A 230,686-nucleotide genomic window follows, 5' to 3' on the forward strand; every position below is an offset into this window, starting at 1 on the left:
CTCCAGGGCGAGCGCATCACCGTGCACTACTGGCTGGCGCAGCTCGACGAGATGCGGGCGCTGGTGGACGGCGTGCGGCCCGTGGTGCAGGCCCACGGCACGCCCCTCCAGCGCGCCCGCTTCTTCAACTCATTGGTGCAGATGCAACTTCGTAGCGAGCGCTACCAGGCCTCCGCGGACACGGTGGCGCACGCGCGGGCCTACACGGACGCGGCGCTGGAGGCGGGCGGAGAGCTGGAGCGCGCGGGCGCGCGGTGCGTGCTGGCCTCGGTGCTGCTCTTCCACGGCGCGCTGGAGGAGGCGCAGGCCGGCATGGAGCTGTCGCTGCGCGAGGCGGAGCGGCTGGGCGACGTGACGCTGCAGACGCGCTGCCTCACGTACCTCACCGTCATCCTCCGGCTGCGGGGGCAGGTGGACGCCGCGCGCGAAGCAGCGGGCCGCAGCCTGGAGGTGGCCACCACCGCGCGCATGGCGGACTACGTGGGCGCGGCGCACGCCAACCGGGCATGGGGGGCCCTGCGCGCGGGAGATGGCCCGGCCGCTCGCGAGGCCGGCTCGGAGGCGCTCCGGCTGTGGCGTCCCCTGTCCCTCGTCTACCCCTTCCAGTGGTTGGCGCATTGGCCGCTGCTCGCGGTGGAGCTGGCGGACGGGCGCGTACCCGAAGCGCTGGAGCACGCGCGCGCCATGCTGGCGCCGAGTCAGCAACGACTGCCCGAGGCGCTCTCCACCCCGCTGGCCGCGGCGGTGGCGGCCGGGGCGGACACCGCCTCCGCCCGCGAGCACCTCACGTTGGCCTGTGAAGCCGCTCGGCGGCTCGGCTACCTGTGACGCTGTCACCTTCGCCGTTCACCCCATCCATCGAGGAACCCATGACCTCATCGAGCACGAAGGAGTACGTGTACCTTTTCTTCCAGCCCAACGAGGTCAACATCCTCGAGGGCTTCACCACCGACATGAAGGTGATGGGTGTACCGAAGGACAACCCAAACGAACCGGAGAACGTGACGGACCTTGTCCGGTTTCACGTGAATTCCGAGGCGGGCGGGAAGAGCGGAGATCCAGCCCAGGTGGAGGTGACGGTCAACATCACCACGAAGGTCGCCCAGGTGAAGGGAGTCAAGCCGGGCGCCGACCCCGCCGAGCTGGTCGCCACGCTGCACGAGTGCGGGGACCGCCCGGCGCCGAGGGCCACGGCCAAGGCCTGGGTGGACGAGTCGGACCTGCTGCTCTACGCGCCGGATGGTAGAATCTACTGGCTGCCCACCGAGACGTGGATGAACGCGAAGTCCTTCGACCCCTCGCACCCCCACGACATGAAACACCTCGCCAAGGCCATCAAGCCGCTGCTCAAGAACGAGGCCGTGGTGGCCAACATCCCGCACCACGTCGGGCGCGACTGCTCGTGCTCGGAAGAAGAAGCCCCGCGCGAGGCCATGGCGAGCCTGGGCGCGCCCGCAGAGCCCGTCACCTGCTTCCTCCTCAACCTCAACAGCATCCTGTTGAGCTATTCCCCCAGCAAGTCACTCGACGCGGAGGAGCAGGACGCCTCTCCCTTCGCGTCCCGGAAGTTCTGATGCCCCTTCGCAACGCCCTCCGCACACCGGAAGTGGCCCTGTCCTCCGCCGGTACTCCCAAGAGCTTTCGCCTCGGCGCACGCCGGGCGGTATCCCCGCAGCAGACGCTGGAGCGCGTGCGCCGGCTCATGCCGATGTTGGGCATCACCCGCATCGCCAACGTCACCGGCCTGGACACGATTGGCATCCCCGTCGTCATGGTGACGCGGCCCAACGCGCGCTCGCTCGCGGTGTCGCAGGGCAAGGGGCTGACAATGGATGCGGCGAAGGCGTCCGGCCTCATGGAGTCCGTGGAGGGCTACCACGCCGAGCACATCTCCCTGCCGCTGAAGCTGGCCACGTACAACGAGCTGCGCCTGCGCGAGCCCGTGGTGGACGTGGCCGGCCTGCCCCGGCTGTCGGTGAGCCTGTTCCACGACAACTGGCGCATGCTGTGGGTGGAGGGCGTGAATCTGATGAAGGGCAGCACGCTCTGGCTGCCCTTTGATTTGGTGCACACCGACTACACGCTGCCCCTGCCCACCGGCAGCGGCGCGTTCCTGATGAGCAGCAACGGGCTGGCCTCCGGCAACCACGTGGTGGAGGCCACGCTCCACGGCCTGTGTGAAGTCATCGAGCGGGACGCCACCACGCTCTGGCACGCGCGCGGCCCCCGAGCCCAGGCGCCCACGCGGCTGGACCTGGACTCGGTGGACGACCCGGCGTGCCGCGTGGTGCTGGAGAAGTACGCGCGCGCGAGCGTGGCCGTGGGCGCGTGGGAGACGACGAGCGACGTGGGCGTCCCCGCCTTCACCTGCTCCATCGTCGACCGCGAGCCGGAGCCCTTCCGCCCCGTGGCGGTGGCCAGCGGCATGGGCTGCCACCCGTCGCGCGAGGTGGCCCTGCTCCGCGCGCTGACGGAGGCCGCGCAGAGCCGGCTCACCCGCATCAGCGGCGCGCGGGATGATTTGCACCGCAAGGCCTACGAGGCGGCGAAGGACGGCGTCGCGGCGGAGCGGATGCGGGTGCGCCTGCGGGAGGAAGCCCCCGTGCGCCGCTTCCACCTGGTGCCCACGCACGACGGCACGACGCTGGAGGAAGACCTGGCCTGGGTGCTGGGGAAGCTGGGCGCCGCCGGGCTCTCCCAGGTGGTGGCGGTGGACCTGACGAAGCCGGAGCTGGGCGTACCGGTGGTGCGCGTGGTGGTGCCGGGGCTGGAGCCCACGCACGAGGCCCCGGGCTATGTGCCCGGCCCGCGGGCGCAGCGAGTGCTTCGGGAGCGCGAGGAATGAAGAAGGTGTTCATCTTCACCGGCCCCACGCTGCGGCCGGAGGAAGCGCGCGCGGAGCTGGACGCCATCTACCTTCCGCCCGTGCAGCAGGGCGACGTGTACCGGGCCGCGCGGGAGAACCCGGTGGCCATCGGCATCATCGACGGCTTCTTCGAGCACGTGCCCGCGGTGTGGCACAAGGAAATCCTCTGGGCCATGGCCGAGGGCATCCACGTCTTCGGCGCCGCCAGCATGGGCGCGCTGCGCGCGGCGGAGCTGGCGCCCTTCGGCATGGAGGGCGTGGGCGAAATCTTCGAGGCCTACCAGCGCGGCGAGCTGGAGGACGACTCGGACGTCGCGGTGGCGCACGCGGGCGAGGAGGACGGCTGGCGTCCGCTGTCCGAGGCGATGGTGAACATCAGCGCCACGCTCTCCTCCGCGTGGCTCTCGCAGGTGGTGACCGAGACCACCCGCACGACGCTGGAGCGGGTGGCCAGGTCACTCTTCTACGTGGAGCGCGCCTGGCCGGTGGTGCTGGCGCGCGGCGCGCGGGAGGGGGTGCTGGCCTCGCAACTCCAGGCGCTCGAGGCGTGGCTGCCGTCGGGCCGCGTGGACCAGAAGAAGCTGGACGCGCTGACCCTGCTGCGCCGCCTGCGCGAGCACTTGGAGGTGGGCCTCCTGCCGAAGACGGTGAGCTTCCCCTTCCAGCACACGGATGCCTGGGAAGAAGCGCTGCGCCGCGCGGGCCGCCTGCCGCTGCAGCGGGACGCGAAGCCCCTGGAGGGCGTGGCCCCGGAGTCACTGCTGGATGAATTGCGCCTGCGCGGCACGCTGGGCGCGGCTCGGCGCGCGAGCATGGCGCGGGCCCTGGCGGTAGAGGAGGCCCGCCGGCTGCGGCGCGAGCCCGGCGAGGAGGAGTTGCGCAACACGGCCGAGGCGCTGCGCCAGGAGCGGGGCCTGGCACCGGACTCCTTCGAGCGCTGGCAGGCGGAGCAGCAGGTGGACGACCTGGGCCGGCTGCTGCGCGACGAGTCCCACGTGCGCTGGGTGGAGACGCTCTTCGAGCCGGACGTGCTGCGGCACCTCGCGGACCACCTGCGGCTGACGGGCGAGTACTCGGACCTGCTGGAGCGCGCCCGTGACAAGGAGCGGGTGCTCGCCGCGGCGGGGATGGCGACGCCCCGGCTGGAGGACGCGGGCATCACCGAGGACATGCTGTGGCGCTGGTACTTCGAGGAGCGCCAGGGCCGGCTGATGCCGGAGTCCCTCGCCCGGGCCGCGCGCGATGGCGGCTTCTCGGACGTGGACTCCATGCGCCGGGCCGCGCTGCGCGAGCTCTGCTACGTGCTGGCCAAGGCCGACGCGCGCGACTGAGCGTCACGCGGGCTGCAGGATGAAGACGCGGTCCAGCCGGCGGCTGCCACGCAGCACCGGCGACTCCAGGTCGTAGTCGAAGTCGTACATGGCCACCACGCGCAGGCCCGCGTCGCGGAAGAGCTTGCTGGCCTGGGGCGCGCTGTACGTGCGGAAGAACCACGTCGTCTCGATGAGCCAGTCCTTCCCCGGCCCCGTGACGCGCAGCCGGTTGCGCATGGGGGAGCGGCGCGCGCGGCGCTCGGGCAGGCCCTCGTGCGTGTTGCAGACGACCTTGTCCTTCCCCACGTGGCCCACCCAGCGCTCGTGCTCCGGCGCGGTGCGCGCGTAGTCCGTGAGGTGGAAGCCGAGCACGTAGATGCCATTCGGCTTCAGCAGCCGCCGCGTGCCGATGAGGTGCTCGCGCGCGGCGGCCTCGCTGTCCAGGTAGCGGAAGGTGGAGACGAGGCAGTGCGCCAGGTCCACGCTCCCCTCCAGCGACGGCTCGGCGAAGGCCTCCATGCGCGACTGCGACAGCCGCACGCGGCGGCGCTGCGCGGGCGTGAGGCGACGACGCGCGTGCGCGAGCATCGCCTCGGAGATGTCGTAGCCCACCACCTGGAGGCCCCGGCTCGAGGCCTCGGCCACCAGCCGCCCGGCGCCGCAGGCGGGCTCCAGCCACAGCTTGCCGCCGGAGCCGTGGCGCTCGCTGAGCGCCTGGAGGAAGTCCACCTCGCGCACCGTATCAGTGCCAAAGATGGCCTCGTAGTACTCGGGGTGCTCGTACCAGTCGGTGCGCTTTTCCATGAGGGCGCGCGCATCCTCCGGTCCCCGACGCAGAAAGCAAGAAGAAGCGCGGGCCTTCAGGACACGGAGACACCGGACTCCTTCGCCTCGCCCCGTCTCCCTTCCGCGGCGTCGAGAAGCCGCGAGGCCAGCCGCAGGAAGTCGGACTCGGTGACGATGCCCACCAGCCTGCCGTCGCCGTCCACCACCGGCAGACAGCCGAAGCGGCCGTCGAGCAGCTTGTGGATGGCGTCTCGCGCGGGCAGGTCCGGCGTCACCGTCTCCGGCCCGCGCGTCATGATGTCCCCAATGACCACCGGCTGGGGCGCGGACGGCAGGTGCCGCCCCAACGCGCGGAGCAGGTCCCGGTGGCTCACCAGCCCCACCAGCTTCCCTTCGCTCACCACGGGCAGGTGCCGGATGTGCTGACGCTTCAGCAGGTCATCGACGGAAAGCAGACCGTCCGTCTCCTTCAGCGTGATGACGTCACGGGTCATCAGGTCCCCCACGGTGAGCATGGCGCGGCCTCCTCGGTTGGCGGCCCATGAGACGCATCGGCGCCGGCACGGGCCGGAAGATGTGGAGCTCCCCCGGGAGGGTGCGTCCGTCTCTCACGCCTTGCAGCCCGAAGCAGGCGGGCAGCCGGGCGCCCTCGGGCCCCTCCGGGCGCGCGGCGGGCGGTGCTCGCGCCCGCGCGCCCATTCACATCCCCCGCGACGACGCCCCATCTCCCCGCACGGCGGCGTTGCCGCCCCCATCCGCTTCGAGGAGCGACGATGCATACCGTCCTGCTGGTCGATGACGACCCTTCCCTGCTGCGCCTCTACACGCGGGTCCTGGAGAACCTGGGCTGTACCGTGGCCACCGCCCCGGATGGACAGGAAGCCCTGACGATGGCGCAGCTCCTGCTTCCCGACCTCATCATCACCGACGTGACGATGCCGAGGATGAACGGGCTCGAGCTCTGCCGGGCCCTGCGCGAGGACGCGGCGGTGCGCGACATCCCCATCATCCTCCACAGCGCGCTGGACGCGGTGGTGACGCCCCCGGGCGTGGCCTTCCTGCGCAAGACGGGCGACCTGGCGGAGTTCGGCACCCAGGTCATCCGCGGCCTCGCCGAGGCGCGACTCGCGCGACGACTCACCCCAGCCGCCTGAGCCGGTGGGCCGCTCCCCAGGCCCCTCCTCCAAGTGGGAGGGGTCCACCGGTTCCGGCGCACTCCCCGGCACGCAATCCGTTCCGGGGCGGGAGATGGGCCCCGGCTCAGTGCCCGGCCGGGTGCCCCATCACTCTCGCGAGGATGAACATCACGAGCAGCCCCGCGAAGAGCGCCAGCACGTTGCGCCCGGGCTGGTCCTTGCCGTGCCGGTGCACGTGCGGCAGCAAGTCAGACACCGCGATGTAGAGGAACGTCCCCGCGGAGAAGGCCAGCGCCTTCGCGGCGAGGCTCTCGAAGTGCAGCGCCGCGTCGAAGGCGAAGTAGAGCAGCGCGCCCGCCGGCACCATCATCCCGTACAGCGTGGACAAGAGCAGGATGGAGGCCCGCGAGCGGCCCTCCGTCTTGAGGATGGTCGCCAGCGACAGCGCGGAGGGCACCTTGTGCGCGACGATGGCCAACAGCGCCATCAGCCCCACGCCCTCCTCCACCGCCGAGCCCAGCGCGATTCCGTCGAACAGCGTGTGCGTGGACAACCCGAGGAACGCCGTGAAGCCCAGCACCTGCCCGGGCGCCGCCGGCTCACCGGTGCCGGACATGTGGTCCCCGGGCAGGTCCTCGCCCGCGTGCGCCACGAGGTAGCGCTCCAGCACGAGGAGGAAGGCGAAGCCTCCGGGCACCAGCGCGAAGGCCCACCAGCCGCCGCCGGTGTACGCCTCCGGCAGCATGTGGAAGAAGGCCGCGCCCAGCATCACGCCCGCCGCGAAGGCGAGGAAGCGCACCAGGTGCGTGGGCCGCTCGTTCCACACCACCACCACCGCGCCCAGGAGTGCACCGAGGACGATGATGAGCGAATAGAGGGCCACCGTGGCCGGAACGGACGACATGGGGCGCGCACCCTACCTCAAATCAGAACACCGATACCGAATCAGTGTTCTGACCGCCCGCCGACCTTCGCGCCACCTTCAGTAGCGCCGGACGACGATGAGCCCCACCCGGCCGGGCTTCACGTCCACCGTGTGCTCCGTCGTCCGGCCGTGGGCCTGCACCCGCACCGCGTGGCTGCCCGACTTCACCCGGAAGCGCGCCACCTGGAACTCCGCGGGCAGGGACAACCAGGAACGCAGGTCTGGCGCGTTGAACGCGCTGAGCACCAGGAAGGTGAGCACACCCGCCTCCTCGCTCTTCGTCAGGGCGCCCACGCCCGCCGCCACGCCGGCCTTCACCGCCACGCCCGCGAGCTGCTTCGCCAGCATGCGCCCCACGCGGTCGTTGAGGTGCACGCGCGCCACGTCGGCAATCGACGTCACCGTCACCGCCCGCTGTGGCTCCCCGTCCAGCGCCACCTCCACCACCGGCGCGCTGCCCCGGTCGCGGTACTCGGGCACCTCAATCAGGGCGCCGCCGCCGCCGCCATCCCGCGAGGCGCGCTCCTTCTCCGGGGACAGGCCCGCCTCCACCACCACGACGACTTGCGACTCGCCCGGGGCCAGCGGCGCGTGCGGCACGTCCGGGTACTTCTGCATGAGCTCCGCGTACGCCTCGTCGCGGCCGGCCTGCTTCGCCAGCCGTAGCAGCGGCTCCACCAGCGCGCCCAGCCGGGGCTCCAGCTCGTACGCCTTCGCGTAGTCGATATAGGCCCCGTCCCAGTCGCGCTGGCCCTCGCGGATGACGCCGCCGAGGTAGCGCGCGATGGCGAGCTGCTCGTACGGCTTCTTCTCGTCGGCGACCATCTTCTCCAGGCGCTCGTTGACCTGGCGGACCTCCACCATGGCCGCCTCGTCGTCGCCCAGCTCGGCGTAGTTGAGCGCCTGGAGGACGGAAATCATCAGCTTCTCGAAGTCCTCCCCGCGGTACGCACGGTTGCGCTCGTTGGAGAGCAGCGCCCCGGCCTCCTCCGTGACGGAGATGGCGTCGAGCTGCCCGCTGAGCCGCTCCGCCTCCTCCAGCACGCTGTTGCTCTCCGCCCACTGCCGGGAGGCGTGCAGCACCATGCCCTTGTCGAGCAGCACCAGCAGCCGGTCCTTGTCCACGGCCGTGCGCGCCGTGGCCTCCAGCGCGTCCAGCGCGCGCTGGTAGTCCTCGGACTGGTACGCCGTGCGGACGTCTCGCGTGCGGGCGACGTAGTCACCCGTCGCGCAGCCGGACATCAGCAGCAGGCTCAAAAGCGCCAGCCCGCCCCACCGGAAGCGGTGGGACAGGCCAGGAGAGTGGAGGCTCATGGAAGCGGACCTTCGCGGGGAGGACACCGTCCGCCGGCTACCAGCTCACGCCCTGCTTCTCGAACTTCTTGCGGATCTGCTTCTCGTCCGTCCACTCGATGAGGCCGGTGCGCACGTTGCTCAGCTTCGCCGTCATCTTGTAGTACACGAGCTTGTCGTTACCGACCTCCTGGATGATGGAGGCGAGGTCGCCCGTCATCAGGAAGTCCACCGACGCCTGGTTGCCCGGGCCCTTGGCGGCGTTCGGGTCCACGTAGCCGGACTGCTGGTACTCGTACTCCTCGGCGATGTCCTGGCGCGCCTGCTGGTCCACCAGCGCGAAGCGGCCCGTCTGCGCGAGCGCCGTCTGAATCTTGTCCCCCAGCGAGCGCATGTCGATGTGCTCGGAGGTGCTGTTCTTCAGCTTGCCCACGAGGACGATGGGCAGCGAGCCGTCCTGCCGGGGCTGCTGGAAGCGCGGCGACTCGGCGAGCGACGCCGCCATCTTCTTGGCGATGAGCTGCAGGTCGTTCTCGTTGAAGCGGTCCGACAGCATCTCGATGGTGTTGGGGTCCTCGTACGTGCCACGCGTATAGGCGCGCGGGCCGTAGCACGCGGAGAGCGACGCGGCGAGGCAGGCGGACAGAAGCAGGCTGCGGGGGTTCATGGTGCGGTGACTCCTAGTTCCATTCGCATTCGAAGCGGCTGCCTTCGAAGTTCCACTTGTACGTGAGCACGGCGTCGCGGCGGTAGCCGGCCGTCAGGCGGCAGAGGCTCTGCAGCGAGGCGCGCGGGTAGTCGAAGCTGTAGGTCTGCGACTTCGCCCGCTCCTGGTCGGTGAGCTGCGAGGGGTGCGTGAGCGTGGGGCTGGCGCTGGCGGCCACCAGCACCTTGTGCGGGCCGTACGTCTTCAGCGGCACCTTGCCCGCCAACTGCACACGCCGCACGGTGCGGGCGATGAGGATGTCGCTGCGGTCCACCATCGTCTCGTGGCTGTTGCGGCGCTGCAGCAGCTCCGGGATGTTGGCGGAGAAGACGCGGGTGATGTCGCCGTCGTCCACGAAGAAGTACAGGAAGGCCTCGCGCGCGGTGCGGCTCTCGCCCGTGAAGTCGAGCGTCACCAGCAAATCCAGCTCGCGGTTGGGGGCCAGGCCGTGCCGGGACACCGCCGCCAGCACGTTCTTGTCCACGCCCGCCTTCTTCAGGCGGATGAGGCCGTCGGCGCTCGCGTCGCAGGCGCAGCGGCGCTCCTCAATCATCTTCACGAGCTGCGCGGGCTCGAAGCCGGCCTGGGACAGCTTCGTCAGCTCCTCGTCCGTGAGCGGGAGCTGGTCGGAGCGCTCGTAGATGCGCGGGAGCTGGTTCGGGTCCCACTGGATGATGTTGTAGGTCTGCACGTTGCCCGAAGGGAACGGCAGGTTGACCTGGGAACTTCCGCGGCCGCTGACTGACACCGACACGGGCGCCTGGCTGGCGGCCACGGCGAGCGTGGCGGCGAGAACGTGGGCAAGCATGGTGGGCCTCCTCTAGAACTTGTAGCCGACGGACATGCCCAGGCGGTGCGTGATGCCACCATCGCCGATGGGGATGTCGGGCATGTAGTTGAGGCCCATGATGATGTTGTCCCGGTTGCCCAGGACGAACTCGGCGCCCAGGTTGGGCTCGATGCCGAAGCGCAGCCCCTCGCCCTCCGGAATCACGATGGCGCCGGCCTTGAGGCCCGCGGTGAAGACGACGGGCCAGCCCCAGGTGCGGAAGCGCGGGCCCACCATGCCGATGAAGCGGCCGCCGTCGAAGACGTAGGCGGTGCTCATGTCGAGCGCGTACCAGTCGTCACCCCACAGCGACAGCGTGGCGCCCACGTACAGCGGCGGGCCTTCCGGAGCGCCCCGGGGCGGCTCCTCGGCGTTGACGGCGGCGCCCCAGTCCAGCTGGAGGGAGATTCCCTGGCCGCCCGGGTCGTCGTAACCGCCCTTGCCGTACTCCGACTCCTCGGGCCCATCCGTACGGCCGCGCTCCTGCGCGCCGGCGGTGAGCGGCGCGGCGGCGGCCAACAGCACAAGGGCCCCGCACAACCTGGCATGACGCTTCATCTCGAAGACTCCCCCGAGCAGTAGGTGCGTGAATTCGTGCGCTCTGACGGCGCGGCACACGGAATATTCAAGGGGCCCTGCCCGACAGGCAAGGACTCCCTGCCGCATGGGCCCCCAAGTGGCTGGAGTTCCAGGAATTCAGGCCCGGGGAGGAGTCGAGGGAGGAGGCGCCTGCCTCCCGTCCGAAGGCGGCTGCGGCGGGGGCACCTGGCGGGCCTCGGTGCGCGTAATGGGCAGCCACTGCGGGTTGTTCCGGAGGAACTCCACCAGCCGCTCGCGCACCAGGGCGCGCAAGTCGAAGAGCAGGTCCGAGTTGGCCACGCTCACCAGCGCCCGGACGGTGAGCGTCCGGTCCTCCACCTCCAGCACCACCACGCTGCCCACGCGGCCATCCCACATCTGCCGCCCCTCGTTCTCCAGGATGCGCGTGAGCTCCGCGCGCAGGGCGTTGATGTCCGTGTAGTAGTCCACCTGGAGGGTGACGGCGCCGAGCATCTCCGGCGTCTTGCCCTTGCTCCAGTTCTGGAAGGGCTTGTCGAGGAACTGGGTGATGGGGATGACCATGCGGCGCTGGTCCCACACGCGCAGCACCACGTAGGTGAGCGTAATCTGTTCGATGGTGCCGAACTCGCTCTCCACCACCACCTGGTCGCCGATGCGGATGGGCTGGGTGATGGAGAGCTGGATGCCGGCCAGCAGCGTGGAGATGGACTTCTGCGCCGCGAGGCCGAGCACGATACCGGCGATGCCGGCCGAGGCGAGCAGGGACACGCCCACGCTGCGCACCACGTCGAACTGGATGAGCAGCAGCGCGACGGCGATGACGTAGGTGGCCACCTCGAAGATGGAGCGCAGCACCACCAGCTGCGTGCTGACGCTGCGAGCGCGAGAGGCGTCCTTCATCTCCGCGGACACGCGGGTCTGCACGAAGGCGGCGGACACGCGGAGGAAGCGCAGGATGAACCACGCCAGGGAGATGACGCCCAGCGAGTAGCCCACCCGGTTGAAGAACGTCTGCACCGGCTGCGGAAGGCGGAGGAACGCGGTGCCCGCGACGAGCAGCGCGGCGAAGACGACCAGCTTCAGCGGCCCCCGGCCCGCGGACACCATCTCGTCGTCCCAGGAGATGCGCGTCCAGCGCGCCAGCCGAAGGGCGAACGCCAGCAGCAGCCGCTCCACCACCACCGAGAGCACGAAGCTGCCCAGCAGCACCACCAGCAGGCCCAGCCACTGCCACAGCTCCAGCCCCAGCACCGGGTTGGAGAAGAAGATGGGCGGGAGGAACTCGGCCACGCGCGGGCCGTACTCCGCGAAGAGCGGATCCACCTGCCGCACGGTGGACTCGCTGAACACCCACACCAGCGCGCCCTCCGACGTCACCCGCTGCACGCGGATGGGGACGTTGGCGCCCTCCAGGGGAATGGTGCCCAGCAGGTCCGTCCGCGCGTCCGCCGGGTCCCCCGCCGGCTCCTTGCTGAGGGAGGACAGGTCCACCGCCAGCTTCCGGTCCAACACGTACTTCAGCCGGCGGGCGAGCTGGTAGCCGCGCTCGGCCTGCTCGGCGCGGGGGATGAAGTCCAAATCCAGGTAGTGGGCGGCAATGGCGTAGTCACCCCGGTGGGCAGCGGCAAGGAAGCCCTGGACCGTGGAATGGGGCGTCTGCCGGTCCACTCCGGGGGGCGGCTGCCCCAGGCCGTTGTTGAGCGCGGCGGCGGGCAGGCTCCACACGACGCTCCAGACGAGGAGGAGGGCTCTCAGGCTCCGGGTGTCACGGTGCATCATGAGGTCCTTCCATACTCCGTTTCGAGCGTCACGCCGGAAGAACCGGGGCTGCCCCTCGGGCGGCCGAGCGTGCGACGGTGGACAGCCGGACATGGGAGCATCCGTCCCCATCTCAAGGCATGGGAAACCGTTGGTGTGACGGTTGGGGGTAGGATAGAAACGGCCCCAAGGAAGGTCGCCGTGTCCGAGAAGCGAAGAATCCTCCTGATTGACGACAGCGAAATCACGCTCGCCATGGAGAAGGCGGTGCTCGAGGCGCGGGGCTACGAGGTCGTCGCCACCTCGACCCTGATGGAGTTCGAGAAGACGCTCCAGAGCTGGCGGCCGGACCTCATCCTGACCGACATCCACATGCCCGAGGCCAAGGGCACGGACATCTGCCGCACGCTCAAGAACGAGTACGGCACGCAGGACATCCCCATCGTCCTATTCTCCAGTCTCCCGGACGACGAGCTGTCCAAGCTGGCCGAGCAGGTCGGCGCCGACGGCTCGCTCTCCAAGGTGAACGGCCTGGAGGCGATGGGCGAGAAGATCGACGAGTTGGTGCAGAGCATCCTCTGGTGACGCCCATGCGCCGCGTCCTCGTCGCCGCGCTGCTGGGCGCGTCGCTCGCCGGGTGCATGCGCAAGGAATCGGCGCCGCCCGCCGCCCCGGAAGCCGGCACCACTCCGTCCACGCCCGCGGCCACGGCGCCCGGCAGCAACGCGCCGGGAGCCGTCCTCTTCGTCTCCGCGGACACGCGCGGCTACCTGGGCCCGTGCGGCTGCAGCGAGAACATGCGCGGCGGCATCGCCCGCGCGGCGGCGCAGGTGGCGGAGGCGCGCAAGGGCGCCCTGCCCGTCCTCTACATCGACGGTGGCAACAGCCTCTTCGGCGAGCCCGAGCTGAAGCCCGCCCAGGTCCCGCAGGAGGAGCGAAAAGCCAAGGCCCTGGCGGACGCCATGCGGCTGATGGGGCTGTCCGTGCGCGCCACCGGCCCGCTGGACGAGACGCGCGGCGCGGCCTTCCGCCAGGGGCTGGGCCTGCCAGAGCTGCCCCCGGGCGCGGTGAAGGTGCTGCCCGCGGGCGCGCGCAAGGTGGGAGTGGTGGCCGCCGAGACGCCGGAACAGCTCGTGGAGGCCAGCGCCCGCGCCCGCGCGGAAGGGGCGGACTTCGTGCTGGCCCTGCTGGACGCCACGCTGGACGCGGCGCAGGCGGCGGCGGACCGGCCGGGCCTGAAGGCGGACGTGGTGGTGGCCACGCGCACCGCCTCGGAGCTCAGCGGCGAGCAGAACAAGCTGGTGCGCGCCGCGGTGCCGGTGGTGGGGCTGCAGAGCAAGGGTCGCTCGCTCTTGCGCGTGGACCTGGGCTACGCGCCGAAGCCGGGCCCCTTCTCGCCGCGGAAGGGCCAGGGCGACACGGAGCGCGAGGTGGCGGCGCTGGACCAGCGCCTCGCCCTGTTGGACAAGGACATCACCCTGCCCGGCGTGGACCCGAAGCTGAAGGCGCTGAAGCAGGGCAAGCGGGACGAGCTGGTGGCCCGCAAGCAGGCGCTGCTGACGGCGCCCGCCGCGCCGCCGGGTGACACCAACGGCTTCACGCTGCGCTTCGTCGCGCTGGAGTCGGGCCTCCCGTCCAACCCGGACGCGCAGGCGCTGGTGACGGCGTACGACGCGGACGTGGGGAAGATGAACCTCGCCTGGGCGAAGGAGCACGGCCAGGACTGCCCCAAGCCGAAGAAGGGCGAGGCGGCCTTCGTGGGCAACGACTCGTGCCGCACCTGCCATGAGGACGCGTTCCCCGTCTACGAGAGGACGAAGCACCCCCACGGCTGGGAGACGCTGGAGGCCCAGGGCAAGCAGTTCCACCTCAACTGCGTGAGCTGCCACGTGACGGGCTATCAGCAGCCCGGCGGCGTGTGCCGGCTGGACAAGGTGGCCGGCCGCGAGAGCGTGGGCTGTGAGAGCTGCCACGGCCCGGGCTCGCTGCACGAGGACGCGCCGTCCACCGACAACATCCTCGCCTCGCCGGGCGAGTCGGTGTGCATCACCTGCCACAACCCGGAGAACTCGCCCCACTTCGACTTCGCGACGTACCTGCCGCGAATCCTCGGGCCGGGGCACGGGAAGCCAGCGAATAGCAAGAAGTCCGCGCCGTAGTTCCTGGGCTCGCCTGGACGCCTTCTCCTACAGGGCGTCCTGCGGGGACCATACGCCGCGACTCCTTGTTTGACTGTCAAGAAAAAGCGCGAATACTTCGGGGTTCCGCCTGCTTCTGGGCGCCCTCAGGTTCGGTTCGCGACTCCATGCCGCATCTTCCCCTCCTGCTGCTCGCCCTGGCCTCGGTTCCCGCCTCGGAGGGCGCCCCTCCGCCCATGCCCCCGCCTCCTCCGGGCATGCGGGTGCTGGCCACGGATGAGAAGCGTCTGCTGACGGGTGAGGTTCCTCCCGCCGCCACCGAGGCCACCGCCGCCGAGGAGCCCGCGGTGGAAGAGGAGGAAGCCACCAGCGAGGAGGTGGAAGCCGAGTCCGCGGAGCTGGAGGAGCTGCGCGCGCTCGAGGGCGCGGCGTTGGACCCGCAGGCGCGTCCCAACGCGGAGGTCATGCAGTCGCTGCGGCGGTTGGGGCTCGCCAACCCGCTGCGCATGCGGATGCTGGACGCGCTGGACGAGCCCACCTTCCGCGAGGACGACACGCCCGAGGCGCTGCCGCTCATCACGGACCTGGCCAACTTCGACGTCGGGCAGATTCAGGACCGCTACGACATCCCGGTGGAGATGCAGCCGCTGGTGGCGCAGTACATCCAGTTCTTCCAGGGCCCGGGCCGGCGCTGGTTCCGCAAGTGGATGTCGCGCGGCGCGCGGTACATGCCGGTGATGCAGCCGATTCTGGAGCAGTACGGGCTGCCGAAGGACACGGTGTACCTGGCGATGATTGAGAGCGGCTTCTCGGCCAATGCGTACTCGTGGGCGCACGCGGCGGGGCCGTGGCAGTTCATCTCGAGCACCGGCAAGCAGTACGGGCTGAAGCAGGACTTCTGGGTGGACGAGCGGAGAGACCCCATCAAGGCCACGCGCGCGGCGGCGTCGTACCTGAAGGACCTCAAGAATGAGCTGGGGCACTGGTACCTGGCGTGGGCCGGGTACAACACGGGCTCCGGGCGCGTGCGGCGCATGGTGGAGAAGCACGGCACCAGAGACTTCTGGCTGCTCTCCGAGGAGCGCGGGCTGGCGAAGGAGACGAAGCACTACGTGCCCAAGCTCATCGCCGCGGCGCTGGTGGCCAAGAATCCGACGGCCTTCGGCTTCGCTGAAGAAGAGTTCGAGCCCGAGCCGGTGCTCGAGTTCGACGACGTGGATTTGACGGATGCGGCGGACCTGGACGTGGTGGCGCGGGCGGCGGGAGTGGGCGTCAAGGACATCCAGGACCTGAACCCGGAGCTGCGCCGCTGGTGCACGCCGCCCGCGACGACGAAGAACCCATACAAGCTTCGGGTGCCGAAGGGCGCGGGCGAGCGGTTCGCGGAGAACTACAAGAAGATGGCCCCCGCCGAGCGGCTGGCCTTCAAGATTCACAAGGTGAAGCGCGGGGACACGCTGTCGCAGATCGCGGAGCGGTACGGCACGGCGTCCGAGGCGATTCTGCAGATGAACCAGCTCAAGTCGGTGCGGACGCTGAAGCTGGGCGCGGAGCTGGTGATTCCGGTGCCCACGGGCAAGGGCGGCAGCGGCACGGCGGGCGGCGCGCTGGCGAACAAGGTGGCGCAGGCGCGGCGCAGCGGCGTGGTGGTGCGGCCCGAGGACGAGGTGCCGGCGGGCACGCCGAAGGGGCCGGTGGCCGCGGGGCCGGTGAAGACGGAGAAGGTGAACGGCAAGACGCGCGTGACGTACGGCGTGCAGTCCGGCGACAGCCTCTGGGTGGTGGCGACGAAGTTCAACGTGACGGTGGAGGACCTGAAGAAGTGGAACGGCCTCACCCGGCGCAACCCGACGCTGCAGGTGGGCTCGCTGCTATACGTGTGGCCGGAGGGCAATGTGGCCACGGCGCAGGTGCAGGAGCGCTCCGGCACGGTGGTGGCGAAGACGCTGGGCTCCAAGCCGGCGGCCCGCACGCACGCGCTCGCCGAGGGCGAGACGCTCTGGTCCGTGGCGCAGCGCTACAGCGTCTCCGTCGAGGACATCATGCGGTGGAACAACATCAAGGACCACCGCACCATCCCCGTGGGCAAGCTGCTCAATCTGAGCGCGCCGTGAGCCTGGGCGGGTGATTTGCACTGTGGGCGGGGATGACCCCATCCATCTCTGCCACCGACGCACGCTCACCGCTCTCCTCACCTGACGTTCAAGGCGGACCTCCGAAGGAAGACGCCACGACCCGGGCAGCATCCGCTGCACCGAAGCCGCCGTCCGCGCAGCCGAATGCCAGCCAGCTGATGGATGGTCGTCCGCTCTATGGGACGGCGAACGGCTCGCGGGCTGATGCATCAACGAGGGTGTCGATAACAGCGCCGCCTGACGGAGCTGGCACCTCCGAGGCGAATCGCATTCCGGAAGCATCGGGCCCGCTCAATGTCGCGGGCGCCTCCGCCGGCTTCCCCTCGCTTCGGGCTTCGGCCACGGCATTGTCCCGACTCCCAGAGCTACCCATCCAGGCGGTGACCCCAGCACCGCTCCGCCTGCCGCAGCCACCGTCCCAGACTGCGAGCTCAGCCGTGCCCCGCCTGCCACAACCACCGTCGCAGGCCGCGCCCTCTGCCCTACTCCGCCTGCCGGAGCCTCCGTCCAACGCGCGCTTCACGGGCCTGCCCCAGCTCGCGGACGTAGCCTCGGGGCAGCAGGTCCTCGGGTCCGGCGCGAAGGGCGACGGCCTGCGCGCCGTGCAGACCGCGCTCCTCGACATGGGCTTCGCGCTCCACGGCGGCGCGGACGGCGCCTTCGGTCAGCAGACCGCGCGAGCGCTCCGCAACTTCCAGGTCCATGCCTCGCGCACCTTCCCCGCCGTGCGGCCCACGGGCACGCTGGACGCTACCACCCTGCGCGCACTGGACGCCCTGGCCCCCGCTCCGGGTGCTCGAGGCCAGTCCCGGGGACTTCCCTCCTCCTTCTTCGATGGCCAACCCGTCCGCGTCGTGGTGGCCCTGCGAGAGCACCGCACCTTCCTCTTCGACCCGGAGGGGCGCCTCGTGGACATCTTCCCCAACGCCACGGGCGCGACCGCCACGCCGACGCGCACGGGCCTCAAGGTCATCCGCGCGAAGCTGGACCAGGCCGCCGCCGAGGTCGCGGGCGCACGCCTCTGGAACGACGCGCACGTCTTCGGCGTGCGCATCCTCGACCTGTCCTGGGCGGATGGGCGCCACTCCGGCGAGGAGCTGCACGGAACGAACGCCCCCGCCATGCTCGGCGCGGACGTGTCCCACGGCTGCATCCGTCACTCGAATGAGGCCATCCTCGTGCTCCACGACGCGCTCTCCGCGGGAGACCGCGTGGCCATCGTGGAGCACGTGGACGACCTTCAGCCGACTACGACTCCAGCAGCGCCTTCAGCTCACGCACGCGGCGGGTGATGAAGTCGCGGTCCAGCTTGCGGAAGCCCTCGGGCAGCAGCTCGCGGCTGGTGCACTCCTGCACCGCCACCAGGTTCTGCAGCTCGATTTCGAGCGGGTAGCTGGGGGGCACGAAGTCCGCAAGCACCGCCGCCACGTCCTCCTTGCCCACCGACTCGCGGCCCGCCGCCAGCGCGCGGAACTTCGAGCGCACCATGACGGCCTCGATGTCCGCGCCGCTGAAGGCGCGCACACCCTCCGGAATCAGCGTGGCGAAGGACTCCACGCCCTCCACCGCCACGCCCGTCTTCTTGGACATGACCTTGAAGAGCTCGTCCCGCTCCGCGTCCGTCTGCGGATAGAAGAGCGCGATGTGCTCCTCCGCGCGGCCCTGGCGCTTCAAGTCGATGGGCAGCAGGTCCGGGCGCGCCGTCATCAGGAACCAGACAATCTTGCCGCGGTACTGCGTGTTGCCCATGAAGGACGCAATGGAGCCGAACACGCGGCTGCTCGTCCCCGAGTCGCCACCGGAGTCGCGGTTGCCGAGGAACGTGTCCGCCTCGTCGATCATCACCGCCACCGGCCACAGGGCCTTGAGCAGGTTGAAGATCTTCTCGAGGTTGGACTCGGTGACGCCCTGCCACTGGCTGCGGAAGTTGAGGAACTTCACCACGGGGATGCCAATCTCCCCGGCGAAGCAGCTCACCATGAACGTCTTGCCCGTGCCCACCGGGCCCGTGAGCAGGTAGCCCATGGGCATCACCTCCAGGCGTCCTTTCTTCAGGGCGCTGGCGGCCTGCCGCAGCATCTCCTTCGCCTTGCCGTGCCCGGCCACCGACTCCAGCGTGTGCGCCGGCTCGATGAACTCCAGCAGGCCGTGGCACTCCGCCTGGATGATCTCCTTCTTCTTCTCCTTGAGGAGCTCGGGCGTAATCCGCACCTCGCGCTCCAGCGCCTCGGTGAGGACACGGTCCAGGTTGATGCGGGACAGGCCCGCCGTCATCTTCGCCAGGCCCGCCAGCGGCACGTCCGACAGCGACTGGAGCCGCTTGCCCTCCAGCTTGTAGCGCACGTACTCCAGCCGCTCCTCCTCGGTGGGGAGGGGCAGCTCAATCGGCGCCGCATAGGGGTTGCGGCTGATGCGCGGGGAGATGTCCGCGAGGTTCTCCGCGAGCAGCACGACCGACACGTCGCCCGCGAGGAACTGCGGGTCGTGCGCCCACCGGTCCAGCGTGGCCAGCACGAAGCGGTCCTCGGAGGACAGGTGGGAAATCTCCCCGCCCGGCACCAGCGTCTCCGCGAAGTCGATGATGAGCGCCAGGGACTTGCCCTCGCTCACGCGCATGCGCAGGAAGTTCTCCAGAATCTGGAGCGCCCGGCCCGGATCGCGCGGCATGACCTTGGCGTAGTCCGTGCCGTACATCGCGTCGTAGCCGGACAGCGTCCGCATCAGGTCCTTCTGCGTCTCCGGGGTGGCGGAGCGGACACCCGACGAGCGGTCATAGAAGAGGACGTGGTCCCGGCCGCCGAAGAGTTCCTCGGAGAGGAACGTCTTCAAGGTGCCGAACCCGCGGCTGCCGTCCTCCATCTGCAGGGGCTGCAAGTCCCGCACGGCCCCGTACAGCAGGAACGTGCTGACCGTCTTCGTGTAGTACTTCCGGGCCAGTTGCTGCGCCCAGCGGGGCAGATCCGCCAGCGGATCCGCCTTGTTGACCTTGCGCACCTTGCTCACAGACACACGCCTCCTCTCGCTCCTCCGTCCGGGGAGCAGGCTGGCCCGCCCCCCGGAGGGAGCGGACCTGGGGCTAACGGCAGCCGCGCTGCCGCTTGAGGGAAACCCGCGCGGTGGCCGCTCCCTGCCCCGGCTCGGAGTCTGGCACGTCGACCGAGGCTTCGTCGTGGCACTTCAGCTTGAGCTGGATCTGCCGGGTGCCGGCGGGCACCTGGACGACCGCCGGGGTAACCCCCAGGTCCTGGCCGTTCACGAAGATGGCGGCGCCAGCCGGCTTGGAGTCGACCCGGACGGGCACCTTCACCACGAGGGGCTGCAGCTTGAGGGCCACCTCGGCGGGGTCACTCCCGGACACGGCGACCTTCTGCGACGCCGTCTTGAACTCCGGAGCGCTGACCTCTACCGCCCACTCCTGCCCCGAGATGGGCACGTTCTTGATGAAGCGGTCCTTGCGGCCGCGCGGGCGCACCACCTTGCCGTCCACCTTCACCTCGGCGTCCTCGGGCTCGGTGTCGAGCATCAGGGACGCCGTGCGCACCATGCTCTCCAGCTCCACGTGGACGGGGGTGACGTCCTTGCCCTTGGCGACCTCCACCGTCTTCGTGAAGGGCTTGTAGTTCTCCGCGCTCACCACGACCATCACCTGGCCTGCGGTGACCTCCTTCAGGAGCGTCGTCTCCTTGCCCACCGCCACCTGCTGCGTGTCCAGCAGCACCTTCACGGACTCGCGGGCCTCGGCCGGCACTCCCTGCAGGTCCACCAGGATGTAGCCGGTGCCCGGCCGCGAGACGATGAACCCCACGCCGGCCAGCACCAGCAGCGCAGCCAGGCCCAGCGCGCCGAAGAGCATCACGCGCTTGTCCAGGCCCCGGCCCGCCAGCGCGGGAACCGCGGCCGTCGGACGCTCCTGGTCGTCGTCCTCATCCTCATGCGCGACGGGGGCACCCGCGCGGGCCCCCGGCCCCTGGCCGATGACGGGCGGCGGGCGCGAATACCCCTGGTTCACCTCCGGCGGCAGCGCCGAGCGCGGAATGCCCTGCGACACGTCCGGCGGCAGCGCCGAGCGCGGAATCCCCTGCGACAGGTCCGGCGGCACGTCGCGGACGATGCGCGGCAGTCCCTCCCCGCCGCGCGAGGGGCGCTGCGAGGACGAAGACGGCGCATCCGCCGGCGACAGCGTAGGCACGCCCATGGACGCGCGCGGCGGCATGGCCGGCGACAGCGCGGGCGGCGACACGGCGGGCATGCTCGCGTGCGACAGGCGCGGCGCGGAGGGCGGCAGCGAGGAGGACGGAGGCGGCAGCACGGCCGTCTTGCCGGTGACGGACTCCTCTTCCTCGTCCTCCGGGCGCACGGCCCGCGTCTCCAGCGGGGTGACGGCGCGGCCGACGTTGGCGCCCGGCTGCGTGGTGGGCTCGGGGCTGTCGTCGAAGACGTGGTCGCTGGACACGAGCTGCGTGGCCATGACCTCGTCTTCCTTGGGCGCGGGCGCGGCGGTGGCCGCCGTCAGCTTGGGCAGCGCGGCCAGCGTGGGCGAGCGGCGCACGCCGTTGTTGTTGGCGTTGTTGCCGCCGCTGGGGGCCACCACGCCCATGGACGCCGTCGCGCGCGGCGGCGCGGCCACCGGCTGCACCACCGGCACCGGCGCGGGGGCCGGCTGCGGCACGGCCACGGGGGCGGGCGCGGACGGCGGGGTGTTGAAGGACGCGGCCTCCAGCGCGGCCATCATCCCGTCGGGCGGCTTGATGTCCGCGTACTCGAGGAGCCGCTGCTTCTCGCGCTCCACCTCCTCCGCGAAGGTGGACTTCATGTACTGCGCGAGGTCCTTGCGGCTGAAGATGGTGTCGCTGGTGATGAGGAAGCGCTGCAGGTCGTCGCCCAGCTCGCTGGCGTACTGGTAGCGCTCGTCCACGTCCTTCGCGAGCGCCCGGAGGACAATCTTCTCCAGCACCTCGGGGATGCGCCGGTTGTACGTGGAGGGCGGCGGCACCTCGGCCTTGCGCACCTTCTCCAGGACGCTGAAGTCGCTGTCGCCCACGAAGAGGCGCTCACCGGTCAGCATCTCGTAGAGGCACACGCCGATGGCGAACACGTCCGAGCGCCTGTCCAACGGCAGGCCGCGGATCTGCTCCGGGCTCATGTAGCCGAACTTGCCCTTGAGGATGCCGGCCTGCGTCTTGGTGGCCTTGCCCGCCGCCTTGGCGATGCCGAAGTCGATGACCTTGACCTCGCCCTCGTAGGAGAGGAGGACGTTCTGCGGCGAGATGTCGCGGTGGACGATGTTCATGTCCCGCCCCATCCCGTCCTTCTTCCGGTGGGCGTAGTCCAGGCCCTCGCACATCTTGGACACGCAGAAGGCCACCAGCGGCACCGGCGCGGGCTCCCCCTTCTTCCGGCAGCGGTCGAAGATGGCCCGCATGTCCTTGCCGGGGATGTACTCCATCGAGATGAAGTAGCTGCTCGCGATCTGCCCCAGCTCGTAGATGCTCGCGATGTTGGCGTGCGTCAGCTGGACGCTGATCTTCGCCTCATCGATGAACATCGAGATGAACTCTTCGTCCTCCGCGATGTTCGGCAGGATGCGCTTGATGGCCACGAGCCGCTCGAAGCCGCTCGCGCCGAACTGCTTCCCGCGCCACACCTCCGCCATGCCGCCGATATTGATGCGGTCCAGAAGGAGGTACTTCCCAAAGGGGATGGGCTGACGCTTCGGTTGAGTGGTCGTCACGTGGGGGAGGGTCCGTTCGTTAGGAGCCTAGCGATCGCAACTCCATAGGGTCAACCACGGGTGAGCCTCCCGCCCCCCGCCAGGCAGGCTGGCCGCCCCCTCTCCGGACGGCCGCCGTGGCTCAGGGCTGGACGCGGGAGGTGCCCGCGTCGGGCGCGGGGCCCTCCATGGCGGGCACCTCGCCGTCACGGAAGGCCTCTGCCTCGGGCTCCTCGTCGGGAGGCGTGGGCTGCACCAGGAGGAAGCGCGTCTCGCCGCCGACGGACAGCACCGCGGGCGCGCCGAAGTGCTGCTCCGCCGGCAGGCCCACCAGCGTCACCCAGGCCCCTTTTCGCTCGGGGGCAACGCAGTACAGCAATGTTCCAGGGCGGACACCCGGGGCCTCGCGCACGGGGCCCTCGCAGTCCTTGCGGACCTGGAGGGCGTACGCGGCCACCGGCTCGCCGTGCACGAGGTACGGCGGCTTGCCGAGCTGCTCCAGCAGCGGCTGGAGCACGCGCGGGTCGTCCGGCACGGACTGCTCCGTGGCCATCTCCTGGGCGAGCTTGTGGAAGTGCTGGAGCGACATGGAGGCCACGTCCAGCGAGGACAGCGGCAGGCGGCTCTCCGCCAGCACCAGGTCCGCGAAGAGCGAGCCCACCAGGAGGATGGGCAGCAGCCGGAAGCCCTTGAAGCCCTCACCCTTCCCCTGGGCGATGCCCACCCCGACGATGAGTGCGGCCAGCACGGCCAGGGAGAGAACCAGTGCGGGCCCCACCGGCGAGGGCAGCGCGCTGAAGGCGGCCACCTCCGCGCTCCGGGCGCGCACGGCATCCATGAGGTCGCCGCCGTAGATCCAGGCGAGCGCGGCCAGGCTCAGCACGTTGCCGAGCAGTGTCTTGCGCGAGGGGAGCGTCATCCTGCGAGCGTACGCGCCGGGTCGGTGGCCGCCGCGCGGCGGGCGGGGAAGTACGCCCCGGCGAGCGCGGCGAAGAGGCCCAGCAGCACGCCCCCCACCACCACCGGCCAGGGGAAGGAGAAGAAGCTGTCGGGCTTGAAGGGAAAGTTGGGCAGGTAGCCCGTCGCCAGCCGATTCACGACGAAGGCCAGCAGCAGGGCCACCGCGGTGCCTACGGCGCCTCCGGCGATGCCCACCACCGCGGCCTCGGCGAGGACGATGCCGCGCACGTCCGCGCGCGACGCGCCCACCGCCTGCATGACGCCAATCTCCTTCGCGCGCGCACGCACAGAGGCCGACAGCGCGTGGGCGATGTTCACCGCCGCGAGCAGGCAGATGAGGATGGACAAGAGCGCCAGCGCCGAGGTGACGAGCGCCACCGCCGCGCCCGTGTTCTCCGCCATGCGGCGCTCCTGGTCGTCGATTTCGAGGCCCATGGCCTTCACCGCGTCGACGATGCCGGGCACCTGCGACGGGTCCGTCGCCACCAGCGTGACGCCGGTGAAGTTCTCCGCGTCCACGCCAGCCTCGCGGTTGATGCGGACGGCCGTGTCGAGGGGAATGGTGATGCCGGCGAGCATGGCCCGGTCCGACGCGCCCACCACCTGCGTCTGCGCGGAGCGGGTGGGCCCTCCACCGGTGGCCGCCACGTAGGAGCGGTTGAACTCCACCGGGAAGCCGAAGCCGACAAGCATGTTCGCGGAGAGCTGCGGCAGCTTGCGCGCCGGGGCGAAGGTCTTGTTGTACAGCTCCAACAGGCGAGTGGACACGAGCGCCGGAATGGGCTGGCCCTCGCTCGGGTCCTTGAACTCGCCCATCTGCACGTCGCCCTTCACGAGGCCGGGCTCCACGCCCACGGCGAGGACCTCCATGCCCATGCGCAGCCGGGTGCCGAAGAAGACGCCGTCGTAGCGCGTCACCGCCGGCACGCGCACGTTCATCTTCCGGTACGCATCCTCCACGCCGGGCAGCGAGCGCAGCCGGTCCACCGTGGCCGCGTCCAGCTTGCCGCCGCCGAGCAGCGAGCCCAGCGACACCGCCGAGGGCACCACGTCCACCAGCCTCGCGTCGGTGGGGAAGATCTTCTCGCGGATGACGCGGCCGACACCCAGGCCCAGGCCCAGGAAGAAGACGAGCGCGCCCACGCCCATGGCCACGCCGAAGGCGGAGAAGAAGGCGCCCTTGCGCTCGCGCGCGAGGCTCAGCCGCACCAGCCGGGACAGCGCGTCCAGCCTCACGGGGCACCTCGGGTGGCCAGGTGCAGGTCGGCGCGCTCCTCCACGAGCCGCCCCTCCTTCAGTCGCAGCACGCGCCGGGCCGCGGCGCTCATGCGCTCCTCGTGGGTGACGGCGAGCACGGTGAGTCCCTCGCGATGCAGTTCCTTGAACAACTGGATGACGCCATCGCCGGTGGCCGAGTCCAGGTTGCCCGTGGGCTCGTCGCACAGCAGCAGCTTGGGGCCGCTGAAGAGGGCGCGGGCGATGGCCACGCGCTGTCGCTCACCGCCGGACAGGCGCACTGGCGCGCGGTCCTTCTTCGCGCCCAGGCCCACGCGCTCCAGCATCGCCTCCGCGCGCTTGCGGCCGTCCAGGTGCGGCGCGCCGAAGTGCGACGGCAAGAGCACATTCTCCAGCGCGGAGAGGTTGGGGATGAGGTGGAAGGACTGGAAGACGAAGCCCACGTGCGTGTTGCGGAAGCGCGCCAGGGCCTTGTCGTCCAGGCCGCGCAGCTTCACGCCGCCCACCTCGACCTCGCCCTGGTAGTGCACGTCCAACCCGCCCAGGAGATGCAGCAGCGTGGACTTACCGCTGCCGGACGGGCCCACCACCGCGACGAAGTCCCCGTCCTCCACATCCAGGGACATACCGTCGAGGACGCGCACCTTCGTGCCGTCCCCGTCCACGTACTCCTTCACGACGTCGCGAGCGCGAATCACGGCGTGGCCGGCTGGGTGGTGGTGGTGCCGGGCGCGGCCGGCGTCAGGCGCAGGGACAGTTCCGCCTGCAGGGCCCGCTCCTTGCGCGACACGGCCAGCGTCACCGCGCGCAGGTCATCGGTGGCCTCCAGCCAGCGCACGGTGGTGGCTTTGATTGCGAAGCCGCCGATGCCCCACGCCTCGGAGGGCAGGTTCTTCACCGCGTCCGACAGGCGGCGCAAATCGAGCACCAGCGAGAAGGCGGCGTCCTTGCCGGCGTCCTTCAGGTCCGCGGCCACCGGGCTTTCGTTGGAAGGCTTCGCGAGCGAGGCCAGCGTGGACTCCAGCCGGGCCTTGGGCGCGGCGACCACCAGTCGTCCGTTGGGGCCGAGCGCGAAGTGGGCGCCCTCCCCCGCGCGGTAGGACGTGAGGTAGACGCGCTGCCCGTTCAGGTCGGACGACTCCACCTTCGCGCCGAAGTCCTCGGCCATGGCGGGCAGCTTCTCCAGCGTGGACTGCGTCTTCGCGGCGTCCTCGGTGTCCGCCAGCGCGACGAGGTGCACGAAGCGGAACGGGTTGGTGCGGCGCAAGTCGAGCGCGGGCATGCCCATGCCCAGGTTCACCGTGGGCGACAGCGACAGGCCCAGCACCATGCCGGGCTTGAGGTTGTCGAGCACCTCGGTCTTCATGTCGAGCCCGCTCTTCTGCACCGCGCGGGTGATGTAGCCCCCCAGCAGGTACGGCCACGCGCCGTCGAGGTGCGACGGGTCTCCGCGGAAGCGCGCCACGAGGAAGCTGTCCGCGGGCAGCGCGGACGTGAGGTCGGAGGTGTCCTTCAGCGGATCCAACGCGGCGAGCGAGGCCTGCGTGTCCGGCCACGGCGCGTCCGCGTTGAGCGTCACCGCGCGCTCCTCGATGCGGCCCGTGAGGGTGATGCCCTGAACGGTGCCGGCCGGCACGAGCAGGCCGCTGCCACCGGGCAGCCACACGTGGAAGTCGCGCTCCTTGGGGAGCCGCGCGAGGGATGCGGCCAGCACGGGCTCGCTCGCGAGCGACTGTTCCTGCGGCAGCGTGGCCAGCGTACGCAGCGTGGCCACCGAGGGGCCCGCGCCCAGGAGCGCGTAGTCCGCGCCCTTCAGGAAGAGGATGCCCAGCGCGGGCTCGGTGTTGCCGGGGCGGTTGAAGGTGACGAGGTTGCCGCCGTCCACGGAGGCCTTCTGTGTCTCCGAAGCGCCCAGGCGCGTGCGGGCGAACTTGGCGAAGGTCTCCTGGAACGTGTCCGCGTCCTTCACGCCGAGGATGGAGACGGCGCGGTTGCCACCGAGGAACGCCGCGCCCGCGCCGCGAGCGGGGGCGACACCAGCGGCCTCCAGCGCCTGGCGGCTGCGCAGGTCCACGCCCACCTGCCGCATCACCGCGTTCACGTACCCCTCGGCGGAGGAGAAGTTCTGGAGCTGCGCGGCGAACGAGGCGACCTTGAGGTTCTGGAAGCGCGCCAGCTTCTCCCCGAGCGAGCCCAGGTCGTTGATGACGACGGCGGCGTGCGCGTCCTTCGGGAGATAGCGGGCGGGGCCAGCGGCGGCGCTCGAACCGGTGGGGCCAGCCTCCTTGCCACAACGTGAGCAGCCCGCGACGGCGAGCACGAGGAAGAGGGTCGGGAGCCAGGCTCGGCGGAACATCCCGGCAGGACAGGACGGCTGGGCCGGAGAGTCAATTTATTCGTGGGTGGCGTGTAGGACCGGCCCCAGGCCAGGGGGGCGGATGACGGGCAGGCAACGTCCCGGCCCGGGTTTCACGCGTGGCGTGGGTTACCAGCGTCCGGCGTTCCAGGGCCCATGGGGCGCGAGAGGCCTTGTCAGGTCGGGTCCTGTTCCGGCCCGTTCCCGCGCGAACGAAGCAGACCAGGGTGGCCGGGGAGTCTCTTGAGCGGTCCCCTGCCCTGCTGGATGCCTCCCTGCCCCCTCGCATCACGGAAGGACCCACACCCCATGCCTCCGTCCCCCCTCCGCCTGGCGCTCGTGCCGGGCCTGCTGCTGGCGTTCATCCTGAGCACCCCGGCCGTGGCCTCTACCCTCCGCGTCCACTACGACGTGGGCTACGGCAACCGGATTACCGTCCGCGGCAGCGCGGCCCCGCTGTCCTGGACGACAGGGCAGAACGCGACGTGGACGTCCGGCAACGTGTGGACGTACTCGTGGCCGAACAGCGCCGGGGACGTGGACGTCAAGCCGCTCATCAACGACACGAAGTGGTCCATCGGGGCCAACTACCACGTCCGCGCGGGCACCACCGTGGACGTGTACCCGTTCTTCAACCCGGCCCAGGGCACTCGGACGCAGTTCGACAACTTCTGGTCGCCGCAGCTCGGCAACACGCGCACGCTGCGCTTCTACCTGCCGCCGAGCTACTCGGAGAATCCGCTCAAGCGCTACCCGGTGCTCTACATGCACGACGGGCAGAACCTCTTCGACGCCGCCACCGCGTCCTACGGCGTCGAGTGGGGCGTGGACGAGACAGTGAACAGCCTCATCGGCAACGGGCAGATGGACGAAGTCATCGTCGTGGGCATCGACCACACGGGCTCCAACCGCATCTACGAGTACACGCCCTGCTGCGACGCCACCTACGGCGGCGGCGGCGCGGACCTGTACGAGCGCTTCATCCTGGAGAGCGTGAAGCCCTTCGTGGACTCGAACCTGCGCACGCTGCCGGGCAAGGCGAATACCGCGCTGATGGGCTCGTCACTGGGCGGGCTGGTGTCGTTCTACATCGGCCGCCGGCACTCGGACGTGTTCTCGAAGGTGGCGGGGCTGTCGAGCTCGTTCTGGTGGAACAACCAGGCGATGACGGTCGAGGTGGAGCAGTCCACCGTGAAGCTGCCGCTGCGCTTCTACCTGGACGCGGGCACGAACAACGACGGGCTCTCGGAGACGACGCGCATGCGCAACGCGTTGGCTGCGGATGGCTACGTGCAGGGCGCGGACCTGTACTACAACGTGGCCCAGGGCGCGGGGCACACCGAGTCCGCCTGGGCCGCCCGCGTGTACCTGCCGCTCACGTACCTGTTCCCGTGGCAGAGCACGGTGTACTGAGTCGTTTGTGAGAGCACTTCGCGCGGCCTTGCTTGAAAGGCCGCGTGAAGGCTCGCTCTCAGACGCGGCTCGCCCGCCCCAGCGCGGTGAGGTCCTCCGCGAGCGAAGGCCGCGTGCGGTAGGGCTCCCAGCCCAACTCGGTGCGTGCTCGCGCGTTCGACACGCGATTGTCCACGGGGAGGAGCGTCGCGAAGAACGGGCCGAAGTGGTCCACGGCCTGCTCGGGCGGGAGGCTCCTCGCGGGCACTCCGAAGGCACGGCCCACCGTCTCGGCGAACTCGCGCAGGGTGAGGTCCGAGCCGTGGCCGTTGTACACGTGGCCCGGTGGCGCGGCTTCGAGCGCGCGCACGTAGAGGTCCACCAGGTCCTCGAGATGGACACAGGGCAACCGGTTCTCCCCCGAGCCAATCCAATACGAAGTACCCGTCCGGCGGGCCGTGGTGATGAGCCTTCCGATGGGTCCGCCGCCCGCCGCCGTGTGCACGAGGATGGGCACCCGCACGACGCTCGCGCGCACGCCCTTCGCGGCCTCGGCGAGCACGTCCACCTCGACGCGGTGGCGAATCGCCAGACGGAAGCCTTCCTGTGGCGGATGGCCCTCGTCCACCGGAGTCGCGCCGGTGTTGCCCAGCAGGCCAGTGGCCGAAGTCACCACGAGCGGCTTGTCCGTATTCCGGAGCGCGGAAGCGAACGCCGCGACCACGGCTCTGTCCCGCTCGATGGCGGCCTCCAGCCCCGAGGCGAAGTCGAACGCGAGATGCACCACCGCGTCACAGTCCCGCGCCGCGTCCGCGAGCCTGTCCACCTCGGCAAGGGACGCGATGAGCGGTTGAGCCGGAACCCCCTCAGCCCTCAATCGCCCTGTTGCCTCCGCGTCCCGCACGGCCGCGACCACCGTGTGTCCTCGTTCGCTCAAGCGGGCCGCCACCCGTGAGCCGATGAATCCCGTGGCCCCTGTCATCAACACTCGCATGCGTTCCTCCACGTTGTTGGAGGACACAGTGGCCGCTTCACTGTGAGACGTGAATGCTTGCGGGTACGGATTTCCTAACCGATCGTCCCGAGCATGGACCTGCTGAGCGACGTCCTGCGCGACCTGCGCCTCGAAAGCACCGTGCTGAGCCTGGGCGAGTTCCAGGCTCCGTGGGGCTTCGACAAGGGCACCACCGGAGGCGCGCCCTTCCACGTCGTCGTCGAGGGACGCTGCCTCCTGGAAGTCGAAGGCGGCGCGCCCATCGAGCTCGCGCCGGGCGACCTGGTCGTGTTCCCCCACGGCACGCCCCATGCCCTCATGTCCGACCGGAGCGCCCGCCGCATTCCCTTCCAGCAGGTGCTGGAAGCCAACGGCCATGACGGAGCCTGGACGCCGGACAGCCGCATCGAGGGACTGAACCGGCTCCGCATCTCCGGCCCGGGCCCACTCACGCGCATCATCAACGGCGTCTTCAGCTTCCGCGACGCACGCCGCAATCCCTTCGTCGAAGCGCTCCCCACGGTGCTCCACGCGCGCAGGCCGAGCTGGCTCGAAGGCTCGCTCCGCCTGCTGATGGACGAAGCCACCTCGGGACGGCCGGGCTTCCAGACCATCGCGGAGCGCGTCGCGGACATCGTCTTCGTGCAGGCCGTACGCGATTACGCCGCGAGCCTTCCGTCGGACGGCAGCGGCTGGCTGCGTGGCCTCACGGACCGGCAGATTGCGCACGCGCTCGCGCTGGTGCACCGGAGTCCCGGGGACGCATGGACGGTGGCTTCACTCGCGAGGGCGGTGGCCCTGTCACGCACCGTCTTCGCCAACCGCTTCCGAGAGCTCGTCGGCTCGGGTGTCATGGAGTACGTCACCGCCCGGCGCATGCACGTGGCGGCGGGCCTGCTGACGGGCTCCACGGAGACGCTCGCGCACATCGCGAACACCGTGGGCTACGAGTCCGAGATTTCCTTCAGCAAGGCGTTCCGCCGCTGGGCCGGCATCCCGCCCGGGCAGTACCGGCGGAGCAAGCAGGTGATGGCGCTCAACACGCCCGCGTCCCGTGCGCCTGCGCTCAGCGCACCCGCGTCCCGTGCGGCAGCGGGCCGCGCGTCTCCTCGGAGAACTCCAGGAACTGCTCCATCTGCCGCACGGACTCCTCGGTCGCCTCGGCCTCGGCGCTCAGCACGGTGAGCTGGCGGTTGACGCTCTCCGGGTCGCGAATCGCAATCGACTGCTCATGCGTCAGGCGCATCAGGTCCTCGATGCCCGCGAGTTGGTGGCTCACCACCTCGCGGCTCTCGCCCGCCTGCTCGAAGCGCGCGAGGCGCTTGCGGAGGATGTCCACGCGGTTCTGCTTCACGTCCTTGAGCCGCGGATTCGTCTCGCGCGCCAGGTCCTCCTCCAGCTCGCGCACGTCGCGCTCCAGGTGCTCGCGGTCCGAGCTGTTGAGGTAGGACCGGTACTGATTCAGCGTGGAGATGAGCCGCAGGAAGGACGTGAGCAGCGCGTCCAGCCGGGGCTCGCTGTCCACCACCAGCACCTTGCCGCCCGGCAGCTTCTTGTAGTTGGCGAGAATCTTCTCCTTCAGCCCGAGGAGCTGCTGGTAGTGCTCGCGCTGCGACGGCGCCAGGTCCGACTGGAGCGCGTCCACCGCCTTGCGTGCCGCCTCCGGGTCGTCCGGCGTCTTCGCGCGCACCGCGCGCTGGAAGCGCTTCATGGACGACATGACGCCCAGGTAGAGACCTTCCAGCCCCAGGGCCACCAGCATCGGCAGGGGCTCCCCCGTCATCGCCGACGAGGCCGCCGCAGTGCTCAACCCCACCAGGTTGGCGGGCATCATGAATGCGGCCTTGATGTAGTTGGGCGACTTCGCCACGTCCGTCCTTCCCTTCCCCGCGTCACCGGGCTCGAATCAGGGGCCTCGCGCCTCCGACACGTACTTCAACGCGCCCAGATCACGCGTGTCCTCCGCGGGAGGCACCCGCGGTCCCTGCTTCAGTTTCTGGAACAGCGCCGCGGCACTCTGGAAGAGCTCGTCATAGGTGACGGGCGCCTCACCGGAAAGGCCGAAGAAGGCCCGATTGTCCGCCAGCGTCGCCGGCGGCGCGCTGCGGATGGCCTCAATCGGGTCTCCCAGGTACGGCGCCACCTCGCCCAGCATCCGCGCCCCCGCCGTGGGGTCCTTCAACACGCTCTGCCCCGCATCCAACAGTCCACGCAGCACCCGGCGCACCGCGTCCGGGTAGCGCGCCGCGAAGTCCCCGCGCGCCACCAGCACCGTGGCCACCAGGTGCGGCGCATCCGCCGTCGTGGCCAGCACCGCCCCGCCCCTGTCACGCGCCGCCAGCTCCACGTCACCCCACAGCCCCACCACCGCGTCCGCCCGGCCCTCGCGCAGCGCGCGGCCCGCGTCCAGCGTGGAAGGCAGGTCCACCCAGCGCACGTCCGTCGTCCTCAGGCCCGCGCGCGCCAGCACCCACAGCGCGAAGTAGTGCGAGGAGCTGTACGGATACACGCCCACCCGCTTGCCCCGCAGCGCGGAGAGGTCCGGCACGCCCACCGCCGCCAGCGCCTCCTGGCCCCGGCTGCGCCCCACCAGCAGCAACGTGCGCGGCGCCGCGTCCCGCAGCCCCGGAGCCCACGCCGCCAACCGGTCCACGGAGAGCATGGCCATGTCCACGCCGCCGTTCTCCGCTCCAATGGCCAAGGCCTGACGCAATTCCTCCTCACGCGCGAAGAGCACCGCGCGCGCGTCCAGCGCATACGCCGTCTTGAGGAAGCCCTGCGCGGCGCCCGCCGGAGGCACCGGGTTGTCCAGCGTCGTCGCGCCGCCAGTGGCCACCAGCAGCGCCGACGCCGAGCCGCGCGGCGTGAAGCCGATGAGCACGGGCCGCAGTGGCACCGACGCCACGTCCGCCACGGGGGCCGCGACACCTGCGGGGAAGTCACCCGGCGACAGGCGCACCGCCTCGCGAGCGGCGGGGAAGAAGCGCGCCTGGAGCCGGTCCAGGTAGCCCAGGCGGGACGCGAGCACCCAGCCCGCGCCCAGCGCGCAGAGCATGAAGAAGAGGAAGAGGCCTGGCCCGCGGTGGAGCTTCATCCGTCAGTCCCGTTGGCCTCTTCCCCTACGGGGGAGGACTACTCCACCCCCACCTTCTTGCCGATGGTCTTCTCGGTGCCGCCACCCACTTCCGACACGGGCGCGGGGCTCTCGAGCAGGCCCATCTCCATCTTCATCTGCTTCACGAGCTCGTTGGCCTGCATCTTCTCGGCCTCTTCCTCGATGTTGACGGCCATGTGGTCCACCGACTCGAGGGCCATCTGCATGCGGGCCTCGTTGACGGCGGACTTCTCCTGCACCTTGCGCAGCATCTCGTCGTGCGTCGAGTCGATGCCGGCGACGGTGAAGGACTCCATGGTGTCCGCCACCTTGGCCTGCCACTTGGCGCGGCGGGCCTCGCGGATGGCGTTCATCGCCTCCTGCGTCTTGCGCTCCTTCTCGCGCATGAACGCCTTCTTCACCGTCAGGGCCTTCTCGTAGGCCTGGCGGGCGGTGGAGAGCTGAGCCTCGTTGCGGCCCAGCGCGTCCTTCTCAATCTGGAGCTTGGCGGCGTACTGCGCGGCCAGGTCGTCACGGCCCGCCTGGATGGCGGCCTTCACCTTGGCCGTCAGCGAGCGCACGTCCTCCAGGTACTTGGCGTTCTCCTTCTCGAGCAGCGTCACATTCGCCCGGACCATGGCGATGGACTCGTTCATCTTCGGAACCTGGTCGTTCAGGTCGCGAACGTTCTGCTCGAGGATGAGCTCCGGATCCTCGATGGAGGAGACGAAGAAGCCGGCGAAGCTACGCATTGCCCTCTTGAATCTTTCCCACATGTCGTCGGTCTACCTCCATCCAGCCCTACTTGAATCCACCTTACACGATACCCGGGGAAGCAAGCAGCCACAGTCCCAACACTCTGACAACTGCTACGCGCTCCTACCTAAGCTCATTGCCTGACGCCTGAAAATCACGCACGGACGGCCGGTGGGAAGGCCCCCGGCGCCCGTGCGCAGCGCCGCCCGGCTGCCCTGCGGTGCGAGCTTGAGGCTTGCCCGTCGGGGAGGAAGCAGGGAAAACCCAGGATGACGTGTCCCCCTCCCCGCCCCCGAGCTCTTTTGATGACGCGCTGACGCGGGCGGTGGAGGCCCAGCGGCGCAGCGTGCTGGGCGCGGGCGCGGCGGTGCGGCTGGTGGGCACCACCGTCTTCCTCGGGCTCAGCACGGTGCTGTGGCTGTCGGGCGGCGCGGACTGGGCGACATACCCGCCCGTGCTGGCGGCGTACCTGCTCGTCGCGGGGGCGCTGTACGTGCTGCGCAAGCGGCCCGTGGCGCGGTGGCTGGGCGTGGTGCAGGCGCCGGTGGACGTGGGGCTGGTGTACTGGCTCCAACACGTTGCGATGCCGCACTCGCCCTTCCCGTCCGGCGTGGCGGGCTTCAGCCTGGGCCTCTTCGCGCTGGTGGTGGGGCTGAGCGGGCTGACACTGCGGCGGAGTGTCGTCTACGGCACGGCGCTGCTGGCGTGGGTGGCGCAGGCCGCGCTGATGCGGCAGGCGGGCGTGGGCTGGGGCGCGGTGGCCATCGCCCTGGTGGTGCTCGTCATGGTGGCGGCGGCGAGCCACTACGGCACCGGCCGGCTGCGGCAGCTCGCGGTGGCGCTGTCTCACGCAGAGGTAGACCGCGCGCTGGAGGCCCGTCGCTTCCAGGACGTGGAGGAGGCGCGGCGCACCATCGAACGGATGCTCGGCGACGCGCAGGCGAGGAACGACCAGCTCCAGGCCCTGCAGCGCGACAAGGAGCAGCTCACCCAGTTCCTCGTGCATGACCTGCGCTCGCCGCTGTCCGCGCTGACGATGACGCTGTCGTGGATGGAGCAGGAGGTGCCGGGCGGCAAGGGCGTGCTCGGGGAGGCCGTGCAGACGGGCCTGGCCGTCACCGCGCGGTTGGACCGGATGATTTCCGACCTGCTCGACGTGCCGCGCCTGGAGGAGGGCCGACTGGAGCCGCGCAAGGTGGCCTTCCCGGCGGCGAACCTGCTGGAGGAGGTGCGGCGCTCCCTGGACGGCGTGGCCCGCGCGCGCCGGCTGACGCTGGACGTGGCGGCGCCCCCGGAGCTGGAGGTGATGGGCGACTCGGAGCTGCTGGTGCGCGTGGTGGAGAACCTGGCCAACAATGCGCTGAGGTACGCGCCCACGGGCGGGCGGGTGCGGCTGGAGGCGGGCACGGACTCGCAGTGCCGCTGGCTGGCGGTGCGCAACGACGGCCCGCCGATTCCGCCGGAGACGCGCACCCGCATCTTCGACAAGTACATCCAGGGCGAGGCGGAGAAGGACAGCCGCCGCGGCTACGGGCTGGGGCTCTACTTCTCGCGCCTGGCCGCCGAGGCACATGGCGGCCAGCTCGCGGTGGAGGACACGCCCGGCTGGTCCACGTCCTTCGTGGTGCGGCTGCCGAACTGAGCGCGGGCCTTCAGCCCCGCGCGCGCTTGCGGCGCCGGAGGATGCGCTCCACGTGCGCGTTGGCGCTGGCCAGCACCGAGGGCGCATCCAGCGTGGTGAGCACGCCGTCCTTCAGCACCGGCTTGCCGTCGATGACCACGTGCACCACGTCGCTGCCGCGCGCGGAGTGGACCAGCGGGGCCAGCACGTCCTCGGCGGTGGGGCCCATGTGCAGGCCGCTCACGTCCACCACGGTGATGTCCGCGCGCTTGCCCACTTCGAGCGAGCCCACCTCGTCCTCCAGCCCGAGCGCCCGCGCGCCGTGCACCGTGGCCATCTCCAGCACGCGCATGGGCGTCATGGCGCGCGGCCCGACGCGGGGGTTGTGGAGCACGGACGCGAGCCGCATCTCGTGGAAGATGTCGAGCGTGTTGTTGCAGGGCGCGCCATCCGCGCCGAGCGCCACCGCGACGCCGTCCTCCAGCAGCTCGGGCACCTTGGCGATGCCGGACGCCAGCTTGAGGTTGGAGCCGGGGCAGTGGCACACCACGGTGCGCGTGTCGCGGAGGATGTCCTGCTCCTCCTGGGACAGCCACACGCAGTGGGCCAGCGTCACGTGCGGGCCGGACAGGCCCACCGTGTGGAAGAAGGCGACGTTGTCCTGGCCGCCGGTGTACTGGCGCACCGCCTCCGTCTCCTTTGCATTCTCACTGGCGTGCGTGTGGATGCGCACGCCGTGCTCGCGACCGAGCTTCGCCACCTCACGCAGCAATTCCGGCGTGCAGGAGAGGACGAAGCGCGGGCAGAAGGCGTAGCGCAGCCGCCCGTCGTGCTTGCCGTGCCAGCGCTCCATCAGCGCGAGGCTGTGGGCCAGCGACTCGGTGGTGGTTTCGCGCAACCCCTCGGGCACGGCGGCGCCCGCGTCCATCATCGCCTTGCCACCCACCAGCCGGAAGCCGCAGTCGCGCGCGGACTCGAAGACGGCGTCGTAGTGGTGCACGCTGCCCATGTCGAGCGCCGCCGTGGAACCCGAGCGGATGAGCTCCGCGAAGGTCAGGTCCGCGGACGCGCGCATGGACGCCGCGTCGTGCGAGGCCTCGAAGGGCCAGATGCGCTCGCGCAGCCAGTCCAACAGCTCCAGCCCGTCCGCGCGGCCGCGGAAGAGCGTCTGGCAGGCATGCAGGTGGCCGTGGATGAGGCCGGGCAGCACCACCTTCCCCGTCACGTCCAGCACCCGCTTCGTGCCTCGGGCCTTGAGGCCGCGCCCCACCTTCGCGATGCGCCCGTCCTGGACGAGCACGTCCGCCGCCACGAGCACCTCGCGCTCGCGGTTCATCGTCACCACGGTGCCGCCAGTCAGGAGCAGATCCACGGGGGTGCTCGAGTCTCTTTCTAGAGGAAGTCCTTCGTGAAGGCGTGCGGCAGCAGCTCGCCCAGGCTGTAGCGGGCCTCGCCGCCCTTCGGGGTGCGGCTGCGCACGGGCAGGCCCGGCGGACCGAACTCGGCCATCACCTGCCGGCACATGCCACACGGCGGGCACGGCTCCGGCGTGTCCACGACGATGGCCACGGCCACCGGCTTGTCGTGGCCCTGGGCCACGCCGGCGGCGAAGGCGTTGCGCTCGGCGCAGACGGTGAGGCCGTAGGTGGCGTTCTCCACGTTGCAGCCGGCCACCACCGCGCCGTCGGCGTAGAGGACGGCGGCGCCGACGGGGAAGCGCGAGTACGGCACGTGCGCGCGCGAGCGGACCCGCGCGGCCTCCTCGAACAGGCGCTCCCAGGGAATGTCATCCGCCATGACGCCTCCGTGAATCGCCAGGCCGCGTGGGCCTAGCGGGTGCCGCCGCCCTGCGCCACCACGTCATCCAGGTGACGGGCAATGGCCAGCTCGGCCTCCACCGGCAGCTCCATGAAACGCACATGCGCGAGCGGGCCCTGGGGGCCGTTCGTCACGTGGAGCACCTCGCCGTTGGCCTCCACCTCGTCGGGGAGGATGGGGAGCTTGAAGCGGATCTCCACCTTCGCGCCCGCCTCCAGGCCGGTGCCCTGCCAGGCGCAGCCCCCCAGGGACAAGTCCCCGTCCCGCGTCTCGAAGTCCTCCGAGCTTCCCGCCCGGCGCACCTTCAAGCGCATGGGCACCCGGGGAGAGTCGCGCCGGTCCTCGGCCTTGCTGCTCATCGAGTCGTTCCTCTCGGCCATCGCCGTTGCCTCCCTGCCGCTCATGCTCGCGCCACCGCCGGAAGAATGTGCCCCGGGGACGGCTTGGACACCGCCGTCACCCGGCAGGCCGGCCCGGCCACGTCCGCGAGGGACGGCGGCTGTCCGCCGACAGGGAGTCCAGCCTCGTGCTGGAAATGAATCGCGGAGGCCCCCACCGAGGCCTCCGCCCGTTCGTCACAGTGCATCGTCGGCGCATCATACGCGGACCTTTCCCGACAGGAGGCGCCGAAATGCATGGGGGGTCCGAAGGGAGGGGCCAGGGGCCTTGTACCGGGGGTGTCAAGGGGCCACGCCCTGCGTCATGGCACAACCCGGACGGTGCTATGCAGCCCGGATGAACCGGGGCGTCACTCGGGGACCTTCTGGCCCCGGGACTTCCACCAGTCCTCGCCGTAGCTGATGCAGATCTGCTCGCCAGGGTGGATGTCGCGCGTGGCGTAGAAGCAGAAGAGGTCGCGGTCCACGGCGCGGTAGTACGCGGCGTTGGGCTCCTGGGAGTGGTTGTAGATCATCCCGTAGCCCATCACGAGCGCGACCCAGTCCCCCTCGCGGTGCTCCTCCTTCTCGCCCCACTTGATCTGGAAGACGTAGTCGTCGAGCGGCGGCATCCGCGCGTGTTTGTGGAGCACCTTGAGGTAGTGACACTCCTCGATGAGCTCTCCGGCGGGGATGAGCTCGTCGGTGAAGACGCCGTAGCCCCACTCGCACGGCCGGACCTTCACGCCCGGATGGATGTACAGCGCTGCGCCCTGGTTCATGGCCGTGCCCGTTATGGCGCGTTCCGGGAACGGGGTGAAGCAATGGATGCGTCAGGGCGCGCTCAAGGCCGCGAGCGCCGACTCCAGGTCCGAGTGCAGGCAGTCCGCCGGGAGCCCAGCCTCGGTCAGGTGGAGCAAGGCCGCCTTGTTCACCCACCACGCCGTGCGCCCGGGTCGCGCGTGGAATCGGACGAAGCGCGGGTGGAGCACCGTGCCCATGCGGTGGAGGCCCGAGAGGTCCATCAGGAGGGGCTCCTCGGGAGGAAGCGAAGCGAAGAACGTGTCCAGTGCCTCGGCCTCCAGGCTCGACACCGTGCCGAAGAATCGGATGCGACGAGGTGTGCCCTCGAAGACCTTCACGGGCAGCCCGGCCTGAAGATACCTGTGGAGGTTCTCCAGGAACTCGATGAGCACGGGCTCGCGCGCCAGGTCCGTGGCGAGCCGGTAGAGCGCCAGGTTGAAGCCGTGCTGCCTGGGAAAGCGCTCGGGGTCGGGGCTCCAGGCGCTGAAGACCCGGGTACCGCCCTCCTGACGGATGAGGCATCTCACGCTCATGCCATCCAGGCCCATCTCCCACGCATCGGGGATGCCCAGCGGATCCAGCGCCGCGATTTCGTCGAGGAACCGCAGGCCCCTCTCCGTGGGGATGGCCACGGTCTCCGAGGGCATCGCACCGTGCTCGCTGGCGATGGTCACCGTGTCACCGGACGCGCTGAAGGTCGCGGAGATGAGGCCCTTCTCGTGGAACGAGGGACTGAACCGGGCCCCGTAGAAGCTGCCGGGCTCCAGGGGCAATCGGAGCTCGGGGACGTACTTCCCCTCCTCTTCTGTCTCCACCTGGAAGCCCCGGGCCTCCGCGGCCGCTCGGAGCTGGAGCATCATGTCCTTCGAGAGCATGCGCTCCGACCACTCCGTGGAGCTCGCGTACATGTCGCGCACCTCCTGGATGGCGTAGCGCCAATGCCCGGGAAGGAACTGCCGCAAGAGGGCCGCTTCCTTCAGCGTCGGCCCCTTGCCCCGCCAGCGGATGCGGATGTTCCAGAGGGGCTGCGGCTCGATGGCCGCACAGTAGATCCCCTGCATCACATAGCCGCACGAGAGACACGGGGTGGAGACGATGCCCCCTTCGACCGTGGACTCTCCGAGCGGGCCTCCACACTTGAGGCACTTCAGCTCGGTCTCGACCTCGTTCCCCATGGCGCGCTTCCCTTCGTTGGCGGCGCGCCAGGGACGTGTGGCCGCGACAGCGTCTGACCAGACCTGGGAACAGGCCTACGGCGTGTGGCACACCGCTTCGATGTTGTGCCCGTCCGGGTCGATGACGAACGCCCCGTAGTAGTTCGGGTGGTAGTGCGAGCGCAGGCCCGGCGCGCCGTCGCTCTTCGCGCCCAATTCCAGGGCCTTCGCATGGAACGCATCCACCGCCGCGCGGTCCTTCGCCATGAAGGCGATGTGCGTGCGCGGATGCGGCTCCTGCGACGTGCCAATCCAGAAGTACGGCTTGCGCGAGTCGCCGTAGCCACCCCGGTCACCGAAGTCCATGACCATCCGGTAGCCCAGCGTCCCCAGCACCGCGTCGTAGAAGCGCCTCGACGCGGCGTAGTCCCTCACTCGGAGCATGACGTGGTCGATCATGCCCCGCGCATCTAGCACGACACAGAGCAGCGGGAACTACTCCACCCGCTCCCGCACCAACGGCCGAGCCACGGGCGCCGCATCCCCGAACCTGTACGCGGCCAGCAGGCGCGCCTTCACGCCCTCCACCGGGCCCGCGTCGTTGTAGTGCACGCGCACCACCGGCTCGCCCTTCGCAACCTTCTCGCCCGTCTTCTTCAGCAGCGTGAAGCCCACGGCCGGGTCGATCTTGCTGTCCACCCGCTGCCGCCCTGCCCCCAGCGCCACACCCGCCAGGCCCACGCCCTCGGTGTCAATCGCGGTCACCCACCCGTCGCGCGGCGCCACCACGTCCACCGTCGACTTCGCCTGCGGCAGCAGGGAGTAGTCATCAATCGCGCGCGGGTCTCCACCCTGCACCTGGACGATTTCCTTCAACTTCCGCACGGCGCTCCCGTCCTCCACCACCTTGCGCAGCTTCTCGCGCGCCTCGTCCACCGTCGCCGCCTTCTTCCCCAGCACCAGCATCTCCGCCGTCAGCGCGTAGGTGATCTCCGTGTAGTCATCCGGAGCCTCGCCGCGGAGCATGTCCACCGCCTCCATCACCTCCAGCGCGTTGCCCACCTTGCGGCCCAGCGGCTGGTCCATGTCCGTGAGGAGCGCCACCACCTTCTTCCCCATCTCCGCGCCCAGGCCAATCATGGTCCGCGCCAGGAGCCGCGCGTCCTCGTCGCGCTTCATGAAGGCGCCGCTGCCCACCTTCACGTCCAGCACCAGCGCGTCGATGCCCTCCGCCAGCTTCTTGCTCATGATGGAGGAGGCAATCAGCGGGATGCAGTCCACCGTCGCCGTCACGTCGCGCAGCGCGTAGAGCTTCTTGTCCGCCGGAGCCACCTGCGCCGTCTGCCCAATCAGGCAGCAGCCCACCTCGCGCACCAGCCGCCGGTACTCGGACGTGGGCAGGTTGACGTTGAAGCCCGGAATGGACTCCAGCTTGTCCAGCGTCCCGCCCGTGTGGCCCAGGCCTCGGCCCGAAATCATCGGCACCGGCACGCCGCACGCGGCCGCCAACGGCGCCAGGCTGAGCGACACCTTGTCCCCCACCCCGCCCGTCGAGTGCTTGTCCACCTTCACGGCCGGCGTGTCCGACAAATCGAGGACCTCGCCGGACTCCAGCATGGCGCGCGCCCAGGCGCCCAGCTCCTTGGAGTCGAGTCCCTTGAAGAAGATGGCCATGCACATGGCGGCCATCTGGTAGTCCGCCACCGTCCCCGCCGTGTATGCCTGGATGAACGCGCGGATGTCCGCCGGGTCCAGCCGGCCTCCATCCCGCTTTGCCTTGATGAGCTCGTAGGGTTGCACGGCCCTGCCCATAGCAGGAACACGGCCCCCCATGCACTCCGGGAAAGGGAAAGCCCGGGCTTCATCTGCTAGATAGCGGCCCATGATGCTCCGTCTCCACGTCCTGGCCCTCGCCGCCCTCCTGTGCGCGTGTTCGAAGAAGGAAGAAACGCCCCCTGCCGCTGCCCAGGGCAGCGCCGCCGCCCAGCAGCCGACCAAGGCCGCCCCCATCCCCGTGGGGCTCGTCATCGACGTGGGCGGGCGCGGTGACCACTCCTTCAACGATGCCGCGCTGCGCGGTCTGGAGCTGTACGCGGCAGGCAAGCGCTATGAGGGCGGCAAGTACGTGGACGCCTCGCCCGACGAGGTCCGCCAGTCCCTCCCGCCCTACCTGTCGTCCATCGCCTCCACCATCCAGCCCCTGCCCGTGAAGCCCATGGTGCTCCAGAGCAAGGCGCAGGAGGACTACGCCCCCAACCTCCAGCTCCTCGTGGACCAGGGCGCGAAGCTCACCATCGGCAACGGCTACATGCTGGCCAACGCCGTGCGCACCGCCGCGCAGGAGAACCCCAAGTCCCAATTCCTGCTCATCGACAGCGAGGTGCTGGACGCGCAGGGCAAGGTGCTGAAGCTGCCCAACGTGCGCACCGTGCTGTTCAAGGAGCACGAGGGCAGCTTCCTCGTGGGCGCGCTGGCCGGTCTGGTGACGAAGACGGGCAAGGTGGGCTTCGTGGGCGGCATCGAGGTGCCCCTCATCCAGCGCTTCGAGGTGGGCTACCGCGCGGGCGTGAAGACGACCAACCCCCAGGCCGCCCAGTCGCTCATGGCCGTCTACACGGGCAGCTTCAACAACATGGCCGCGGGCAAGCAGGTGGCGCAGGACCTCATCGCCAAGGGCGCGGACATCCTCTTCCACGCGGCGGGCGCGGATGGCATCGGCGTCATCCAGGCGGTGAAGGAGGCGCGCGCGGCAGGGAAGAACGTGTATGCGATTGGCGTGGACTCGGACCAGTCGCACGTGGCGCCGGACGCCATCCTCACGTCGATGATGAAGTACACCGACCTGGCCATCTACCAGGCGACGAAGGACCTCGTGGACGGGAAGTTCTCCGCGGGTGACCAGGTGCTCGGACTCAAGGAGAACGGCGTGGGCATGGCCGACGTGCGACTGGACTTCCCCGGCAAGGCCGAGGCGCTGCAGAAGGTGGAGGCGCTGCGCCAGCGCATCATCTCCGGGCAGCTCCAGGTGCCGGCGGTGCACGCGGACCTCGTCTCCTTCCAGGCTGCCGCGCCCTGATTTCCCTCCGGCACATCCGAAAGGCCTTCGGCAACTGCGTGTCGCTGGAGGACGCGTCGCTCGACGTGCGCGCGGGCGAGCTGCTCGCCGTGGTGGGCGAGAACGGCGCGGGCAAGACGAGCCTGATGAACGTCCTGTACGGGCTCTACCAGCCGGACCAGGGCGAGCTGTCCGTGGACGGGCAGCCCGTGCGCTTCAAGAGCCCGCGCGACGCGATTGCCCGGGGCATCGGCATGGTGCACCAGCACTTCATGCTCGTGCCCACGCTCACGGTGGCGGAGAACGTGGTGCTCGGCCGCGAGCCCACGCGCCGCGGCCTGTTCGACCTGGAGCGCGCCGTCAGCGAGGTGGCCGCCACGTGCGCCCGCTTCGGCTTCAACCTGGAGCCACGTGCCCGCGTGGACACGCTCACGGTGGGCTCTCAGCAGAAGGTGGAAATCGTCAAGGCGCTGCATCGGGGGGCGCAGGTGCTCGTGCTCGACGAGCCCACCGCCGTGCTCACGCCGCAGGAGTCGGACGAGCTGGCCCACGTCATGCGAGGCCTCGTCGCGCAGGGGCGCACCGTGGTGCTCATCAGCCACAAGCTCAAGGAGGTGCTGGGCGTGGCGGACCGCGTCGCCGTCATGCGCCGGGGGCGCGTGGTGGCCGAGGTGCGCGCGTCGGAGACCACCGTGGGGCAGCTTGCGTCCCTCATGGTGGGTGAAGGGCACCGGACCGGGCCGGGCACGGCGGAGCATGCTCCACCGCCCGCCATGGCCGTCCCGAGGTCGCCGGTGGCATCCGCGGGCGAAGCCCTCCTCGAAGCGCGCGGGCTCCAGGCCGTGGGTGACAATGGCCGTCCGGCGCTGCGCGGCGTGGACCTCACCGTGCACGCGGGCGAAATCGTCGGCATCGCGGGCGTGGACGGCAACGGGCAGCGCGAGCTGGCCGAGGTCCTCACCGGCCTGCGCCCACTCACCTCGGGGAGCGGCACGTTGCTCGGAGGTCCCCTCGCCGGCCTCACTCCGGCCCGGGCTCGCGAGCGCGGTGTGGGCCACGTGCCCGAGGACCGGCTGCGCCGCGCCGTGGTGAAGGCCCTCACCGTGGAGGAGAACGTGGCCCTCGGCCGGCACACGCGGCCGCCCTTCGCCAAGGGGCCCTGGATTGACTTCACCGGGCGCCACGAGCGCACGCGCGCCCTGCTCGACGCGTACGACGTGCGCCCGCCCGACCCGACGATGGCGCTGGAGCGCCTGTCCGGCGGCAACCAGCAGAAGGTCGTCGTGGCCCGCGAGCTGGACGCGAGGCCCCGCCTCCTCGTCGTGGTGCAGCCCACACGCGGCCTGGACATCGGCGCGGTGGCCCACGTGCAAGCGAAGCTGCGCGAGGCGCGCGCCCAGGGAGCCGGCGTGCTGCTCGTGTCCCTGGACCTGGAGGAAGTCCTCACCCTGTCGGACCGCGTCTACGTCCTCTTCGAGGGGCGCGTGACGGGCCACTTCACGCGCGAGCAGTTCGACGAGCGCGAGCTGGGACGCCGCATGCTGGGAGCGGAGCCGGGTCATGCATGAGCGCCTGAGGCAGGCCCTCCCATCGGTGCTCTCCGTGCTGCTGGCGCTCGTGGTGTGCTGGGCGCTCATCGCCGTGACGATGACGCCCGGCACCGCCACCGCGGCCTATCTACAGATGTTATGGGGTGGCATCGGCAACTGGCCGAGCTACTTCGACGGGGGCGCCGCCACCGCCATCACCCGTCCCCTGGGCGAGGCCGCGATGAAGGCCGCGCTGCTCACCCTCACCGGCCTGTCCGTGGCGGTGGCCTTCAAGGTGGGCCTGTTCAACATCGGCGCGCAGGGGCAGATGATTCTCGGCGCGCTGGCCGCCGCCGTGGTGGGTGCCCACGTGTCCCTGCCCGCGGTGCTGCACATTCCCGCCGCGCTCCTGGCCGCGGCGCTCGCGGGGGGCGCATGGGCGGGCCTCGCCGCGCTCCTCAAGCTCTACCGGGGCGTGCACGAGGTCATCTCCACCATCATGCTCAACTGGGTGGCGCTGCGGCTCGTGGACAACTGGCTCGTCATCGGCCCGCTGCGCGGCGTGGCCGAGGCCGGCCAGTCCATCACCGGCACCGCCGAAATCCAGCCCACCGCCGTGCTGCCCCGGCTCCTGGGCGAGCTGTCCCGCCTCAACCTGGGCTTCCCGCTGGCGGTGCTGCTCGCGGTGGCGCTGTGGCTGTGGCTGACGCGCATGCGCTCCGGCTTCGAGACGCGCGCGGTGGGCCTGGGCGCCGAGGCCGCGCGCGCCGCCGGAGTCCCCGTGGTCCGTCGCACCGGCGTGGCCATGGCGCTGGCCGGGGCCATGGCGGGCCTGGCGGGCGCGGTGCTGGTGCTGGGCACCGAGGGGCGCTACCCCGGCACGCTGGGCGCCCCCTACGGCTTCGACGGCATCGCCATCGCCCTCATCGGCAACAACCACCCGCTGGGCGCCCTGGTGGCCGCGCTCTTCTTCGGCGTGCTGCGCGCGGGCGGCACGCGCATGCAGTTGCTCGACGTGCACAAGAGCTTCCCCGAGCTCATCCAGGGCCTCGCGCTCCTCTTCGTCGCCGGCCGCCTGGTGTGGCTCGCCCTGCTGCGCCGCCGCGAGTCCTCCGCGCCCGCCGCCACCTCCAGCACCGCGTCCACCGCGGAGGTGCCCCGTGCTTGAGATTCTCCGCGCGCTGCTCTTCTCCACCCTGGACGCGGCGCCCGCGCTCGTCTTCGCGGCGCTGGGCGCGGTGCTCTCCGAGCGCGCCGGCGTGGTGTCCGTGGGCGTGGAGGGGATGATGCGAGTGGGCGCCTTCTGCGCGGCGGTGGCGGCGCTGAAGATGCCCCTGCCCCTGGCCATCGCCATGGGCATGCTCGCGGGCGCAGCGCTGGCCGCGGTGCACGGCTTCCTCAGCATCCGCTGGCGCTCGGACCAGGTGGTGTCCGGCATCGCCCTCAACCTCGTGGCCCTGGCCGGCGGCACCTACCTGCTGGAGTCCCAATACGGCCCCAACGGCACGCCGGCCATCGAGGGCCCCTCGCACTGGGCCATTCCCGGCCTCGAGTCCGTGCCGGTGCTGAGCGCGCTGTCCGGCCACTCCGCGCCCACGTACTTCGCGCTGGTGCTGCCCTTCGCCCTCCAGGGCCTCCTGGCGCGCACGCCCCTGGGCCTGCGGCTGCGCGCGGTGGGTGACAAGCCCCACGCCGTGGCCACGCTGGGCCTGAGCGTCGCGGGGCTGCGCTGGGGCGCGGTGCTGGGCGGAGGACTGCTGGCGGGCCTGGGCGGCGCCGTGCTGTCCACGTGCGTGCTGGGCCGCTTCGAGCAGCACACCCCCGCGGGCCTGGGCTTCATCGCCCTGGCCGCCATGGTGTTCGGCCGCTGGACGCCCGTGGGCGCCTTCCTCGCCGCCCTCTTCTTCACCTTCGGCGACGCGCTGAGAATCGGCCTCGCCTCCAGCGCGCCGGGCCTCCTGGACGTCGTACCGCAGGGCGTGTTGCAGGCCCTCCCCTACGTGCTCACCCTTGCCCTCCTCACCCTCCAGGGGCAGCGTGGCAACGCCCCCGCCGCGCTCGGCGTGCCCTACCAGCAGGAGTCGCGGTAAGCCCGTCCATTGGCCGGGGTGTTTTTGAACCCGGGTCATTTTTGATTCCTGGTCAGGACTGACCCCCACCCGTCGCGTGTGCAACACCGCCAGTGGGGGTTCCGCCCTGGAGGCAACAGTACAACCCCGCGCCTTTACAGGGTTGTTTTCGCCTCCGTTCCGTCAGACGGCGATCGAAGTCCCCCACCCCTCCCGGCACGCGCCTCGCATGGTGCGGGTCTGGTTTCGGACCGCGTACCGGACTGGACGCAGGCTCCGGGGGGGAAGTCGCATCCAGTCCGGTATGCGGTCCGTAGGGTCTGCGTGGATACATCCGGGTGTCGCTGCCCGGTCACCTGGTGGGGGTGGCGTGATGCTGGAGACGACGGGAACAGCTGCGGCGTACCGGCCCCGAGTGCTGGCCGTGGACGTGCAGTCGGGCGGCATGGAGCGGCTGTACTCCATCCTCTCACCGGCCGGCTACGACGTACTGCCCGCCAGCGGCAAGGGGGCGGCGGCGACGGCGTCCCGGCAGGCGGCGGACCTGGTGCTGCTGGACGTGCAGCGCCCCGGCACGGACGGCCTCGCGGCCTACCGGCGCCTCCAGGCGGAGATGGGCGGCAACCCGACGCTGCCGGTGCTGATGCTGACGCCCAGCGCGGACCGGCAGACGCGGCGCGAGGTGCTGGAAGCGGGCGTGGATGATCTGCTCATCACCGAGCCGCTGGACCCGCTGGAGCTGAAGGTCCGCATCCACACCCTGCTGGAGCTGAAGGCCCACCGCGAGGCGGGCGGCCAGCGCGCGGAAGCGCTGTTGGACCCGCGCACCCGCTGGGTGGAGATGGAGCGGCTGGCGCGCCTGGGCACGCTGGCGGCGGACGTGGCGCAGAACCTGGGCCGGGTGGGCGAGGACATGCAGCGCGCCCTGGCGCACGTGCAGAGCCGCGCCCTGCAGGGCCTGCCGCCGGACGCCGCGGAGCTGAGGAAGCTGGGCGTGGCGGGCGAGCAGATGCGGCTGCACGGCCAGCACCTGCTGTCGCTCGGCCCCACCAGCCCCAAGGACATCCAGCGCTTTGATTTGCGCGACCTGGTGCCCGGCGTGGTGGAGCGGATGCGCGTCGCCGGCCGCCTCGGCTCGGCGGAGGTGAAGGTGCTGCTGCCGGAGGACCCCATTGCCGTGGTCTTCAACCGGCGCCAGTTGGAGCAGGTGCTGGTGGAGCTCCTGGCCAACGCCGCGGACGCGGTGGAGGACGTGACGGACCGCCCGCGCCGCATCCACGTGGGCGTGGAGCTGCCGGACATCTTCGGAGACTTCGGCCCCCGCATGTTCGTCAAGGACACCGGCATCGGCATCTTCGAGGACGAAATCGGGGCCGTCTTCGAGCCCTACTACACGACGAAGGCGCCGGAGAAGGGCGCCGGCCTGGGCCTCACCGTGGCCCGCGCCCTGGTGGAGGCCATGGGCGGCAGGCTCACGGTTACGAGCCGCGTCAACCTGGGCAGCACCTTCACGGTGGAGCTGCCCGAGCAGACGTCCTCCTGGTAGCGACCGTGACGGCGGGCCTGCCGCCTAGAAGCGGTAGGCCACGCCCATGAGGGCTTCCAGGGTGAACTCGGTGGCCTCGTAGTCCGGAATCAGCGAGGGCCCCATCCGGACGTTGAAGTTCACCGCGAGGCTGCGGTCGATGAAGTACTCCAGGCCGCCGCCCACGAGGATGGGGAACACCGGGCCGATGCCCTCGCCGAAGTAGACGTGGAAGGGCAGGTCCAGGCCCAGGTTCACCATGACGGCGCTGCCGGCGGGGATGCCCACCACGAGGCCCACGGGCAGCGCGAGGCCCACGTCCGTGTCGTCGTCGTCGAAGTAGAAGAACGGGCCCGGCTGGAAGGTGAGCGCCAGGGAGATGTTGCCCGTCTGCGCCAGCATCAGCCGCATCCACGCCTGGAACTTGATGCCGGGGTCCGTGTAGCGGACCCAGCCCTCGCGGCCCCAGTTGAAGGTGAACTTGCCGCCGATGTCGAAGCGCTCCGAGCCGCCGTGCAGCAGGCCGAGCGTGAGGCCGGGCCAGCCAATCTGCCCGGAGAAGGCGGTGTTGCCCCGCCCCAGCGTGTCGGCGGCGAGGATGGACCAGCCCTGGCCGCGCTGCGCCAGCGCGGTGCCGGGAAGGGCCAGGAAGCAGGCGAGGAGGAATCCGGGGACGAGACGCTTCACACGGTGCCTTTCTGGAGAGGGCCGCGCGGGGGCACGGCCAGTCGAACTGAGGTGTGATTCAAGACTCACGTGGGTTGTCCGCGCTCACGCGCGAGCGCGATGAAGTCATCGATGAACCGGGCCAGCCGCCCTTCCGCGCGCTCGCGGGCGCGGGCCAGGGGCTCTCCGGACGTGAGCGACTCCTTGAGCTCGAAGTAGTACTTGATTTTCGGCTCGGTGCCGGACGGCCGGAGGGTGACGCGGCCGCCGCCCTCCAACTCGAAGGCGAGCACGTTGGACGGGGGCAGCCCGCCCGAGCCCTGCTTGTAGTCGCGCACGGCGCTCACCGGGGCAGTGCCGATGCGCGCGGGCGGCGAGGCGCGGAAGGCGTCCATGATGGCGCGGATGACCTGGGCGCCCGCGGAGCCGGGCAGCGTGACGTTGCGCTGGGCGCCCACGTACAGGCCGTGGCGCCGCTGGATTTCCTCCAGGTAGCCGAGCACCGTGGTGCCGCGCGACTGGCACCACGCGGCGAGGTCCGCCATGACGAGCGCCGCGCCGACGCCGTCCTTGTCGCGCGTCACCGTGCCCACGGTGTAGCCGAGCGCCTCCTCGTAGCCGAAGACGAACTGCGTGCCCTCGGCGCGCTCGCGCTCCAGCGCGCGGTTGGCAATCCACTTGAAGCCGGTGAGCACCTCGTCATAGGCGGCGCCCAGCGCGCGGGCGATGTCGCCGAGCTGCGTGGACGAGACGATGGTGGTGACGACGTGCGGCCTCGCGCGCTTCGTGCCCTGGGTGAGGGCGTAGTGGCCCAGCAGCACGCCCACCTCGTTGCCGGTGAGCATGCGCATGCGGCCATCCGCGTCGCGCGCCATGACGGCGAGCCGGTCCGCGTCCGGGTCATTGGCCAGCACCAGGTCAGCGCGCACGCGCTCGGCCGTGGCGAGCGACAGGTCCATGGCGCCGGGCTCCTCCGGGTTGGGGAAGCGCACGGTGGGGAAGCGGCCGTCGGGCTGCTGCTGCTCGGCCACGGGGGTGAAGCGCGGGAAGCCCGCCTCGCGAAGGGCGCGCTCGGCCCAGAGGCCGCCCACGCCGTGCATGGCGGTGTAGACGATGGACAGCGTGTCCGAGCCGCGCTGGTGCACGCGCAGCCCGAGGATGGCGCGCAGGTACGCCTCCCCCACGTCGTTGCTCAAGTCCCGCCACAGCCCCTTCGCGCGCGCGTCCGCGGGCGTCATGAGCGGCACGCGGTTGGCGGGCTCCACCCTGGCGATGGACGCGGCGATGCCGGTGTCATGCGGGGGAATGATTTGCGCGCCGTTGCCCCAGTAGACCTTGTAGCCGTTGTACTCGGGCGGGTTGTGGCTGGCCGTCACCATGACGGCCGCGGCGGCATTCAGGTGCAGCGCGGCGAAGGCCGTCACCGGCGTGGGCACCGGGTGCGGGAAGAAGTGCGCGGGAATGCCCTCCGCGGCGAGCACGGCGGCGGTGTCCTCGGCCAGCTCCGCGCTCAGGCGGCGTCCGTCACGCCCGACGACGACGCCCCGCGTGGCCACGTCCGGCACGTGCGCCTTGAGGTAGCGCGCGAGGCCCGCCGTCGTGCGGCGCACCACGGCGCGGTTCATCCGGTTGGGTCCGGCGCCCAGCACGCCGCGCAGGCCCGCGGTGCCGAACTCCAAATCACCGGCGAAGCGGTCCGCCAGCTCCGTCCAGTCGCCCTTCGCCAGCAACTGCGCCAGCTCCGAGGCGGTGTCGGTGTCGGGGTCCGCCTGACGCCAGGCCTCCGCCCGCTCTCTCAGTCCGGTGGTGTCCATGCGCGTGGGCCTCGTGTAGCCGAAAGCGGCGCACGGAGCACGGGCTCGCGCGCCTGCTGTTCAGGGGTGATAGTTCAGGTGTAGTCGGTGAGCTTCTTGCGCGTGGCGGGGCCCTTGGGGCCGTCCTTGGAGGACTGGCACGTCACGCAGTACTCCGCGTACGGCATGGCGCGCAGGCGGCCCAGGGGCAATTCGTCGCCGCACTCCTCGCACTCGCCATAGGAGTCCGGGTCGTCGCGCAGCTTGCCCAGCGCCTTCATCACGCGGGCCAGCACGCCGTCCATGTTCCGGTTCCGGTTGGAGGCGATGGCCTGCATCATCTCGTTGAGGGGCTGCTCGTCCTCGTCACCGCCGATGCGCGCGTCGTCGGTGCGGTTGGGCTCGATTTTCCGCGGCGTCTTCTCCGTCAGCTCGGCGTGGAGCGCCAGCAGCAGCTTCTTGAATTCCTCTCGCTGTTTCGCGTTCACGTCTCGCCCCCGTGTCAGTACTTCGCGGTGGAGGACTGTCCGCTGACGATGGCCACGGACGCGGACGCGCCCAGGCGGTTGGCGCCCGCGCGCAGCATCTTCATCGCATCCTCGGCGGAGCGGATGCCGCCGGACGCCTTCACGCCCACGTCCTCGCCCACCACGCGGCGCATCAGCGCGACGTCCTCGGCGGTGGCGCCGCCCGGGCCGAAGCCGGTGGACGTCTTCACGAAGGCGGCCCCCGCGGCCTTGGACAGGGCGCAGGCGAGCACCTTCTCCTCGTCCGTGAGCAGCGCCGTCTCCAGAATCACCTTCACCGGCAGTGGGCGGCTGGCCTCCACCACGGTGGCGATGTCCCGGTGCACCAGCGCATAGTCGCGCGACTTGAGCGCGCCCACGTTGAGCACCATGTCGATTTCACGCGCCCCGGCGCGGATGGCCTCGCGGGCCTCGAAGGCCTTGGCGGACGGCAGCGACGCGCCGAGCGGGAAGCCCACCACTGCGATGGGCACCGTGTTGGAGCCGTCCAGCACGCGCGCGGCGGTGGCCACGTGCGTGCTGTTGACGCACACCGTGGCGAAGCCGTGCTTCCTGGCCTCCTCGGCCAGCTTCACCACGTCCTCGGCGCGGGCCTCGGGTTTGAGCAGCGTGTGGTCGATGTAGGGGGCCAGGTCCGCCGGGGAGCGGAGGGTCTCCATGTCCACGCGGCGGGTGGACGGCATCGTGTCCGGAGCGGGAGCACCGGGCTCGGAGGGAGAGGAGTCCTTCCAGGCATCCATGCGGCGGCGGGCCTGGTCGGCGAGCTCCTCGAGGAACTTCGCGAAGACGTCCTGGGAGTCGGACATGCCGGGCCCCATAGCCCACTTCCCGCCCCTCGGGAAGCGCTCGCACGGGTAGCACGCATCCGCCGCCCAGCCAGATGCCGAGGGACGGAGCGGGGCGGTAGAGTCCGCTGCGTGACGTCTCTTGCCCGGCTGCTCACCCTCGTCGTCCTCCTGCTCGCCTCGCTTCCGGGCCGGGCCGCGCCTTCGCTCGCTCCCGCCGTGAAGCCGCTCACGGTGTACTTCTTCGACGTGGGCCAGGGGGACGCGGCGCTCATCGTGTCGCCCACGGGCAAGACGGTGCTCATCGACGGCGGCCCGCCCGAGGGCCGCGAGCACCTGGCCCGCCGCCTGCGCGCGCTGGTGAAGGAGCCGCTGGACCTGGTCATCCTCACCCACCCACACCTGGACCACCTGGGCGGCATGGCCCAGGCGCTCAAGACGGTGGGGGCGAAGCGCTTCATGGACCCGGGCTTCGACCACCCGAGCGACGCGTACAGGGAGCTGCTGGACGTGGTGGGCGACTCGGTGGGCCAGGTGATGAACCCGGAGCCCAACCCGCAGGCGCCGCAGACGCTGCTCACCATCGGCCTGGGCGAGGGCGTCTCGCTCACGGTGCTCTGGCCCCGCGTGCCGCAGGAGCCCTTCCTGGACGACACGCGCTCGGACCCGAACTCCAACTCCATCGTCACCAAGCTGACGTACGGGAAGACGGCCTTCCTCTTCACTGGCGACGCCGAGCCGGACACGGAGGCCGCCCTCCTCCAGAAGCGCATCGACTTCTCCGCCACCGTGCTCAAGGTGGCCCACCATGGCGGGAAACACTCGTCCACGGCGGCGTTCCTCGCGGCGGTGAAGCCGCAGGCCGCCGTCATCTCCTGCGGCACGGGCAACGACTACGGCCACCCCACCGCCGAGGCGCTGGAGCGATTGGACGCGTCGGGCGCCCGCGTCTTGCGCACCGACCTGGACGGCGAGGTGGTGGCGGTGAGCGACGGCACCACCGTCACGGTGCGCTCCGAGAAGGGCCGCGCCGCGCCGATGACGGTGACGGGCACGGTGAAGCCCGGTCCCGTCGCGCTCGGCCCCATCCTCCCCAGCACGAAGCGCGCGCACGGTGGCTCGCGAGAGAAGGAGCCCGAGCCCGGCGCGCGCGCCGGCGGCACCGTCATCTCGCGAAGCGCCATGGAGTCGGCTCCTGTGTCCTCGCGGAGCGAGGCGGGGTCCTACGTCAGCCTGAAGGGCAGCAAGGTGTTCCACCGCGAGGACTGCGCCACCCTCAAGCGCTCCAAGTCCGAGCGCACCGTCTATTCCAGCCGCGCCGCCGCCCTGCGCGAGCGCCGCCCCGCCGAGGACTGCCACCCATGAGCCCGCGTCTGTTGTGCCTGCTGGGAGTGCTGGTGGCCACGGCGGCCTGCGAGGAACCTCCACCGCCCGCACCTCCGCCTCCCACCGCGGCCCCCCGCCCCGCCGAGGCGCGCCGCTACTTCGGCGCGGGTCCGGACGGGAAGCTGCACGTCTACTTCTTCAACGTGGGCCAGGGGGACGCGGCGCTCATCGTGTCGCCGAAGGGGCACACGGTGCTGGTGGACACCGGGCCCGCCACGGCGGCGGACCACCTGCTCAACCGGCTGCCGGAGTTGCTCACGCAGCGGCTCGACCTGGTCATCCTCACGCACCCGCACGCGGACCACCATGGCTCGGTGGAGGCAGTGCTGCGCCGCGTGGGCGCGAAGCAGTTGATGGAGCCGCAGCTCGAGGCCACGCCTCCGGAGTACGACGCGCTGCTCACCCGGCTCGGCGGCATGGGCGTGGAGTTCGTCTCCACGGAGCCTCCGTCCACGCCCAACGCGCCGCTCCGCCTGCCGCTGGGCCCCGGCGCGGAGCTGAACGTGCTGTGGCCCCGCCACCCGGCCGAGAAGCTGCTGGATGTGCCCGAGGCCTCGCTGGAGGCCAACTCCGTCGTGCTGCGCCTCACGTATGGCGACACGGCGGTGCTCTTCGCGGGGGACGCGCATGCGAAGACGGAGGAGCACCTGCTGGCGCTCGGCACGCCCATGCGGTCCACGGTGCTCAAGGTGGCGGCGCACGGCTCGGATGGGCCGACGACGAGTGCCTTCCTGCAGGCCGTGCACCCTCGCGCGGCGGTCATCTCGGTGGGCCACCAGGGCGGCGCACCGGCCGCCGCCACGCTGAAGCGCCTGGAGGCGGCGGGCGCGCAGGTGTTCCGCACCGACGTCTCGGGCGAGGTGCAGGTGGTGAGCGATGGGAAGCAGCTCGTCGTCACCCCGCAGCGCCTGCCCGAAGGTGTGCCGGAGGACACGCGCTACACGTTCACCGGTCTCGAGGACACAGCCGCGCCGACGGTGGCCCAGGCTCCGAAGGCGGAGACGGCGAAGCCGGGCGCCACGAAGCCGGAGGTGGCGAAGGCTTCGCCCGGCCGTGGCACGCAGGGCACGCGGAGCTCGACGAACCCGACGCAGTTCGGGCAGGTGGTGGACATCGACGACCTGCCGGCCGCGGATGCGCCGTCACCGTCTCGCACGGAGACGCGCACGCCTCGCAAGAGCACGGAGTCGCGCGCCGCGCAGTCGGAGACCTACGTCGGCAGCAGCAAGACGGACGTCTTCCACCTCCCATCGTGCCGGAACGCGGCGAAGATAAAGTCGTCGAACCTCGTCGTCTTCAAGTCCCGCGAGGAAGCCGCCCGCAACCGTCGGCCGGCCCGGGACTGCAATCCGTAGAGGAGCTGTCGCGCAATGACTCGCGCCACGTTGGACCGCATCGAAGGCGACGTCGCCGTGCTCGTCGTGGAGGGCCGGCAGGAGACGCGTCCGCTGAGCGAACTGCCCGAAGGGGTGCGCGAAGGCGACGTGCTGGACTTGGAAACGCTACGCGTGGACCGCGAAGCCACCGAGGCCCTGCGCGCCGAGGTGCGCGAGGCGCGCCAGCGGGCGAAGCGCGGCAAGAAGAAGCCACCCTCCGGCGACTTCGATTTGTAGATTCACACCACCGGCGCCGCCTCGGGACGGGCCCGGGGCAGCAGCACCACCAGCAGCACCGCGCTCACCGCCGCCAGCAGGCCCGCGGAGAGGAAGGCCGGCGCGCTGCCCCACCGCGTCCACACCGCTCCGAACAACAGGCCCGCGGCCAGCGAGGCTCCACCCGTGAGCCCGTTGTAGAGCCCGAAGGCCCGCCCCCGCGCCTCCGGCGGCACCAGCGAGGTGAGCAGCGACTTCTCCGCCCCCTCCGCCAGCGCGTGGTACAGCCCGTAGAACGCCATGACGGCCAGCGTGGCGGGCACACCGCGCACCTGCGACAGCGCCACATAGCTGAGCGCGTACAGCCCCCACCCCGCCAGCACCACGCGCGACGAGCCCAGCCGGTCCGCCAGCCAGCCCGCCGGATACGAGACGGCCGCCTTCACCACGTGCAGCAGCAGCCACGCCATGGGCAGCAGCGCCGCCGGCGCTCCCTCCTCCGTGAGCTTCAGCAGGAGGAACGCATCCGTGGAGTTCGCCACGCCGAAGAGCACCACCGGCACCAGGTAGTACCCGAGCCTTCGCGGCACCGGCACCAGCGCCGAGCCCTGCCCCGCCGCCTCCGGTGCGCGCTCGGGCTCCTTCACCACGAGGATGCACAGCACCGCGAAGAAGCCCGGCACCGCCGCCGCGAGGAACACCTGCTCCGCGCGCAGCCCCAGCGCCACCAGCCCCATGGCCACCAGCGCGCCCACCGCCGCGCCCGCGTGGTCCATGCCCCGGTGGAAGCCGAACGCCCGCCCCCGCGCGCCCTCCGGCACCGAGTGCGCGATGATGGCGTCACGCGGACTGCTGCGAACGCCCTTGCCCACCCTGTCCAGAGAGCGGATGACGAGCGGCTGCCACGCGAGGGTGACGAAGGCCATCATCGGCCGCGCCAGCGACGACACGCAGTAGCCCATCAGCACCAGCGGCTTGAGCCGGCGCGCCCGGTCCGCCCACAGGCCGGAGCGGTACTTGAGCAGCGCGGACACCAGGTCCGACAACCCCTCCATGGCGCCCAGCAAGAGCGGCGCCGCCGGGAAGCGCGCCGCGAGGAACGCGGGCAGGAGGGGAAAAATCATCTCGCTGCTCACGTCGGTGAACAGCGACACCACGCCCAGCAGCACCACCGCGCGGGGCAGGCCGCCAGTCGCGGCCCGCGCCTGGTCCGACTCCTGAGTGCTCACAGCCGGGACAGCTACATCGTCCCGGAGAGGACGAGCGGAATCTCGAGGTCGATGTCATCACCCGAGAAGGCGGAGAACACCATGTTCTTCGCGCGGTCCTTGATGCAGGCGCCCACGGGAGAGCGGTTCAGGTCCTTCTTGTCGAGCGTCGCGGCCTTCACCTTGCCGGAGCTGCCCACCGTGGCCGTCAGCGTCACCTTGCCCACGCGGAAGGACGGGTTCTTGCGCAGCTCGTTCTCCACGCAGGCCTTGAAGGCGTCCTGCGCCTTGTCCACCACGCGCTCCACCTCTTCGTCCGAGGGGCCACCCACGTCGTCCGAGTCCGTCGCGGCCACCTCCGCGTCCTTGCGCACGTCGGGGCCCACGTCCTTCTTCCCCGAGTCCGCGTAGACGGCCTGGAGTTGCTCGGCGGACGGAGGCGGCGCGACGCCCGTCGGCGCGCCACCACCCGCGGGCGCCTGGCCCGTGGGCGCGGGCGCGGACTCAGGCTGCGCGGGGGGCGCGGCCGGACGCTTCTCGGTGGGCGGGGCCGCGGGCTTCGGCGCCGGGGCCGGAGGCGGCTCGCGTCCCAGCAACTTGTCGCGCAGCGCACCCACGCCTCGCGTGGAGAAGATGGGCTGCTCCACCGGATGCCCTTCCGCGTCCACCGTCTTCACGCGCAGGGGCACCACGCCCAGCGTCTCCGACAGCACGTACGCGCCGCCGAGCGGGACGATGAGCAGCAACAGCACCGCGACGGCGTACTTCCACGCGGGGTTGCGCCGCGTCACGCCGGACTTCGCCGCGAAGTGACGCGTGTCCTCCACCGGCTCGCGCTCTTCCGGGTCCCCACCGCCCAGCGCGGCGAGCGGGTCCTCGTGCTGCGCCTGGCCTTCGTCCTCACCCCGGTTGCCCGGCAGGTCCAGGTCGGAGAACAGGTCGTCGTTGAGCGGCGCGGCGCTCGCGGCGGCCTGGCCCCGCCGGCCCTGCTGCGGCTGCGGCTGGGCCTGGATGCGCGGGTCCATCTCCCCGAAGTAGGTCCGCTCCGGCGCGTCCTGGTCCGGGTCCCACTCGGGCTGCTGGTCGTCCGGGGCCGGCTGCGGCTCGGGCTCCGGCATGAAGGCCTGGGGCTGGGGCTCCGGCTCACGGCGGGCTGGAGCCGCCCGCTGGGCGCGGGCCGGCGCGGGGGCCGGTGCCGGCGCCTCCACCGGGGGAGGCGGCGGAGGGGGCGGCTCGGGCGCGGGCGGCGGCGCGAAGAAGCCCGCGAGCTCCGGGATGTCCGCGCCGCGCTTCCAGTCCGCCATGCCCTGCTGCCAGAAGAAGCTGCGCCCGCTGACGGTGCCGGTGGCGACCAGCTCGCGGAGGGCGCCCTCGTCCAGCGGCCCCTCCTGCTTGTTGCGCACCATGACGAACCAGGGCGAGCCCGCCGGCTTCAGGGGCACCGCGCGGGTGGGCTCGTCATCCCAGGGCGTCTGGAGGGCGGCGGCCGGCGCGCGGGCGACGGGGGCCGCGGCGGCGGAGGCAGGCGCGGGGGCCTCGGGCTCCGCGAGGGAGCGCTCCTGGGCGCGGATGCGCTCCACGTCCGCGAGGGACACCACGCGGGTGCTCTCCTCCAATGGGGCGGACGGTCCTTCGACGGTGATGACGTTCTGGCAGTTCTTGCAGCGGACCTTGACCGTCTTGCCGCGGACCTTTTCGTCCGCAATGGAATACCGCTTCTGGCAATTGTCGCAGGTGAAGTTCAAGGGGAGCGTCCGGCTTCCGGGGGAAAACGCGGGTCGGATGCTACCGCTAGAAATCTCCCGCGCAAACCACAGGTTGACTCTGTCCGACAGCCCAACTATTCACGCGCCCTCTCCTGTATCCACTGGCCTTTCCAAAGGTGGCGAATGCCGGCGAAGGATCTTGGAACGAAGTACGTCTGCTACAAGTGCCAGACGAAGTTCTACGACATGAAGAAGCCGGACCCCGTCTGTCCGAAGTGTGGAGCGGACCAGCGGGAGAGCCCGGCCCTCAAGCCCCAGCCCGAGGGCCGCCGTGGCCGCCTGGCCGCGGCCCCGAAGGTCATCGAGCCCATCGAGCCGGAGGAGCCAGCCGCCGCGGGTGAAGAGGAAGAGGAAGAGCTCGAGAGCTTCGACGACGAAGAAGCCGGTGCCGAGCCGGAAGAGGACGACATCTAGTCCCGAAGCACCAAGGGGCTCCACGGCGCAAGCCGGGAGCCCCTTCTGCATTCTTCAGGACAGCGATGTCGTGGCTTGCCGCCCGGGCGCGCTCGCATGACGGGCGCGCCAGACGTGGCGGTGGACTGCCCTCAGGTTCCCGAGGCGGGCTTCAGCTCCAGGAGCGCCCGGCGGATCTGCTCGTAGAGGCCGGGCCCCATCTCCTGCATGCCCACCGGTCGCGATGCCGCCTTCCGGGGCGACTCCACCGTGCTCGTGTCGCTCGTCGGACTGGCTTGCTTCTTCGGCTGATGCATGACGCGGCCCCCTTTTCTTGGTGTCGCCACTCTTATAGCAATATTTCCGCAAGAGCGGAAAGATGGATCAAAAAATCGGCGCCCTCATCCACTTATACGTCGAGCGCCGAAAATATTTCCCCGACTGAAGGCTCCCCCCCCCCGCGCCGGGGCCCCGCACCGAGTCGCCTGCCCCGGCTACTTCAGTTGGTCCACCGCCCACTCCAGGTCCACCCGGGCGGTTTCGCCGTTCTTCACATTCACGGTGCGTGCCAACTCGGGCAGGCGCTGGTGCCAGAAGACGAGGGTGTGGTTGCCCTCGGGCAGTTCCAGGCGGAAGCGGCCGTCGGCGCCGCTGGTGGTGAAGTACCCGTGGTCGAACGTCCGCACCAGCGAGTGCATCCAGGGGTGCACGTCGCAGCGGATGGGCACCTCGCCGGGAACGGTGGGCAGGGGGCGGCGCACCGTCATGCCCTCCAGCGGCATGGCCACGTTGAAGAAGGCGCGGTTGGCGCCGGAGGCCGCGCGCACGTTGTGGACCAGCGGATCCGAGTTGCGCAGCACCAGCGTGCTTCCGGCGCGCGCGGCCAGGACAGGCGGGTCATAGAGGCAGCGCTTCTGGTCCAACACCGGCTCGGGCGGGGCCTGCCGTGCCGCGAGCAGCGCGGCGCCGTCCTTCGCGGCTACCACCACGTAGGCGAGCGAGCCCTCGCCGCCCACCACCAGCGAGCGGTCCTCCGCCTGCTCACCACACACGGACACCACGGTGCCGGTGGTGGGGACGCGCGCGGGCTGCGGCGGAGTCCCGGAAAGCCGGATACGGCCCTCGACGGTGCCCCAGCCCGTGGCGGCGGGTGCCGGACGCGCGGCGGGAGTGTCTGGATTTCCGGCGGAGACCGGAGCTGGAGGAGGCGCGGACTCGCGGCAGCCGGAGGCGAGCGCGAGCAGGAGGGACGCGAACAGGACGGGGCGGAACACGCGCCCGGTCTAACTGGAGCGTGAAGCTGTTTCAAATGCAGCATGCCTGCCCGGAGCCCGAGGGATGACGCATGGGCCATTTGGGCGTTGGACCCCCATCACCCTTGTTGGTACAAGAGCGCGGCCGTACACGGTGCGGCCCTGTGGGAGGCAGCAACTTTGCGGGAGAAATTGAAAGCGCTGGCGGAGCTGCAGAACGTGGACCTCGAGGTCGCCTCGCTCCGGAAGGCAGCGGACGTTCACCCCCGTCAGATTGCCGAACTGGAGCGCGAGCTGGGCGTGGCCCGCAGCGCCATCGAGGCCGAGCGGGCGCGGCTCACGGACATGGAGCGCCAGAAGGCGCAGCTCGAGCAGAACATCACGGACGAGAAGGACAAGGTGAAGAAGTGGGAGGCGCGGCTCAGCGAGCAGCGCAGCACCCGCGAGTACTCCGCCCTGGCCCGTGAAATCGACATCGCCAAGAAGGCCAACCTGACCATGGCCGAGGAGCTGGCCGAGCTGACGAAGCAGCTCGGCGCGGCGCGCGAGGCCATCAAGTCGAAGGAGGCCGAGTTCGCCACGAAGCAGCAGGGCCTGTCCGGCCGCATGGCGGAGCTCAAGGGCAAGCTGGGCGAGGCGGAGTCGCAGGTGAAGGCGCTCGAAGGCCGCCGCTCCGGCGTGGCCCAGGGCGTGGATGCCACCCTGCTCCGCCGCTATGAGACGGTGCGCAAGAAGAAGCTGCCCGCGCTGGTCGGCGTCGTCGCCGGCACCTGTCAGGGCTGCAACATGAACGTGCCGCCGCAGCTCTACAACCAGCTTCGCACCACGCTCGGCACCGACGTGTGCCCGTCCTGCCACCGCATCATCTACGCGGTGGAGGCCCTGCAAGAGACGCCCGCGGCGGCGAAGTAGCCCCAACGCTTCCGCCGTCATGCCCGCGCCGTCCATCGCCGACATCCTCCGCCACATCGCGCGCGAGGAGCCGTTGCCGTCGACGGTGCGTGCCTTCCGCGGCCTCACCCGCGAGCACCTCGGTCAGCTCATCGAGGAGGCCGCCGGGCGTCTGGCCGCCGCCGAGGCCTCCGTGCAGCAGCCACGCGTGGAGCCCTCCGCCGGCCCCGTGCCGGGCGCAGCGCCCCGAGAGGTCGCCGTGCCACCGGGAGAGCGGGGCGAGGCCCGCTCGCGCGCCATGCGCTCCGAGCGCCGGGGGAGCTGAGCCGGACCGCCGGCTCGCGCCCTGCTCCTGGCCGCGAAGAAGTCGCTCCGACGCTCGCCGTCAGGCCCCTGATTCCTTCTCTGTCCCTGGAGTGGACCTGCGCCGTCCGCCTGTTGTAAGGGCACGGTGCCGGAGTGGTCCGGGTGAACGCTGGCCACCGCAGTCACGGGTGGCGGGAGGAAAGTCCGGGCTCCAGAGGGCAGGGTGCTGGCTAACGGCCAGTCGAGGCGACTCGCAGGAAAGTGCCACAGAAAACAAACCGCCCGTTCCACAAGGGGCGGGTAAGGGTGAAACGGTGCGGTAAGAGCGCACCGCGTCCGGGGTGACTCGGACGGCACGGTAAACCCCACCTGGAGCAAGAGCCAATAGGAGCGCGTCCCTCGCAGTCTGGAGGGACAGGGATGGCCCGTCCCAGGCGTTCGGGTTGCTCGCTGATGAGGTCCCTGGGCAACCAGGGCCCTAGATGAATGTTCACCGCCCACCTCGAAAGGGGTGGGAACAGAACCCGGCTTAGAGGACCACTCCGGCGTTTTTCCCTCTGCCGCCGCTCAGCGCGCCACGGGCACCTGGCCCAGCAGGATGCGGTCTCTCCCGTCGTTGCGCACGGCGTCCGGGTTGGTGAGCCGCAGGCGCGAGTCCGTGCGCGGCTCCCACAGGCCCAGCCAGATGTTGAGCGCGCGCGCGGGGGCGTTGGCCGGCAGGTAGACGTTGAACTCGTCCTTCACCGTCTCGCCGGGCTTCCACTGCGACGTCGCGTAGAGGCCGCCCGCGGGCTTGTGGTCCACGTTCATGCGCTCCATGCGCCCCTCGGCGTCCTCCACGTGGACGAAGACGAGGTAGTCGTCCTCGATGGGCTGGAGCACCTTGAAGTAGAGCGTCACCCTGGCCTGCTCTCCCGGGGTGATGCGGCCGGGCAGAATCGTGGCGCCCGCCAGCTCCACCTTGCCGCCGAGGTTGGCGCCGTTGCGCAGCGACAGCGGGGGCACCTGGGCGACGGTGGATGCGCGGCGCTCCTCCGGGCTGGCGCCGCCGGGAGCCTCGACGATGCAGGCGGGGCCCAGCAGGAGGAGCGACGGAAGCACGACAGTGGAGAGCTTGAGGCGCATGGCCCGTGGGTTCTACCCGGCCACGGGCGCTGCATCCACTTGCGTGTTGGTGTATGCGAGGCCGCGAATATGAAGACCCCGAACGCCCTCGACATCCTGACCGCGCAGGTGCCGCCCGCCCCCTCCCCCGCCCCTACGCCGGGCGGTGGCACGACGCAGCCGGGCACCGGCACGCCCCCGTCCGAGGGGTTCCCCGTCGGCGATGTCGTCGGCATCGGCGCCGCGGGCCTCTTCGTCCTGCTGATGGTGCTGGCCGCGCGGAAGATGTTCTTCCGCAAGCGCGCGCCCGAGGCGAAGAAGCCCACGGTCCCCGCGCCCGAGGAGAAGGAGAAGCCCGCGCTGCCCGCGGAGCGGCCCCAGCTCCGCGTGGAGCTGCCGCCCACGGAGGCGGAGCAGGCCCGGCTGCGCGAGGTGGACGAGGCCCACGCCCGCGCCGCCGCCCTCGCCCGCCAGCGCGAGGAGGCCGCACGCGCCGCTCGCACCACCACCGACGCCGCCGAGCGCTCCCGCCTGGAGGCGGAGGCCCGCGACCTCAAGGAGCGCGAGGAGGAGGAGAAGCGCGCCGAGTACCGCGCGAAGAAGGCCGCCGACGACGAGGCCCGCGAGCGGCGCAAGCGTGAGCAGGCCGAGGCCGCGCGGCTGATGGAGGAGGAGCGCGCCCGCGAGGCCGCCGCCGCCGAGGAGGCCCGCCGCGCGGAGGAAGCCGCCGCGCGCGCCAAGATTGAAGCCGAGGCCGGCCGCACCCTGGCGCAGGGCCTGGACAAGACGAAGAGCCAGGGCTTCATGGCCCGCCTCAACGGGCTGTTCGGCCAGCAGCGCCAGGTGGACGAGTCCGTCCTGGCCGAGCTGGAGGAAATCCTCTTCACGGCCGACATCGGCGTGCGGACGGCCAACCACCTGGTGGAGGTGGCGCGCGAGAAGCTCAAGCGCAACGAGCTGAAGGACCCGGAGCGCATCAAGGGCCTCATCCGCGAGGAGGTGGCGCGCATCGTGGACCTGCCGGTGCCGCGCACGCTCGAGGGTGGCGGCCCCCCGCACGTCGTCATGGTGGTGGGCGTCAACGGCGCGGGCAAGACGACGACCATCGGCAAGCTGGCGGCGAAGCTCACCGGCCAGGGCAAGAAGGTGGTGCTCGCCGCGGGCGACACGTTCCGCGCCGCCGCGACGGAGCAGCTCGACGTGTGGGCGGACCGCGCGAAGGCGGAGCTCGTGAAGGGCGTCGAGGGTGGGGACCCGGGCTCCGTCATCTTCGACGCGGTGAAGAAGGCGCGCGACGAGGGCGCGGACGTGGTCATCGCCGACACGGCGGGCCGGCTCCACACCAAGGCGCCGCTCATGGAGGAACTGAAGAAGGTGAAGCGCGTCATGGAGAAGGCACTGCCGGGCGCGCCGCACGAGGTGCTGCTCGTGCTGGACTCCACCAACGGGCAGAACGCGATTCAGCAGGCCAAGCAGTTCCACGAGGCCGTGGGCGTCACCGCGATTGCGCTGACGAAGCTGGATGGCACCGCGAAGGGCGGCGTCATCATCGGCATCTGCGACGAGCTGAAGCTCCCCGTCGTCTGGGTGGGCGTGGGCGAGAAGATTGCCGACCTTCGCCGCTTCGAGCCGCGCGAGTTCGTCCAGGCCCTGTTCGACTGAGAGCCCGACGCCGGGGGCTCACTCCCCCTGCAGGCCCTGGATGAGCTGCTCCAGGAGCTGCTGCGACGCCGGGTCCAGCTGCATGTCCTTCAGGTCCCCGAGGTCGCCAAGGTCTCCGAGCTCCTGGCCGCCGAGCATCGACGAGAGGTCCGGCTTGCCGAGGTCCTCGTCGCCGCGCGCCTCCTGCCACCAGCGCACGCGCAGGGCCTCCAGCCGCTTCGCGTGCGGGGGGCTCGCCTTCGCCAGCTCGCGCGTGAAGCAGTCCCCGCACGTCCACTTGAAGCGGTACGTGTCCACGTAGCCGCGCAGCGCCTGCAGGAAGGCCGCGTCGCCCACGAGCTGCCGCGAGGCGTGGTGCAGCAGCGGCGCCTTGCCGTAGACGAGCGCGCCATATTCGAACTCGTCCGCGAAGCTGTCCGTGCTCCGGTCCGCCCTGCCGTCCTTCCCGCCGGACATCCGGTACAGGTGGTACGCCGACACCAGCGCTTCCTTCCGCTGCGCGTCCGCCGCCCCCTTGCCGTGCTTCCACTCCACGTAGAGGAGCGCGGCGTACTGGGCCAGGGACTCGTCCACCACCGGCATCTTGATGGGGTCCGAGCCCACGAGGCCCGCGAAGTACTGGTGCGCCACCTCGTGCGCCACGGTGAACTCCAGCGTGCGCTCCAGCACGTCGCCCAGGTGCGCCAGGGCCGGGTTGCCGCCCTGCCCCATCGCGCTCAGCAGCTCCTGCAGGCCTTCCATCTCCTTGAGCCCGGCCAGAGCCTCCGCCGGGTCCGCGGCGCCGCGGTACAGCGACGTGGCCACCGTCACGAGCCCGGGGAACTCCATGCCGCCCGCGCCACCGGACAGGGGCGCCTCCACCACGCGGAAGTGCGTATATGGCAGCGGGCCCAGGCGCCGCTCGTATTCCTCCAGCATCGAGCTCGCGTACTGCAGCACGCGCTGGCCCGCCGCCTTGTCGCGCGCCGCGTAGTGGCTCTCCACCGTGACGCCGCCCACCGTGGCCGTGGAGTGCTCGTAGCCCTTCGACACGAGGATGGGGAAGTCGCGCACGGCCGCCGCGGCGAAGGCGAAGCGCACGCGGCCGCTGCGCTCGGGCACCTCTCCCATGGGCGCGCCGGTGGCGTGCACCGCCCAGCCCGAGGGCACGGTGATGGTGGCCAGCACGTGCGCGGGCTCGTAGAGCCCCAGGTCTCCAATGCCCTGCGGCCCGGCCCAGGGCTGGCCGTCGGTGTCCGTCGGCGGCACCAGGGGCACCACGCCCACGAGGCTGATGAAGTCCTCCGTGGCGGAGAAGGCGCCGTGGTCTCCGCCCCTGCCGCGCGAGCCTCCGCCCAGCAGCCCCGACAGCATTCCACCGCCACCTGCTTCCGCCTGGGGCACGGTGGCCTTCAGCGCCACGTCCACCACCGCCGCCGCGCCCACGGGCACCGGCTCCGCCAGCGGCACGCGGTACAGCGTGGGCTCCGGCCGCTCCAGCTTCACCGGTTGGCCGCCGAGCTTCGCCTCGGACAGCGTCACCTGGCGCCCTTGCGCGTTGGGCGTCAGCCGCAGGTACAGCTCCGTGAGCGGCCTGCCGCGGGCCACCACCTCCACCTGCACGCGGCCCGTCACCTGGCGCTCCTTCGGGTCCACGTCGAGCTGCACCCGGTAGCGCGGCAGCTCCTCCAGCGGCCCGAGCACCTTCGCGGCCCGCGCGCGCTCCGCGGGCTTCAGGTGCTGCAGGCAGAGCTGCACCTCGGGCGAGAAGTCCGGGGTGCTCGCGGGCGTAGGTGCGGACGGTGGACCGCTCCAGGCGGGGACACCGGAGAGCACACCCCACAACAGGCATCCACGCAGGAAGGTCCGCATGCGGGCCATGCTAATTGACCGGTGCCACCACTGCTCGTCTACCCTGGGGGTGCATGCACTCTCGAACGCTCGTCCTGGCCGCCGCCTGGGGCCTGGTGGCCTGTGCGCGGAACGTCCCCACCTCCCCCGCCACGCCCTCCTCCACTCCCCGCGCCGTACGGCTCCTGCTGGACACTCCCGCGCAGGAGACGGAGACACTCGAGAAGCGGCGCGAGGACATGGAAATCGACACCAGCGAGGGCGAGCGGATTCCCCGCATCGTGACGACGGGACAGACGCCCCTGCTGAAGCTGGAGGGCGCCCGGGCCCGCCTCTACGGCGACGCCCGCGCCACCCTGGGCATCTCCGTGGACAACTTCATGCTGCTGGAGGTGCTGAACGCGAAGGGCCAGGTGACGCGCACCGCCGTGGTGGGCTTCACCGAGGGCGTCCATCTGGGCAAGGAGCAGGTGGACAGCCTGGGACGCCGCGCCTTCACCTTCGACGCCGGCGAGGTGGACCTCACGAACCTGCTTCCCGAGTCCGAGCCCTTCCAGGTGCGCGCCACGGCGCTCGACTACTGGGGCGTGGGCCGCGTCAGCGACGTGTACCTCGTGCTCGTGCCGGGCTCGCGCCCCTCGCCCGAGGACGACCTGCGCGGCCAGTGAGCCGCGATGCGCTTACAGGAGCGCGGGGCTTGGAAGCCGCCGCCCACGTCCGAGCGCCACCGCCCGCCCGCGAGAAGCGCGGGCGGTGCGACGACTCCGAGGCCGAAGACGTCCGCGAAAACGTGAGGCCCTCTCCCCATTGAGGGCGGCGGGCCTCGGGGGAATCAGAACTGGAAGGCGTGCGCGGGAATGCGCAGACCGCCAGCCCCGCCACCACGTGCGGGGCGCGCGCCCTGCTTCGACACCACGGCGTCGCAGGGGCCGCCGCACACGTCCGTGTCGCTCAGCGCCGGGGCCGTCTCGGTCTTCGTGGCCATCACCGCGCCCACCGTGCCCGCGGCCACCAGCGCGCCCACGCCGGCCCACACATACCAGCGGCCGTACCAGGGCTTGCCGGAGCTCACCTCCGCCTCGGGCTCCGGGTCCGGCCCGAGCGACAGGGCCGGCGACGTCTCGGGCTTGCTGGCCGGGTCCAGCGCCGGCTTCCTGGGCGTATCCGTGTTGGTGGCCACCGACGTGTCCACCAGGGGCCGCAGCGTGCCCTCCACCGTATAGCTCTTGCCGGCGAAGACGGTGATGTTGTGCACGTCGGGCTTGAAGCCCGGCGCGCGGAACTCGATTTCACGCGAGCCCGGCCTGAGCATCACGTTGGCCTGCGGCACCGGCCCCATCTCGACGCCGTCCACCAGCACCACCGTCTCCGGCACGTCCGCCAGCAGGTTGGCGAAGCCCATGGTGGCGTCCAGCGAGATGGAGATCTCCTGCTGCGAGCCCTCCTGCACGTCGATGCGACGCGAGTACTCGGCATAGCCCGGCTTGCGGACCACGAGCACGCGCTCGCCCGGCGTCACCTCCACGGGGATGGGGGCCGCGCTCAGCGTGCCGGCGTCCTTGCCGTCCACCTGCAGCTTCGCCCCGCGCACGCCGCCGATGATGCGCACCATCAGCTCCGTCTTCCGGGGAGCCAGCGGCGCCAGAATGTCGTCTTCCGGCTCCACAACAGGCTTCTTGCTCGCCTTGCTGCCACGCGCCGTCGCGCCGCTCTTCGCGCGCGAGGGCTTCTTCGTCACCTTCGCGGGCTTCTCACGCGCGGGCTTCTTCTTCACAACCTTCGTCTTCCCGCCCTTCGTCTTGGCGGGCTTCGACTGTGGGGTGAGTGGGGCGAGGAGGTCATCGTCCTGCGCGAAGGCGGAAGACGGCGCCGCCAGGGCGGTCACCAGGGCGAAAAGGACGAGTCGGTGAGGGCTCATGACGGACCGAAGGTTAGAGAGTCATCCCAGGGGAATCAAACAGAGTCCCGCGCGTCGTGCCGTTGGGCGAATATCCGCTCCCCATGCACCGCGTCCTGTCCTCGCTGGCAGTCGGCCTCAGTGTTCTCTCCCTTACGGCGTGCCCCGCCAAGACACCTCCGCGCACGGAGGTCCAGGTCCCACCTCCGCCTCCCATCCGCGTGCCGCCGGGCTGCGAGAGCAACCAGGCAGGCGAGTACTTCCACGCCGGGAACCCCGCGTTCCTCTACCACGGCGAGGATGATGGCGGCACGCTGTCACTCTCCGTGCTGCGAGCCCACGCGGACGGCGGCACCGACGCGCCCGACGCGAGCACCGCCACCATCGTCCTCCAGCGGACACCCGAGGGCTTCGTGGGCCAGACGCACGCCACGGGCTTCGCCAGCTCCGGCGCGCCCTGCCCCGTCACCTTCCCCACCGAAGTCGAAGCATGCGGCGACGCGGGCCTCACGCTGCGCTCCGCGGCCAGCACCTCCATCGACGAGGGCTGCCGCACCGCGCCCTCTGGCGCCCCCACCGTGCGGCTGCGCCAGGTGCTGCTGCGCGGCGAGCCCGACGCGGGCCGCTGAAACGACGAAGGGGTGAGGCCTCCGTGGCCCCACCCCTTCTTGAATCCCAGAGGGAGTGTCGCGTCAGGCCGCGCGGCGCGGCTGCTCACCGGCGGTGTTCACCGCCTGGGCCGCGTCCGCCAGCTTCAGCTTGCCGGACAGGCCCAGGCCCTGCAGCAGGCTGGACACGCCCACGTACAGGAAGCCCGCCTGGAACAGGATGATGAACGGCACCGACGTGTAGATGCGCGCGTCGATGGCGAACCACAGCGCGCCCGTGAAGTACGCCGCGAAGAGCAGCTCCACCACCGGCATCAGCGTCTTGCTGCCGCGGTAGGTCTTCTTCACCGCGACGACCTTCTTGCCCTCGGCGCCCGTCTTCGGCGTGCGCGCGAAGCCGGACTGCTGGTTGAGCAGCGCCTCCAGCACCGCCTTCGCGTTGTTGATGGCGAGGCCGATGCCCAGGCTCATCAGGAACGGAAGGTACTTCAGCCGCGCCCAGCCCTTCACACCCATCTCCGCCTGCGCGGCCACGTAGAACACGCAGACGCTCGCGGTGGCGCTGATGAAGAAGGGCAGGTCCAGGAACAGCGTGCCGTACAGGCCGTGCTGGAAGCGCACCACCATGCTGATGGGCATCAGCACGGACAGGAGCACCATCAGCAGATAGGCCATGTTGTTGGTGAGGTGGAAGAAGGCCTCCCGCTTCACCGCCATGGGCAAATCACTCTTGAGGATGGTGGGCAGCAGCTTCTTCGCCGTCTGGATGGAGCCCTTCGCCCAGCGGTGCTGCTGGCTCTTGAAGGCGTTCATGTCCACCGGCACCTCGGCCGGGGAGATGACCTCGGGCAGGAAGATGAACTGCCAGCCCTTGAGCTGCGCGCGGTAGCTCAGGTCCAGGTCCTCGGTGAGCGTGTCGTGCTGCCAGCCGCCCGCGTCGGAGATGGTGCCGCGCCGCCAGATGCCCGCGGTGCCGTTGAAGTTGAAGAAGCACCCGGAGCGGTTGCGGGCGGTGTGCTCGATGATGAAGTGCCCGTCCAGGAAGATGCTCTGGGCCTGCGTCAGGATGGAGAAGTCACGGTTGAGGTGGCCCCAGCGCACCTGCACCATGCCCACCTTGTCATCCGCGAAGAAGGGCACCGTGCGCTGCAGGAAGTCCGGGCTGGGCACGAAGTCCGCGTCGAACACCGCGACGAACTCGCCCTTGGCCAGCTTCAGGCCGTTCTCCAGCGCGCCCGCCTTGAAGCCCTGGCGGTTGGTGCGGTGGATGTAGACGATGTCGATGCCCTTCTGCCGATGCCGCTCCACGCACGCGCGGGCGATGCCACACGTCTCGTCCGTGGAGTCGTCCAGGACCTGGATTTCCAGCAGCTCGCGCGGGTACTCGATGCGGCACACCGAGTCCACCAGGCGCTCCACCACGTACATCTCGTTGAAGATGGGGAGCTGGATGGTTACGCGTGGGAGCGCCTCGAGCGAGCCCTTCGGCGTCGGCAGCTTGAACTTGTGCCGGTAGTACAGGAACGCCATCCGGTACCGGTGCGAGCCGTAGACCGCCAGCACGCACAGGACGCTGAAATAGACGCCCAGGAAGATGATCTCGACGGTGGTCATCGGTGACGCTCAGCCCCTCCCGCTCGGCCCCCGTGGCCCGCGGTCCTGCCCTGCGCGGCGGCACCGGCACCCGTCTCACGCTGACCGCCGCCAGATGGGTCTGGTGAGCCCCCGCTCCGTATGTGCCCGAAAAGACGAGGTTTTAATCTTCCGGGAATGATCGGCGCCGGACAATAGGGACGCGTCAAGGTCGTGTCAAACTATTCCCCGGATTTGAACGTTCCGTTCACGGGAAACCGACACGCCGCGTCACAGCCATCTCACGGTGCTGACGGGCCGGCGCCGGGGCTTCAGGCGGCGCCGGTGGAGGGGCCAACCCGAGGGGTCAGCTCACGGCACGGCGGGGCTCCACGGAGGCCGGGACGGGGGCCACGGCGGGAGCCTCGGTGACGCCGGCCTCGTCGCGGGTGGCCAGCGCGAGAATCCGCTCGGTGAGCTCCGCGAAGTCCAGGCCGGCCTGGGCGGCAATCTTCGGCAGGAGGCTGGTGGGGGTGAAGCCCGGCAGCGTGTTCACCTCCAGCACCACGTCGTTGTCCGTGTCCGAGCACAAGAGGTCCACCCGACCGTAGCCGCGGCAGCCCAGCGCGCGGTACGCGGCCAGGGCCAGCGACTCCACGTTGGCCACACGCGTGGGGGACAGGCGGGGCGGGAAGAAGTAGCGCGAGCCACCCTTGTACTTCGCGTCGTAATCGAAGCCCTGGCGCGGGGTGGCAATCTCGCAGCTGCCCAGCACCGTGTCGCCGAGGATGCCCACCGTCACCTCGCGGCCGGCCACGAAGCGCTCCACCAGCGCCGCGCCGCCAAAGCGACACGCTTGCGCCACCGCGGGGACGAGCGCCTGCGGCTCGTGCACCAGCGCCAGCCCCACGGAGGAGCCGCCGCACGCGGGCTTCACCACGCACGGGAAGCCGAGGTCACCGTGCCGCTCCAGCGCGCGCTCGGCGTCCTCGCGCCCCACGCGGTAGCCGGCCGGGGTGGGCAGGTTGTGCAGCCGGAAGAGCTTCTTGGCCATGGGCTTGTCCATGGCCAGCGCGGAGGCCAGCACGCCCGAGCCGGTGTACGGCAGCTCCAGCAGCTCCAGCAGGCCCTGCACGCGGCCGTCCTCGCCCATGCGCCCGTGCAGCGCGATGAAGGCCACGTCCAGCTCGGCGGCGCGCAGGGCCCTGTCGAGGCCGGGGCCGGCGAAGATGCGGGTGACCTGGTGGCCGCGGGACTCCAGGGCCCCCACCACGGCCTCCCCCGTCTTGAGCGAAATCTCCCGCTCCTCGCCCCAGCCCCCCATCAGAACTCCGACGCGCTTGCCCATGTCGTTGACGCCTCCTGGACACGGGACAGAGCACGGAGGATGCCAACCACACCGCGTCCGTGCCGGGCCGGACGTTCCGCATCGGTTTCCCCTCGGAACGAGGGGTTGCGCACACTCCGGGGCAGGCGGGCAGGCGTGTCCTTCAGGACACGGCGCGGCCCCGGGGACACGCGGGTGGGACTGTAGAAAGTCCCGTCCCCGCGTGCGCGGGCTTCAGGGGTTGCCCGCGTCGGTGCCAGCATCCACGCCGGTGCCGGCATCCACGCCGGTGCCAGCGTCCGCGCCGGTGCCGGCATCCGAACGCGTGCCGGCATCGCCGGTGCCGCTGCCGTCGGAGACGCACGCGTCGTCACGGCAGACGTAGCCCGGCAGGCATTGATTGCGCTCGTCGCAGGGCTGCCCCTCCTCGTCGAAGTCGAGGAGCAGGCTGCACGCGGACAGCCCCAGGGACAGGGCCACGAGCGGAACGAGAGAACGCAGGGGACGGCGCATGGCTAGTAGTTCCGGAGGTCGTCTTCGTCGAGAGCAGGCTTCTTCTTCTTCTCCTCTTCTTCCTTCTTCCGCCGCTCCTCCTCCTCGCGCTTGCGCTTCGCTTCCTCCTCGCGCTTCGCGGCCGCCACCTCCTCTTCCTTCTTGCGCTGCTCCTCCAGCTCACGGCGCTGGCGCTCCACCTCCTCGCGGCGCTTGCGCAGCTCCTCCTCACGCTGACGCGCCTCCTCCTCGCGCGTGCGCTTGCTGTCCGTGCGCGACGGGGCGGGCGGCTCCTCCTTGGGAGCGGGAGCGGGAGCGGGGGTGGCGGGCGGCGTGGTCTTCGAGGGCGGCGGCGGCATGGGCAGCGACTCGCTCCGGGGCTTCGTGCCCGAGGGCGGCGGCGGCATGGGCAGCGACTCGCGCTTCGTGTCCTGCGGTGTCGTGCGCGCGGGCGGAGGCGGCGTCGTGCGCGCGGGCGGCGTCGTGCGCGCGGGCTCCGCGGGGCTCACACGCGCGGGGGAGGGGGCCTTGCCGCCACCGCTGCTCCCACCGTTGGCGAACGCGAAGTAGCCACCCAGGCCCGCGGCGGCCAGGCCCGCGATGACGCCGATGTCCGCCACCAGCGCGTACGTCTTGCCCGTGTCCTTGAGGTCCTGCGCGCGCGGGCTGTTCTGCGGGGTGCGGCGGAAGTCGTCCTCCTTCGCGGAGGCCTCCATGCCGAAGTAGATACCGCCGGCCAGCATGGCCACGCCCGTGGCCATCAGCACGTAGCCCACCGTGCGGCGCGAGGCGCTGTTGCCACCCGAGAAGTGCGTCACCGGCTTGCCGGACTGGCGCGGCGCGTCCGCGGCCACCAGCCCCGCCAGCAGCGCCTCCGAGCCCGAGGCCATGCCCTCACCGCGCGGCACCGAGGCCAGCGCGTACGCCGCGTTGTGCCCGTCCGCCACCTCCAGGCGAAGCCCCGTCACGTCCAGCGGCCCCGCCCCCGCCCCACCCCGCACCAGCAGCGCCAGTACCTGAGTCACACCGGCCAGCGCGCCCAGCTCACGCAGGGCCTTGTCGCGCTCCGGGCTCTCCGGCTTGCGCGCCGCCGCGTCGGTGGACAGCTGCAGCGCCTTCTGCGCCGGCACCGGCTTCAGCGTGAGCGTCGTCTCGCCCTCGCGCGCCCGGCGCTGCGCCAGCGCGTAGCCCGGCGCCACCGCCGTCACGTAGTGGTCCGCGGGCGACAGGTCCGTCAGCGACACCGGCGACACGCCGCGGAACTGCCCGTCCACGTACACCTGCGCGGGCACCGGCTCCGAGTGCACCGTCAGCGACGTCCGCCCGGCGGCCAGCGCGGCCTTGCGCTCCTTCTCCACGAAGGCCATCTCGTCCGGAGGGAAGAAGTTGGGCGAGAACTGGGCGCGCGGGTCCACCGCCAGCACCGAGCGGATTTCGAGCTGCGCCGCCGTGTTCTCCCCGTTGGCCACCTGCGAGGCCGCCTTCATCACCCGCGCGCGGACCAGCTCGCCGAAGTGCTGGGACAAGTCTCCCGCCTCGTACGCGCGCACCGCCTTGTCGAACTGCTGGAGCGCCTGCTGCGTGTCCAGCTCGTCGTAGGCGCGCTGGCCCTCCTTCATCGCGGCGGCGGCCTCGGCAGCGCCGGCCTCGCGCTCACGCAGGCCCGCCGTGTCCAGCGCGTCCGCCAGCCGCACCAACTGCAGACGGCCCGAGCGCGCCACCGCCTGCTCCGCGAGGTACGCGAGCCGGGCCGCTTCCGTGCGGGCCGCCGCGTCCAGCGGAATGGCCACCACCGTCACTGTCGGAGCCGTGGAGGCGGCGGACAGCGCCCGGGGCATCAACCGCGCGGGCATGGAGGTCTGTGCCGCCGCGGGGCCCACGGCCAGCAGGCCCACCAACCACCCACTCAGGGCCGCGTGCAGCACGCGAATGCTCGAAGGTCGCATCTCTCGTTCACCCTTTGTTTCGTTGCGCATCAAACGGAGTACGCGGCGAAATGCAAGCAGGAACGAGGCATCACCGACCCGACGCGCGAGCCGGAGTGCGCGCCTGCGGCGGGACGCGCCCGTGCAGGTAGTCGAGGGCGACCTTCAGCGGATAATCCTTCAGTGCCGCGGTGACGTCCCAGGGCTTGAGGCCCTCGGGCAGTCCGTGGGGCGCGGCGGGAGGCGTCTCGGTGCCCGCGGTGGGCTCGGCGCGGAAGTGGCGCTGCAGGTCCTTCTCGCGCACCACGTCGCGCGGAGCCTTGCCGCCCTGCTCGTCGGGGACGGCATAGTCCGGCGTGATTCCGCGCTCCTGGATGCTGCGGCCCTTGGGCGTGTAGTAGCGGGCGATGGTCAGCTTCAGGCCCGAGCCGTCCTCCAGCTCGATGACCGTCTGGACGCTGCCCTTGCCGAAGGTCTGCGTGCCCATGATGGTGGCGCGGCCGTGGTCCTGGAGCGCGCCGGCCACGATTTCGGACGCGGAGGCGCTGCCCGCGTTGACGAGCACCACCAGCGGGTAGTCCTTCTCCGTGTCGCGGTCCTTGCTGCGCTCCTCGGTGGCGTTGCGGCCGTCGCGCCCGCGCGTGGAGACGATGGGCAGGTTGCCCGGCAGGAAGCGGTCGCTCACCGCCACCGCCTGGTCCAGGAGGCCACCCGGGTTGTTGCGCAAGTCCAGCACCAGCCCGCTCAACTCCTTCCCGCCGTTGAGCGCGCGCAGCCGGTCCAGCTCCTTGCGCAGGTACAGGTCCGTGCGGTCCTGGAAGTTCTTCACCTTCACGTGGCCGATGCCGCCGTACAGCGCGCCCTCGACGGAGACGATGCGGATGTGGTCGCGGATGATGGCGATTTCGCGGGGTGCGCTGAAGCCCTCGCGCATGATGGTGAGCAACACGCGCCCGCCCGCCGGCCCGCGCATCTTCTGCATCGCCCGGCCCACGTCCATGCCCTGCGTGGACTCGCCGTCGATTCCCACCAACTGGTCGCCCGCCTTCAGGCCCGCGCGAGCCGCGGGCGTGTCGTCGATGGGAGCCACCACGACGATTTTCTCGCCCTTGCGCGCGATTTCGATGCCCAGCCCGCCCCACTCGCCCGAGGTGTCTATCTTCATCTCCCGGAACACCTCCGGGGGCATGTAGATGGTGTGCGGGTCCAGCGTCTCCAGCATGCCTTGAATCGCGCCCTGGATGAGCCGCTCGCGGTCCGGCGGCTCCACGTAGTTGTTCTCCACGTAGGAGAGCACGCGCGCGAAGAGCTCGAGCTGGCGGTAGGTGGCGTCGTCGCGCTCGGCCCGCTCGGCGCGGCCGGTGGCGGCGGAGGCCCGGGCGCCGTCCTTCGTCTTCTCGTCGGCGCCAGCGGGCCCGGTCAAAAGGAGGAAGGCGGCCAGCGCCGCGCGCCACGGCTGGGGGAGACCCGTCACGTCGGTACGTCCTTTCCCGGGAGGGGGGCTTGGGAAGGCCGTGTCGGAGTCTACACCGGGCCTCAGAGTCCGGACGCGTCGGCGAAGCGCACCAGGTGCGACACGAGCTCGTCCGGACGCTCGAGCTGCGGCACGTGGCCGAAGCCCTCCACCACGTCCACCCGCGCGTGCGACGGCAGGTGGGCGCGGTACCACTCCAGCGTCACCGAGGGCAGCAGCCGCTCGCTGCCGCCCCACAGGAAGAGGACGGGCATGGCGAGGTTGCGCACCTTCGCCGGCTCCAGGCTGGCGCGCGTGGCCAACGCCTCCGCGGTGAGCGCCCGCACGGTGGGCGTGTCGTAGAAGCGGCGCAGCTCATAGGCGAAGAGCAGCGCGGGCAGCGGAGGCCGGTGGAACAGCCGCCGGGTGAAGGCACGCGCCTCCGCGGGCGAGCGCACGACGAAGGAGTTGAGCAGCGCGGTGTTCTCCGCCTCCGGCAGCTCCGCGCCCGCCGGGGCCACCAGCGCCAGCGCGCGCACCCATTGAGGGACCTCCGCCGCCAGATTCACGGACATGGCGCCGCCCAGCGAGTTGCCCACCACGAAGGCCGGCTCGCCCACCACCTGCTCCACGTAGGCGCGCAGCACGTCGAACTGGTTGCGCACACACACCTGGCCGCCGCAGTACTCCGTCGAGAAGCCGTGGCCCGGCAGGTCCGGCGCCACCACGCGCGAGAAGCGCTTCGCGAGCGAGAAGAAGGTGCGCCCGAAGCCGTTGGCCGAGCCGCCCAGTCCATGCACCAGCACCACCGGCGGCCCCTTGCCCTCGCCCTTCAGGGAGTAGTGGTGCAGCGCCTGCCCGGCCACCTCGACGGTGGAGGACTCGACTCCGCGCGCCACCAGCATCTGCCGCATCACCTTCTGCACCCCGCCCATCAAGTCCATGCGTGCGCCCGCTCCTCGCAAAGGGGACGCCTTGAAGCATAACAACGGCCGGGACATTTCGCCGCAATGCGTCAGAAAAGGGCGGACAGCCGGGGTGGCGCCGGTTCCGAGGCCTGCCGGTGCAAGTTCCTCGGGGTGAATGCGTCTTATTGGCGTGACACATCTTTCGAGTCTGGGTTCCATCGGGTCACCGAAGTCGCTTCCTGCTGTCCATGCGGTACCGGGTGAAGGCGCCGTGCCGTCGCTCGAAGACGGGCTCGGCCGGCTGTTCACCGCGTATGCCGCACACTTCCTGCGCGGCGCGTGGCCCCTGCCCCGGTTCCAGGTGGAGCAGCGTGGCGCGTCGCTCATCGTCCGATTCCGCGTCGGCGAGCGGAACGTCGAGGTTGTCGGACGGGCCTCGGCGTTCCTGCTCCTCTCCGGACGCTTCTGGGCGAGGACGCGCGCCGGCCTCGAGGTGGACGTGCCCGCGCTCATCCCCGCGCTCACGGCAGCCCCCCTGGGAGTCAGCGGCACCTGGAGCGCGTGGGCGCATTTCCATGCCGCGCGGGAGACGAAGCAGGCGCTGCATGACCTCGCGCTCGCGGTGGCGGCCAAGGCTCCCGAGGAGGCGGTGCTCCTCTGGCGGCGCCTCGAGGAGCGGGACCTCGACTGGGATGGCGGCCCGGCGCCGGGCTCGCCACACCTCATCCCCCCGGCGTTCCGCGAGGCCGTGCAGAAGCGGGCCCCCGTCATCTCCATGCTCACGGGCAGGCGGTCCTTCACGCCGGGGAGCATCGCGAAGGCGGTGGCGCCCTTCGCCGGCTCTCGCAGCGCGGTGGAGCAGCTCGCGGTGGCGACGTGCCTCTCGCGCGCGGTGCAGTACCTCCTGCGCTCCAACCGGTTGGGCTTCCATGTCGTGGCCTGGCCCGCGCTCCTGCACCTGCTCACCGAACGGGATGGGGCCGCGTACGAGGTCGCGCTCGGCGTCGTGCAGCAGCTCGCGGCGAAGCTCTTCGAGGCCTCGGCGTATGCGGAGGCGCGTGCGCTGCTCGATGTGCTGGTGGCCAACGGGGTGGGCCTCCCCGAGACGCTCCTCCAGCGCTGGGAGTGCCGGCTGTACCTCGACGACCCCGGCGCGGAGTCCGACTGGACGCGGGCCAACGCGCTCGTGTCGCAGGACATGCCGGGCCTCATGGAGCGGGGACTCTCGGGGGCCGGTGAGGTGATGGAGCGCCGCGCTCGCGCCCTCTCGCGGGTGGCGCGGGGCCTCACGCTTCGCGCGGAGGGGAAGGACCCGTGCGCGGACCGCAAGACGCCGAAGAAGCCGGGGGTGCCGAGCGACGTGGAGCGTGCGCGGCTGCTCGCCAGGGCCACGCAGTTGATGGCGGAGCGGATGAGCGAGGCGACTCCGCGCGACGTCCGCGACGAGGTCCGCGCGCACGCGAGTGAGACGGTGAGCGAGCGCACCTTCCAGTGCGAGGACTACCTGGCGCGCGGCAACATGCGCGAGGCCTTCGAGGACCTGGAGGGCGCGCTCGCGGACTACCGCGCGGCCCGCGCGCTGCGAATCGCGGGAGGACTGCCGTGGCAGTGGGACCATCACGGCGACGACGTGCGCCGCGTCGCGCGCATCCTCGCGGAGCGGAACAGTGCTCCCCTGGCTCCGGTGCCGCCCTGCTTCGAGCCCGCGTGGTTCCGCGACGAGAGGCGCACTCCGGCGGAGCGAGGCCAGGCGCTCGCGCAATGGGGCGCACAGCCCTGGAGCCTGTTTCCTGCCTCACCGGCCGCGGCCGTGGGGACTCCGCTCGCGTTCGTGCTGCTTCGCGAGGCCGTGGCCCAATCCAAGCCGCTGTGGAAGGCCGCCGAGCAAGACGCCGTCTCCCTCGGGGACCGCGTCGCCTTCACCGAGCGGGCCCGTGGCGTGCTCGACGCCTACGCCGACCGGCGCGATGCCATCCGGCTCGCCTCCGCCCTCGAAGGCGCCCTGTTCGATGCCTTCCGCGCCGGTGAGGACGTGGATGGATTCCTGCGCGAGTCCTCGTCGCGGCGCAGGCCGCTGCTGGACTGGCTCGCGAGGCTCGCGGCCCTCCCCGTCATCGACGAGGCTGCGGTGCTGCGAGGCTTCGAGGGCCGCCTCTGGGAGCGCCTGCGCGAGAAGTTCACCGAGCACCGTGGGCGGTACGACCCGCTCAGGGACTTGTTCGACGCGGTGAGGACCACCGGGCTCGATGCGGACGGCGTCGCGGTGGTGGTGGCGGCGTACGAGGCCCTGCTCGCCAACGACTGGGCGAGCTGCGACCGGCCGAGGAAGGAGTGGGCCGCGCACGGGCAGGCGCTCGCGAAGCTCGATGCGGGCAGGCTCGCACCGGCATTGATGGCGTGGACGCGGCTGTGGCAGCGCGTGCCGGGGCCCTCCGGCCTCACGAAGCTCGACGCGAAGTGGCTCTGGCCCCTGTACTTCGCATGGAGTCCGGCGGCCGAGGGCTTCCTCCTCGAGGTCGCACAGGGAGAGCTCGACAACCGCGCCCGGCTCACGCCGAAGCAGAAGGAGCTCCGCAAGAGCTGCCTCCGCTGGTTCATCGAAGAGAAGGGCCTGACCCACCTGCGCGCGTGAGCGGGCGCACGCTCACTGCGACGGAGCCAGCCACAGCGCCGGGTCCACGGCCTGCCCGGCCTTGCGGACCTCGAAGTACAGGTACGCGCCCTTGAGAGAGCCCGTGTCGCCCACCTCGCCCACCACGTCGCCAGCGACCACGGTGGCGCCGAGCTCGGGCGTAATCGTGGCGAGGTGGGCCATGAGCGTGTGGAAGCCGTCGCCGTGGTCCAGGATGAGCAGGTTGCCGTAGCCGCGCAGCGAGCCCGCGTAGGCCACGGTGCCCTCGGCCACGGCCTGCACCGCCGCGCCCGCGGGGGCGCGGATGTCCAGCCCCTTCTGCACCGTGACGGTGTTGAAGCGCGGGTTGACCACCTTGCCGAAGCCCACCTCCACCACGCCCTTCACCGGCCGGGGCAGCTTGCCCTTCAGCGCGCCGAAGCCGTGCGTGGCGGGCAACTCCTTCAGGTCCGCCACCACGCGCGTCAGCTCCGCGTCCGCCTGCTCCAGCTCGCGCACCGCGCGCTTCGCCAGCTCGGCCTCGCCGGCCAGCGAGCCCACCACCTCCTCCAGCGCCTCCTGCTGCGCGCGGGCCAGCTTCTCCTGCTCCTGGAGGAAGGCCACTCGCGAGGCCAGTGACGTCTGGAGCCGCTTCAGCTCGAGCGTCGCCTGCCGCTGCAGGTGGGCCACGCGCTGCACCGCGCGCAGCAGCTCGAGGTCTCCGGACATGCTGGCCTCCAGCGCCCGGGCGCGCCACACCAGCGCGGAGAAGTCCTCGGCGGACAGCAGCACCTCCAGCGGCCGGCGGCGCATGAGGCGGTACAACGTGCGCAGCCGGGGAGACAGCCGGCGAAGCTGGAGCCGCAGGGCCTCGCGCAGCACGGCCTCCTCGCGCTCGGCCAGCGCCACGCGGCGCTTGAAGACAGCCAGGTCTCCCTCCAGCGAGCGCACGCGCCGCCGCGAGAAGGCCGCCATCTCCTCCATCAGCTCCACGCCCTCCAGTACGGAGAGCTTCTTCGCCTCGATGAGCGCCAGCGTCGCGCGCTGTGTGGCCAGCTTCTCGCGCACGGCCGCCTGCTCGGCCTCCTCGTGCTGCTGCGCGGACGCGGCGGAGGCAACCAGGGACACGGCCAGGGACACGGCCAGGGAGACGGCCAGCGGAAGGTGGAGACGCGCCCGGCTCATACGCGCAGGAAGCGCCCCACCGCGACGAAGCTGCCGCCCAGGCCCAGGCCGCACCCGGCGCCCACCAACTCCAGCGCCAGCCGCGGCTCCACCCACGGCGCCGCCACGCCCGGCCCCAGGAGGAACGCGAAGAGCGAGCCCAGCGTGGGCCCCATCACGTGCCCGAAGGTCCACAGCCCCAGCAGCGCCACGCCCGCGCCCATCAGCCCCTGGAGCAGCCCCTCCAGCAGGAAGGGCGCCTTCACGAAGCGGTCCGTGGCGCCCACCAGCTTCTGGATTTCAATCTCGCCGCGCCGCGCGTAGATGGCGAGCTGCAGCGTGGCCCCGACGATGATGACGGTGGCGCCCAGCACCACCGCGAAGGCCACCAGCGCGCCGAACCGCAGCGCCCGCGCAATCGCCGTCAGCCGCTCCACCGCCGCCTCGCCGTAGTCCACGCCCGACACGCCCGGCAGCGCACGCAGCTCCTTCGCCAGCGCCTGGAGCGCAACCGGGTTGCGCTTCTCCGGAGGCACGCGCAGCTCCAGCGTCGCGGGCAGCGGGTTCTCCGGCAGCTCCGCCAGCGCGTCGCCCAAATCCCCCAGCTCCGTGCGCAGCCGCGTCAGCGCGGCCTCCGGCGGCACCAGCGTCACCTCGCCCGCCGTCACCTCCTGCACGCGGATGCGCACGCCGTGCACCTCGTCCTCGCCCAATTCGGGCGACAGGTACACCGTCACCTCCACCTCGCCGCCGAGCGACGCGAGGAGGTTGTCCAGCACCCGCGCCGCGCCCCGTGCCATGCCCGCGGAGAACAGGGCGATGGCGATGGTGGTGACGGCGATGAAGTGCACGAAGGGCGAGTGCTTGAGCCCCCCCCCCGCCGAGCGCAGGAAGTACGCCGCCTTCGCCGCCACGCTCATCCGGCCACCATCCGCCGCGCCGCCTTCACGCCGTCCTCGTCGGACACAATCTGCCCGCGCTCCAGCCGCACCGTGCGCTTCTGGTAGCGCGCGAGCAGCGTCGCGTCGTGCGTGGCCACCATCACCGTGGTGCCGCGCACGTTGACCTGGGTGAGCAGGTCCATGATTTCCACCGTGAGCGCCGGGTCCAGATTGCCGGTGGGCTCGTCCGCCAGGAGGATGGTCGGGTCATTCACGAGCGCGCGCGCAATCACCACGCGCTGCTGCTCTCCACCCGACAGGCGCAGGGGGAACGAGTCGGCCTTGTGCTCCAACCCCACCAGCTTGAGCATGCGGCGCACCTTCTCGCGGGCCTCCGCGCGCGGCACGCCGAGCACGTCCAGCGTGAAGGACACGTTGTCCTCCACGGTGCGGTGCGGCAGCAGCTTGAAGTCCTGGAACACCACCCCGATGTTGCGCCGCAGGTACGGCACCGCGGACTCGCGGATGCGGGCGATGTTGCGGCCACCCACCAGAATCTGCCCCTTGGTGGCCTTCTCCGCGCAGAAGATGAGCTTGAGCAGCGTCGTCTTGCCCGCGCCGGACGGGCCGGTGAGGAAGACGAACTCGCCCTTCTCCACGTTGAGGTTGATGTCCGAGAGCACCGGCGGGTCGCCGGGATACGCCTTGTACACGTGGAAGAACTGAATCATGGCGCGCGCGGGAGGGCCGCCAACCTAGCACGGCCCGGCGAGAGCACCCCACGCACGCACGGCGACCAGGCCGGCTTTCCCCTCCCACCCGTGGTGTCACCTGTGCGAGCGTGCAGGGCCATGAGCCAGCGGGCCGCTCCGCGTACGACAACGGGCCAGTGGGTGGGGCGCATCGGTGGACCCATCGTGGCCGCGCTCGTGTACCTCATCCCCTCCGGGCTGCACTCCATTCCGGGCATGGGCCACCGCCCCGCCGCGGCCGCCGCCGTGGCCGCGTGGATGGCGCTCTGGTGGTTCACCGAGGCCGTCCCCATGGGCTGGACGGCGCTGCTGCCGCTGGTGCTCTTCCCCGCGCTGGGCGTGTTCGGCGCCGAGGGCGTCGTCGCGGCGGTGGGCCACTCCGCGCAGCCCTTCGTCGACCCGTACATCTTCCTCTTCATGGGCGGCATGGCCCTGGGCGCCGGGCTGGAGCAGTGGGGCCTGCACCGGCGCATCGCCCTGCTCATCATGCGCGCCATCGGCACCGGGCCCCGGCGACTGCTGTTCGGCATGCTGGCCGCCACCGCCGCCGTGTCGCTCTGGATTTCCAACACCGCCACGGCGGTGATGATGGTGCCCATCGGCATGGCGCTGGTGACGCAGCTCGAGGCCACCGAGGGGCGCCGGCTGGAGCACTTCGGCGCGGCGCTGATGCTCGCCGTGGCCTATGGCTCCAACATCGGCGGCATCGGCACCAAGATTGGCTCGCCCACCAACTCCGTCTTCGCGGGCGTGGTGTCGCGGCGGCTGGGCACCGACCTGGGCTTCGTGGAGTACATGGTCGCCGCCCTCCCCTTCGTCCTCATCTTCCTGCCCATCGCCTGGGCGGTGCTGTGGCGCTGGGCGCGCAAGGACGCCATGGGCCCGGGCCAGGGCGGGGACGTCATCGCCAGCGAATTGGCGCGGCTCGGCCCCCTGTCCGGCGGCGAGCGCGTGGTGGGCGGCGTGTTCCTCGTCGCGGCGGTGCTGTGGATTTTCGGAGACCCGCTGCGCGCCCTGCTCGCCCCGCACGTGGCCCGCGCCTTCGACGGCTTCAAGCTGGCGGGCAAGCACTACGAGGCGGGCGTGGCGATTGCCGGGGCGCTGGTGCTGCTCCTCGCGGGCCGGCTGTCGCTGGCCGCGCTGCGCCGCGTACCGTGGGACACGCTGCTGCTGTTGGGCGGCGGCTTCGCGCTCGCGGCCGGAATCGAGGCGAGCGGCCTGTCCGCCTGGCTCATCTCCCGCCTGTCCGGACTGGAGTCGCTGCCGGGGCTCGCGCAGCACGGCGTGGTGGCCACCGTCACCATCCTGCTGTCGGCCATCGCCTCCAACACCGCCACCGTGAATGTCATGCTCAACGTGCTGCCCGCCTCGCGGCCGCTGATGGCGGTGAGCACCTTCGCGGCCTCGTGCGACTTCGCGCTGCCCGCGGGCACGCCGCCGAATGCCATCGTCTTCGGCAGCGGCTACGTGCGCCTGCCGGTGATGATGAAGTCCGGCGTGCTGCTGGACGTGCTGGCCGCGCTGGTGCTCACCGTGTACGGGGTGACGTGGGTGCAGTGGGTGCTGCCGTAGTCAGCCCCCGTCCGCGGCCGTCCAGACGCCGAGCGCCCACAGCCCCTTGACGGGACGAGGGGTGTCCAGTGCTTGTACAGGGTCTGTCCGGGGCCGGGCGGGCGTACCTGGAAGGCGGCCCGGCGCGGGAGGGGCGGTGCTACTGCTCGCCCTCGCCGGCGAGGTAGCTGAGGATGACCTCGTCGAGGCTCTTCTCGGAGATGAGGTCCTCGCCGAAGAGGGTCTCCACGCCGACCTCGTTGATTTTCGGCTTCTCCTTCATCGCGCGGGCGGCGGCCACCTCGGGCGGCAACACCGGCGCCGAGGGAACGGCGGGCGCCTGCGGCTGGACCGGACGCGGGGCCATGGGCTGGCCGGGCTGCAGCTTCACGGGCGCCGCGTCCGTCTCCAACTGACCGGGCTGGTAGCTGCGCGCCGTGGACTCGTAGCTGTCGTACACGCCGTTGATGAGGTTGCGCAGCATCTCCTTGTGCTGCTCCTCCATCAATTCGCGAACGACCTCCGACAGGTTCTCCGCGTTGAGGATGTCCGCGTAGGACGTCTTCTTCGACGCGAGGATGTTCCCGCCCACGAACAGGTGGGTGATGATGTGGGGGTTGTTGACGCCCGAGTCCTCGGTCTGGACGTGGTAGACCTTCCCCTTGTGCTTGATGTTGTGGTTGAAGCCGGTGACGGCTTTCTCGAAGGTTTTCGTCATCGCCGAGGCTGCGGACCGTACCAGCCGGATCTCCACGACACAAGGTAAGCGTCATCGTGTCCGCCGCCCGCAGACGGGCGCCTGCCCGCCGGGCGTGACGCAAGACTTGCGCGAGCCCGCCACGCGCCCCGTCCCGAGCCCACCAGCCGTGCGAGCCCTCGGGAAGTTGGGGCCCATCCGTTGAAAAGCCGAAAGCGGCTGGGGTACGTACAGCCTGACGTGAGCGGTGCTCAACGCCGCCGACGTCCAGGACTCCACGGATGAAGAAAAACGAGATCAAGAACAAGGTGCGCCAGCAGGACGCCCAGGTGCTGGCTGGGGGCTACTCGCCCGCCATTCGCGCGATGGAGATTGCTTCCATCGTCACCTTCGTCTCGCTGGAACTGGCGCTGGCCTACCGGCTCTGGGGCAACCCCTTCACGGGCACGTGGCTGTTGCTCAGCGCGGTGCTGCTGGGCTACCTCGCCGCGGACTTCGTGTCCGGCTTCGTCCACTGGATGGGCGACACATGGGGCTCCACGAAGATGCCGCTGCTGGGCAAGGCCTTCATCCGCCCCTTCCGCGAGCACCACGTGGACGAGAAGGCCATCACCCGCCACGACTTCGTGGAGACCAACGGCAACAACTGCCTCATCTCCATCCCCGTGGCCATCATGGCCGTGGCCATGCCGCACACGGGGCCGGGCTGGGTGTTCGTCTCCGCCTTCCTGGGCGCGATGATCTTCTGGGTGATGGCGACCAACCAGTTCCACAAGTGGTCGCACATGGACACGCCGCCGGCCCTCATCGGCTTCCTGCAGCGCGTGCACCTCATCCTGCCGCCGGACCACCACCGCATCCACCACACGGCGCCGTACAACAAGTACTACTGCATCACCGTGGGCTGGCTGAACTGGCCGCTGAACGCGGTGCACTTCTTCCCCACGCTGGAGCGCCTCATCACCTGGGCCACCGGCCTGCTGCCGCGCCAGGACGACATCGGCGACGAGGCCGCGCTCGCCCTGGTGAAGGCCCAGTCCGACGCCGAGGCCCCCGTCGTCCAGGCGGCCAAGGAGCTGCTCACCAAGGCCACCGAGGAGACCTCGACGGCTCCCGTCTCCACGCGCCCGTCGGCCTGAGGCGCGGTACGGCCGGGTGACGCCGCCTCCGCAACGGAGGCGAGGACGTCACCCGGTCCGGGCCCGGAAGGGCCGAATCAGAACGTCAGGTCCACCTGCTCCGCGGTGGGGATGGGCCGGCCGAGGAAGCGCGCTCCCACGTCCACGAAGCGCTCCGGCACGTCGGTGACGTAGTACTCGTGCGTGGGCGCGGTGTGCGCCGCCGAGGCCAGGCCGCCGCGCTCCTTCAGCAGCTCCGCCACCGCCTCCGCCGTGGCCTCCGCCGAGTCCACCAGCGACACATCGGGCCCCACCACCTCCGCGATGACGCCCTTGAGCAGCGGGTAGTGCGTGCAGCCCAACACCAGCGTGTCCACGCCGTCGCGGGCGAACTCCGCCAGGTACTCGCGCGCCGTCAGGAAGGGCACGTCGCCCGTGGTCCACCCTTCTTCCGCCAGCGGCACGAAGAGGGGGCAGGCGCGGGCCTTCACCCGCACCCGCGGGTCCCCGGCCTCGAGCGCGCGCTGGTAGGCCCCCGAGCGGATGGTGCCCGGTGTGCCGATGACGCCCACCCCGCCGCCCTTCGTGCGCGACAGGGCCGCCCTCGCGCCGGGAGCGATGACGCCCACCACCGGAATGGGCAGCGCCGCTTCCAGCGCCGGCAGCGCCACCGACGAGGCGGTGTTGCACGCCACCACCAGCAGCTTCACGCCGCGCTCCATGAGGAACTGCGCGTTCTTCAGCGAATAGCGCGTCACCACCTCGCCGGACTTGGTGCCGTAGGGCACCCGCGCGGTGTCACCGAGGTACACCGTGCTCTCGTGGGGGAGGTGGGCCATGAGGGCCTTGAGGACCGTCAGCCCTCCGACACCGGAATCGAACACACCAATGGGACTGTGGCTGCCTTGCCGCATGCGGAGTGTCCCTATCACGTTTGATGCCAGCGCCAGCGGCCCCCCCGGAAACGACGAAGGGCCGGGGCTGTGTGCCCCGACCCTCCGTTCACTTCGCGAGCAGGCAACCTGACTGCCGGTAACCGTTACAGCCGGACGAGGGGCACCGTGAGGGCGCTGTTCGGGCCCGGGAACTGGTGGGCAATCACGTCGATGAAGGGCCCGTTGTCCGGAGAGAGATACTCGCGGCCGTCCGAGCCCTGAGCGTACATCTCCACCTTGTAGCGGCCCGGGCGGAGGAACTCGTACACCACCGGGGCGTCGTTGCAGCCGTGGCCGTCGCCGAAGATGCCGTACACCAGCTCGCCGGTGAAGGCGTCGCGGAAGTTGATGCGCACCTCGGTGAGGCGGGCCTGCGAGCACGTCAGCGTCTGGCTCCCGGCGACGATGTCCCAGCGGATGGAGGCGCCACCGATGGCCCACAGGTCCGCCGTGTGCGAGGTGGGCGTGCCGGCCTGCGTCTTGATGGTGCCGCTGTAGTAGTACCAGGGGGCTCCGCTCGAATCGACGGCGACGAACTCCACGTTGTGGTTGCCGGGCTCCAGGTACGGCGTCTGGATGTTGTTGGCGCCCCAGCCGCGGGTGCAGTCGAAGTGGGCCCACTCGCCGTCATCCACGCGGACGTCGATGGAGGCAATGCCGGCCTGCGCACAGTTGGGGTTCTGGCTGACGTTGTTCGGCGGGAACTGCCAGCTCAGGTACGCGAACGAGGGCGGCGCGCCCGTCGGCGTCAGGTCCACGCTCACCGTCACATCGCCGTCCACCCGGAAGGTGCCGCTGGCGTAGTAGAGGCGCTCGTTGGAGTAGCTGACGGCCTCGATGGTGAAGCTGTAGGCGCCCGGCACGAAGTCGTGGAGGACGATGCCGTCGAAGCCGTTGGCCTGGCAGGGATAGTAACCATCGTTCTCCAGCACCTCGCCGGGGATGGTGATGTTGACGCCCTTGATGTCGCGGTCCTCGTCGCAGCGCAGACCACCGAACGTCCAGCGGAACGTGGCGTCACCGGGGTAGCCCGGGTCGTCGTGGTCGTGGATGACGCAACCAGGGGCAACCGCCGCCAGGCAGAGAAAGGCGACCAGCAGTCGGGAGTTCATGGGGAACCTTCGTGGGGTGGTAGGTGTTCGGCCCGTTACAACCACTCCGGACGGCCACCCTCGGGAATTATTCAGCCAAGGCCGCATTCCGCTTCAAGCAACCGGGCGTATCTCCAATGTTTGACCCTGTTGTATCGGAGTGTTACGGCCTCCACCCCATGACGCCCCACCTGCCCCTGGCGCTCGGCGCCATGAACTACGTGGAGATCATCCGCGACGCATCCTTCATCGAGCTGGCCGTGCTGCTGCTCCTGATGGCCGTCTCCGTCGCCTCCTGGGCCCTCATCGCCATGAAGGCGGCCCAGCTCGCGAAGGCTCGCGCACAATCTCTCACCTTCCTCGACACCTTCTGGAAGGCCTCGCGGCTGGAGGCCATCTACCAGACGGCCCAGAAGCTGGATGGCTCGCCGCTCTCCAAGGTGTTCTGCGCCGGCTACGAGGAGCTGAGCAAGCTGGCTCAGGCCAAGGAAGGCGGCGCCGAGGGCGCCATGGCCGAGCGGATGGGCGGAATCGAGAACGTGGAGCGCGCGCTGAACCGCGCGTCCACGGCGCAAATCACGGAGCTGGAAGCGCGCGTGTCCTTCCTGGGCACGGTGGGCGCGGCCTCGCCCTTCGTGGGCCTGTTCGGCACCGTCATCGGCATCCTCAGCGCGTTCAACCAGATTGCCGAGCAGGGCAACGCGACGCTGGCCACGGTGGCCGCGCCGGTGGGCAACGCGCTGTTCGCCACGGCGGCGGGCCTGTTCGCGGCGATTCCGGCGGTGGTGGCCTACAACTCGTTCGTCAGCCGCATCAAGGTGTTCGACACCGAGATGTCGAACTTCTCCGCGGACTTCCTCAACATCATCAAGCGGCACTTCTTCCGCTAGGCGAGGCCTGCCATGGGAATGAGCGGAGGCAACCGCGGCGGTGGCCGCACCACCATGAGCGAAATCAACGTCACGCCCATGGTGGACGTGATGCTGGTGCTGCTCATCATCTTCATGGTGACCGCGCCCCTCATCCAGCAGGGCGTGAAGGTCAACCTGCCGGAGACGAAGGCCGCACCGGTGGAGGCCACGGAGAAGAAGCTCGTGCTGTCCATCGACGCCGGCCGCAAGGTCTACATCGGTGACGCCGAAGTCGCGCTGGAGGAGCTGGCGGAGAAGCTGGCCGCCAACGCGAAGGCGCAGGCCGACAAGGAGGTCTACCTCCACGCGGACCGCGACGTGCCGTACGGCGTGGTGGTGGAGGTGATGGCGGCGGCGCAGCGCGCGGGCATCAACAACGTCGGCATGATTACGGACCCGTCCGGTGGGGCCAAGACGTCCAACGAGAAGAAGGGCAAGTCGAAGGAGGCGAAGCGCTAGCCCATGACGGACTCCGCGGTGGCCCACAGCCTGCTCGTCTCGCGTCCCACGCGGCTGTCGCGCTTCGTGGCGTTCTCCGTCGCGGGGCACATCGCCGTGCTGCTCGCGGCGGTGCTGTACGCGCGCTTCACCTCCGGGCCCCAGGTGGACCTGGAGGCCAAGCCCATCAAGGCCTCGCTGGTGCGGCTGGGCAAGCCGAGGGACCCGAAGCTGCTGCCTCGCAAGGAGCAGCTCCCGCCTCCGCCCAAGCAGGTGGACGCGCCCAAGCCCGCTCCGGACGCGCCGCCTCCGCCCTCGTCGGCCGCGGTGGCGGTGCCCATTCCGGGCGTGAAGCCCGAGCCCTCCTCGCAGCCGAAGCCCGCGCCCGTGAAGGGCGAGACGTCGGGCGAGGACCGCCGCAAGCGCCTCTTCGGCGCCTTCGACAAGACGGCCAAGGCGGCCGAGCCCGAGGAGGCCGAGGGCGCGGAGGATGGCGACCCGGACGGCGACTCGGCGACGGCCGAGGGCGAGCGCTACTTCGGCCTGCTCCAGTCGCAGGTGCGCCGTCACTACAGCGTGGCGGACACCATTCCGGAGTCCGAGCGCCTGCACCTCAAGGCCATGGTGGCGGTGCGCCTGGGCCGCGCGGGCGAGGTGCTGGACGTGAGCCTCACCAGGCCCAGCGGCAACGACTTGTTCGACTCCGCCGTCGTCACCGCCGTGCGCAAGGCGGCGCCCTTCTCTCCCCCGCCGGACCACCTCCGGGACACGCTGCAGAAGAGCGGCGTCAACCTGGTGTTCAACGCCCTATGAAAGCCCTGCTCCTTTCCCTCGTCCTCCTCCCGCTCGCGGCGCTTGCCCAGGCGCCGACGATTGAAATCTCCGGCGCCAACTTCCGCCCGCTGCCGGTGGCCGTGCCCGCGCCGCTGACGCAGAACGAGGGTGGCAAGAAGCTGGCCCCCGCCTTCGACGCGTCCTTCAGCTTCGACCTCGCCGCCTCCGGCATCCTCCAGGTGCTGGACCGCAAGAGCTTCACCGCGGACGCGACGGAGGGCATGACGGCCGGCAGCATCAAGTTCAGCCGCTGGGCGGACGTGGGCGCCGAGGCGCTGGTGAAGGTGTCGCTGGCACAGGACGGCGGCGTGCTTCGCGGCGAGCTGCGCCTGTTCAACGTCGGCACCGGCCGAGAGGACTTGAAGGTCTCCAAGGACGCCCCGGCAGACGACGCGTCGCTCCTGGCGCACCGGCTGGCGGACGCGCTCTACCGGCACTTCACGCGCGAGCCCAGCCCCTTCCTGTCGCGCATCACCTACGTGCGCAAGGCCGGGCAGAATCGCGACATCGTCGTGGCGGACTGGGACGGCGGCAACCCGAAGGCGCTCACCAAGGGCGGCATCAACATCCTCCCCGCGCTCTCGCCGGACGGCGCGCAGGTGGCCTTCACCACGTACCGCCGGGGCCAGCCGGACATCTTCGTGCAGAAGCCGGGCGGAGAGGCGCGCTCGCTCATCGCCGAGGGGCAGATGGTCACCGGCGCGGCGTACTCGCCGGACGGCAAGCGCATTGCCTACGCTCTGGCGGAGGGTGAGAGCGCGCAACTCTACGTGGCCAACGCGGACGGCAGCGGCGCCAAGGCGGTGACGGACACGCCGTACGGCCTCAACACCAGCCCCGCGTGGTCGCCGGACGGCAAGCGCCTCGCCTTCGTGTCCAACCGGGGCGGCAGCCCGCAGGTGTACGTCATGAACGCGGACGGCTCGGGCGTGCGCCGGCTCACCTTCCAGGGCAACTACAACCAGACGCCGGACTGGTCGCCTCGCGGAGACCTCATCGCCTTCACCGCGCGCGACGAGCGCAACGCCTTCGACCTGTTCACCGTCAACGTGGAGACGGGCAAGGTGACGCGCCTGACGCAGGACCAGGGCAACAACGAGGAGCCGGCCTTCTCGCCCAACGGGCGGCTCATCGTCTTCACGTCCACGCGCAACGGCGGCACGCAGCTCTTCGTCATGACGGCGGACGGCAACAACCAGCTCCCGCTGCGCGCCGAGAAGGGCACGCTGCTGACGCCCGACTGGGCGCCGCTCGCGCAGGCGGAGTGAGACTGGAGTCTGGCCCACCGGTACTCCACTGGACGGGATGCCGGTGAGTCCTCGACGCGGGGGTAGGAGGCGGGTGTAGCCTTCGCGCCCCTGCGTTTCCTTTCGAGGTTGCCATGCTCAAGACTGCCTCCCTGCTCCTGGTCGCCGCGACGCTGCTGGGCGCCTGCGCCTCCAGAGGGCCGGTGCCGCCGACCGTCACGTACACCTCCTTCGGTGAAGCCCGGCTGTCCGAGGACATGATGCTGGTGGAGCGCTACACCAGCGGCTTCCTGGCGCGGAACCCGGGCTCGGGCGGGGGACACTCCCATACCCAGGAACGCGTCGTGCGCATGCAGCCCGCGCAGGCGGGGGAAGAGCAGCCCGTGCGCGTCCTCATCGACGCACTGCCCGAAGGCGTCGATACCCGCCAAGGCAGCCTCGTCGTCGACGAGGGCGCGCCCCACGTGGTGCTCGGACATGTGCTGCTGCGCACGCGCCGGGGCGCCGCGCTGACTCGCGAGCAGATTGTCGAGGAACTGAAGCACATCGCGGTGGAAGCGGGGGGCAACGTCATCGCCCTGAGCTTCCTCAAGGCGCATCAGAAGAACCCGCGCGGCGCTTTCGCCTACGTGCTGAAGTCCGACCTTACGCAGGTCGACCTCACGAAGAACCACCCCACCCAGCTGCCCAGCAAGCCCTGACGGCGCGGCGAGTCGTGAGGGCGCCCCTCCTCCGAGGGAGCCTCCTCTCCTCGCGTTGACAGGGGGCGCCGCGTCGGGTCGAGTGCCCGCGCATGAGCGCCCCCTTCCGCAAGCACTGGAGCCTGGACTCCGAGGTCCGCTTCCTCAACCACGGCTCCTTCGGCGCCTGCCCCACCGCCGTGCTGCAAGCGCAGTCCGAGCTGCGCGCGCGCATGGAGGCGGAGCCGGTCCGCTTCCTCCACCGCGAAGTCGAGCCGCTGCTGGACTCGGCCCGCGAGGCACTGGCCGCCTTCATTGGCGCCGAAGCGGACGACGTGGCCTTCGTCACCAACGCCACCACCGGCGTCAACACGGTGCTGCGCTCGCTGCGCTCGCTGCGCTTCGCTCCCGGTGACGAGCTGCTCACCACCGACCACGAGTACAACGCCAGCCGCAACGCGCTGGAGTACGCGGCCTCGCGCTGGGGCGCGAAGGTGGTGGTGGCGAAGCTGCCGTGGCCCATTCCCTCGCCGGATGCAGTGGTGGACGCGGTGCTGGCGCACGTGACGCCGCGCACGCGGCTGTTGCTGGTGGACCACGTCTCCAGCCAGACAGCGGTGGTGATGCCGGTGGCGAGGCTCATCGCCGCCCTCCGGGAGCGGGGCGTGGAGACGCTGGTGGACGGCGCGCACGCGCCGGGCATGCTGCCCCTGTCCCTGCGCGAGTTGGGCGCGGGCTACTACACGGGCAACTGCCACAAGTGGCTGTGCGCGCCCAAGGGCGCGGCCTTCCTCCACGTGCGGCGTGATTTGCAGGCGGACATCAAGCCGCTGGTGGTGAGCCACGGGCACAACTCGACGCGGACGGACCGCTCGCGCTTCCGCCTGGACTTCGACTGGCTGGGGACGCATGACCCGTCCGCCGCGCTCTGCGTGCCGCATGCGATTCGCGTCGTAGGTGGGCTGCTACCCGGCGGCTGGCCGGAGGTGATGCGGGCCAACCGCGAGAAGGCGCTGGCCGCGCGGAAGCTGCTGTGCGAGCGGCTGAAGGTGACGCCCGACTGCCCGGAGGACATGGTGGGGAGCATGGCGACGGCGCGGCTGCCGGACGGCTTCCCCGCGCCCCCGGAGCCACCGCTCTACGTGGACCCGCTCCACCTGCGCCTCTTCGACGAGTACCGAATCGAAGTGCCCATCGTCCCCTGGCCGAAGGCGCCCGCGCGTCACGTGCGCGTCTCCGCCCAGCTCTACAACACACACGACGAGTACCAGGTTCTGGCCGATGCTTTGGAAGCGCTGCTGCGTTGAGTAGGCTCCCGCGAATGCCGCGTTTCGCCACCATTGATGTGGGAACCAACTCGGTGCTGCTGCTGGTCGCGGAGCGCACCCCCGAAGGCCGTTTCGAAGCCGTGCAGGAGCGCGCGGAAATCACCCGCCTGGGCCGGGGCGTGGACGCCACGCGCCGCCTGTCTCCGGAAGGAATGGAGGCCACGCTCGCGGTGCTGGAGTCCTTCGCCCGCGAGGCCCGTGAGTTGGGCGCGCAGGGCATCGCCGTCTCGGCCACCAGCGCGGCGCGTGACGCGCAGAACGGCGCCGAGTTCCTCGCCGCGGCGAAGGAGCGCGCGGGCGTGACGGTGGAAATCATCTCCGGCCAGTTGGAGGCGGAGCTCTCGTTCGCCGCCGTGCACGCGGACTTCGCGTCGGAGGCGGCGGGTCCGCTGCTGGTGTTGGACATCGGCGGCGGCTCCACCGAGTTCATCTACGGCAACCCGGCCGGGCACGTGGACTTCCGGCACAGCTTCGACGTGGGCGCGGTGCGGCTCACCGAGCGCTTCGTGCGCACGGACCCGCTGACGGCCGAGGACCGCGCGCGCATCGAGACGCACCTGCGCGACACCTTCAAGGCACTGCCCCCGCCTCCGCCCGGCGCGCTGATGGTGGGCGTGGCCGGCACCGTCACCACGCTCTATGCCGTGCAGCACGCCATTGCGCCGTACGACGCAGAGGCCGTCCACGGCGGCACGCTGTCCGTCACCGAGCTCGAGGCGCTGGTGGACCGGCTGTGCGGCCTGCCGCTAGAGCAACGCCGCGCCCTGCCCGGCCTGCAGCCCAAGCGCGCGGACGTCATCCCCGCCGGCGCGCTCATCCTCCTCGAGGCGGTGAAGGCGCTGGGCCTGGACGCGTGCCACGTGAGTGACAGGGGCCTGCGCTGGGGACTGCTCGCGCACCGCTTCGGAGCCGGAGCCACCTCGCCATGAACGCAACTCCTGCCGCGAACTCCGCGGCCTCGCCCATCTCGCCCGCGGCGAACGGCGGCTTCGCGTTGTTCGTCCTGACGCTCATCAACCTGGTCAACTACCTCGACCGGTACATCGTCGCGGCCGCGCTCCCGGACATCCAGAAGGAGTTCGGCATCAACGACACGCAGTCCGGCCTGCTGGGCACCGTGTTCATCGTGGTGTTCATGCTGGCCTCGCCGCTGGGCGGCTTCCTGGGAGACAGGATGCCGCGCAAGCTGCTGGTGGCGGGCGGCGTGCTGCTGTGGAGCCTGGCCACGGGCTCCAGCGGGCTGGCCACGTCGTTCATCGCGCTGCTGGTGGCGCGCGCGGTGATTGGCATTGGCGAGGCGGGCTACGGCGCGGTGGCGCCCTCCATCATCTCGGACCTGTACCCGCGCGCGCTGCGCACGCGGGTGCTGGCGTTCTTCTACATCGCCATTCCGGTGGGCTCGGCGCTGGGCTACGTGCTGGGTGACGCGCTCAAGCCGTGGAATCACGCCTTCTTCGCGGGCGCGGTGCCGGGCCTCGTGCTGGGGACGCTGGCGTTCTTCATGCCCGAGCCGAAGCGCGGCGCCATGGATGGGCCGGACGCCACGCTGAAACTGCCCTTCATGGTGGGACTGAAGGGGCTGGGACGCAATGCGGCCTTCTGGGCGACGACGGCGGGCTACACGCTGATGACGTTCTCCATTGGCGGGCTGGGCTTCTGGATGCCCACGTACCTCGTGCGCGAGCGGCAACTCTGGGTGGAGAGCCCGGGCAAGGTGGGCTTCGTGTTCGGCGCGATTACCGCCGTCGCGGGGCTCACGGGGACGCTGGCCGGAGGCTGGCTGGGTGACAGGCTGGACCGCAGGCGCGAGGGCGGCGGGCTGTGGATGTCGGGCATCGGCCTGCTGCTGGCGGCGCCGTGCATGTACCTGGCGGTGAACATCAGCGGGACGTGGGCGACCTTCGCGGCGATTGCGGTCGCGCAGTTCCTCATCTTCCTGAACAGCGGCCCCATCAACGCGGCCATCGTCAACTGCGTACCCACCGCGTTCCGCGCGTTCGCCATGGGATTGAACGTGCTGTTCATCCACATGCTGGGCGATGCCATCTCCCCCACGCTCATCGGAGGCATCGCGGACGCGGCGAACCTGCGCACGGCGATTGAGCTGAACGCCATCCCCGTGCTGCTCGGCGGCCTGGCCCTGCTGCTGGGCGCGAAGAAGTTCCGCGAGGCCGTGCCCCGCACGCGCTGAAGCCCCCGCGTCAGGGCGTCACGGGAGCGGGACCGGACAGCGAGGTGCCGTCCAGCTTCGGGCGGTACTCACCGGCCAGCCGCTCCACCTCCGAGGCCAACCGTTCACCGTCCGCGAGCAGCATCGTCTTGAGGCGCGCGCGGTTGCCCAGCGTGAAGAACACGGTGATGTCGCGGCGGAGGGCCTCCCAGCGCTCCCCGAAGTAGAGCGTGAAGAGCGCCAGAGGCGGCACCGCGAGGAAGGTGGCCACGCCCCAGGGGAGCCCCGCCCACCACCCTGCCGCCACTGTCAGTGCGCCCCACCACACCAGGGCCACCACGAAGGCGGTGAGGAACTTCACCGTGGCCTGCACGTCCAGTTCCGCCTTGCGGCTCGCCGCGCGAGGCAACTGGTACGGCAGCCAGAACAGCAACAGCCCCAGTGCGAAGAGCGGCAGGCCCAGCACCAGCGCGAGCAGGTTCTTCACGACGAAGGGCACTACGTTGCCGGGCCGGTACACCAGCGCGAGGTCCTCGGGGCCGGTGGCCTGCACCAATTCCATGCGGTGCTTGAAGGCCGCGAGGTGGGCGCGGATGCCCTCGAAGCGCTCGGGCTCCTGCGCGCGGAAGAGTTGCACGCCGCGGGCCCAGAGCCGCAGCCGCTCGGCGTCCAGCGGCCCGCCCTGCTTGAAGGCATAGAGCTGCTCGGCGAGCTGCGCCAGCGGCAGGTCCGCCCACTGCTCCAGGTTGAGCGTGACGGCGCGCAGCCCTTCGGCGATGCGCTCGGTGAGGGCGCGCACGGTGTCGGGCTCGGAGGCCGCGTCCTTCGGAAGGAAGGACTGCACCTCGACTGCGGGGCCCACGTCGATGAGCACCTCGCTGCGGAAGACGTTCTTCTCCGCGTAGGTGAGACCCACGGGGACGATGCGGACGGGGGCACCCTCCTTCGCGGCGTTGAGGGCGATGCGCGCGGCACCGGTCTTCAATTCCGCGAGCCCGGGCTCCGAGTGGCTCTTGCCCTCGGGGAAGATGGTGATGGCGCGGCCCTGCACGAGCGCGCCCTTGGCGGCATCGAGCGTGCCCTCGTTGCCCGCCATCTTCGTGGGGTCATCCTGCTTGCGATACACGGGCAGCGCGTCGAGACCCCGGAGCAGCCAGCCGATGACAGGCATCTTGAACAGTGGCGCCTTGGCGAGGAACGTCACCTTGCGGCGCGTGAGGATGAACACCAGCGCGGGGTCGATGAGCCCGTTGGGATGGTTGCCCACGAAGAGCACGGGCCCCTCCGGCTCCTTCTCTGGGGCATTCACCTTCACCCGGTAGAAGAGCCGCAGGAACAGGGCCACCACCGCACGTACGCACGCGTAGAACACGGTGCGGACTGTAGCGCAGGGAGGGACGACACGCTTCGGCCAGCCTGGAGTCCTGCGCTGCCACGGTCAAGTCCCGACGATGCACTGTTCGAGCCTGCCTGCTTCTCGATGGAGTCCCCCTGCTACGCTCGGAGGCACGCGTGCATGCCTGTGGTTGGCACTGGGGTGCTTGTGGCTCACAGGCTGTGCCGGTGCTTCGCGGCCATTGCGTCAGTCCGTGGGGCCGGGACCTGGACCGGGCTGCGCGAGCACCGTCGACTGCTCGTGCAAGAACGGCTCGGAAGCAGCGTGTGAGCAATTGGGGACGGCGCCCAGGACGCCAAAGCCGAAGGCCCCCAAGCCTCCGAACCCGGGCCCGGTCGTTCCGCCCAAAACCACGGAAGGCCTGGAGGAAAAGGGGGACGGCAAGCCTTATGACCGCTGCAATGACCTGTACACAAAATGCATGGAGCAGGCGAAGGTGGCGAACCGCCGCAACTCGGGCGACTGGGGAAACACCGTCTGCCAGCAGTGCTTCGACCTCTGCAGGGAACGCGGCTACTGGCCGACCAGAACGCTCGGAGGACGCAAGTGCCCCGCAGTCGAATGAGCCCTCAGCAAAAGCTCGCACATGAATTCGGCGAGACGCTAGGCCGGACCGAGATTGCCCTGCACGATGAGCCCCATGCGGTGTTCCGGGCGGAGATGCTGCGATTCCTCCGGAGGATGCAGGCCAAGACGAAGTCGACGTTCGTGCGCCGCGAGATGGCCAGACGGGTCGCGGAAAGAATCCTGTACAGGGCATGCATGCCCGCGGAACCTGCGACAACTCTCGTCTTGGAGCTCAAGCGACTGACGCGGCTTGGATTCTCCTCCACCGAAGGCCGAGTAACGACTGCCGCCATGCTCGGCAGATGGATTCAGCTGGGCGAGGAAGACTCTCCCCTGGTCAGACCGTTCATCGCGGATACGGCGTCACGCGTGAAACGAATGCGAAAGGGCCGCTATCGAACGGCCCTTCAAGAGTCCATCGACCTCGCCATGGTCCGCACCGGCATGAAGCCGGAATGAACCTCACAAAGCCTCACGGATACTTATCCACCACCTGGATGACGCCCGTGTTGTCCTGCACGACGGAGAAGCCCTTCATCGGGCTCGGATAGGCAATCAGGCCCTCGCCGTCCTTGTCCCAGCGCGCGTCGAGCAGGATTCCGCAGAAGGGCACGGACACGCCTCCGCTCTCCTGCAGGAAGATGCGGTCATACCGGCCGAACACCCGGTGCTTCGTCACGTACAGGCGCCCGCCGATGCGCGCCCCTGGCAGCTTCTTCTCTCCCTCGTCCCGAGGCAGCGCAATCACGAAGCTGTAGTTGTACCGGGCCGGCCCCGGGTGGTCCTGGATGGCGTCCACGATGACCGGCACCTTGTCCCCCGGCTTCAACCCCAGCCGCTCCATCTGCAACAGCGCTCCGCGCGGACAGTCGCCCTCGGGCGGCATCCACTTGGGACGCTCCGCCTTCGTGCTCTCCGCCTGCGTGTGCCGGCAGCCGGAGACGAGCCCCAGCATCACCCACGCCGCCATCCACGCTGGCCCGCGCATGCGCACCCTCGGCCTCCTTCAGAACGTGCCGATGCTGAAGTGGAACTGCGTGGTCGCCTCGTTCACCGTCTCGTCCGGGTCCAGGTTGAAGCCCACGTCGAACGCCAGCGGGCCCACCGGCGTCACGTACCGCAGACCCGCGCCCGCCGCGTACCGCAGCCGCCCCGGCTCGAACGCCGTCCGGTCCAACCACAGGTTGCCCGCCTCGAAGAACAGGCCCAAATCCAACGAAGACAGCGCCGGCAGCCGAAGCTCCGCCTTGCCCAGCGTGAAGAGCTCGCCGCCCTGGCTCGCCGGCACCTGCCCCGCCAGCACCGCCTTCAGCTCCTCCGAGCACCCCGCAGGCGTAATCAGCGCCCGGCAGTCCTGCAGTCGCTGGTGCAACACGCCGCGCACGTCCTCCGGCAGCACGCCGTCCTCGCGGAAGCCACGCAGGCTGGACGAGCCGCCCAGATAGAACAGCTTCGAGCCGATGGCCTGCGCACCCTGCTCCAGCGGGATGATGGTGCCCGCGCGCGCCGACAGCGCCATGCTCGCGCGCCGCCCGAGCGGGATGTAGCCGCTCAGGTTTCCGGACAGCTTCACGCCGTCAATCGGGTACCCGTCCACGCGGTTGCCCGCGACGTCCGTGGGCCTCACGCTCAGGCCCCGCGTGAATTCCGCGCTGGAGATGAACACCACGCCCTGGCGCGGATTCGTCGGGTCGTCCCGGAAGTCCAGCGTGACGGAGGGCCGCAGCGAGTGCAGCGTGAAGTCGCCGAACGGGTAGCGCAGCCGCTCCTGGTCCGCGCGGTTGAGCAACTCCAGCACGCCCGCGCGCGAGCGCAGCCGGTTGTTCTCCACTTCGTACGACAGCGACACGTTCAGCCACCCCGCCGCCGCCCAGTCCAGCGCCGCCGCCGCCGCGAATCGCGTGGACACGTACGAAGGCCGGTGCACGCGCTCGCCAATCAGGTCCAGGCGCGCGCCCACTTCCAACGGCAGCAGGAAGAACAACCGAGGCTGCGCCAGCGCCAGGTTGCCGCGTCCGCCCAGTCCGCTCAGCCCCTGCAGCTCCGCGTCGCAGCCCGGAGCCGGGCCGCCGTCCGCCCCCGGCTGCGAGCAGGCGATGCGCCGGTCCGTGGACAGCGCCTCCGCGCTCCAGCCCGCGTAGTTCACCTTGCCGCGCGCCAGCAGGCTCAGGCCCATGCCGTCCAGGTTGCGGTAGGCCGTGTCGAGGGTGATTCGCGGACCGTCCACGAGGAAGTAGCCGCCGGACACCTCGCCGTCCAGCCGGGGCCGCTCCTGCACCGTCACCAGCACGTCCTTCGTTTCCTCGCGCCGCGTGGGGTCCGCCAGCGCCACGTCCACCTGACGGAACACGCCCAGCCGCGCCAGGCGCCGCTGGCCCTCCGTCAGCCGGTCCAACGCGACGGGCTTGCCCTCCTCCACCTCCAGGTTCGCCAGCACCAGGTCCGGGTCCGTGCGCGTAAGCCCCTGCACCAGAATCTTCCCCACGCGCACCTGCGGGCCCGGGTCCGTGCGGAACACCACCGTCGCCGCCTTCCCGTCCTCCACGACGCTCGTCTCGGTGGTCGTCTTGCCGAAGAGGTAGCCGAACTGGGCCAGGAAGTGCTCCAGCGTCTGCCGCGCATCCTCCACCTTGTCGAAGCTCAGCGCCTGACCCTTGCGCAGCTTCATGCTCACGCCCACCAGCGGCACGTCCTTCGGCACGCCCTCGAAGCGCAGCTCGGTGATGTGCGCCTGCGGGCCCTCCTCCACGTCGAAGTCTGCCACCGCCGAGTGGCTCGCCACGTCCACCGTCAGTCCGCGGAACGTCACCGCCGAGGACAGGAAGCCCTCCTCGCGGTACAGCTCGTTCATCGCGTCCACGGCCTCCAGCCACGCGTCCTCCACGTACACGGTGGACGGGTCCGGCGGCGGCTCCAGGTCCCCCTGCTCCGGGCCCAGACGCCCCTCGGCGTTCAGCGGGTCATCCAGCAGGCGCAAGTCCAGCTCGGGACGGGGCTCGCCCGCGCGCACGCGCTCCGTGAGCAGCGCGCGCAGCTGCTCCGACGTCACGCCCTGGTTGCCGTGGAAGCGCACCTCCGTCACGCGCAGCGGCAACCCCTCCTCCACGTCGAAGGCCAGCGCCGCCAGCTCCCCGTCCGGACGCACCACCTCGCGCGGACGCACGTGCACGTCGTGGAAGCCGCGGCGGCGGTAGAAGGCCTCCAGCCGCCGCGCCAGCCGGCCCGCCACCACCTCGTCCAGCGACTCCGCCACGTCGTGCGCCAGCACGCGCTCCAGCAGCGTCGCCGGGAAGCGGCGGTTGCCATGGAAGCGCACCAGGTACCGGGGCCCCGCCGACAGCGGCACCGCCACCGTGGCCGCGCTGCCCTCCACCAGCACCGAGGGCGTCCCCACCTGCGCGCGCCAGTGGCCCTCCTCGCGCAGCAGCGTGCGCAGCCGCTCCAGTCCCGAGTCCAGGCGCGCATGGTCGAACACCTCGCCCGGCCGCATCGCCAGCACCTCCAGCAGCCGGGGCAGCGGGAAGCCGGGGCTGCCGGTGAAGGTCACCATGCGCACCCGCGTGGGCACGCCCTCCTCCACGGTCATCAGCACGTGGAGCCCGTCCGTCACCGGCTCCTGCCGCACCGTCACCTTCGCAGAGTCGTAGCCCTTGCGCCGGTACGCCAGGAGGATGGAGGACACCGCGCCCTCCAGCTCCTCGGCGTCCAGCGGCCCACCCTCCAGCAGGCCACTGGCCTCGATGAGCTCCGCCTCGGACAGCACCGCGTTGCCCTCGAAGCGCAGCCGCGCCAGCCGTGCCACCGGCGTGAGCTGGAACACCAGCCGCACGCCGCCCGGAACCTCCAGGGTGCGCGCCACCACGTCGGTGAAGCGCCCGGTGGCCCACAGCCGCTCCAGCGAGTGCCGCACCGCGCCCGGCGCCAGCGTCTGTCCCTTGCGCACCGCCACCAGCCCGGCGAGTCCTTCCGCGTCCGCGCCGCCCGGCAGGTGCAGCTCCACGGCCACCACCTCCGGCCAGGACTCGCCCTCCGGCTGCGCCGCCGCCGCGCCCGACACGAGGACGCACAGCAGCAGCACCCACGCCATGACGGCGCGGGCTACTCGACCTCCCAGCTCAGCTTCAGCTCGAGCCCGAGGTTTCCAAACGAGGCTTCGCTGTTCTCGTTGTCCCACTGGGCCTGAGCGGAAAGTCGGTCGTCGAAGCGGTACTCGGCGCGCGCCCGCGTTCCGCGCCCGCTCACCGGTTGAGTCATACCGATTTTAAGCTGCTCGCTGAGGAACTTCGACTCAAGTTGTGCGGTGGGCTCCGCCTGGCGGGTGGCGTCGTTGTAGGTGGTGGAGATTTGCAGGGACAAATCCCGCAACACCGGGTTGCTGGGCAGGAAGCGCTGGAGCTGCCGGTCCAGCCCCGAGACATTGAAGAGGGCCTCGGCCGCCAGGCCGGCGCTCGCCGAGGCCGCCGTGTCCTTGTCGGACGAGGTGAAGCCCAGGGTGAGCAGTGAGACGATGTCCCCTTCCACCAGCGCCGGCTCCGAGGAGAGCAGAATCTGCGGGTCCGCCGGCTTGCCGAAGGCGTGCAGCTTCACCGTGTACTCGCGCACCTGCGTCTGCGCCTGTACCTCGAAGACGGGGTCGATGCCGGTGGCGTCCTGGAACTCCACCTGCCCCTGGTTGATGGTGAAGGGGTTGTTGCGGAAGAACGCCTGGCTGCCTTCCGCCAGCTCCACGCGCCCCAGGAGGCCGGGCTTCAGGTCCGTGCCCGTCAGCCGCACGTCGCCCAGGAAGCGCGCCTTGGCCAGGTTGTTGTCCACGCGCACGTCGCCGAAGTGCACGTTGACGTCCCAGATGACGAGCGGCTTGGGAGGCTCGCCCGTCGACGACGTCACCGAGCCGGTGGGCGTGTACGTGCGCTTCTGGAGCGACTTGAGCAGCGACTCCACGTCCAGCGCCTTCTGGTAGCGCATCTTCACGATGTCCAGCCCGCCCGTGACGGTGAAGCCATGGGCCGGGCCGCTCACCTGGAGCAGGCCGGAGAAGGTGCCGGGCAAATCCTCCGTGAGGCGGTAGGGGACTTCATCGAGCTGCACCGTGAGGCCCAGCCGCGTGGGCAGGAAGCGCTCCATGCGCACGTCGCCGCGCGCGGACACGCGGCCCTCGTTGAGCTGGCCCTGCAGGTGCTCCAGCAGCACGCGCTGGCCCGTCATCTCCAGGCGCCCGGACATGCCGCGCACGTTGACGGGCCAGTCGCGCAGCGCCAGCCGCAAGTCGAGCAGCTCCGCGGTGCCCACCACGGACGGGGACTCCGGTGTGCCGCTGGCCTCCGCGTCCACGGTGATGCGCCCGGTGGCGCGCTCCACGCTGGCGGGCAACAGCGACTCCAACATGCGCACGTCCCAGCCGCCGCGCAGCGTGACGTCCATGCCGCGCGGCCCCATCCACCCGCCCAGCGTCAGGTCCACGTACGGCCCGAGGAAGCGGAAGGGCTGCACGTCCAGCCGGCTCCCCGCGTAGGCGAGGACGATGGGGCCCACGTTCTCCCCGTGCACGTCGTCGCGCGACAGCACCAGCTTGTCCACCGTGGCATTCACCTGCGAGCCGGCGGGCTCCAGGAGCTGCCCCTTCGCGCTCAGCGTGCCGGACACCGAGCCGGACACGCCCGCCCATAGCGGCTCCTGCGGCAGCAGCGGGCGGATTTCCGGCAGGGAGAACGAGCCCTGCGCCGTATATGGCCAGTTGTCCTGCACCTTGAAGCCGAGCCGCCCGGAGGCGTCCTGGAACGGGTGGCCCTTCACCTCGAAGTCCTTGCCCACCAGTCGCCCGGTGAGGTCCATGGCGCCCAGGTTGCGGCCGGCGAAGGTGATGCGCGGCGCGCGCAGCGTCGCGTCCACCACCGGCACCTCGGCGGTGCCGGACACGGTGCCATCCATCACCAGGGTGCCGGTGATGCCCATGCGCTCGGCCAGCTCCGGCCCCACCGTCTCAGCCAGCGACAGGCCGTCGCTTCCGAAGCGGTAGTCCAGCCCGCCCGCGAAGGTGAAGGTGCCGTCCGCCCACGTGCGCCCCAGCGGCCCCTTCAGCACGGTGCGCTCGAGCACCATCGCCTTGCCGTCCACGAAGCGCAGGCGCAGGGCGCCGTCGCCCAGGCGGCGGCCGAAGTACGTGGTGTCCTTCACATCGAAGGCCACCAGCCCCTCCAACTTCTCCACCGGGCTGTCCACCTCCACGCGCCCGGTGGCCGTGCCGCCCATCGTCCCCTGCATCACCGCGAGCGACGGGCTCAGCCCCGCCACCACGTCCACCAAATCCTCGGTGCGCCCCTGCGGGACATTCACCTCCAGGCGCAGGCCGAGCAGCCGCCCGAAGGACACTCCCGCCTTGCCGTAGTACTGCGTGCGCCCCTTCTGGCCGGTGAACGCGGGGAAGGCCAGCACCCCGTCCGAATAGCCCAGCTTCCCCTGCAGCACGCCCAGCGCGAGGTTCCAGAAGACGAAGTCGCGCAGGGACAGGCCCGCCTCCACCTTCACCTCGGACGCAGGGCCCGTAATCGAATATGTCGCGCTCCCCCGCCCCGCCCACTGCAGGCCGGCGATGTGGCCGAAGTCGGACAGCTCCAGGTCGCCCTGGCCGTGGATGTCCAGCCCCAGCCGCTCGCCGATGAGCAGCGCCACGTCGCCGTGCACGCGCGAGCGGCCCGACTCCGCGGTGATGTGGTTGAAGGACACGCGGTCCGCCGCAATCCGCACCTGCGCCTGCGCGCGCCCCTTGTCGAACTCGAGGATGGTGAGCCCCGAGTCCTCCGGCGCGTCATACGGGCGCGTGGCCAGCACGAAGGGGCCGGTGCGCAAATCCAGCGGGCCGGCCAGCGAGAAGCGCGGCAGCAGGTTGCCCTCGAGCTGCGCGTCCAGCGTGGCCGGGAAGTCCACCCACGCGCCCTTCACGCCCGCCCTGTCGAGGATTCGGCCCAGCGACGCGTCCTCCGTGGACAGGGACACCTCCAGCGGGAGGTTCGGCGTGAGGCCCAGCCGCGCCGTGGCCTTCACCCTCCCCGCGCCCACCGGCACCACCAGGTTCTCCACCCGCACCTCGTCACCCGAGTACGACAGGCGCGCGGTGAGGTTGGTGGGCCCGAAGCGCTCATAGCCGAGCCCGCTGCCGGACAGCTCCAGCGACACCGCGGGCGCCGAGGGCTTGCCGGCGATGGACACGCGGGACCAGAGGTGGCCGGTGGCCGGCTTCGGCACCAGGCGCGCCTGGGACAGCGTGCGCAGCGGGAGGAACACCTGCGCGTCCAGCGCGAGGTTCGGGTCGCACAGGTTCTCCACGCGGCCGGACACCGTGGTGGTGATGTCGTCGAGCGACACCTCCGCGCGCTCCAGCTCCAGCAGCGCCTCGTCCGGGTCCACCGCGCCCGCCACCGCGAGCTGCCCCAGCGCCAACTCCTGCCCGTCCGGCCCCAGCCGCACGAGGCCGCGCCGCGCCTCCACGTCCAGCTCGATGACGCCCCAGCGCTCCGCCCAGCGCACGTCCAGCTCGCCCACCTCCACGCGCCGGCCCTGCGGCAGCGCCAGCCGCACCTCCGCGCCGGTGACGTCCAGCCTCGCCACGCGCAGCCGCTTCAGCGGGTCCAGGAAGCAGCCCTCGGACTTCTTCGCGGGCCGCGGCGACGGCTGCGACAAGTCCAGCGTCACGCGGGGATGCGAGGCCTTCACCAGCCCCAGCGTCACCCGGCCGGAGAGGGGCCGCAGGAAGCCGAGCTGCACCTCCGCCATGTCCGCCGCCACCAGCGGCGTGTCCGTGCCCGGCAGGAAGAGAGAGAAGCCGTGGACGAGGACGCGCGAGTTGAGCGGGTCCAGCTCACACCGGCCGATGCCCACGTCCAGTCCCAGCACGTCCGGCAGGTTGCGCCGCGCCAGCGTGCAGGCGACGTCCCACGTGGCCTGCATCCGCAACAGCAGGATGCTCCCCGACAGGAGGAGGAGCACCACCAGGAGCGCCCTGCGCGCGCTGTTGCGGCTCGGGGAGGACAAAGCCCCTACAGCTTACCCAGCCCTTCGAGGTAGCGGTCGATCTCCGCCAGGTCCACCTTGCTGTTCGCCGTGCGTGGCAGCGCCGTGACGGAAGCGCCTGCTCCCTCGGCTGCTCCGCTGGCGGGCGTGTTGATGCCCTGCAGGCCCAGGTTCTTCCCGATGCGGTGCACCAGCTCCGCGGAGAGGGTCTCCTGCCGCGCGAGGAAGGCCTCGAAGAGGGCGTTGTCGCAGAGGGTGTTGATGACGCGCGGAGAACCCGACGAGTGCTCGTGCACCGCGAGCAGCGCCTCCGGCGTGAAGGGCATGCGCGGGCACCCGGCCAGCCGGAGGCGGTGCTTGACGTACGCCTCCGTGGACTCGGCGGTGAAGGGCTCCAGCTTGTAGCGCATGGCCACGCGCTGGGCGAGCGGCGGGTCCAGCTTCAGGTTCTTCTCAATCTCGGGCAGGCCGAAGAAGACGAAGGAGATGAGCTTGCGCTCCGGCACTTCCAGGTTGAGCAGCCCGCGGAACTCCTCCATCAGCTCCCGCGTCTCCAGCATCTGCGCCTCGTCGATGAGGACGACGGCCTTCTTGCCGGACTCGTAGATTTGCAGGAGGCGCTGGTAGAGCTGCGACAGGAGCGCGAGCTTCTCCTGCGCGGGGTTCTCCACGCCCAGCTGCAGGGCGATGCGCCGCAGCAGCCAGTTGGCGGTGATGCCAGAGTGGATGATGACGAGCAGCGCGGCCTCGTACTCGGACTCGGGCAGCGAGTCGAGCATGCGGCGCGCGAGCGTCGTCTTCCCCGCGCCGATGTCCCCGATGAGGATGGACAGGCCCTTCATGTAGCTCACCGCGTGCATCAGCCGGGTGAGCGCCTGCGAGTGCTGCGCGGAGTTGTAATAGAAGCGGCTCACCGGAGCGTTGGAGAAGGGCTCCTGGGTCAGCTCGAAGAAGTCGAGGTAGGTCGTCATGGGGTCGCCGGACCTCGGGGGAGACTACAGGTAGCCGACCTTGCGCGCCTTGGACGCGCCAGCCGCCGGCATCGGGGTGGGCGCCACGGCCGCGGCAGCCGCCGCCGTGCCGCCCGCCTTCGCTCCATTGGCCGCCGCCGGCATGGGCAGCGGGTCGTCCTCCGGCTCCGCCACCGCGGCCAGCCGGGAAATCTGCGACGCCACGTCGCGGTACTTCGCGTCCACCGCGGAGACGCGCTGGTAGTGGTACAGCGCCTTGCCCTGCTCGCCCAGGGCCTCGTACGCCGCCGCCAGCTCGAAGCCGAGCGCCTTGCTCTGCTCGGCCGTGGCCTGCGGGCTGGCCAACCCCTCGCGGAAGACCTGCACCGCCGCCGCGGCGTCACCGCGCAGCAGCTGGAGCATGCCCATCATGGTGATGCAGTCCAGCTCGCGCTTCGTCCCCACGCAGCCCTGGCGGGCCACGTCGAACTCGTGGAGCGCGTCGTCGAGCAGGCCCATCTCCTTGTAGGCGATGCCGAGGTCGTAGTGCGTGTCCACGTCCTCGGGCTTCACCACCTTGGCGAGGCCCTTCTTGAACTCGGAGAACACCTCCTCCACCGAGTACTGGAAGTCCTCCTCCGCCGCCGGCGCGGCGGACGCGGAGTCGTCACCCAGGTTGTCGATTTCGCCGGCCAGCTCCGCCGCGAGGTCGAACGCGTCGCGCTCCCCGGTGACTTCCTGCTCCGACACGGGCTGGACATGCGGCACGGACACCGGCTCGGCGGAGGCCTCCTCGGCCTCCGCGCCGCCACCGCCGGCCTCCATCTCCTCCAGCCGCGCCATCAGCTCCCCGGCGCGCACGTGGCCCGGGAAGGCAATCATCACCGTCTCGAGGATTTCGCGCGCCTCTTCCAGCAGGCCCTGGTCGAGGAAGAACGACGCCTCGTCACACTCCTCGGACGCCGGCTCCTCCTCGGGAACGGCCTCGGCCTCGGCCTCGGGAATGGCCTCCTGCTCGGGCTCGGAGAAGTCCTCCGGCTCGGAGAAGTCCTCGGGCGCGGAGAAGTCCGCCTCCGCGGCGGGCTCTTCCGCGAGCGCCGCCGGAATGGCGTGCGAGGCGGTGGGCTCCTCGTAGTCCAGCGTGTCGCCCAGGGCCGTCGAGGTGACCTCGGCCTCGTCCTCCTCCAGCATGGACGGGTCCAGCGGGGCGATGCCCACGCGCGTGGGCATGTCCTCCACGTCCAGCGGAGCGGCCTCCGCGAACGCCTCGTCCTCCTCCAGCGCGGGCGTCTGGAGGGTGTCCGGCGCGGCCTCCTGGAGCAGCATCCGCGAGGGCGCGCGAATCATCGTCGGCGGAGGCTCGTCCTCGTCGCCGAGCGACAGCGCCTCCATGGACGTGGCCGTGGCCTCCTCCGCCAGCGACTCGTCCTCCAGCGAGTAGGCCGCCGTCTCGCCCAGGTCATCGGACGGGGCGACGAGGGGCTCGTCGTCCACGTGCGCCATGCCGGGCTCGTCCGTCAGCACCAGCCCGTCGTCCTCGGAGACCAGCGTCTCGTCGGACATCGCCGACGCCGCCAGGTCCTCCGGCGCGGGCGAGCCGTACACGTCGTGCTCGGCGGAGACGGCCTCGCCGACGAGGGCCTCCTCGCTGACGACGGCGGAGTCCCCGTCATCGTCGATGACCTCGTCCGAGTCGGCCGAGGGCAGCGTGGCCAGCGCCAGCTCGTCGCCGGGCGGATGCAGCAGCGCGTCCTCCGGCGGAGGCGCGACGAGAATCTCGTCGTCGCTGGAGTCGACGAGGATGGCGTCCTCGCCCACCGACTCCACCGCCGCCGGCGCGGCCGCCACCGGGCCGTCCACGCGCAGCACGGAAAGGAACGCGGGCACCTCCGGGTGCGCCGGGTTCTCGTTGAGGATGGTGAGCAGGTACGGCTGCGCGCGCTGCACGTCCGCGGCGCGCGTGCACAGCCGCAGCACGTTGAGGAGCTGTTCGGACGCCTGCGCCGCGTTCCCCGAGGCGACGTAGATTTGATACGCCTTCTCGTGCGCGTCCAGGTTCTCCGGGTCGACGGTGAAGACCTTGCGCAGGTGCTCCAGCGCTTTGTCGTGGAGCCCGTACTTGACGTAGACGTCCGTCTCGGTGAGCAGCTTCGCGAGCTGCTCCCGGCCCATGCCCGCCGGAGGCGGCGGCGCCACCGGGGCGGGCGCGGGCGTGGGCGCCGGCTGGACGGGAGCCGCGGCCTGCTGGGGCGCGGCGCGAGGCGACGGCGCGGGCTGCGGAGCCGCCACGGGCTGGTGCTGCTCCACGGGGGCCGGAGCGGGCGCGCGGCGCGCGAGCAGGTCCGGGTCCTCCGGGTCCAGCACCTCGATCTGCGTCCAGACGGCCTCGGCCTCGGTGAGCCGGCCGCGCTCCTGGTGGATCTTCGCCAGCTCCTTGTAGACGGACACCGTCTTGGAGGTCTGCCCCAGCCCCTGGAACGCCTGGGCCAGCAGCGTGAGCGTCTCCACGTCGCGGCCGTCCGCCTTGAAGCACACCTGGAGCTTGGCGAGCGCGCGCTTCTGGTCGCCGCGCTGCAGGTACGAGACGGCCAGCTCCTTGGCCAGCGGGAGGTTCTCCGGCTCCAGCGTGGAGAGCCGCTCCGCCACGCGGAGCCAGTCGTCCGCGCGCGCGTTGCGCTTGAGGTACTCGGCGGCGCGCTTGAACTCCTGCGCGGCCTCGCGCGTCATGCCCTCGCGCGCGTACAGCTCCGCCAGCTTGATCTTCGACGCCACGTTCTCCGGGTCGAGATCCACCATCTTCTTCAAGGTATCGAGGGACGCCTTGGTATCCCCGGCCTTGTCGTAGTGGTTGGCGACAATCTGGAAGTAGGCCATCGCCTCGGACATCAGCCCGAGCTGCTGGTGGAGTTCCGCCAGCTTGAGATTGACCTCCAGCAGGTTCGGGTTGAGCTTGAGGACCTGCTTGTAGAGGGCAACGGCCTTCAGGAAGAAGCCGTCGGAGGAGTAGCTCTCCGCGACCTTGGTGAAGAAGTGCGCCGCCTGGGCGTTGTCGTTCTTCTTCTGGTACAGCTCCCCCATCTTCTGGAGGACCCGGATGTCCTTCGGGTCGACCTCGAGGACCTTCTGGTACTCCTTGATGGCCTTGTCGTAGGCGCCCTTCGCGACGAGCTTCGCGGCGGCTTCGATGATCTTGTTCTTGTCCATCGAGCGGTGGGCTTCCGGCAGGCCGAAACCCCTTGAACTTCGCGGGTTTCCATCCTCAGTGGTGGGGAGTGTCGGAGGCTAACGGAAAGCTCCGACGCGGGTCAAGAAACAGCCCGGCTCCCCCCGGTGCCAGATCATCCGCTCGCGTGGCCGCCCTCCAGGCGGGAGGCCACGGTAGGTGGACGTGCGTTACGGCGTCTCTTCAACAGCCTTCTTCAGCCGGCGGTGGCCCGTCTCGCTCGCCAGGAGGCGCTCCACGAAGCGGGTGTCGTACTGGCCTTCCTGGAAGGACTCCTCCGCCAGCGCGGCCCGGTGGAACGGGATGTTGGTGCGGATGCCCTCCACCACATACTCGCCCAGGGCGCGCTGCATGCGGCGGATGGCCGTCTCGCGGTCCTCGGCGTGGACGATGAGCTTGGCCAGGAGGCTGTCGTAGTACGGCAGCACCGTGTAGTTCTCGTAGGCCGCCGAGTCCACGCGCACGCCGTAGCCGCCCGGCACGCTATAGCCGGTAATCTTCCCCGGCCAGGGCGCGAAGGTAATCGGGTCCTCGGCGTTGACGCGGCACTCGATGGCGTGGCCGCGAATCTGGATGTCCTCCTGCTTGAAGCGCAGGGGATGGCCGTACGCCATGCGGATCTGCTCACGGACCAGGTCGATGCCCGTGACGAGCTCCGTCACCGGGTGCTCCACCTGGATGCGCGTGTTCATCTCCATGAAGTAGAACTCGCCGCGCTCGTCGAGCAGGTACTCGATGGTGCCCACGTTGTTGTAGGCGAGCTTCTTCATCGCCTGCACGGACACCTCACCCATCTTCTTGCGCAGCTCCGGCGAGAGCGCGGGCGACGGGCTCTCCTCGATGAGCTTCTGGTGCCGGCGCTGCACCGAGCACTCGCGCTCATTGAGGTGGATGATGTTGCCGTGCTCGTCCGCCACAATCTGGATTTCGATGTGGCGCGGCTTCTCCACGTACCGCTCGATGTAGAGGTCGCCGTTGGCGAAGGAGGCAATCGCCTCGGCCTGCGCGGTGGCGAACGCCTGGGCCAGTGCGCCCGGCTCACGGACGATCTTCATCCCCTTGCCGCCGCCACCGGCGGCCGCCTTGAGGATGACAGGGAAGCCAATCTCCCGCGCGAAGGCCTCCGCCTCGCGAGGGTCCTTCACCGTGCCAGGGCTGCCCGGGAGCAGCGGCAGGCCCGCCTCGCGCGCGGCGGCGCGGGCGCGGACCTTGTTGCCCATCAGCCGGAGCATCTCCGGACGCGGGCCGATGAAGCGAATCTTGCAGTTCTCGCACACCTCCGCGAACTCGGCGTTCTCCGACAGGAAGCCGTAGCCCGGGTGGATGGCGTCCGCGCGGGTGATTTCGGCCGCGGAGAGCAGTTGCGGGATGTTGAGGTAGCTCTCCTTGGACGCCGGCGGGCCGATGCACACCGCCTCGTCGGCGAAGCGCACGTGCAGCGCGTTGGCGTCCGCCGTGGAGTGCACCGCCACCGTGGCGATGCCCAGCTCACGGCAGGCGCGGATGACCCGCAGGGCAATCTCCCCGCGGTTGGCGATCAGCACCTTCTTGAACACGTGGGTGTCTCCCCGTCAGGGGCCGGGCCCGGAAGGAGCGCGCCGCCCGCGTCAGCTCGCGGGAGGCGGCGCGCCCGCTAGGGCACTCAGGCCGGCTCGATACGGAACAGCGCCTGGCCAAACTCCACCGGGCGGCCATTCTCCACGAGGATCTCCGCCACGCGGCCGGACACCTCGGACTCGATTTCGTTCATCAGCTTCATCGCCTCGATGATGCAGAGCACCTGGCCCTTCTTCACCACCGAGCCCACGTCCACGAACGGAGGCTGGTCCGGCGCGGGCGTCCGGTAGAACGTGCCCACGAAGGGGCTCGTCACCAGGTGGCCGGGCTTCTCCGCGGCCGGAGCCGGGGTGATCGTCGCGACGGGCGCCGATACGTGAGCGGCGGCCCGGGGGGCCGCGACCGGCGCGGTGTACTCCACGCCCGCGCTCACGGGCGCCGCGGCCGGGGCCGCGTGGTGGACGATGGTGGTCTCCGGCGCGTGCCCGCGACGGATGAAGAGCTTCTCCTCGCCGCGCTTCCACACCAGCCTCGTCACATCCGAGGCCTCGAGGATTTCAACAATCTGCCGCAGGGCATCCACGTCCAGGGACGTGTTGCCCGCGTCGCGCGCGCCAGCGGCGGCCGGCGCGCCCGCGGGCTCGGACGCCCGGGACGACTTGCGCTTCGTTGCCATTCTCGCGTTCCCCTCTCCCTCGAAGTCGCCGTGGGCCCGGCGCGACTAGCCCGCGGTGGCCACGCGCGTCAGATACTTGCCACCTTCACGCGTGTCGATCTTGAGCACGTCGCCCTCGTTGATGAAGAGCGGGACGTTGACGGTGAAGCCCGTCTCCAGGGTGGCGGGCTTGAGCGCGCCGGACACGGTGTCGCCACGCACGCCCGGGTCGCACTTGATGACCTTCAGGTCCACCGAGTTGGGCAGGTTCACGGAGATGGCCTTGCCGTTCCAGTAGAGCACGGAGACGGTGATGTTCTCCTTCAGGAAGTTCTTCGCCTCTCCGAGCACCTTCTCACTGAGGAAGGTCTGCTCGTAGTTGCGGTTGTCCATGAAGTAGTACTCATCGCCCTGGACATACAGGAACTGCATGTCCTTCTCCTCGATGTCCGGGAGGCCCACCTTGTCGCCGGACTTGAGGGTGGGCTCCAGGACGCGCCCGGACAGGAGGCTGCGGATCTTCGTACGAACGAATGCGGAGCCCTTGCCGGGCTTCACGTGCTGGAAGTACTCGATAACGAACGGCTCACCGTCAATCTCGATTTTCAGACCATTGCGGAACTCGGACGTATCGACGAAACCAGCCATGGCAACCGACTCCTTCACACTCGAAAGCTTGAAAAGTCGGGGGTGTGTAGCCCATGCCCCCCTCGCAAGGGAAGGGGAAAGGAATGGCCGGGTGTGTCGGCTGGACTACTGCTTGACAGGGTGCGCACCAGGGGCTCGGCGCGCACCTTGAAGCACGGCGCGCCTAGAGCTCGGCGCGCACCTTGGGGGCCGTCACGCGCAGGACGTAGCGGCCCTTGCCGTAGTTACCGTCCGCGCGCAGGGCGAGCACCAGGAAGTATTCCGGTGACACCAGCCGCATCACGGTCAGCACCTTCTCGCTGTTCACGCTGACCTCACTCACCGCGCCCGTCTTCAGGACTTCCGCGGCGTGACGGAGCTGGGTGAGAAGGTTGGCGTATTCCACCCAGGCGCCGCTCAGCTCCAGCTCCGCGGCCTCGTCACGCTGGAAGGTGTCGACGGCGATGCCGTCGAAGCCCATCACGCTGCAGGCGAGGGCTCCATCCACCTGGTTGACCACCGATTCGAGGTGCGTGCGGAAGGACATGGGCTTGGGCTCTTAGGAGGCAGGCGGCGACCGGTCAAGCGGGATGCTCTCAGGGAGCCGTTTCGCACTCGGGCAACACGCCGTTCAGGCCGCGCTGGTCGCAGGGGTCCGCGGGCGGAGCAAACGTCCCGCCAGTGCCACATACCGCCTCCGCGAGGCCCGCACCCGACCGGTACACCGATACCGGGAAGACGATTTCGTTGGACTCCTCCTCGTCACCCGACGCGCGCTTGCCCTTCAGCTTCATGGTGACGAGGACTTCGACCGGGCCGCCCGTCGGCACGAAGTTCAACAGGTCCGTAGCCACATCGGCCGTGAACATGTTGAGGAGCAGGTTGCCCTCGTCGTCCAGCGTCCCGAAGACGGGAACGGTGGCCTCCGGCTCGGTGAACTCGAAGCCCTCCGTGGGCGACGAGTAACTCAGCTCGAGCTCGGTGATGTAGATGGTGTTGTGGTCCTCGTCCCCCGACACCGGCCGATCCCCGACCTCGATGGGGGCCGCCTGCAGGTTGGAGGTGACGGCGAAGACCGCGGAGTAGCCGCCGCCCGGCCGGAAGAACAGGTCGACCGAACCGCGGAGCAGCCCGGCACTGCTGGAGGTGCCGAAGCTGCAATCCGGCGCCTGCGCGGAGGCGCCCTGAATCTGGAGGGCGGGCGTGCTTTCGACACAGCCACTCAGGCCGAGCGCCAGCAGGGCCGAGACGATGGTGTGCTTCATCTTCATAGGGCGAACACTTTCCTGAAGAGGCGGCGCAGCGACTCAGAGGCTCTGCGCAATGGTCTGCCGGTTGAGGATGCGGGGCGTGATGAAGATGAGCAGCTCCTGCCGGTCATCGCGCTCCGTGTGGTTCTTGAAGAGCAGGCCCAGCACCGGGATGCTCGACAGGAACGGAACCCTCGAGGTGGCGGTGCTGCCGCGGCGGACGTAGATGCCGCCGATGACGGTGGTGTCGCCGTCCTTCACCAGCACCTGCGTGTTGGCCTCCTTGCGCTGGATGGAGGGCTGCCCGTTGGCACCGGTGCTGCCGGGGTCCGGCTGGTTGTTGGAGGCGTTGATGGACATCAGGATGCTGCCGTCCTGGGTGATGTGCGGCGTCACCTCCAGCGACAGGCGGGCCTCCACGAAGGTCGTGTTCACGCCGTTGGCGGACGTCTGGCTGAAGGGAATGGACACGCCCTGGCTGATGCGGGCGGTGTTGTTGTCCAGCGTCGTCACCTTGGGCGCGGAGATGGTCTTCACCGTGCCCTCGTTCTCCGCCGCGGACAGGCGCAGGTTGAGCTGGAGGGCGCCACCCGCCGAGCCGAACACGAAGCCCAACGCGCCACCGGAGCCCTCACCCACCGAGGCCGGCAGGTTGACCGCGAAGTTCGGGGTGCCGGGCAGGCCGTTGCCACCCGCGCCCGGCGAGCCGCCCGTGACGGCCACCGAGTTGGGGAAGATGAGCCCCGTGGTGTTGCCGGTCGCCGCCGACGCGAGGGCCTGGCCACCCCACTGCACACCCAGCTGGCGGCTGAAGGTGGTGTTGGCCTCCACGATGCGGCTCTCGATGAGCACCTGCGGCGTCTGCGTGTCCAGGCTGCGCACCAGCGCGCGGGCCTTCTCCGTGTTGGCGCGGACGTCCTTCACGATGAGCACGTTGGTGCGGGTGTCCACCGTCACCGAGCCGCGCTCGCTGAGCACGTCCTTCACACGCGAGGACATGTCGGCGGCGACCGCGTAGTTGACCGGGATGAGGTTGACCAGCAGCTCCTCCAGCTGCTGCATCGACTTCTTGCGCTCCTGGCGCAGCCGGGCCTCCTCCTCCAGCGTCTTCAGCGGGGCGATGCGGATGATGTTGCCGAACTCCTCCTTGCCCAGCTGCTTGGTGCGCAGGATGAGGTCCAGCGCCTGGTCCCAGGGCACGTTGCGCAGCCGGATGGTGACGCGGCCGGTGACGTCGTCCGCGAGCACGACGTTGCGCTTGGAAATCTCCGCGATGACGCGCAGGAGGTTCTGGATGTCGATGTCCTTGAACTCGAAGGAGACGCGCTTGCCGCGGTAGCGGGCCTGCTGCGGCGCGCCCTCGGCGGCGTAGGCCGGCGCCTCGGCGGTGAAGCCGGCGGTGCGCGGCGCGACGGCCACCTGCTCCGTCTTCACGCCCTGCACGTCCAGGCGCCAGGACAGCGTGCCGCCGTTCTGCGTCACCTTCTCCTCGATGGCGCCGTCGGCGGCCACCACCACGCGCACCTTGCGGCCCTCACCCGGGACGCTGAAGGCGCTGACCATCTTCACCGGCGTGTCCAGCGCGCTGGTGTCCAGGCTGCGCTCCAGCTTCTTGGGCAGACGCGCGTTGTCCAGCGTCAGCACCGCGCTGCGCGGGTCCGGACGGTCCACCTTCCACCCCGCCGTGCCGGACAGCTTCATCACCACGCGGCCACCCGCGCCGTTCTCCTCGAAGGAGAGGTCCTTCACCTCCACCGTCGACGCGTTGGCGGGCGCCTGCGCCGGGGTCGGCTCGGGCGTGTTGCGCAGGGGCTCCACCTCGGTCACCGAGGCCATCACTTCCGTCGGCTCCGGCCGGGGCGCGGCCTTGCGCGCCACCGCGCCGCCGAGCACCACCTCCAGGCCCTTGGAGGCCCGGTCCACACGGTAGGCGGGCATCTCGCCGCGCACGTCCAGCACCAGGCGCACCTTGTCCGCGTGGGCACCCACGCGCACGTCCTTCAGCGCGCCGCTGTTCACGCGCGGCGCACGGGTCGCGAGGCCCACGCCGTACAGGTCCACCGCGAGCCGCGGCGGGTCCGCCAGCTCCAGCACCTCGTAGCGGGCAATGTCGCCATCCGCGCGGATGCGCAGGGTGTCATCAGAGAAGGCCAGGCCGGTGATGCGCTGCGCCGGATGGGCGACCTCGCGCTCGTCGGCCTCCGCGGCCACCACGTTCTCCGGCAGGGCCTGCTTCGCGGGCGCACGCGGCGCCTCCGCCACCTCGGCGGCGGGCGCGGGAGCCGGCTCGGCGGGCTTCACGGCGGCCGGGGACGCGGTCGCCACCGTCACGGGCGCCTTGACGGGCTCCGGGGCCGCCACGACCTCGGCGCGCTTCGCCTCGACGGGCGCGGCGGCGGGCGAAGCCTTGACCGGCTCCGCTGCCTTCGCGGCCTCGGCGCGCTTCGCACCCTCCGATGCGGCCGGTGCGGCGGCGCCGTCCACGGAGATGACCACGCGGTTTCCGTCCGCGCGGACGTCGTACTGGGACGCCTTGTCCAGCGCCAGCAGCACCCGGCCGACGCTCGCGCGCTCGTCCGAGAACTGCGACGCCACCACGCCCGCCACGGGGCCGGAGCCGTCGTGGTGGCCCTTGATTCCCGTGGCATCCGCCGACGAGAGGTCCACCACCAGCCGCTCCGGTCCGCTCAGGCGGAACACCGTGAAGGTGGGCGGACGGGTGCCGGTGACCACGACCTGGGCCCCGGACCCCGTGCGCGACACATCCAGGTTGCGCAGCGTGTTCAGCTCGGCGCCCTGAACCCTGGCGCCAACAAGGACGACCGCCCACGCGGCCGCCAACATCCACTTGCCCCTCGTCACAGCGCTCTTCTCGAGCATGCGTCCCCTCAACAAGTTGGAAGCGGGCGACCGCCCGCGGGAGCGCCTTCTGGGGGCGCTACTCCCCGTAGTTCTTGCCCGTCATCATGTTGTAGGCGGGGTCCTGCTTATCGTCGGGCTTGAGCTGCAGCGTCACCGGATTCTTGATGATTTCGCCGTTGCCCGAGAACACCTCGGTCACCGTCACCGAGTCACGGAGGATCTGCGTCACCTTCCCGCCCTGGCGCCCCACGCGGGTGTTGCGCCGCACGATGTGGCCGCGGCCCACCGGGTCCTCGACCATGGCGATGGGGTTGGCGTCACCCGTGACGACCGCCACCAGCTTGAGCTGATCCAGGTCGAAGGCGCACAGCGGCTCGTTGCACGAAGCCACCGGGCTGGGCGTCACCGGCCCGAGCTCATCCACCGGGCTGCGGAACGGGTCACGCTTGCCCACCGGGTTGTACGTGTACACATACGGGGCCACGGCCGCCGCGGTCTCCGCCGCGGCGGGGGCCGCCGGGGCCGGAGCCACGACCGCCGCGGGCTTCGTCGGCGGGGCCGGAGCCGGGGGGGGCGCGTCGTCGCATGCCGCCAGCGAGAGCGCCAGCACCGCGGTGGTCATGGTGGCCTTGAACGTCTTCATCCTCAATCCCCTTGTCGCCCTACTTTCCGGGCGGATCAAGTTTCTAGTTCTTCTTCGCGCTCGCCGACGCCGAGGACTGCTCGACGAAGCGGAACGTCGTGGCCAGGAAGCTGCTCTTCAGGACGACCTTCTCGTTCTGCAGGGTCGGCTGCTCGAGCTTGATGTTGTTGACGTTGACGATGCGGCGCATGTTCGCCATCTCCTGCAGGAAGAGGGCGATCTCGTGGTAGTTGCCGCTGACCGTCATCTTCAGGGGGATGCGGGCGAAGAACTCACCGCCGCCCACGAACTCCTTGTCCGGCGTCACGCTGGAGATCTCGAGCCCGCTCTTCTTGCCGATGTCGTTGATCTGCGCGAGCAGCTCCTCGATGTCCTTCTTCTCGGGCAGCTCCGTCAGCGCCTCGTTGAGCTTCTGCTCCAGCACGTCCATCTCGCGCCGGCGGTCATTGAGGTTCTGGGCGATCTCGCTCTTCTCCGCGAGCTCCAGGTCCAGCTGGCGGCGCGTGGCCAGCTCGCCCTTGATCTGGTCCTCGGTGGGGGAGATGGCGAGGAAGAAGTTGGCGACGGTCATCAGAATCACGGCGATGGCCAGACCGCCGAACTTGGTGGCGGGGGGCGCCTTGGCGAATTGATCCAGGTACTTGTCCATGGCGTGCGGGCCTCTCAGATGGCGTAGTTGGCCGTCAGCGTGATCTTGAAGTCGACCAGGGACGGAGTCCCCGGCTTCGACTCCTTGCCCTGGACCGCGCTGGTCAGGTCGATGTTCTTGAAGAAGGGAGTGACCTCCGCCGAGGGGAACTCCTCGACGGTGGCCTCGGCCGTGAGCAGCTCCACGCGCGACGTCTTGCTGTCGCGGCGCTGGTCCACCAGGCGGCCCATGCCCTTCGGCGTCCACACCACGCCGTTGAGGCCGCGCATGAACTCGGCGACCTCGTCGTGGCTGAGGGCGGCGCCGTCGATGGCCACCGCGTTGCTGGCCTCGCTGAAGGTCTTCAGCCAGACCTTCTTCGGCGTGGCGGACGCGAGCGCGTCCAGCATGCGCACCGGGCCGTTGCGGCCCTTGCGCAGCGAGTCCAGCACGGCCAGCTTCTTCTCCACCTCGGCCTTGCGGGCGTTGATGTTCTTCACCTCGCCGATGACCTTCTCCAGCTCGGCGATCTTCGCCCGCGTCTGCGCGATGCCCTGGCGGTGGCGCTGCAGCTCACCGTCCCGGTCCGCGTACCAGAAGTAGTTGCCCATGCCCGCGCCAATCAGCACGAGGGCGAAGAGGACCAGCACCTGCCGGCCCATCTCCCGCTTCTTCACCGCCCGGACGGGCAGCAGGTTGATGCGAATCATCATGTGCGTCGTCTCCTAAGGGGTGGACCGGTCAGGCAGCCTTGTCGCCCGGGCGCCGCAGCGCCAATCCCACGGCCACCGCCGCCATGGGCGCCACGTCCATGATGAACGCGGGGTCGAACTTGCGGTTGTCCACTTCGATTTTGCGGAAGGGGTTCAGAATCTCGACCGGCACGCCCGTGCGCGCCTCGATGGTCTTGAACAGCGCGGGAATCTTCGCCGTGCCGCCCGACAGGTACACCTTGCTGAAGTTCGAGTCCGCCGCGGTGCCCGCGTAGAAGTCCAGCGAGCGCTGGATTTCACCGGCCACCTGCTCGGCGACGCTGGAGAGCACCCGCTCCACTTCCTGGGGCACCACCGCGTCCGCGTCCGCGCTGTTGCCGCCAATCTTCAGCGCCTCGGCCTCCTCGTAGGAGACGTTGAGCTGCTTCTGGATTTCTTCGGTGAACTGGTTGCCACCGATGGTGACGTCGCGGGTGAACACCGTCACGCCGTTGGCGATGATGTTGATGTTCACCACCGAGGCGCCCGCGTTGATGAGCACCACGGTCTCCTTCTCCGGGAGGTCGTAGTTGACGGAGAACATGTTCTGGACGGCGAAGGCGTCCACGTCCACCACCGCGGGTGACAGGCCCGCCTCCGAGACGACGGTGGTGTAGTCGTTGATCATGTCCTTCTTGGCGGCCACCAGCAGCACGTCCATCTGCCCGGTGGCGTCGTTTCCGCCGCCGTCGAGGATCTGCGTGTCGATGTTCACGTCCTTCACATCGAACGGGATGTACTGCTCCGCCTCCCACTGGATGCTCTCCTCGAGCTCGTCCTGGGACATGCGGGGCATCTGAATCTTCTTGATGATGACCGAGTGGCCGGAGACGCCGATGGCGACCTCCTTGCCCTTCACCTTCAGCTCGGACATCAACTCCTGCACGGCCTGGACGATCGCCGTGGAGTTCATCAGGGCTCCGTCGACGATGGCCTCAGGCGGCAGCGGCTTCATCCCGAAGCTCTGCAACGCGTAGCCAATCTCGCCGCGCTTGCGCTGCTCCTTGAGGAGAATCATCTTGATGGACGTCGATCCGATGTCCAGGCCGAGTGCCAGTTTGCCCTTCGCCATGCTTGACTCCGTCGAGAGGCGGCCAGCGTAACACCGGCCGTCAACCCCTCCTAGAAAGTGCCTGGAGCCCGCCTGCCCTCCGGACGGACGGGAGCGGCGCCAGTGATGCGCCGGGCCCCTCAACACCGTCGCGCAAGCCCGATTTTCCGGCCCCTGGCGCGTTCCGTCAAATGCAGGCAGGCAGGTTCAACCCCGCTCCGCCTCGGCATCCGGGTCGATGCCGTACTCCTTGATCTTGTACAGCAGCGCGCGGTGGCTGATGTCCAACAGCTCCGACGCCCGGGTGCGGTTGCCCTTCGTCCGGCGCAGCGCCGCGCGGATGTAGGACTCCTCCAGCTCCCGGATGGCGCGCTTGAGCGACAGGTCCGTACCCTCCTGTAGCGCGGCCCCCGCCGCCCCACCCGAGGTGCCCGCCACCGCGCCCGTGGGACCGGGTGGGGGCGCGGCCCACAACTTGTCGGGCAGATTGGCCGGAAGGATGAGAGATGTGTCCGCCAGCAACACGGCGCGCTCCATGGCGTTCTCCAGCTCGCGCACGTTGCCCGGCCAGGCGTACGCGGCCAGCAGGGCCTCGGCGTCCGGGGAGAGCCCCTCGATGGGCGGCTCGCGGTTCAGCTCGCGGTTGAAGCGGGAGATGAAGGCGCGCGCCAGGAGCGGCACGTCCTCGCGGCGCTCGCGCAGGGGCGGCATGCGGAGGTTCACCACGTTGAGGCGGTAGTAGAGGTCCTCGCGGAACTCGCCCTTCTCCACCAGCTTGCCCAAATCCCGCAGCGTGGCGGCCACCACGCGCACGTCCACCTTCTCCACCCGGTTCTCCCCCACCGGGCGGATTTCCCCCTCCTGGAGCACGCGGAGCAGCTTCACCTGGGCGGACAGCGACAGCTCGCCGACTTCGTCCAGGAAGAGGGTGCCACCATCGGCCTCGGCGAAGAGGCCGCGCTTGGCGGAGCGCGCATCGGTGAAGGCGCCCTTGGCGTGGCCGAACAGCTCGCTTTCGATGAGGCCGGCGGCGATGGCGCCGCAGTTGACGGCGACGAAGGCCATGGCGGCGCGGGGGCTGCTCGCGTGCAGCTCGCGGGCGATGAGCTCCTTGCCGGTGCCGCTCTCGCCGCTGATGAGCACCGTGGTGTCCACCGGCGCAAGCCGCGCCACCTGCCGCAGCACCGCCTGCAGCGCGGGGCTCGCGCCGAGGATGTGTCCTTCCGGCGCGGACGGGAGGCTGGCCTCCTTGAGGCGGCGGTTCTCCCGCACCAGCCGCTCGCGCTCCTCGGCCTTGCGGAGGACGAAGACGATTTCCTCCGGCTTGAAGGGCTTCTGGACGTAGTCGAACGCGCCGGCGGAGACGGCCTCCAGCGCCTGCTCCTGCGAGCCGTACGCGCTCATCACCACCGCGGTGAGGCCCGGGTGCTGGGCGAGCGCCTCGCGCAGCACGGTGAGGCCGTCCTTCCTCGGCATCCGCACGTCGCACAGCAGCACGTCGTAGTCGCGCGCGGCCAGCTCGCGCAGGGCCTCGTCGCCGTCCGCCACGGCGCGGACTTCATAGCCGCGGTCCGTGAGAACCAGCGTGAGGATGTGGCGGATGGAGGGCTCGTCGTCGGCGACGAGAATGGTGCGGAACAGGGACATGACCGTCTCCAGCACATCATCCCCCAGCCGCGAGGAGGCCGATAGCTCCTGGCTGGTAGGGAGGCCCTTTTCTCCTCATGCCGCCGGCAGGGACACGGTGAAGCGGGCGCCGCCTCCGGGCGCGTTCTCCGCCAGCAGCCGGCCGCCCATCACCTGCGCGAGCCGCAGCGACACCGCCAGCCCCAGCCCGGTGCCCTCCCGGCCCTTGGTGGTGAAGAAGGGCTCGAAGAGGCGGGGCATGACGTCCGCGGGGATGCCCGGCCCCGAGTCCTCCACCACCAGCCGCGCCTCGGCCCCCTCGAGGCTCGTGCGGACGCGCACGCTCCCCTGCCCTCCCATGGCCTGCGCGGCGTTGAGCAGCAGGTTGATGATGATTTGCGACAGCGGCCCCGGGTCCGCCCGGGCGAGCAACCCCGGCTCCAAGCCCAGCTCCACCCGCACTCCCACCAACTCCGGCGCGGCCCGCACCAGCCGCACGCACGTCTCCACCACCGCGCCCAGCTCCACCGGCGCCACCGTGGCCGTCCCCGGACGCCCCAGGTCCAGCAGCCCGCGGATGATGCGGTCGATGCGCTGCACCTCGTGGTCGATGCGCTCCAGGAAGTCCTTCAGGTCCGGCGTGTTGGCCTTCAGCTTCGCCAGCGCCACGTAGCCGAGGATGCCCGACAGCGGGTTGCCCACCTCGTGCGCCACGCCCGCCGCCAGCCGGCCCACCGTGGCCAGCCGCTCCGAGGACACCAGCTCCGTCTGCGCGCGCGCCAGCCGGGCGTTGGCCTCGCGCAGCGACTCCATCTGCGAGCGCGTGAGGGCCTGCTCCACGCGCAGCGCCTCCGCCATGCGCTGCAGCGCGCGCTGGATGCGCGACAGCAGCGGCCCCCCCTGGGTGGGCACCAGGTGCGGGTCCAACTCCAGCCGGCCGAACTGCTCCACCACCGCCTCCGTGCTGCGCAGCGGGCGGCCCACCATCACGTCCAGCACCACGTACGCCAGCACCGTGAGCACCACCAGGCTCAGCCCGAGCACCATCGGCAGGAGCCCCTTCACGTGCATCAGCGCCGCGGCCTCGGTGCTGCCCGGCGGCGCGAGCCTCCGCACCGCCTCCATCAACCGGATGAGGAGCGGCTGCACCGACAGCCAGGTGAGCCCCGTGGACAGCGAGCCCAGCAGGAAGGCCACGCTGGCGATGCGCCACTTCACCGCGCGAGCGCCGGCCTCACGGCAGGCCTCCCAGCATCATCGCGATGTCCGGCGGCAGCACCCGTCCCAGCCAGGGGCCCAGCAGCAACAACTCCAGCCCCGCCAGCGCCAGCCACGGGCCGAAGGGGATGCTGGTGCGGTCCGGCACCCAGTCCTCCTCCTGCCCCTCCTCGTCCAGCGGCGCGTCGGGGATGGGCTGGAACAGCAGGCAGAACGGCACCAGCACCAGGCGCTTCCACGAGGGCAGGCCCGGCCGCGTGAAGTCCCAGGTCATGGTGAGCGGCGGCAACTCCCCCTCCGGCTCCTCGGCGGTGCCCGCCTCCGAGCCCGGCGGCGCCCCCGAGGCCGGCGTCTCCTCGGTGCGCGGCCCGGCGCGGCCAGTGAAGAGCAGCATGAGGATGCCCACCACCGCGCCCTGCATGGAGGCGAAGAGGAGGATGCCGAGCAGCGCGCGCCAGGAGAGGAAGGCCCCCAGCATGGCGACGAGGTACTTGTCCCCCGCGCCCAGGGCCTCCTTCTTGAAGACCTTCCAGCCCACGTACTCCATGAGCCGGAAGGCGAGGAAGCCCACCAGCGCGCCGATGAGCGCGTCCCAGAAGGCGTCCATCCCCCGGGGCACCGCGAGGGCGATGCCGGCGAGGGTGCCGGACACCGTCATGGACAGCGGCAGAATCCAGTGGTCCAGGTCGATGAAGGTGAGCGGCACCAGCAGGGTGACGAGCACCAGCGCCAGCACGAGCTCATACGTCCAGCCGAAGCGGCGCAGGCACGCGAAGAAGAGCAGCCCGGTGAGCAGCTCCACCAGCGGGTAGCGCGCGGAGATGGGCGTCCCACACCCGCGGCAGCGCGCCCGGAGCGCCAGCCAGGAGAGCAGCGGGATGTTCTCGTACCAGGCGAGGACGTGGCCGCACTTCGGGCAGCGCGAGCCCGGCCGGACGATGCTCAGCCCCTCCGGGACTCGCGCGATGACGACGTTGAGGAAGCTGCCGATGCACAGCCCCAACACCAGGAGGAAGAGGGTGAAGACGGTCTCAATCCAGCCTGGTGGGAGGGTCTGCATCGCGCGGCTTCGGATTCTAGCGCGCGCTCAGCGGAAGTCGCGTCGCTCGAACACGAGCGTGGCCAGCACGCAGAACAGCGCGCCCCAGCCCACCGCGTAGAGCGTGGCCTTGCCGAGCTCGGACGCCGCCACCTCGATGACGTACGTGGCGCGCGGCCGGAAGTTCAGCCGCTCCAGGTTGGGCAGGGCGTAGTAGACGGCCTTGCTCACCCAGACGACGAACTCGCTCTTGGACTTCGTGCCCAGGTTGTAGATGTCCGCGCACAGGTGGCCCGCGAAGTACAGGCCCGTCGTCACCAGCGCGGACACCAGCTGGCTGGCGAAGGTGGACAGCAGGAAACCGGCGCTGGTGAGGACGAACAGCTCCAGGTACAGCCCCCAGAGCGCGGCCATCTGCGGCTGGGTGATGGGGCTGCGGTGGATGACGAGCTGCATCCAGAACAGCAACGTCATGGCCACCAGCAGCACGCCGAGCGTGAGCATGTTGCCCGCCAGGCGCGCGAGCAGGAACCGGCTGCGCGACAGCGGCTTGGACACCATCAGGAAGATGGTGCGCCGCTCGATTTCGCGGCTGATGAGCCCGGACGACAGGAAGATGGCGAGGAAGACGAGCAGGAGGCTCATCACCCCCAGGCCGAAGTCCGTCACCACGCGGTCGAACGTGCTGACCGTCACCTCCGTGACGAGCGTGGTGGCGAACAGCAGCACCAGCGCGAAGGCGGCCACGAGCACCGTCACCCGGTTGCGCCGCGCCTCGCGGAAGCCGTTCCACGCCATGGCGGTAAAAGCACTCATCCCTGAATCTCTCCTCCCACGGTCTGTCCGCCGGCCTGCTTCATCGCCTCGAGGAAGAGGTCCTCCAGCGAGAAACGCGCGGGCTGCATGCGGCTGACGCGCCCGCCCTGGGCAATGATGGCCTGGAGCAGCTTGTGCGCGTCCGAGTCCGGCACCCGCAGCATCACCCGGCTGTCGAGCTGCTGCACCTGCTCGTACGTGAAGCCCAGCGCCTGGAGCTGCTCGAGCGGCAGGCCGTGCACCACCATCTCCATCGAGGGCGCCCGCGCCGACACCAGCTCCTGCACGCTGCCCTCCTGCACGCGCCGCCCGCCCACCAGCACGGCCACGCGGTCACAGAGCGCCTCCACGTCCGAGATGATGTGCGTGCAGAAGAGGATGGTCGTCCCCTTCTCGCGCTCGGCGAGGATGATGTCGCGCATCTGCCGGCGGCCCAGCGGGTCCAGGCCGGAGGTGGGCTCGTCCAGCACCAGCAGGCGCGGCCCGCTGATGAGCGCCTGCGCCAGGGCCGTGCGCTGCACCATGCCCTTGGAGTAGCGGCGGATCTGCAGGTCCGACGCGCGGCCCATGCCCACCTCGCCCAGCACGCGCTCCACGCGCTGGTCGAGGTCATGTCCGCTCAGCCCGAAGATGCGCCCCGCCAGCGTCACGAACTCGCGCCCGGTGAGGTACTCGTAGAGGGATGGGTTCTCCGGCAGGAAGCCCACCTGCCGCCGCACGTGCGGGCGGTCCGGCGGCTCGCCGAAGAGCAGCGCCTGCCCCTGCGACGCACGCACCAGCCCCATGAGAATCTTGATGGTGGTGGACTTGCCCGCGCCGTTGGGGCCGAGCAGCCCGTAGACCTGCCCCGGCGCGATGTCCAGGTCCAGGCCCTGCAGCGCCTTGACGTGCTTGTTGAGGAAGAAGCCCACCCGGTACGTCTTGGACAGGCCGCGGATGCGCACGGGCTGGCTGCCGTCAGCGACGGGAGCCGCCACGGGCGGAGCCTCGAGCTTCGGGGCCGCCGTCATTGAGTGCCCTCCTCTTCGTCGACCATGATGCCACCCGCGGCGAGGTCTTCCCGCAGCTCCTGCTTCTTGGCGTTGTCGTACATCTCCAACCTGTAGAGTCCGGACGTGGAGCGAGCGCGCCCCCGCCGGTCGATGAAGAACTTCCCCTCCAACGGGTCCTGGGGCGGGAACTTCAGGTAGCCCAGCCGCACCAGGTCCGGCACCGTCTTCGGACGCTCACCATGGTCCTTCTGGTAGGCCTCGATGGCCTGGTCTATCTGCGTGAGCACCCGCTCCCGGAGGATTTCCTTGATGCGGTGCTCGTAGAAGGCCCGGGACTCATCGTCCTCGGCGCTGTCACGCAACATCTCCGCCACGTGGAGGCCCGAGTCGAAGCTGCCGGCCTGGGCGTAGAGACGCGTCGCGAGCTGGCCCAGGTAGCTCGGCATGTCAGGGTACTTCGAGAGCTTCACGAGCAGGTCCGCCGCGCCCTTGTAGTCGCCGTGGTACGTCATCTTGTTGTACGCGAGCTGGAACATGAAACGGCGGTCGTCCGGAAGGTGGCTGAGCCCCTTGGACAGCAGCCGGGAAGACAAATCCGTGTTCACCCACTGCTCGCGGCCCAGATTGAAGGGCGTGGCGATGGCGCCCCACTCGTAGACGTAGCGGAACTTCGGGTCGAGGTCGGTCGCCAGGTCCGCGTAGAAGTAGACGTCGCGGTATTCGGTGTCGGTATTGGCGCGGCCCATCTGTTGGATGGCCTGCAGCCAGTAGAAGTCGGCCAGCAGCGGCTTCTGCGAGGCCCCCAGCACCTCCAGCATCTCCCGGCGTGGGAGGATGGGGCCGTCCTTCGTCCTCAAGGGCTTGTCTGGCTTGTCGGCCATCATGACGATGGAGCAGACGGCCAGGCACAAAACTACGATCCGCGTGAGCATCCCGAAGTCCTGAAAAGGAGAAGGGCCGCCTCCCAGATGGAAGGCGGCCCGAAGAACAGTGGCCGGGCCACCGTTCATTCCACGTCAGTTGTCGCAGGCGACGTCGTTGCGGGTGTTGTACGGCGTGCCGGAGGCGACAGCGCCCGCCTCGGAGCAGCCGCCAATGAGGCCGTGGCCCTCGAAGCCGGCGATCACCCAGTCATCCGTGGTGACCTCGTTGTCCGCGTTGCCCTGGGCGCCCGCGAAGAAGTTGCAGTTCGGGCAGGTCTGCTGCACGCCCCACGTGGTGTCGTAGGGAGGCGTGTCCGAGGCGAAGTTCGCCACGCTGGGGTTCGGAACAGCAACCGCGCCGTTGAAGCGGTTCGTGTCGACGGAGATGCTGGAGATGCCCGTGCCAGCAGGGTTGTTGATGGCCGGACCAGAGCGGTTCTCGTTCGCGCCGCCCGTGCCGACGATGTAGCCGTAACGGTTGCCGCGCTCGGGAGCGAAGCCGATCTCGTTGGCGAACATCGAGTAGCGGTCCTTCTCGGAGAAGAACGCCTTCTGCGCGGTGAACAGGGCCTTGAGGTTGGTCTTGGCCTCGGACTGCTTGGAGCGCGCCTGGAACTTGATGAAGTTCGGGATGGCGATGGCGGCCAGGATACCGATGATGGCGACCACGATCATGAGCTCGATGAGCGTGAAGCCACGGTTACGGGGGTTGAAGCGGGAAACGCGCATTGGGGGTTCCTCGGGGAGGTTCTTGGCTGGGGCACTGCGCCCGCAGAGGACTTTAGCACTCGGCATGCCAGCGCCCGCAACCGTCCAAAGTGGCTGATTTCCATGGGGAGAGAGCCGGAGCTCTCATTTGGGGAATGCAGGGCTGACAAATTTGGGCAGCGGGACTGACGAGAAGTGTCGATCTCCGCCGCGCCTTATTCCCGCTTCCAGGCCTCGGCGTCCCCACCCGGCTCCAGTTCCTCGGTGAGGCCGTGCTTGGCCAGGCGATACCGGAAGGAACGGAAGGACAGGCCAAGCAGCTCCGCCGCGCGTGTCTTCACGCCGCCCGCCTGCTTCAGCGCGGCGAGCAGGTAGCGCCGCTCGCTTTCGTCCAGGTGGCGCTCCAGGTTGAAGCCCGCGCCCAGCCGTGGCTCGCCGCCCTCGTTGGAGGGAGTCATCGGCTCGGCCTCGCCGCGCACCGCGGGGGGCAGCGTGGAGGGGCCCAGCAGGTCCGAGTCGGACAGCGTGGCCGCGCGCTCCACCATGTTCTGGAGCTGACGCACGTTGCCAGGGAAGGAGTAGCGCTCCAGCAGCGCCAGCGTCTCCGGCGCGAAGCGCAGGGCCGGCCGCCCCAATTCCTCCGACAGCCGCGACAGGAAGTGGCTCGCCAGCAGGGAGATGTCCCCGGGGCGCTCGCGCAGCGGGGGCAGCTCCAGCGTAATCACGTTGAGACGGTAGAAGAGGTCCTCGCGGAAGCGACCCGCCTTCACCTCGGCCTCCAGCCGCCGGTTGGTGGCCGCGATGACGCGGGCCTTGAAGGGGACCTCCGCCGAGCTGCCCACCGGCTTCACCTTCCGCTCCTGGAGCACGCGCAGCAGCTTCACCTGCGTGGCGAGCGGCATCTCTCCCACCTCGTCCAGCATGACGGTGCCCTCACCCGCGGACACCAGGAGCCCCGCCCGCTCATGCGTGGCCCCGGTGAAGGCGCCCTTCATGTGGCCGAAAAGCTCGCTCTCCAGCGTGCCCTCGTTGAGGGCCGCGCAATTGAACGGGAGAAAAGGTTGCGCCGCGCGGCTGCCTCGCATGTGGATGGCGCGGGCCACCAGCTCCTTGCCGGTGCCGCTCTCGCCCGTCACCAGCACCGTGCTGCGGCTGGGGGCCACCTTCTCCACCAGGGCCCACACCGCCTGCATGCGCGGGCTCTGCCCCACCGCCACGCCCAGGCCGGGCAGCAGCCGTGCGCGAAGGCCGCTGTTCTCCTGGCGCAAGAGGCGCTTCTCCAGCGCCTTCTGCACGAGCAGCCGCAGCTCTTCGTTGTCGAAGGGCTTGCAGATGTAGTCATACGCGCCCTCGCGCATGGCCTCCACCGCGGCGGCCGGCGAGCCGTAGGCGGTGATGAGCACGACCTCCGGGGGCTCGGGCCTCGCGCGGGCGGCGCGCAGCACGTCCAGGCCGCTGCCGGTGCCCAGCTTCATGTCGGAGATGACGAGGTCCACCCCGTCCCGCACGAGCGCCTCGCACGCGGGCTTCACGCCGGGCACGCTCGTCACCGCATAGCCCTCGCGGTGGAGCAGCAGCTCCAGGTACTCCCGCATGGACAGCTCGTCGTCCACCACCAGGACGTGCCCTCGCACGCCCCCCTCGCCTGCCTGCGAAGTCGTCACAACGGCAACTCCACCACGAACTCCGTTCCCTCGTCCCGGTTCGAGCGCACGCGGATGGCCCCGCCGTGCGCCCGGATGATGGAGTGCGCGGTGGACAGGCCCAGGCCCGTGCCCCCGTCCCGGGTGGTGAAGAACGGCTCGAACAAGTGCCCCATCATCTCCTCCGTGATGCTCCCGCCCGAGTCCCAGACGCGGATGCGCGCGTTGTGCTCGGCCCTCGCCAGCGCCACCCTCACCTCACCCCGGGGGCCGGCCGCCTGGAAGCCGTTGCGCACCAGGTTGATGAGCACCTGACGAAGCTGGTCCGGGTCCACCGCCGCCGTCAGGGACTCCGGCGCCGTCACCTCCATCCGCACGTCGCGCGCCAGCGGGTCCGCCCGCAACATGTCCACCGTCTCCACCAGCAGCGACTCCAATTCCACGGGGCGGCGCACCGGCTCCGGCGGGCGCGCGAAGCGCAGGAAGTCCTCCACCAGCCGGGCCAGCCGGTCCGACTCGCGCAGCAGGATGTTGGTGAGCTTCTGCCCCATCTCGTCCCGCGCGTCCTGGGCCAGCAGTTGCGCGGAGCCCCGCATGGCCGCCAGCGGGTTTCGCAGCTCATGGGCGAGCTGCGCGGACAGGGCCCCCAGGCTCGCCAGCCGGTCCGAGCGCTTCAGGTCCTCCTCCATGCGCCGCAGCCGCGTGAGGTCCTGGAACACCACCAGCAGCGCGCCCTGCTCGCCCTCCAGCGGCGTCACCGACAGGCCGAGGATGCGCCGCCCACTGCCCGAGCCCACCACCAGCTCGCTGCGCGGCGAGCGGGGCCCCAGCCCGGACACGCCAGGCATGAGCGACTCCAGGTCCACGCCCAGGCTGCCCACCTCGTCCATCTGGAGAATCGCGCAGCCCGCGGGGTTGACGTACGTGACGCGCCGCTGGGCGTCGCATGTCAGCAGCCCCGACGACATGGACGTGACAATCTGCTGCTGCAGCCGCCCCAGCCGCCGCAGGTCCGCCTCGCGGGCCGACAAGGCGCCGCCCGTGGCGGAGAGCTGGCGTGACAGGTAGCCGGCGAGCACGGCGATGAGCGCGAGCGCCAGCAGGTTGCTGCCCAGCACGAACAGCCCCCGGCTCGGCAAGAGGGGGGCCATGGGGGCGTTCCCCAGCAGCCGCTGCCCCATCACCAGGACGGAGAAGCACGCGCCGGACGCCACGGCCACCCAGAGGGCACCGCGCCAGTCGAGCACCACCGCCGCGCCGATGACGGCCAGGCTGTAGAGGAAGGTGAGGGGCGAGTCCTCGCCGCCGCTGAGGTACACCAGCCCCGTGGCGATGACGATGTCCCCGACGACCTGGACCCAGGCGTCCAGCCGTCCCGCCCTGCCCCACCGCAACCGCAGGCCCACCACCACCGTCGACACGTACGCGGCGATGATGACCGCCAGCGACAGCGTGTCCGTGCGGCTGGGTTCCTGGAGGGGTTGCAGCAGCAGGCGCGCCACCGTGATGACGAGCGAGAGGCTCGCCGCCACGGTGCGGAACAGCACCAGCCACACCAGGCGCGAGCGGACACTGCCTGCATCCACCGCTCGCGTGCCCGGGGCCGGGGAACTACTTGATGGCACCGGCAATGGAGAAGATGGGCAGGTACATGGCGATGAGGAAGCCGCCGACCACGCCGCCGAGGAACACCATCATGATGGGCTCAATCATGGAGGTGAGCGCGCTGACCGCCGCGTCCACCTCGTCGTCGTAGAAGTCGGCGATCTTGTTGAGCATGGTGTCCATGGCGCCGGTGGCCTCACCGACGCCAATCATCTGCACCACCATGGACGGGAACACCTTGGTGTCCGCCAGCGGGCCCGCGATGTTCTTGCCCTCGGAAATCTTGCCGCGCACGTAGTAGATGGCCGCTTCCACGGTGCGGTTGCCGGCCGTCTTCGCCGTCACGTCGAGCGCGTCGAGGATGGGCACGCCCGAGGAGAGCATGGTGCCCAGCGTGCGGGTGAAGCGGGCCACCGCGACCTTGCGAATCACCGGGCCGAAGAGCGGCATCTTCAGGAACACCTTGTCCCAGAACACGCGGCCCTTCGGGTTGTTGTAGCTGGCGGAGAAGGACACCACCACCACGATGATGCCGCCCGCGACCCAGTACCAGTTGCTCTGGGCCCACTCGGACAGGTCCACCACGAACTGGGTGGGGCCCGGCAGCTCCGAGCCGAAGTCCGCGAACATCTTGGCGAACACCGGCGTCACCTTGAGGAGCAGCAGCGCCGTCACGCCGACGGCCACGAGCAAGACGATGGCCGGGTAGGTCATCGCGCTCTTGACCTTGGCCTTGAGCTTCTCGTTCTTCTCGCGGTAGGCGGCGAGGCGGTTGAGGATGGAGTCGAGGATACCGCCCACCTCACCCGCGGCGCACAGCTGGGTGTAGAGCTCGTCGAAGACCTTGGGGTGGTCCTTCAGAGCGTCAGCGAAGGTACTGCCCTGCTCCACCTTGCCCTTGATGGCGAACAACACCTTCTTGAAGGCGGGGTTGTCCATCTGGCTGGCCAGGATGTCGAGGCACTGCACCAGCGGCAGGCCGGCGTCGATCATCGTGGCGAACTGACGGGTGAAGATGAGGATGTCCTTGCCCGTCACCCCGCCAATGCCTGGCAGGACGAGGTCCCCATCCAGGGCGCCCTTCTTGCGCACCTTGGTGGGGTTGAGGCCCAGGGACTTGAGGCGGGCGTTGACGGCCTCGGTGTCCGAGGCCTCCATCTCGCCCTTCTTCGTCTCCCCGCTCTTGGTCTTCGCCTCCCAGAGGAACAGCGACGTGTTCTTCTTGGGGGCTACGGCTTTCTGTTGAACGGCAGGTGCTGCCATGACCTGGACCTCCGCGGACGCCGCGCGAGTCTAACCCCGGATTCGAAATTCCCAGAACTAACGACCACCCGCTCCCCCGGCTGGCCGCTGCTGGCCCACGCCCGGGAGGTTCTGGCCACCGGTGGCCAGGATGTTACGCAGCTCCTCCGGGTCGCTCGAGCGGCCGAAGGCCTCGTCCTGGGAGATGACGCGGCGGATGAGGAGCGCCGCCAGGGCCTGGTTGAAGGTCTGCATGCCGTACTTCGCCTGGCCCACCTGCATGGAGGAGTAGATCTGGTGGACCTTGTCCTCGCGGATGAGGTTCCGGATGGCGGGGTTGGGCACCATCACCTCCAGCGCGAGCACGCGGCCGGGGGCCCCCGCCTTGGCCACCAGCGCCTGGCTCATCACGCCCTCGAGCACGAAGGAGAGCTGCGCGCGCACCTGCGGCTGCTGGTACGGCGGGAACACGTCCAGGATGCGGTTGATGGTCTGCACCGCGCTGTTGGTGTGCAGCGTGGCGTAGCAGATGTGGCCCGTCTCGGCGATGGTGAGCGCCGCCTCAATCGTCTCCAGGTCGCGGAGCTCGCCGACGAGCACCACGTCCGGGTCCTGGCGGAGGATGTACTTGAGGGCCGTCTTGAAGTTGCGCGTGTCCGCGCCCACCTCGCGCTGGTTGACGAGGCAGTTCTTGTGCGGGTGCAGGTACTCGATGGGGTCCTCGATGGTCATGATGTGCTCATGACGCTCGGTGTTGATCTTGTCGATCATCGAGGCCAGCGTGGTGGACTTGCCCGAGCCCGTGGGGCCCGTCACCAGGATGAGGCCGCGGGGCTTCTTCACCAGCTCCGCGACGACGGGGGGCAGGCCCAGCTCCTGGAAGGTCAAAATCTTGAAGGGAATGGTGCGGAACGCGCCGGCCACCGCGCCACGCTGCATGAAGATGTTGGCGCGGAAGCGGGACAGCCCCTTCACGCCGAAGGACAGGTCCAGCTCGTTGTCCTCCTCGAACTTGTGCTTCTGGGCGTCCGTGAGGATGGAGTAGCAGAGCTGCTTGGTCTCCACGGGAGTCAACGGCGCCGTCTTCAAGGGGACGAGCTCGCCGTCGACACGGAGCTGCGGCGGCGAACCGGTGGTGATGTGGAGGTCGGAAGCGCCCTTCTCGACCATCGCCTTGAGGAGCTGGTGCAGGTTGGCCACGGGGGGATGTCCTTCGGGTGACGCGGTGGGGGGAGGAGTGACTAGAAGCGGTCCGGCGCGGTGTTGCCGACGACTTCCTCGAGGGTGGTGAGGCCGTCCATCATCTTCCTCAGGGCGGACATGCGCAGGCTGCTCATGCCGAGGCGGATGGCCTCCTGCTTGAGCTCGGCGGCCGAGGCGCCGTTGATGACCAGCTCCTTGAGGCCGTCCCAGAAGGGCATGACCTCGTAGATGGCCACGCGACCCCGGTAGCCGCGGTCATTGCAGTCGCGGCAGCCGACCTTCTCGTACATGGTGAAGGTGCCCATCTTGTCCGGCGGCACGCCCGCGTCGATGAGGGCCTGCTCGTCCACCTTCTCCGCCGGCTTCTTGCACGCGGGGCACAGGCGGCGCGCCAGACGCTGGGCGAGGATGAGGTTGAGCGAGGCCGTCACGAGGAACGGCTCGATGCCCATGTTGAGCAGACGGCTGACCGTGCCCGGGGCGTCGTTGGTGTGCAGCGTGGAGAGCACGAGGTGGCCGGTGAGCGCCGCCTTCACGCCGATTTCCGCCGTCTCGAAGTCGCGGATCTCACCAATCATGATGATGTCCGGGTCCTGGCGGAGGAAGGAGCGCAGCGCCGCGGCGAAGTTGAGGCCGATGTCCTCGTGCATCTGCACCTGGTTGATGCCGGCGAAGTTGAACTCGACGGGGTCTTCCGCGGTGGAGATGTTGGTGTCCACGCCGTTGAGGCTGGCGAGCGCGGAGTAGAGCGTCGTCGTCTTGCCGGAGCCCGTGGGGCCCGTCACCAGCACCATGCCGTAGGGCCGGTCGATGGCCTCCTTGAACCAGGCCAGCGGCTGCGCGTCGAAGCCCAGCTTGGTCATGTCCAGCTGGAGGTTGCTCTTGTCGAGCAGACGCATCACGACCTTCTCGCCGAAGAGCGTGGGGCACACGCTCACGCGGAAGTCCATCTCCTTGCCGCCGCCCATCTTGATCTTGATGCGGCCGTCCTGCGGCAGGCGCCGCTCGGAGATGTCCAGCGAGGCCATGATCTTCAAACGCGACGTAATCGCGTTGCGAAGCTTCATGGGCGGCTTCATGACCTCGTACATCACGCCGTCGATGCGGAAGCGGACGCGGAAGTCCTTCTCGTACGGCTCGATGTGGATATCGGACGCGCGCTTCTTGATGGCGTCCATGAGGATGAGGTTCACCAGCTTGACCACCGGCGCGTCGTCCGCGGCCTTGGTCATCTCATCCAGGTTCTCCGTCTCCTCCTTCACCGTCTCGATGTCGTCCGTGACGTCGCCGACGATGTCCTCGAGGGAGGGGCCCTTCTCCGCGTAGTAGCGCTCAATCGCCTCGCGGATGGAGACCTCGGAGGCCACCACCGTCTCGATGTTGTAGCCGGTGAGGAACTTCAGGTCGTCCACAGCGAAGATGTTGGACGGGTCGCACATGGCCACGATGAGCGACGGGCCGGCGCGATTGACGGGAATCACCAGATGCTTCTCGGCCACTTCCTTGGGCACGAGCTTGATGATTTCCGGATCGATGTCGAAGTCCTTCAGGTTGATGGCCGGGACGCCGTACTGCTTGGAGAGGAAGTCGGTGAGCTTCGATTCCTCGATGGCACCCGTCTTGATGAGGGCGGTGCCGATGCGCGTGCCGTTCTTCTGCTGCTCTTCCTGGGCCTTGCGCAGCTGCTGGATGGAGATGAGGTTCTCGCGAACCAGCAGTTCACCGAGTCGACCGGACATTCGTTGAAGCCTCTTCCTTGAGGAAAAGAGGAACGAGAGGGGCTGGAGCCCACCTCGCACTCAGGAGACAGGGGGAGATGACAGGGGCCACGGGGGCTCCTGGCACGGTTCCTGATTACGAATTAGAGGGGAGCCGCGCGCTCGCGTCAAGGCGGCCCCGCCTGCTCCCTTGGCAGGTCAACCCGTTGAAGAGACACGGGAAAACGCTCAGTCACCCACACCGGCGATGACGGTGCGCGCGGCCTCCACGTCACGTTTGATCTGCCCGACGAGCTCCGCCACGGAGCCGAAGCGCTGCTCGGGACGCAGCCGCTCCAGGAACTGCACCCGCAGCTCCTTCCCATAGAGGTCACCCGAGAAGTCCAGCAGGTGTGCCTCGATGGTGACCTCGGTGCCGCCAAAGGTGGGCTTCACGCCGATATTGGCGGCGCCCGCGTGCCACGTGCCCTGTCCGCCTGCCTCACCGGGCAGGTGCACCCGAATCGCATAGACACCGGGCGCGGGGCGCAGCTCGTTCTGCGTGTCCACGTTGGCGGTGGGAAAGCCGATGCCCCGCCCCCGCCCCGCCCCGGCCACCACCGTGCCGTCCAGGTCGAAGGGGCGGCCCAGCAGCCGCTTCGCGGCGGACACGCGCCCCTCCAGGATGTACTCGCGCACGCGAGAGGAGGACGCCACCACGCCGTCCACGGTGACGGGCACCACCACGTGCACCCGCGCGCCGCGCTTCGCGGCCGCCTCGCGCAGCGTGGCCACGGTGCCGGCGCGGGCCGCGCCATAGGTGAAGTCACTGCCCACCACCACGTGCGCCACGCCGAGCGCGTCGAAGAGGGCGGCCTCGAACTCCGAGGGAGGGGTGCGCGCGTAGTCCCGGGTGAAGGGCTGCACCACGGCGGCGGACAGGTCGCACTGCGCGAACAGCTCCAGCTTGCGCGGCAGCAGGGTGATCAGCTTGGGCGCCAGCTCCGGCTGGAGCACCTTGCCGGGATGCGGGTGGAAGGTGAAGGCCGCGGCGGCGCCATGGCGGCGGGCCTCGGAGAAGAGGGCCTGGTGGCCCACGTGGACGCCGTCGAAGTTGCCCAGCGCGAGCGCCTGGCCGGCCAGCGCCCGGCCCGCCTCCGCCACCGAGTGGTAGACCTTCATGGCCCTCCGTATACCTCAAGCCCCGGAGCCCGGGGGCCGGGCGTTTTTCCCTGGCCAAGACGGGCGCCACCATGGTTGAGGCCCCCCTCCCATGGCCCGTCCCCGTCTGCTGCCCGACCCCGTCGGACTCAAGTTCGTCTCCCAGGAAACCCCTCCGGACTGGGACGCGGAGTTCGGCTTCACCGGCCCGCTGGAGCTGGAGATCGGCTCGGGCGCCGGAGGCCACGCCCTGGAGTACTGCCGCCGCCACCCCGAGGTGCGCTTCATCGCCTTCGAGTGGCGCAAGAAGTACGCGCGCGACACCCAGGCCCGCGGAGACAAGGCCGGCCTGAAGAACCTGCGCGTCGTCGAGGCCGATGCCACCTTCGTCGTGCCCCGCATCTTCGCCCCCAACTCGCTCGCCGCCATCCACCTCCAGTTCCCCGACCCCTGGTGGAAGCGCGCCCACGCCAAGCGCGCCGTCATCCAGCCCGCCTTCGCGCAGCTCCTGTACACAAAGCTCGCACCCGGAGGCCTCTTCGACATGCGCACGGACGTGAAGGACCGGGGCGAGGCCATGCTCCTCACCCTGGAATCCGTGGGTTTCCAGAACCCCCTGGGTTCAGGAGTCTTCCATCCTTACGATCCTGAGGAGGTGCCCTCCACCCGCGAGCGGCGCTACCTGGCGAGCGGAGAGCCGGTGTACCGGGCCCGGCTGCGCAAGCCGCAATGACGCCGTGATGACGGGCACTTGCCCGCCCTCTTGGCTTCCCCACCTCGGCAGGTGAGAATTGCGGTCATTCTCGCGACGCGGGATGATTGCACCGGGGGCGAAACACGATGGCGGACGGCGAACGGAAGAGGACGCTGGAGGTCGCCCGTCGTGCGTCTCCCGGGGGCGAGCTCAGCGGCCGGACGGTGCTCATCGTGGATGACGACCCGGCGCATGTCCGTCATGTCCGCGAGGGACTGGCGCCACAGGGTTACATCTTCAAGGAAGCGCACGACGGGACGCAGGCGCTGTCGGCCATCCGGCAGGCGCGGCCGGACCTCATCCTGATGGACGTGGAGATGCCGGGGCTGGGCGGCGTGGAGGTGTGCCGCATCATCAAGGCGAACTCGGGGGAGGACGGCTTCGGCTTCATCCCGGTGATTCTGATGACGGCGCGGCAGGCGGCGGGGAAGGTGGAGGGGCTGGAGCTGGGGGCGGACGACTACCTGGTGAAGCCCTTCGACATGCTGGAGCTGTCGGCGCGGGTGAAGTCCATGCTGCGGCTGAAGGTGCTGCAGGACGCGCTGGTGGAGAAGAACCGCGAGCTGGACCGCGCCAACAAGGAGCTGGCGCGGCGGCGCGAGGAGCTGCTGGCGCTCAGCCGCACGGACGCGCTCACCGGGCTGTTCAACCGGCGCTACTTCGAGGAGCGGCTGAACGAGGAGTTCGCGCGCTCGCGGCGCTACGGCTCGCCGCTGTCGCTGGTGATGCTGGACATCGACCACTTCAAGCGCATCAACGACACCTTCGGGCACCCCTTCGGGGACCAGGTGCTCAAGGCCGTGGCGCAGACGGCGCGGACGCGGCTGCGCGAGGTGGACCTGCTGGCGCGCTACGGCGGCGAGGAGTTCATCGCCCTGCTGCCGGAGACGGGGCCGGAGGACGCGCTGAAGGTGTGCGAGCGCGTGCGCGAGGCGATTGCGGCGCTGGGGCTGGAGCCCCAGAGCACCGAGGGGACACCGCCACTGGTGCGGCTGACGGCCTCGCTGGGTGTGGCCACGGTGCCCGCGGCCGACCTGGCGAGCGCGGAAGCGCTGCTGATGGCGGCGGACACCAGCCTCTATGCGGCCAAGGGAGCGGGACGCAATCGCGTCCATCAGCACGCCGCGTGACATGGATGAAGCTCGGGCTTTCCCCCGGGAGCGCTTTGACCTAAATCCCTGGTTCCATGCGCCTGATCGTGAAGATGCCCTGGCTTCTGGCCCTGGTCCTGTTTGGCCTAGGCGTGGCCGGCTGCAACCGCCAGGACACCCCACAGGGCGCCTACCGGACCTTCTACGACAAGGTACGCAAGGGCGAGAGGAAGGACGCCTGGGCGGTGCTGTCCAAGGCCACCCAGGACGTGCTCACCGAGCGGGCGAAGGCGGTGGGCGAGGCCTCCGGAAGCACCGAGAAGCCGGAGCCGCTGGACCTCTTCTTCGCGAATGTGCCTCCCCCTCCGGATGTTACGGAGGTCTCGCTGGTCCGTGAGGAGGGCGACACGGCAACCGTGCTCGTGCGCTCCGCCGGCAGCAACCACGAGGTCCGGATGGTACGGGAGCCGTCCGGATGGAAGGTGGACCTTACAGCCTCCCTCCAGCCGTGAAGCCGGGCATGCCCGGAAAACTCGCATCAGGTAACGTACGACTGTGAACGACAGGAAGACACGGCGGGTGGTCCCCGCGGTTGAAGTCATCCGGCGCCCGGCCTCGACACCCGGCAGCGCCCCGGTGACGCCGACCCCCACGGCGGCAACTCCCACCCCGACGCCCACGCCGCGCCCCACTCCGACGCCCCGGCCCGCGGCCCCGACGCCCACGCCCCGGCCCACGGCCGGCGTGGCTCCGACGCCCACCCCCACGCCCCGGCCCACGAGCCCGGCCCCGGCTCCCTCGCCGGCCCCCGCGCCCCGGCCAACAGCGGGCGTGGCTCCGGCACCCACGCCCACGCCCACGCCGCGCCCCTCGCCGGGCGTGGCGCCCACGCCCCGTCCGGCCGGTACCGGTATGGGGCCGGGCGCGGGCGCGCGTCCCATGGGCCCGCGTCCCGGTGGCCCCGGCGCCGGTCCCCGTCCGGGTGGCTTCGGTGGGCGTCCGGGCGGGTTCCGTCCCTCCACGCCGCGCCCGCCTCCCACGCCTGAGCAGATCCAGGCGCTGGCGGTGCGCGAGCACGTCCCGGCCCGCATCGCCAAGGGCGAGCTGGAAGGGAAGATGAAGTGCCGCATCTGGCGCAAGCTGCACGCCGAGGAGGCGAAGCGCTTCGACCAGGTGTACGAGCTCATGGGCCAGACGCCGGGCCTGTCGCTGGGTGACGCCTTCGGCGTGCTCCAGAGCGGCATGACGGTGGCGGAGTTCATGGCGCGCAAGGAGCGCACGCAGCGCAAGGCCGCCATCAAGCAGGCCCGCGGCGAGGTGGAGAACGCCATCGTCGCCGAGTTCCTCACCCACCTCATCAGCACCAAGGGGGAGGTCTCCGTGGTGCTGGCGGAGCGCTCGCTGCTGGACACGCTGCAGGTGGACGAGCCCATCGCCTTCACGCTGGAGCGCACCGGGCGGCTGGAGAAGCTGCAGGTGGTGCTGCTGGCCCGCCGCGCGGACTGGGAGCGGCTGCTGCCGGGCCTGGAGCGCGACGCGAAGCTCACGCAGAAGCCCGCGGCCGTGGCGCGCCAGCCGGACAAGCGTCCGTATTCGGACCCTCGCGCGTTCCTGGACCACATCGGTCAGACGGTGAAGCTGGTGCTGCGCAACGGAATCACGCTGCAGCTGCCGCTGATGCACGTGGGCCGGTTCGACCTGCTGCTCGGCGAGACGGGGCACGAGGTCTTCGTGCCGCTGCACGCCCTGCTCCGCTTCGAGCCTCCGGCCGCCGAGAGCGCTTCGGAGGACGAGGCCTGAGAGCCTGCGTCTCCGAGGCGCCGTCCCCTTCCCTTCCTCCACCGAGACACACCATGCGCCCGTTCCTCTCCCGCATCATCAAGCCCTGGCTCGCCCTGGCCGCGACGGCCGCCATGCTCGGCGCCGGCGCCACGCTGCAGGGGTGCGCCAAGGACTCCGGCGCCGCGAAGGCGGAGGCCGCGGCGCCCTCCGCGCCCGAGAAGCGGGAGAACGGCGTGCGCGTGGTGGAGCTGACCGTCACGGAGAAGGGCTACGAGCCCAGCCCGGTGAATCTCAAGAAGGGTGAGCCGGTGAAACTGGTGGTGACGCGCAAGACGGACCAGACGTGCGCCACCGAAATCGTCATGGACGGCTACGACATCAACACCGCGCTGCCGCTCGACAAGCCGGTGGAAATCACCTTCACCCCGAAGGAGTCCGGCAAGCTCGTGTACGGCTGCGCCATGGGGAAGATGATTTCCGGCGTGTTCATGGTGGACTGACGGCGTCGGCCGTTTTCTGTCCTCCGCCGCGAGTCGGCCTTAGGGTTGGCGCCCTGCATGGGCGGCGCGGCGGAGCTCTTCACCCGGCATGTCTTCCTGGACCTCGAGACCACGGGGTTGGACCCGCGTGTGGACGAGGTCATCGAGCTGGGCTGTGTCTTCTACGAGGGCGGGCGCGAGGTGGACCGCTTCGCGCGCCTGTACTCGGCGTCTCGGCCCCTGCCCCTCACCATCCGCCGGCTGACGGGCCTGACGGACGCGGACCTGATGGGCCGCCCCCGCTTCGGCACCGACGCGGCGGAGCTGCGCGAGCTGCTCACCGGGTGGACGGTGGTGGCGCACAACGCGCCCTTCGAGAAGAGCTTCCTGCCGGACGTGCTGGGACGCATCCGTGCCCCGGTGCTCGACTCGTGCGAGCTGATGCACTACCTGCACCCGGAGCTGCCCAGCCACTCGCTGGAGTCGCTGCTGCGGTGGGCGGGGCTGGCGCTCCGTCAGCCGCACCGGGCCGTGTCGGACTGCGAGGCGGTGGCGTCCGTGCTGGTGCACGCCATGGAGCGCTGCATCCGCGACGGACGCGGGGATGACATCTCCGAGCTGCTCTCCATGCTGGACCCGCGCCCGGGCGCGGAGTTGCGGCTGGCGCAGGCCGACGCGGGCCTCGAGGAGGAGGCGCACGGCGCCTTCGACTACGAGGAGTGGCCGCTGGTGGACCTGCTGTCGCGCCTGCGCAAAGCGTGCCGGGCGGTGTCCACGCCGCTGAAGCTGGAGGCACAGGGCTTTCTTCGTGGCCGTCCGGAGCGGCGGCGCGCGGGCGGCGCGACGATTGAAGCGGACGAGGACACTCCGCTCCTGCCGGTACGTCCGGACGAGGTGACGGCCGTGCTCGGCGCGGGCGGCACGCTGGAGCGCATGGGCGAGGGCTTCCTCAGCCGGCCCGCGCAGCTCGACGTGGCGCAGGCGGTGGCGCGCACGCTGTCGGACGGCGGGCAGGTGGCGGTGGAGGCCGGCACGGGCACGGGCAAATCGCTGGCGTACCTGGCGCCCGCGGCCCTCTTCGCCGCGCGCAACGGGCGCAAGGTGGGCGTGGCGCCGCACACCAAGACGCTGCAGGACCAGCTCCTGGAGAAGGACCTGCCCCGGCTGCACCGGGCCATGAATGGCGCCTTCGGCTACGCGCTGCTCAAGGGCCAGACGAACTACCTCTGCCGCCGCCGCGCGCTGGAGGCCACGCGGGTGGAGCCCGGCATGGGCCACGCCGCGCGCGCGCCCCGGGCGTACCTGCGCGCGTACATGCGCCGCAGCGGCGAAGGTGATTTGGACCGCCTGAGCCACTGGTTCCGAGAGCGCTTCCCGGCGATGTACGGGCTGATTCCGGCGGTGCGCTCGGAGGCGGCGACGACGCTGGGCGAGAAGTGCCCGCACTTCCACCAGTGCTTCTACCACTCGGCGGTGGCGCAGGCCCGCGAGGCGGACGTGCTGGTCATCAACCAGTCCCTCGCCTTCGCCTGGCCCGCGCGCTACCCGAAGCTGGACCACCTGGTGCTCGACGAGGCGCACGAGGTGGAGGACGTGGCCACCACCGCGCTGGCCGTGGAGCTGTCCGACCTGGCCTTCCAGCGCCTCACGGAGCGGCTGCACGGACGCGATGGGCGGCGCGGTCTCTTCGCGGAGCTGCGACGGGCCCTGGGCCACGCACGGGCCGAGTCGCGCGCGCTGATGGGCGAGGTGGAGGACGGACTGCGCCGGCTGCTGGACGAGGCGCGCGGCCTGGGCGCGAGCGTGACGGCGCTGTGCGAGCCGGGCGCCACCGCCGTGGGCGAGGACGCGGAGGACACCTATGCGCCCGAGCTGCGGGTGACGGAGACCGTGCGCGCCCTGCCCGCCTGGGAGCCGGTGCGCGACGGGCTCGAGGCGGTTCGCGGCGCACTCCAGACTCTGCACACGCTGCTCGCGGTGCGGGTGCTGGCGGCCCTGCCGGAGTTGGCGGCGCGCAACCCCGCGCTGGAGCGCGAGCTGTCCGGTGCCACCACGGAGCTGGGTGAATTGGCGGTGCTCGCGGGCGAGCTGTCCGGCGAGCCCGCGCCGGGGCGGTGCTACGCGGCCACGGCGGAGCCGAAGAAGCAGCGCTGGAGCGTGGGCGCGCAGCCGGTGGACGTGTCCGGGTATGTGTCGCGCGACTTCGCCGCGAGCAAGCGCTCGCTGGTGATGGCGTCGGCCACGCTGGGCATCGGCGACGGCGCTCCCTTCGTGCTGCGGCGGCTGGGCCTGGACGGACGTGGCGAGCAGCCCGCGCCGAAGCTGGTGCGCGCGCCCTCCCCCTTCCGGCTGCGGGAGCAGGCGCTGGTGGTGCTCGTCACCGACGCGCCGCGCGCGCACGAGGAGGCCTTCGTGGAGTGGGCCGCGCTGCGAATCTCAGGGCTGGCGCAGACCATGGGCGGGCGCCTGCTCGGGCTCTTCGCATCCACGCGGCGCATGGAGCGCGTGGGCGCGGAGGTGCGGACGCGACTGGAGCCGCTGGGCATCGAGGTGATGCGGCAGTCGCGCGGGCACAGCCGCTCGCTGGCGGCGCGGCAGGAGCGCGACACGGGCACGGTGCTGCTGGGCACGAAGAGCTTCTGGCAGGGCGTGGACATCCCGGGCCGGGGCGTGGGCTGCGTCTTCATCGACAAGCTGCCGCTGGAGCCCGCGCTGCGCCCGCTGGTGGCGGCGCGCGAGGAGCCGCTGGTGCGCGGTGGTGGCGAGTACCTGGGCTTCCTCCAGTACCGGCTGCCTCGCGCGCTCTTGCTGCTGCGCCAGGGTGTGGGCCGGCTCATCCGCTCCACCACCGACCGGGGCGTGGTCATCCTCGCGGACCCGGGCCACCCGAGCTACCGCGGGCACCTGATGAACGCGCTCGACGGCTACCGCGTGGAAGCACTCCCGTGGGCCCAGGCGCGCCTGCGCATCCACGCCGTGCTGAAGGAGACCGGGCTCACCGTGGACCAGGACCCGGCGCGCTCCTGGGGCTGAACGCGAAGCCTCGCGTCGGTTGAATCCAGATTCGTTCGAAAATCCTGGCGCGAGAGCGCATGAGAAGTCCGTGCGACTGGACGTGTTCATTCTTTCTGGATGCGGAGCGGAGACACGCCGATGCACTGCTCGCACGGGTGTGCCGAGGCACCGACTGGCGCGCCGTTTGCCATGCACCGTGAGGCATTGACGCGCGAGGGTGCCAGCCTCACGCTCTCACGGCATGGGATGGCACGCGGATGACAGGCGTCGTGGGCAGGCCTCCCCTCGAGCTCCCACGCAAGAGGAGTGGGATGCGATGGGGCCCGAGGAGCGGGCGGAGGTGGTGGAGTCGCTGCCTGATGAAGTTCCGGACTGGGAGATGTCGCCGCCGGAGGGAGACAGGCACCAGGAGGGCAAACACCGGGCCCTCGACGTGCTCAAGGGGTACTTCGGCCACCGGCGGCGCAAGGTGTACGTGGGCTCGGAGCTACCGGTCTACTCCCCGGGGGAGCGGCGCTTCGCGCCCGACGTGCTGGTGGTGTTCGACGTCGAGTCTCACAGCCGTGGGAAGTGGCTCGTGAGCGACGAGGGCAAGGGCCTGGACTGGGTGCTGGAGGTCCACGTCGGGGGCGACCGGAAGAAGGACGCCCAGTTCAACGTGGAGCGCTACGCCCGGCTGGGCATCCCCGAGTACTTCATCTACGACCGCTCACGGGAGCAGTTGCTGGGATACCGGCTGAAGTCGCGCACGGCACGCACGTACGTGCCCATCAAGCCGCGCAAGGGGCGATACGTCTCGAAGGTGCTGGGATTGGACCTGGAAGTGCGGGACGACCGGCTGCTCTTGTGGGCGGACCAGAAGCTGCTGCTCGAGTCGTCGGAGATGCTGAAGCAACTCCGGGAGAAGATCGACAAGGCCCAGCAGCGCGCGGACGCGGAGGCCCGACGGCGCAGGAAGGCGGAGCGGCTCCTGGCGGCGGAGGCACGACGGCGCGAGGAGGAAGCCCGGCGGCGCGAAGAGGAAGCCCGGCGGCGCGCGACGGCGGCGGAACAGCAACTGGCCGCATTGAAGGCAGAGCTTCGCAAGCTCCGCCCCCGCAAGCACTGAAGCAGCGAGCCCCGCTACTGCGCCAGCCTCGCGCGGTAGCGGGCCTCCAGCGCGCGCAGGTCCGCCAGGGCTTCCGGCGACGCTCCGGAGCCCTCCGCCGCGAGCAGTGCCTTCGACAGCGTGTTGGCGTCCTCCTCGTGCAGCTCGCGCAGCCGCTGCACCATCTTCCGCGTGTCCTCGAAGAAGTCCCGCAGCTCGTCGCCGTCGCGCAGGCCGTACGGCGGGGGGCGCAGCTTGCCCTCGTGCACCTCGTTCACCATGCGCCGGATGCGCAAGAGCGGCCCGGCCACCCGGTGCGTCACCACAATCGTCCCCAGCGCCACCACCACCGTGAAGCCCGTCAAGAGCCCGCCCAGCACCCACCACGTGAGGCGCTGCTGCCACTCCAATTCCGCGCGCTGCGCGACGATGGCCGAGCGCTCCGCCTCGTACGCCGCGTCGATGGCGCGCGCCTTCTCACGGAAGGTGGCCTCGAACTCCGGGTCGTTCATCCGCGCCAGCAGCTCGTTGGACAGCGTGGCGCCGGACAGCTCGCGGCTCACCTCCGCCGCGCGCGAGCGCGCCTCCACCGCCGCCGCCGTCTCCTGCATCAGTACCCGCGCCGCCCGCACCAGGAACACGCCCAGCAGCGCCGACAACACCAGCGTCACGACGACGATGTACGCCGTCAGCTTGAGCTGGAAGCTCGTATCCAGGAGGAAGTTGCGCCAGCGCCGCTTCGTCGCCGCCATGGGAGCTGTCGTCGTCATGTCTCGCCATTCCACTCGAAGGTTTCCGCCGCCTCCTCCACCGCCTTCGGCACCAGCGCCTTGAGGAGGTCCCCGGGCTGCGCGCCCGCCGCATTCACTTCCACCTGCCCCATCAACGACATCTCCGGGTACGTCAGGCAGACGATGGCCACCTGCAATCCCCCGCTCTCCGTCGCGCGTATCTCCGGGGTGATGCGGAAGCCGTGCACGCCCAGCTTCTTCAGCGCGCCCTTCGCCGCCGCCTTCGACTCCTTCGGCGGCGCCACCTGGCCTCCCCTGCGCATCAGCCGCGAGCGCAGCCGCGCCTCCGTCGCCTTCACCAGGTCCGCCGGCAGCTTGCCCGTACGGTCCTTCAGCGCGTCCATGGCCACGTAGAAGCGCGGCGGGCGCGCCTGGTACCCCTTCAGCGCCGCCACCGCGTCGTCCACCGCCGCCTTCGCCGCCGCGTCCGCCTCGCCCTTGTGCGCCTGGAGGCAGCCCAGCGCGGACGGCTCCAGCAGCTTCGCCAGGCTCTTGGCCACCGCCGCGCGCACCAGTTCGCTCGCGTCCTTCAGGCCTCCGCAGAGCAGCGGCACCGCCTCCGGGTCCTCCGTGGCGCCCAGCACCAGCGCCGCCTGGGAGCGCGTGCGCGGGTCCTTGCCCTGCTGGAGCTGCTTCCCGAGGAAGGCCAGACGGGTATCCCCCTGGGCCAGGGCCGCGCAGGGCGCGAGGAGGACGAGGACGAGTGCAGTTCGCAGCAGCCGCATGGGGGGACGGGTTTGCGCACTCTAGCGCCCTCTGCCCGCTGGCGAACAGTTGCACACCCTCCGCGTCGCACCCACCTTCCCTCCGGCAGTCATGCCAGGGGTCCTCCTCACGGGGGATGGGACATGGGAGGCGGCGGGCTGGTGCGTGCGCGCCGCATGGGTTGGGGGAACACATCATGAGAGCAAGCATCCTTGCGGGCCTGCTGGTCCTGACGGCCCTGAGCGCCGCGGGCTGCCGCGACTCGGACCGGCTGGTCTCCGTGCCCCGGCCAAGCGGCACCCATCCTCCCGAGCCGGTTCCGCAGCCAGCCCCCACGCCGACGCCCGAGCCGCCACCGCCTGCGCCTCCGCCTCCCGCGCCACAGCCTCCACCGCCCGACCCGGACGGCCCGCCGCCGCTGCCGGACAACCTGGACCACACGCCCGCGCCCACACCGGACGGCGTGCCCGCGCCCATGCCCGGCGTGTACACGGACCTGGGCCCCGCGCCGAACACGGACCTCATCCGCGGCCTCGTGGCGCTGCCCATCCGCAACCGCGCGGAGCTGGAGGCGTCCATCAAGGAAATCTATGACCCGAAGAGCGAGCGCTTCCGCAAGTACATGACGCCGCAGGAGTGGAACGCGCGTCACGCGCCGTGGGAGCAGGACGTGAAGCTGGTGACGGACCATCTCCAGTCCGTGGGACTGAAGGTGGAGCGCGTCGCCACCAACCGGCTGCTCATCCATTTCAGCGGCACCGTGGGCCAGTTCAACGCGGCCTTCGGCGTCCAGCTCATCGTCCTGGAGCGCAAGTCTCCCCAGGGAGGCAATGACCCGCACAACGTGTACGGTCTGCCGCCCGAAGTGGAAATCAAGGCGCCCCAGTACGTGAAGGAGCGCATCGCCTCCATCGTCGCGGTGGACCTGCCCTCCGAGCCGGGCCCGCTGGGCGGCGAGTTCGGCGAGGTGCCCACGCACCAGCCCCAACCCATCACCGACGGCCTCACCCCACAGCAGGTGGCGAGCGCGTACGGCCTCACGCCGCTGTACCAGAAGGGCTTCCGCGGCAAGGGCGTGAAGCTGGGCGTCACCATCGGCGCGGGCTTCCGGTGGAAGGACCTGCGCGCCTTCTGGAAGATTTTCGGCGTGCAGCGCGCGGACCCCACCGTGGTGATGACCATGGAAGAGCCCGGGACGCGCTACCGCGAGGGACAGCTCGACGTGGAGTGGGCCAGCGTCATGGCCCCCGAGGCGGACGTCATCGTCTACATGGGCCCGGACGCTCGCAACACGTCGATGATCTACACCTTCAACGAGGCCATCGCCCGGGGCGAGGTGTCCGTCATCACCGACTCGTTCGCCCACCGCGAGGACTCGGAGCCGAGGGCGGTCCACGAGCAGTACAGCGCCTCCGCGATGATGGCCGCCGCGCTCGGAATCACGGTGGCGGCGGCGGGCGGTGACTCGGCGGGCGTGGACGTGCCCTCCTCCAGCCCCTACGTCACCTCCGTGGGCGGCACCCAGCTCAAGATGAACGGGATGAACGTCACGGGCGACGTGGCCTGGCTCTACTCGGGCTCGGGCATCAGCCGGACCTTCCCCACACCCGAGTGGCAGCAGGGACTGCCGAAACCGCCTGTCCGCCGCGCCGTGGCGGACGTGGCCCTCAACGCGGACACCGGGTACTGGTACACGTGGCTGGGCGTCACCAGCCCCAACACGGGCACCTCGTTCGCCTCGCCCGTCTTCGCGGGGCTGGTGGCCGTGGTGAACAGCGCGCGCCTGACCCAGAACAAGCCTCCGGCGGGCTGGCTCAACTCGCAGCTCTACACGCTACCCGCCGTGCAGGAGTCCTTCCGGGACATCACCGTGGGCGTCACCGACCGGCAGCACGTGGCCGGCCCCGGCTGGGACATCCCCACCGGGTGGGGTGCTCCCAACGCCCAGGGGCTGTTCAACACCCTGCCCTGAAGCCCCGGCCCCGTCCCGGGAGTGAGACACCCGAGCCCCCAACGCCCCTGGATCCGGGGGGTGGTGGGGCCTTTGGCACACCCCTGATCCGGATCAGTCCCATCCTGGGGTAATGTGCGCGGCTCCAGGAGGGCTGCCAGGTGTCTTTCACTTCCCGGTTGGAAGGTCTGCTCCATCAGGTGGGGTTGGGTGGTGTCGTGGGTGAGGTGCGCGTGAGGCTGGGCCTTTCGCGCGAAACGGCTTCGCCGAGGAACGAGGCCGTGGCGCATGCTCCACCGCCCCGCGCTCCGGCTCCAGCTCCGGCGTCCGCGCCGACCGTGGTCGAGCGCACGCCGCGCCCGCGCCCCGTCGCTGAAGCCGCCGAGCCGCCTCCCGAGCCTGTCATTCCCAGGGCCTCCGCCGAGACGGTGACCCCCGCCGCCCCGAAGGCCGCGCGCACCGCCAAGGCCGCGAAGGCGAAGAAGCCTCGCGCCACGAAGAGCGCGAAGGCCCCGGCCCGCGACAGCTCGGAGACCTCCGCGCCCAAGGCTCGCAAGGGCGCGGCGTCGAAGGGGCGTGCGAAGGCGAAGAAGTCCGCGCGTAACGGCGGCGAGTCGGCCGCGCCGCCGGACGCATCCGCGGTGGTGGCCCGGCTGGTGGAGGCGCTCAAGGCGCACCCGCGGCACGAGGCGCTGGTCTCCGCCGGGAAGCAGAAGGACCAGCTCGTGCGCTCGCTCATTCCCCTCTACCTCGCGCGCTCCGTGGACGCGGACGTGGAGGTGACGTCGGGCACCATGTCGCGCTTCTGGGGCGAGCTGGGCGTCACCTACGCCGCGCCCAACGCCGCCAAGGCGCTGCGCCTGCACAGCGGCTACGCGCAGGACACGAAGAAGGGCAAGGCGATTACGCCCCGAGGCATCCAGTACGTGGAGGAGGCCCTCAAGCGCGCGGGCGGCGCCGCTTGATGTCTCGTGTGTGCGCGGACGAGGTGACGCTCCTCACCGTGTCCGGGGACTCGCCTGAAGCGCACCGAGTCGCGCCGCAACCAGGAGCGCCTGGAGTGCGAAGCGGACCAAGCGACAGTGGCGCGGCACTCCGGGGCGTGGTGCTCGCCCGGCAGTGACTCCGCATCCTCTCCCTCCACTTCCCCCTCGGAAGCCGGGAGCGGGCCCCCATGCGGAGTGCCGGTCAGGTGGTGCTGTGCGCGCTATGGCTCGTCGCGGCCGGCGCCCTCGCCCTCCCCACTCCCGGCGTGGCGCCCGCGGCCTCCGACGCGGGCACGGCGCCCGACGGCGGAAAGCCCATGGCCGAGGAGGCCGTCGAGTCCGAGCAGCCCGAGCCGCCCTCCACCGAGGCGGAGCCGGAGGAAGTCCCGGGCGCACTCATCGACCCGGACCTCACGGGCATCGTCGTCAAGACGGGGCCCGCCTCCGAGGAAGACTTGAAGCGCGGCTACGTCACCTTCCGCGGCCGCATCAAGGTGGACCTCAACTACGACTTCAAGCCCATCGGCAACGAGGAGGACTTCGTCGCCGCGTCCATTCCCGTCGGCTCGCGGGAGCGCGGGCCCAACCTCAACTTCAACGCGAAGCAGAGCCGACTCTTCTTCGAGGGCGGCAAGCTTTCACGGCTGGGGCCCCTCATCGGCCACGTGTCCGGTGACTTCTACGGCGAGGGCTCCAGCGGCGGCGACTTCCGCGTCTACGAGGTGTACGCGTCCGTCGGCCCCTTCCTCGCGGGACGCAAGTGGTCCACCTTCATGGGACTGGAGTCCATCCCCGACACGCTCGACTTCCAGGGGCCGGGCTCCATGCTGGCCGCGCGACGGGAGATGCTGCGCTATGGCCCCACGCTGGGCTCGCTCCTGCTGCAGGTGTCGCTGGAGCGGCCCGAGCCGGACATCACGCTGCTCAATCCGGACACCGAGGCGGTGCGCACGCCCCTGATGGACCTGGCGCTCTCGCTGGAGTGGAGCTTCGGCGAGGGACGCAACCTCCGCGTCGCCGGGCTGGGACGGTGGTTCTCCTATTACGAGCTCGAAGGCCCAGCCGCGGACACGGCGCTGGGGCGCGGCGTCATGGTGAACGGGCTGTGGACGTGGAGTCCCTCGAAGTGGCGCGTGTCGGCGCAGGTCCACTACGGCAGCGGCCTGGGCAACTACATCAGCGACATGCAGGGCCAGGGGCTGGACGCGGTGGTGGTGGCCCCGGGCCGGCTGGAGCCCGTGACGTCCTTCGGCTTCTACGTCGGCCTCGAGCCGCAGTGGACGGAGTGGCTCGCCTCCACGTTCGCCTACGGCTACCTGGACGTGTCGCCGCCCCCGTCGCTGCCGGCCTCCACGCTGGAGACGACGCACTACCTCTCCGGCAACCTCAAGGTGCGGCCCATGCGCTCCTTCGAAATCGGCTCCGAGCTGCTCTTCGGCCGCAGGCAGGACCAGGACGGCCGCGCGGGCAACGCGCTGCGCCTCATCCTCTCCACGCGCCTCTTCTACTGAGCACGCGGCCTCGCCCGCCGCGGAGCGGACGTGCGAGCAACCGCCCCGTGGCCCGCCCCGTGCCGGATGCGCGGTGAAGAATGGTCCGCCCCAGTCGCCTGTTCGGTCTGGTCAATGACGACGACCTTCTACAAGCGCTCGCTCGCCCTCTCGCTGATGCTCCTCGCCGCCGTCGGCTGCTCGGGCTCTGGTGGAACCGGAGCCACATCCGACGCGCCGGGCAGCGTGGAGTCTCCCGCGCCGTCGCAGGCGGAGCCCGGCAGGACTCCCGATACCTCGTTGCCCGGAACAGGCTCCGACGAGTCCACCTCCGCTACGCCGGAGACCGACGCCACGGCTCCGCTCAGCCAGTGCGCGCTACCCGCCGGCCTGGCCGTGCAGCAGGGAAGCCTGCGCACGTGGCTGGGCGCGGTGCCCATCACCGCGCAGGGCAGCGAGGGCTTCCGCGAGCCGGGCGGCACCGAGCTCACCGCCTTCGAGCGAGCCTTCCGGGAACTGCTGTCCACCGGCCCCTCCGCGGAGCGCGTGCTGGACTTCTCCCAGCTCGGCTACTCGCTCTCCACGTACAGCGACGACGACACGGGCCACGCGTGGCTCGTCCTCGCGGACACCGTTCCGGACCGCGGCGGTGGCACCTTCATCATCAACATGTCGCCCGCGCGTGACATGTGGCTGGAGACGCCGCACGCGGACTCCGACGCGGGCACGCTGCGCCAGGGCGCGGAGCAGCTCGTGGCGCTGGGCGCCCGCGCGCTGCTCATCACCGGAGCCAACCGCTGCGCCGGCGCCGCGGCCAGCCCGTGCAGCGGCACCACCGCCGTCTGCGGCACCAACGGCCTGCGCCTGTCCGACGCCGCGCACTACGCCAACAACTTCTTCACCTCCGCCCACCGCGCCCTGCGTGACACCTACCCGGCCGGCATCGCGGTGAGCGTCCATGGCATGGACGTGGAGGGAAACGGGCCCGAGGCCGCCGTCGTCAGCGACGGCACGTCGAGGGACCGCACCGGCTCGTTGTCCGTGCGCCTGCGCGACGCGCTCAACCAGCACCTGCCGGCAAGCCCCCGGCGCGCCTTCTCGTGCAACGCGCCCGACGACGCCGGCAAGCACCGCGCGCTGTGCGGCACCACCAACGTCCAGGGCCGCATCGACAACGGTGCCGGAGACGCCTGCTTCGCCGAGGCCTCCGCCGCCACCGACCGCTTCCTCCACCTGGAGCAGTCCTCGGCGCTGCGAGCCTCCGGCCCCGCGGCGGACGCCGTCGTCCAGGCGCTCGCGGACACCGTGCCGTGCTCACTTCCGGGCAATGGCATGGGCTGCCCCGCGGTGGCCGTGTCCACCGCGTGTCGCTGATCCACCCGGGCGCGCGGTGCGTGCACGCCATGTGCCGCTGACACGCTGACGCACGCGCTCACGCGCCCGGAAGGACGCGCGGCTGCACCCGTTGACGGTGGCACTGTCCACCGTCCGGCAGTCGCGCGTTTCGCTTTGGTTCCCTGGACGACGCTCCACACGTCATCAGGGGGGCATTACTGGCCGGTGAGAAGAGGCTCCTTAGCTTGGCGCGGAGCGACGCCATGGCGCTCTTCTCCACATTGACCCTCTTTCCGGCCTACTCCCTCGACACCTCCATTCTGGCGGCGGTGCTCGTGGGCGTGCTCATCCTCGCCCTGCTCACCGAGACGTTCGGGTGGGTGTTCGTGGGCCTGGTGGTGCCGGGCTACCTGGCCTCCGTCTTCGTCATCCATCCGGAAGCGGGCGTCACCGTTGTCGCGGAGGCGATACTCACCTACGCGCTCGCGCTGGGGCTCTCGGCGGGCATGAGCCGCACGGGCGCGTGGAGCGAGTTCTTCGGAAGAGACCGCTTCTTCGCCATCGTCCTCGCCAGCGTGCTGGTGCGCGCGCTCAGCGAGGCGGTGCTGCTGCCACACGTGGGCCGGTGGATTGACGCGCGGTGGGGCACGTCCTTCGCGCTGGACCGCAGCCTGCACAGCATCGGCCTGGTGCTGGTGCCGCTGACGGCCAATGCCTTCTGGAAGCTGAAGCTCCGGCGCGGACTGTGGCAGGTGGGCGTGCCGGTGGTGCTCACCTACGCGCTGCTGCGCTTCGTGCTGCTGCCCGCCACCAACCTGTCCTTCTCCAGCCTGGAGCTCATGTACGAGGACGTGGCGCAGGACTTCCTGGCCAGTCCCAAGGCCTACATCATCCTGCTCACCACGGCGCTGCTGGCCGCGCGCTTCAACCTCCGATACGGCTGGGACTTCAACGGCATCCTCGTGCCGGCGCTGCTGGCGCTGACGTGGCTGGAGCCCGCGAAGCTGGTGGCCACGCTGCTGGAGGTGCTGCTGCTGGTGGGCGGCACTCGCGCGCTGCTGGCCATGCCGGGCCTGCGCACACTCAACCTGGAGGGGCCTCGAAAGACGGTGCTCGTCTTCTGTCTCGGCTTCTTCGTGAAGTGGTGCATCGGCTGGGCGCTGGGCGGCCGCGTGCCGGGGCTGAAGGTCACCGACTTGTTCGGCTTCGGCTACCTGGTGCCCACGCTGCTGGCGGTGAAGATTCTGCAGAAGAAGGCCGTGGCGCGCGTCATGCTGGCCACGGTGCACACGTCGCTGGCGGGCTTCGTCGTGGGCAGCCTCGTGGGCTTCGGCCTGTCGCTGGTGGAGCCGCGCCCCGCCACCGCGCTCCCCGTGGAGACGCTCACCACGCGAGCGCCGGGGCTGGGGTTGGACCGGAGCCCGCTGGGCGTCATGGCCCTGGCGCGCGCCACCACCCGTGAGAACGACGCCAGCGGCGTGCCGCTGCGCCGCCGCAACAGCGAATTGCGCCAGTACGTGGCGCTGTGGCGCGCGGTGGGCGCGTGGCTGGAGACGGGCGGCGCGGAGGCGGAGCGCGCGGTGCGCGAGCGAGCGCAGACGCTGGGTCTGGAGCTGCGCTCGCTGTCCGACGCGTCCGCCGGAGCGCCCAAGCGCTTCGCGCTGGTGGAGCGTGAGCGCGTGGAGGGGAAACGGGGCTGGGACACCGCGGTGCTGATTCCGGGCGCGCCCGGGCCCGTGCTGGAGGTGCCTCGTCCGCTGACGGAGGCCCCGAGCGCGGAGGCCTCCGCCGCCCTCTGCGCGCGCGTGCGCTGCCGCGCCATCATCGCCAGCGGCCTGGACACGGTGGGCGCCGGCCTGCGCACCGGCGACGCCCTCGTGGAGCCGGACGCGCCGCTGCGCAACGCGCACGTGGCCCTCTCCTCGAGCGAGCGCGTCCAGGTGCGCGCCGACGCGTCTGTCGCCCCCGGCAAGGCACAGCTCCACGAGCCCGGTGCCCGGGTGCCCGGCGCGTTGGAAGAGCTGTGGCCCGGCGCGACGGTGACGGACGTGGCTCCGCCCGAGCCCGGCCAGTCCTGGGGCGAGGCGCGGCTGAGCGTGCTGCGCGCGCACCCGCATGACCTGGCCACGCTGGCCCTGGAAGGACTGCCGGAGCTGCCCGCGCCCCTCACACTGGCGCAGGCCCGGGCCGCGCTGCTGTCGCCGCCGGAGTCCGCGCCGTACGCGGAGGGCGCCGCGCCGCAGCCCACCGACGCGGAGCTGCTGGTGCTGGAGCAGCAGGTGGCCGCGCCGCTGCTGGGTGGTGGCGGCCACGCGCTGCCGGAGCCGCTGCGCGCGCGCTGGGCCCAGGCCATGGCGGGCCTCATGGGCATGGAGGTGCGCCCCGTCGAGGGCTGCGCCGACAACGGTCCATGCTGGTGGGTGACGGACGAGGAGGGCCACTTCGGGCGCGCGGGCGCGGCGCTGCTGGTGCGCCCGGGCTCGGGGACGCTGGCCTTCGGCGTGCCCGCGCCGGACCGCGAGCAGGGCACGCTGGCCGTGGCGCTGGAGGCGTGGCAGGAGGCCCGCGGCCGCGCGCTGGTGGTGGCCATGCAGGGCACCTCGCCGGACGCGATGCACCCGGCCACGCAGGGCCAGCTGCGCACCACCTTCCAGGCCTTCCACCAGGCCGTGCACCGGGCGCTGCCCGAGCGCACCGGCCTCATCCTCCAGGTGCGCGGCTACTCGGGACGGCCCGCCGTGAACGCCGACGTGCTGGTGGACGTGGGTGGCCCGGTGCTGCAGCCGCAGCAGCGGCCCCAGGACGTGGAGCGGCTCCTCGCGAAGAGCGGCCCGCTGGGCTGGCTGTCCTCGCGCGTGCGCTACCACGACGGCTCGCCGGAGCTGGCGGGCCTGTCGGACGCGAGCCCGCAGGCGGCCTTCTCGCGCACCTTCGGCGGCGCGCGCGTCGCCACGCTCTGGCTGTCCGAGCCGCTGCGCGGCGCCTTCGTCGGTCCCCGCCTCGTCGCCTCGGAGCTGGCGCTGGCGGGCCTCGCGAAGCCAGCGCCGCCCGAGGGCTCGCCCGTGCAGGCCCTGTTGGAGCCCGGCCTCCAGACGTCCTCGCGGCCCGCGCCCGCGGTGCTGCAGGAGCGCTTCGCCGCGCTCACCGCGAGCGCCGAGCGGTACGTGCTGCAGCAGAACGTGCACGAGCTGCGGATGCTGGCCCGCGCGGGCCGCTCCGGCGCGGTGACGCAGTCGGTGCGCGCTGGGTACAGCGCGGCGTACGGGCTGCCCTGGCTGCTGGTGGAGGCTCGCCAGGGACGGCACGTGCTGCGCGGCGTGTACTTCCTGCAGCAGCACCCCTCGCCCACGAAGCGCCTGGAGCTGGTGGCGGGAGTCGACGGATTGGAGGAGGCCGTGGACGAGGCCCTGCGTCACCGGCAGTCGGTGGTGCTCACTGGAGAGCTGACGTCCTCGGAGGGACGCCGATGAAGACGAGGTCCCGCGCCCTGCTGGCCCTGGCGGGCCTGGTCGTCACCCTGGGGCTCATCTACGCCGCGAGCGCGAGCGTGGTGAAGAGCGCCGGCTCCAACGCCGCGCTGCGCGACGACAAGTTCGCCCGCGCCGAGCGGCTCGTCTTCTACCGGCTGGAGCCGGGCAAGGAGATGCGCGTGAAGGTGCCCTCGGACGCCGAGGAGCTCCGCGTCGTCACGCACCTCATGCTGCCCGAGGGCACCACCTACGCCCCCGAGCGCCAATACCAGTACGGCCTCAAGCTGCTCCTCCGCGGACCGGACCGGGTGCTGCTGGAGAAGCCCCTCTTCACGCGCACGCGGCAGAGCAAGGCGCAGCCTCAGGAGGACGGTACGTGGTTGCAGGAGAGCGCCTTCGCCACGGACCCCAACGTCCAGGTGACGGACGAGCGCGAGTTCCTCGTGCGCCTGCCCCCGCCGCCGCGCCCCGAGCCGGCCGTCATGTACTTCAGGCCAGCGGGCACGCACGGAACGCTGCTGGTGCGCGTATACGTGCGCACCCAACGGAGGCTGCCGCTGCTGACGTCGCAGCGCGCGGAGGACCTGCGCGCCGAGCAGCGCGTGGAGCGCACCACCTTCCTCCCCTTCGAGAAGCTGTCCGCGGAGACGCGGCACAAGCTGGCGGAGGAGAAGTGGGAGCGGCTGAGCGCGGAGGGTGAGGCCGGCACCGACTACTTCATCGAGCCCGTCTACCGCACCCCGTTCCGCCTGCCGCTGGTGGAGGTGGCCGAGTCCGAGCAGGAGCGACTGGGTGCGGGCAGCGCGGTGGCCCTCAACGTCCAGGGCCCCACGCAGGCGGTGCTGTGGCTGTGGAGCACCGCGCCGGACACCGAGGGCGGCACGCCCACTCCCGCGGGCCCCGTGAATGTACGCGCGCTGGGCTCCACCGGCGAGGAGCGCACCTGGGACCTGCCCGCGCTGAGCAGCGGCGCACCGGTGTCTCACGTGCTCGACGTGCCCGAGGGCGTGCACACGCTGTCCATCCACAACGCGGGCACGGAGGACCTGCGCTACACGGTGGAGGGCCCCGCGGGTGCGTGGCTCGCTCCGGAGGAACTGCGCCCCACCGCGCAGCCCGACGCGCGCATCGCCTGGCTCCCCGACACGCGCCGCACCGAGGCGTTCGTCACCGGCCCGGGCTGCTCCACGCTGGAGCTGGAAGTGGACGCCAACATGGACGCCGCCGGGCGGCTGCTCCGGCTGGACGCGCGGCGGCTCGGCATCACAGCGGACGAGAAGCCCTCGAACCTGCTGCTCACGGTGCTGGATGCGCACGGCAAGGTGATGGGCCAGACGCGCATGGACGTGGGCCTCCAGCCCGCGGCCTACGAGAGCGCGGACGTGCCTCAGGTGCCTGGACAGTTGCTGCCGTGCTCGGAGGCTCGCACGGCCACGACGGACGAGGGCACCGGTGAGGTGACGGACCGGCCGATGCCGGTGTCCGTGCCCACCAGCGCGCGCGTGTTCCTCCCGGCCGGGGCTCGCAAGGTGCGCGTGCATGCCTCGCTGCCGACAGCGGTGTTCCTCTCCACGTACCTGCAACCGCAGAGCGGCATGGCGGGACTGGCGCCGTACCTCGACGAGGGATTGCAAGGCGTGCGCTGGCGCAATGCCCCGCTGGACAAGCGGACCTGGTACCCGCTGCGTCCGGCCAACGTGACGGAGCTGACGCGCCGTGGGGCCCGGCTGGAGTTGCTGAGCCAGGTGCGCCTGGAGCCGGAGGGGCTGGAGACGGTGTCCGTGCCCTCGGGCAGCACGGTGGTGCTCAAGCCGTCAGGCAGCCCGGACACGCAGGAGGTGCTGGAGCCGGTGCAGGGCGTGACGGACGCGACGCGCGGGCTGTCCACGGTGCTGACGCCGGGACAGCCGGTGCGCACGCGCTTCGACGCGCGCTCGCCGTCGCGGCCGGAGCTGCGCCTGTCGCTGGAGGGCGCCGAGGGACTGGGCAGCGAGGTGGAGGTGGTGCTGGACGGAGCGCCGGTGCACCGCTGGACGCTGCGCTCCACCCGCGCGCGCGAGTTGCTGCCGCCGCTGCCACCGGGTGAGCACGAGGTGCTGCTGCGCACGTCAGTGGAAGGGCTGACGGCCACGCTCAACCGGCCTCCGGTGACGGGCGGCGGGCTCGGGGCGCGCACCGTGTACCAGATGGGCGGCGAGGGACTGCTCGTGCCGGTGCGCAAGCCGGGAGCGGGCGCCATCACGGTGAACATCGTCGTCTACACGCAGCAGCCGGAGAGCGGTCCGCAGCAGCGGCTGTCGGTGACGCTGGACAACGGCCAGCCGCTTCGCCGCAGTGGCGTGTTGCTGCCCCGCATCACCCGCGCCTCGCGTGTACTGCCACTGCCTGCATCCACTCGTGCGCCGGCCACGCCCGCGGGTCGGCCGCAGGCGCGGTGGTACTCGCGCACCCTGTCGGTGACGCTGGGGGAGGACCTGGCTCCGGGCCTGCACCACGTGCGCGTGGTGCCGCAGGGCCTGGGTGATTCGGCGGTGTGGGCGCGCTTCTTCATGTTCGGCCACGCCGACAGTGAGCAGCCCATGCAGGAGTGGAACCGCTCGGGCTGGGAGCTGGAGGACTCGCTGTGAGCCGCGGCCTGTTTCGAGGGGCCGCGCGATGGCTGGCGGCGGGCGCACTGGCGGCGCCCGGACTCACGCCGCTCGCCCTCGCATCCGAGCCCGTCGACAGGCCCGCTTCCCGCGCTGTGCCCACGTCCATGTCCGAGCCTGCTCAGCCCTCCGCGCCGCAAGCCTCGCCCGGCGCATCGCGCACGCAACCGCTGCCGGAGGGCTCGCAGACGCGAACCCGACGCGAGGAGCCCGTGCGCGGCACGACGGGCCAGGATGAAGAAGCCGACGGCGCGGAGTCCGACGCGGACGTCGCTGAAACCTCCGCGAACGAAGCGGATGACTCCACCAGTCCGGTCCGCGCGACGAAGGGCTGCATCCCCGACGCGCGCTTCGCCGGGCTGTGGCCGAAGTTGTCCGCCGTGAAGTTCCACCCCACCACGCTGGAGGAGCGGGCCGCCTTCGCGAAGCTGATTCCCGCGCTCCTGAAGGCCGCGCCGGAGAAGGCGGCTCCGCCCGCCGGAGCGGAGAAGCTCGCCTCCTCCGTGGGCTTCCGCCTGGAGGTCTGGCAGGGGAAGCAGGACACCTTCTGGGTGCTGCGCGAGAAGCCCGAGCGCCTTCGCGGCGCGGGCGCCTACGTCATCCGCACCGGGCCCGCGACGGACGACGTCGTGCAGGTGCCGCACCCGTGGTTCGACAAGGGCACCGAGGGCATCGGCGTGGGCCTCTTCTCCTGCGCGCCCAGGGCGCTGCGTCCCCGCGTCTTCATGACGGCCACCACGCACCGCTACCACGGCAACCCGGGAGAGACGCCCGAGGACCCGGAGCATCCGGCCGACGTCGCGCACAACCCGGACCACCTCTTCCAGGAGGTGACGAATGAAGTGGCCCGCACGCTGGCCGCGCCGCGCGTGGTGCAGCTCCACGGCTTCGGCGCCGCGATGACGGACGCCAGGCGCCGGGAGAAGTCATTGGTTGCAGTGGTCAGCTCCGGCACGCGCGAGCCCACGACGTGGACGCGCCTGGTGACGAAGCGACTGGTGAAGTTGTGGGGCGAGGGAGTGCGCCTGTACCCGGAAGGGGCGCAGGTGCTGGGCGGGACGCAGAACGCCCAGGGTCGGCTGCTGCAGGCGTACGAATGCGCGCACTTCCTCCACCTCGAGTTGTCGGCCCAGGCGCGCAGGTCACTCTCCTCCGGAGAGCGGCTGGTGAAGCTGGGCCAGGTGTTGTTCGCACCCTTGGAGGACTGAGCGCCGATGTCTCCGCTTCGACGCCGCACACGACTCGTCTCGCTGGCAGTCCTGCTCGCCATGCTGCCCATGGCCGTGCTCGCCGCAGCTCCGTCGGAGACGCTCCGCTCCGTCGAGGGGCTGAGCTGGGAGGTGCGCCCGGTGCGCGCTCCCGTTCCCCCCGTCGACGTGCGCGCCGCCGCGCCGTATGTGCCGGACGGCGTGCCCCAGGTGACGGGCGCCGTGCAGGTGGGGCCCGAGCGTGGCGCCGCGCTGTGGCTCGGTCCGCTGGACGTGGCGCGCGTCACGGGCACGCCCGGCACGCTGCGCTTCGTGCGCGTGCCCGTGGCGACGGAAGCGCAGGGCCCTCACTTGAGACTGGAGGAGGAAGGCGTGCCGGAGAAGCCCGGCCGCTGGTACCTCGCCGAGCCGATGGGCCCGGGAAGCATCTGGGTGGTGACGGCCACGAAGCCCGGCCGCATCTGGGTGGAGCGCCCTCAGCCCTACGAGACGACGCACACCGACGAGGCCATGCGCGAGGCGCTGCTGCGCTGGGTGGACGGCCAGGGCCCGCGCCCGCCGCTGCCATTCCAGGCTTCACTGCGCACGCGGTTGGACTTGGACGCGGAGCTGGAGGCCACCCTCGCGGAAGGCGTGCCGGACGACGCGCCCCTGCGCACCGCCCTGCGAGACTGGCGCAAGGCCGCGGCGCTGCGCGAGTGGACCCAGGTATCGCCGCTGCGCGGCTCGAGCCTGCGCGTCTCCTGGCCCCGCCCGCCCGGCGCGGAGGTGTCGCTGGAGGGAATGAACGCGCCCTGGGTGCGTCCCGCGGAGGGCACCGGGAGCTGGGCCGTGGAGCTGGAAGGCCCCGGCGTGCTCGTGCTGGAGGTACGCCCGGTGCTGCAAGGCACGCAGACGCCGCCCATCGCGGTGGAGGTGCGCAGCGAGGGCGCGACGCTGGCGCTCGCCGACGTGGCACCGGAGCCGGCCTGGGTGGAGGGCGCGTCCGACGTGGCGCTGCCCGAGGACCGCCGTCCGCGCCTGCTGCCCTCGGGAGAGCGCGTGGGCACCGAGAACGAGGTACGCGTCGCACTGCGTCCGGGGAAGCACGCCTACCGCGTGCACTGGGACAGCAGCCACGTGCTGCTGCGCGCCCGCGTGGTGTCCCGCCGGCCGAAGCTGGGCGAGGCGCTGGCGAACGAGTCCACCTGGGTGGACCACGCGCGCAAGGCGTGGGACGCGGTGAAGGCGGATGCGTCTCCGCGCGCCGCGCTGCTGCGCCGTCAGCTCGTCGTGCTCGCGCCGGAGCTGGCCTCCGGCGATTCGAGCATCACCGCTGTCGACGACGTGAAGGACCTGTCTCCCCTCCTCCGCGCGCTGGTGGCGCTGGACGAGGCGAGTGGCGACCGGGTGCCGGAGGCGGTGGAAGCCCTCCGCGCGCTGGAAGGCAAGGCGGCCCCCACGCCGCTGGCCTGGCACCTGCGCCTGCGCGCGGCGCGGATGCTGCTGGACATGCGTCAGACGGACGAGGCGCACGCGCTGCTCGGCACCGCGCCGTCCTTCCCGGAGCCGGGCTGGCTCGCCGCCGAGGCCGCCGCGCTGGTGGCACGACTCCCCCTGGGAGACCCACTGCGCAGCCGCGAGCTGGCTGCGCTGGAGCTGGCCTGGCGCGCCGAGCCGCTCTCCGACGAGATTCGCCGCCGCTACCGCTCCGCGTGGTGGCGCGCGAGCCGCTGGTCGCGCGTCATGCCCACGCCGGAGGAGAACGCGCCGGCACTGCTGCCCACGCGCTGGCTGGACGTGCAGGCCCACGATGACGACGAGGGCACGCCCTCGAACGGTGCCCTCTGGCCACTGACGCCGGGCGCTACCGCCCACGTCCATGCCACCGGCCCCGCCGAAGCGCCGACGCTGCTGCGCGCGTACATCGTCTCATCGTCCCGCACGGCGAAGCCGATGGTGCTGCGCGTGGGCGAGCAGGCCTTCCCGCTACTGCCGCTGTCCACCGTGGAGCCCGTGGAGATTGCGCTGCCGCCCGGCGAGCATGCCGTGCGCCTTGAGGGCGGAGCCGATGCGAGCGCATACCTCTCGCTGCCGCCCGCCGAGACGCCGGCCACGGTGGCGGAGGTCGGCTACATCCGCACGCAGTGGCCGGTGCGCGCGGACAAGAAGGCAGTGCGCTTCCGCGTGCCGGACGCGAAGCTTCCCACGCCGGTGCGGCTCCAGCTTCGCGGGCTCGGGGACATCTCGAGGCCGGTGACGCTGCGTCTGCACACGGACGTGGGCCGGCCCCAGAAGTTGGTGTTGATGCCGGGCCGCTCCAACTCGCGGCACCACGCGCTCGAAGGCGCGGAGGGCACGTCCAGCACGCCGGTGTCCGCGGTGGTGGTGCTGCCGCCGCTGGCGCGCGAGGTGTGGTTCGAGGTGGAGGGCAACACCCCGCCGCTCGTCGCCTCGCTGTCGGTGCGCCGGGGCGCGACGGGCTCGCTGGACGCGGTGGCGCCGGCCGTGACGCTCGCGGGGACCTCGGCGATGGACACGCTGCTCACGCTGTCACGACGGCTGCGCGAGGCGCCGGAGGAAGCGGAGCCGCGGCTGGCTCGCGCGGAGTTGCTGCTTTCGCTCCAGGAGGACGTCTACGCCCGCGCGGACCTGGTGCCGCTGCTGAAGGACCAGCGCAAGCTGTCGCCGGAACAGTCGCGGCGGCTGCTCGCGTTGCTGGGCCGCCTGCAGGACGACGCACGTGAGGGCGTGCGCTTCAGCCAGGCCATCCACGCGCCCACGATGGTGTCCCCCGCGTACTCCGTGCTCCCGGGCGCGGAGCAGGAGGACCTCGCGGCGCGAGTGGCGAAGGCGCGCGAGGTGGGCACGAAGCGCGCGCTGGAGGCGCTGAGCTCCGAGGGCACGGGCACGGTGGCGAAGCGCTACCTCCGTGCGCGCTGGCTCGCGGCTTCCGGCCAGGATGAGGCGGCGGCGCTCGCGCTCGTCGCGCTGTACCGTGAGACCAACCTCCCGCAGGTGGGCTTGGAAGCCCTGGGGCTGCTGGAGCGGCTGGAGTCCTCGCCGAAGTCCTGGAGCGAGGGTGGTGCCCCGCTGGGCGCCGCGCTTGCCGCGCAGTTGGAAGGCTGGGCGGACCATCCACGCGTGCGGCACATGCGCGCGCTGGCGGGCCGATGGACGCATTGGGAGCGGCTGCGCGACGCGGAGCAGGCGGCGGGCCTGCTGGACGCACTCGCAGACGGTGACCCGGAGGAGCCGGGCACCGCGGACACGGTGCGCAAGGCGCTGCTGGCGCCGCCGTGGCCGCTGGAGCAGGGCCGGCTGCTGCCCTCGGGCCGCTCGCGCGTGCTGAGCCTGGACGTGCGCGAGCCGAGGCCGGTGGGTGCGCAGGTGTTGTGCGGCTCCACGCCTCGCGTGGGCGCGGACGGCCCCAGACCGCCGTGCACCTTCGCGCTGCGCGTGGACGGCCGCACCGTCATGGAGCAGCAGGTGGAGGACGGGAAGACAGCGCTGCTGACCTTCGTGCTGGGCGCGCGAGGCCGGCACCAGGTGGAGGTGCTGCACGGGCGCAACACGGCGCCGGCGCTCGGCCTTGTGCGCTTCGTGGACCCGTCCGTCTCGGGCGGACAGGCCGCGCCGCTGTCCTCGCAGCAGCCGCTGACGCTGCTGCGCAGCAAGCCGGGCACGCCGGTGGTGATGACGGTGCTCGGGCCGGGCGCGCTGCGCATCCAGGCGCGCGCCGTGTCGCCACATGCGGGGCGCCACGTGCTGCTCTCCAGCGTGGTGGTGCCCTCGGGCGAAGGCACGGGAGGCGCGGGCGCGCAGGGTTCGGAGGACGGCCCAACGGTGCGCCTGGGCCTGCCGGAGGACGCGGACCCGACGGTGAAGGGCCTCTCCGTCCCGGTGGGTCGCGCGGGTGAGACGTGGCTGCTGTTGCCCGGCAAGGGCCCGCACCAGGTGCGTCTGGAGTCGCCCGAGGGCGAGGCGTTGGTGCGCGTGGACCTGGGCGTGGCGGAGCCGCCGGACGCGGCGCAGGGGCGCTGGTGGGAGCAGGCGTCCTCCGGCCTCGAGCCACTGCCGTGGCCCGCGCTGCCGCCGCGCCTGTCGCTGCTGCCGGAGGGCGTGCCGCCCACGCAGCAGCCGCGCGGCCCGGGAATGATTTCGGCCGAGGTGGCCTTCCGCCGCGAGGAAGTCGAAGAGGGCGAATTGGTGGAGCGCCCGCTACGCTCGGGCCTGGATGTGCGCGTGGGCCTGCGCCGCGAGTTGGTGGAGGACCGCGCGTGGCTGCGCATCGAGCCGGAGGCGCGCTACCCGGTGGACCAGCCCACGGTGTTCGGCGCTCGCACTGGCCTCTACATAACGAAGCTGCCGCTCAGCCTGCGCCTCAACCTGCATGGCTCCTTCTTCACGCAGTCGGTGGAGGACACGCTGCGCTGGAGCGCGCGCGGATGGGCCTCGGTGGACCGGTGGGTGCGGTTGAGCCCGGACCTGGGGCTGGTGCCCGCCCTGGGGCTCGCGGTGGAGACGTCGCACGGCGGCTCGGCGGTGGACCCGGACCGGTATGACCAGAGCGTCTTCTGGCGCTACGGCGAGGACCACCCGAAGCGACTGCAGCCGAGGCTGACGCTGCGCTGGCAGCCCTTCCAGGACCACGTGGGCACGGTGGGGACGTTCGCCACCACCAACGCGGACCTGGGCACGCTGGACCACGCGGGCGGCGGCGCGAGGTGGGCGGCCCTGCTGGGCGGACCGCTGCGCGGCACGCGCGCGGAGCTGGGCTACGAGCTGACCCGGCGAATGCAGGACGAGCACCGCTCGCAGGCGTATCTGCGGCACCGATTGGCGGGCAGGTTGGATTGGAACGTGTGGGTGGGGAACGGCAGCCGGCTGATGCTCTTCGCGGAGGACCGGGCGCTGCTGTCAGACCCCTTCGGGTTGCAGAACGTGTTCTCCGTGGGGGCGCGCTGGGACTGGATGGGCGGCCGTGGCCTGCGGGACATCACTCCTCCCGAGGAGGAGTTCGAGGAGCTGCTCGATGCAGGACGTTCGCTCGACTGAAGTGTCCTCGTCCCAACGCGGTGGTGCCCTCCGGGAGCACCGTTCGGGGGCAGTGCATAGCTCTGCCCCCGACATGAGCCCGTCGTCTGATCCGCTGGAAGAGCTGCTGCTGGAGGCCCTCCCACCGTTGCACCGGCGCATCCGCCGCGCCGCCGTGGCCCGTCTCGCCCACCGACTCCGGGAGTCCTGCCCGCGCCCACACGACGGCGGAGATGGACATGCGCTCTGGCTGCGCGAGGCCGTGCAGACCCTCGTCTCCGAGGTGGCCGTGGTGGAGGCCGAGTCCGACGCCCTCACCCACCGCTACAACGAAGCCGTGGGAGGGGACGCGCGCCGCCGGGTCCTCGTCGAGCACATCACCCAGACGGTGAAGGACCGCAAGGAGCGCCGAGAGGATCTACGCGCGCTGGACCGCTGGATGGGCCTGGACGCGCTGCGAGAGCGACTGGAGCGCAAGCGGCACCAACTCCTTCAGGAAGAAGAGACGGCGCTGCGTTGTCTCGCGGGAGTATTGAGCCGGCTGGATGACGAGACGCGCCGCACGCACGCGGATGAGTTGCAGTCCCTCGCGAGCGAATTGCTGGAGCGCGCAGTGGGCGCCCCCCGCGCGCAGAACCGCCTGGCCGCGCTGGAGTGCTTCCACGCGTTGGCGCGTCAGGAGCCCGCGTCGGTGGCCTCGCTGACGGAGGCCGGCGCCACGCTTTCGAGCCTCGTGGGCCAGGAGGAAGCGAGCCCCTTCTTCCAGGCGGAGGCCCTGCGCGCGCTGCTGGTGACAGACCCGCTGGCGGGGCTCGCACTACTGCGCCAGCGGCTGCGCGGCCCCTACCCTTCCGCGAAGGACTTCCTCTTCCGGCGGCAAGCGCTGGAGCTCGCGACACCGCTGCTCCCCGCCGAACACCTGCTGCCACTGCTGACCGAGGTCGCCGCGCACGACCCGAGCGAGTTCGTCCGCATGGGCCTGTGCGGCCTCGTGGCGCCGCGCGTGGAAGGCCAGTTCCTGTTGCGGCAGCTCGCCGGACTGGATGGTGCCACGCAGACGCCGCGCGTACGCACCGCCGCGGTGCTCGCGGCCGTGGAGGCCGTGCGTCGGGAAGCGCCGGTGCAGGCCGCCACGCTCGCCCTGCTGGTGGACGTGCTGCGCGAGGACACCGACGCCCTGGTGCTGCGCGTGGCATGCGAGCAGTCCGCCGAATTGGCGGAGGCGCTCGGTCCGAGCCTCGGAGAGGCGCATACAAGACTGACGGATGCGGTGGCCGCGCTGCGGCTGCGCCCGGACACGGCGGGCCTCGTGCTGGAGACCGCCGCCAACGCCGAGCAGGTACTGCGCCGCACCGCGGACCCGGCGCGCGTCGCGTGGACGCGCTACCTGGCTCAACGCGTGGAGAAGCTGCGCCCCGGCGGCCGCACCAAGGTGACGTTGGAGCCGCTGCCGGACGGACTGCCGCCACTGCCCGAGGAGCCCGCGTGGCTGGGCGCCATCCTCGCGGACCTCTCTCGTGACGGGTACGGCCTCTACGCGGAGCGCTCCGAGCGCACGCTGACGCTGTGGCAGGGGGACCGGCAGAAGCGCCGGCTGTGGCGCATCCTCCACGAGCTGCGCACGCCCTCGCCCAACAAGCGCCAGGCCTTCCAGCACACCATCGGCCGGACGATGCCGGGCACGCTGCGAGCGCACCCGGGACACCTCGACGAAATCACCGAGACGGTGGTCCCCGGCGAGCGCGTCCACGTCGCGAGCCAGGGCGGATGGGGCCGTCATCTGCCCACCGTGGATGACCTGCTGGACCTGCCACTCAAGGCCAACGGCAAGGTGCACCTGTTCAGCAGCCACGGCACCACGGTGCTGGTGCCTCCGCCCTCGCTGGCGCGGCGGCTGCGCAACCGGCTGCGAATCACGCGCGAGTACCGCCAGCTCTCGGCGCTGCGACTCACCTCGCTTCAAGGCGAGGAGCCGCGCGAGCGCCGCCGCTTCATCGAGCACGTGGAGAAGGACCTCGGCGTGCTGGTGCACTTCACGCCGTACGAGGAGCAGGCCTCCGTGCCCGGCCCGCTGTCCACGCTCTTCGGAGACCCGGATGCACGCCAGGGCCCACGCCTGCACTCGCCCGCGCTGATGGGCCTGGAGAGCGGCCTCTTCGCGCTGCTCACCGAGCGCATCATGGAGAGCGAGGGCTATTTCCTCACCAACGGCGGCAACGGCATCGCCGCGCTCGGCATCTTCACGGCGGCGCTCTTCACGGTGTTCCTGGGCGAGACGTACGTGAAGCGGCAGCGGGTGCGGAAGGCACGCGCGCAGGTGCCGCTGTGCATCGGCGGCTGGGGCACACGCGGCAAGTCCGGCACCGAGCGCCTGAAGGCGGCCCTCTTCACCGGCCTGGGCTTCGACGTCTTCGCGAAGACGACGGGCTCGGAGGCGATGTTCGTGCACTCCGCGCCGGGCGGAGCGCCGACGGAGTTCTTCATCTTCCGCCCCTACGACAAGGCCACCATCTGGGAGCAGAAGGACATGGTGGAGCTGGGCGCGCGCCTGGGCACCGAGGTCTTCCTCTGGGAGTGCATGGCGCTGCAGCCCAACTTCGTTGAGTTGCTGCAGAACGACTGGATGAAGGACGACGTGGCCACGCTGACCAACGCGTACCCGGACCACGAGGACATCCAGGGCCCGGCCGGTATGGACGTGGCGACCGTCATCACGAAGTTCATGCCGAAGGGCGGCCGGGTGGTGACGACGGAGGACCACTTCCTGCCCCTCTTCCAGCGGGCCGCGAAGGACGGCGGCACGGCGCTGCACCACAGCGCGTGGTGGGAGGCGGAGCTGATTCCGGAGGAACTGCTCGCGCTGTTCCCCTACCGCGAGCACCCGCGCAACATGGCCCTGGTGGCCACGCTGGGAGAGCAGCTCGGCGTCCCGCGCTCGTACGCGCTGGCCCTCATGGCCGAGCACGTCCAGCCGGAGATTGGCGTGCTCAAGGTGTTCCCCACCGCGAAGGTGCGCGGCCGGAAGCTGACCTTCATCAACGGCCACTCGGCCAACGAGCGCACGGGTTTCCTCAACAACTGGGTCCGCACCGGGCTGGACGCGGTGGAGCCGGAGACGCAGCCGGACCGCGCCGTCATCACCGTCATCAACAACCGGTGGGACCGCGTGTCGCGCTCGGAAGTCTTCGCCCGCATCATGGTGGAGGACGCGGCGGCGGACCGGCACGTCCTCATCGGCACCAACCTGGAGGGCCTCCAGAAGTACGTGCGTGACGCGCTGGAGCGCTATCTCCAGCGCACGGAAGTCGTCGCGGCGGAGGACCTCGTCGACGGAGCGGACACGAGCCGCCCCGAGGCCCGCCTGACGCGCGAGATGGCGCGGCTGAAGATTCCGCGCCCCACGTTCCAGGCCTTCTTCGAGCGCCTGAAGCTGTACGCCGCGGGAGCGGGACTCACCGCCGTGCGCACGCCGGAGTTGGCGGCCGCGGTGGAGTCCGCGCTGGGCACGGCGGACGAGCACGTGGCGGTGGGCAAGGTGCGCTCGAAGCTCGAGCGCGAGGTGGGCCCGCTACTGGAGGCGGCGCTGCACGAGACGCCGGTGCGCGAGGATGCCTCGCTGCCGGAGGTGCTCACACCCGCGACGAGGGACGAGGTGTGCGAGCACGCGCTCTACACGCTGGCACGGCTGGTGGTGCACGCGAGGCTGCGGCACGCACTGCCCCGGGCGGGCGTGGACGCGAGCGAGGTGGCGGCATTCCACCGGAAGTTCCGCGACGCGCACCGCGACTTGTTCCTGGAGCAAATCGTCCCGGTGGATGACGCGGGAGCGACGGGCGACCAGGTCATCGACGCATGCGCACGGGCCGTCCCGCCGGGGCTGAGCGTGAGCATCATGGGCGCGCAGAACATCAAGGGCACGGGCCTGGACTGGGTGTACCGGTGGATGGCGCTGGACAGGGTGGGCGCGGCGCTGGAGGCCCTGGGGAAGAGCTCGGCGGAGGCGCGGCGGCGTGCCCTGGAGTCGCTGGAGACGTTCGCGGACTCCGGACTGGTGGACTCCGGACTGGCCCGGGTGGCGCTACCGCGGCTGGCCCTGAGTGCCCAGACTCCCGAGGAGGCCGAGCGGCTGCGGAGACTCGCCGAGAAGGCGCGGGCCACGCACGAGGCGAAGCTGGCCGCGCTGAAGCACACGGGGACTTCGACCTTCATGCAGTCCGTCACGCGCAAGGTGGAGAAGGTGTTCGACTACCTGGACAGCGTGCAGCGGCGTCGGCTCAGTGAATTGCTGCTGGAGGACCTGGTGGCGGGCCGCGTGTCGCACGCGAGGGCGGCGCTGGAGACGCGCAGACTTTACGAGCGGCAGAAGGGCGGCTGGCTGTTCGCGGGCTTCGGCGGGGCGAAGACAGAAGAGGCCCCTGCTCTCCCGGCGCCGGCGCCAACGCGGCCCGAGGTGGCGGAGCCGGTGGCCGCGCAGCCGCTGCGAGAGGTGTTCGAGGAGGCATTGGAGGCGAAGCGCGACGACGTGGCGGTGCCGGTGCCCCGGCCCGCGCCCGGCGCGAACAATCCGGTGGTGGCGGCGCCCAGGTCCCCGTTGGAGGGGGGCCACGCAAAGCCTCACGACGAGCGGGAGCCCGCGACCCAGGAGACGCAAGTGACACGTGCGCCGGTGGACGACGCGGGCGACCCGGCGAGCTAGCGGCGTCGTGACCACCCGAGGAGGGGATTCGATGGAGGAGCTTCCCACCCCGGATGCTCCCGGCATCGCGCGAGTGCCACCGGGCAAACGCGCCGGAGCCGGAGCAGGAGCACCGGGGCACAACGAGACGACGCCGGGGGCCCGGAAGCGCGCGCTGTTCTACGCGCGCCGGGCCCTGCACGTGAACGAGGTGAAGGACCTCGCCGCGTTCGACGCGCTGGAGGAGGAGTGGAACGACCTGGTGGTGCGCACGGACGACCAGGTCTTCTACCGTCACGAGTTCCTCCGCTGCTGGCTGCGCCACTTCGCGCCGGAGGGCCGCTTGCGCATCCTGACGGGGCGCGACGCGGAGGGCCGGCTGGTGGCGGTGCTACCGCTGCGGGCCCAGCACGGGCGTCAGTACGGCATGCCGGTGCGGCAGTTGCTGTCGCTGACGAACAAGCACTCGTGCCGCTTCGATTTGCTCGCGGAGGACCCGCGCCGGGCGGGCACGGCGTTCCTCGCGCACCTGATGAAGGACCCGAGCTGGGACGTGCTGCGGCTGGCGGACGTGCCGGAGGGCGGCGCGGCCTTCGCGGTGCTCGATGCGGCGCGCCGGGTGGGGATGCCCTGCGGGACATGGGAGAGCGCGCGCTCGCCGTACGCGCTGCTGCCGGACTCAGTGGACGCGTGGCAGGAGGAGCGCGGACGGAGGTCCAAGCCGCTGCGGCGTCGGAGGCGACGGCTGGAGGAGCGCGGCCGGGTGACGCTGGAGCGGGTGACGGGCGGAGAGCGGCTGGCGGAGCGGCTCGCGGAAGGCTTCGCGCTGGAGCGCAGCGGCTGGAAGGCGCGGCGCGGGACGGCGATTGCGCAGAGCCAGAAGCGGATGGCTTTCTACTCGGACCTGGCGGGCGTGGCGGCGAAGGCCGGCTGGCTGGGGCTGTACTACCTGCGGCTGGGAACCCAGGCCATCGCGTTCCAGTACGGGCTGGAGTACGGCGGCCGCTACCTGGCCATGAAGCCGGGCTACGACGAGCGGTTCGCGGAGGTGAGCCCCGGGCAATTGCTGACGGAGGGGCTCATCCAGGACTGCATCGGCCGTGAAGTGATGGAGCTGGATTTGTTGGGCGACGACGCGCCCTTCAAGCGCGAGTGGACGGACACGGTGCGTCCGCATCACTGGCTGTTCATCTACCGCAATTCCTTGCGAGGCCGGGCGCTGTACCGGGCGAAGTTCCGCTGGGCCCCCGTGGCCCGGAGAATGGTGAAGAAATGGGTCCGACGGCGCTGACCTTCTATTGGGCCGCGAAGCGGTTGAAGACGTGGGGAGTGCCGGTGCTGCCGGAAGTGGTGGCGGCGGTGGGCACGCGCATGCACCAGTGTCACGTGGACCTGGAGGCACGGCTGCACGTCAGCGTGGAACTGGGCTACGGCGGCATGGGCGTGGTGGTGGCGCCCGGGGTTGAGATTGGAGAGGGCAGTTTCCTTTCACAGAACGTCAGCGTGGAACCGAGGCCCGGAATGGCCGGTGTGCCGCGCATCGGTCGCAATGTGTTCGTCGGTGTGGGCGCGCAGATTCTCGGCCCCGTCACGGTGGGAGACGGGGCGGTGATTGGGGCGAACGCGCTGGTGATGTCCGACGTGGCGCCCGGAGCGGTGGTGGCGGGCATTCCCGCGCGGCAGCTGAGACCCAGTGAACAGGCAACGAATCGAGACCGAGGGTGTTGAGCTACATCGTTGGTCAGGCGCGTCCGGTTCGCCCCCAAGACTGACGACGTCCTTCCGGACTCAACTACTGAGGCGCAGCAGTTCGTCAGCAACAACCAGCCAAGCCTTCTGATATTGCGACCGCCGCTGCGGATCAGAAATACGTCGCGCGACTGCACGCGCCATGGCCAGTCGCGTAGCTTCGGCAGAGGTTCCCTCTCTTTCCGATGACCAATTCTCGCGCTCCGCATCCTCTCGATGCCACTCACCCGGGTTTCGCTCCGCATCGTCGGCTTCAACCCAGGCAGCCACACACTCATGGAATGAGACCCACACCATGAGCACGAATTGAGGCACATCAAGTACTGATCGACCCGCGAGAACGAATTCCGAAAGCGCCTCTGAGACATGAGGACCAGCAGGCCCGCCCAATTGGATATCCTCCACCTCCTTCTTGAGCCTCTGCCGCGGCCAGCGTGGAAGCGCATCAGGCCCCGCATCCAGGTAGAACCTCACCCTTCGCATTTCTGCATCGGAAATCTCAGTAAGTACAAGTGCCCTTTCCAGACAATTTTTCAGACCTTCGAGAAGAGCGTGGGGAGGGAACAACGCAATAACTGCAAGAAACAATCGAGCCCTATCCACCGCCTCCCCTGTGGTGATGGAAAAACGCCATTCTTCCACTGCCTGGCGTGTGAGTTCCTTGCTCATTCGTTCCTCCTACACATCTTTACAGCGTCTCTCAAAGGACGGCCCCTGACAACACGGGCAACAAACGATGGAGCCGTAGCGATCCCCCTTACTGTCTCGGACATTGAAATGCTGTCCAACACCGGGGCACGGTCCGTCCGTCGTCGCCTTTGGCTTCTTCCGTTCTCCACCTGGAAACTGACACATGGCTTCATCCGCATCCTTGAAATTATAATCAAAGTCCCACTCCAAGTCCTCACACTTCATATACGAAGAGCCGGGGCCACAAATAAGCGAATCAATATCAGGCGTTCCCGCACCAGGCTCATTCATTGCCTCTGCGGCAGCCACTGTTGCTACAACCATTGTCCCTACTACGACCCCCCCCACCACCACGGCGACAATGACTCCGCCTCCGGGCGCACTCCCGATTGCGATATATGTGGTAGTACCAAACCCAACATCCAACAAGCCGTTGGGATCGTACCTACCAACGGGATTATTCGAAGCGTAACTGTAAGCAGCGACTGTGGAGTCATGACGCAATTGGTTGGCTGCAAAGCGAGGCCATTGCATCATCGGCTCTGGTTGAAGGTATCGACCCGTGCTCGGGTCGTAGTACCGGTTCCAGTTCTCGAACAAATCCGTCTCTGCATCGTAGTACTGGCCCGGGAACCGCAGTGGCGTCCAGAACGGCTGCGCCCCCGTCTGGAACCGCTGGTACTCACACGCCTGCACGGACACGCCACCGTACGGGTAGCTGGGCGCCTGTGAGCACGTCGCAGTGTTGCAGTCGAGCCCCCCCGTCGCCGTCGGACAGCAGTTGCTCGCATTCGAACTGAAGATGACGCCCACATAACCCGAACTGGACGCATCCACCCACGGCGTCACCTGGGGCCCCAGCAGTCGCCCGCCGATGGGCCCGGCCAAGGTCGCCCCCGCCGAATTTCGCACCACCGCGGAGTCCACCGGAGTACCCCCGTTGGACTCCGTGTCCACCATTCCAAACCAGACCCGATACCGAAGGCTCGTGGACGGATTCTGGCTGCTGTAGACGTTCTGCTGGCAGGACCCCACGGATGTCAGCTCGTTGTTGGCGTACGGGTGCGCCGTCCCCTTGACCACGGACATGCGATTGAGCTGACCGAATGGGTCATGCTCCCCAAACCCTGTGACGCGCCGGGAGGAGTCCAGCATCACGATGGGCATGCCAATGTGGTCCGTCACCGGGAAATACACACCGCATGCGGCCGCATCGCCATTGCGCGTACAGTCCGTCGAGGTGTCCGAGGCCCGGGTCCAATCCGCGCCTAACCGTCCACGCACCAGGGCCACGGGCCGCCCGTCCAGCCACACGTAGTCGTCCTCCACGTGGTAGGCAGCAGCGCCGGCGACGGTGTTGTTCCCCTGGTCGCTCAGCAGCAGGTGCGCCGTGTCGTAGAAGTACTCGTCGCGAGCCCCGGACGGGTACACCTTGGCGCGACGGCGCCCCAGGGCGTCGTAGTAGTAGTTGTAGGCTAGGCCATTGACAGTCGCCGCACGGAAGACCGTGTCGGTGGCCACCTCCGCCGTCGGCCCATAACTGAAAGCCAGCCAGGGCCGCATTGACGAAGTGGCGCTGACGCGCCCCAGGCGCTTCTCCAGCACCCGGCCATCCGCGTCGTAGGTGTACTCCTGCGCGGCGGCCGTGTCCGTCGAGTACACGCGCGTGAGCAACCTGTCGACAAGCGGCGGCGCCCCATACGTCAGCGTCGTCGAGCGAATCGAGTCCTCATCCTCCGAGGTCCGATTGCCACGGCCTGAGTAGCGATACACCCGTGAGGAATATGAGTTCCCTGGCTGGTTGAGCGCCCCTGCGCTCGTCAGACGAAGCGCCCCGTCATAGTAGAAGGACTCCTGCTTGGAGACGGTGGCGCCGAGGATGCACGTGTCCGTGGCCCACACCTGGTCTCTCGTCCACGTGTAGGTGCGCTTGAAGATGTCACCTGCCCCCTGTCCGGGGCTGAAGGCCCCCGCCGTGACGCGGAGCGAGCGAAGGCGTCCCGTCCCGTCCGACGAGGCCATGGAGGGAGGCGTGGCGGAGCACGCACTTGTCGACGAGGGAGCCGCGGAGCTGTTGTCGCCCAGCATGTACTCCACGCCACTCAGTCCGCCGGTGGTGGGATGGGCCAATTGGTAGCCCCGGAGCCCTCCATACGGCTCCCACACAACACCGCCCACCAGCCGGGTGGTGCTCCACGCAGTGCCGTCGAACAGCGATACATCGACAGCCGCAATCCTGTCCGCCGTGGCGCCCGTTCCGTAGACATACGTCACCGTGCGTCCGCGCGGGTAGCGCACCTGCCGGAGCGCGCCATTCGCGGTGTATTGATAGAGCGTATGCGGGCTGGCACTGGTGCAGGTCGTGGCACCCGTGCGAAGACGGATTTCACCGGAGACTTGCCCCGCCTCGTCATACTGGTACCAGGTGGTGCCGAAGGAGTCGACTCGAGCACGGAGGCGTCCCGCCGTGCGCAGCGGCTGGGGACAACTGGCATCCACCGTCCCCCAATTGTCATACCGCAGCGAGTAGAGCACCTCACGCCCTGAAGAAGGCTGCGTGTACAGGCGGGCCGCCTCCGTCAGACGAGCGAGCGCGTCATACTGGTACTCCACGGCCTCACCCGCCCGCCGCATGGCCTCCGTCTCCTTGAGGATGACATTGCCCGCAGCGTCGTACTGGTAACGCATGGGCCCTTCCGCCTGTGGCAACGACACCTCCACCACCTGGCCAAAGTCGTCATACGTGTACTGCGAAGCAGGTTGCGTGCAGCTCGAGCAAGCACTGGACGTGGAGCACCCCGTGCGCACCAGTGTCGTGTTCCCCTGCACGTCGTAGTCGAAGCAGCTCCGCTCGGCCGCGCCGTTCCAGTTCGCGTCCGCGGAGACGAGGCGGTTGGCCCTGTCATACGCGAAGCCGGCACATTGGGGGGCGGACGGCAACCCCGAAGTGCCGACACCACTGCAAAATGCCGGTGGCTGGTTGTATGGCAACCCGAGGCCAATGAGATTGTCAGCACCGTCAAAGAGACGCACCTGCGTGTAGCTCCCGGCGCCTTTCCCCCAAGTCTGCCAGGCGGGCCGCTTGTGCGCATCCGCCGCATACTGGACCACGCGCCGGACTTCCGGTCCGCTGGAAGTAGAGCTCAGGTAGCGCTCCTCGCGCACCGTGCCGTCCGGCCAGTACGTGTACTCCACCCGCTCGCTCCAGGTGGCAGCAGTGGCGTCCGCAGCCTTCGCCCTCCATTGCAACTGGTCCGTCAGCGTCCCACCCGTGCACGCCCCCGACGTCCCCGTGCGGTAGCAGGACACGTCGTAGTCACCATCCGGGTGCCGCACCCAGGCCAGCCGGTCATTGTCGTAGCCGTAGTACGTCGTCCCGCCGCTGCCGATACGCGAGGAGGCGAGGCGCGTCTCGTCGAAGGTGGAATAGGTGGTGACACCGTTGGCGTCCGTCACCTCCGTGGCATTGCCCCATGCGTCGTACTGCGCGTACGTCGTCACCAGCGGCGACGCCGTCGGGGTGGCGTACGTATACGTGGCCTTCAGGCGGTTGCGCTTCGGAGAATTCTCCGTCGACGGCCAGTAGTGGTACTGCGTCAGCGGGTAGTCGCTTCCCGTGCAGTCCGTGGCCGCCTCACTGGCCACCCCGCAGGGGCCATGGACCTCCAACATCCGGCCCAACGGGTCGACCTGCGACTCACCCGACGCGACGCGCACCGTGAAGTAGAACGTCCCGACGAAGCGCGGCTGCGTCGTCCACGTCCCGACGCCCGTGCGTACGCGCGTCCAGCCACTGCGGATGGTCGCCTTCATCCGGTTGGTGGCGGCCTCGTACTGGTACGCCGTACGCGCCCGCGCGCCCGTCCCGCCCAGCGTGCTCGGCTTCTCGGAGGCCGCCAGCAACCTCGTCCCCCCGGCACCATCCGTGTACTGGAAGTACTCCGTCTCCAGCGCGCCGGTGCCAGCCATGGAGCTTGCGCCCCTGGACTCGGCCACCTTCTCCGCTGGCATACCCGCGTCCGGCGTGGCGTAGGTGTAGACCTCCCAGTTGCCGCGCTTGTCCTTGCGCGCCTTCTCATACCCGGGCGAGGTCTCCGTCCCGCACGCCCACTCCACCTGCGTCGTTCCCGGTGAACAGGCCAAACTCTGCGAGCAGCTGTCCTCCGTGCGGTAGAGCCGCGGCTCGCCTTCGCCTCTCAGTGGCGCCAGGAACTCGAGCGTCCGAACCAGCGCGGCCCCGCCATCCTGACCGTTGCCACTGCCAGCGCTCACCACGGAAACGGTACGGCGCATGGGCACCGCACCGCAGCAGTTGGAGCCTGGCTGGCACTTTCCCCACTGGTCATAGCCCGCAATCGTGATGCTCTCTCCCGGCGCCGAAGAGGCGATGACGCCTCCATCCAACGACTGCGTGTGCACCACCTGCATGCCGTCCGACGAGGTCTGCACCAACTGGCTATTGCCATAGCTGTAGGACTCTGTCCGCGTCCCCCACAGCGCCTCGGCGATACGCCCGGGCCGCTCGGCCACCCCATCCGATGAATACGCATACTGGGCCGCCAGGAGCGCAGTCTGCCCGGAGGCCACGAGATTCACGCGGTCGATGACGCACTCGGTGCCACCACCGGCGGGCGACAGCGCGCGGTACTCGAAACCCAGCGTCAGCCCCGCGCTCTCGACGGTGGACAGGTACGGCACTCCCGAGCCGCTTCCCGGCCCTCCCGTGGGACAGGAGGCGGCAATCGCGGGCTGCGCATAGTTGAGACGCAGGCGCACCACGCCCGTGCGCGTCCGCACCTCGCTCAAGAAGTAGCGGTCGGGCTGCTGGCCACCGCTGGGGGTGAACGGAGCCTCGAAAGCGAGGGCGTCCCCCTCCTGCGCCTTGAGCAGGAAGCCCTGGGCCGTGCGCACCATTCGCTCCGGGATGCTGCTATTGGTGGCGTGCGGAAGGGCCGTGCAGGGCGTGCCCGTGCAGGGCTGGAAGTGAATCACGCCGCCAGCGGGCAGCCACACCGACCAGACATCGCTCTGCACCCGCACCAGAGACAGGTACTCATGCCACCACTCCACCGAGTTCGCGGCCAAGGGACTCGCACCAAACGGCTTGGGTGCGCCTTGCAGGGGGCTTCCTGTCGCCCACATGGCGGTGCTGGACGTGTAGTACCGCTTGAAGGTGAGCGCGCCCAACGAGCCCGGCACCTCTACGTCCGTCACGGGAACGATGCTGCTGCCGCCCAGGAGGTGGACCGGGTCTCCCACCATCGCGGGATTGCACTCGCACTTCCCTCCCGGACACGGGGGAGGCTCGGGATTGAACGGACTGGGCCCTCCACCGAATGGCCCACCCCCTCCAGCCACGCCACCGTCTCCAACGCCTCCGTCCGGCGTCGGCCCTCCTCCGCCCATTGGGATGCAGGTGTTGCTCTCCAGGTCGCACAACTCATAGAGGCCGCAGCACACCGTGCCGCAAGGCACCCGGCCCTCGGGACAGTTTTCGGGGAAAACGCAGCTCCCGCTCTCCTGGACGCAGTAGGTCCCCGGCGGGCAGCAGGCATGGCCTCCTCCACGAGGGCCACACCCATAAAAGCCCGGAGCACAACACCACGAGTTGGTGCAGACCTCGTTGCGAGCCGGACTGCAGCAAAAACCTTCGGGTGGCTGCGGGCCGCACGACACGTACCCATGGTCCTCGCACACATAGTCCTGTGCGCTCGAGACAAGTTCCTCGCCGTCCGCGGAGCTGGATTCGTTGCCAGCCAGGGCAACGAGCAGGGGTATCGAGAGGAGAAGAGCGGCCTTCTGAAGAATCCGGATGTCCATGGCGTCAACGCACCTTGAAGGAGCCAATCCACGCAAACCGCATCGCCAACGCCTCACTCAGCGGACGCACCGCGAGCGGTCTTCCCGGTCCAGTCCTGGGGAGGAACACAGACATTCCCTTCCTGCCCGGGGAACATCTGCGCGCATCCCCAACCCTCGGGGCAGTTCGCGCCGTCACGACAGGCCATACTGCAGAAGTAACCCTGCTTCCGCCCTCCCGGGGCCGCATGGAGACACAGCCCCGTGTGGCACTCGCTGGCGCCATACTGCGTGCAGTCCTCGCCCACTTCCTTCGTGGGCTTGGAGGCCTTTTCCGGGCGGTGCTCCTGCAGCACGAGGCGGTCCACGGCTGCTGGAGTCTCCCGCGGCGCAGGCTTCTCACAGGCCGACAAGGTCAAACAAATGAAGCCTGCCAGACTCAAGGCAAACAGGGGCCGTGACACCGCGGTGACCTCCGAGGAGAAACACGAAGGTGTGGTCCGCGCACGAGGTCCCCGAGCCCTGCTCAGTCGGCACATCGACCCCACACAACGTGAGTCGCGCCTTGTAAACCAATCGGGTCAATGTTGACTACTTAAATATTCTCAACATTCCCAACCAATCCCGTCTGCTTCAGCCAAACAGGAAAACTGCCAGGAGCATGTCGACAGAAAGACAGGCGGAAGACGAGGATGCCTACAGCGTTCTCATGGCTCGCATGCGTTCCTCTGGGCAATGCAAGCCTCTTCGCGAACCTGGACCTCGTTGTCCTTCTCCAACGCTTGGAGTTTGGAAATGGCACGCCGCCTCAGTTCAGCAGTCTCCGTGCTTCGCGCCAGGGTTTCGAGCCCATGAGGCACCATGCCTCTCGCCGGCATGGTGGCGGTTTCCGCGAGCGCTGAGAGCGCCTCCAGCGCCTCCTCACCGCCGTATCGACCTCCCATCAATTCGCCGATGACGAAGGCCCCCATCGGGTTGGTGCCCCTGCCGAAGCCCGCGAGCAGGAGCGGCCACAGCACCCTCCGCTGCTCCGCCGAGAGAAGCTCCCAGCTCGAATCCAGCTCCTTCACGAGCTGCCACGCATCCTCGTGGGCCCAGAACGTCGCGTCGCCCAGCAGCGCCACCACCTGGTCGAACGCATCCTGGGGAAATCGCGCATCCATGCAGAGAGCGGCGGTCAACTCCACCATGAGGTCCGCGAGCGACTCTCCCGGGCCAGCCCGCACGGCTGCATTCACGTCATCGAGAACGGCCCTGGGCTCACGAATCATGGAATCACTCCAGCCACTCCGTCGAAGCGCGACTGCATTCCAGATGAGCTGACTGAAGAAAGCGGAGGGGTGAGGCGCACAGCAACAAGGACGGCCCCGAGCCCGATGGCCGGACACACGAGAAACGCCGCTTCACCTTCGAGCAGCGGACCCGCCCTGAGCTCATCGCCTCCGCCGCGTCCCCCGAAGTCGAACGTCGAGTCTCCCGCTCCGGCCTGCCCGACAGCCAGCCAGGCAGCGTCTCCGACTCCGCGAGCACTCCACCCGCCCCGGCCCTCGGGCCCGAGGTCGGCAGCGGACGCTCCCCCGGCCCCCCTGTCCCCCATCCGACACCGTCCGCCCGGACACCATCCGGCCGTCCCGGCCCGCCGTCACCCCCTCCCCTAGCAGACCACCGTCCAGGTCAGCCCCCTGGAGCGTGGGCCGTCCTCCCACCCATGCACCCTCCAAGAACTCCTGCGCCGCGTCCTGTTGTGGCATATACCCACACCATGCCTTCCGCCCTCACCGCCTCCCAGATTCGCGAGGCGTTCCTCAAGTTCTTCGAGGAGCGTGGCCACCGCCGCGTGGCTTCCTCCTCCCTGGTGCCCGCCAACGACCCCACCCTGCTCTTCACCAACGCGGGCATGGTGCAGTTCAAGGACGTCTTCACCGGCCGAGAGAAGCGCGACTACACCCGCGCCACCACCTCGCAGAAGTGCGTGCGCGCCGGCGGCAAGCACAACGACCTCGACAACGTGGGCTACACCGCGCGCCACCACACGTTCTTCGAGATGCTCGGCAACTTCTCCTTCGGCGACTACTTCAAGCCCGACGCCATCGCGTACGGCTGGGAGTTCGTCACCCAGGTGCTCGGCCTCGACAAGGAGCGCCTCGCCGTCACCGTGTTCAACGGCGAGGGCGGCATCCCCTGGGACGAGGAGGCCTTCGAGCTGTGGGCGAAGCAGGGCGTGCCCCGCGAGCGCATCCTCAAGCTCGGCTACAAGGACAACTTCTGGGCCATGGGCGACACCGGCCCGTGCGGCCCCTGCTCCGAAATCCACTACCACCAGGGCAACGACATCCCTTGTGTCGAGGAGGCGGCGGGCAAGAAGTGTCAGGGCGTCGCGTGTGACTGTGACCGCTGGCTCGAAATCTGGAACCTCGTGTTCATGCAGTTCGAGCGCAAGGAGAAGGACGCGCCACTGATTCCGCTGCCCAAGCCGTCCATCGACACGGGCGCGGGCCTGGAGCGCATCGCCTCCGTCGTCCAGGGCAAGCGCTCCAACTACGAGACCGACCTCTTCCAGAACATCATCGCCAAGGTCAGCGAGCTGTGCGGCAAGACCTACACGCAGGAGGGTGGTGCCTCCATGCGCGTGGTGGCGGACCACAGCCGCGCGGCGGCGTTCCTCATCGCGGACGGCGTGACGCCCGACAACGTGGGCCGTGGCTACGTCCTGCGCCGCATCATGCGCCGCGCCGTCCGGCACGGCTCCCAGCAGCTCGGCCTGGACGAGCTCTTCTTCTTCAAGGTCGTCGACCGCGTCATCGAGCTCATGGGCGACGCGTATCCCGAGCTGCGCGAGAGCCGCACCTTCATCCTCGAGGTCTGCCGCCACGAGGAGACCAGCTTCCGCGAGCGGCTCAAGACGGGCCTCAAGCTCATCGACGAGGAGCTGGCGAAGCTGCAGAAGTCCGGCGCCAGGCAGCTCTCCGGCGACGTCGTCTTCAAGATGCACGGCACCTACGGCTTCCCGTGGGACCTCACGCAGATCATCGCCCGTGAGCGCGGCTTCGACGTGGATTTGAAGCGCTTCGAGGACCTCCTCCAGGAGGAGGCGGACCGGAACGACCCGTTCAAGACCAAGGACCAGGCGCTTGGCGACCTCTACCTGAAGCTGGCGGAGCGGCTCGGCACCACCGAGTTCCTCGGCTACGAGGGCGAGGGCCACGAGGGCGAGGGCAGCATCCGCGCCATCGTGAAGAACGGCGCGGAGGCGACGGAGGCGTCGAAGGGCGACAGGGTGGAGCTCGTCCTGGACCGCACGCCCTTCTACGGCGAGTCCGGCGGCCAGGTGGGCGATACCGGCCGCATCGTGGGCCACGGCGGCAAGGCGGTGGCGCAGGTGAAGGACGCGCAGCGCCCGGTGCCGGGCCTCGTCGTCCACTCGGTGGAGGTCACCGAGGGCACCTTCAAGGTCGGCGACATGGTGCAGGCGGGCGTCGACAACGAGCGCCGCAAGTCCATCCGCGCCAACCACTCCGCGACGCACCTGCTGCACAAGGCGCTCAAGCTGGTGCTGGGCGAGCACGTGAAGCAGGCGGGCTCCGTCGTGGCGCCGGACTACCTGCGCTTCGACTTCTCTCACTTCTCGCCCGCGACGCTGGAGCAGCTCGAGCAGGTGGAGGACCTGGTCAACGGCTGGATTCGCGACAACGCGTCGTCCGAGACTCGCGTCATGAAGCTGGAGGACGCGAAGAAGTCCGGCGCCGTCGCCATGTTCGGCGAGAAGTACGGCGAGACGGTGCGCGTCGTCACCGTGCACCCGGAGTCCACCGAGCTGTGCGGCGGCACCCACGTGCGCCGCAGCGGTGACATCGGTCTGTTCAAGATCACCAGCGAGAGCGGCGTGGCGGCCGGCGTGCGCCGCATCATCGCGCTCACCGGTATCGGCGCGCTCCAGTACGTGCGCGAGCAGGAGCACGAGCTGCGCCGCGCGGCGGAGCTCCTGAAGACGAATCCGAAGGAGCTGTCCAAGCGCGTCGAGGCGACCCAGCGCCGCGTGAAGGAGCTGGAGCGCAAGGTGGAGGAGGTCTCCGTCAAGGCGCAGACGGCGGGCAGCAAGGACCTGCTGGAGCAGGCGCGCGAGGTGAACGGCATGAAGGTGCTGGCCACTCGCGTGGACGCGGCGGACGACAACGTGCTGCGCGGCATGGCGGACCAGCTCAGAGACCGCATCCGCTCGGGCGTGGTGGCCATCGGCGGCGAGAAGGACGGCCGCGCCATCATCCTCGTGGCGGCCACGAAGGACGTGGTGGCCAAGGGCATCAACGCGGGCGCGCTGGTGCGGGAGATGGCGAAGGAAGTGGGCGGCAAGGGCGGCGGCAAGGCGGACATGGCGCAGGCCGGCGGGCCTGACGCGGCGAAGCTGCCCGCGGCGCTCGACAAGCTGTACGAGCTGGTGAAGGGCGCGGGCGCGGCGTGAGCCTCCGGTCCTCCCCTTCCCTGGCGCCAGCGGCGCTCCTCACCGCGGCGGCCCTCCTCATGGGGGGCTGCACGAAGGAGGAGTCCGCGCGTGGCGCCGAGGGCGGGGGCGACGACCGGACGCTGCAGAAGCTGCGCGCCGAGGTGGACCGGGTGAACCAGGGAGGCCCCCCCTCCCGGGGCCCCGAGTCCACGCGGGGCGCCCCGAACGCGCAACTGGCGGGGCTGGCCGCGGGGCTCGACGAGTCCTCGGAGCGCAAGCTGGCGCTTCCCGAGACCAACGCCACCGTGCACGTGGACACCCTCGCGGTGAAGCTCACCGGGCTGGAGTCCTCGCACTCGGTGAAGGGCTCGGGCAAGGTGGGCCTGACGACGGAGGACCTGTTCCTCCGCGTGCGGCTCATCACGCAGAACGTGGGGGCGGCGCCCCTGACGTTGGATATGGATGGCGCGCAGGTGGTAGGCGCGGGGAACCAGAGGTTTCCCCTGGCCCGTGACGCGCAGGTGGTGGCGGGCACGCGGCCCCTGCGTCGCACCTGGGCGCCCGAGGAGCGCACCGACGTGGTCCTCCTGTTCGAGCTCCCCCCGGCGGCACTGCGGGAAGACGGCCTGCACCTGGTGATGCAGGGGTCCGGAGGGGACGTACGGATTCCCCTGCGATGAGCGGACTCGCGTCCAAGCTCCTCCCCCTGCGCATCCGGCTTCCGTACACGACGGAGGACGAGTTCATCGAGAAGTACGGCTCGAACGTGGCGCGCGGCGGAGTCTTCGTCGCCACGCGCGCGCTGAAGCCGGAAGGGACGGGGCTCGCGTTCGAGTTCGTCCTGGCGGACGGCACGCGGCTCTTGCGCGGTGAAGGCGTGGTGGTGAAGGCGCAGGTGGACGCGGGCGGCGGGCGCGCCGGAATGACGGTGCGCTTCGTGAAGCTGGACGCGTCGAGCAAGGCGCTCATCGACCGCCTGGTGGCCCGGCGCAGCGGCGCGGCCGAGCCCGCGCGACGGGCGGCGCCCGCTCCGGCGCCCACGGAGGCACAGGCCACGCCACCGGCCGGGGCGGCGGCAAATGAAGAAACCCAGACTCCCGAGCGGGAGGAGCCCGCGGCGCCCGAGGAGCCAGCACCTCCACCGGTGGCCGAAGCACCCAAGGCCTTCGCACCCGAGGAGCCGGCCCCATTCGAAACGAGGTCGGAGGACGACGACCTCGGCTTCGACATCACCGCGAGCCTGACGGAGCCAGAGGAGGAGAAAGCCTCGGCTGACAACGAGGCCACCGCGCCCGCGCCGGCCCCCCAGGAGCGTGCTGAAGTCCTTCAGCCCACCGCACCGGCCCCCCCGGAGCGCGCTGAAGTCCAGCCCACTCCGCCGGCCGCCACCGAGCCCGAGCCACCAACGACCGCGGCGCAAGACGCCGAGGCCGTGCGCAACCGCCGCCGCGCGCTGCTCGACGTGCCCGTCTCCGCGCCCACGCCGGTGCCCTCGATTCCCGAGGTCGTCCTCGGCATCGACCTCGGCACCTCGCACGCGCGCGTCGCCGTCTTCCACGAGGGCACCGTGAAGCTCGTCCCGCTCCCCGGCACGGACGGCACGGAGCTGCCGGCCCTCGTCGCCGTGGACGGCAGTGGCGAATTGCTCGTCGGCCCCGCCGCGCAGGTGGAAGCCGACCGCGCCCCACGCCGCGCCACCACGGGCCTCAAGCGGCTGCTCGGCCTGCGCGCGCGCTCGCCTCGGCTGAGGGAGCTGTCCAGCCAGCTCCCCTTCCCCATCTCCGCGGACCCGAGCGGCGACGCGGCCGTGGAGCTCGGCGGCCGGCTCATCGCTCCCACGCTCTTCACGGCCCTGGTGCTGCGCGAGCTGAAGCACGCCGCCGCCACCTTCGTCGGCCGCAAGGCCACGCGCGCCGTCATCAGCGCCCCCTCGCACTTCACCGACCGCCAGCGCGCCGCCCTGCGCGAGGCCGCGACGCTCGCCGGGCTCGACGCGCAGCGCATCCTCACCGCCTCGGCGGCCGCGGCGCTCGCGTACGGCCACAGCAAGGGCCTCGCCCGCAAGCGCGTGCTCGTCGTGGACCTCGGTGGCGGCGGCCTCGAGGTCTGCGTGGTGCAGGTGACGGGCGACGACCTCGAGGTCATCACCACCGGTGGCGACGCGATGGTGGGCGGCATGGACTTCGACGCCCGCATCGCGGAGGCACTCGCCGCGGACCTCGCGGACCAGGGCGTGCCCCGGCCCCAGCACGTCCTCGACTGGGCCCCGCTGCGCACCGCCGCCGAGTCCACCAAGGTGGCCCTCTCCGAGCGCGAGCAGGTGGACGTCGCGCTCTCCCCAGGCACCCTGCCCCCCTTCACCCGCGAGCGCGTGGAGGCCCTCACCGCGGACCTCGCCCAGCGCGTGGTGGCCGTCGTCCGCGAGGTGCTGGAATCCAACGCACTCTCTCCGCAGGGCCTGGACGCGGTGCTGCTCGTGGGCGGCCAGGGCCGCGCGCCGCTGGTGCGCCGCCGCCTGGAGGAGAGCCTCGGCGTCCCGGTGCGCGACGACGTGGACCCGCGCGGCGCGGTGGCGCTCGGCGCGGCGCTGCTCGGCCAGGGGCTGCTGCTGGCGGAGGCCGGCAAGCCCGCCGCCTCCGTGTCCGAAGTCCTCTCCGCCCCCATCGGCGTCGCCGAGCGCGGAGGCACGCTGCGCCGCGTGCTGGAGCGCAACACCCGCCTGCCCACCAGCAAGACGCTGGTGCTGCCCGTCGTGCCGGGCGCGATGGAGCTCGCTCTCTTCCAGGGCCCCTCGCCCGTGGCGACGGAGAACGAGTACCTCGGCAAGCTCTCCCTCTTCGTCGAGCGTCCGGGCGAAGCCGAGCTGCACTTCTCGCTCACCGCCGATGGCGCCCTCTCGCTGGAGGCCACCCTCCCGGGCGTGAAGCGCAAGCCCGTCTCCCTGGCCGGCGACGAGTTGGACGACGCGGCCCGCGATACGCTCATCGGCCGCTCCCCCCTGGAGGGCGAGCCCGAGGCGCGTCCGGGCGGCCTGCTGTCCGGACTGAAGAAGCTCTTCGGCCGCCGCTAGGGCGCAAGGATTCCTCCAGCTCCGCGAGCCCACTCCCGCCGCGTCCGTGCGAGCCAGCGTCCGCCGCAGCGGCCATCCCTGGAGCCCGGTCAACGCATGGCCACCTTTCCGCTGACCGACATTTCGGGGAGGTATGCGATGCGACGTTCGACGTGGTGGAGAGGGGCCGCCCTGGCGGCCGCGTGCCTGGCAGCGCCGGCATTCGCGATTGAGGCCCAGAACGTGGGCTCGAAGCTGAAACTCAACGAGCGGCCCCCGGTGGGCGTCGAAGTGGGCCTGGGCGTGGGCGGCTTCACGGGTGACCTGGCGGACAACACCAACCCGGGACCGCTGTTGGGCATCACCGCCATCGCGCAGATTCAACCGCTCATCGGCGTCGAAGCCGGCTACCAGGGCCAGCGCCTCGCCATCGACGACAACCGCGTGGACAGCGGCGAGGGCATCTGGCGCCACAACGCCAGCCTCCTCGCCAAGGTGGGCCCGCTCCTGGACGAGAAGTGGCGACCCTTCGTGGGGGCTGGCGGCGGCCTGAGCTACCTCAACCCCTCGGAAGGCGCGGAGGGCTTCTACGACAACGACGTCCAGACGGAGATTCCGCTGGCGGCCGGCCTGGACTACCGCTTCGGCAACATCGTCGCCGGCGCGCGCGCCACGTACAGCGTCCTCGGGAGCGAGAACGTAGTCCAGTCGCCCGACGGTGATGACGAGAAGGGCAGCCTCTTCAACGCCAACATCACCATCGGCGGGCGCTTCTAGCCCCGCGCCCCTCGCGTCACAGCGAGGCGCGCGCCAGCACCGATTCGGGGCGGGGGTCCTTCTCCCACGCCTCGAGCACGGCCACCGCGGGCGAGCGCCCCGAGGCGGCCACCTCGGCCAGCGGGTCCAGCAGCGGCGCGTCCGCCGCGTCCAGCCGCTGCAGGCCGCGCCGGGAGATGGCCACCATCTCCGCGGCCAGCCGCTTCAGCTCGTGCGAGCCCAGCTTCCCGCCGAGGCCCTCGCGGCGCGCGGTGTCGTGGAAGGCCTGGTGCTCGGCGAAGCTCAGCTTCGGCAGGAGGCGCTCCGCCTCGTCCAGCGCGGTGGCGTCGTAGAGGATGCCGCGCCACAGCGCCCCCAGTGCGCCCGTCATCGCCGGATTCACACAGTCCGCGCCGCGCACCTCCAGCACCTTCTTCAGCCGCACCTCGGGGAAGAGCGTGGACAGGTGGTCCGTCCAGTCGTTCAAGTCGGGCGGCTTGCCCTCGAAGCCCTCCTTCAGGAGCTGCCGGAAGGTGAGCTTGGGGTGCAGATACTCCCCGTTGCGGCGCAGGAAGAGCAGCGGCGCGTCCAGCGCCCAGTCCACATAGGCGCGGTAGGAGAACGAGCCGTCGAAGAACGCCGGCAGGTAGCCACAGCGCGTGGGGTCCACCTCGTCCCAGACGCGGTTGCGGAAGGACAGGTAGCCGGACGGCTTGCCCTCCACCAGCGGGCTGTTGGCGTAGAGGGCATTCATCAGCGGGGCCAGCCGCGCCACCACCACCGTCTTGCGGATACAGTCCGCCTCGTCCGCCCAGTCGAGAGATACCTGACCGGTGGCCGTCATCAGCATCATGTTCAGCGCCAGCCGGCCGCGCTCCGGCAGCGTGCGCCGCATGACGAGGTAGCGCGTCTTCGGCATCCACGGCATGTCCGCCGGCGTCACCGTGGGCCGGTAGCCCAGGAAGACGACGCGCAGGCCCAGCGCGTCCGCCGCCGCCTTCACCTCCTTGAGGTGGCCCAGGTTCTCCTCGTGCGCCTCGCGCGCGGTGCGGAAGGGGCTGCCGGACAATTCGAACTGGCCGCCCGGCTCCAGGGAGATGGTAGCCATGCCGCGCTGCAGGGCGATGACCGGCGACTCGGGCGTCTCGCGGAAGGGCGTGTAGCCGTTGGGCGCCAGCCGGGTCAGCAGCGCGCCAATCCCCGAAGCCCCTTCATAGGACGGGGGCGTCGCGGACCCGGCGGGGTAGATGAACTTCTCGTGCTCCAGGCCGAGCCGGTGCTCGTCCCGGGGCTTCTCGGCGGACCGGAAGCCGGCCACCAGCATGTCGACGGAGGTGATGGGCTCGGAGGCCGCGCGCTTGAGATCGAGGGACATGGGCGCGCCCTATATAACGTGAGCCGTTGGACCCGCCCTGATTTGCGCATGGCCCCTTCATGACCCCACACTCCGCCATCCCCCGCCTCGCGCCCGAATCCCGCCTGTCTGATTTCTTCCAGGGCCTGGGACTGCTCGGGCGCGCCTTCTCGCTCCTCTTCCGCTCCCGGCGCCTGTTCCTCCTGTCAGCCCTCTGCGCGGCCGTCACCGCCGTGGCGCTGGTGGGCCTCGCCTGGCTGCTGTACCGCTACGCCCCCGGGCTGCTGGCCGGGTACTGGCCCCTCCCCGAGTCCTGGTACGGCCGCGTTGGCTGGTACACGGTGCTGGTGCTGTCCGCCCTCGTCGTCTGGGTGGTGGGCGCCAACATCGTCCCTCCCCTGCTGCTCGCCCCGCTGCAGGACCCGCTGTCCGAGACCACGGAGGCCGTGGTGGGCGGCGACGACGGCCCGCCCTTCACGCTGGCGGGCTTCGTGCGAGGCATCGTCACCGGCGTGGCGCACACCCTGGCGCGCCTCTTCTTCCTCATGGTGGGGCTGGCCATCCTCCTGCCCCTCCACCTGGTGCCCGGCGTGGGCAGCGTGCTGTGGACGGTGCTCGGCAGCCTGTGGACCATGACCTGGATGGCAGGCGAGTACCTGGCCGCCCCCATGACCCGCCACCTCTATGCCTTCGCGGACGTGCGCCGCATGCTGCGCGAGCGGCGCGCCCTCTGCCTCGGCCTGGGCGCGGGCGTCTACGTCCTGCTCTGGGTGCCCATCCTCAACACCTTCTTCCTGCCCCTGGCCATCATCGCCGGCACCCTGCTCTACCGCGGCCTGCGCGAAGCCAACCTCCTGCCTCCGCCTCCGGACGCCACACCCGGTGCCCTGAAATAAACGTCCGGGCCGGCTGTCCTCCCGACGTGGCGGGAACGCAATGACGTTCAGGGACGTTCTGCATCCTCAGCAGCAAGGCGATGCCTTGAAGCACCCGGCAGCCGTGATTAGGCTTGCCCGGCCGCTCCCAGCGCACGTTTTCCGCTTCACAAAGGTTCGGAATCTCAGGGCATTTCACGCAATACCCAGGGGCGTCTCGGCGCTCCAGCTTGGATGAATCACATGCCGCGTTTCTTCCGCCGCATCACCGCCGTTGCCGTGCTCCTCGGGGCCTGGGCCCTGGTGGGCAGTAACCGGGCGCCCTTGCCGCTCACCATGGGCGCAGCCGAGGCCGGCCAGGGCTCCTGGGACGGCAGCCTGCCCGCCGCCAAGGGCGAGAAGGCCCAGCACGACCTCAACAGCCTCCGGGTCCTGACGAAGGTCATCCTGTACGTCAAGGAGAACTACGTCGACCCCAAGCGCGTGAAGCCCAAGGAGATGATGATTGCCTCGCTGGAGTACGTCGAGAAGAGCGTTCCCGACGTGCTCGTGGACGGCAACGCCGAGACGGGCAAGCTGAACATCAACGTCAACGGCAAGCAGCGCGAGTTCGACATCGCCCACGTCGACTCGCTGTGGAAGATGTCCTTCGCCCTCAAGGACGTCTTCGACTTCCTGTCGAAGAACATGCGCCCCATCGAGGAGACGCGCGACATCGAGTACGCCGCGGTCAACGGCATGCTGTCCACGTTGGACCCGCACTCGGTGCTGCTGCGCCCGGAGCTGTACCGGGAGATGAAGCTCTCCACCAAGGGTGAGTTCGGCGGCCTCGGCTTCGTCATCCAGATGCGCGAGGGCAACCTCACCGTCGTCAAGGTGCTGCCCAAGACGCCCGCGGCGCGCGCCGGCATCCAGAAGGACGACCGCATCAAGAAGATTGGCGAGGAGTCCACCGTCAACATGGACCTCAACGAGGCCGTGTCCAAGCTGCGCGGCGCGGTGGACAGCCGCATCACCATTACGGTGGAGCGCGACGGCTGGGACAAGCCCCGCGCCATGACGCTGGCGCGCGCGATGATTTCGATTGAGAGCGTCCAGCACAAGCTGCTCGCCGGTGGCGTCGGCTACGTGCGCCTGAAGAACTTCCAGGGCAACACCACGCGTGACCTCGAGGCCGCGCTCTCGGACATCCGCAAGCAGGCCGCGACGAAGGGTGGCTTCAAGGGCCTGGTGCTGGATTTGCGCGGCAACCCGGGCGGCCTCCTGGAGCAGGCCATCCAGGTCTCCGACACGTTCCTCTCCAGCGGCACCATCGTCGCGACGGTGGGCCTGTCCGACAAGCTGCGCGAGGAGAAGCGCGCGCGTCCCACCGAGGGCGAGGACTCCTTCCCCATCGCGGTGCTGGTGAACTCGGGCAGCGCCTCCGCGTCCGAAATCGTGGCGGGCGCGCTGAAGAACCTGGACCGCGCGGTCATCATCGGCCGCCAGACGTTCGGCAAGGGCAGCGTGCAGGTGCTGTACGACTTCCCGGATGACAGCGCGCTGAAGCTGACCATCGCCAAGTACCTCACGCCGGGCGACGTCTCCATCCAGGAGGTCGGCATCGTCCCGGACATCCAGCTCGTCCCCACGCGCGTCACCGACGAGCGCCTGGACGTGTTCGCCCCGCGCCGCTCCATGGGCGAGGCGGACCTGGACCAGCACTTCGGCAACCCGGAGTCCTCCACCGTCGCCAAGAAGCGCGAGGACGTGCTGGACCGCGAGAAGCCGCTGGAGAGCCTCAAGTACCTGAAGGTGGACGAGAAGCAGCAGCAGGCCGCCGCCGCGAAGGAGCAGTCCAAGGACCCGAAGGTGGCCGCCAACGAGAAGGCCGCGGGCGAGAAGAAGCACGGCGACAAGGAGCACCCGCTGCTGGACGTGGACGTGGCCGGCCAGGGTGAGGACCTCGACGACCAGCTCGACGCCGAGTCCCAGGACGAAATCAAGGAGGACTTCGAGGTCCAGTTCGCGCGCGACTACGTGCTGAAGGCCCCGGCCAGCAACCGCAAGCAGCAGCTCCAGCAGGGCAAGGCCTTCGTGAACCAGAAGCAGAAGGACGAGGAGGGCCGCATCAACGCCGCCATCGCCGCGCTGGGTGTGGACTGGAGCGCCGGCCCCACGCCCAAGAACGTGCAGCTCGCCGCCACGCTCAGCCCGGGCCCGGACGCGAAGATTGCCGCGGGTGAGGTGCTGGAGATGGTCGTCACCGCGGAGAACAAGGGCACCGAGCCGCTCAAGCGCGTGCGCGCCTGGACGGAGAGCGACAACGCCTTCCTGGACCGCCGCGAGTTCCTCTTCGGCGCGCTGAACCCGGGTGAGAAGAAGTCCTGGAAGGTGAACGTGCGCCTGCCCAAGGACCTCACCAGCCGCCGCGACGACGTGACGGTGAGGTTCTTCGACGACAATGGCCAGCTGCCGGAGACGCGCGTGGCGGAGCTCAACTTCGTGGAGCTGCCCCGTCCCGCCTTCGCCTTCAACTGGCAGATCATCGACGACTGCGCCACCTGCAACGGCGACGGCGTCGTGCAGCGCGGTGAGACGGTCTCCGTGGTGCTGGACGTGACGAACGCGGGCACCGGCCCGGCGCTGGACTCGTTCACGCAGATCAAGAATGGCGGGGACGCCAACATCTTCATCGAGAAGGGCCGCTTCAAGCTGGGCGAGCTGAAGGCCGGCGAGACGAAGACGGCGCGCTTCAACCTGGAGGTGAAGAAGGGCTACAAGGGCGACACCTTCCCGCTGAAGCTGGCCATCATCGACGAGCCCCTCGAGGAGTTCGTCATGGAGAAGCTGGAGCTGCCGGTGACGGACGCCGCGGCGGCCGCCCTGGAGCCGAAGAAGTCCTTCGTCCGGGTGAACGACAAGGCGGAGCTCTTCAACGCTCCCGCGGCGGATGCCCGCCCGGTGGCGAAGGTGTCCGGGGCCACGGTGCTGCCCGTCGAGGCCGTCACCAAGGGCTTCTACCGGGTGGAGCTGGAGAAGGGCCGCTTCGCCTTCGTGCGCACGCAGGACGCGCGCGAGCAGAAGACGGCGGGCCGCGCCACGGCGCCGAAGCTGGCGTGGGCCACGCAGCACCGTCCGCCGGACATCCGCCTGGATGTGGACCCGGCCGCCGGTGGCCTCGTGGCCAACGGGGACAAGTTCACGCTCTCCGGCGCGGTGAACGACCCCAACGGCCTCCTTGACGTCTACGTCCTGGTGAATGACCAGAAGGTCTACTTCAAGGGCGTGGACCCGAAGGGCGGCGAGCCGAACACGCTGAAGTTCTCCACCGAGTTCGCGCTCAAGGAGGGCAACAACAACGTGCTGGTGGTGGCCCGCGAGGACACCGACTTCGCCAGCCGCCGCACGCTGGTCATCCGCCGCCGCCCGGCGGAGGTGGCCCAGAAGATTGCGGCGCCGGGCACCTCGGCCACCACGGTGAAGCCGCAGCCGCAGTAGGCACGGGCCTCACGGCGCCTTCCGCCTCCATCCGGGCGGCTCTTCCTTCGGGAGGGGCCGCCCGTTTTGTTGACGCTCCTTGCAGGCAGGCGTTAGCGTCCGACGCGTTGGGCGCCCCCCGGCCGGTTCGTGCGCCCCCGGAGGCGGTGACGCGAATGCGGACGTTCAGTCGGTGGCTGGTGCTTGCGGCCCTTGCTTCGGGCACGACGGCGTACGCGGACGACAACGACCTGCAGATCTACCAGATCGGCAATCCGGACCCGGACGGCCCGAATCCCAACGCGTTCGCCAACGCGGACTTCCAGGCCTTCGCGCGCGTCATGGGCGCGGCGATGACGTCCGTCAACCTGATGCCGCCGGAGACGACGGGCCACTCGGCCTGGGCCGTCAACGCGGAGCTGTCCGTGGTGTCGCTGCCGGACAGGGAAAGCCTCCTCATCCCCACGGAGAGCGCGCAGCCCTCCTCGGTGCTCATCCCCTCCTTCCACGTGCGCAAGGGCCTGCCCTTCTCGCTGGAGCTGGGCGGGCGCGTGGGCTGGATTGAGAAGAGCAGCCAGGTGGTGGGTACGGGCGAGCTGAAGTGGGCCGTCAACGAAGGCTTCACCTGGCTGCCGGACGTCGCCGTACGAGGGCACGTCTCGCACCTGTTCGGCGCGAAGGACCTGAGCCTGACGGTGCTGGGCCTGGACATCGGCGTGGGCAAGCAGTTCCCCCTGGGCGGCATGGTGACGCTGACGCCCTACGGCGGCCTGGACCTGGGCTTCGTGGGCGCCACCACCAGCCGGCTCGACTTCAACCCGGCGCGCTCCTACGAGGACTCCACGGAGGACAACTCGCGCGCGGCGCTGGAGGACACGGCCGAGTACAACAAGGTCTCCTTCGGAGACAACATGAACCAGCGCCTGTACGGCGGCGTGCGGTTCATCGGCGGTGTGCTGCAATTGGGCGCGGAGCTGTCGCTGACGCGCACGGGCAGCGTGAAGCCGGACCCGAACTCCGAGGAGACGGTGGGCGTGCCGGCGGTGTTCGCCTTCAACACCACGCTCGGCCTGGACTTCTGAGCCCGGCCAAGCCGCGGCTTCCAGGCCGCTGCTACGCGGCGGCCCTGAGCGCTGCTCGCACGGCGCCGGGGCGGTTGGTGATGAGGTAGCTGACGCCCATCCGCTCCAGCGTGGCGGCACGGGCGGGGTCATCCACCGTCCACGCGGCCACTCGCAGGTGGGACTGGCGCCACGCGGCCACCCGCTCCGGGGTGCAGGCCTCGTGGAAGGGGTGGACGGAGTGTGAGGACACCAGCGGGCTCACCCCGTACGCCTGCACGGCCCAGGGCTTGTCCGGGTCGATGAGGAAGCCCCGACGCAGCTCGGGCGCGACGGCGGCGAGCCGGAAGAGGCACATCGGGTTGAAGCTGGAGACGACGACGCGCTCTGCCAGCCCGCGCCGGCGCACCAACTCCGCCACCTTCTTCGCGAGGCCGCCGTCGTCGAAGCGGTCGCACTTCAGCTCGATGTTGACGAGGAAGTGTCCGGGCAGCGCCTCCAGCACCTCCTCCAGCAGGGGGATGCGAGCGGGGGCGAAGCCCAGCGGCGAGCCCACGTCGGCGCGCTGGAGCTTCCACCAGGGCGTGCCGCGTACGTCCCAGGGCAGGCGCGCCAGCCGGTCCAGGTGCTCATCGTGGCAGACGACGACTTCGCCGGAGCCGCACACCATGGCGTCCAGCTCCACTCCGTCGGCGCCCTGGCGGGCGGCCTCGGTGAAGGCGTCGAGGGTGTTCTCCGGGGCATCGGCGCTGGCGCCGCGGTGGGCAAGCAGGAGCATGGGCCGCAGTCTGCGATGGAAGCACCTTCCGCGCAGCAACGGTGCGAGCGTCCGCGTCCAGAGGTGGACGGGCGGCTTGCCTCCCCCGGCCCTTTGCTGCACTGTGCCCTCACCATGCTGGGCCTCGGCCTCGGAGAAATCATCGTCCTCGGCTTCATCCTGCTGGTGGTCTTCTCGGCCGCCCGCATGGGTCAGCTCGGCAACGCCGTGGGCAAGTTCGTCTACTCGTTCAAGAAGGCCTCGAAGGGCGAGGACCTCGTGGACGTGAACCCCAAGTCGCTGGGCCCGTCGCGCCGGGGCAGCACCGACGCCGAGTTCACCGACCCGAACTCCCCGCGCCGCCGGTAGGCCCGCGGGCCTTCAGTCCAGCCCGTGGGGGCCGGGACGTCGCGCCGGGCCCGGGCTGTCGGGCACCTGACGCACGGCCGGTGACTCGGCGAGCAGCCGGGAGGCCTGCTCGCGCAGGGCCGGGTGCAGGTTGCCGCTGGCGACGAGCTCGCGCAGGTCCGTGGCGCTCAGCAGCGGGACGATTTTCGCCCCAATCTCCGGCGGCAGGTACGGGTTGAAGACGAGCGCCCGGCGCACGCCGTGGCGCACGGACCAGCGCGGCGACTTCCAGATTTCGATGAGCGGCTCGGGCCGGGCCGGCCGGCGGGCGGCGATGCGCACCACCAGGTCCTCGGTGAGGCGCGGGTTGATGAGCACGTTGCGCAGCACGGACGGGTTGCTGACGGTGGCGAGGCGGGACAGCGTGTCCGGGTCTTTCGTGAGCCGCGCCTGCTGCTTGAGGTGGCCCAGGGACTGCGAGAAGGCGTTGGCGTCCGCGCGCGCGGCGGCGTCCGCGTCCATCTCCATCTGCGCGGGCCCCTGCGCGAAGAGGTCCGCCACCGCGTCGAGCGACTGCACGTGCGCGAGCCTGCGCAGGGCCTCGACGTGGGGGATGTGCTCGGTCTCCTGCTCCAGCGCGGCCATGAAGTCGGGCAGCACGCAGGAGGCGGGGGCCCAGCCGCTCCGGGCCAGGGCGATGAGGTCGCCGACCAGCTCGTTGGCGTCGAGCGGGTCCCTGCGGGCCAGCTCGCGCGCGGCGGCCTTGCGGCGAACATCCGGGCCGCCGCTGAGGGCGTGAAGGAAGCGGGCGACGGTGCGGGCCTCGTCCGAGGTGGGCATCGTGACTTACTCCGTGCGGCCGCCGGCCTCCGCCGTCGCGGGCGGCACCGGCTCCAGGGTGACCTCCAGCCGGAAACCGCCGAGGTCCGCCGGGTACTCCTGGAACATGACGAGGAAGGGAACCTTCGCGCCGGGCGCCACGAGGGTGGCAGCCGCGTCCAGGCGCTGGCTGAGCGCCGTGGCCGCCTCCGAGTTGCCCACGGCGTAGAGCTCCTCGGGCGTGGGCAGCGCGCCCGCGAGCGCCTCGGCGGAGCGCACCCGCTGGCTGCCGTCGAACAACGCGGCGCGCACGCGGATGCGGGTGGCGGCGCCGGAGCGGTTCTCCGCCTCGCCCCGGACGAAGAAGAGCGGGCGGCCGGACTTCGTGTCGTAGAGGGCGTTCGTCACGTCCAGGGCCACGAGGGGCCGGGGCGACGGGGCGACGAGCGTGCGCAGGTGGTCCGGGGAGAGCACGGACAGGTCCACGCGCCCCTCGCGCAGGTAGACGCGGCCCACGGCGGCGCAGGCCACCACGAGCACGGAGGCCACGACGAGGTTGGCGATGAGCGCGGTGACCTTGCGGGCGCGGCTCGGAGGACGGCTCTGGGGGATGCCGACGTCCTCGGGCCGGGCGGTGGGCCGGGCCACGGTGACGGCGGGCGCGGCCGGCACGGCGCCCATGTCCAGCACCTCGACGGAGCCCGCGCCGGGCGCGCCCACCCTGCCGAGGGTGACGCTGAACTCCTGGGCCTCCTCCACCGGGGGAACGTCCGCCAGCAGCGAGCCCGTACCGGCGTCGGTGGGAGCGGAGAAGTCGTCCGGGGCCGGAGGCGAAGCCCCGAGCAGCTCGGCGCGGCCCGTGTCGGTGGGCTGCAAGCCGGCGTGCTCGCCGAACGGGTCCGCGCCACCGGAGAGGTCGAAGGGGTCTGCCGGCGCGGACGGCGGAGGTGGAGCGGGCGCCCGGGCCGGCTGTGGCACGGGCGCGGCGGGCCGCGCGGCCGGAGCAGCCGAGCGGGGGCCACCGAGGTCGATGGACGCGAACGGGTCCTCGCCCGGAGGCGGGGGCAGCGGCGCCGGAGCAGCGCCCTTCGCGGGCGCCCGGGACGGGGCCGGGGAAGGCGCGCCCTTGGAACCCTTCAGGTCGATGGACGAGAACGGGTCCTCGCCGGCGGGAGCTGGCAGGGGCGCATTCGTGGCGGTGACGGCGGTGTCATCGACGTCGATGGCACCAAACGGGTCCTCCTCGCTCGCGGGAGCCGGCGGAGACGCGGAGGCCGTCGGGCGGATGTCGGTGACGGTGGCGTCATCGATGTCGAAGGAGCCGAACGGGTCCTCGCCCGGGAAGGAAGTCGTGGGAGCGGGAGCCGGCCGCACCGGGCCCATCGCCACCGCCCCGGAAGGCGCGGAGGCCGGAGGGTTCGCGGCCCGGCGCAGCGCCTCCGCGGCCGGCGGAGCCGTGGGAGACGGCATGCCTGGAGCGCGACCCGGGACGGCGGGCGCGGGAGCCTTGGGCGAAGGCAGCAGGTCGAATGCCCCCGCTGACGCAGCCGGCGCGGAAGCGCCCGGAGCCCCGAGCAGGTCCGCGAACGGGTCAGGTCCTCCCAGCTCGTACGAAGCCGGGGCGGAAGGACCGGGAGCAGGCACGGCACCACGGGCAGTGGGAGGAGGCCCCCCGACAGGAGCCGACGTCCCCGAAGGCGCGGCCACGGCGCCTGGCGCCGGAGGAGGCGGGGGCGCACCGCCGCCCTGCCCCGCCCGAGGCGCCGGGGCCCCGGCCTTCTGCGGACCGAACATGGTCACCGGAGCGGGCACCGCACCTGGAGTCCCGGGAGGAGCCCCACGCCCCGTCCCGGCGGGAGCTACGGCCCCCGCGGGCCTCGGCCCCGCCACGCCCGGTAGCGGTACGGCGGCGACGGCCCCCGGCAGCGGCACGGCCCCACCCTGCGCATGGCCCCCCTGCGTCTCGGCGGGAGGCACCGCGCCGCCATACAGCCCCGTCGTCATGGGCCGGGCCGGCCCCACCGGAGGAGCGCCAGCGGGCGCCGGCAGCGGCACGGCCCCCATGGCTCCGGGCGCATCGAACGGAGTGGCCGGCGTGCGGGCCGCGGGCGGCAGCGGCACCGGACCGACACGGGTCGGCTCGTGGAAGACACCGTCCCCCGTGTCGAGGTCCCCGTCCACACTGTTCCACGGTGTAGCCGCCGGTCGGGCAGGCGGGCCCCGGGTGGCCTCCACGCCCTGGGCGAAGTACCCCGGCTTGGTTATCTCCACATTTCGAGGGTCTGGAGCGACCCCGAATGGAGCGAATGGGTCCGCCTCTCCGCCAGGAGAGGGCGCAGGCGACGCACCCGCCTCACCCGCGGCGGTCTCACGAGTGACCCGGAAGGTGTTCTGACATTTGGTGCAGCGGACCTTGACCCCCTTGTCGGTCACCTTCTCATCGGGGATCTTGAACCGCGTCTGGCACCGCTCGCACTTGACGATCATTCAGCAGGCCCGGCTGGAGTCGCGAGTATAGGGGCAGCGGAGAGGCACGGCGAGCCGGGTTCTCGTTGCTTGCTCGCTTCCAACCCCTCTGCTACGAGGTTCGCCCCTGCGAGACTCAGGCGGGGCACGTGGCTTGGAGTCGAGCCCAAAAAAGGGGCGGAGAGACACATGAGCGAGGCCGAGCAAGCAGGCGCTCCCAGCAAGGAGCCCAAGATCATCAAGCGGTACACGAACCGGAAGCTCTACGACACCGTGGAGAGCCGGTACGTCACGCTGGATGAAATCGCCGCGATGATCAAGGAAGGGACCGAGGTACGGATTGTCGACAACCGTACAAAGGAAGACCTGACCTCGGTCACGCTCGCGCAGATCATCTTCGAGGAGGAGAAGAAGAAGAACCAGATGCCGCTGTCGGTGCTGCGGGAGATCATCCGCCACCCAGGCGAGTCCATCTCCGGCTTCATCCAGAAGGAGGTCACCCCGCGCGTGGCTTCCATCCGTGAAGAGGCCGAGTCCCGCCTCGACAAGCTGCTGCGCCGCGACGAATCCACCGGCAAGACGGACGCCCCCACCCCCGAGGAGCCGTCCGCCAACGTCACCTCCAGCGAGCCCGCGAGCGGCGGCGCCGGCCTCAACCCGGCCGACCTGCTCAAGGCCAGCCAGCGCGCGTTCGAGGACTGGCAGCGCAAGATTGACGAGCGCGTGAAGCACGTCGTGGAGAACCTCACCGGCAACCTCCCCGCCCTGGGCCGCGACATGGCGGCGCTTACCCAGCGCCTCGAGGAGCTGGAGAAGAAGCTCGAGCAGGTCGAGCAGCAGAAGAAGCCGCAGCCGTAGCCCACGCGGGGCGCGCCGGCTTCCACGGCCCGCGCCTCACGCAACCTTCGGCGCCCGCCCCTTCTTCCTCGGGGCGGGCCCGCCGTGGAGCTCGGCCGCGATGGCCGCCAGCATGCGGGCCCCCCGGCTCCTCGGCGCGTATTCCCAGATGGTTTTTCCGTGGCTCTGGGCCTCGTCCACCTTGACGTCGAAGCCCAGCGGCGTGGCCGCGAGCGCGTCCGGGAAGTAGGCCTTCAGGCGCTCCAGAATCGCCTCGGCCAGCGCCGTCTTCCGGTACAGCGTGGGCACCACCTTGGTGACGCGCAGCTCGGGCCGGCCCTCCGCCTCGCCCACCTGCCGCACCGTGTCCGCCAGCTCCGCGCAGCCGTCCAGCGCCAGGTACGTCAGCGCCACCGGCACCACCACCTCCGTGGCGGCCACGAGGATGTTGCGCGTGGTGAGCCCCATGGACGGCGGCGCGTCGAAGACGACGGCGTCATAGCCCGCGCCTTCCGCCGCCATGAGCCGGTCCGCCAGCCGGTGCGCGCGGCGCGCGTCCGAGGCCACCACCAGCGGAAAGTCCGCCATCTCCTTGTACGCGGGCAGCACGTCCAGGCCCTCCACCGCCGAGCGCCGCACCACGTCCTCGAAGCGCACCGCCTCGTCCGTCAGCAGGTGGAAGACGTTGCGAGGCAGCGTGCGCACGTCCACGCCCAGCACCTTCCCCGCGTGGCCCTGCGTGTCCAGGTCCACCAGCAGCACGCGCAGGCCCTTCTCCCGCGCGAGCCACGCGGCGGTGTTCACCGCCAGCGTCGTCTTGCCGGTGCCGCCCTTCTCGTTGATGAAGGCGATGCGCCGCATGGCCCCCCCGGCCGGACTACTTCGCTTCCTTCTTCGCGCCCGTCTTCGCCGCCACCAGCGCGTCCACCTTACCCTCGACGGACGTCAGCATCCGCTCCAGGTCATCCACCTTCGAGCGCAGCTGCTCCAGGTCCGCCGTGGACGGCAGATTCATGGCCGACAGCGCCGTGCGCAGCGTGCTGTCCAGCGTGCCCTTCGCCGCCAGCGAGCGCGACACCAGCGTCTGCACCGCCGCCACGAACTTCTCGTTGGAGAGCAGTTGCTGCGCCAGCTTGCCAATCCGCTCCTCGCCCGTCTCCACGAGCTTCTTCATCACCGGGTTGTTCTTGAGCATGGGATGCGCATCCTCGCGCGTGGGGCCCGCAGGGCCTTCAGGAAGTCAGGAAAAAGACGCCGCACTCTGTGAGGGGCCAACGCGACGTGTCAAGCAGCGCAACAAGAAGCGGCCAAACGCGTTGACTCCTGGAGACACGATTCCTACGGTTCGCCGCTCTCTTTTATGGCCGGACTTCTCGACAAGCGGCTGTGGATCGTCTCGGGCAAGGGCGGCGTCGGCAAGAGCACCATTGCCGCGGCCCTGGCCCTGGCCTCGGCGCGCGCGGGGCGCAAGACACTCGTCTGCGAGGTGAATACGCAGGAGCGCGTCAGCCGCTTCCTCGAGCGCCCCGCCGCGGGCCCCGAAGTGACGCTGCTGGAGGACAACCTCTGGGCGGTGGACGTGCGCCCCCAGGAGGCCATGCGCGAGTACGGCCTCATGGTGCTGCGCTTCGAGACGCTCTACAAAACCGTCTTCGAGAACCGGCTGGTGCGCTACTTCCTGCGCTTCATCCCTTCCCTGCAGGAGCTCGTGCTGCTCGGGAAGATCATGTACCACCTGCAGGAGACGGGGCCGGACGGGCGCCCGCGCTTCGACACCATCGTCATGGACGCGCCGGCCACCGGACACGCCATCTCCTTCCTCAGCGTGCCGCAGGTGCTGGTGCAGACGGTGCCTCCGGGGCCCATGTCCCGTGAAGCCCAGAAGATGCGCGATTTGCTCGTGGACCCGGCGGTGACGGCGACGGTGCTGGTGGCGTTGCCGGAGGAGATGCCGGTGAACGAGGCGCTGGAGCTGCACGCGGCGCTGCGTGACAAAGTGAACATCCGCACGCACGCGGCGGTGCTCAACCAGGCCTTTCCCGAGCGCTTCACGGAGGCGGACCTGGAGGCGCTGCTCGGCCACCCGGAGCTGCACGCGGTGGCCAAGGCACACCACGACCGCGCGGCGCAGGCGGTGCTCGCGGGGACGAAGCTGGAGCGCAACCTGCACGCGCCGCTCTTCACGGTGCCACGGCTCTTCACTCCCGAGTTCGGAAGGGACGCGATTGAACAGGTCATGGGGCACCTCGAACCGATGGTGACGGGGGAGACGTGAGCACGACGGCCCTGGCGTCCGCGCTCGCGGACAAGCGCGTCCTCATCTGCGTGGGCTCGGGAGGCGTGGGGAAGACGACGGCGGCGGCCGCGCTGGCCCTGCGCGCCTCGGTGGACGGGCGCAAGAGCCTGGTGTGCACCATCGACCCGGCGAAGCGGCTGGCCAACTCGCTGGGCCTCACCGGGCTGGGCAACGCGGAGACGCAGGTGCCGGCCACCGCGCTGGAGCCGCTCGGCGTGACGGCCCGCGCGCCGCTGTACGCGATGATGCTGGACATGAAGCAGACGTGGGACGACCTGATTACCCGCGTCGCCCCGGCGGACCAGCGCGAGCGCATCCTCTCCAACCGCTTCTACCAGTCGCTCTCCACGGCCCTGGCGGGCAGCCAGGAGTACATCTCCATGGAGAAGCTCTGGGAGCTGCGCCGCCGCAACTCCCACGAGCTCATCGTCCTGGACACGCCGCCCACCGCGCACGCGCTGGACTTCCTGGACGCGCCCAACCGCGTGCTGGACTTCCTCGACAACGAGGCGGCGAAGTGGCTCCTCGCGCCCGCGCTGAAGGCGGGCAAGCTGGGCCTGTCGCTCTTCAACCGCAGCGGCTACGTCATGCGCGCGCTGGCCAAGTTCACCGGCACGGAGATGCTGCAGGAGCTGTCCAACTTCATGCTCTCCATCTCCTCCATGAACGAGGGCTTCCGCGAGCGCGCGCGCGGCGTGCGGCAGCTGTTGGAGGACCCGAGCACCGGCTTCGTGCTGGTGACGAGCCCCCACCCCGAGCGCATGGACGAGGCCATCCACTTCCACTCGCTGCTCAAGCAGCACCGCATGGAGGTGGTGGCGCTGGTCGTCAATCGCGTGCACCCCATGCCGGACGAGGCGCTGTGGACGGACGCGGCCACGCTGACGCCCACCCGCCGCGCCAAGGTGGAGGAGACGCTGCGCGAGCTCCAGGTGCTCGCCGAGCAGGACTCGACCGGCATCTCCCAGCTCCAGGCCGCCTGCCCGGGCGTCCCCATCATCCAGGTGCCCCGCTTCGAGCTGGACGTGCACGACATCACCGCCCTCTGGCGCACCGGTCGCTACCTGCTAGGAGACGAGTCGCTTTCCTGACGGAGCCGCCCTGTCGGACGTCCCTGCCCGGCACGTCGTTCCTCCCGTCCGGAGGGCAGGCGGCCGGGGAGGCGCGGGCGGCGGGGGCGCATTAAGCTTCGGCGCGCCCACCCGCGACGGTGGGAACCCCCGGGGCCTCCGCGATGTCCTGGAGGCAGACCGGGCCCGCCGGCCTGGGAGCAGGAGGACGCACTTCGTGATTGGGAGAGAGCGAGCGCACATGTCGGTCACTCGTCGGTGGTGGTGGCTCGCGGCGCTGGGACTGGTGGTGTCCGGATGCCGGACGACGGGCTCGGCCGCGCGGGCGGACGGCCAGGGGACGCCCCCCAAGCAGGAAATCCAGTTCGACCCGGTGACGGTGACGGCGGACCTGGAGCTGGACAAGCTCAACGACGAGGAGCTCTTCGCGGGAGGCACCTCGGCCTTCGCGGCCAATGACTTCAGACAGGCGGCGCGCTACTTCGGCCGGCTCGCGGACTTCCACCCGGACAGCAAGCACCGCCGCGCGGCGCTCTACAACGCGGGCCTCGCCCACCAGCGCCTGAAGGAATGGGAGGAGGCCGGGCACCGCTTCTCCGAGCTGGCGGACCCGGCGAAGGGTACGGGCGACGCGCTCGACGCCTCCTTCCGCGTGGCGGAGACGCAGTACCACCTGGAGCGCTACGACGAGGCCGCCACGCTGCTGGCCACCATCGCCGAGCGGCAGGACCTCCCCATCAACAAGCGCCTGGAGGCCCAGGTGCAGCAGGGCATCTGCATGCTGGAGGCGGGCCGCTCCGACGAGGCGGAGAAGGCGCTGCGCAGGTCCATCTCCACCTACGAGGGCCTCGCCGACAAGGACGAGGTGGACGACTACTTCCCGGCGCAGGCGCACTTCTTCATCGGGGAGATCTACCGGCTGCACTACGACGACGTGAAGCTGGACCCGGCGAAGGGCAGCGACAAGCTGGCCGAGGACCTCAACTACAAGGCGGAGCTGCTCCTCTCCGCGCAGGGCCACTACCTGCGCTCCATCCGCGTGGGCAACGGCTACTGGGCCACCGCCGCGGGCGCGCAGATTGGCGCCCTCTATGAAAACCTCTACGAGCACATGGTGAAATCGCCCGCGCCCTCCGAGCTCGACGCCGCCGAGGCCCAGGTCTACCGCCAGGAGCTGCGGAAGAAGATTCGCGTGCTGCTCACCAAGTCCATCAGCATCTACGAGCGCACGCTGGAGACGGCCGAGCGCATCGGCTCGCAGAGCGCCTTCGTGGACCGCACCCGCGAGAGCCTCGCGAAGGTGAAGGCCCTGCTGCTGGCGGACGCGGAAGGCGAGCCCGACGCCGATTCGCATCCCGCACCGCCCGCGGCGGGCGCCGAGCCCCACTCCTGACGCCCTGGCCCGGCTGGGCAGCCGGGCCCGCTCGACGTAGCCTCGGGCTCCTTCATGGAGCCCCTCTTCACCGCCGAGCAACTCGCGGAGATTCACGCCTACCACCTGCCCTATTACATCCGGGCGGCGGTGGAGCCCTTCGCGCGCTTCGCCCTCCTGGCGCTGCTGCTCGGCGTGCTCGTCCAGCCCCTGTACCGCGCGGCCGCCGCGCTCGCGGCCGGGCTGGAGCGGCGGCTCGGCGCGCTGCGCACGGCGCCCGTCAGCCGCGCCTTCTTCCGCACCATGGACAGGCTGTGGGGAGAGCCCGGCTGGGGTGCCGCGGTGCTCTTCGCGCTCGGGATGGACCTCTTCGTGAAGCTCGTCTACCTGCCGGTGGACGTCTGGTTCCAATACACGCTCGAGCACCGCCACGGCCTGTCCAACTACACGCCGAGCGCCTATGCGTCGGACATGTTCAAGGGCCAGCTGCTGGCCGCGGTGTGCCTCTCCGCGCTCGTCATCGGACTGTACGGGCTCGCCCGCCGCGTGCGGCGCTGGTGGCTGGTGCTGGGCGTGCCCGTGGCCCTCCTCATGCTCGTGTCCTCGGCCCTGGACTCGTACCGGGGCCGCCTCTACTTCGACCAGAAGCCGCTGCCCGCGGGCCCCCTGCGCACGCGGATGACGGAGCTGATGACCCGGGCCGGCATCACCTTCTCCGACGTGCGGGTGGAGGAGACCTCCGTCGCGTCCCGCCGCGTGCAGGCCTACTTCGCCGGCCAGGGCCCCACGCGCGCCATCATCCTCAACGACGTCATCCTCAAGGAGCTCACGGAAGATGAAGTCCTCGCCGCCGTGGCCCACGAGGCCGGCCACGTCCTGGAACCGAAGTGGCCCGGCCGCATCGCCGCCTCGCTCGCGCTGCTGGCCCTGCTCTTCGCCTTCGACCGCCTCCTGCACCTGTCCGCCTCCCGAGGCTGGTTCGGCACCACCCGCTTCGCGGACATCCGCACCCTGCCCCTCCTCTCCCTGCTCCTCTTCTTCGTCATCCTGCTGACGAACCCCATCTCCAGCGCCTTCTCCCGAGAGCGAGAGCGCGAGGCGGACCAATACGCCCTGCGCCTCACCGGCGACGTGGAGTCCTTCCGCCGCATGCTCGTGAAGGCCGCCCGGGTGAACAAGATGGACCCCGAGCCGCCCCGCTGGGTCGTCCTCAAGGGCATGAGCCACCCGCCCGTTGGCGAGCGGCTCGCCGCCCTTCCTCCGCCGAAGCCGTAGCGCCGCACCCGAAAAAGCGGCCGGCAGGTGGGCTCCCCGCGCCTCCCGTCCTCGCCCCTCGCGAGCCCACCCGCCGACTGCCGCCGCCGGTCCGCTCCCCAACGTCCCGGCGGCCCCTCGTCGGACCCGCCCTACGACTGCGAGTCCTCCTTCAGCTTCTCCACCGCCATCAGGGCAATGGCCTTCACCAGCGCCCGCGCCCGGCGCCCCGCCGCCGTCTCACCGTGCGGGTCCGCGTCCACCGCGTTCGCCAGGTCCGTGAAGCCCTGACGGTCTCCCTTGCGCAGGTAGAGCTCGCCGCGGTTCGCCAGCGCCACCGGGTTGCCCGGCTCGCGCGCCAGCGCGGCGCTGTACTCGGCGATGGCCTCCTCCAGCCGTCCCAGCTTCTGGTACACGGTGCCCAGCGCCGCGCGCGCCGCCGTGTCCTTCGGGTTCCCTTCCACCAACCCCTCGAAGAGGATGCGCGCCTCCTCCAGCCGGCCGGCCCCCGCCAGGTCGCACCCCACCTGGGCAATGGCCTTCGCTTCCTCGAAGGTCATCCCCTCCACCTCCGCCCACGTCGACTCCCCACGGGCAAAGGACTTCAGCCGCCGCACCGCTCCGCTCTCCATCTGCATGGCCGTTGCTCCCTCGTGCTTGATGATGCGTCCCATGGAGGCTCACGCGCTCCGCAGGTTGGAGATGGCCGTCTTCGCCATCTCGTGGAACTTCGAGGACATGTTGCTCATCAGCTCGAACATGGCCTTGCGCTTCTCCATCAGCTTCTGCAGGCGCAGCTCCAGCTCCTGCATGCTGCTGTCGAGCTTCGCGGCCTTCTGCTTGTCCGCATCGCTGGTACCGAGCGTGGCGCGCTGGTCACGCTGGTCCGCCATCTCGTTCAACACACCGAGGAGCTCGTCGTCCGTGTTCTCCGCGATGGACATGAGGATGGCCTGCACCTTGTCCTCCACGCTCATGTTCGGGTTGTCGACGATGCTCCTCGCGCTCGTGCCACCCCCCACCGGCTTACCCGCGCCCGAGGAGCCCTGCGTCCCCGACGAGCCCTGCGCGTCTCCCGCCTGCTTCAGCGCCGCCGTCACGTCGGGCCGCCCCACGATTCCGTCGCGGCCGCCCACACCCGACGCCATCTCCAACCGGTCGTAGTACTCGGGGTGGTCCTTGAAGAACTGCGCGGCCCGCTTCAGCGTCGACGAGGCCGCCGGGTTGCTCAGGATGGCCTCGAGATTCTCACGCGTCATCACGTTGTCCTTCGAGCCCACCGCCGAGTCGAACGTGTCCCAGTTCTTGTTCAGCACATTCAGCGCGTCGCGGTACTCGGCGAAGTTCGGGTCCACGCCGTTCCCCGAGGTGCCCGGCGTCGGCGAAGGCGGAGCGGGGGGCCTGTCACCCGGAGGCGAGGTGTCGTTGCCCCGCGTCGGCGTGGGCGGACCACCACACGGGGGTGCAGAGCCGGTCCCCGGCGTCGGCGGCGTCCCGCCACCCGGTCCGCACCCGCCGGGAGGACTGCTGCCCGGACGCTCGGGGCGGCCGTAGCGGGCGAACTCCCCCTCCACGCGCTGCAGCTCGCTGCGCAGGTCCCTGAGGCTGAAGCGGTCCTTGGACAGCAACCCCATGGGCCCGAAGTTGAGCACCTTGCTGCCGGCATCCAGCCGCATGAACAGTCCCTTGTTCTCCAACATGAAGCGCGCGGCGTTGCGCAACTGCGGAGACAGGCTGCCGTCACCGGCGATGCGCTCCAGGTCCGTCTTCGACAGGGAGCCGTTCTTCTTGCCGTCCAGGTAGTCGAGCTGGGTGAAGTTCGCCTCCAGCACCCTCAGCGAGTCCGCGTAGTCGAGCATCTTCGGGTCCAGCGGGCTGCTGCCCGGGGCCAGGACGGGTGAAGAGGACGCATAGCCCTCTCCCGGCTTGATGCCGCCTCCCGAGGACGGCGGGCAGTACTCCGTTTTCGCGGCGGGGTTCTGGGACAGCTCCTTCGCCACGCCCATGGCGCCGCTGGCCGCCATCATGATGTTGCCCGTCGCGACTCCTCCGACGGCCTTGACGGCGTTGGTGATGAGCGGTGGCAGCCCCAGCGCGTTACCCGCCATGTCCACCACGGAGGACATGGGACCGGCCAGCAGGTTGGCCGCACCTTTGAGGAAGTCGAGCATGAGCCCTCTCGCGCGGCGGGGTTGGTGTTTGACGCCGCGCTGTGCCTGTTGGGTTTGCAGCGGCGGTGCCGGCCGCGGTGCCGCCGCTCCCCCAACGAAATCCACGGGTTGGCTCACGCGACTTCCAACGCACGTCCCCGCCCGCGGACGGGGCGGTCCACGGCGGGGGATTGGGGCTAGAGTCCCGCCGTCATGCGGACCATGGGCCTGGATCTGGGCACCAAGACCATCGGAGTGGCCGTCTCGGATGGCCTCGGGCTGACCGCCCAGGGCGTCACCACCGTGCGGCGCACCTCGCTCAAGGCGGACCTCGGCGCGCTCGCGGACCTCGCGCGCGAGCACGACGTGAGCCGGGTGGTGCTGGGACTTCCCCTCAACATGGACGGCAGCGAGGGCCCGCGCGCGGAGGCCTCACGCAAGTTCGCGGACACGCTGGGCACCGCGCTGGGCCTCCCCGTCGAGCTCTGGGACGAGCGGCTGTCCACCGTCGCCGCCACGCGCACCCTGCTGGAGGCGGACGTCAGCCGCGCCCGCCGCCGCGAGGTCATCGACCAGGTGGCCGCCCAGTTCATCCTCCAGGGATGGCTGGACGCCCACCGCCCGTCCGACTCCGACTACCACCCGGACGACTACGATTCGGAGTCGTGAGCCGCCGGCGCCGCGCTACGGCCGGCGCCGGTACACGTGCAGCGGCGCCGAGAAGCCGTCCAGCTCCTCGTAGGCGACGCCGTCCAGCACCAGGGTGCGGCCCTCCAGCTTCACGCCCGCGTCCTTCACCAGCGAGCCCTGCTCGAAGCGGATGAGCACCTCCGGTTGCGTCTCCTGCAGGCGCTTGCGGAAGGTGTCCCAGCGCACGCGCGCCATCCGCTCCTCGGGCAGGCCGGAGAAGAAGGCGAGCTGCAGGTCCATGTAGCTGGGGTCGTCGTCGATGGCCACCGCACCACCCTTGCTGGCCACCTCCGCCTTCACGTAGTCCGCCACCTTCATCACCGCCACCGGGTTGGTGGAGGTGGGGCTCACCGGCCGCAGCGTGTCCTGGAAGCGCCCTTCCGCGCGGAACGTGAAGAGGCCCAGGGCCACCGGCACCGCCACCGCGAGCACCGCCGTCACGCCCGCCAGCGCCTTGCGCACGCCCGCGCCGCGGTGGCCCACCAGCGCGGCGAAGCCGAACGCCACGAACACCGGCACCACCGCGACCTGCGTCACCGTGAAGCGCCCCAGCGGCACGAAGGTCAGCAGCACCACCGCGCGGAAGGTGAAATACGCCGCCGGCACCACCGCCGCCGCCACCAGCCAGCGCGTGTCCGGGCGCGCGCGCCACGCCTTCACCATGCCCCACATGCCCAGCAGCGCCACGCCGGGGGACAGCGTGAGCAGGGCAATCCCCGGCCAGAACCCGAGCTGCTGCAGCCGCCAGCCGATGGCCGGGCCCGAGCCCGCCGACGACAGCACCCAGTTGCGATGGAAGTCCTCCACCGCCTTCACCGGGTAGAACGGGTCCCCATGCATCAGCTCGTTGCCCTGCATCCACAGCAGGGGGAACGGCAGGCACGTCAACCCGAAGCCCACCGCCCGCGTCACCGCCGCCACCTTGTCCTCGCTGCTGAAGCACAGCGCGAGCGTGAGCAGCGGGATGTACATCCACGCGTCGTAGCGCAGCGCACAGGCGAAGTTGAGCATCAGCCCCGCCTGGAAGATGGGCGCGAAGCGGTTCTCGTCCACGCCCTCCGCGTACAGCGCGAAGGCGGCCAGCATGAAGAAGAGCGACACCGCCTCGCTGCCGGCCGTGGTTGAGAACTGCATGTGCATGCCCCAGGCGGCGAAGGCCAGCCCGGCCACCACACCCTCGCGCCAGCCGAAGAGCCTCCGCGTCAGCGCGAACAGCGGCACCACCGACAGCACGCCGAACAGCAGGCTCACCGCGCGCCCCGCCACCTCCCGGTCCATCACCGACAACGCCGCGCCCACCAGGTACATGTGCAGCGGACCGAACTGGTACGCCCCGTCGCCGTACGCCTTGATGACGTGCGGATTGTCCAGCCAGCGCTCCGCCAGCTCCGTGCGCACCACGGCGTCGCCGTAGAGGTTCTCGTTGACGGCGAATACCAGCAGGCGCGGCACCAGCGCCGCCACCAGCAGCAGCCCGATGAGGAGCCGGGTGCTCGGCTCGGGCGCGGGTGCGGGCACCGCCGAGAGATTCGGCGCGGGGGACGGTGGAACGGACAGGGCAGAGGGGGCGGTCGCCATTTCGCGCGGCAGGATACGCAGGAAGGGGCCAAAGCCAAGCCAGCGCCCCCTGCTCCCCTGCTCGCAGGGCGTTCCCTGCTTCACCCACCGCGAAGCCCCCACTCCCCACTCCGGGTTTTCCATGGAGCCGCAACCATTCAGGGAGGCATCGCCACCCTCACACGCTGTGCCACCGGCTGGAGCCCGCCTGCCTCCAGCTTCACGCGGGTGCGACGTATCACCTCCCGCCCCTCCCGAGGGCCCGGCGAGGCGCGGGAGGTGAAGAGGGCCTCCATCCGCTCCGGGAGGGGACGGCGCAAATCGAAGCGCAGCTCCCCCTCCGCCACCGGCTCCCTCGGGCCTCCTGGCCGCTTCGCATGAAGCTGGAACTTCAGCCGCCCGTGGGGGCCGCGCAACTCCACGAGTTCATAGGAGATGACCGACAGCCCGCCGACGCCATGGGCCCGGGCCACCGTCCAGCGCGCGCCCGGCCCCACCGGCTCCTCGGGGAACTGCGGCGTGGCGAGCCAGTCCGAGGACAGCGCTCCGCGCATCAGCACTGTCAGTGCCGAGGACATACCGCTCCGCAGGTCCATCCACGCCTCCACCAGAGCGCCCGTCGAGGACAGCACCACCTCGCCCTGCCGCCCGCTCATGCCCGTCAGGGCCTGCGCCAGCTTCAAGGCGTGCCCCTCTCCGTCGTCGTCCGCGGCGCGCACCTCGGGCTGGCCCACGCGCAGCCGGTAGCGGGCCGTCTGCCGCGTCGCCCACGGGTCCGGCGGCACCAGCCTGCCCGGCCCCGTCCGGAACCTGGCCCCCGCATCCACGCTCGTAGCGGGAAGGTCCAGGTGCAGGGGCACCACCACCTCGGGGCCATACTCGGTGCGCAGCTCTCCGTCCGGGCCCATGCCAGAGACTGTTTCCACCTCCGACGCCACCGAGAGCTTCGCCCGCTGCGCCCATCCCGGCTGATGCATCAATACCAGCGCCCTGCGGGGCTCCGCCCCCGCGTCCAACAGCGACGTGGCCACCACGTCCTCGGCGGTCATCAATGGAAGGCCGTACAGCACGGCGCCCAGCAGACAGGATGCGACAAGCAAGGTGGACATGACTCGACTCCCTGGGTCGGGTGACGCCGGGGCCTGATGCACGCCGCGTGCTCACCGTCCTTCCGAGGACACTCGCGCCCCCGGGCGTCCAGCGCGTGAGACACCGTGCACGATTCCGGCCTCGGGCCTCGTGAGCCCATCAGCGCCAAAGCCGAGTGCGTCCACTGCCCGAGCCTCCGCCGTCCCACGCGCACCTGCGCCCAAGACACCGTGCGCGTTTTCGGCTCCAATGCCGTCAATGCCGGAGGTCGAGGTCGCAGCACTTGAAAAGACGTACCCGCCGCCCGGCCTCTGGGCGCGCCTGCGGGGCCGCGTGGCGCCCTCGCGCCCGGCCCTGCGCGGCATCTCCTTCCACGTGGACGCGGGCGAAGTCGTCGCCCTCATCGGCCCCAACGGCGCCGGCAAGTCCACCCTGCTGCGCATCCTCTGCGGCCTGCTGCTGCCCGACGCGGGCACCGCCCGGGTGGCCTCGCGCGACGTGGTGAAGGACAGACCCGAGGTCCGCCGCCACGTGGGCGCCGCGCTCAGTGACGACAGAGGCCTCGCGCCGCGCCTCACCTCCCGGCAGAACCTCCGCTTCTACGCCGCGCTCTACGACGTCCCTCCGCGCGAGGTGGACGCGCGCATCGACGAGCTCGCCCACACGCTGGAGGCCCGCCGCCTGTTGGACCGCGAGACGCGCACGCTCTCCAGCGGAGAACGGGCGCGCGTGGTGCTGATGCGCACCCTGCTCCACCGCCCGCGCGTGCTGCTGCTCGACGAAGTCACGCGCTCGCTGGACCCGGGCGCCGCGCGCCGCGTGCGCAACCGCGTGCTCACCGACGCGGCCTCGCGCGGCGCCGCCGTCCTCTTCGCCAGCCATGACCTCGCGGAAGTCCAGGCCGTGGCCCACCGCGTCCTCCTGCTCGACGCGGGCCGCATCGCCGCCGCAGGCACCTTCGCGGACGTGAAGCCCGCCGCCGACGAGGTCTTCGCCTCGCAACCCGCGGAGGACGCATGAGGCGCCTTGTCGCCTTCCTCCGGCGCGACTTCGAAATCGCCACCGCCTACCGCCTCAACGGGCTGCTCCTCGTGGCCGGCGGCCTCTTCACGCTGACGCTCTTCTACTTCCTCGCGCGCACCGTCGGAGAGGCCCCCGCCGTGCGCGGCCGCTACGGCGTGGACTACTACTCCTTCGCCCTCGTGGGCCTCTCCACCGCCACCCTGCTGCGCAGCCTGCAGCGTGGCTTCGGCAACGCCGTGCGCGCCGCGCAGAACGACGGCTCGCTGGAGCCCCTGCTCGCCGCGCCCCTCTCCACCTTTCACGTCGTCGCGCTGATGGCGGCCGGCCCCGTGGCGGGCTCGCTCGTGCGCGCGTGCGGCCTGCTCGTCGCCGGCTCGCTCCTCTTCGGCGCGCGCCTCTCCGTCCACCCGCTGACCTTCGCCGTGACGCTGGGGCTGAGCGTGCTCACCTTCAGCGCGCTCGGTCTGCTGTCCGCCGCCTTCGTGCTCGTCTTCAAGCGCGGAGACCCGTTCGCCTACGCGCTCGACATGCTCAGCTACCTGTTCGCCGGCGTGCTCTACCCGGTGGACGTGCTGCCCGAGACGCTGCGCATGGCCGCCCGGCTGCTGCCCGCCACCCATGCCCTGCACGGACTGCGCGCCGCGGCGCTCGAAGGCGCCAGCATGGAGCGCCTTCTACCCACCTGGGGCGCCCTGCTGGCCTTCAGCGCGGTACTCTGGCCGCTCGCCGCCTGGGCGGTGCAGGCCGCGCGCCGACATGTGGAACGTACGGGCACGCTGCCCCACAGCTAGGTAACAGTCCGGCCTCGCCGGGCGCACGGAAATCCACCCACCGGGCGTTCAATACCCTTCGCGCGAGGGGGGGACCCTACCCCCGTGGGCGAGGCACCTTATAATCAAAGTGCCTTTTCACCCCGTGGAGGGGGTGCGCCCGCACGGCGTCCAACCCCACCACGAGCGTAACGCGCGGTCCCACTCCGCGGCGGGGTCCCGAAGGGGCAGCAGGGCTGTTTGTGCCTGGGACCTCGGCGGGGTGTTTGTGGAATGGCATTCCAGCCCTCCAGGTTCACCATTCTGGCCCCCTGTCGGCGCGGCTCCTCCGCACCCCAGGCGGCCCCGAGGGAGAGACATGAAGGACGCTGAGAAGGTTTCGTGGGTCTCCAGAATCGCCGCGCTCCAGGACGCGAAGACCTACGCTGAGCTCACCTGGGAAGGCTCGTTCGAGGACTACCTCGATATCGTCCGGAAGAACCCCAAGGTCACCCGCACCGCCTTCCAGAGGATCTACGACATGATCCTCAGCCACGGGAAGACGGAGTACATCGACAACAAGAAGAAGCTCATCCGCTACCACTTCTTCAGCGACGAGAAGTTCGGCGGCAAGGACGCCATCTTCGGCCTCGATGTGCCGCTGATGAAGCTCGTCAACGTCTTCAAGTCCGCCGCCCAGGGCTACGGCACCGAGAAGCGCGTCATCCTCCTCCACGGCCCCGTCGGCTCGTCCAAGTCCACCATCGCCCGCCTGCTCAAGAAGGGCATGGAGGACTACTCCAAGACGCCGGACGGCGCCGCGTACACCTTCTCCTGGGTCACCGACAAGAAGCTGCCGGACGGCACCACGGTGAAGGAGAAGATGAAGTGCCCCATGAATGAGGAGCCGCTCAACCTCATTCTCAAGGAATGGCGCCCGAAGATTTACGCTGAGCTGTCCCCGCCGGAGAGCGGCTACACCATTCCCGACGGCTCCGAGCTCTGCCCCGCCTGCCGCTTCGTCTTCAAGGACCTGATGACGCAGTACCAGGGCGACTTCGCCAAGGTCGCAAGCCACATCCGCGTCAACCGCCTCGTCTTCAGCGAGAAGGACCGCGTCGGCATTGGCACCTTCCAGCCCAAGGACGAGAAGAACCAGGACTCCACCGAGCTCACCGGTGACATCAACTACCGGAAGATCGCCGAGTACGGCTCGGACTCGGACCCGCGCGCCTTCAACTTCGACGGCGAGTTCAACATCGCCAACCGCGGCATCATCGAGTTCGTCGAGGTCCTCAAGCTCGACGTCGCGTTCCTCTACGACCTGCTCGGCGCGTCGCAGGAGCACAAAATCAAGCCGAAGAAGTTCCCCCAGACGGACATCGACGAGGTCATCCTCGGCCACACCAACGAGCCCGAGTACAAGAAGCTCGAGAACAACGAGTTCATGGAGGCCTTGCGAGACCGTACGGTGAAGATTGACATCCCGTACATCACCAAGCTGTCCGAGGAGGTGAAGATCTACGAGAAGGACTTCAACTCCCGCGCCATCAAAGGCAAGCACATCGCCCCCCACACGCTGGAGATGGCCGCCATGTGGGCCGTCCTCACGCGCCTGGAGGAGCCCAAGAAGCACAATCTCTCGCTCTTGCAGAAGCTCAAGCTCTACAACGGCAAGACGCTCCCCAACTTCACCGAGGACAACATCAAGGAGCTGCGCAAGGAGAGCGTGCGCGAGGGCCTGGAGGGCATCTCCGCCCGCTACATCCAGGACAAGATCTCCAACGCGCTGGTGAGCGACAAGGGCGAGGGCTGCATCAACCCCTTCATGGTCCTCAACGAGCTGGAGGCCGGCCTCAAGACGCACTCGCTCATCAACAGCGAGGACGCGCGCAAGCGGATGAAGGAGCTGCTCACCTCCGTGAAGCAGGAGTACGAGGACATCGTCAAGAACGAGGTCCAACGCGCCATCTCCGCCGATGAAGACGCCATCAGCAAGCTGTGCGGCAACTACATCGACAACATCAAGGCCTACACCCAGAAGGAGAAGGTCAAGAACAAGTACACCGGCCTCTACGAGGAGCCGGATGAGCGCCTCATGCGCTCCATCGAGGAGAAGATCGACATCCCCGAGAGCCGCAAGGACGACTTCCGCCGCGAAATCATGAACTACATCGGCGCGCTGGCCGTCGAGGGGAAGACCTTCAACTACCGGACCAACGAGCGGCTCCACAAGTCACTGGAGCTGAAGCTGTTCGAGGACCAGAAGGACAGCATCAAGCTCAAGAACCTCGTCTCCTCCGTCGTGGACAAGGAGACCCAGGAGAAGATCGACCTGGTGAAGGACCGGATGATGAAGAACTACGGCTACTGCGAGATCTGCTCCACGGACGTGCTGAACTTCGTGGCCAGCATCTTCGCCCGAGGCGACGCGAAGGAGTAACCCCCAGGAGAGAGGCGAGCCGTCGTGACCTTGAAGATCCACCAGGACCACTCCCGCTTCAAACAGATCGTCCGCGGCAAGATCAAAGCCAACCTGCGCAAGTACGTGCAGAAGGGCGAGATGCTGGGGAAGAAGGGGAAGGACGCCATCTCCATCCCCATTCCGTTCATCGACATCCCCCGCTTCAAGTACGGCCACAAGGAGCAGGGCGGCGTCGGGCAGGGGGATGGAGAGGTGGGTCAGCAGCTCGGCCCCGGGGCCGTGGAGCCCGGGGAGGGCCACCAGGCCGGACAAGGCGAGGGCGACCATGCCCTCGAGGTGGACGTCACCCTCGACGAGCTCGCCCAGATTCTGGGTGAAGAGCTGCAGCTGCCCAACATCGAGCGGCGGCAGAACGAGAAAATCGTCACGCAGAAGATTCGCTACACCGGCATCAACACCACCGGCCCCGAGTCGCTGCGCCACTTCAAGCGCACCTACAAGCAGGCCCTGCGGCGTCAGATTGCCGCGGGCACGTATGACCCGAACCGGCCCATCATCGTCCCCATGCGCGAGGACCGGCGCTACCGCAGCTACAAGCTGCAGAACCTGCCGGAGACCAACGCGGTCATCATCTACATGATGGACGTGTCCGGCTCGATGGGCGACGAGCAGAAGGAAATCGTCCGCATCGAGAGCTTCTGGTTGGATACGTGGCTGCGCCACCAGTACAAGGGCCTGGAGTCGCGCTACATCATCCACGACGCCGTGGCCCGCGAGGTGGACCGCGACACGTTCTTCCACACCCGCGAGTCCGGCGGGACGATGATTAGCAGCGCGTACAAGCTCTGCCGCGACATCATCCTCGCGGACTACCCGAAGAGCGCCTGGAACATCTACCCGTTCCACTTCAGCGACGGTGACAACTGGAGCGCGGACGACACGCGCCAGTGCATCGACATGCTTCGCAACGACGTGCTGCCCAACGTCAACCAGTTCGCCTACGGGCAGGTGGAGTCGCCCTACGGCAGCGGGCAGTTCATCAAGGATTTGCGCGAGGCGGTGGGAGACGCAACCAACGTCGCGCTGAGCGAAATCGCGGACAAGGACGCCATCTACGCGTCCATCAAGGACTTCCTCGGCAAGGGCCGCTAGCGCGGACACCACGCCACTGGAGCAAGCGCCCCATGCCCAAGAGCCTGACACCCCGCCTCGCCGCGCTCAGGGACGAAATCCACGGCTATGCCAAGGAGTTCGGCCTCGACTTCTTCGACACCATTTTTGAAATGGTGTCCTACGACGAGATGAACATGGTGGCCGCGTACGGCGGCTTCCCCACGCGCTACCCGCACTGGCGCTGGGGCATGGAGTACGAGCAGCTCGCGAAGGGGTACGAGTACGGGCTGAGCAAAATCTACGAGCTCGTCATCAACAACGACCCCTGCTACGCGTACCTGATGGAGAGCAACCCGGAGGTGGACCAGAAGCTCGTCATGGCCCACGTCTACGGGCACTGCGACTTCTTCAAGAACAACTTCTCCTTCCGGCACACCAACCGCCGGATGATTGATGACATGGCCAATCACGCCACCCGCGTGCGCCGGTGGATTGACAAGATTGGCGTGGAAAAAGTCGAAGACTTCATCGACCGGACGCTGAGCCTCGAGAACCTCATCGACCAGCACGCGCCGCACATCCGGCGCAACCCGGACCCGAAGAAGGCGGAGGAGGAAGTCAAAGCCAACGAGCGCGTGGAGGGCTTCAAGGTGGGCCGCGAGTACATGCGTGGCTTCATCAACCCCTCCGAGTTCCTCGACTCACAGCGCAAGCGCGTGGAGGACGAGAAGCTGCGCGCGAAGAAGTTCCCCGAGCGCCCGCAGCGCGACGTGCTGCTCTTCCTGCTGGAGCACGCACCGCTGGAGCCGTGGGAGTCGGACATCCTCGCGATTCTGCGCGACGAGGCCTACTACTTCGCGCCCCAGGGCCAGACGAAAATCATGAACGAGGGGTGGGCCAGCTACTGGCACTCCACCATCATGACGCGGCGGGCCCTCAAGGACGACGAAATCATCGACTACGCGGACCACCACTCGGGCACCATGGGGACGCGCCCCGGCGCCATCAATCCCTACAAGCTCGGCATCGAGCTGTGGCGGGACATTGAAGACCGGTGGAACAAGGGCCGGTTCGGCAAGGAGTGGGACGAGTGCGATGACCTCCGCGCGCGCCGCTCCTGGGACAAGAAGCTGGGCGCCGGCCGCGAGAAGATCTTCGAGGTCCGCAAGCACTACAACGACATCACCTTCATCGACACGTTCCTGACGCCCGAGTTCGCGATGGAGCAGAAGCTCTTCGTGTATGGCTTCAACGACAAGCGCAACTCGTGGGAAATCATGGACCGCGAGTTCCGCAAGGTGAAGAGCAAGCTCCTCCAGGGGCTCACCAACTTCGGGCAGCCCATCATCGAGGTGGTGGACGGCAACCATGAGAATCGCGCGGAGTTGCTGCTCGCGCACAAGCACGACGGGCAGGACCTCAAGGGCGACTACGCCCGCGAGACGCTGCGCAACCTCCAGTCCCTCTGGCGGCGCCCCGTCAACATCGTCACCCGGTACGACAACAAGGGCGTGATGCTGCGCTTCGACGGGACGACGCACTCGGAGAAGCAGGTCGAGCTGTAGTGCCTACGGGCCCTTCAGCAATGCGGTAACAATTTCATGTAGGGCCCCGCGGGAAGCCCTACCCGGCGGGTTCCCGGGCAGGCCAGCGGGCGAGCGCGGGAATTGTTGGGACGGCAGTTGGGCATGGGCGCGAGTGTCCACTACACTCGGCTTCCGCCCCATGCGAATCGCCCCCCTGCTCTGCCTGCTCGCCCTGCTGGCGGCCTCGGCCTCCGAAGCCGCCACCCGCTACGTCATCAAGAACCGCCGCATCGAGCCGCGACAGACGCTGGCCCAGGCACTGCACGACGCGCAGCTTCCGGACGCACAGGTGACGGCCGTCATCTCCGCGCTGGAGGGCGTGTTCGACTTCCGCAAGTCGCGCGTGGGGGACCAGTTCCGGCTCGTCATGCGCGAGGGCGAGCTGGACTTCTTCGACTACCGCCAGAGCTTGGTGGACGAGTGGCAGGTGCGCCGCGACGGCGAGAAGTACGTGGGCAGCAAGCGCTCCATCGAGGTGGAGAAGCAGGTGTCCGTCGTCACGCTGGACATCAACTCCTCGCTGTACGAGGCGGCGATTGAAGCGGGCGAGGACCCGGCCATCGGCATGGTGCTGGCGGACGTGTTCGCCTGGGACATCGACTTCTACCGCGACGTGCGCAAGGGCGACCGGGCGCGCGCGCTGGTGGAGAAGTTCGTCTCCAAGGGCCGCGTGCTGCGCTACGGCGAGGTGCTGGCGGCCACCTACGCGGGCGGCCTCGTGGGCAACAAGGAGGTCTTCCGCTACCTGCTGCCGGACGGCCAGCCCAACTTCTTCACCAAGGACGGCGCCAGCGCGAAGAAGACCTTCCTCAAGAGCCCCCTCAAGTACGCGCACGTCACCAGCAGGTTCGGCAGCCGCTTCCACCCGGTGCTCCAGTACATGAAGGCGCACAACGGCGTGGACTACGGCACGCCCATTGGCACGCCGGTGTGGGCGGTGGCGGACGGCACGGTGACGCAGGCGGGCAACGCGGGCGCCGCCGGCAACATGGTCGTCATCCGCCACGCCAATGGCTTCGAGACGCAGTACATGCACCTGTCGCGCTTCGGCGACGGCATCCGCGCCGGCGCGCGCATCCGCCAGAAGCAGGTGATTGCCTATTCCGGCAACACCGGCCGCTCCACCGGGCCGCACCTGCACTTCGGCCTCAAGCGCAACGGCGGCTACGTCAACCCGCTCAACCAGGTCTTCCCGCGCGCGGACCCGCTGCCCAAGTCGCTGCTGCCGGACTTCCTCGCCAAGGCCCATGAGCTCGCCGCGCAGATGGAGGCCGTGTCCGTGGCCGCCGTCGCCGGTCAGGCCCCCCACGCCCCCGTCGCCCCCACGCAGCCATAAGCCCTCTCACATAAAGGAGCCGTATGTCCTCCGTCGCCGAGTTCATCGCGCTGTCGGAGCAGCTCCACAATGAGCTCCTCGGGTTGGACGAGGAGCTCTCGCACGGCCTGCCGGCCCGGCTGTCGCGATTCCCCAGGGACCCGGAGCAACGCCGGGCCCTCCAGCGCGAGCAGGCGGAGGCCCTGCGACGCTACCTCCCGGTGCTCACCACCCGCCTGGACGCGGCCTACGCGCACCTGACGGAGCTGGACGCCGGCTTCTCCGAGGAGGAGCGCGAGGCCGCGCTGGAGCACCACCACGCGCGCGTGCAGCCCGTCTTCCTCCAGTGCCCCTTCATCCGCCGGGCCGCGGACAAGCCCCTGGGCTACCCCGGGGACTACCTGATGGTGGAGATGATCTTCAACGAGCAGGACGAGGGCGTCTCCACCTTCGCCCGCCTGCTGTCGAACTACGCGCTCCAGTGCGGCCCCGCGCGCGCGCACCGCGCCCGCCCGCCGTGGGTGCTCCAGCACCTGCGCCAGCACGAGCGCGAGGTGGGCCGGCCGCTGCGGGTCCTCTCCTTCGCCTGCGGGCCGGAGCACACGCTGCGCGAGTACGCCGCCGCCGGTGCCTCGGGCCACTTCACCCTCTGCGACTTCGACCCGGCGCCGCTGGAGCACTGCCGCCGCCAGTTCCAGGTGCTCACCCGCCGCTCCGGCCCGGGCGTCGCTCCGCCGCCCACGGTGGACTACGTCGAGGTGTCCACCTACCAGCTCCTGCGGCAGCGCGAGTTGCTGGAGCGGCTCCGCCACCCGGAAGGGCACGACGTGCTCGTGGTGGCCGGGCTCCTGGACTACCTCAAGGCCCCTGTCGCCGAGCGCTTCCTGGACATCCTCGCGCCGCTGGTGGCGCCCGGCGGCCGCGTGCTGCTGACCAACCTCCACGCGCGCAACCCGTGGCGCGCCTTCATGGAGTACGTGGGAGACTGGCGCGTGCTGCACCGCGAGCGGGGTGAGCTCCAGGTGCTCTGTGAAGGAAGCCCGGAGCGCGGGCTCTCCACGCTCGAGCTGACGAGCGACGCCTCGGACACGAACCTCTTCTGGGCCGGACGGCGGGGCTGAGGCCGGCCGCCCGGCGAGGACGCCACCTGACTACCACTGCAGCAGGAACTCCGAGTGGTCCAGCGCGCGGGAGGTCCCCTCCACCACGCTCTGCTGGCCGCCGCCCACGGCCACCAGCGCGGCCCTCAGGCTGCCCTCGTGGAAGCGCATGGGCTGCATGTCCCCGCGAAAGACAATCATCACCCGCCGGCCGTCCAGGGGCTCGCAGTCATGCGAGCCGTAGCTGACCAGCGTCTGGTAGACAGTGGACGTGCTGGCGAAGGCCCGCTTCGGGTCTCCCCGCCCCACCAGCTTGATGAGCGTGTTGCCCACGTGGGACTCGAAGAAGCCGCTCACGGTGGCCGCGCCACAGGCGCGGAAGGCATCATCCACGGAGGCGTGGAACGGCTCCAGCACGTCCACCGCCGCGTAGAGCAGGCGCAGGAAGTCAGCTGCAGGATAGGAGAAGAAGTCGATGGGCCTCTTCATCTTCACCAACTCCTGCAGCCGGGCCACGGCCTCGCTGCCCGCCTGCCGGGACACGAGGCCGAGGATGGAGTTGAAGATGAAGCCCCGCACGGTGTGTTCGGGACGCGTCAGCGCGATCCGCTGGGCGAGTTCGCTCTTGTCGCTGGGCATCGAGGAGGAATCTCCGTGCTGAGGCGTGCAGGCCCGCTGACCTTGCAGGCGTCTTCTAGCAGAGTCATGACGCAGCAGTGGAGCGATTGGCTCCAATCGCGATAAATGAAGGTCTTCCGGAGGACTTCCTACCCGATGGCTGAACCCTTGAAGGCGCAGACCCCTGTCACGCAGCCCCGTGCCGCGCAGGCGGGAACGAACGATGACAGCGGCCGCACGGGAAGCGACGCGACCAGCTTGCGCCGCTCCTTCCTGGACCATGTCCGCTACTCGCGTGGCAAGAACTACGAGACCTCCACCGCGCATGACCGCTTCATGGCGCTGTCGCTCGCGGTGAGAGACCGTCTCGCGGACCGCTGGGTGAAGACGGCGCGCACGTACTACGAGCAGGACGTGAAGCGCGCGTACTACCTGTCCGCCGAGTACCTGCTGGGTCGCGCGCTCGGCAACAACCTGCTGAGCCTGGGCATGCACGAGGCCGCGGCGGAGTCCATGCGCGAAGTGGGCGTGGACCTCACCAACCTGCTGGAGATGGAGCCCGACGCCGGCCTCGGCAACGGCGGCCTGGGGCGCCTGGCGGCGTGCTTCCTGGACTCGCTCGCCACGCTCTCCTACCCCGGCATGGGGTACGGCATCCGTTACGAGTTCGGCATCTTCACGCAGGACATCGTCGACGGCTACCAGGTGGAGCGCGCCGACGAGTGGCTCAAGTTCGGCAACCCGTGGGAAATCGTCCGGCCGGAGAAGGCCGTGCCGGTGCGATTCTTCGGGCGCGTGGAGCACCACCAGGGCCCAGACGGCCGGCCCGTGGCGCGCTGGGTGGGCGGCAAGACGGTGATTGGCGTTCCGTATGACACGCCCATCGCCGGCTACCACAACAACACCGTCAACACGCTGCGCCTGTGGCAGGCGCGCGCCTCGGAAGAGTTCGACCTGCTCTTGTTCAACGCGGGCGACTACGAGCGCTCGGTGGTGGAGAAGAACGACTCGGAGGTCATCTCCAAGGTCCTCTACCCCAACGACGCCTTCCAGGCCGGCAAGGAGCTGCGCCTCAAGCAGCAGTACTTCTTCGTCGCCTGCTCCATCGCGGACATCGTCCGGCGCTACCTGAAGAACCACTCCGACTTCAGGGAGTTCCCCAACAAGGCGGCCATCCAGCTCAATGACACGCATCCGGCCATCGGCGTGGCGGAGCTCATGCGCGTGCTGGTGGACGAGAAGCGCCTGCTCTGGGAAGAGGCGTGGGGGATTACGCAGGCGGTGTTCGGCTACACCAACCACACGCTGCTGGCCGAGGCGATGGAGAAGTGGCCGGCCACGCTCTTCGAGCGGCTGCTGCCGCGCCACCTGGAAATCATCTACGAAATCAACCAGCGCTTCCTGCGCCAGGTTCAAATCCGCTACCCGTACGACATGGAGAAGATGCGGCGGATGAGCCTCGTGGAGGAGGGCCCGGAGAAGAAGATCCGCATGGCCCACCTCGCGGTGGTGGGCAGCCACAGCGTCAACGGCGTGGCCGCGCTGCACACGGACCTGCTGCGCCGGGACGTGCTGCCGGACTTCGCCGCCATGTTCCCCGAGCGGTTCAACAACAAGACCAACGGCGTCACCCCGCGCCGCTGGCTGGCGTGGTGCAACCCGCGTCTGTCCAAGCTGATTACGTCGCGCATCGGCGATGGCTGGGCGACGGACCTGGACCAGCTCCGCAAGCTGGAGCCGCACGCGGAGGACCCGGCGTTCCGCAAGGCCTTCCGCGAGGTGAAGCGCGCCAACAAGGAGGACCTGTCGCAGCACATCCGGGATTTGCGCTGGGTGCAGCTCAATCCGGACGCCATCTTCGACGTGCAGATCAAGCGTCTGCACGAGTACAAGCGCCAGCTCCTCAACGCGGTGCACATCGTGGCGCTGTGGATGAAGGCCCGGCGAGACCCGTCCTCCATCATCCACCCGCGGGCGTTCATCTTCGGCGCCAAGGCGGCGCCGGGCTACCACCTGGCGAAGCTGACCATCCGCCTCATCAACGGCATCGCCGAGGTGGTGAACAGCGACGCGGGCACCACGGGCCTGCAGGTCGTGTTCGCGCCCAACTACCGGGTGAGCCTGGCCGAGCGCATCATCCCCGCGGCGGACGTGTCCGAGCAGATTTCCACGGCGGGCATGGAGGCCTCCGGCACCGGCAACATGAAGCTGATGCTCAACGGCGCGCTGACGCTGGGCACGCTGGACGGCGCCAACGTGGAGATTCGCGACGCGGTGGGCGACGAGAACTTCTTCCTCTTCGGCCTCACCGCCGACGAGGTCATCGCCCGCAAGCGCGAGGGCTACCGCCCGCGTGACGAGTACAACCGGCACCTGGAATTGCGCGAGGCGCTGGACCTCATCTCCTCGGGCTTCTTCTCGCCGGAGGACAAGAGCCTCTTCAAGCCGCTGGTGGACAGCCTCCTCGACGAGGACCGCTACTTCGTGCTCGCCGACTTCATGTCGTACATGGCGAAGCAGGAAGAGGTCGTCCGCGCGTACCAGGACACGGATGGCTGGGCGAAGAAGTGCATCATCAACGTCGCCCGCGGCGGCATCTTCTCCTCGGACCGCACCATCAAGCAGTACGCCGAGGAGATCTGGCGCATCCAGAAGACGCCCGTCGAGCTGTAGCCGTGAAGCCCGGGCCGGTGGCGTGTGCCGTCACGGCCCGGTGCTGACCTCGTCCGGGGCGAGCGCGTCGCGAAGCTCGCCTCCCAGCTCGGAGTCGACGAGCCTCCGCCCCGCCCCGGACAGGGCCCGCCGCACGGCCTCCGCCGCGTCGGCGTCCGTGCACGGGCCCTGCTCTTCGCGCAGCGCGCGCAGGTCGGCGGCCAGGGCCTCCGCCGTGGCATGGCGCTCCTCCGGGTCGCGCCGCAGCAGCCGGGCGAGGATGACTCTCAGCGGAGGCGACACTTGCGCCGCGAGGCGCTCGACGTCCTCGGGCTCGAAGGTAGCGGCCTGCAGGGCCACCTGGGGGTATGTGACGGGCGATAGCCCCGCGGCGGAGGCGGCTGTCAGTCCCTTCGCGATGCGCGCCCGCTCCTGCTTTCTGAGGCGCTTCCTCAGCTGGGTCTCCACCACGTCGGGGCGGTTGTAGAGGTTGCGGCCCGTGGCGAGCTCCAGCAGCACCGCGCCCAGCGAGAAGAGGTCCGCCCGCGCGTCCACGTCCTCCAGGAACAGGGCCTCCGGTGCGCAGAAGAAGAGCGCGCCGCGCGGAGGAGGCGCCGGAGCCTCCACGCGGCCCGGGAGCCGAACCCCGGCGAGGCCGAAGTCCATCACCTTCACCGCGCCGCCCGGCTCCACGTAGATGAGGCATGGGTGGAGATGGCAGTGGAGAAGGCCCAGCGGCGTGCCCCGCGCGTCCCGGCATGCGTGCGCGGCGGAGAGCGCCTCGGCCACCTGGAGCCCCACGTGCACGAGGAAGGACTCAGGGAAGGCGCGGCCCCGGGACAGGGCCACCGTCACGAGGTCGTCCACGGAGAGGCCGCGCACGTACTCCTGCTCCACGTACAGCGCGCCGGGCACGGCATGCAGTCCGTATACCCGCGCGATGGCCGGATGGCGCAGGAAGGTAGCCAGCCGGACCGATTCCTCCAGGCGCCGCCGCGCCCGCAGCTGTTCCGGCGAGGACGTGAGGTCCTCGGGGAATGACAGGCGCGTGAGCAGGCGCGGCTCGTCCGTCCCTGCCGAGGTTCGCCGCGCCAACAAGAGGTCCATCCCCTGCGCGTCCAGCCCCAGGTCCTTCACGAGCGAGTACGTCACACCGCCTTCGTGCAGGAGGACTTCACCCTCGCTCGCGGGCGCCTTCGGTCCGGCCATGACGTGCGGGCTCCTTTGCCGCCCTCACGGAGGGATTTCCGCGTCGGGACAGTCAGCAGGCTACCCATGGGGGCGGTAGGAACGGAACGACCTGGAACGTCCCGAGCATCTGCTTTTGCGTCCTCGCGCCGGGAGGCCCGTTCTGGCAAGAGGCTTTACATCAACAGTCGCTGGCGGCTCAGGGGAAGACGTCCACCACCTTGAAGACCGCGGCATGCCCGATGGCCGGGGCGTCCTCGGTTGATTGGGAATGTTTGGTACAGCCGTCCTCATCGCACAGCACGAGGCAGACGGGGTAGCGCCGCCCGTTGGGCAGTTCCAGCGCCGTGTAGCGGCCGATGACGGTCTCCCCCCTCGTCCACAGCCGCCCCTCGATGAGGGTACCGTCCGGAAGCGAGGAGCTTTCGAAGACCTCGCTGACGATGTCCCCGTCGCGCACGAACAGCGGGGTGCCGGGACGGCCGGGCTTGCCCGCGCGCACGTAGATGTCGACCTGCTGCCCCTCTTCGAGGCCGAGCTTCCTCATGGCCTCGAGCGCCCCGTCGGGGCAGGCAGTGCCGGGCGTGGGGCGCACCTGGGGGCCGGAGCAGGCCACGGCAGCGGCCGCGCCGCAGGCCAACGCGCCGCGCTTGAGGGTGGAGACGAGGCCCGGCGCACGAACGGGAGGGGCAGAGGGAGTGGGCATGGGTTGCTCCTGGGGCGGACGTGACGGAGGAGAAGCTGGGGCCTCCCCGGCGCCGGCAGAATGGGGGAGCCCGACAATGGGCGCCACTTTGGAGTCCGTCGCGTCCTCTCCCGAGGAGATTGCTGGGACCTTGTCGCGCTCCAGCACCAGCGCCCCCGCGAGCCCCACCGCCAGCAACAGGGCCACCTGCCCCCCACGCCGGGCCCTGCGTCCGCCGGATACCGCCGCCGGCTCTCCCGCCTCCACCGGCCGGGAGTCCTCGGGGAGCCCCTTCGCCCCGTCAAGCCCATGCTCCGCCACACTGGCTTCCCGCGTGGCCAGCGCCTGGGGGTGACGGCGCCGCAACCAGCGCTCCGCGGCCTTGTCCGCCAACAGGTCCGGCCGATGCATCCTGTCCCTGAGCAGGGCGGCCTCATGCCCGGGCGCCAGCGGCCCCCACACGCCGCCGTCGTCGGTGGTGCGAGAGCGGCTGCCGGGGCCGCCATACCACTCGAAGAGGGGCTCGTCCCACGCAACGCCCGCGTCCTCCAGCATCCGGCACAGCTCCGTGGCCAGCTCGACCATGCGCCCCAGACGCGCCTCCGGACGGGGCGTCAGCAACCGCATGACGAGGGCAGCCAGCGGCGGAGGCACGCGAGGGTTGAGGAGGACCAGCGGACGCGGCTCGAGCGTTTCCAGACCGTCTCCCAGCTCCACCCTTGCCACTTGAGGCGCGGGGTATTCGTCGGCCAGCAACCGGTAGAAGGTGACGCCCACCGCGTAGGCCTCGTCCGCCTCCGTATACGGGTAGCGCCCTCCCCCACCGCGCATCGCGCCCATGCGCCAGCGCAGGACCTGGGGGCTGTAGTACAGCGGCGTGCCCGGCGGCACGCGCGCGGTGCAGGTGAGGGCGGTGGCTTCAGGGTGCAGACCCGCGCCCCAGTCCAGCACCACCACGCGCCCATCCGGGCGCACCACCACGTTGCCGCCCTTGAAGTCGCGGTGCAGCACACCCAGCGCGTGCGCGGCCCCCAATGCCTCCGCGACCTGGAGCAGCAGGCCGGCCACCTGGCGCGCGGTTGGGTTGCGCAGCCAGGCCCAGCGGTACAGGCCCTCGCCGTACACGTACTCCAGCACCAGGTAGGGGTAGCCCGCTCCCCGTGCCTGCCACCGCCCCGCCTCCACCAGCCGCACGACGCCGGGGTGACGTACCCGCCGCAGCGCCTCTGCTTCCCGGCCGAAGCCCGCATCCTCTGGCACCTGCGCCAGCTTCAGCGCATGACAGGGGCCGGTGGGCACGCCCGCCTCTCGCACCGCGTACACGGTGCCGAAGCCTCCCTGGCCCACCTTCCGCACCACCCGCCAGCGCCCCACCTGCGTCCCCTCGGGCAGCGCCAGCGGCGACAGCACCTGCACGGACTCGTCCGCGCCATGCCCGGCTCCGTTCATGGCGCCTCCTTCACACCACGCGGTGGCCGGGGGACGGCCACCACCGGTGGCTGCAGCTCCAGCCGCTCCCACCGGACGCCTCGTCCACTCTCGTCCACCACCTCCAACCGAACCGCAGCGGCGGGAGCCCCGGGCGGCTCCTCCCACTGCACCGCCACCCACGCGCTTCCTCCGGGAGCCAGCCGCTCCGGCTCCATGAGGACAGGCACTCGCTGCGCCTCGCCCAGGGACTGACCACGTACATCAAACCGCACCAGCCGCGCCGGCCCCGCCACCCACGGCGCCCCACCGGAAGGGTTCTCCAGTCTCAGTCCGACCATGACGGTGTCCCCCGTGCGAAAGACGGTGGCAAACTTCTTCTGCGTGACCCCCAGCGCAACGGGCTCTGCTTCGAGACGGTAGGCCCTGACGCCCTTCTCGCGGTCCATCTCTCCGGACACGAAGAGACCGGCCAGCCCCGCGCGGGCACAGCGGGCGCGCAGCGGAGCCAGCCCGGCTTCCGTCGCCGCACAGAGCCCGCGCAGCTTCGTCAGCTCGGCGGCGAGCTGTGCTTCCGGCTCCACCGCGCGCCGCACCTCCACCTGCGTGTCCACCACGTCTGGCGCGGACGTCAGCGTGAATTCCACCTGCCGTGGGAGCCGGCCGTCCGCGAAGCGCACCGTGAGCCGCAAGGGCGCATCGGCGGGCAGTGCCACCGCGGGCCGGAGCACCAGGGAGCGCTCCGTGACTTCAGCGCGCTCGAAGGACTTGAGCGGCCGCAGGTCCACCTCCTCTCGCAGCAAGGGCATGCCGAAAAGCACCAGCGTCGCCGCCTCCGGCGCCACACGGAGCACGTACGAGGCCGGTCCTTCATCGCCCCGCAGGATGATGACCTGCTCCGCCTTCTGCCTCCCGCCCTCGCGAGGCTGCCCGGGGGCCGCCGCCCCCATGAGCACCAACCACGCCATCACCCACGAGACAGGTAGGGACATCCAGGCTCAACCTCCTGCGTCGGACGCTACCAGAGGCCGCTGACACGAGGGAGCCTTCCGTCCGCGGGGCCGTCACTGGCTCGCGTGACTGGCCCCGCCCACGCCTTCCTTCAGTGCAGGTCTTCGCCCATGGCTCGCAGGCTCAGGCCCGTGCAGCCCTCCGCCTTCAGCCGCTCCATCAGGTCCGAGCGGATGATGAGCCGGTCCGTCTGCTCTCCCAACCGGAAGAACTTCGCGTCCTCTGGAATGGCGTCCTGTCGCCCAGACTGGAGGCGGGCAGGTGGAGCACCGCCGACACACCCGACCGTGCTTCTCACACCTGGACACAGGCATGGCCCCACGTCGCCGCCCGGTGCGGCTCCATCCGGGCGACTCACCGTGTCTTCAATGCACCACAGGACCGCCCTCCCCGTCCGGACCATCAGGTCCCGGCGAGGCCATCACCCCCAGCTCAGTCGGCGGCCCCATCTCCGCGACTCCCTGCATCAGTCGCTCGCGCAGCGCGTCCGCCATCTGGAGCACGGGGCCGCTGAGCTCATCAGCCCGCAACTTCTCCCACTCGCCTTCGCGGACGCGCAGGCCCGCGGGCGTGAGCACGGTGACGCGGCCCCGCGAGCCGACGGGCGGCACGGACCTCGGGCTGCTCGCGGGGCGCGTCGCCTCCGCCAGCGGTCGGCACACGCTCAGGTCGCTGCGCATGTGGTCCACCACGGCGGGAGCGGGCTTCGTGAAGATTCGGAAGGCGCCCTTCGCGTCCAGCAGCCGCGCGTTACCGTCCCAGTACGCGGCCAGTATCTCCGGAGCCCCGTGGCGCGCATGCTCGACGACGAGCCCCAACACGCGCGTGGCGATGTCCGGCGCGGGTACCTCCCCCAGCTGACGCAGGAAGTTCCAGAACTGGAAGCAGGAGCGCGCATCGTGCCCCTCGTCGTCCATCAGTCGGCGCAGTTCCTCGACGGCTCGCGGGTGCTCTCTGCGCGCCACGAGCTCCGCCACACCCGCCAGACGCCTCCACAACGAGCTGACGCCCCCGCCAAGCGCCTCCTGCTCGCGCACGAAGCGCGCCACTCCGTCCAGCGGCTCGTCCGCGAACAGCAGCTCCCGCAGCGCCGCATGCTCATCCGGTGGCACGGCTGGCGTCGCGGCCCCAGCCTCCGCCACGCGCCGCTTCCACGGCCTCCACTTCAACCAGTGCTTCCAGTCCATCTCCCTCCCCGGCGCACGACATGGCGGGGCCACGCCGCGTGAGACTGTCGCACGCAGCCCCCGCGAAGAAGTGGGGAGAAATACCCATCTCGACGCAGCACGCCAAACACATTGCGCGTCGCGACACGTCGCGCCACAACTCCTGACGCGCCGCGCGATATCGCCTCCCGGTACGAGACACCTGTCTCCTGACGCGTCGCGCGATATCGCGCCCCGGTGCGAGACACCTGTCCCCTGACGCACAGCGCCACGCGATAACACGCCGCACTGTATTGACTGACAAATCAATCACGGGCACTAACACTCCGGGTGTTCTGTTCTCGCCACCCTGTTCAGGAAGGCGGGAATGCGTCTGGATATGTCTCACCGGACACATGCCGCCGCAGTGTGCGCAGTTGCTTCGTTTCCCCCGCACGAAGGAGCCCGTATGCAGCAGCAGCGTTCCCTGTTCCTGGCCGCGCTGGCCGTGGGACTTCTCGGTGTGTCCTCGCCGGCCTCGGCCGCCGCGGAGAAGACCACCTATCCCGTCGTCTTCGCCCATGGCCTGGGCGGCTTCGACAACATCCTCGGCTATGACTACTGGGGTGATGACTACGGCACCTTCGTCGGGGACCCGTGCAACGAGTTCCTCGAGGTGACCTGCAACGGCGACATCGACAGCGGGCAGCAGTCCTTCGTCGCCGCGGTGCAGCCGCTCCAGAGCTCGGACGTGCGCGGCCTGCAGCTGGCGGACGAAATCGAAGGCTACATGGCCACGAAGGGCGTCTCGTACGTCAGCCTCGTGGGCCACTCGCAGGGCGGTATCGACGCGCGCAAGGCCGCGCGCGTGCTGCGCGAGCGCAAGGGCCGCACGGTGGTGAAGGTGCTGCTGAGCATCTCCTCGCCGCACCGTGGCTCGCCGGTGGCCAAGTTCATCCTGGACCTGGGCCCCGGCGTCACCAGCGTCATCGACGCCCTCTTCCGCATCTACGGCAACGTCGTCTACGGGTCGGGCAATGACGGCTACGCGGCCACCAAGGCGCTCGTCTACAACGACTACGACGCCAACGACGGCAAGGTGACGGGCGCGAAGCAGTTCAACGTGAACTACCCCATCAGCAGCAACTACGCGTCCCACTACGCGTCGGTGCTGACGGCCCAGTCCGGCCTCAGCGTGAATCCCGCCCTGTACCTGCTGCGCGGCTTCTTCTTCGACATCGACGGCGACGGGTACTGCCTGGACGACTGTGAGAATGACGGCGCCGCCGGCAAGGGCGACGGCCTCAAGGCCGAGGACGATGACGACGGCCTGGTGGGCATCAACTCGCAGCAGATGGGCTACCGGCTCCGCTACACCGACCAACTGTTCGTGCTGAACAGCCTCAGCATCGACAGCGCGCTGGGCTACGTGTCCAACATCAACGCGCCCAGCTCGCTGCAGATGACGTCCTCGTCGTCCCTCATCAACCAGGACCACCTGGATGTGATTGGCCTGGGCGTGGACACCTTCGACGAGAAGGAGTTCTACGCGGCCGTCTTCAACTACATCGCGAAGAACGACTGACGCACACGGAAGGGAGGGGCCGGATGCGAACGCGGACGAAGATGATGCTGGGGGGTGTGGTGAGCGTGCTCTGCCTGCTCGCCGGCCTGTGGCTGACAGCCCCGGGCCAGGCAGCCGTGGGGCCGCCGCCGTCCCGCGCGGCATCACCGGGTGCCCGTCCGCAGGCGGCCCTCCCCTCCTCCGCGCCGGTGGCCACCACCGGCGCACCTTCCGCCTCCGCGCCCCAGGCCTCCGAGCCGGACGCGGACGTGGAGCTGGAACAGCTCGCGGCCTCCATGCGCGAGCGCTATGGCGCGCGGCTGGACGAGCCGTCCGTGCAGATGCGCATGTTGGAAGCGCTGATGCGCTACTTCCAGAAGCGCAGCCCGGACCGCTGGCGAGAGGAGCTGCTGGGCTTCCTGAAGAAGAACTTCCCCGAGCGGTACGAGGAGCTGGCCGCGCTGCTCCGCAACCGCGAGGACTACGAGAAGTGGGTGAAGGACAACGACGCGTACCTGCGCGGCCTGGGCGAGAAGGAGCGCCACGCCGCCATCTGGGACGCACGCAACCGCCTCTTCGGCAAGGACATCGCGGAGCACCTGTGGGCCGCGGAGCTGAAGAACCAGGCCGTGGCGGACACGCTGCACGCGCTGGATGCCATGGAGGGCGCCAGACTCACGGACAAGCTGTCCGCGTACAAGGAGCGGCTGAAGGAGATACACGGCGCGACGTCGGACGCGTACGTCGCCCGGCACCAGCAGGAGCTGATGAACCGCTTCCTGGACCTGTCCTCCATCCAGCGCGAGCTGACGGACATGACGCCCGCGGAGCGCTCGAAGAGCCTGCGCACCATCCGCCAGGAGATGGGGCTGAACGAGGAGGCGCTGCAGCGCTGGGACGTGCTGGACAGGACGCGCGACGGCCGCTGGGACGCGGGCGCGCGGTACATGGCGGAGCGCGCGGCGTTGGCGAAGGAGCTGTCCGGCGAGGAGCTGGAGGCGCGCCTCCTGGAGGTGCGCGCGCGCTACTTCGGCACCGAGGCGGACATCATCGCCCAGGAGGAGGCCAGCGGCTTCTTCCGCTTCGAGGCCCCGCGCGTCTGGGGACGCAACTGAGGCGCCGCCCCGCGCGTCAGGCGTCCTCCATGTGCTCCAGCTCGCGGCCCTTCGTCTCGCGAATCCGCGTGAGGGTGAAGTACAGGGAGAACGCGGCGGCCGCGGCGTAGAGGCCATACGCCCAGCCGAGCCCCGCGCGCGCGAGCACGGGGAACGTGGCGGTGACGATGAAGTTGGCCACCCACTGCGACATGGCCGCCAGCGACAGGGCCAGCGCGCGGATGCGGTTGGGGAATATCTCTCCCAGCAATACCCAGACGACGGGCCCCCACGAGAAGCCGAAGAAGACGACGTACAGGTTGGCGGCCACCAGCGCCGTCATTCCTCGCGCTCCCTGCAGCACCGGGTTGCCCAGCGCGTCCAGCGGGGCGGTGGTGAACATGAAGGCCAGCGTCCCGAGCGTGAGCGTCATCCCGAGCGAGCCCGCGAGGAGCAGCGGCTTGCGGCCGAGCCGGTCCACGAAGGCAATGGCGATGAGCGTGGTGAGGATGTTGGTGATGCTGGTGATGACGGTGATGAGCAGCGAGTCGTGCTCGGAGAAGCCCACCGCCTGCCAGAGCACGCTGGAGTAGTAGAAGATGACGTTGATGCCCACGAACTGCTGGAGCACCGCGAGGACGATGCCCACCCAGACCACGGGCAGCAGGCCGAAGCGGGGCCCCTTCAGGTCCGCGTGCTTCGGCGGCCGGTACTCGCGCAGCGACGCGCGCACCTCCACCAGCCGCAGGGGGGCCGCGGCGCCCAGCATGTCCCGCAGCACGTCCAGGGCTTCCCGCTCACGCCCCTTCGCCACGAGGTAGCGCGGGGACTCGGGGATGATGAGCGCGCCAATGCCATACGCCAGCGCGGGCGGCACACCCGTCCAGAACATCCACCGCCAGGCGGCGAAGTCGAACCAGAGGGGTTTGGCGGCCGCACCCGCGGCATGGCTGAGCGCGAAGTCCCCGAGCAGCGCCACGAAGATGCCGACCACGATGGCCATCTGCTGAAGCGAGCCGAGCCGTCCGCGCAGGTGGGCGGGCGCAATCTCCGCGATGTAGGCCGGTGCGACGACACTCGCGCCGCCCACGGCCACGCCGCCCACCAGGCGCCAGAGGCCCAGGTCCCACAACGAGAACGCGAAGCCCGAGCCGAGCGCGCTGACCGCGAAGAGGCCGGACGCCACCATCATGGTGCGCGTGCGGCCGAAGTGGTCCGCCAGCCGCCCGGCGTAGAAGGCCCCCACCGCTGAGCCGAGCAGCGCCGAGGAGACACACAAGCCCAGCGCCCAGCTGCTCGCGTCGAAGGTGCTCCGCAGCGCGCCGACGGTGCCGTTGATGACGGCCGTGTCGAAGCCGAACAGGAAGCCACCGAGCGCGGCCACCACCGTGATGAAGAAGACCCGCGTCGCGGATTCCCTGGGCGTGACTTCCGGCCGCCTGCCCACGGGGGCTTCCATCACCTCGGACATGCGTCGCGCCTCCCCTGGAAAGGGCGAGCCCCTCTCCCATCAGGATAGGTCTCGCGCGCGAGGCGGCACGCACGGGAAGCAGGCTCCCCGAGGGTGGGCCCGGGGGCAGGCATGCTCATCCGTCCGTCACCGCGCCCGGGAATGACCGAGGCAAGCGCCGCTCCGGGGGAGGAGCGGGCCAGGCGCCTGCCCCGCGGGAGGAGGCGCCCGGGAAGGGTCGGCTGCGCCCGCTCAGGCCGCCTTGTTGAGCCACTCCTCGTACGCGCGGAAGTCGTAGTCGCGTCCGAGGAAGGCGTGCACCAGCTTCGCGGCGTCGTCCGAGCCGCCCGGCTCCAGCACCTCGCGGCGGTAGGCCTGCGCGGGCGCGGGGTCCAACATGCCCTTGCGCTGGAACACGGTGAAGAGGTCCTTCGCGATGACCAGCGACCACATATACGTGTAGTAGTTGGACGAGTACCCGTCGAGGTGCCCGAAGGAGAGGTGGAAGTACGTGCCCTCCACATACGGGAAGGGCGTGTACTTCCCCTGCAGCTCGCGCACGAGCGCGGTGGCGTCCACGCTCTTCGGCTCGCGCCGGTACAGCTCCAGGCTGAGCGCGGCGTAGAACATCTGCTGGCGCACCCACAGCCCCTTGCCGAACTCGTCCGCGCGGCGCATGCGCGCGACGATGTCCGCGGGAATCGGCTCGCCCGTCTGGTAGTGCCGGGCGAAGGTCTGCAGGCACGCGGCGTCACGCGCCCACTCCTCCAGCATCTGCGACGGGGCCTCCACGAAGTCCCACTCCGTGCGCACGCCGGACACGCCCGCCCAGCGCGTGTGGCCGCCGAAGATGTGGTGCAGGAGGTGGCCGAACTCGTGGAAGAAGGTCTCCACGTCGCTGTGCTGGAGCAGCGCGGGCTCGGCGCCGGGCCGGGGGAAGTTGCACAGCAGCACGCCCTCCGGCAGGCGGAGTCCCGTCTTGCCGCTGGTGAGGGTGAACTGGGCCGCGTGCTTGTACTTGTCCTCGCGCGGGTGCATGTCCAGGTAGAAGCGCCCGCGCAGCGCCGCGCCCTCGTAGACGTCGTAGGCCTCCACGTCCGGGTGCCACACCGGCGCGTCCGGGACGTGACGGTAGGTGACGCCGAACAGGCGCGCCGTCAGGTTGAGCACGCCCTGCTTCACGCGCGTGTACTCGTAATACGGCCGCACCACCTGCGAGTCGAACGCGTACTGCTCGGCGCGGACGCGGTCCTCCAGGTACGCCTGGTCCCACGGGTCCACGCGCGGGGCGTCCGGCACCTCGCGGCGCTTGCGGGCCAGCAGCATGTCGTAGTCGCGCTTCATGCGCGCGCCGGAGGCGGCGGAAATCTTCTCGATGAAGTCCGCGGCGGACTGCTCGTCGCGAATCATCTTGTCCTCGGTGGAGTACGCCGCCCAGTTCCGGTAGCCGAGCAGCGTGGCCAGCTCGTGCCGCCGCGCCACCATGCGCTGGAGCACGTCCACGTTGGCGGGGTGGCCACGCAGGCGGAACAGGCGCCACATCTGCTCTCGCGCCTTCGCGTCCCTCGAGTACGTCATGAAGGGGACGATGTCCGGGTAGTCCGTGGTGATGCGCACCAGGCCGTCCGTGCCGGGCGGGTGGGCGCGCACGTAGTCGTCCGGCAGGCCTTCCAGCGCGGACGGGGGCAGCGCTTGCGTGCGGGTGTCCTGGCGGATGTTGCGGCTGAACTCCTGGCCGATGCGGACCAGCTCTTCTTGCAGTTCCTTCACCCGGGCGCGGGTGGGGGCATCGCGGTCCACGCCGGCGCGGCGGAACTCGCGCAGCACCTTCTCCATCCACTTGCGCGTGGGGCCGTCCTCCCTGGAGAGGTCCAGCGAGGCGAGCACGTCGTAGACGCCCCGGTCCATGCGGATGTCGTTGATGAGCGTCTCGAGCGCCTGCTCGGCCGCCTCACCGGCCTCGCGCATGGCGGCGTCCGGGTGGGCATGGCGGGCCACGGCGGCGCGCGAGCTGGCGTCGTCGAGCGCGGCCATCGCCTCGTCATAGAGCTCCAACACCTTCCGCGTGTCATACGGAGGGCGTAGCGCCTTGAGGCGGGCGATGCCGTCGCGGGCCGAGGCGATGGCCTCCTCGCCGGAGCGGCGGAACTCGGCCGGCGGGCAGGTGATGAGGCGAGCGGCGTCGGGGACGAGAGTCTCTGCGGGCACTGTCTGCTCCTGAACCTGGATTCAGATAAGTAGGGGCGGCAAGGGTAATGCGCATGCATGCCCGGGGCAGCAGCCTTCCGCGGCGGAAAAAGCAGGAGGCCGCCCCGGCGTGGGTGCCGGATGCGGCCTCCTGGACTTCTCAACGGTTCAGTGGACTACGGCAGCTCGGTCGCGCTCGTCGAGTTCTGCGGCTGGCGCACGGCGCGGGTGACGATGTTCAGCGAGTTGTTGTCCGTGTCGTAGCTGTTGCCACGGGCGGCATCGGCGCCGCCGACCGCCATGGTGGTCGAGGTCGAAGTGGACACCGCCTTGCGCTCGAGGCTGCCGCCCACGGCCGGATGGGCAGGAGCCGCCGCGCCCTCGGGGCTGTTGCCGGTGCCCCACGCCACCTTGTCCACCGCCACGTCCGACGGACTCGTGGTGAGCCCCGGGCCGATGCGCACGTGGCCACCCGCCGTGGTGGAGGAAGAGAGGTCGAAGGTGTACGACACATCCGCCGTCGTACCGCCGCCATTGAAGGTGGCGCCCGCGAGGAGGAAGTACCCCCGGGCCTTGATGACCTTGCCGGCGGGGATGGTGACGGTGCCGGTATAGGACGTGCCCGTGGCCGACTTGTACTGCACCAGCCAGCCGCCGATGTTCACGTCGCTGTTCGTCGGGTTGTGGAGCTCGATGAACTCGTCCGTCGAGGCGGTGCCGGTACCGTTGCCACCGCAGATTTCGCTGATGACGACGTGGTTGGTGATGGGTGTCGGAGGCGGAGCCACCACCGTCACCGTGCCGTACTGAGGCGTGCCCGTCACGACGCCGTTCTGGTCGCAGTACACCCAGGTGTCCGCGCCCGCCGGCCCCTTCGTGAAGCGGTAGCGGAAGCCGTACAGGTAGCTGCCCGCCGTGCCGATGTTCAGCGTGCCCACCATCTCGTCGTTGTTGGGCTCCGACGTCGCGGTGTAGCTCGCGTTGAACGGCGCGGGCACCCACGTCCAGTTCTGCGGAGCGCTGGCATCCGTGCCGTAGCCGAGCTCGGCGACGATGAACGGGAAGTTGTCGTTGCCGCTCTGGTTCCGGTTGGAGATCTGGGCGTCGTAGAAGCGGCTGTAGATGGTCTGTGGCGTGTTCACCAGGATGGGCGTGTCGATGGTCTTCGGGAACTGGATGGCGCAGTAGTCCACCGGCGGGTTGATGACCACGTCGCACGTCTCGTTGGGCAGCCCCGGCGTGC

General features: G+C 70.3%; 181 protein-coding genes, 1 other RNA gene and 1 pseudogene (2 of these 183 running past the window's edge). 81 read left to right on the plus strand and 102 right to left on the minus strand.

Annotated elements, in window-relative coordinates; all coding sequences use genetic code 11:
• The 4 genes in view from ACVTJA_RS39920 to ACVTJA_RS39935 are tightly spaced (at most 41 nt apart) and all read left to right on the plus strand, a layout consistent with a single transcriptional unit that may run on beyond the window.
• A protein-coding gene (locus ACVTJA_RS39920) for a serine/threonine-protein kinase (RefSeq protein ID WP_465840636.1) crosses the window boundary here: on the plus strand, positions 1-828 show its 3' portion. It extends 2,586 nt beyond the left edge of the window; 828 of the gene's 3,414 nt are visible here — the last part of the coding sequence; the start codon falls outside the window, past its left edge; it ends in the stop codon at positions 826-828.
• 41 nt (positions 829-869) lie between these two features.
• Positions 870-1,574, plus strand: a complete 705-nt coding sequence (locus ACVTJA_RS39925; RefSeq protein ID WP_465828309.1) for a hypothetical protein — start codon at positions 870-872, stop codon at positions 1,572-1,574.
• Entirely contained in the window at positions 1,574-2,845 is a 1,272-nt protein-coding gene (locus ACVTJA_RS39930) for a YcaO-like family protein (protein ID WP_465828310.1), read from the plus strand. Before ACVTJA_RS39925 ends, ACVTJA_RS39930 begins: the two co-directional genes overlap by 1 nt.
• Positions 2,842-4,197 carry a TfuA-like protein gene (locus ACVTJA_RS39935; protein WP_465828311.1) on the plus strand — a complete coding sequence of 452 codons (1,356 nt, stop codon included), beginning with the start codon at positions 2,842-2,844 and terminating at the stop codon, positions 4,195-4,197. The genes ACVTJA_RS39930 and ACVTJA_RS39935 overlap by 4 nt, the downstream gene beginning before the upstream one ends.
• 3 nt (positions 4,198-4,200) lie before the next feature.
• Here ACVTJA_RS39935 and ACVTJA_RS39940 read toward each other — a convergent pair whose 3' ends face one another.
• Positions 4,201-4,983 carry a class I SAM-dependent methyltransferase gene (locus ACVTJA_RS39940; protein WP_465828312.1) on the minus strand — a complete coding sequence of 261 codons (783 nt, stop codon included), beginning with the start codon at positions 4,981-4,983 and terminating at the stop codon, positions 4,201-4,203.
• 56 nt (positions 4,984-5,039) lie between these two features.
• Positions 5,040-5,480 carry a CBS domain-containing protein gene (locus tag ACVTJA_RS39945; protein ID WP_465828314.1) on the minus strand — a complete coding sequence of 147 codons (441 nt, stop codon included), beginning with the start codon at positions 5,478-5,480 and terminating at the stop codon, positions 5,040-5,042.
• Between the two features lie 258 nt (positions 5,481-5,738).
• On the opposite strand from ACVTJA_RS39945, the gene ACVTJA_RS39950 reads away from it, so the two are divergent.
• Entirely contained in the window at positions 5,739-6,119 is a 381-nt protein-coding gene (locus ACVTJA_RS39950) for a response regulator (RefSeq protein WP_465828317.1), read from the plus strand.
• Between the two features lie 106 nt (positions 6,120-6,225).
• On the opposite strand, the gene ACVTJA_RS39955 is transcribed toward ACVTJA_RS39950, so the two are convergent.
• The 6 genes from ACVTJA_RS39955 to ACVTJA_RS39980 all read right to left on the minus strand — a co-directional run bounded on the left by ACVTJA_RS39955 (position 6,226) and on the right by ACVTJA_RS39980 (position 12,194).
• Positions 6,226-7,005 carry a ZIP family metal transporter gene (locus ACVTJA_RS39955; protein ID WP_465828319.1) on the minus strand — a complete coding sequence of 260 codons (780 nt, stop codon included), beginning with the start codon at positions 7,003-7,005 and terminating at the stop codon, positions 6,226-6,228.
• A 78-nt stretch (positions 7,006-7,083) separates the two neighbouring features.
• On the minus strand, positions 7,084-8,340 hold the full coding sequence (locus ACVTJA_RS39960; protein ID WP_465828321.1) for a COG3014 family protein: 1,257 nt from the start codon (positions 8,338-8,340) through the stop codon (positions 7,084-7,086).
• 37 nt (positions 8,341-8,377) lie between these two features.
• Positions 8,378-8,986: a penicillin-binding protein activator LpoB gene (lpoB, locus tag ACVTJA_RS39965; RefSeq protein WP_465828323.1), complete on the minus strand. Its 609-nt coding sequence runs from the start codon at positions 8,984-8,986 to the stop codon at positions 8,378-8,380.
• 13 nt (positions 8,987-8,999) lie between these two features.
• Complete coding sequence (locus tag ACVTJA_RS39970) at positions 9,000-9,833, minus strand: hypothetical protein (RefSeq protein WP_465828327.1); 834 nt, start codon at positions 9,831-9,833, stop codon at positions 9,000-9,002.
• 12 nt (positions 9,834-9,845) lie between these two features.
• Complete coding sequence (locus ACVTJA_RS39975) at positions 9,846-10,412, minus strand: hypothetical protein (RefSeq protein ID WP_465828328.1); 567 nt, start codon at positions 10,410-10,412, stop codon at positions 9,846-9,848.
• A 138-nt stretch (positions 10,413-10,550) separates the two neighbouring features.
• On the minus strand, positions 10,551-12,194 hold the full coding sequence (locus ACVTJA_RS39980; protein ID WP_465828329.1) for a mechanosensitive ion channel family protein: 1,644 nt from the start codon (positions 12,192-12,194) through the stop codon (positions 10,551-10,553).
• Between the two features lie 180 nt (positions 12,195-12,374).
• Between ACVTJA_RS39980 and ACVTJA_RS39985 the strand changes: the two genes are divergently transcribed.
• The 4 genes from ACVTJA_RS39985 to ACVTJA_RS40000 all read left to right on the plus strand — a co-directional run bounded on the left by ACVTJA_RS39985 (position 12,375) and on the right by ACVTJA_RS40000 (position 17,738).
• Positions 12,375-12,758 (plus strand): response regulator, encoded by a 384-nt coding sequence (locus ACVTJA_RS39985; RefSeq protein WP_120202605.1) that lies wholly within the window; start codon positions 12,375-12,377, stop codon positions 12,756-12,758.
• Positions 12,759-12,763: 5 nt separating this feature from the next.
• The gene (locus ACVTJA_RS39990; RefSeq protein ID WP_465828333.1) at positions 12,764-14,332 is read left to right on the plus strand and encodes a multiheme c-type cytochrome; all 1,569 of its coding nucleotides are present in this window, start codon (positions 12,764-12,766) and stop codon (positions 14,330-14,332) included.
• Positions 14,333-14,478: 146 nt separating this feature from the next.
• Positions 14,479-16,425: a lytic transglycosylase domain-containing protein gene (locus tag ACVTJA_RS39995; RefSeq protein ID WP_465828335.1), complete on the plus strand. Its 1,947-nt coding sequence runs from the start codon at positions 14,479-14,481 to the stop codon at positions 16,423-16,425.
• A gap of 467 nt (positions 16,426-16,892) precedes the next feature.
• A complete protein-coding gene (locus ACVTJA_RS40000) occupies positions 16,893-17,738 on the plus strand; it encodes a L,D-transpeptidase family protein (RefSeq protein WP_465840637.1) in 846 nt (281 codons plus the stop codon).
• Here the strand turns inward: ACVTJA_RS40000 and ACVTJA_RS40005 are convergent.
• The 6 genes from ACVTJA_RS40005 to ACVTJA_RS40030 form a co-directional block, all read right to left on the minus strand.
• Positions 17,695-19,449, minus strand: coding sequence for an ATP-binding protein (locus tag ACVTJA_RS40005; RefSeq protein ID WP_465840638.1), 1,755 nt, complete (start codon positions 19,447-19,449; stop codon positions 17,695-17,697). The genes ACVTJA_RS40000 and ACVTJA_RS40005 overlap by 44 nt on opposite strands.
• 73 nt (positions 19,450-19,522) lie before the next feature.
• Entirely contained in the window at positions 19,523-22,177 is a 2,655-nt protein-coding gene (locus tag ACVTJA_RS40010) for a protein kinase domain-containing protein (protein WP_465828336.1), read from the minus strand.
• Between the two features lie 121 nt (positions 22,178-22,298).
• Complete coding sequence (locus tag ACVTJA_RS40015) at positions 22,299-23,075, minus strand: hypothetical protein (RefSeq protein ID WP_465828338.1); 777 nt, start codon at positions 23,073-23,075, stop codon at positions 22,299-22,301.
• Positions 23,072-24,352 (minus strand): ABC transporter permease, encoded by a 1,281-nt coding sequence (locus ACVTJA_RS40020; RefSeq protein ID WP_465828340.1) that lies wholly within the window; start codon positions 24,350-24,352, stop codon positions 23,072-23,074. Before ACVTJA_RS40020 ends, ACVTJA_RS40015 begins: the two co-directional genes overlap by 4 nt.
• Positions 24,349-25,050, minus strand: coding sequence for an ABC transporter ATP-binding protein (locus ACVTJA_RS40025; protein ID WP_465828342.1), 702 nt, complete (start codon positions 25,048-25,050; stop codon positions 24,349-24,351). Before ACVTJA_RS40025 ends, ACVTJA_RS40020 begins: the two co-directional genes overlap by 4 nt.
• On the minus strand, positions 25,047-26,708 hold the full coding sequence (locus ACVTJA_RS40030) for a hypothetical protein (protein WP_465828343.1): 1,662 nt from the start codon (positions 26,706-26,708) through the stop codon (positions 25,047-25,049). The genes ACVTJA_RS40025 and ACVTJA_RS40030 overlap by 4 nt, the downstream gene beginning before the upstream one ends.
• 309 nt (positions 26,709-27,017) lie before the next feature.
• Here ACVTJA_RS40030 and ACVTJA_RS40035 point away from each other — a divergent pair, with 309 nt between their 5' ends.
• Positions 27,018-28,121, plus strand: a complete 1,104-nt coding sequence (locus ACVTJA_RS40035) for an alpha/beta hydrolase (protein WP_465828345.1) — start codon at positions 27,018-27,020, stop codon at positions 28,119-28,121.
• A 58-nt stretch (positions 28,122-28,179) separates the two neighbouring features.
• Here ACVTJA_RS40035 and ACVTJA_RS40040 read toward each other — a convergent pair whose 3' ends face one another.
• Positions 28,180-29,094 carry an NAD-dependent epimerase/dehydratase family protein gene (locus tag ACVTJA_RS40040; protein ID WP_465828347.1) on the minus strand — a complete coding sequence of 305 codons (915 nt, stop codon included), beginning with the start codon at positions 29,092-29,094 and terminating at the stop codon, positions 28,180-28,182.
• Positions 29,095-29,187: 93 nt separating this feature from the next.
• Between ACVTJA_RS40040 and ACVTJA_RS40045 the strand changes: the two genes are divergently transcribed.
• A complete protein-coding gene (locus tag ACVTJA_RS40045; protein WP_465828349.1) occupies positions 29,188-30,279 on the plus strand; it encodes an AraC family transcriptional regulator in 1,092 nt (363 codons plus the stop codon).
• Here the strand turns inward: ACVTJA_RS40045 and ACVTJA_RS40050 are convergent.
• Genes ACVTJA_RS40050 through ACVTJA_RS40060 form a run of 3 tightly spaced genes read right to left on the minus strand, consistent with a single transcriptional unit; the run spans position 30,161 to position 32,964 of the window.
• Positions 30,161-30,964 (minus strand): hypothetical protein, encoded by an 804-nt coding sequence (locus tag ACVTJA_RS40050; protein WP_465828351.1) that lies wholly within the window; start codon positions 30,962-30,964, stop codon positions 30,161-30,163. The two genes, ACVTJA_RS40045 and ACVTJA_RS40050, sit on opposite strands and share 119 nt — an antisense overlap.
• A gap of 36 nt (positions 30,965-31,000) precedes the next feature.
• Positions 31,001-32,188 carry an ABC transporter substrate-binding protein gene (locus tag ACVTJA_RS40055; RefSeq protein ID WP_465828354.1) on the minus strand — a complete coding sequence of 396 codons (1,188 nt, stop codon included), beginning with the start codon at positions 32,186-32,188 and terminating at the stop codon, positions 31,001-31,003.
• 38 nt (positions 32,189-32,226) lie between these two features.
• Complete coding sequence (locus tag ACVTJA_RS40060) at positions 32,227-32,964, minus strand: PspA/IM30 family protein (RefSeq protein ID WP_465828355.1); 738 nt, start codon at positions 32,962-32,964, stop codon at positions 32,227-32,229.
• A 254-nt stretch (positions 32,965-33,218) separates the two neighbouring features.
• Here ACVTJA_RS40060 and ACVTJA_RS40065 point away from each other — a divergent pair, with 254 nt between their 5' ends.
• Complete coding sequence (locus ACVTJA_RS40065; protein WP_465828359.1) at positions 33,219-34,586, plus strand: ATP-binding protein; 1,368 nt, start codon at positions 33,219-33,221, stop codon at positions 34,584-34,586.
• A 10-nt stretch (positions 34,587-34,596) separates the two neighbouring features.
• Here ACVTJA_RS40065 and ACVTJA_RS40070 read toward each other — a convergent pair whose 3' ends face one another.
• The 7 genes from ACVTJA_RS40070 to ACVTJA_RS40100 all read right to left on the minus strand — a co-directional run bounded on the left by ACVTJA_RS40070 (position 34,597) and on the right by ACVTJA_RS40100 (position 40,518).
• Positions 34,597-35,937, minus strand: a complete 1,341-nt coding sequence (locus tag ACVTJA_RS40070) for a 5'-deoxyadenosine deaminase (protein ID WP_465828362.1) — start codon at positions 35,935-35,937, stop codon at positions 34,597-34,599.
• A 20-nt stretch (positions 35,938-35,957) separates the two neighbouring features.
• Positions 35,958-36,362: a cytidine deaminase gene (locus tag ACVTJA_RS40075; RefSeq protein ID WP_465828365.1), complete on the minus strand. Its 405-nt coding sequence runs from the start codon at positions 36,360-36,362 to the stop codon at positions 35,958-35,960.
• A gap of 32 nt (positions 36,363-36,394) precedes the next feature.
• Complete coding sequence (locus ACVTJA_RS40080; RefSeq protein ID WP_465828368.1) at positions 36,395-36,763, minus strand: PilZ domain-containing protein; 369 nt, start codon at positions 36,761-36,763, stop codon at positions 36,395-36,397.
• Positions 36,764-37,131: 368 nt separating this feature from the next.
• Positions 37,132-37,542 (minus strand): SET domain-containing protein-lysine N-methyltransferase, encoded by a 411-nt coding sequence (locus ACVTJA_RS40085; RefSeq protein WP_465828370.1) that lies wholly within the window; start codon positions 37,540-37,542, stop codon positions 37,132-37,134.
• 51 nt (positions 37,543-37,593) lie between these two features.
• Positions 37,594-38,739 carry a hypothetical protein gene (locus ACVTJA_RS40090; RefSeq protein WP_465828371.1) on the minus strand — a complete coding sequence of 382 codons (1,146 nt, stop codon included), beginning with the start codon at positions 38,737-38,739 and terminating at the stop codon, positions 37,594-37,596.
• A 75-nt stretch (positions 38,740-38,814) separates the two neighbouring features.
• The gene (locus ACVTJA_RS40095) at positions 38,815-39,177 is read right to left on the minus strand and encodes a VOC family protein (protein WP_465828373.1); all 363 of its coding nucleotides are present in this window, start codon (positions 39,175-39,177) and stop codon (positions 38,815-38,817) included.
• Positions 39,178-39,213: 36 nt separating this feature from the next.
• Complete coding sequence (locus ACVTJA_RS40100) at positions 39,214-40,518, minus strand: thymidine phosphorylase (protein ID WP_465828375.1); 1,305 nt, start codon at positions 40,516-40,518, stop codon at positions 39,214-39,216.
• Between the two features lie 82 nt (positions 40,519-40,600).
• Here ACVTJA_RS40100 and ACVTJA_RS40105 point away from each other — a divergent pair, with 82 nt between their 5' ends.
• The 5 genes from ACVTJA_RS40105 to ACVTJA_RS40125 all read left to right on the plus strand — a co-directional run bounded on the left by ACVTJA_RS40105 (position 40,601) and on the right by ACVTJA_RS40125 (position 46,917).
• Positions 40,601-41,794 carry a BMP family lipoprotein gene (locus tag ACVTJA_RS40105; protein WP_465828376.1) on the plus strand — a complete coding sequence of 398 codons (1,194 nt, stop codon included), beginning with the start codon at positions 40,601-40,603 and terminating at the stop codon, positions 41,792-41,794.
• Positions 41,795-41,859: 65 nt separating this feature from the next.
• Positions 41,860-43,341: an ABC transporter ATP-binding protein gene (locus ACVTJA_RS40110; RefSeq protein WP_465840639.1), complete on the plus strand. Its 1,482-nt coding sequence runs from the start codon at positions 41,860-41,862 to the stop codon at positions 43,339-43,341.
• Complete coding sequence (locus ACVTJA_RS40115) at positions 43,334-44,470, plus strand: ABC transporter permease (protein ID WP_465828377.1); 1,137 nt, start codon at positions 43,334-43,336, stop codon at positions 44,468-44,470. Before ACVTJA_RS40110 ends, ACVTJA_RS40115 begins: the two co-directional genes overlap by 8 nt.
• Positions 44,463-45,392, plus strand: coding sequence for an ABC transporter permease (locus ACVTJA_RS40120; protein WP_465828379.1), 930 nt, complete (start codon positions 44,463-44,465; stop codon positions 45,390-45,392). The genes ACVTJA_RS40115 and ACVTJA_RS40120 overlap by 8 nt, the downstream gene beginning before the upstream one ends.
• Before the next feature lie 352 nt (positions 45,393-45,744).
• A complete protein-coding gene (locus ACVTJA_RS40125; protein ID WP_465840640.1) occupies positions 45,745-46,917 on the plus strand; it encodes a hybrid sensor histidine kinase/response regulator in 1,173 nt (390 codons plus the stop codon).
• Between the two features lie 24 nt (positions 46,918-46,941).
• Here the strand turns inward: ACVTJA_RS40125 and ACVTJA_RS40130 are convergent, their stop codons facing one another.
• The 4 genes from ACVTJA_RS40130 to deoC form a co-directional block, all read right to left on the minus strand.
• The gene (locus ACVTJA_RS40130) at positions 46,942-47,583 is read right to left on the minus strand and encodes a hypothetical protein (protein ID WP_465828381.1); all 642 of its coding nucleotides are present in this window, start codon (positions 47,581-47,583) and stop codon (positions 46,942-46,944) included.
• 65 nt (positions 47,584-47,648) lie between these two features.
• On the minus strand, positions 47,649-49,376 hold the full coding sequence (locus ACVTJA_RS40135; RefSeq protein WP_465828383.1) for a phospho-sugar mutase: 1,728 nt from the start codon (positions 49,374-49,376) through the stop codon (positions 47,649-47,651).
• Positions 49,377-49,450: 74 nt separating this feature from the next.
• Positions 49,451-49,843, minus strand: a complete 393-nt coding sequence (locus ACVTJA_RS40140; RefSeq protein WP_465828385.1) for a TraR/DksA family transcriptional regulator — start codon at positions 49,841-49,843, stop codon at positions 49,451-49,453.
• Positions 49,844-49,857: 14 nt separating this feature from the next.
• Positions 49,858-50,688, minus strand: coding sequence for a deoxyribose-phosphate aldolase (gene deoC / locus ACVTJA_RS40145; RefSeq protein ID WP_465828387.1), 831 nt, complete (start codon positions 50,686-50,688; stop codon positions 49,858-49,860).
• A gap of 111 nt (positions 50,689-50,799) precedes the next feature.
• Between deoC and ACVTJA_RS40150 the strand changes: the two genes are divergently transcribed.
• The 3 genes from ACVTJA_RS40150 to ACVTJA_RS40160 are packed head-to-tail and all read left to right on the plus strand — an operon-like array spanning position 50,800 to position 53,666.
• A complete protein-coding gene (locus ACVTJA_RS40150) occupies positions 50,800-52,032 on the plus strand; it encodes a ComEC/Rec2 family competence protein (protein ID WP_465828389.1) in 1,233 nt (410 codons plus the stop codon).
• Positions 52,029-53,408 (plus strand): ComEC/Rec2 family competence protein, encoded by a 1,380-nt coding sequence (locus ACVTJA_RS40155; RefSeq protein WP_465828391.1) that lies wholly within the window; start codon positions 52,029-52,031, stop codon positions 53,406-53,408. The genes ACVTJA_RS40150 and ACVTJA_RS40155 overlap by 4 nt, the downstream gene beginning before the upstream one ends.
• A 15-nt stretch (positions 53,409-53,423) precedes the next feature.
• Complete coding sequence (locus ACVTJA_RS40160; RefSeq protein WP_465828393.1) at positions 53,424-53,666, plus strand: DUF3006 domain-containing protein; 243 nt, start codon at positions 53,424-53,426, stop codon at positions 53,664-53,666.
• 2 nt (positions 53,667-53,668) lie between these two features.
• Here ACVTJA_RS40160 and ACVTJA_RS40165 read toward each other — a convergent pair whose 3' ends face one another.
• Positions 53,669-54,874, minus strand: coding sequence for an MFS transporter (locus ACVTJA_RS40165; RefSeq protein WP_465828395.1), 1,206 nt, complete (start codon positions 54,872-54,874; stop codon positions 53,669-53,671).
• An 11-nt stretch (positions 54,875-54,885) separates the two neighbouring features.
• On the minus strand, positions 54,886-56,598 hold the full coding sequence (locus ACVTJA_RS40170) for an AgmX/PglI C-terminal domain-containing protein (RefSeq protein WP_465828396.1): 1,713 nt from the start codon (positions 56,596-56,598) through the stop codon (positions 54,886-54,888).
• Between the two features lie 144 nt (positions 56,599-56,742).
• Between ACVTJA_RS40170 and ACVTJA_RS40175 the strand changes: the two genes are divergently transcribed.
• Positions 56,743-57,033, plus strand: coding sequence for a TIGR02300 family protein (locus ACVTJA_RS40175; RefSeq protein WP_465828398.1), 291 nt, complete (start codon positions 56,743-56,745; stop codon positions 57,031-57,033).
• Positions 57,034-57,164: 131 nt separating this feature from the next.
• Here the strand turns inward: ACVTJA_RS40175 and ACVTJA_RS40180 are convergent, their stop codons facing one another.
• Together ACVTJA_RS40180 and ACVTJA_RS40185 are read right to left on the minus strand one after the other, a co-directional pair.
• Positions 57,165-57,329 carry a hypothetical protein gene (locus tag ACVTJA_RS40180; RefSeq protein ID WP_465828400.1) on the minus strand — a complete coding sequence of 55 codons (165 nt, stop codon included), beginning with the start codon at positions 57,327-57,329 and terminating at the stop codon, positions 57,165-57,167.
• Between the two features lie 177 nt (positions 57,330-57,506).
• Positions 57,507-58,286 carry a hypothetical protein gene (locus tag ACVTJA_RS40185; RefSeq protein ID WP_465828402.1) on the minus strand — a complete coding sequence of 260 codons (780 nt, stop codon included), beginning with the start codon at positions 58,284-58,286 and terminating at the stop codon, positions 57,507-57,509.
• A gap of 159 nt (positions 58,287-58,445) precedes the next feature.
• On the opposite strand from ACVTJA_RS40185, the gene ACVTJA_RS40190 reads away from it, so the two are divergent.
• The 3 genes from ACVTJA_RS40190 (at position 58,446) to rnpB (ending at position 60,010) form a co-directional block, all read left to right on the plus strand.
• Positions 58,446-59,177, plus strand: a complete 732-nt coding sequence (locus tag ACVTJA_RS40190; RefSeq protein ID WP_465828404.1) for a zinc ribbon domain-containing protein — start codon at positions 58,446-58,448, stop codon at positions 59,175-59,177.
• A 19-nt stretch (positions 59,178-59,196) separates the two neighbouring features.
• The gene (locus tag ACVTJA_RS40195) at positions 59,197-59,481 is read left to right on the plus strand and encodes a hypothetical protein (RefSeq protein WP_465828406.1); all 285 of its coding nucleotides are present in this window, start codon (positions 59,197-59,199) and stop codon (positions 59,479-59,481) included.
• A gap of 131 nt (positions 59,482-59,612) precedes the next feature.
• Positions 59,613-60,010, plus strand: an RNA gene (gene rnpB, locus ACVTJA_RS40200) — RNase P RNA component class A.
• A 19-nt stretch (positions 60,011-60,029) separates the two neighbouring features.
• Here rnpB and ACVTJA_RS40205 read toward each other — a convergent pair.
• The gene (locus ACVTJA_RS40205) at positions 60,030-60,587 is read right to left on the minus strand and encodes a hypothetical protein (RefSeq protein ID WP_465828409.1); all 558 of its coding nucleotides are present in this window, start codon (positions 60,585-60,587) and stop codon (positions 60,030-60,032) included.
• Between the two features lie 69 nt (positions 60,588-60,656).
• Between ACVTJA_RS40205 and ftsY the strand changes: the two genes are divergently transcribed.
• Positions 60,657-62,228, plus strand: coding sequence for a signal recognition particle-docking protein FtsY (gene ftsY / locus ACVTJA_RS40210; protein ID WP_465828411.1), 1,572 nt, complete (start codon positions 60,657-60,659; stop codon positions 62,226-62,228).
• Between the two features lie 18 nt (positions 62,229-62,246).
• Here the strand turns inward: ftsY and ACVTJA_RS40215 are convergent, their stop codons facing one another.
• Positions 62,247-64,079, minus strand: a complete 1,833-nt coding sequence (locus tag ACVTJA_RS40215; protein WP_465828412.1) for a M1 family aminopeptidase — start codon at positions 64,077-64,079, stop codon at positions 62,247-62,249.
• Between the two features lie 53 nt (positions 64,080-64,132).
• Here ACVTJA_RS40215 and ACVTJA_RS40220 point away from each other — a divergent pair, with 53 nt between their 5' ends.
• The gene (locus ACVTJA_RS40220) at positions 64,133-64,726 is read left to right on the plus strand and encodes a hypothetical protein (protein WP_465828414.1); all 594 of its coding nucleotides are present in this window, start codon (positions 64,133-64,135) and stop codon (positions 64,724-64,726) included.
• A gap of 164 nt (positions 64,727-64,890) precedes the next feature.
• Here the strand turns inward: ACVTJA_RS40220 and ACVTJA_RS40225 are convergent, their stop codons facing one another.
• Positions 64,891-65,976 carry a PEGA domain-containing protein gene (locus tag ACVTJA_RS40225; RefSeq protein WP_465828416.1) on the minus strand — a complete coding sequence of 362 codons (1,086 nt, stop codon included), beginning with the start codon at positions 65,974-65,976 and terminating at the stop codon, positions 64,891-64,893.
• Positions 65,977-66,059: 83 nt separating this feature from the next.
• Between ACVTJA_RS40225 and ACVTJA_RS40230 the strand changes: the two genes are divergently transcribed.
• Positions 66,060-66,584 carry a hypothetical protein gene (locus ACVTJA_RS40230; protein WP_465828418.1) on the plus strand — a complete coding sequence of 175 codons (525 nt, stop codon included), beginning with the start codon at positions 66,060-66,062 and terminating at the stop codon, positions 66,582-66,584.
• Positions 66,585-66,647: 63 nt separating this feature from the next.
• Here ACVTJA_RS40230 and ACVTJA_RS40235 read toward each other — a convergent pair whose 3' ends face one another.
• The 6 genes from ACVTJA_RS40235 to ACVTJA_RS40260 all read right to left on the minus strand — a co-directional run bounded on the left by ACVTJA_RS40235 (position 66,648) and on the right by ACVTJA_RS40260 (position 74,276).
• Positions 66,648-68,177 carry a cellulose synthase family protein gene (locus ACVTJA_RS40235; protein ID WP_465828420.1) on the minus strand — a complete coding sequence of 510 codons (1,530 nt, stop codon included), beginning with the start codon at positions 68,175-68,177 and terminating at the stop codon, positions 66,648-66,650.
• 325 nt (positions 68,178-68,502) lie between these two features.
• Entirely contained in the window at positions 68,503-69,483 is a 981-nt protein-coding gene (locus ACVTJA_RS40240) for a D-alanine--D-alanine ligase (protein WP_465828422.1), read from the minus strand.
• Positions 69,484-69,696: 213 nt separating this feature from the next.
• Complete coding sequence (locus ACVTJA_RS40245; protein WP_465828424.1) at positions 69,697-69,975, minus strand: hypothetical protein; 279 nt, start codon at positions 69,973-69,975, stop codon at positions 69,697-69,699.
• Positions 69,976-69,977: 2 nt separating this feature from the next.
• Positions 69,978-71,900 (minus strand): PEGA domain-containing protein, encoded by a 1,923-nt coding sequence (locus tag ACVTJA_RS40250; RefSeq protein WP_465828428.1) that lies wholly within the window; start codon positions 71,898-71,900, stop codon positions 69,978-69,980.
• Positions 71,901-71,970: 70 nt separating this feature from the next.
• The gene (locus ACVTJA_RS40255) at positions 71,971-73,353 is read right to left on the minus strand and encodes a S41 family peptidase (RefSeq protein WP_465828432.1); all 1,383 of its coding nucleotides are present in this window, start codon (positions 73,351-73,353) and stop codon (positions 71,971-71,973) included.
• Between the two features lie 62 nt (positions 73,354-73,415).
• Entirely contained in the window at positions 73,416-74,276 is an 861-nt protein-coding gene (locus ACVTJA_RS40260) for an alpha/beta fold hydrolase (RefSeq protein WP_465828434.1), read from the minus strand.
• A 235-nt stretch (positions 74,277-74,511) separates the two neighbouring features.
• Here ACVTJA_RS40260 and ACVTJA_RS40265 point away from each other — a divergent pair, with 235 nt between their 5' ends.
• Positions 74,512-76,872, plus strand: a complete 2,361-nt coding sequence (locus tag ACVTJA_RS40265; RefSeq protein WP_465828436.1) for a hypothetical protein — start codon at positions 74,512-74,514, stop codon at positions 76,870-76,872.
• Positions 76,873-76,884: 12 nt separating this feature from the next.
• Here the strand turns inward: ACVTJA_RS40265 and ACVTJA_RS40270 are convergent, their stop codons facing one another.
• From ACVTJA_RS40270 to ftsE, 3 genes are read right to left on the minus strand one after another with little or no spacing between them, the layout of a single operon-like run.
• Positions 76,885-78,036, minus strand: coding sequence for a murein hydrolase activator EnvC family protein (locus ACVTJA_RS40270; RefSeq protein WP_465828437.1), 1,152 nt, complete (start codon positions 78,034-78,036; stop codon positions 76,885-76,887).
• Positions 78,033-78,935: a cell division protein FtsX gene (locus ACVTJA_RS40275; RefSeq protein WP_465828440.1), complete on the minus strand. Its 903-nt coding sequence runs from the start codon at positions 78,933-78,935 to the stop codon at positions 78,033-78,035. The genes ACVTJA_RS40270 and ACVTJA_RS40275 overlap by 4 nt, the downstream gene beginning before the upstream one ends.
• A complete protein-coding gene (ftsE, locus tag ACVTJA_RS40280; RefSeq protein WP_206725459.1) occupies positions 78,932-79,627 on the minus strand; it encodes a cell division ATP-binding protein FtsE in 696 nt (231 codons plus the stop codon). The genes ACVTJA_RS40275 and ftsE overlap by 4 nt, the downstream gene beginning before the upstream one ends.
• 120 nt (positions 79,628-79,747) lie before the next feature.
• On the opposite strand from ftsE, the gene ACVTJA_RS40285 reads away from it, so the two are divergent.
• A complete protein-coding gene (locus ACVTJA_RS40285; protein WP_465828443.1) occupies positions 79,748-81,220 on the plus strand; it encodes an SLC13 family permease in 1,473 nt (490 codons plus the stop codon).
• A gap of 139 nt (positions 81,221-81,359) precedes the next feature.
• Here the strand turns inward: ACVTJA_RS40285 and ACVTJA_RS40290 are convergent, their stop codons facing one another.
• Complete coding sequence (locus tag ACVTJA_RS40290; protein WP_465828446.1) at positions 81,360-81,917, minus strand: hypothetical protein; 558 nt, start codon at positions 81,915-81,917, stop codon at positions 81,360-81,362.
• Between the two features lie 260 nt (positions 81,918-82,177).
• Between ACVTJA_RS40290 and carF the strand changes: the two genes are divergently transcribed.
• The gene (gene carF, locus ACVTJA_RS40295; protein ID WP_465828448.1) at positions 82,178-83,035 is read left to right on the plus strand and encodes a plasmanylethanolamine desaturase; all 858 of its coding nucleotides are present in this window, start codon (positions 82,178-82,180) and stop codon (positions 83,033-83,035) included.
• 77 nt (positions 83,036-83,112) lie between these two features.
• Here carF and murI read toward each other — a convergent pair whose 3' ends face one another.
• Together murI and ACVTJA_RS40305 are read right to left on the minus strand one after the other, a co-directional pair.
• Positions 83,113-83,928 (minus strand): glutamate racemase, encoded by an 816-nt coding sequence (gene murI, locus ACVTJA_RS40300; protein ID WP_465828450.1) that lies wholly within the window; start codon positions 83,926-83,928, stop codon positions 83,113-83,115.
• A gap of 125 nt (positions 83,929-84,053) precedes the next feature.
• Complete coding sequence (locus tag ACVTJA_RS40305; RefSeq protein WP_465828452.1) at positions 84,054-85,061, minus strand: hypothetical protein; 1,008 nt, start codon at positions 85,059-85,061, stop codon at positions 84,054-84,056.
• Between the two features lie 158 nt (positions 85,062-85,219).
• Here ACVTJA_RS40305 and ACVTJA_RS40310 point away from each other — a divergent pair, with 158 nt between their 5' ends.
• From ACVTJA_RS40310 to ACVTJA_RS40345, 8 genes are all read left to right on the plus strand, one after another.
• Positions 85,220-85,930, plus strand: coding sequence for a MotA/TolQ/ExbB proton channel family protein (locus tag ACVTJA_RS40310; protein ID WP_465828456.1), 711 nt, complete (start codon positions 85,220-85,222; stop codon positions 85,928-85,930).
• Positions 85,931-85,942: 12 nt separating this feature from the next.
• Positions 85,943-86,410, plus strand: coding sequence for a protein TolR (tolR, locus tag ACVTJA_RS40315; protein WP_465828458.1), 468 nt, complete (start codon positions 85,943-85,945; stop codon positions 86,408-86,410).
• Between the two features lie 3 nt (positions 86,411-86,413).
• Positions 86,414-87,202: a TonB family protein gene (locus ACVTJA_RS40320; RefSeq protein ID WP_465828460.1), complete on the plus strand. Its 789-nt coding sequence runs from the start codon at positions 86,414-86,416 to the stop codon at positions 87,200-87,202.
• The gene (locus tag ACVTJA_RS40325) at positions 87,199-88,491 is read left to right on the plus strand and encodes an LpqB family beta-propeller domain-containing protein (RefSeq protein ID WP_465828461.1); all 1,293 of its coding nucleotides are present in this window, start codon (positions 87,199-87,201) and stop codon (positions 88,489-88,491) included. The genes ACVTJA_RS40320 and ACVTJA_RS40325 overlap by 4 nt, the downstream gene beginning before the upstream one ends.
• A 113-nt stretch (positions 88,492-88,604) precedes the next feature.
• A complete protein-coding gene (locus ACVTJA_RS40330) occupies positions 88,605-89,171 on the plus strand; it encodes a hypothetical protein (RefSeq protein ID WP_465828463.1) in 567 nt (188 codons plus the stop codon).
• Between the two features lie 92 nt (positions 89,172-89,263).
• Positions 89,264-90,457, plus strand: a complete 1,194-nt coding sequence (locus ACVTJA_RS40335; RefSeq protein ID WP_465828465.1) for an aminotransferase class V-fold PLP-dependent enzyme — start codon at positions 89,264-89,266, stop codon at positions 90,455-90,457.
• A 14-nt stretch (positions 90,458-90,471) separates the two neighbouring features.
• Entirely contained in the window at positions 90,472-91,407 is a 936-nt protein-coding gene (locus ACVTJA_RS40340; protein ID WP_465828466.1) for a Ppx/GppA phosphatase family protein, read from the plus strand.
• Positions 91,404-92,669 carry a spinster family MFS transporter gene (locus ACVTJA_RS40345; RefSeq protein WP_465828468.1) on the plus strand — a complete coding sequence of 422 codons (1,266 nt, stop codon included), beginning with the start codon at positions 91,404-91,406 and terminating at the stop codon, positions 92,667-92,669. The genes ACVTJA_RS40340 and ACVTJA_RS40345 overlap by 4 nt, the downstream gene beginning before the upstream one ends.
• A 10-nt stretch (positions 92,670-92,679) precedes the next feature.
• Here ACVTJA_RS40345 and ACVTJA_RS40350 read toward each other — a convergent pair whose 3' ends face one another.
• A complete protein-coding gene (locus tag ACVTJA_RS40350) occupies positions 92,680-94,020 on the minus strand; it encodes a lysophospholipid acyltransferase family protein (RefSeq protein WP_465828470.1) in 1,341 nt (446 codons plus the stop codon).
• Positions 94,021-94,605: 585 nt separating this feature from the next.
• Between ACVTJA_RS40350 and ACVTJA_RS40355 the strand changes: the two genes are divergently transcribed.
• Positions 94,606-95,070, plus strand: a complete 465-nt coding sequence (locus tag ACVTJA_RS40355) for a hypothetical protein (RefSeq protein WP_465828472.1) — start codon at positions 94,606-94,608, stop codon at positions 95,068-95,070.
• A 13-nt stretch (positions 95,071-95,083) separates the two neighbouring features.
• Here the strand turns inward: ACVTJA_RS40355 and ACVTJA_RS40360 are convergent, their stop codons facing one another.
• The 28 genes from ACVTJA_RS40360 to ACVTJA_RS40495 form a co-directional block, all read right to left on the minus strand.
• Positions 95,084-95,599, minus strand: a complete 516-nt coding sequence (locus ACVTJA_RS40360; protein WP_465828474.1) for a hypothetical protein — start codon at positions 95,597-95,599, stop codon at positions 95,084-95,086.
• 18 nt (positions 95,600-95,617) lie between these two features.
• Complete coding sequence (locus tag ACVTJA_RS40365) at positions 95,618-98,698, minus strand: BamA/OMP85 family outer membrane protein (RefSeq protein WP_465828476.1); 3,081 nt, start codon at positions 98,696-98,698, stop codon at positions 95,618-95,620.
• Positions 98,699-98,709: 11 nt separating this feature from the next.
• Positions 98,710-102,639, minus strand: coding sequence for a translocation/assembly module TamB domain-containing protein (locus tag ACVTJA_RS40370; RefSeq protein WP_465828478.1), 3,930 nt, complete (start codon positions 102,637-102,639; stop codon positions 98,710-98,712).
• Positions 102,640-102,644: 5 nt separating this feature from the next.
• Complete coding sequence (locus tag ACVTJA_RS40375; RefSeq protein WP_465828480.1) at positions 102,645-103,589, minus strand: ExeA family protein; 945 nt, start codon at positions 103,587-103,589, stop codon at positions 102,645-102,647.
• Between the two features lie 24 nt (positions 103,590-103,613).
• The gene (gene sgmX / locus ACVTJA_RS40380; RefSeq protein WP_465828482.1) at positions 103,614-106,772 is read right to left on the minus strand and encodes a type IV pili formation protein SgmX; all 3,159 of its coding nucleotides are present in this window, start codon (positions 106,770-106,772) and stop codon (positions 103,614-103,616) included.
• 189 nt (positions 106,773-106,961) lie between these two features.
• On the minus strand, positions 106,962-108,347 hold the full coding sequence (accC, locus tag ACVTJA_RS40385; RefSeq protein ID WP_465828483.1) for an acetyl-CoA carboxylase biotin carboxylase subunit: 1,386 nt from the start codon (positions 108,345-108,347) through the stop codon (positions 106,962-106,964).
• A gap of 86 nt (positions 108,348-108,433) precedes the next feature.
• Positions 108,434-109,024, minus strand: coding sequence for an acetyl-CoA carboxylase biotin carboxyl carrier protein (gene accB / locus ACVTJA_RS40390; RefSeq protein WP_465828486.1), 591 nt, complete (start codon positions 109,022-109,024; stop codon positions 108,434-108,436).
• Between the two features lie 45 nt (positions 109,025-109,069).
• The gene (efp, locus tag ACVTJA_RS40395) at positions 109,070-109,651 is read right to left on the minus strand and encodes an elongation factor P (RefSeq protein ID WP_206725438.1); all 582 of its coding nucleotides are present in this window, start codon (positions 109,649-109,651) and stop codon (positions 109,070-109,072) included.
• A 163-nt stretch (positions 109,652-109,814) separates the two neighbouring features.
• Entirely contained in the window at positions 109,815-110,177 is a 363-nt protein-coding gene (locus ACVTJA_RS40400) for a roadblock/LC7 domain-containing protein (RefSeq protein ID WP_465828487.1), read from the minus strand.
• A gap of 49 nt (positions 110,178-110,226) precedes the next feature.
• The gene (locus ACVTJA_RS40405) at positions 110,227-110,901 is read right to left on the minus strand and encodes a hypothetical protein (protein WP_465828489.1); all 675 of its coding nucleotides are present in this window, start codon (positions 110,899-110,901) and stop codon (positions 110,227-110,229) included.
• A gap of 36 nt (positions 110,902-110,937) precedes the next feature.
• On the minus strand, positions 110,938-113,760 hold the full coding sequence (pilQ, locus tag ACVTJA_RS40410; RefSeq protein WP_465828491.1) for a type IV pilus secretin PilQ: 2,823 nt from the start codon (positions 113,758-113,760) through the stop codon (positions 110,938-110,940).
• Between the two features lie 58 nt (positions 113,761-113,818).
• The gene (locus tag ACVTJA_RS40415; RefSeq protein WP_465828494.1) at positions 113,819-114,385 is read right to left on the minus strand and encodes a pilus assembly protein PilP; all 567 of its coding nucleotides are present in this window, start codon (positions 114,383-114,385) and stop codon (positions 113,819-113,821) included.
• Positions 114,386-114,428: 43 nt separating this feature from the next.
• A complete protein-coding gene (locus ACVTJA_RS40420) occupies positions 114,429-115,034 on the minus strand; it encodes a type IV pilus inner membrane component PilO (RefSeq protein ID WP_465828496.1) in 606 nt (201 codons plus the stop codon).
• 14 nt (positions 115,035-115,048) lie between these two features.
• Positions 115,049-115,726, minus strand: coding sequence for a PilN domain-containing protein (locus ACVTJA_RS40425; protein ID WP_465828498.1), 678 nt, complete (start codon positions 115,724-115,726; stop codon positions 115,049-115,051).
• A 28-nt stretch (positions 115,727-115,754) separates the two neighbouring features.
• The gene (pilM, locus tag ACVTJA_RS40430; RefSeq protein ID WP_465828500.1) at positions 115,755-116,837 is read right to left on the minus strand and encodes a type IV pilus assembly protein PilM; all 1,083 of its coding nucleotides are present in this window, start codon (positions 116,835-116,837) and stop codon (positions 115,755-115,757) included.
• 186 nt (positions 116,838-117,023) lie between these two features.
• On the minus strand, positions 117,024-118,463 hold the full coding sequence (locus ACVTJA_RS40435; RefSeq protein ID WP_465828502.1) for a sigma-54-dependent transcriptional regulator: 1,440 nt from the start codon (positions 118,461-118,463) through the stop codon (positions 117,024-117,026).
• 75 nt (positions 118,464-118,538) lie between these two features.
• A complete protein-coding gene (locus ACVTJA_RS40440; RefSeq protein ID WP_465828504.1) occupies positions 118,539-119,660 on the minus strand; it encodes a sensor histidine kinase in 1,122 nt (373 codons plus the stop codon).
• Positions 119,661-119,676: 16 nt separating this feature from the next.
• Positions 119,677-120,720, minus strand: coding sequence for a prepilin peptidase (locus tag ACVTJA_RS40445; RefSeq protein WP_465828508.1), 1,044 nt, complete (start codon positions 120,718-120,720; stop codon positions 119,677-119,679).
• A 27-nt stretch (positions 120,721-120,747) separates the two neighbouring features.
• Positions 120,748-121,515, minus strand: a complete 768-nt coding sequence (locus ACVTJA_RS40450; RefSeq protein WP_465828511.1) for an ABC transporter permease — start codon at positions 121,513-121,515, stop codon at positions 120,748-120,750.
• Complete coding sequence (locus tag ACVTJA_RS40455; protein WP_465828514.1) at positions 121,512-122,525, minus strand: ABC transporter ATP-binding protein; 1,014 nt, start codon at positions 122,523-122,525, stop codon at positions 121,512-121,514. Before ACVTJA_RS40455 ends, ACVTJA_RS40450 begins: the two co-directional genes overlap by 4 nt.
• Entirely contained in the window at positions 122,522-123,391 is an 870-nt protein-coding gene (locus ACVTJA_RS40460; protein ID WP_465828517.1) for an ABC transporter, read from the minus strand. Before ACVTJA_RS40460 ends, ACVTJA_RS40455 begins: the two co-directional genes overlap by 4 nt.
• A 132-nt stretch (positions 123,392-123,523) precedes the next feature.
• Entirely contained in the window at positions 123,524-124,159 is a 636-nt protein-coding gene (locus ACVTJA_RS40465; RefSeq protein WP_465828521.1) for a prepilin-type N-terminal cleavage/methylation domain-containing protein, read from the minus strand.
• Positions 124,160-124,353: 194 nt separating this feature from the next.
• Positions 124,354-125,733: a sigma-54-dependent transcriptional regulator gene (locus ACVTJA_RS40470; protein WP_465840641.1), complete on the minus strand. Its 1,380-nt coding sequence runs from the start codon at positions 125,731-125,733 to the stop codon at positions 124,354-124,356.
• Between the two features lie 65 nt (positions 125,734-125,798).
• Positions 125,799-127,367 (minus strand): two-component system sensor histidine kinase NtrB, encoded by a 1,569-nt coding sequence (locus ACVTJA_RS40475; RefSeq protein ID WP_465828523.1) that lies wholly within the window; start codon positions 127,365-127,367, stop codon positions 125,799-125,801.
• A gap of 25 nt (positions 127,368-127,392) precedes the next feature.
• Positions 127,393-128,649, minus strand: a complete 1,257-nt coding sequence (gene pilC, locus ACVTJA_RS40480) for a type IV pilus assembly protein PilC (protein ID WP_465828524.1) — start codon at positions 128,647-128,649, stop codon at positions 127,393-127,395.
• 57 nt (positions 128,650-128,706) lie between these two features.
• Positions 128,707-129,828 carry a type IV pilus twitching motility protein PilT gene (locus tag ACVTJA_RS40485; protein WP_465828526.1) on the minus strand — a complete coding sequence of 374 codons (1,122 nt, stop codon included), beginning with the start codon at positions 129,826-129,828 and terminating at the stop codon, positions 128,707-128,709.
• Positions 129,829-129,869: 41 nt separating this feature from the next.
• Complete coding sequence (gene pilB / locus ACVTJA_RS40490; RefSeq protein ID WP_465828528.1) at positions 129,870-131,570, minus strand: type IV-A pilus assembly ATPase PilB; 1,701 nt, start codon at positions 131,568-131,570, stop codon at positions 129,870-129,872.
• A 207-nt stretch (positions 131,571-131,777) separates the two neighbouring features.
• Complete coding sequence (locus tag ACVTJA_RS40495) at positions 131,778-132,710, minus strand: bifunctional riboflavin kinase/FAD synthetase (protein ID WP_465828530.1); 933 nt, start codon at positions 132,708-132,710, stop codon at positions 131,778-131,780.
• Between the two features lie 91 nt (positions 132,711-132,801).
• On the opposite strand from ACVTJA_RS40495, the gene trmB reads away from it, so the two are divergent.
• From trmB to ACVTJA_RS40530, 7 genes are all read left to right on the plus strand, one after another.
• Complete coding sequence (gene trmB, locus ACVTJA_RS40500) at positions 132,802-133,422, plus strand: tRNA (guanine(46)-N(7))-methyltransferase TrmB (RefSeq protein ID WP_465828532.1); 621 nt, start codon at positions 132,802-132,804, stop codon at positions 133,420-133,422.
• 107 nt (positions 133,423-133,529) lie between these two features.
• Entirely contained in the window at positions 133,530-134,573 is a 1,044-nt protein-coding gene (locus ACVTJA_RS40505) for a diguanylate cyclase (RefSeq protein WP_465828534.1), read from the plus strand.
• A gap of 56 nt (positions 134,574-134,629) precedes the next feature.
• On the plus strand, positions 134,630-135,046 hold the full coding sequence (locus tag ACVTJA_RS40510) for a nuclear transport factor 2 family protein (RefSeq protein ID WP_465828536.1): 417 nt from the start codon (positions 134,630-134,632) through the stop codon (positions 135,044-135,046).
• Between the two features lie 319 nt (positions 135,047-135,365).
• Positions 135,366-136,334, plus strand: a complete 969-nt coding sequence (locus tag ACVTJA_RS40515; RefSeq protein ID WP_465828538.1) for a hypothetical protein — start codon at positions 135,366-135,368, stop codon at positions 136,332-136,334.
• A 53-nt stretch (positions 136,335-136,387) separates the two neighbouring features.
• On the plus strand, positions 136,388-136,816 hold the full coding sequence (locus ACVTJA_RS40520) for a cupredoxin domain-containing protein (RefSeq protein ID WP_465828540.1): 429 nt from the start codon (positions 136,388-136,390) through the stop codon (positions 136,814-136,816).
• Positions 136,817-136,873: 57 nt separating this feature from the next.
• The gene (locus tag ACVTJA_RS40525; RefSeq protein ID WP_465840643.1) at positions 136,874-139,828 is read left to right on the plus strand and encodes a helicase C-terminal domain-containing protein; all 2,955 of its coding nucleotides are present in this window, start codon (positions 136,874-136,876) and stop codon (positions 139,826-139,828) included.
• A 298-nt stretch (positions 139,829-140,126) separates the two neighbouring features.
• Positions 140,127-140,918, plus strand: a complete 792-nt coding sequence (locus tag ACVTJA_RS40530) for a Uma2 family endonuclease (protein ID WP_465828542.1) — start codon at positions 140,127-140,129, stop codon at positions 140,916-140,918.
• A gap of 14 nt (positions 140,919-140,932) precedes the next feature.
• Here the strand turns inward: ACVTJA_RS40530 and ACVTJA_RS40535 are convergent, their stop codons facing one another.
• Entirely contained in the window at positions 140,933-141,667 is a 735-nt protein-coding gene (locus ACVTJA_RS40535; protein WP_465828544.1) for a sensor histidine kinase, read from the minus strand.
• Positions 141,664-142,413 carry a HEAT repeat domain-containing protein gene (locus ACVTJA_RS40540; protein WP_465828546.1) on the minus strand — a complete coding sequence of 250 codons (750 nt, stop codon included), beginning with the start codon at positions 142,411-142,413 and terminating at the stop codon, positions 141,664-141,666. Before ACVTJA_RS40540 ends, ACVTJA_RS40535 begins: the two co-directional genes overlap by 4 nt.
• Before the next feature lie 176 nt (positions 142,414-142,589).
• Here ACVTJA_RS40540 and ACVTJA_RS40545 point away from each other — a divergent pair, with 176 nt between their 5' ends.
• The 11 genes from ACVTJA_RS40545 to ACVTJA_RS40595 all read left to right on the plus strand — a co-directional run bounded on the left by ACVTJA_RS40545 (position 142,590) and on the right by ACVTJA_RS40595 (position 166,900).
• Positions 142,590-144,365, plus strand: coding sequence for a S53 family peptidase (locus ACVTJA_RS40545; RefSeq protein WP_465828548.1), 1,776 nt, complete (start codon positions 142,590-142,592; stop codon positions 144,363-144,365).
• A gap of 140 nt (positions 144,366-144,505) precedes the next feature.
• Positions 144,506-145,309 carry a hypothetical protein gene (locus ACVTJA_RS40550; RefSeq protein ID WP_465828550.1) on the plus strand — a complete coding sequence of 268 codons (804 nt, stop codon included), beginning with the start codon at positions 144,506-144,508 and terminating at the stop codon, positions 145,307-145,309.
• A gap of 209 nt (positions 145,310-145,518) precedes the next feature.
• Positions 145,519-146,841 carry a DcaP family trimeric outer membrane transporter gene (locus ACVTJA_RS40555; protein ID WP_465828551.1) on the plus strand — a complete coding sequence of 441 codons (1,323 nt, stop codon included), beginning with the start codon at positions 145,519-145,521 and terminating at the stop codon, positions 146,839-146,841.
• A 114-nt stretch (positions 146,842-146,955) separates the two neighbouring features.
• Positions 146,956-148,194: a hypothetical protein gene (locus ACVTJA_RS40560; RefSeq protein WP_465828553.1), complete on the plus strand. Its 1,239-nt coding sequence runs from the start codon at positions 146,956-146,958 to the stop codon at positions 148,192-148,194.
• Between the two features lie 224 nt (positions 148,195-148,418).
• Positions 148,419-151,625 carry a poly-gamma-glutamate biosynthesis protein PgsC/CapC gene (locus tag ACVTJA_RS40565; RefSeq protein ID WP_465828555.1) on the plus strand — a complete coding sequence of 1,069 codons (3,207 nt, stop codon included), beginning with the start codon at positions 148,419-148,421 and terminating at the stop codon, positions 151,623-151,625.
• On the plus strand, positions 151,622-154,252 hold the full coding sequence (locus tag ACVTJA_RS40570) for a hypothetical protein (protein WP_465828556.1): 2,631 nt from the start codon (positions 151,622-151,624) through the stop codon (positions 154,250-154,252). The genes ACVTJA_RS40565 and ACVTJA_RS40570 overlap by 4 nt, the downstream gene beginning before the upstream one ends.
• A 128-nt stretch (positions 154,253-154,380) precedes the next feature.
• Entirely contained in the window at positions 154,381-155,481 is a 1,101-nt protein-coding gene (locus ACVTJA_RS40575) for a hypothetical protein (RefSeq protein WP_465828558.1), read from the plus strand.
• Positions 155,482-155,487: 6 nt separating this feature from the next.
• Positions 155,488-160,518: a hypothetical protein gene (locus tag ACVTJA_RS40580; protein ID WP_465828559.1), complete on the plus strand. Its 5,031-nt coding sequence runs from the start codon at positions 155,488-155,490 to the stop codon at positions 160,516-160,518.
• Between the two features lie 73 nt (positions 160,519-160,591).
• Positions 160,592-165,193: a hypothetical protein gene (locus ACVTJA_RS40585; protein WP_465828560.1), complete on the plus strand. Its 4,602-nt coding sequence runs from the start codon at positions 160,592-160,594 to the stop codon at positions 165,191-165,193.
• 31 nt (positions 165,194-165,224) lie between these two features.
• Positions 165,225-166,463, plus strand: coding sequence for a GNAT family N-acetyltransferase (locus ACVTJA_RS40590; RefSeq protein ID WP_465828562.1), 1,239 nt, complete (start codon positions 165,225-165,227; stop codon positions 166,461-166,463).
• Positions 166,445-166,900: a serine O-acetyltransferase gene (locus ACVTJA_RS40595; RefSeq protein WP_465828564.1), complete on the plus strand. Its 456-nt coding sequence runs from the start codon at positions 166,445-166,447 to the stop codon at positions 166,898-166,900. The genes ACVTJA_RS40590 and ACVTJA_RS40595 overlap by 19 nt, the downstream gene beginning before the upstream one ends.
• A gap of 60 nt (positions 166,901-166,960) precedes the next feature.
• Here ACVTJA_RS40595 and ACVTJA_RS40600 read toward each other — a convergent pair whose 3' ends face one another.
• From ACVTJA_RS40600 to ACVTJA_RS40610, 3 genes are all read right to left on the minus strand, one after another.
• Complete coding sequence (locus ACVTJA_RS40600) at positions 166,961-167,590, minus strand: hypothetical protein (RefSeq protein WP_465828566.1); 630 nt, start codon at positions 167,588-167,590, stop codon at positions 166,961-166,963.
• A gap of 9 nt (positions 167,591-167,599) precedes the next feature.
• Positions 167,600-172,696 carry an RHS repeat-associated core domain-containing protein gene (locus tag ACVTJA_RS40605; RefSeq protein WP_465828568.1) on the minus strand — a complete coding sequence of 1,699 codons (5,097 nt, stop codon included), beginning with the start codon at positions 172,694-172,696 and terminating at the stop codon, positions 167,600-167,602.
• A gap of 1,421 nt (positions 172,697-174,117) precedes the next feature.
• The gene (locus ACVTJA_RS40610; protein WP_465828570.1) at positions 174,118-174,681 is read right to left on the minus strand and encodes a hypothetical protein; all 564 of its coding nucleotides are present in this window, start codon (positions 174,679-174,681) and stop codon (positions 174,118-174,120) included.
• A gap of 491 nt (positions 174,682-175,172) precedes the next feature.
• On the opposite strand from ACVTJA_RS40610, the gene alaS reads away from it, so the two are divergent.
• The 4 genes from alaS (at position 175,173) to ACVTJA_RS40630 (ending at position 181,677) form a co-directional block, all read left to right on the plus strand.
• Entirely contained in the window at positions 175,173-177,869 is a 2,697-nt protein-coding gene (gene alaS / locus ACVTJA_RS40615) for an alanine--tRNA ligase (protein ID WP_465828572.1), read from the plus strand.
• Positions 177,866-178,531, plus strand: coding sequence for a hypothetical protein (locus ACVTJA_RS40620; RefSeq protein WP_465828573.1), 666 nt, complete (start codon positions 177,866-177,868; stop codon positions 178,529-178,531). Before alaS ends, ACVTJA_RS40620 begins: the two co-directional genes overlap by 4 nt.
• Positions 178,528-180,921 (plus strand): TIGR02266 family protein, encoded by a 2,394-nt coding sequence (locus ACVTJA_RS40625; protein ID WP_465828575.1) that lies wholly within the window; start codon positions 178,528-178,530, stop codon positions 180,919-180,921. The genes ACVTJA_RS40620 and ACVTJA_RS40625 overlap by 4 nt, the downstream gene beginning before the upstream one ends.
• A 138-nt stretch (positions 180,922-181,059) precedes the next feature.
• Positions 181,060-181,677: an outer membrane beta-barrel protein gene (locus ACVTJA_RS40630; RefSeq protein WP_465828577.1), complete on the plus strand. Its 618-nt coding sequence runs from the start codon at positions 181,060-181,062 to the stop codon at positions 181,675-181,677.
• A 16-nt stretch (positions 181,678-181,693) separates the two neighbouring features.
• Here ACVTJA_RS40630 and ACVTJA_RS40635 read toward each other — a convergent pair whose 3' ends face one another.
• Positions 181,694-183,031, minus strand: coding sequence for a glutamate--cysteine ligase (locus ACVTJA_RS40635; RefSeq protein WP_465828579.1), 1,338 nt, complete (start codon positions 183,029-183,031; stop codon positions 181,694-181,696).
• Between the two features lie 59 nt (positions 183,032-183,090).
• Here ACVTJA_RS40635 and ACVTJA_RS40640 point away from each other — a divergent pair, with 59 nt between their 5' ends.
• The 3 genes from ACVTJA_RS40640 to ACVTJA_RS40650 all read left to right on the plus strand — a co-directional run bounded on the left by ACVTJA_RS40640 (position 183,091) and on the right by ACVTJA_RS40650 (position 188,426).
• Entirely contained in the window at positions 183,091-183,906 is an 816-nt protein-coding gene (locus ACVTJA_RS40640) for an EI24 domain-containing protein (protein WP_465828582.1), read from the plus strand.
• Positions 183,907-184,119: 213 nt separating this feature from the next.
• Positions 184,120-187,365: an MXAN_5808 family serine peptidase gene (locus ACVTJA_RS40645; RefSeq protein ID WP_465828585.1), complete on the plus strand. Its 3,246-nt coding sequence runs from the start codon at positions 184,120-184,122 to the stop codon at positions 187,363-187,365.
• A 155-nt stretch (positions 187,366-187,520) separates the two neighbouring features.
• Positions 187,521-188,426 (plus strand): hypothetical protein, encoded by a 906-nt coding sequence (locus ACVTJA_RS40650; protein WP_465828588.1) that lies wholly within the window; start codon positions 187,521-187,523, stop codon positions 188,424-188,426.
• 31 nt (positions 188,427-188,457) lie between these two features.
• Here ACVTJA_RS40650 and ACVTJA_RS40655 read toward each other — a convergent pair whose 3' ends face one another.
• On the minus strand, positions 188,458-189,183 hold the full coding sequence (locus ACVTJA_RS40655; RefSeq protein ID WP_465828590.1) for a glycerophosphodiester phosphodiesterase: 726 nt from the start codon (positions 189,181-189,183) through the stop codon (positions 188,458-188,460).
• A gap of 114 nt (positions 189,184-189,297) precedes the next feature.
• On the opposite strand from ACVTJA_RS40655, the gene ACVTJA_RS40660 reads away from it, so the two are divergent.
• A complete protein-coding gene (locus tag ACVTJA_RS40660; RefSeq protein ID WP_465828592.1) occupies positions 189,298-189,531 on the plus strand; it encodes a twin-arginine translocase TatA/TatE family subunit in 234 nt (77 codons plus the stop codon).
• A 12-nt stretch (positions 189,532-189,543) separates the two neighbouring features.
• On the opposite strand, the gene ACVTJA_RS40665 is transcribed toward ACVTJA_RS40660, so the two are convergent.
• The 3 genes and pseudogenes from ACVTJA_RS40665 to ACVTJA_RS40675 all read right to left on the minus strand — a co-directional run.
• Entirely contained in the window at positions 189,544-190,350 is an 807-nt protein-coding gene (locus ACVTJA_RS40665) for a hypothetical protein (protein ID WP_465828594.1), read from the minus strand.
• A gap of 6 nt (positions 190,351-190,356) precedes the next feature.
• Positions 190,357-191,799 carry a hypothetical protein gene (locus tag ACVTJA_RS40670; protein ID WP_465840772.1) on the minus strand — a complete coding sequence of 481 codons (1,443 nt, stop codon included), beginning with the start codon at positions 191,797-191,799 and terminating at the stop codon, positions 190,357-190,359.
• Positions 191,800-192,756: 957 nt separating this feature from the next.
• Positions 192,757-192,816 (minus strand): annotated as a pseudogene (locus ACVTJA_RS40675) (zinc-ribbon domain-containing protein); the annotation flags it as partial.
• Between the two features lie 168 nt (positions 192,817-192,984).
• On the opposite strand from ACVTJA_RS40675, the gene ACVTJA_RS40680 reads away from it, so the two are divergent.
• Positions 192,985-193,653 (plus strand): polyhydroxyalkanoate synthesis regulator DNA-binding domain-containing protein, encoded by a 669-nt coding sequence (locus ACVTJA_RS40680; RefSeq protein WP_465828596.1) that lies wholly within the window; start codon positions 192,985-192,987, stop codon positions 193,651-193,653.
• A 36-nt stretch (positions 193,654-193,689) separates the two neighbouring features.
• On the opposite strand, the gene ACVTJA_RS40685 is transcribed toward ACVTJA_RS40680, so the two are convergent.
• A complete protein-coding gene (locus tag ACVTJA_RS40685; protein WP_465828597.1) occupies positions 193,690-194,493 on the minus strand; it encodes a ParA family protein in 804 nt (267 codons plus the stop codon).
• Between the two features lie 16 nt (positions 194,494-194,509).
• Positions 194,510-194,827, minus strand: a complete 318-nt coding sequence (locus tag ACVTJA_RS40690) for a hypothetical protein (protein ID WP_465828598.1) — start codon at positions 194,825-194,827, stop codon at positions 194,510-194,512.
• Between the two features lie 165 nt (positions 194,828-194,992).
• Here ACVTJA_RS40690 and ACVTJA_RS40695 point away from each other — a divergent pair, with 165 nt between their 5' ends.
• The 4 genes from ACVTJA_RS40695 (at position 194,993) to ACVTJA_RS40710 (ending at position 199,645) form a co-directional block, all read left to right on the plus strand.
• A complete protein-coding gene (locus ACVTJA_RS40695) occupies positions 194,993-195,907 on the plus strand; it encodes an ArsA family ATPase (protein WP_465828600.1) in 915 nt (304 codons plus the stop codon).
• Positions 195,904-197,019: an ArsA family ATPase gene (locus tag ACVTJA_RS40700; RefSeq protein ID WP_465828602.1), complete on the plus strand. Its 1,116-nt coding sequence runs from the start codon at positions 195,904-195,906 to the stop codon at positions 197,017-197,019. Before ACVTJA_RS40695 ends, ACVTJA_RS40700 begins: the two co-directional genes overlap by 4 nt.
• 220 nt (positions 197,020-197,239) lie before the next feature.
• A complete protein-coding gene (locus ACVTJA_RS40705) occupies positions 197,240-198,391 on the plus strand; it encodes a tetratricopeptide repeat protein (protein ID WP_465828605.1) in 1,152 nt (383 codons plus the stop codon).
• Positions 198,392-198,445: 54 nt separating this feature from the next.
• Complete coding sequence (locus tag ACVTJA_RS40710; RefSeq protein WP_465828608.1) at positions 198,446-199,645, plus strand: M48 family metalloprotease; 1,200 nt, start codon at positions 198,446-198,448, stop codon at positions 199,643-199,645.
• 131 nt (positions 199,646-199,776) lie between these two features.
• On the opposite strand, the gene ACVTJA_RS40715 is transcribed toward ACVTJA_RS40710, so the two are convergent.
• On the minus strand, positions 199,777-200,298 hold the full coding sequence (locus tag ACVTJA_RS40715; RefSeq protein ID WP_465828612.1) for a tetratricopeptide repeat protein: 522 nt from the start codon (positions 200,296-200,298) through the stop codon (positions 199,777-199,779).
• Positions 200,299-200,304: 6 nt separating this feature from the next.
• On the minus strand, positions 200,305-201,795 hold the full coding sequence (locus tag ACVTJA_RS40720; RefSeq protein WP_465828614.1) for a hypothetical protein: 1,491 nt from the start codon (positions 201,793-201,795) through the stop codon (positions 200,305-200,307).
• Positions 201,796-201,987: 192 nt separating this feature from the next.
• Between ACVTJA_RS40720 and ruvX the strand changes: the two genes are divergently transcribed.
• Complete coding sequence (gene ruvX, locus ACVTJA_RS40725; RefSeq protein ID WP_465828618.1) at positions 201,988-202,443, plus strand: Holliday junction resolvase RuvX; 456 nt, start codon at positions 201,988-201,990, stop codon at positions 202,441-202,443.
• 15 nt (positions 202,444-202,458) lie between these two features.
• Here the strand turns inward: ruvX and ACVTJA_RS40730 are convergent, their stop codons facing one another.
• Together ACVTJA_RS40730 and ACVTJA_RS40735 are read right to left on the minus strand one after the other, a co-directional pair.
• A complete protein-coding gene (locus ACVTJA_RS40730; RefSeq protein ID WP_465828622.1) occupies positions 202,459-204,042 on the minus strand; it encodes an ArnT family glycosyltransferase in 1,584 nt (527 codons plus the stop codon).
• Positions 204,043-204,179: 137 nt separating this feature from the next.
• Positions 204,180-205,130 carry a hypothetical protein gene (locus tag ACVTJA_RS40735; protein ID WP_465828625.1) on the minus strand — a complete coding sequence of 317 codons (951 nt, stop codon included), beginning with the start codon at positions 205,128-205,130 and terminating at the stop codon, positions 204,180-204,182.
• A gap of 238 nt (positions 205,131-205,368) precedes the next feature.
• On the opposite strand from ACVTJA_RS40735, the gene ACVTJA_RS40740 reads away from it, so the two are divergent.
• From ACVTJA_RS40740 to ACVTJA_RS40770, 7 genes are all read left to right on the plus strand, one after another.
• Entirely contained in the window at positions 205,369-206,130 is a 762-nt protein-coding gene (locus tag ACVTJA_RS40740; protein ID WP_465828628.1) for an ABC transporter ATP-binding protein, read from the plus strand.
• Entirely contained in the window at positions 206,127-206,924 is a 798-nt protein-coding gene (locus ACVTJA_RS40745) for an ABC transporter permease (RefSeq protein ID WP_465828631.1), read from the plus strand. The genes ACVTJA_RS40740 and ACVTJA_RS40745 overlap by 4 nt, the downstream gene beginning before the upstream one ends.
• Before the next feature lie 337 nt (positions 206,925-207,261).
• Entirely contained in the window at positions 207,262-209,325 is a 2,064-nt protein-coding gene (locus tag ACVTJA_RS40750; RefSeq protein WP_465828632.1) for a PrkA family serine protein kinase, read from the plus strand.
• Between the two features lie 24 nt (positions 209,326-209,349).
• Entirely contained in the window at positions 209,350-210,459 is a 1,110-nt protein-coding gene (locus tag ACVTJA_RS40755) for a DUF444 family protein (RefSeq protein WP_465828634.1), read from the plus strand.
• A 32-nt stretch (positions 210,460-210,491) separates the two neighbouring features.
• Positions 210,492-211,985: a SpoVR family protein gene (locus ACVTJA_RS40760; RefSeq protein ID WP_465828636.1), complete on the plus strand. Its 1,494-nt coding sequence runs from the start codon at positions 210,492-210,494 to the stop codon at positions 211,983-211,985.
• Between the two features lie 160 nt (positions 211,986-212,145).
• On the plus strand, positions 212,146-213,342 hold the full coding sequence (locus ACVTJA_RS40765; protein ID WP_465828637.1) for a peptidoglycan DD-metalloendopeptidase family protein: 1,197 nt from the start codon (positions 212,146-212,148) through the stop codon (positions 213,340-213,342).
• Between the two features lie 23 nt (positions 213,343-213,365).
• The gene (locus tag ACVTJA_RS40770; RefSeq protein ID WP_465828639.1) at positions 213,366-214,442 is read left to right on the plus strand and encodes a methyltransferase domain-containing protein; all 1,077 of its coding nucleotides are present in this window, start codon (positions 213,366-213,368) and stop codon (positions 214,440-214,442) included.
• A 30-nt stretch (positions 214,443-214,472) separates the two neighbouring features.
• On the opposite strand, the gene ACVTJA_RS40775 is transcribed toward ACVTJA_RS40770, so the two are convergent.
• Positions 214,473-215,060, minus strand: a complete 588-nt coding sequence (locus ACVTJA_RS40775) for a TIGR02265 family protein (RefSeq protein ID WP_465828641.1) — start codon at positions 215,058-215,060, stop codon at positions 214,473-214,475.
• A 135-nt stretch (positions 215,061-215,195) separates the two neighbouring features.
• On the opposite strand from ACVTJA_RS40775, the gene ACVTJA_RS40780 reads away from it, so the two are divergent.
• Entirely contained in the window at positions 215,196-217,712 is a 2,517-nt protein-coding gene (locus ACVTJA_RS40780; protein WP_465828643.1) for a glycogen/starch/alpha-glucan phosphorylase, read from the plus strand.
• 30 nt (positions 217,713-217,742) lie between these two features.
• On the opposite strand, the gene ACVTJA_RS40785 is transcribed toward ACVTJA_RS40780, so the two are convergent.
• From ACVTJA_RS40785 to ACVTJA_RS40805, 5 genes are all read right to left on the minus strand, one after another.
• Positions 217,743-218,900, minus strand: coding sequence for a serine/threonine-protein kinase (locus ACVTJA_RS40785; RefSeq protein ID WP_465828644.1), 1,158 nt, complete (start codon positions 218,898-218,900; stop codon positions 217,743-217,745).
• Positions 218,901-219,078: 178 nt separating this feature from the next.
• Positions 219,079-221,013, minus strand: a complete 1,935-nt coding sequence (locus tag ACVTJA_RS40790; RefSeq protein WP_465828646.1) for a serine/threonine protein kinase — start codon at positions 221,011-221,013, stop codon at positions 219,079-219,081.
• Positions 221,010-221,984 carry a DUF2381 family protein gene (locus ACVTJA_RS40795; RefSeq protein WP_465828647.1) on the minus strand — a complete coding sequence of 325 codons (975 nt, stop codon included), beginning with the start codon at positions 221,982-221,984 and terminating at the stop codon, positions 221,010-221,012. Before ACVTJA_RS40795 ends, ACVTJA_RS40790 begins: the two co-directional genes overlap by 4 nt.
• Positions 221,985-222,094: 110 nt before the next feature.
• Positions 222,095-222,301, minus strand: coding sequence for a hypothetical protein (locus ACVTJA_RS40800; RefSeq protein WP_465828648.1), 207 nt, complete (start codon positions 222,299-222,301; stop codon positions 222,095-222,097).
• 67 nt (positions 222,302-222,368) lie between these two features.
• Entirely contained in the window at positions 222,369-223,190 is an 822-nt protein-coding gene (locus tag ACVTJA_RS40805; RefSeq protein ID WP_465828650.1) for a hypothetical protein, read from the minus strand.
• A 427-nt stretch (positions 223,191-223,617) separates the two neighbouring features.
• Here ACVTJA_RS40805 and ACVTJA_RS40810 point away from each other — a divergent pair, with 427 nt between their 5' ends.
• On the plus strand, positions 223,618-224,733 hold the full coding sequence (locus tag ACVTJA_RS40810) for an esterase/lipase family protein (protein ID WP_465828652.1): 1,116 nt from the start codon (positions 223,618-223,620) through the stop codon (positions 224,731-224,733).
• 23 nt (positions 224,734-224,756) lie between these two features.
• On the plus strand, positions 224,757-225,827 hold the full coding sequence (locus tag ACVTJA_RS40815; protein ID WP_465828653.1) for a hypothetical protein: 1,071 nt from the start codon (positions 224,757-224,759) through the stop codon (positions 225,825-225,827).
• Between the two features lie 16 nt (positions 225,828-225,843).
• On the opposite strand, the gene ACVTJA_RS40820 is transcribed toward ACVTJA_RS40815, so the two are convergent.
• The 3 genes from ACVTJA_RS40820 to ACVTJA_RS40830 form a co-directional block, all read right to left on the minus strand.
• Complete coding sequence (locus ACVTJA_RS40820) at positions 225,844-227,277, minus strand: sugar porter family MFS transporter (protein WP_465828655.1); 1,434 nt, start codon at positions 227,275-227,277, stop codon at positions 225,844-225,846.
• A 231-nt stretch (positions 227,278-227,508) separates the two neighbouring features.
• Positions 227,509-229,464, minus strand: a complete 1,956-nt coding sequence (locus ACVTJA_RS40825) for a M3 family metallopeptidase (RefSeq protein WP_465828657.1) — start codon at positions 229,462-229,464, stop codon at positions 227,509-227,511.
• Positions 229,465-229,619: 155 nt separating this feature from the next.
• On the minus strand, positions 229,620-230,686 hold the end of the coding sequence (locus ACVTJA_RS40830; RefSeq protein ID WP_465828659.1) for a lamin tail domain-containing protein. Its footprint extends 4,504 nt past the window's final position; only the last 1,067 of its 5,571 coding nucleotides appear in the window; its start codon lies off the right edge, out of view; it ends in the stop codon at positions 229,620-229,622.

The sequence above is a fragment of the Pyxidicoccus sp. M6 genome (assembly GCF_055568925.1).

Excerpts from the sequence above, each read along its gene's own strand:
- alaS (WP_465828572.1), top strand. The coding sequence starts at position 175,173 with ATGCCTTCCGCCCTCACCGCCTCCCAGATTCGCGAGGCGTTCCTCAAG.
- ACVTJA_RS40750 (WP_465828632.1), top strand. The coding sequence starts at position 207,262 with ATGAAGGACGCTGAGAAGGTTTCGTGGGTCTCCAGAATCGCCGCGCTC.
- ACVTJA_RS40215 (WP_465828412.1), bottom strand. The coding sequence starts at position 64,079 with ATGCGGACCTTCCTGCGTGGATGCCTGTTGTGGGGTGTGCTCTCCGGT.
- ACVTJA_RS40595 (WP_465828564.1), top strand. The coding sequence starts at position 166,445 with ATGGGTCCGACGGCGCTGACCTTCTATTGGGCCGCGAAGCGGTTGAAG.
- ACVTJA_RS40650 (WP_465828588.1), top strand. The coding sequence starts at position 187,521 with ATGCGGACGTTCAGTCGGTGGCTGGTGCTTGCGGCCCTTGCTTCGGGC.
- ACVTJA_RS40655 (WP_465828590.1), bottom strand. The coding sequence starts at position 189,183 with ATGCTCCTGCTTGCCCACCGCGGCGCCAGCGCCGATGCCCCGGAGAAC.
- ftsE (WP_206725459.1), bottom strand. The coding sequence starts at position 79,627 with ATGATTCAGTTCTTCCACGTGTACAAGGCGTATCCCGGCGACCCGCCG.
- ACVTJA_RS40760 (WP_465828636.1), top strand. The coding sequence starts at position 210,492 with ATGCCCAAGAGCCTGACACCCCGCCTCGCCGCGCTCAGGGACGAAATC.
- ACVTJA_RS40290 (WP_465828446.1), bottom strand. The coding sequence starts at position 81,917 with ATGACGAAAACCTTCGAGAAAGCCGTCACCGGCTTCAACCACAACATC.
- pilC (WP_465828524.1), bottom strand. The coding sequence starts at position 128,649 with ATGGCAGCACCTGCCGTTCAACAGAAAGCCGTAGCCCCCAAGAAGAAC.
- ACVTJA_RS40435 (WP_465828502.1), bottom strand. The coding sequence starts at position 118,463 with ATGTCCCTGTTCCGCACCATTCTCGTCGCCGACGACGAGCCCTCCATC.
- ACVTJA_RS40455 (WP_465828514.1), bottom strand. The coding sequence starts at position 122,525 with ATGACGGCGGCCCCGAAGCTCGAGGCTCCGCCCGTGGCGGCTCCCGTC.
- ACVTJA_RS40565 (WP_465828555.1), top strand. The coding sequence starts at position 148,419 with ATGGCGCTCTTCTCCACATTGACCCTCTTTCCGGCCTACTCCCTCGAC.
- ACVTJA_RS40270 (WP_465828437.1), bottom strand. The coding sequence starts at position 78,036 with ATGAGCCGGGCGCGTCTCCACCTTCCGCTGGCCGTCTCCCTGGCCGTG.
- ACVTJA_RS40335 (WP_465828465.1), top strand. The coding sequence starts at position 89,264 with ATGAGCGCCCCCTTCCGCAAGCACTGGAGCCTGGACTCCGAGGTCCGC.
- ACVTJA_RS40180 (WP_465828400.1), bottom strand. The coding sequence starts at position 57,329 with ATGCATCAGCCGAAGAAGCAAGCCAGTCCGACGAGCGACACGAGCACG.
- ACVTJA_RS40445 (WP_465828508.1), bottom strand. The coding sequence starts at position 120,720 with ATGCAGACCCTCCCACCAGGCTGGATTGAGACCGTCTTCACCCTCTTC.
- ACVTJA_RS40250 (WP_465828428.1), bottom strand. The coding sequence starts at position 71,900 with ATGCGACCTTCGAGCATTCGCGTGCTGCACGCGGCCCTGAGTGGGTGG.
- ACVTJA_RS40415 (WP_465828494.1), bottom strand. The coding sequence starts at position 114,385 with ATGAAGACGTTCAAGGCCACCATGACCACCGCGGTGCTGGCGCTCTCG.
- ACVTJA_RS39940 (WP_465828312.1), bottom strand. The coding sequence starts at position 4,983 with ATGGAAAAGCGCACCGACTGGTACGAGCACCCCGAGTACTACGAGGCC.
- ACVTJA_RS40080 (WP_465828368.1), bottom strand. The coding sequence starts at position 36,763 with ATGGCCGAGAGGAACGACTCGATGAGCAGCAAGGCCGAGGACCGGCGC.
- ACVTJA_RS40400 (WP_465828487.1), bottom strand. The coding sequence starts at position 110,177 with ATGTCCTTCCGCACGCACCTCGAATCGGTGGTCAACCAGGTGGATGGA.
- ACVTJA_RS40155 (WP_465828391.1), top strand. The coding sequence starts at position 52,029 with ATGAGCCCGCGTCTGTTGTGCCTGCTGGGAGTGCTGGTGGCCACGGCG.
- ACVTJA_RS39990 (WP_465828333.1), top strand. The coding sequence starts at position 12,764 with ATGCGCCGCGTCCTCGTCGCCGCGCTGCTGGGCGCGTCGCTCGCCGGG.
- deoC (WP_465828387.1), bottom strand. The coding sequence starts at position 50,688 with ATGTCCGACTCCCAGGACGTCTTCGCGAAGTTCCTCGAGGAGCTCGCC.
- tolR (WP_465828458.1), top strand. The coding sequence starts at position 85,943 with ATGGGAATGAGCGGAGGCAACCGCGGCGGTGGCCGCACCACCATGAGC.
- ACVTJA_RS40630 (WP_465828577.1), top strand. The coding sequence starts at position 181,060 with ATGCGACGTTCGACGTGGTGGAGAGGGGCCGCCCTGGCGGCCGCGTGC.
- ACVTJA_RS40340 (WP_465828466.1), top strand. The coding sequence starts at position 90,472 with ATGCCGCGTTTCGCCACCATTGATGTGGGAACCAACTCGGTGCTGCTG.
- ACVTJA_RS40115 (WP_465828377.1), top strand. The coding sequence starts at position 43,334 with ATGCATGAGCGCCTGAGGCAGGCCCTCCCATCGGTGCTCTCCGTGCTG.
- ACVTJA_RS40660 (WP_465828592.1), top strand. The coding sequence starts at position 189,298 with ATGCTGGGCCTCGGCCTCGGAGAAATCATCGTCCTCGGCTTCATCCTG.
- ACVTJA_RS40785 (WP_465828644.1), bottom strand. The coding sequence starts at position 218,900 with ATGGCCGGACCGAAGGCGCCCGCGAGCGAGGGTGAAGTCCTCCTGCAC.
- ACVTJA_RS40035 (WP_465828345.1), top strand. The coding sequence starts at position 27,018 with ATGCCTCCGTCCCCCCTCCGCCTGGCGCTCGTGCCGGGCCTGCTGCTG.
- ACVTJA_RS40740 (WP_465828628.1), top strand. The coding sequence starts at position 205,369 with ATGCCGGAGGTCGAGGTCGCAGCACTTGAAAAGACGTACCCGCCGCCC.
- ACVTJA_RS40325 (WP_465828461.1), top strand. The coding sequence starts at position 87,199 with ATGAAAGCCCTGCTCCTTTCCCTCGTCCTCCTCCCGCTCGCGGCGCTT.
- ACVTJA_RS39955 (WP_465828319.1), bottom strand. The coding sequence starts at position 7,005 with ATGTCGTCCGTTCCGGCCACGGTGGCCCTCTATTCGCTCATCATCGTC.
- ACVTJA_RS40525 (WP_465840643.1), top strand. The coding sequence starts at position 136,874 with ATGGGCGGCGCGGCGGAGCTCTTCACCCGGCATGTCTTCCTGGACCTC.
- ACVTJA_RS40710 (WP_465828608.1), top strand. The coding sequence starts at position 198,446 with ATGGAGCCCCTCTTCACCGCCGAGCAACTCGCGGAGATTCACGCCTAC.
- ACVTJA_RS40405 (WP_465828489.1), bottom strand. The coding sequence starts at position 110,901 with ATGAAGATGAAGCACACCATCGTCTCGGCCCTGCTGGCGCTCGGCCTG.
- ACVTJA_RS40125 (WP_465840640.1), top strand. The coding sequence starts at position 45,745 with ATGCTGGAGACGACGGGAACAGCTGCGGCGTACCGGCCCCGAGTGCTG.
- ACVTJA_RS40535 (WP_465828544.1), bottom strand. The coding sequence starts at position 141,667 with ATGACGACGACAGCTCCCATGGCGGCGACGAAGCGGCGCTGGCGCAAC.
- ACVTJA_RS39930 (WP_465828310.1), top strand. The coding sequence starts at position 1,574 with ATGCCCCTTCGCAACGCCCTCCGCACACCGGAAGTGGCCCTGTCCTCC.
- ACVTJA_RS40570 (WP_465828556.1), top strand. The coding sequence starts at position 151,622 with ATGAAGACGAGGTCCCGCGCCCTGCTGGCCCTGGCGGGCCTGGTCGTC.
- ACVTJA_RS40545 (WP_465828548.1), top strand. The coding sequence starts at position 142,590 with ATGAGAGCAAGCATCCTTGCGGGCCTGCTGGTCCTGACGGCCCTGAGC.
- ACVTJA_RS40580 (WP_465828559.1), top strand. The coding sequence starts at position 155,488 with ATGTCTCCGCTTCGACGCCGCACACGACTCGTCTCGCTGGCAGTCCTG.
- ACVTJA_RS40730 (WP_465828622.1), bottom strand. The coding sequence starts at position 204,042 with ATGGCGACCGCCCCCTCTGCCCTGTCCGTTCCACCGTCCCCCGCGCCG.
- murI (WP_465828450.1), bottom strand. The coding sequence starts at position 83,928 with ATGCGGCAAGGCAGCCACAGTCCCATTGGTGTGTTCGATTCCGGTGTC.
- ACVTJA_RS40665 (WP_465828594.1), bottom strand. The coding sequence starts at position 190,350 with ATGCCCACCTCGGACGAGGCCCGCACCGTCGCCCGCTTCCTTCACGCC.
- ACVTJA_RS40365 (WP_465828476.1), bottom strand. The coding sequence starts at position 98,698 with ATGGCGTGGGTGCTGCTGCTGTGCGTCCTCGTGTCGGGCGCGGCGGCG.
- ACVTJA_RS39970 (WP_465828327.1), bottom strand. The coding sequence starts at position 9,833 with ATGCTTGCCCACGTTCTCGCCGCCACGCTCGCCGTGGCCGCCAGCCAG.
- ACVTJA_RS40680 (WP_465828596.1), top strand. The coding sequence starts at position 192,985 with ATGAGCGAGGCCGAGCAAGCAGGCGCTCCCAGCAAGGAGCCCAAGATC.
- ACVTJA_RS40780 (WP_465828643.1), top strand. The coding sequence starts at position 215,196 with ATGGCTGAACCCTTGAAGGCGCAGACCCCTGTCACGCAGCCCCGTGCC.
- ACVTJA_RS40720 (WP_465828614.1), bottom strand. The coding sequence starts at position 201,795 with ATGCTCGACTTCCTCAAAGGTGCGGCCAACCTGCTGGCCGGTCCCATG.
- ACVTJA_RS40230 (WP_465828418.1), top strand. The coding sequence starts at position 66,060 with ATGCACCGCGTCCTGTCCTCGCTGGCAGTCGGCCTCAGTGTTCTCTCC.
- ACVTJA_RS40745 (WP_465828631.1), top strand. The coding sequence starts at position 206,127 with ATGAGGCGCCTTGTCGCCTTCCTCCGGCGCGACTTCGAAATCGCCACC.
- lpoB (WP_465828323.1), bottom strand. The coding sequence starts at position 8,986 with ATGAACCCCCGCAGCCTGCTTCTGTCCGCCTGCCTCGCCGCGTCGCTC.
- carF (WP_465828448.1), top strand. The coding sequence starts at position 82,178 with ATGAAGAAAAACGAGATCAAGAACAAGGTGCGCCAGCAGGACGCCCAG.
- ACVTJA_RS40470 (WP_465840641.1), bottom strand. The coding sequence starts at position 125,733 with ATGCGGGAGTACCTGGAGCTGCTGCTCCACCGCGAGGGCTATGCGGTG.
- ACVTJA_RS40715 (WP_465828612.1), bottom strand. The coding sequence starts at position 200,298 with ATGGGACGCATCATCAAGCACGAGGGAGCAACGGCCATGCAGATGGAG.
- ACVTJA_RS40075 (WP_465828365.1), bottom strand. The coding sequence starts at position 36,362 with ATGGCGGATGACATTCCCTGGGAGCGCCTGTTCGAGGAGGCCGCGCGG.
- ACVTJA_RS40355 (WP_465828472.1), top strand. The coding sequence starts at position 94,606 with ATGAGCCCTCAGCAAAAGCTCGCACATGAATTCGGCGAGACGCTAGGC.
- ftsY (WP_465828411.1), top strand. The coding sequence starts at position 60,657 with ATGAAGACCCCGAACGCCCTCGACATCCTGACCGCGCAGGTGCCGCCC.
- ACVTJA_RS40735 (WP_465828625.1), bottom strand. The coding sequence starts at position 205,130 with ATGTCCACCTTGCTTGTCGCATCCTGTCTGCTGGGCGCCGTGCTGTAC.
- ACVTJA_RS40585 (WP_465828560.1), top strand. The coding sequence starts at position 160,592 with ATGAGCCCGTCGTCTGATCCGCTGGAAGAGCTGCTGCTGGAGGCCCTC.
- ACVTJA_RS40375 (WP_465828480.1), bottom strand. The coding sequence starts at position 103,589 with ATGACGACCTACCTCGACTTCTTCGAGCTGACCCAGGAGCCCTTCTCC.
- ACVTJA_RS40450 (WP_465828511.1), bottom strand. The coding sequence starts at position 121,515 with ATGAGTGCTTTTACCGCCATGGCGTGGAACGGCTTCCGCGAGGCGCGG.
- ACVTJA_RS40060 (WP_465828355.1), bottom strand. The coding sequence starts at position 32,964 with ATGTGGGAAAGATTCAAGAGGGCAATGCGTAGCTTCGCCGGCTTCTTC.
- ACVTJA_RS40775 (WP_465828641.1), bottom strand. The coding sequence starts at position 215,060 with ATGCCCAGCGACAAGAGCGAACTCGCCCAGCGGATCGCGCTGACGCGT.
- ACVTJA_RS40015 (WP_465828338.1), bottom strand. The coding sequence starts at position 23,075 with ATGACGCTCCCCTCGCGCAAGACACTGCTCGGCAACGTGCTGAGCCTG.
- ACVTJA_RS40510 (WP_465828536.1), top strand. The coding sequence starts at position 134,630 with ATGCGCCTGATCGTGAAGATGCCCTGGCTTCTGGCCCTGGTCCTGTTT.
- ACVTJA_RS40085 (WP_465828370.1), bottom strand. The coding sequence starts at position 37,542 with ATGAACCAGGGCGCAGCGCTGTACATCCATCCGGGCGTGAAGGTCCGG.
- ACVTJA_RS40460 (WP_465828517.1), bottom strand. The coding sequence starts at position 123,391 with ATGATGGCCGACAAGCCAGACAAGCCCTTGAGGACGAAGGACGGCCCC.
- ACVTJA_RS40175 (WP_465828398.1), top strand. The coding sequence starts at position 56,743 with ATGCCGGCGAAGGATCTTGGAACGAAGTACGTCTGCTACAAGTGCCAG.
- ACVTJA_RS40640 (WP_465828582.1), top strand. The coding sequence starts at position 183,091 with ATGACCCCACACTCCGCCATCCCCCGCCTCGCGCCCGAATCCCGCCTG.
- ACVTJA_RS40505 (WP_465828534.1), top strand. The coding sequence starts at position 133,530 with ATGGCGGACGGCGAACGGAAGAGGACGCTGGAGGTCGCCCGTCGTGCG.
- ACVTJA_RS40030 (WP_465828343.1), bottom strand. The coding sequence starts at position 26,708 with ATGTTCCGCCGAGCCTGGCTCCCGACCCTCTTCCTCGTGCTCGCCGTC.
- ACVTJA_RS40810 (WP_465828652.1), top strand. The coding sequence starts at position 223,618 with ATGCAGCAGCAGCGTTCCCTGTTCCTGGCCGCGCTGGCCGTGGGACTT.
- ACVTJA_RS40195 (WP_465828406.1), top strand. The coding sequence starts at position 59,197 with ATGCCCGCGCCGTCCATCGCCGACATCCTCCGCCACATCGCGCGCGAG.
- ACVTJA_RS40135 (WP_465828383.1), bottom strand. The coding sequence starts at position 49,376 with ATGGACACCACCGGACTGAGAGAGCGGGCGGAGGCCTGGCGTCAGGCG.
- ACVTJA_RS40105 (WP_465828376.1), top strand. The coding sequence starts at position 40,601 with ATGATGCTCCGTCTCCACGTCCTGGCCCTCGCCGCCCTCCTGTGCGCG.
- ACVTJA_RS40590 (WP_465828562.1), top strand. The coding sequence starts at position 165,225 with ATGGAGGAGCTTCCCACCCCGGATGCTCCCGGCATCGCGCGAGTGCCA.
- pilB (WP_465828528.1), bottom strand. The coding sequence starts at position 131,570 with ATGTCCGGTCGACTCGGTGAACTGCTGGTTCGCGAGAACCTCATCTCC.
- ACVTJA_RS40040 (WP_465828347.1), bottom strand. The coding sequence starts at position 29,094 with ATGCGAGTGTTGATGACAGGGGCCACGGGATTCATCGGCTCACGGGTG.
- ACVTJA_RS39945 (WP_465828314.1), bottom strand. The coding sequence starts at position 5,480 with ATGCTCACCGTGGGGGACCTGATGACCCGTGACGTCATCACGCTGAAG.
- ACVTJA_RS40320 (WP_465828460.1), top strand. The coding sequence starts at position 86,414 with ATGACGGACTCCGCGGTGGCCCACAGCCTGCTCGTCTCGCGTCCCACG.
- ACVTJA_RS40245 (WP_465828424.1), bottom strand. The coding sequence starts at position 69,975 with ATGCGCCGTCCCCTGCGTTCTCTCGTTCCGCTCGTGGCCCTGTCCCTG.
- ACVTJA_RS40705 (WP_465828605.1), top strand. The coding sequence starts at position 197,240 with ATGTCGGTCACTCGTCGGTGGTGGTGGCTCGCGGCGCTGGGACTGGTG.
- accB (WP_465828486.1), bottom strand. The coding sequence starts at position 109,024 with ATGGCAACGAAGCGCAAGTCGTCCCGGGCGTCCGAGCCCGCGGGCGCG.
- ACVTJA_RS40805 (WP_465828650.1), bottom strand. The coding sequence starts at position 223,190 with ATGGACTGGAAGCACTGGTTGAAGTGGAGGCCGTGGAAGCGGCGCGTG.
- ACVTJA_RS40465 (WP_465828521.1), bottom strand. The coding sequence starts at position 124,159 with ATGCGCGTTTCCCGCTTCAACCCCCGTAACCGTGGCTTCACGCTCATC.
- ACVTJA_RS40310 (WP_465828456.1), top strand. The coding sequence starts at position 85,220 with ATGACGCCCCACCTGCCCCTGGCGCTCGGCGCCATGAACTACGTGGAG.
- ACVTJA_RS40555 (WP_465828551.1), top strand. The coding sequence starts at position 145,519 with ATGCGGAGTGCCGGTCAGGTGGTGCTGTGCGCGCTATGGCTCGTCGCG.
- ACVTJA_RS40220 (WP_465828414.1), top strand. The coding sequence starts at position 64,133 with ATGCACTCTCGAACGCTCGTCCTGGCCGCCGCCTGGGGCCTGGTGGCC.
- ACVTJA_RS40815 (WP_465828653.1), top strand. The coding sequence starts at position 224,757 with ATGCGAACGCGGACGAAGATGATGCTGGGGGGTGTGGTGAGCGTGCTC.
- ACVTJA_RS40575 (WP_465828558.1), top strand. The coding sequence starts at position 154,381 with ATGTCCGAGCCTGCTCAGCCCTCCGCGCCGCAAGCCTCGCCCGGCGCA.
- ACVTJA_RS39975 (WP_465828328.1), bottom strand. The coding sequence starts at position 10,412 with ATGAAGCGTCATGCCAGGTTGTGCGGGGCCCTTGTGCTGTTGGCCGCC.
- ACVTJA_RS40645 (WP_465828585.1), top strand. The coding sequence starts at position 184,120 with ATGAATCACATGCCGCGTTTCTTCCGCCGCATCACCGCCGTTGCCGTG.
- ACVTJA_RS40790 (WP_465828646.1), bottom strand. The coding sequence starts at position 221,013 with ATGAACGGAGCCGGGCATGGCGCGGACGAGTCCGTGCAGGTGCTGTCG.
- efp (WP_206725438.1), bottom strand. The coding sequence starts at position 109,651 with ATGGCTGGTTTCGTCGATACGTCCGAGTTCCGCAATGGTCTGAAAATC.
- ACVTJA_RS40685 (WP_465828597.1), bottom strand. The coding sequence starts at position 194,493 with ATGCGGCGCATCGCCTTCATCAACGAGAAGGGCGGCACCGGCAAGACG.
- ACVTJA_RS39995 (WP_465828335.1), top strand. The coding sequence starts at position 14,479 with ATGCCGCATCTTCCCCTCCTGCTGCTCGCCCTGGCCTCGGTTCCCGCC.
- ruvX (WP_465828618.1), top strand. The coding sequence starts at position 201,988 with ATGCGGACCATGGGCCTGGATCTGGGCACCAAGACCATCGGAGTGGCC.
- ACVTJA_RS40495 (WP_465828530.1), bottom strand. The coding sequence starts at position 132,710 with ATGAAGGTCTACCACTCGGTGGCGGAGGCGGGCCGGGCGCTGGCCGGC.
- ACVTJA_RS40635 (WP_465828579.1), bottom strand. The coding sequence starts at position 183,031 with ATGTCCCTCGATCTCAAGCGCGCGGCCTCCGAGCCCATCACCTCCGTC.
- ACVTJA_RS40360 (WP_465828474.1), bottom strand. The coding sequence starts at position 95,599 with ATGCGCGGGCCAGCGTGGATGGCGGCGTGGGTGATGCTGGGGCTCGTC.
- ACVTJA_RS40095 (WP_465828373.1), bottom strand. The coding sequence starts at position 39,177 with ATGATCGACCACGTCATGCTCCGAGTGAGGGACTACGCCGCGTCGAGG.
- ACVTJA_RS40090 (WP_465828371.1), bottom strand. The coding sequence starts at position 38,739 with ATGGGGAACGAGGTCGAGACCGAGCTGAAGTGCCTCAAGTGTGGAGGC.
- ACVTJA_RS40560 (WP_465828553.1), top strand. The coding sequence starts at position 146,956 with ATGACGACGACCTTCTACAAGCGCTCGCTCGCCCTCTCGCTGATGCTC.
- ACVTJA_RS40520 (WP_465828540.1), top strand. The coding sequence starts at position 136,388 with ATGCGCCCGTTCCTCTCCCGCATCATCAAGCCCTGGCTCGCCCTGGCC.
- sgmX (WP_465828482.1), bottom strand. The coding sequence starts at position 106,772 with ATGGACAAGAACAAGATCATCGAAGCCGCCGCGAAGCTCGTCGCGAAG.
- ACVTJA_RS40770 (WP_465828639.1), top strand. The coding sequence starts at position 213,366 with ATGTCCTCCGTCGCCGAGTTCATCGCGCTGTCGGAGCAGCTCCACAAT.
- ACVTJA_RS40205 (WP_465828409.1), bottom strand. The coding sequence starts at position 60,587 with ATGCGCCTCAAGCTCTCCACTGTCGTGCTTCCGTCGCTCCTCCTGCTG.
- ACVTJA_RS40425 (WP_465828498.1), bottom strand. The coding sequence starts at position 115,726 with ATGATGATTCGCATCAACCTGCTGCCCGTCCGGGCGGTGAAGAAGCGG.
- ACVTJA_RS40055 (WP_465828354.1), bottom strand. The coding sequence starts at position 32,188 with ATGAAGCTCCACCGCGGGCCAGGCCTCTTCCTCTTCTTCATGCTCTGC.
- ACVTJA_RS39980 (WP_465828329.1), bottom strand. The coding sequence starts at position 12,194 with ATGATGCACCGTGACACCCGGAGCCTGAGAGCCCTCCTCCTCGTCTGG.
- ACVTJA_RS40260 (WP_465828434.1), bottom strand. The coding sequence starts at position 74,276 with ATGGACTTGATGGGCGGGGTGCAGAAGGTGATGCGGCAGATGCTGGTG.
- ACVTJA_RS40330 (WP_465828463.1), top strand. The coding sequence starts at position 88,605 with ATGCTCAAGACTGCCTCCCTGCTCCTGGTCGCCGCGACGCTGCTGGGC.
- ACVTJA_RS40600 (WP_465828566.1), bottom strand. The coding sequence starts at position 167,590 with ATGAGCAAGGAACTCACACGCCAGGCAGTGGAAGAATGGCGTTTTTCC.
- ACVTJA_RS40690 (WP_465828598.1), bottom strand. The coding sequence starts at position 194,827 with ATGCTCAAGAACAACCCGGTGATGAAGAAGCTCGTGGAGACGGGCGAG.
- ACVTJA_RS40765 (WP_465828637.1), top strand. The coding sequence starts at position 212,146 with ATGCGAATCGCCCCCCTGCTCTGCCTGCTCGCCCTGCTGGCGGCCTCG.
- ACVTJA_RS40530 (WP_465828542.1), top strand. The coding sequence starts at position 140,127 with ATGGGGCCCGAGGAGCGGGCGGAGGTGGTGGAGTCGCTGCCTGATGAA.
- ACVTJA_RS39950 (WP_465828317.1), top strand. The coding sequence starts at position 5,739 with ATGCATACCGTCCTGCTGGTCGATGACGACCCTTCCCTGCTGCGCCTC.
- ACVTJA_RS40275 (WP_465828440.1), bottom strand. The coding sequence starts at position 78,935 with ATGAGCGTGGCGGCGAAGGCGGCGTACTTCCTGCGCTCGGCGGGGGGG.
- ACVTJA_RS40345 (WP_465828468.1), top strand. The coding sequence starts at position 91,404 with ATGAACGCAACTCCTGCCGCGAACTCCGCGGCCTCGCCCATCTCGCCC.
- ACVTJA_RS40160 (WP_465828393.1), top strand. The coding sequence starts at position 53,424 with ATGACTCGCGCCACGTTGGACCGCATCGAAGGCGACGTCGCCGTGCTC.
- ACVTJA_RS40625 (WP_465828575.1), top strand. The coding sequence starts at position 178,528 with ATGAGCGGACTCGCGTCCAAGCTCCTCCCCCTGCGCATCCGGCTTCCG.
- ACVTJA_RS39925 (WP_465828309.1), top strand. The coding sequence starts at position 870 with ATGACCTCATCGAGCACGAAGGAGTACGTGTACCTTTTCTTCCAGCCC.
- ACVTJA_RS40305 (WP_465828452.1), bottom strand. The coding sequence starts at position 85,061 with ATGAACTCCCGACTGCTGGTCGCCTTTCTCTGCCTGGCGGCGGTTGCC.
- ACVTJA_RS40820 (WP_465828655.1), bottom strand. The coding sequence starts at position 227,277 with ATGTCCGAGGTGATGGAAGCCCCCGTGGGCAGGCGGCCGGAAGTCACG.
- ACVTJA_RS40695 (WP_465828600.1), top strand. The coding sequence starts at position 194,993 with ATGGCCGGACTTCTCGACAAGCGGCTGTGGATCGTCTCGGGCAAGGGC.
- ACVTJA_RS40285 (WP_465828443.1), top strand. The coding sequence starts at position 79,748 with ATGAGCCAGCGGGCCGCTCCGCGTACGACAACGGGCCAGTGGGTGGGG.
- ACVTJA_RS40420 (WP_465828496.1), bottom strand. The coding sequence starts at position 115,034 with ATGGACAAGTACCTGGATCAATTCGCCAAGGCGCCCCCCGCCACCAAG.
- ACVTJA_RS39935 (WP_465828311.1), top strand. The coding sequence starts at position 2,842 with ATGAAGAAGGTGTTCATCTTCACCGGCCCCACGCTGCGGCCGGAGGAA.
- pilM (WP_465828500.1), bottom strand. The coding sequence starts at position 116,837 with ATGGCGAAGGGCAAACTGGCACTCGGCCTGGACATCGGATCGACGTCC.
- ACVTJA_RS40610 (WP_465828570.1), bottom strand. The coding sequence starts at position 174,681 with ATGATTCGTGAGCCCAGGGCCGTTCTCGATGACGTGAATGCAGCCGTG.
- ACVTJA_RS40795 (WP_465828647.1), bottom strand. The coding sequence starts at position 221,984 with ATGTCCCTACCTGTCTCGTGGGTGATGGCGTGGTTGGTGCTCATGGGG.
- pilQ (WP_465828491.1), bottom strand. The coding sequence starts at position 113,760 with ATGCTCGAGAAGAGCGCTGTGACGAGGGGCAAGTGGATGTTGGCGGCC.
- ACVTJA_RS40670 (WP_465840772.1), bottom strand. The coding sequence starts at position 191,799 with ATGCCGTCTCCCACGGCTCCGCCGGCCGCGGAGGCGCTGCGCCGGGCC.
- ACVTJA_RS40045 (WP_465828349.1), top strand. The coding sequence starts at position 29,188 with ATGGACCTGCTGAGCGACGTCCTGCGCGACCTGCGCCTCGAAAGCACC.
- ACVTJA_RS39960 (WP_465828321.1), bottom strand. The coding sequence starts at position 8,340 with ATGAGCCTCCACTCTCCTGGCCTGTCCCACCGCTTCCGGTGGGGCGGG.
- trmB (WP_465828532.1), top strand. The coding sequence starts at position 132,802 with ATGGCCCGTCCCCGTCTGCTGCCCGACCCCGTCGGACTCAAGTTCGTC.
- ACVTJA_RS40240 (WP_465828422.1), bottom strand. The coding sequence starts at position 69,483 with ATGGGCAAGCGCGTCGGAGTTCTGATGGGGGGCTGGGGCGAGGAGCGG.
- ACVTJA_RS40235 (WP_465828420.1), bottom strand. The coding sequence starts at position 68,177 with ATGACCACCGTCGAGATCATCTTCCTGGGCGTCTATTTCAGCGTCCTG.
- ACVTJA_RS40225 (WP_465828416.1), bottom strand. The coding sequence starts at position 65,976 with ATGAGCCCTCACCGACTCGTCCTTTTCGCCCTGGTGACCGCCCTGGCG.
- ACVTJA_RS40540 (WP_465828546.1), bottom strand. The coding sequence starts at position 142,413 with ATGCGGCTGCTGCGAACTGCACTCGTCCTCGTCCTCCTCGCGCCCTGC.